Annotated in this window: 195 protein-coding genes, 3 tRNA genes, 3 pseudogenes and 1 riboswitch (2 of these 202 running past the window's edge); of the genes and pseudogenes, 125 read left to right on the plus strand and 76 right to left on the minus strand. The window is 61.4% G+C overall.

Annotation, left to right across the window (positions count from 1 at the left end; genetic code table 11):
• From FXN63_RS07725 to ftsB, 7 genes are all read left to right on the plus strand, one after another.
• Window positions 1-153, plus strand: partial view of a 3-oxoacid CoA-transferase subunit B gene (locus FXN63_RS07725; RefSeq protein WP_148819051.1) — the 3' end only. The gene continues 510 nt to the left of window position 1, outside the view; 153 of the gene's 663 nt are visible here — the last part of the coding sequence; its start codon lies beyond the left edge, outside the window; it ends in the stop codon at window positions 151-153.
• 25 nt (window positions 154-178) lie between these two features.
• On the plus strand, window positions 179-856 hold the full coding sequence (locus tag FXN63_RS07730) for a hypothetical protein (RefSeq protein WP_148814130.1): 678 nt from the start codon (window positions 179-181) through the stop codon (window positions 854-856).
• 66 nt (window positions 857-922) lie between these two features.
• Complete coding sequence (locus FXN63_RS07735; protein ID WP_148814131.1) at window positions 923-2,581, plus strand: CTP synthase; 1,659 nt, start codon at window positions 923-925, stop codon at window positions 2,579-2,581.
• On the plus strand, window positions 2,578-3,459 hold the full coding sequence (gene kdsA / locus FXN63_RS07740) for a 3-deoxy-8-phosphooctulonate synthase (RefSeq protein ID WP_148814132.1): 882 nt from the start codon (window positions 2,578-2,580) through the stop codon (window positions 3,457-3,459). Before FXN63_RS07735 ends, kdsA begins: the two co-directional genes overlap by 4 nt.
• Window positions 3,460-3,613: 154 nt before the next feature.
• On the plus strand, window positions 3,614-3,898 hold the full coding sequence (locus FXN63_RS07745; RefSeq protein WP_148814133.1) for a DUF1330 domain-containing protein: 285 nt from the start codon (window positions 3,614-3,616) through the stop codon (window positions 3,896-3,898).
• A gap of 57 nt (window positions 3,899-3,955) precedes the next feature.
• Entirely contained in the window at window positions 3,956-5,245 is a 1,290-nt protein-coding gene (gene eno / locus FXN63_RS07750; protein WP_148814134.1) for a phosphopyruvate hydratase, read from the plus strand.
• Window positions 5,246-5,290: 45 nt separating this feature from the next.
• Entirely contained in the window at window positions 5,291-5,650 is a 360-nt protein-coding gene (gene ftsB, locus FXN63_RS07755; protein WP_148814135.1) for a cell division protein FtsB, read from the plus strand.
• Window positions 5,651-5,681: 31 nt separating this feature from the next.
• Here the strand turns inward: ftsB and FXN63_RS07760 are convergent, their stop codons facing one another.
• Entirely contained in the window at window positions 5,682-6,587 is a 906-nt protein-coding gene (locus tag FXN63_RS07760; protein ID WP_187395146.1) for a TadE/TadG family type IV pilus assembly protein, read from the minus strand.
• 361 nt (window positions 6,588-6,948) lie between these two features.
• Here FXN63_RS07760 and baeS point away from each other — a divergent pair, with 361 nt between their 5' ends.
• The 3 genes from baeS (at window position 6,949) to FXN63_RS07775 (ending at window position 9,917) form a co-directional block, all read left to right on the plus strand.
• Window positions 6,949-8,460 (plus strand): sensor histidine kinase efflux regulator BaeS, encoded by a 1,512-nt coding sequence (baeS, locus tag FXN63_RS07765; protein WP_148814137.1) that lies wholly within the window; start codon window positions 6,949-6,951, stop codon window positions 8,458-8,460.
• A gap of 8 nt (window positions 8,461-8,468) precedes the next feature.
• Window positions 8,469-9,146 carry a response regulator gene (locus tag FXN63_RS07770; protein WP_148814138.1) on the plus strand — a complete coding sequence of 226 codons (678 nt, stop codon included), beginning with the start codon at window positions 8,469-8,471 and terminating at the stop codon, window positions 9,144-9,146.
• A gap of 147 nt (window positions 9,147-9,293) precedes the next feature.
• Window positions 9,294-9,917, plus strand: a complete 624-nt coding sequence (locus FXN63_RS07775) for a Spy/CpxP family protein refolding chaperone (protein ID WP_148814139.1) — start codon at window positions 9,294-9,296, stop codon at window positions 9,915-9,917.
• A 161-nt stretch (window positions 9,918-10,078) separates the two neighbouring features.
• Here FXN63_RS07775 and FXN63_RS07780 read toward each other — a convergent pair whose 3' ends face one another.
• On the minus strand, window positions 10,079-10,999 hold the full coding sequence (locus tag FXN63_RS07780) for an alpha/beta fold hydrolase (protein ID WP_148814140.1): 921 nt from the start codon (window positions 10,997-10,999) through the stop codon (window positions 10,079-10,081).
• A gap of 120 nt (window positions 11,000-11,119) precedes the next feature.
• Here FXN63_RS07780 and FXN63_RS07785 point away from each other — a divergent pair, with 120 nt between their 5' ends.
• The gene (locus FXN63_RS07785; protein WP_246165062.1) at window positions 11,120-12,019 is read left to right on the plus strand and encodes a LysR family transcriptional regulator; all 900 of its coding nucleotides are present in this window, start codon (window positions 11,120-11,122) and stop codon (window positions 12,017-12,019) included.
• Between the two features lie 154 nt (window positions 12,020-12,173).
• On the opposite strand, the gene hslO is transcribed toward FXN63_RS07785, so the two are convergent.
• Window positions 12,174-13,112, minus strand: coding sequence for an Hsp33 family molecular chaperone HslO (gene hslO, locus FXN63_RS07790; RefSeq protein ID WP_148814142.1), 939 nt, complete (start codon window positions 13,110-13,112; stop codon window positions 12,174-12,176).
• Between the two features lie 51 nt (window positions 13,113-13,163).
• A complete protein-coding gene (locus FXN63_RS07795) occupies window positions 13,164-13,688 on the minus strand; it encodes a gamma carbonic anhydrase family protein (RefSeq protein ID WP_148814143.1) in 525 nt (174 codons plus the stop codon).
• Window positions 13,689-13,749: 61 nt separating this feature from the next.
• On the opposite strand from FXN63_RS07795, the gene FXN63_RS07800 reads away from it, so the two are divergent.
• Window positions 13,750-14,613 (plus strand): ferritin-like domain-containing protein, encoded by an 864-nt coding sequence (locus FXN63_RS07800; protein WP_148814144.1) that lies wholly within the window; start codon window positions 13,750-13,752, stop codon window positions 14,611-14,613.
• Here the strand turns inward: FXN63_RS07800 and FXN63_RS07805 are convergent.
• Complete coding sequence (locus FXN63_RS07805) at window positions 14,507-16,195, minus strand: AMP-binding protein (RefSeq protein WP_148814145.1); 1,689 nt, start codon at window positions 16,193-16,195, stop codon at window positions 14,507-14,509. The two genes, FXN63_RS07800 and FXN63_RS07805, sit on opposite strands and share 107 nt — an antisense overlap.
• Before the next feature lie 100 nt (window positions 16,196-16,295).
• Between FXN63_RS07805 and FXN63_RS07810 the strand changes: the two genes are divergently transcribed.
• Genes FXN63_RS07810 through greB form a run of 3 tightly spaced genes read left to right on the plus strand, consistent with a single transcriptional unit; the run spans window position 16,296 to window position 18,628 of the window.
• Window positions 16,296-17,216, plus strand: a complete 921-nt coding sequence (locus tag FXN63_RS07810) for an alpha/beta fold hydrolase (RefSeq protein WP_148819053.1) — start codon at window positions 16,296-16,298, stop codon at window positions 17,214-17,216.
• A gap of 16 nt (window positions 17,217-17,232) precedes the next feature.
• A complete protein-coding gene (locus FXN63_RS07815; protein WP_148814146.1) occupies window positions 17,233-18,069 on the plus strand; it encodes a 3',5'-nucleoside bisphosphate phosphatase in 837 nt (278 codons plus the stop codon).
• 4 nt (window positions 18,070-18,073) lie between these two features.
• On the plus strand, window positions 18,074-18,628 hold the full coding sequence (gene greB, locus FXN63_RS07820; RefSeq protein WP_148814147.1) for a transcription elongation factor GreB: 555 nt from the start codon (window positions 18,074-18,076) through the stop codon (window positions 18,626-18,628).
• A gap of 166 nt (window positions 18,629-18,794) precedes the next feature.
• Here the strand turns inward: greB and FXN63_RS07825 are convergent, their stop codons facing one another.
• From FXN63_RS07825 to FXN63_RS07855, 7 genes are all read right to left on the minus strand, one after another.
• Entirely contained in the window at window positions 18,795-20,957 is a 2,163-nt protein-coding gene (locus tag FXN63_RS07825) for a RelA/SpoT family protein (RefSeq protein WP_246165163.1), read from the minus strand.
• A gap of 258 nt (window positions 20,958-21,215) precedes the next feature.
• Window positions 21,216-21,419 (minus strand): DNA-directed RNA polymerase subunit omega, encoded by a 204-nt coding sequence (gene rpoZ, locus FXN63_RS07830; protein WP_148814149.1) that lies wholly within the window; start codon window positions 21,417-21,419, stop codon window positions 21,216-21,218.
• Between the two features lie 15 nt (window positions 21,420-21,434).
• Window positions 21,435-22,073 (minus strand): guanylate kinase, encoded by a 639-nt coding sequence (gmk, locus tag FXN63_RS07835; RefSeq protein WP_148814150.1) that lies wholly within the window; start codon window positions 22,071-22,073, stop codon window positions 21,435-21,437.
• 134 nt (window positions 22,074-22,207) lie between these two features.
• A complete protein-coding gene (locus FXN63_RS07840) occupies window positions 22,208-23,719 on the minus strand; it encodes an AMP nucleosidase (protein ID WP_148814151.1) in 1,512 nt (503 codons plus the stop codon).
• Window positions 23,720-23,839: 120 nt separating this feature from the next.
• Window positions 23,840-25,594 carry a sensor domain-containing protein gene (locus FXN63_RS07845; protein WP_148814152.1) on the minus strand — a complete coding sequence of 585 codons (1,755 nt, stop codon included), beginning with the start codon at window positions 25,592-25,594 and terminating at the stop codon, window positions 23,840-23,842.
• 190 nt (window positions 25,595-25,784) lie between these two features.
• Window positions 25,785-26,993, minus strand: coding sequence for a multidrug effflux MFS transporter (locus tag FXN63_RS07850; protein WP_148814153.1), 1,209 nt, complete (start codon window positions 26,991-26,993; stop codon window positions 25,785-25,787).
• A gap of 99 nt (window positions 26,994-27,092) precedes the next feature.
• Complete coding sequence (locus FXN63_RS07855) at window positions 27,093-28,484, minus strand: bifunctional enoyl-CoA hydratase/phosphate acetyltransferase (protein ID WP_187395213.1); 1,392 nt, start codon at window positions 28,482-28,484, stop codon at window positions 27,093-27,095.
• Between the two features lie 121 nt (window positions 28,485-28,605).
• Here FXN63_RS07855 and FXN63_RS07860 point away from each other — a divergent pair, with 121 nt between their 5' ends.
• The 21 genes from FXN63_RS07860 to FXN63_RS07960 all read left to right on the plus strand — a co-directional run bounded on the left by FXN63_RS07860 (window position 28,606) and on the right by FXN63_RS07960 (window position 54,568).
• Window positions 28,606-29,925, plus strand: a complete 1,320-nt coding sequence (locus FXN63_RS07860) for an acetate/propionate family kinase (RefSeq protein WP_148814155.1) — start codon at window positions 28,606-28,608, stop codon at window positions 29,923-29,925.
• 436 nt (window positions 29,926-30,361) lie between these two features.
• Window positions 30,362-30,760: a hypothetical protein gene (locus tag FXN63_RS07865; protein ID WP_148814156.1), complete on the plus strand. Its 399-nt coding sequence runs from the start codon at window positions 30,362-30,364 to the stop codon at window positions 30,758-30,760.
• Window positions 30,761-31,027: 267 nt separating this feature from the next.
• Window positions 31,028-31,828 carry a gluconate 2-dehydrogenase subunit 3 family protein gene (locus FXN63_RS07870; protein ID WP_148814157.1) on the plus strand — a complete coding sequence of 267 codons (801 nt, stop codon included), beginning with the start codon at window positions 31,028-31,030 and terminating at the stop codon, window positions 31,826-31,828.
• On the plus strand, window positions 31,825-33,597 hold the full coding sequence (locus FXN63_RS07875; RefSeq protein ID WP_148814158.1) for a GMC family oxidoreductase: 1,773 nt from the start codon (window positions 31,825-31,827) through the stop codon (window positions 33,595-33,597). The genes FXN63_RS07870 and FXN63_RS07875 overlap by 4 nt, the downstream gene beginning before the upstream one ends.
• Entirely contained in the window at window positions 33,594-34,559 is a 966-nt protein-coding gene (locus FXN63_RS07880) for a c-type cytochrome (protein ID WP_148814159.1), read from the plus strand. Before FXN63_RS07875 ends, FXN63_RS07880 begins: the two co-directional genes overlap by 4 nt.
• 132 nt (window positions 34,560-34,691) lie before the next feature.
• The gene (locus tag FXN63_RS07885; protein WP_148814160.1) at window positions 34,692-36,302 is read left to right on the plus strand and encodes a gamma-glutamyltransferase family protein; all 1,611 of its coding nucleotides are present in this window, start codon (window positions 34,692-34,694) and stop codon (window positions 36,300-36,302) included.
• 1,390 nt (window positions 36,303-37,692) lie between these two features.
• A complete protein-coding gene (locus FXN63_RS07890; RefSeq protein WP_148814161.1) occupies window positions 37,693-38,871 on the plus strand; it encodes an ABC transporter substrate-binding protein in 1,179 nt (392 codons plus the stop codon).
• 3 nt (window positions 38,872-38,874) lie between these two features.
• The gene (locus FXN63_RS07895) at window positions 38,875-39,789 is read left to right on the plus strand and encodes a branched-chain amino acid ABC transporter permease (protein ID WP_148814162.1); all 915 of its coding nucleotides are present in this window, start codon (window positions 38,875-38,877) and stop codon (window positions 39,787-39,789) included.
• A gap of 88 nt (window positions 39,790-39,877) precedes the next feature.
• A complete protein-coding gene (locus FXN63_RS07900; protein ID WP_148819055.1) occupies window positions 39,878-40,837 on the plus strand; it encodes a branched-chain amino acid ABC transporter permease in 960 nt (319 codons plus the stop codon).
• Window positions 40,830-41,609, plus strand: coding sequence for an ABC transporter ATP-binding protein (locus FXN63_RS07905; RefSeq protein ID WP_246165064.1), 780 nt, complete (start codon window positions 40,830-40,832; stop codon window positions 41,607-41,609). Before FXN63_RS07900 ends, FXN63_RS07905 begins: the two co-directional genes overlap by 8 nt.
• Entirely contained in the window at window positions 41,603-42,304 is a 702-nt protein-coding gene (locus tag FXN63_RS07910; protein WP_148814163.1) for an ABC transporter ATP-binding protein, read from the plus strand. The genes FXN63_RS07905 and FXN63_RS07910 overlap by 7 nt, the downstream gene beginning before the upstream one ends.
• A 182-nt stretch (window positions 42,305-42,486) precedes the next feature.
• Window positions 42,487-43,326, plus strand: a complete 840-nt coding sequence (locus tag FXN63_RS07915; protein WP_187395147.1) for an alpha/beta hydrolase — start codon at window positions 42,487-42,489, stop codon at window positions 43,324-43,326.
• Between the two features lie 108 nt (window positions 43,327-43,434).
• Complete coding sequence (locus FXN63_RS07920; protein ID WP_148814165.1) at window positions 43,435-43,860, plus strand: acyl-CoA thioesterase; 426 nt, start codon at window positions 43,435-43,437, stop codon at window positions 43,858-43,860.
• Between the two features lie 8 nt (window positions 43,861-43,868).
• Entirely contained in the window at window positions 43,869-44,282 is a 414-nt protein-coding gene (locus FXN63_RS07925) for a RidA family protein (RefSeq protein WP_148814166.1), read from the plus strand.
• 122 nt (window positions 44,283-44,404) lie between these two features.
• Window positions 44,405-46,726, plus strand: coding sequence for a bifunctional salicylyl-CoA 5-hydroxylase/oxidoreductase (locus FXN63_RS07930; protein WP_148814167.1), 2,322 nt, complete (start codon window positions 44,405-44,407; stop codon window positions 46,724-46,726).
• A 128-nt stretch (window positions 46,727-46,854) separates the two neighbouring features.
• Window positions 46,855-48,522 carry an AMP-binding protein gene (locus tag FXN63_RS07935; protein ID WP_148814168.1) on the plus strand — a complete coding sequence of 556 codons (1,668 nt, stop codon included), beginning with the start codon at window positions 46,855-46,857 and terminating at the stop codon, window positions 48,520-48,522.
• Between the two features lie 67 nt (window positions 48,523-48,589).
• A complete protein-coding gene (locus tag FXN63_RS07940) occupies window positions 48,590-49,732 on the plus strand; it encodes a cupin domain-containing protein (RefSeq protein WP_148814169.1) in 1,143 nt (380 codons plus the stop codon).
• Window positions 49,733-49,877: 145 nt separating this feature from the next.
• The gene (locus FXN63_RS07945; protein WP_148814170.1) at window positions 49,878-50,789 is read left to right on the plus strand and encodes a fumarylacetoacetate hydrolase family protein; all 912 of its coding nucleotides are present in this window, start codon (window positions 49,878-49,880) and stop codon (window positions 50,787-50,789) included.
• 159 nt (window positions 50,790-50,948) lie between these two features.
• Complete coding sequence (locus FXN63_RS07950; RefSeq protein WP_148814171.1) at window positions 50,949-51,494, plus strand: MarR family winged helix-turn-helix transcriptional regulator; 546 nt, start codon at window positions 50,949-50,951, stop codon at window positions 51,492-51,494.
• 253 nt (window positions 51,495-51,747) lie between these two features.
• Window positions 51,748-54,111: a TonB-dependent receptor gene (locus FXN63_RS07955; protein WP_246165065.1), complete on the plus strand. Its 2,364-nt coding sequence runs from the start codon at window positions 51,748-51,750 to the stop codon at window positions 54,109-54,111.
• Window positions 54,112-54,340: 229 nt separating this feature from the next.
• Window positions 54,341-54,568, plus strand: a complete 228-nt coding sequence (locus FXN63_RS07960) for a hypothetical protein (protein ID WP_148814172.1) — start codon at window positions 54,341-54,343, stop codon at window positions 54,566-54,568.
• A 67-nt stretch (window positions 54,569-54,635) separates the two neighbouring features.
• On the opposite strand, the gene FXN63_RS07965 is transcribed toward FXN63_RS07960, so the two are convergent.
• The 4 genes from FXN63_RS07965 to FXN63_RS07980 form a co-directional block, all read right to left on the minus strand.
• On the minus strand, window positions 54,636-55,532 hold the full coding sequence (locus FXN63_RS07965; protein ID WP_148814173.1) for a hypothetical protein: 897 nt from the start codon (window positions 55,530-55,532) through the stop codon (window positions 54,636-54,638).
• Window positions 55,533-56,159, minus strand: coding sequence for a nucleotidyltransferase family protein (locus FXN63_RS07970; RefSeq protein ID WP_148814174.1), 627 nt, complete (start codon window positions 56,157-56,159; stop codon window positions 55,533-55,535).
• Between the two features lie 172 nt (window positions 56,160-56,331).
• Window positions 56,332-57,177, minus strand: a complete 846-nt coding sequence (gene dkgB, locus FXN63_RS07975) for a 2,5-didehydrogluconate reductase DkgB (protein WP_148814175.1) — start codon at window positions 57,175-57,177, stop codon at window positions 56,332-56,334.
• A gap of 49 nt (window positions 57,178-57,226) precedes the next feature.
• Complete coding sequence (locus FXN63_RS07980) at window positions 57,227-58,432, minus strand: MFS transporter (RefSeq protein WP_148814176.1); 1,206 nt, start codon at window positions 58,430-58,432, stop codon at window positions 57,227-57,229.
• A 103-nt stretch (window positions 58,433-58,535) separates the two neighbouring features.
• Here FXN63_RS07980 and FXN63_RS07985 point away from each other — a divergent pair, with 103 nt between their 5' ends.
• Window positions 58,536-59,450: a LysR family transcriptional regulator gene (locus tag FXN63_RS07985; RefSeq protein WP_148814177.1), complete on the plus strand. Its 915-nt coding sequence runs from the start codon at window positions 58,536-58,538 to the stop codon at window positions 59,448-59,450.
• A gap of 92 nt (window positions 59,451-59,542) precedes the next feature.
• Window positions 59,543-59,932: an OsmC family protein gene (locus FXN63_RS07990; RefSeq protein ID WP_148814178.1), complete on the plus strand. Its 390-nt coding sequence runs from the start codon at window positions 59,543-59,545 to the stop codon at window positions 59,930-59,932.
• Between the two features lie 60 nt (window positions 59,933-59,992).
• On the opposite strand, the gene FXN63_RS07995 is transcribed toward FXN63_RS07990, so the two are convergent.
• The gene (locus FXN63_RS07995; RefSeq protein ID WP_148814179.1) at window positions 59,993-60,874 is read right to left on the minus strand and encodes a MurR/RpiR family transcriptional regulator; all 882 of its coding nucleotides are present in this window, start codon (window positions 60,872-60,874) and stop codon (window positions 59,993-59,995) included.
• A gap of 424 nt (window positions 60,875-61,298) precedes the next feature.
• Between FXN63_RS07995 and FXN63_RS08000 the strand changes: the two genes are divergently transcribed.
• The 3 genes from FXN63_RS08000 to FXN63_RS08010 are packed head-to-tail and all read left to right on the plus strand — an operon-like array spanning window position 61,299 to window position 64,033.
• Entirely contained in the window at window positions 61,299-62,054 is a 756-nt protein-coding gene (locus FXN63_RS08000; protein ID WP_148814180.1) for an SDR family NAD(P)-dependent oxidoreductase, read from the plus strand.
• A gap of 60 nt (window positions 62,055-62,114) precedes the next feature.
• Window positions 62,115-63,284, plus strand: a complete 1,170-nt coding sequence (locus FXN63_RS08005; protein WP_148814181.1) for a M20 family metallopeptidase — start codon at window positions 62,115-62,117, stop codon at window positions 63,282-63,284.
• Entirely contained in the window at window positions 63,281-64,033 is a 753-nt protein-coding gene (locus tag FXN63_RS08010) for an SDR family NAD(P)-dependent oxidoreductase (protein WP_148814182.1), read from the plus strand. The genes FXN63_RS08005 and FXN63_RS08010 overlap by 4 nt, the downstream gene beginning before the upstream one ends.
• Before the next feature lie 1,045 nt (window positions 64,034-65,078).
• Here FXN63_RS08010 and FXN63_RS08015 read toward each other — a convergent pair.
• The 3 genes from FXN63_RS08015 to FXN63_RS08025 form a co-directional block, all read right to left on the minus strand.
• Entirely contained in the window at window positions 65,079-66,224 is a 1,146-nt protein-coding gene (locus FXN63_RS08015; protein WP_222864009.1) for a DSD1 family PLP-dependent enzyme, read from the minus strand.
• Between the two features lie 298 nt (window positions 66,225-66,522).
• Window positions 66,523-67,383, minus strand: coding sequence for a DUF817 domain-containing protein (locus tag FXN63_RS08020; RefSeq protein ID WP_148814183.1), 861 nt, complete (start codon window positions 67,381-67,383; stop codon window positions 66,523-66,525).
• A complete protein-coding gene (locus FXN63_RS08025) occupies window positions 67,380-67,877 on the minus strand; it encodes a hypothetical protein (protein ID WP_148814184.1) in 498 nt (165 codons plus the stop codon). The genes FXN63_RS08020 and FXN63_RS08025 overlap by 4 nt, the downstream gene beginning before the upstream one ends.
• A 205-nt stretch (window positions 67,878-68,082) precedes the next feature.
• Here FXN63_RS08025 and FXN63_RS08030 point away from each other — a divergent pair, with 205 nt between their 5' ends.
• Window positions 68,083-69,240 carry a hypothetical protein gene (locus FXN63_RS08030; RefSeq protein ID WP_148814185.1) on the plus strand — a complete coding sequence of 386 codons (1,158 nt, stop codon included), beginning with the start codon at window positions 68,083-68,085 and terminating at the stop codon, window positions 69,238-69,240.
• Between the two features lie 153 nt (window positions 69,241-69,393).
• Here FXN63_RS08030 and FXN63_RS08035 read toward each other — a convergent pair whose 3' ends face one another.
• The 12 genes from FXN63_RS08035 to FXN63_RS08090 form a co-directional block, all read right to left on the minus strand.
• Complete coding sequence (locus tag FXN63_RS08035) at window positions 69,394-71,133, minus strand: dipeptide ABC transporter ATP-binding protein (protein ID WP_148814186.1); 1,740 nt, start codon at window positions 71,131-71,133, stop codon at window positions 69,394-69,396.
• Between the two features lie 7 nt (window positions 71,134-71,140).
• The gene (locus FXN63_RS08040; RefSeq protein ID WP_148814187.1) at window positions 71,141-72,067 is read right to left on the minus strand and encodes an ABC transporter permease; all 927 of its coding nucleotides are present in this window, start codon (window positions 72,065-72,067) and stop codon (window positions 71,141-71,143) included.
• 6 nt (window positions 72,068-72,073) lie between these two features.
• Window positions 72,074-73,039, minus strand: coding sequence for an ABC transporter permease (locus tag FXN63_RS08045; RefSeq protein ID WP_148814188.1), 966 nt, complete (start codon window positions 73,037-73,039; stop codon window positions 72,074-72,076).
• A gap of 124 nt (window positions 73,040-73,163) precedes the next feature.
• Window positions 73,164-74,771 carry an ABC transporter substrate-binding protein gene (locus tag FXN63_RS08050; protein WP_148814189.1) on the minus strand — a complete coding sequence of 536 codons (1,608 nt, stop codon included), beginning with the start codon at window positions 74,769-74,771 and terminating at the stop codon, window positions 73,164-73,166.
• A 98-nt stretch (window positions 74,772-74,869) separates the two neighbouring features.
• Window positions 74,870-76,018: an acetylornithine deacetylase gene (argE, locus tag FXN63_RS08055; RefSeq protein ID WP_246165066.1), complete on the minus strand. Its 1,149-nt coding sequence runs from the start codon at window positions 76,016-76,018 to the stop codon at window positions 74,870-74,872.
• A gap of 273 nt (window positions 76,019-76,291) precedes the next feature.
• The gene (locus FXN63_RS08060; protein WP_148814190.1) at window positions 76,292-77,215 is read right to left on the minus strand and encodes an HNH endonuclease; all 924 of its coding nucleotides are present in this window, start codon (window positions 77,213-77,215) and stop codon (window positions 76,292-76,294) included.
• A gap of 31 nt (window positions 77,216-77,246) precedes the next feature.
• Window positions 77,247-79,115, minus strand: coding sequence for a chromosome segregation protein SMC (locus FXN63_RS08065; protein WP_148814191.1), 1,869 nt, complete (start codon window positions 79,113-79,115; stop codon window positions 77,247-77,249).
• Window positions 79,116-79,218: 103 nt separating this feature from the next.
• Window positions 79,219-81,114, minus strand: a complete 1,896-nt coding sequence (locus FXN63_RS08070; RefSeq protein WP_187395148.1) for a restriction endonuclease subunit S — start codon at window positions 81,112-81,114, stop codon at window positions 79,219-79,221.
• The gene (locus FXN63_RS08075) at window positions 81,107-82,159 is read right to left on the minus strand and encodes a PDDEXK nuclease domain-containing protein (protein ID WP_148814193.1); all 1,053 of its coding nucleotides are present in this window, start codon (window positions 82,157-82,159) and stop codon (window positions 81,107-81,109) included. Before FXN63_RS08075 ends, FXN63_RS08070 begins: the two co-directional genes overlap by 8 nt.
• Entirely contained in the window at window positions 82,156-83,769 is a 1,614-nt protein-coding gene (locus tag FXN63_RS08080; RefSeq protein WP_148814194.1) for a class I SAM-dependent DNA methyltransferase, read from the minus strand. Before FXN63_RS08080 ends, FXN63_RS08075 begins: the two co-directional genes overlap by 4 nt.
• 12 nt (window positions 83,770-83,781) lie before the next feature.
• Window positions 83,782-87,186 carry a type I restriction-modification system endonuclease gene (gene hsdR, locus FXN63_RS08085; RefSeq protein ID WP_148814195.1) on the minus strand — a complete coding sequence of 1,135 codons (3,405 nt, stop codon included), beginning with the start codon at window positions 87,184-87,186 and terminating at the stop codon, window positions 83,782-83,784.
• Between the two features lie 143 nt (window positions 87,187-87,329).
• Complete coding sequence (locus FXN63_RS08090) at window positions 87,330-88,235, minus strand: YicC/YloC family endoribonuclease (protein WP_148814196.1); 906 nt, start codon at window positions 88,233-88,235, stop codon at window positions 87,330-87,332.
• Between the two features lie 177 nt (window positions 88,236-88,412).
• Here FXN63_RS08090 and rph point away from each other — a divergent pair, with 177 nt between their 5' ends.
• From rph to FXN63_RS08130, 8 genes are all read left to right on the plus strand, one after another.
• Window positions 88,413-89,177 (plus strand): ribonuclease PH, encoded by a 765-nt coding sequence (gene rph, locus FXN63_RS08095; RefSeq protein ID WP_148814197.1) that lies wholly within the window; start codon window positions 88,413-88,415, stop codon window positions 89,175-89,177.
• Between the two features lie 65 nt (window positions 89,178-89,242).
• Window positions 89,243-89,836, plus strand: coding sequence for a non-canonical purine NTP pyrophosphatase (locus FXN63_RS08100; protein ID WP_148814198.1), 594 nt, complete (start codon window positions 89,243-89,245; stop codon window positions 89,834-89,836).
• Window positions 89,837-89,840: 4 nt separating this feature from the next.
• Entirely contained in the window at window positions 89,841-91,079 is a 1,239-nt protein-coding gene (gene hemW, locus FXN63_RS08105; protein WP_148814199.1) for a radical SAM family heme chaperone HemW, read from the plus strand.
• 320 nt (window positions 91,080-91,399) lie between these two features.
• Window positions 91,400-92,812 carry a type I glutamate--ammonia ligase gene (gene glnA / locus FXN63_RS08110; RefSeq protein ID WP_148814200.1) on the plus strand — a complete coding sequence of 471 codons (1,413 nt, stop codon included), beginning with the start codon at window positions 91,400-91,402 and terminating at the stop codon, window positions 92,810-92,812.
• Between the two features lie 126 nt (window positions 92,813-92,938).
• Entirely contained in the window at window positions 92,939-94,030 is a 1,092-nt protein-coding gene (gene glnL, locus FXN63_RS08115) for a nitrogen regulation protein NR(II) (RefSeq protein WP_148814201.1), read from the plus strand.
• 41 nt (window positions 94,031-94,071) lie between these two features.
• Window positions 94,072-95,592 (plus strand): nitrogen regulation protein NR(I), encoded by a 1,521-nt coding sequence (gene ntrC / locus FXN63_RS08120; RefSeq protein WP_148814202.1) that lies wholly within the window; start codon window positions 94,072-94,074, stop codon window positions 95,590-95,592.
• 654 nt (window positions 95,593-96,246) lie between these two features.
• The gene (locus tag FXN63_RS08125) at window positions 96,247-98,430 is read left to right on the plus strand and encodes a DUF4214 domain-containing protein (protein WP_148814203.1); all 2,184 of its coding nucleotides are present in this window, start codon (window positions 96,247-96,249) and stop codon (window positions 98,428-98,430) included.
• Window positions 98,431-98,634: 204 nt separating this feature from the next.
• Window positions 98,635-99,615, plus strand: coding sequence for an NADPH:quinone reductase (locus FXN63_RS08130; protein WP_148814204.1), 981 nt, complete (start codon window positions 98,635-98,637; stop codon window positions 99,613-99,615).
• A gap of 128 nt (window positions 99,616-99,743) precedes the next feature.
• On the opposite strand, the gene FXN63_RS08135 is transcribed toward FXN63_RS08130, so the two are convergent.
• The 3 genes from FXN63_RS08135 to xth all read right to left on the minus strand — a co-directional run bounded on the left by FXN63_RS08135 (window position 99,744) and on the right by xth (window position 101,837).
• Window positions 99,744-99,965, minus strand: coding sequence for a glycine zipper 2TM domain-containing protein (locus tag FXN63_RS08135; protein WP_148814205.1), 222 nt, complete (start codon window positions 99,963-99,965; stop codon window positions 99,744-99,746).
• 327 nt (window positions 99,966-100,292) lie between these two features.
• The gene (locus FXN63_RS08140) at window positions 100,293-100,829 is read right to left on the minus strand and encodes an NADPH-dependent FMN reductase family protein (protein ID WP_148814206.1); all 537 of its coding nucleotides are present in this window, start codon (window positions 100,827-100,829) and stop codon (window positions 100,293-100,295) included.
• A 228-nt stretch (window positions 100,830-101,057) separates the two neighbouring features.
• Complete coding sequence (gene xth, locus FXN63_RS08145; protein ID WP_148814207.1) at window positions 101,058-101,837, minus strand: exodeoxyribonuclease III; 780 nt, start codon at window positions 101,835-101,837, stop codon at window positions 101,058-101,060.
• Between the two features lie 341 nt (window positions 101,838-102,178).
• Here xth and FXN63_RS08150 point away from each other — a divergent pair, with 341 nt between their 5' ends.
• The gene (locus tag FXN63_RS08150; RefSeq protein WP_148814208.1) at window positions 102,179-102,388 is read left to right on the plus strand and encodes a hypothetical protein; all 210 of its coding nucleotides are present in this window, start codon (window positions 102,179-102,181) and stop codon (window positions 102,386-102,388) included.
• A 34-nt stretch (window positions 102,389-102,422) separates the two neighbouring features.
• Here the strand turns inward: FXN63_RS08150 and FXN63_RS08155 are convergent, their stop codons facing one another.
• Window positions 102,423-103,790, minus strand: a complete 1,368-nt coding sequence (locus FXN63_RS08155; RefSeq protein ID WP_148814209.1) for a heavy metal sensor histidine kinase — start codon at window positions 103,788-103,790, stop codon at window positions 102,423-102,425.
• Complete coding sequence (locus FXN63_RS08160) at window positions 103,768-104,448, minus strand: heavy metal response regulator transcription factor (RefSeq protein WP_148814210.1); 681 nt, start codon at window positions 104,446-104,448, stop codon at window positions 103,768-103,770. Before FXN63_RS08160 ends, FXN63_RS08155 begins: the two co-directional genes overlap by 23 nt.
• Before the next feature lie 180 nt (window positions 104,449-104,628).
• Here FXN63_RS08160 and FXN63_RS08165 point away from each other — a divergent pair, with 180 nt between their 5' ends.
• Complete coding sequence (locus FXN63_RS08165; protein ID WP_222864010.1) at window positions 104,629-105,765, plus strand: aldo/keto reductase; 1,137 nt, start codon at window positions 104,629-104,631, stop codon at window positions 105,763-105,765.
• A gap of 74 nt (window positions 105,766-105,839) precedes the next feature.
• A complete protein-coding gene (locus tag FXN63_RS08170; protein WP_148814211.1) occupies window positions 105,840-107,024 on the plus strand; it encodes an aldo/keto reductase in 1,185 nt (394 codons plus the stop codon).
• A gap of 43 nt (window positions 107,025-107,067) precedes the next feature.
• Here the strand turns inward: FXN63_RS08170 and kynA are convergent, their stop codons facing one another.
• From kynA to kynB, 3 genes are all read right to left on the minus strand, one after another.
• Window positions 107,068-107,907: a tryptophan 2,3-dioxygenase gene (kynA, locus tag FXN63_RS08175; RefSeq protein ID WP_148814212.1), complete on the minus strand. Its 840-nt coding sequence runs from the start codon at window positions 107,905-107,907 to the stop codon at window positions 107,068-107,070.
• A gap of 1 nt (window position 107,908) precedes the next feature.
• A complete protein-coding gene (kynU, locus tag FXN63_RS08180) occupies window positions 107,909-109,213 on the minus strand; it encodes a kynureninase (protein WP_148814213.1) in 1,305 nt (434 codons plus the stop codon).
• 121 nt (window positions 109,214-109,334) lie between these two features.
• Window positions 109,335-109,961, minus strand: a complete 627-nt coding sequence (kynB, locus tag FXN63_RS08185; RefSeq protein ID WP_148814214.1) for an arylformamidase — start codon at window positions 109,959-109,961, stop codon at window positions 109,335-109,337.
• A 193-nt stretch (window positions 109,962-110,154) separates the two neighbouring features.
• Window positions 110,155-110,246: riboswitch (TPP riboswitch) on the plus strand.
• 76 nt (window positions 110,247-110,322) lie between these two features.
• On the opposite strand from kynB, the gene FXN63_RS08190 reads away from it, so the two are divergent.
• From FXN63_RS08190 to FXN63_RS08215, 6 genes are read left to right on the plus strand one after another with little or no spacing between them, the layout of a single operon-like run.
• Window positions 110,323-111,405 (plus strand): LuxE/PaaK family acyltransferase, encoded by a 1,083-nt coding sequence (locus tag FXN63_RS08190; protein WP_148814215.1) that lies wholly within the window; start codon window positions 110,323-110,325, stop codon window positions 111,403-111,405.
• Entirely contained in the window at window positions 111,402-112,868 is a 1,467-nt protein-coding gene (locus tag FXN63_RS08195) for an acyl-CoA reductase (protein ID WP_148814216.1), read from the plus strand. Before FXN63_RS08190 ends, FXN63_RS08195 begins: the two co-directional genes overlap by 4 nt.
• A 30-nt stretch (window positions 112,869-112,898) precedes the next feature.
• Window positions 112,899-113,678, plus strand: coding sequence for an ABC transporter ATP-binding protein (locus FXN63_RS08200; protein ID WP_148814217.1), 780 nt, complete (start codon window positions 112,899-112,901; stop codon window positions 113,676-113,678).
• Window positions 113,675-114,442 carry an ABC transporter permease gene (locus FXN63_RS08205; protein ID WP_148814218.1) on the plus strand — a complete coding sequence of 256 codons (768 nt, stop codon included), beginning with the start codon at window positions 113,675-113,677 and terminating at the stop codon, window positions 114,440-114,442. Before FXN63_RS08200 ends, FXN63_RS08205 begins: the two co-directional genes overlap by 4 nt.
• Window position 114,443: 1 nt before the next feature.
• The gene (locus tag FXN63_RS08210; RefSeq protein WP_246165067.1) at window positions 114,444-115,475 is read left to right on the plus strand and encodes an ABC transporter substrate-binding protein; all 1,032 of its coding nucleotides are present in this window, start codon (window positions 114,444-114,446) and stop codon (window positions 115,473-115,475) included.
• 11 nt (window positions 115,476-115,486) lie between these two features.
• On the plus strand, window positions 115,487-116,254 hold the full coding sequence (locus tag FXN63_RS08215; RefSeq protein ID WP_148814219.1) for an SDR family oxidoreductase: 768 nt from the start codon (window positions 115,487-115,489) through the stop codon (window positions 116,252-116,254).
• A 39-nt stretch (window positions 116,255-116,293) separates the two neighbouring features.
• Here the strand turns inward: FXN63_RS08215 and FXN63_RS08220 are convergent, their stop codons facing one another.
• Complete coding sequence (locus FXN63_RS08220) at window positions 116,294-117,055, minus strand: LamB/YcsF family protein (protein ID WP_187395149.1); 762 nt, start codon at window positions 117,053-117,055, stop codon at window positions 116,294-116,296.
• Window positions 117,056-117,190: 135 nt separating this feature from the next.
• Here FXN63_RS08220 and FXN63_RS08225 point away from each other — a divergent pair, with 135 nt between their 5' ends.
• Window positions 117,191-118,708 (plus strand): sensor domain-containing diguanylate cyclase, encoded by a 1,518-nt coding sequence (locus FXN63_RS08225; RefSeq protein WP_246165068.1) that lies wholly within the window; start codon window positions 117,191-117,193, stop codon window positions 118,706-118,708.
• Window positions 118,709-118,783: 75 nt separating this feature from the next.
• Here FXN63_RS08225 and FXN63_RS08230 read toward each other — a convergent pair whose 3' ends face one another.
• Window positions 118,784-119,692 carry a LysR family transcriptional regulator gene (locus tag FXN63_RS08230; protein WP_148814221.1) on the minus strand — a complete coding sequence of 303 codons (909 nt, stop codon included), beginning with the start codon at window positions 119,690-119,692 and terminating at the stop codon, window positions 118,784-118,786.
• Window positions 119,693-119,830: 138 nt separating this feature from the next.
• Here FXN63_RS08230 and FXN63_RS08235 point away from each other — a divergent pair, with 138 nt between their 5' ends.
• Window positions 119,831-120,277 carry a DoxX family protein gene (locus FXN63_RS08235; protein WP_148814222.1) on the plus strand — a complete coding sequence of 149 codons (447 nt, stop codon included), beginning with the start codon at window positions 119,831-119,833 and terminating at the stop codon, window positions 120,275-120,277.
• Window positions 120,278-120,417: 140 nt separating this feature from the next.
• On the opposite strand, the gene FXN63_RS08240 is transcribed toward FXN63_RS08235, so the two are convergent.
• Window positions 120,418-120,726 carry a hypothetical protein gene (locus FXN63_RS08240; RefSeq protein ID WP_148814223.1) on the minus strand — a complete coding sequence of 103 codons (309 nt, stop codon included), beginning with the start codon at window positions 120,724-120,726 and terminating at the stop codon, window positions 120,418-120,420.
• Between the two features lie 305 nt (window positions 120,727-121,031).
• Here FXN63_RS08240 and FXN63_RS08245 point away from each other — a divergent pair, with 305 nt between their 5' ends.
• The 6 genes from FXN63_RS08245 to FXN63_RS08270 all read left to right on the plus strand — a co-directional run bounded on the left by FXN63_RS08245 (window position 121,032) and on the right by FXN63_RS08270 (window position 124,950).
• Window positions 121,032-121,304, plus strand: a complete 273-nt coding sequence (locus FXN63_RS08245) for a hypothetical protein (protein ID WP_148814224.1) — start codon at window positions 121,032-121,034, stop codon at window positions 121,302-121,304.
• A gap of 154 nt (window positions 121,305-121,458) precedes the next feature.
• Window positions 121,459-122,217, plus strand: a complete 759-nt coding sequence (gene cnbZ / locus FXN63_RS08250) for a 2-amino-5-chloromuconate deaminase CnbZ (protein WP_148814225.1) — start codon at window positions 121,459-121,461, stop codon at window positions 122,215-122,217.
• A 109-nt stretch (window positions 122,218-122,326) separates the two neighbouring features.
• Window positions 122,327-122,926, plus strand: coding sequence for a flavin reductase family protein (locus FXN63_RS08255; protein ID WP_148814226.1), 600 nt, complete (start codon window positions 122,327-122,329; stop codon window positions 122,924-122,926).
• Window positions 122,927-123,017: 91 nt separating this feature from the next.
• Window positions 123,018-123,395, plus strand: coding sequence for a COG4315 family predicted lipoprotein (locus tag FXN63_RS08260; protein WP_148814227.1), 378 nt, complete (start codon window positions 123,018-123,020; stop codon window positions 123,393-123,395).
• Between the two features lie 30 nt (window positions 123,396-123,425).
• A complete protein-coding gene (locus tag FXN63_RS08265; RefSeq protein ID WP_148814228.1) occupies window positions 123,426-124,082 on the plus strand; it encodes an RNA polymerase sigma factor in 657 nt (218 codons plus the stop codon).
• A 1-nt stretch (window position 124,083) separates the two neighbouring features.
• Window positions 124,084-124,950: an anti-sigma factor family protein gene (locus FXN63_RS08270; RefSeq protein ID WP_148814229.1), complete on the plus strand. Its 867-nt coding sequence runs from the start codon at window positions 124,084-124,086 to the stop codon at window positions 124,948-124,950.
• Between the two features lie 108 nt (window positions 124,951-125,058).
• Here the strand turns inward: FXN63_RS08270 and FXN63_RS08275 are convergent, their stop codons facing one another.
• The gene (locus FXN63_RS08275) at window positions 125,059-125,964 is read right to left on the minus strand and encodes a LysR substrate-binding domain-containing protein (RefSeq protein ID WP_148814230.1); all 906 of its coding nucleotides are present in this window, start codon (window positions 125,962-125,964) and stop codon (window positions 125,059-125,061) included.
• A gap of 104 nt (window positions 125,965-126,068) precedes the next feature.
• Here FXN63_RS08275 and ggt point away from each other — a divergent pair, with 104 nt between their 5' ends.
• The 7 genes from ggt (at window position 126,069) to FXN63_RS08310 (ending at window position 134,389) form a co-directional block, all read left to right on the plus strand.
• Window positions 126,069-127,694, plus strand: a complete 1,626-nt coding sequence (ggt, locus tag FXN63_RS08280) for a gamma-glutamyltransferase (RefSeq protein ID WP_148814231.1) — start codon at window positions 126,069-126,071, stop codon at window positions 127,692-127,694.
• Window positions 127,695-127,729: 35 nt separating this feature from the next.
• Window positions 127,730-129,238, plus strand: a complete 1,509-nt coding sequence (locus FXN63_RS08285) for an ABC transporter substrate-binding protein (protein WP_148814232.1) — start codon at window positions 127,730-127,732, stop codon at window positions 129,236-129,238.
• A 249-nt stretch (window positions 129,239-129,487) separates the two neighbouring features.
• Window positions 129,488-130,432 carry an ABC transporter permease gene (locus tag FXN63_RS08290; protein ID WP_148814233.1) on the plus strand — a complete coding sequence of 315 codons (945 nt, stop codon included), beginning with the start codon at window positions 129,488-129,490 and terminating at the stop codon, window positions 130,430-130,432.
• A gap of 28 nt (window positions 130,433-130,460) precedes the next feature.
• The gene (locus FXN63_RS08295; protein ID WP_148819070.1) at window positions 130,461-131,321 is read left to right on the plus strand and encodes an ABC transporter permease; all 861 of its coding nucleotides are present in this window, start codon (window positions 130,461-130,463) and stop codon (window positions 131,319-131,321) included.
• A 5-nt stretch (window positions 131,322-131,326) separates the two neighbouring features.
• Entirely contained in the window at window positions 131,327-133,291 is a 1,965-nt protein-coding gene (locus tag FXN63_RS08300) for a dipeptide ABC transporter ATP-binding protein (RefSeq protein WP_425468678.1), read from the plus strand.
• A 448-nt stretch (window positions 133,292-133,739) separates the two neighbouring features.
• Window positions 133,740-134,054, plus strand: a complete 315-nt coding sequence (locus FXN63_RS08305) for a hypothetical protein (protein ID WP_148814234.1) — start codon at window positions 133,740-133,742, stop codon at window positions 134,052-134,054.
• 98 nt (window positions 134,055-134,152) lie between these two features.
• Window positions 134,153-134,389 (plus strand): hypothetical protein, encoded by a 237-nt coding sequence (locus FXN63_RS08310; RefSeq protein ID WP_148814235.1) that lies wholly within the window; start codon window positions 134,153-134,155, stop codon window positions 134,387-134,389.
• A 55-nt stretch (window positions 134,390-134,444) separates the two neighbouring features.
• Here the strand turns inward: FXN63_RS08310 and FXN63_RS08315 are convergent, their stop codons facing one another.
• Window positions 134,445-135,923 (minus strand): aminotransferase-like domain-containing protein, encoded by a 1,479-nt coding sequence (locus FXN63_RS08315; RefSeq protein WP_148814236.1) that lies wholly within the window; start codon window positions 135,921-135,923, stop codon window positions 134,445-134,447.
• A gap of 176 nt (window positions 135,924-136,099) precedes the next feature.
• Between FXN63_RS08315 and FXN63_RS08320 the strand changes: the two genes are divergently transcribed.
• Window positions 136,100-136,486 carry a hypothetical protein gene (locus FXN63_RS08320; protein WP_148814237.1) on the plus strand — a complete coding sequence of 129 codons (387 nt, stop codon included), beginning with the start codon at window positions 136,100-136,102 and terminating at the stop codon, window positions 136,484-136,486.
• Here the strand turns inward: FXN63_RS08320 and FXN63_RS08325 are convergent.
• From FXN63_RS08325 to FXN63_RS08340, 4 genes are all read right to left on the minus strand, one after another.
• Window positions 136,429-138,546: a M3 family metallopeptidase gene (locus tag FXN63_RS08325; RefSeq protein ID WP_148814238.1), complete on the minus strand. Its 2,118-nt coding sequence runs from the start codon at window positions 138,544-138,546 to the stop codon at window positions 136,429-136,431. The two genes, FXN63_RS08320 and FXN63_RS08325, sit on opposite strands and share 58 nt — an antisense overlap.
• Window positions 138,547-138,639: 93 nt before the next feature.
• Complete coding sequence (gene folD / locus FXN63_RS08330) at window positions 138,640-139,500, minus strand: bifunctional methylenetetrahydrofolate dehydrogenase/methenyltetrahydrofolate cyclohydrolase FolD (RefSeq protein WP_148814239.1); 861 nt, start codon at window positions 139,498-139,500, stop codon at window positions 138,640-138,642.
• A gap of 180 nt (window positions 139,501-139,680) precedes the next feature.
• Complete coding sequence (locus tag FXN63_RS08335; RefSeq protein WP_148814240.1) at window positions 139,681-140,301, minus strand: response regulator transcription factor; 621 nt, start codon at window positions 140,299-140,301, stop codon at window positions 139,681-139,683.
• A complete protein-coding gene (locus FXN63_RS08340) occupies window positions 140,298-142,673 on the minus strand; it encodes a PAS domain S-box protein (protein ID WP_342791246.1) in 2,376 nt (791 codons plus the stop codon). The genes FXN63_RS08335 and FXN63_RS08340 overlap by 4 nt, the downstream gene beginning before the upstream one ends.
• A gap of 303 nt (window positions 142,674-142,976) precedes the next feature.
• Between FXN63_RS08340 and aceE the strand changes: the two genes are divergently transcribed.
• The 12 genes from aceE to FXN63_RS08400 all read left to right on the plus strand — a co-directional run bounded on the left by aceE (window position 142,977) and on the right by FXN63_RS08400 (window position 158,952).
• Window positions 142,977-145,688 carry a pyruvate dehydrogenase (acetyl-transferring), homodimeric type gene (gene aceE, locus FXN63_RS08345; protein ID WP_148814241.1) on the plus strand — a complete coding sequence of 904 codons (2,712 nt, stop codon included), beginning with the start codon at window positions 142,977-142,979 and terminating at the stop codon, window positions 145,686-145,688.
• A gap of 103 nt (window positions 145,689-145,791) precedes the next feature.
• Entirely contained in the window at window positions 145,792-147,480 is a 1,689-nt protein-coding gene (gene aceF, locus FXN63_RS08350) for a dihydrolipoyllysine-residue acetyltransferase (RefSeq protein WP_148814242.1), read from the plus strand.
• A gap of 16 nt (window positions 147,481-147,496) precedes the next feature.
• On the plus strand, window positions 147,497-149,287 hold the full coding sequence (gene lpdA, locus FXN63_RS08355; protein ID WP_148814243.1) for a dihydrolipoyl dehydrogenase: 1,791 nt from the start codon (window positions 147,497-147,499) through the stop codon (window positions 149,285-149,287).
• A 190-nt stretch (window positions 149,288-149,477) separates the two neighbouring features.
• The gene (gene folC, locus FXN63_RS08360; RefSeq protein WP_148814244.1) at window positions 149,478-150,818 is read left to right on the plus strand and encodes a bifunctional tetrahydrofolate synthase/dihydrofolate synthase; all 1,341 of its coding nucleotides are present in this window, start codon (window positions 149,478-149,480) and stop codon (window positions 150,816-150,818) included.
• A 166-nt stretch (window positions 150,819-150,984) separates the two neighbouring features.
• Complete coding sequence (locus tag FXN63_RS26690) at window positions 150,985-151,860, plus strand: SPOR domain-containing protein (protein WP_187395150.1); 876 nt, start codon at window positions 150,985-150,987, stop codon at window positions 151,858-151,860.
• The gene (locus FXN63_RS08370) at window positions 151,857-152,345 is read left to right on the plus strand and encodes a CvpA family protein (protein ID WP_148814245.1); all 489 of its coding nucleotides are present in this window, start codon (window positions 151,857-151,859) and stop codon (window positions 152,343-152,345) included. Before FXN63_RS26690 ends, FXN63_RS08370 begins: the two co-directional genes overlap by 4 nt.
• 109 nt (window positions 152,346-152,454) lie before the next feature.
• Window positions 152,455-153,972: an amidophosphoribosyltransferase gene (gene purF, locus FXN63_RS08375; RefSeq protein ID WP_148814246.1), complete on the plus strand. Its 1,518-nt coding sequence runs from the start codon at window positions 152,455-152,457 to the stop codon at window positions 153,970-153,972.
• 325 nt (window positions 153,973-154,297) lie between these two features.
• Window positions 154,298-156,022 (plus strand): nitrite/sulfite reductase, encoded by a 1,725-nt coding sequence (locus tag FXN63_RS08380; protein ID WP_148814247.1) that lies wholly within the window; start codon window positions 154,298-154,300, stop codon window positions 156,020-156,022.
• Window positions 156,015-156,575, plus strand: a complete 561-nt coding sequence (locus FXN63_RS08385) for a DUF934 domain-containing protein (protein ID WP_148814248.1) — start codon at window positions 156,015-156,017, stop codon at window positions 156,573-156,575. The genes FXN63_RS08380 and FXN63_RS08385 overlap by 8 nt, the downstream gene beginning before the upstream one ends.
• A 1-nt stretch (window position 156,576) precedes the next feature.
• Window positions 156,577-157,425, plus strand: a complete 849-nt coding sequence (gene cobA / locus FXN63_RS08390) for a uroporphyrinogen-III C-methyltransferase (protein WP_148814249.1) — start codon at window positions 156,577-156,579, stop codon at window positions 157,423-157,425.
• 314 nt (window positions 157,426-157,739) lie between these two features.
• The gene (locus FXN63_RS08395) at window positions 157,740-158,429 is read left to right on the plus strand and encodes a MarC family protein (protein WP_148814250.1); all 690 of its coding nucleotides are present in this window, start codon (window positions 157,740-157,742) and stop codon (window positions 158,427-158,429) included.
• Window positions 158,430-158,466: 37 nt separating this feature from the next.
• On the plus strand, window positions 158,467-158,952 hold the full coding sequence (locus FXN63_RS08400; protein WP_148814251.1) for a disulfide bond formation protein B: 486 nt from the start codon (window positions 158,467-158,469) through the stop codon (window positions 158,950-158,952).
• 62 nt (window positions 158,953-159,014) lie between these two features.
• On the opposite strand, the gene FXN63_RS08405 is transcribed toward FXN63_RS08400, so the two are convergent.
• The gene (locus FXN63_RS08405; RefSeq protein ID WP_148814252.1) at window positions 159,015-160,103 is read right to left on the minus strand and encodes a substrate-binding domain-containing protein; all 1,089 of its coding nucleotides are present in this window, start codon (window positions 160,101-160,103) and stop codon (window positions 159,015-159,017) included.
• A 122-nt stretch (window positions 160,104-160,225) separates the two neighbouring features.
• Between FXN63_RS08405 and FXN63_RS08410 the strand changes: the two are divergent.
• The 10 genes and pseudogenes from FXN63_RS08410 to mmsB form a co-directional block, all read left to right on the plus strand.
• Window positions 160,226-160,765, plus strand: a pseudogene (locus FXN63_RS08410) (formate dehydrogenase subunit gamma); the annotation flags it as partial.
• A gap of 143 nt (window positions 160,766-160,908) precedes the next feature.
• Complete coding sequence (locus tag FXN63_RS08415; RefSeq protein WP_148814253.1) at window positions 160,909-162,618, plus strand: formate dehydrogenase beta subunit; 1,710 nt, start codon at window positions 160,909-160,911, stop codon at window positions 162,616-162,618.
• A 126-nt stretch (window positions 162,619-162,744) separates the two neighbouring features.
• Window positions 162,745-165,618, plus strand: coding sequence for a formate dehydrogenase subunit alpha (gene fdhF, locus FXN63_RS08420; RefSeq protein WP_148814254.1), 2,874 nt, complete (start codon window positions 162,745-162,747; stop codon window positions 165,616-165,618).
• Between the two features lie 35 nt (window positions 165,619-165,653).
• Complete coding sequence (gene fdhD / locus FXN63_RS08425; RefSeq protein WP_148819077.1) at window positions 165,654-166,490, plus strand: formate dehydrogenase accessory sulfurtransferase FdhD; 837 nt, start codon at window positions 165,654-165,656, stop codon at window positions 166,488-166,490.
• Window positions 166,491-166,635: 145 nt separating this feature from the next.
• Window positions 166,636-166,881: a formate dehydrogenase subunit delta gene (locus FXN63_RS08430; RefSeq protein ID WP_148814255.1), complete on the plus strand. Its 246-nt coding sequence runs from the start codon at window positions 166,636-166,638 to the stop codon at window positions 166,879-166,881.
• Between the two features lie 144 nt (window positions 166,882-167,025).
• On the plus strand, window positions 167,026-168,684 hold the full coding sequence (locus tag FXN63_RS08435) for an OFA family MFS transporter (RefSeq protein ID WP_148814256.1): 1,659 nt from the start codon (window positions 167,026-167,028) through the stop codon (window positions 168,682-168,684).
• A 285-nt stretch (window positions 168,685-168,969) separates the two neighbouring features.
• Window positions 168,970-170,505 carry a CoA-acylating methylmalonate-semialdehyde dehydrogenase gene (locus tag FXN63_RS08440; RefSeq protein ID WP_148814257.1) on the plus strand — a complete coding sequence of 512 codons (1,536 nt, stop codon included), beginning with the start codon at window positions 168,970-168,972 and terminating at the stop codon, window positions 170,503-170,505.
• A 9-nt stretch (window positions 170,506-170,514) separates the two neighbouring features.
• Entirely contained in the window at window positions 170,515-171,669 is a 1,155-nt protein-coding gene (locus FXN63_RS08445) for an acyl-CoA dehydrogenase family protein (RefSeq protein WP_148814258.1), read from the plus strand.
• 84 nt (window positions 171,670-171,753) lie between these two features.
• Complete coding sequence (locus tag FXN63_RS08450; RefSeq protein ID WP_148814259.1) at window positions 171,754-172,899, plus strand: enoyl-CoA hydratase/isomerase family protein; 1,146 nt, start codon at window positions 171,754-171,756, stop codon at window positions 172,897-172,899.
• Window positions 172,900-173,080: 181 nt separating this feature from the next.
• A complete protein-coding gene (mmsB, locus tag FXN63_RS08455; RefSeq protein WP_148814260.1) occupies window positions 173,081-173,977 on the plus strand; it encodes a 3-hydroxyisobutyrate dehydrogenase in 897 nt (298 codons plus the stop codon).
• Here mmsB and FXN63_RS08460 read toward each other — a convergent pair whose 3' ends face one another.
• Window positions 173,978-174,178, minus strand: coding sequence for a hypothetical protein (locus FXN63_RS08460; protein ID WP_148814261.1), 201 nt, complete (start codon window positions 174,176-174,178; stop codon window positions 173,978-173,980). It abuts the gene before it with no gap.
• 506 nt (window positions 174,179-174,684) lie between these two features.
• Between FXN63_RS08460 and FXN63_RS08465 the strand changes: the two are divergent.
• Window positions 174,685-175,956, plus strand: a pseudogene (locus FXN63_RS08465) (IS256 family transposase).
• Between the two features lie 690 nt (window positions 175,957-176,646).
• On the opposite strand, the gene FXN63_RS08470 reads toward FXN63_RS08465, so the two are convergent.
• Window positions 176,647-178,686 (minus strand): BCCT family transporter, encoded by a 2,040-nt coding sequence (locus tag FXN63_RS08470; protein ID WP_148814262.1) that lies wholly within the window; start codon window positions 178,684-178,686, stop codon window positions 176,647-176,649.
• A gap of 292 nt (window positions 178,687-178,978) precedes the next feature.
• On the opposite strand from FXN63_RS08470, the gene sugE reads away from it, so the two are divergent.
• From sugE to FXN63_RS08490, 4 genes are all read left to right on the plus strand, one after another.
• Window positions 178,979-179,293 (plus strand): quaternary ammonium compound efflux SMR transporter SugE, encoded by a 315-nt coding sequence (gene sugE / locus FXN63_RS08475; RefSeq protein WP_148814263.1) that lies wholly within the window; start codon window positions 178,979-178,981, stop codon window positions 179,291-179,293.
• 147 nt (window positions 179,294-179,440) lie between these two features.
• Entirely contained in the window at window positions 179,441-181,255 is a 1,815-nt protein-coding gene (locus FXN63_RS08480) for an ABC transporter transmembrane domain-containing protein (protein WP_148814264.1), read from the plus strand.
• Between the two features lie 2 nt (window positions 181,256-181,257).
• The gene (arfB, locus tag FXN63_RS08485; RefSeq protein ID WP_148814265.1) at window positions 181,258-181,680 is read left to right on the plus strand and encodes an alternative ribosome rescue aminoacyl-tRNA hydrolase ArfB; all 423 of its coding nucleotides are present in this window, start codon (window positions 181,258-181,260) and stop codon (window positions 181,678-181,680) included.
• A 102-nt stretch (window positions 181,681-181,782) separates the two neighbouring features.
• A complete protein-coding gene (locus FXN63_RS08490; RefSeq protein ID WP_148819079.1) occupies window positions 181,783-182,748 on the plus strand; it encodes an aldo/keto reductase in 966 nt (321 codons plus the stop codon).
• Between the two features lie 137 nt (window positions 182,749-182,885).
• Here FXN63_RS08490 and FXN63_RS27375 read toward each other — a convergent pair.
• Window positions 182,886-183,190 (minus strand): annotated as a pseudogene (locus FXN63_RS27375) (Rrf2 family transcriptional regulator); the annotation flags it as partial.
• 20 nt (window positions 183,191-183,210) lie between these two features.
• On the opposite strand from FXN63_RS27375, the gene FXN63_RS27015 reads away from it, so the two are divergent.
• Genes FXN63_RS27015 through FXN63_RS08510 form a run of 4 tightly spaced genes read left to right on the plus strand, consistent with a single transcriptional unit; the run spans window position 183,211 to window position 184,440 of the window.
• A complete protein-coding gene (locus FXN63_RS27015) occupies window positions 183,211-183,579 on the plus strand; it encodes a hypothetical protein (RefSeq protein ID WP_246165071.1) in 369 nt (122 codons plus the stop codon).
• Entirely contained in the window at window positions 183,492-183,755 is a 264-nt protein-coding gene (locus FXN63_RS27020) for an RHS domain-containing protein (protein ID WP_246165167.1), read from the plus strand. Before FXN63_RS27015 ends, FXN63_RS27020 begins: the two co-directional genes overlap by 88 nt.
• On the plus strand, window positions 183,713-184,006 hold the full coding sequence (locus tag FXN63_RS27380) for a hypothetical protein (RefSeq protein WP_148819081.1): 294 nt from the start codon (window positions 183,713-183,715) through the stop codon (window positions 184,004-184,006). Before FXN63_RS27020 ends, FXN63_RS27380 begins: the two co-directional genes overlap by 43 nt.
• Window positions 184,003-184,440, plus strand: coding sequence for an SMI1/KNR4 family protein (locus tag FXN63_RS08510; protein ID WP_148814266.1), 438 nt, complete (start codon window positions 184,003-184,005; stop codon window positions 184,438-184,440). Before FXN63_RS27380 ends, FXN63_RS08510 begins: the two co-directional genes overlap by 4 nt.
• Window positions 184,441-184,643: 203 nt before the next feature.
• On the opposite strand, the gene pdxR is transcribed toward FXN63_RS08510, so the two are convergent.
• The gene (gene pdxR / locus FXN63_RS08515; RefSeq protein WP_148814267.1) at window positions 184,644-186,167 is read right to left on the minus strand and encodes a MocR-like pyridoxine biosynthesis transcription factor PdxR; all 1,524 of its coding nucleotides are present in this window, start codon (window positions 186,165-186,167) and stop codon (window positions 184,644-184,646) included.
• A 187-nt stretch (window positions 186,168-186,354) separates the two neighbouring features.
• On the opposite strand from pdxR, the gene FXN63_RS08520 reads away from it, so the two are divergent.
• Window positions 186,355-187,017 carry a GNAT family N-acetyltransferase gene (locus tag FXN63_RS08520; protein ID WP_148819083.1) on the plus strand — a complete coding sequence of 221 codons (663 nt, stop codon included), beginning with the start codon at window positions 186,355-186,357 and terminating at the stop codon, window positions 187,015-187,017.
• Between the two features lie 463 nt (window positions 187,018-187,480).
• Here the strand turns inward: FXN63_RS08520 and FXN63_RS08525 are convergent, their stop codons facing one another.
• From FXN63_RS08525 to FXN63_RS08535, 3 genes are read right to left on the minus strand one after another with little or no spacing between them, the layout of a single operon-like run.
• Complete coding sequence (locus FXN63_RS08525) at window positions 187,481-188,446, minus strand: Bug family tripartite tricarboxylate transporter substrate binding protein (RefSeq protein WP_148814268.1); 966 nt, start codon at window positions 188,444-188,446, stop codon at window positions 187,481-187,483.
• Between the two features lie 30 nt (window positions 188,447-188,476).
• Window positions 188,477-188,842, minus strand: a complete 366-nt coding sequence (locus FXN63_RS08530) for an AtuA-related protein (RefSeq protein ID WP_148814269.1) — start codon at window positions 188,840-188,842, stop codon at window positions 188,477-188,479.
• 1 nt (window position 188,843) lies between these two features.
• Window positions 188,844-190,196 (minus strand): acyclic terpene utilization AtuA family protein, encoded by a 1,353-nt coding sequence (locus tag FXN63_RS08535; protein ID WP_148814270.1) that lies wholly within the window; start codon window positions 190,194-190,196, stop codon window positions 188,844-188,846.
• Window positions 190,197-190,363: 167 nt separating this feature from the next.
• Between FXN63_RS08535 and FXN63_RS08540 the strand changes: the two genes are divergently transcribed.
• Window positions 190,364-191,272, plus strand: a complete 909-nt coding sequence (locus FXN63_RS08540) for a LysR family transcriptional regulator (RefSeq protein WP_148814271.1) — start codon at window positions 190,364-190,366, stop codon at window positions 191,270-191,272.
• A 164-nt stretch (window positions 191,273-191,436) separates the two neighbouring features.
• Here FXN63_RS08540 and FXN63_RS08545 read toward each other — a convergent pair whose 3' ends face one another.
• The 4 genes from FXN63_RS08545 to FXN63_RS08560 all read right to left on the minus strand — a co-directional run bounded on the left by FXN63_RS08545 (window position 191,437) and on the right by FXN63_RS08560 (window position 196,069).
• A complete protein-coding gene (locus FXN63_RS08545) occupies window positions 191,437-191,718 on the minus strand; it encodes an HU family DNA-binding protein (RefSeq protein ID WP_148814272.1) in 282 nt (93 codons plus the stop codon).
• 299 nt (window positions 191,719-192,017) lie between these two features.
• A complete protein-coding gene (locus FXN63_RS08550; protein ID WP_148819085.1) occupies window positions 192,018-193,223 on the minus strand; it encodes a pyridoxal-phosphate-dependent aminotransferase family protein in 1,206 nt (401 codons plus the stop codon).
• A 278-nt stretch (window positions 193,224-193,501) separates the two neighbouring features.
• The gene (gene hydA / locus FXN63_RS08555) at window positions 193,502-194,983 is read right to left on the minus strand and encodes a dihydropyrimidinase (protein WP_148814273.1); all 1,482 of its coding nucleotides are present in this window, start codon (window positions 194,981-194,983) and stop codon (window positions 193,502-193,504) included.
• Between the two features lie 144 nt (window positions 194,984-195,127).
• Window positions 195,128-196,069 (minus strand): LysR family transcriptional regulator, encoded by a 942-nt coding sequence (locus FXN63_RS08560; RefSeq protein ID WP_148814274.1) that lies wholly within the window; start codon window positions 196,067-196,069, stop codon window positions 195,128-195,130.
• Window positions 196,070-196,183: 114 nt separating this feature from the next.
• Between FXN63_RS08560 and FXN63_RS08565 the strand changes: the two genes are divergently transcribed.
• From FXN63_RS08565 to FXN63_RS08585, 5 genes are all read left to right on the plus strand, one after another.
• Window positions 196,184-196,852 carry an aspartate/glutamate racemase family protein gene (locus tag FXN63_RS08565; RefSeq protein ID WP_148814275.1) on the plus strand — a complete coding sequence of 223 codons (669 nt, stop codon included), beginning with the start codon at window positions 196,184-196,186 and terminating at the stop codon, window positions 196,850-196,852.
• 51 nt (window positions 196,853-196,903) lie between these two features.
• Window positions 196,904-197,911 carry an N-carbamoyl-D-amino-acid hydrolase gene (locus FXN63_RS08570; RefSeq protein WP_148814276.1) on the plus strand — a complete coding sequence of 336 codons (1,008 nt, stop codon included), beginning with the start codon at window positions 196,904-196,906 and terminating at the stop codon, window positions 197,909-197,911.
• Window positions 197,911-198,951 carry a threonine/serine dehydratase family protein gene (locus tag FXN63_RS08575; RefSeq protein WP_148814277.1) on the plus strand — a complete coding sequence of 347 codons (1,041 nt, stop codon included), beginning with the start codon at window positions 197,911-197,913 and terminating at the stop codon, window positions 198,949-198,951. The genes FXN63_RS08570 and FXN63_RS08575 overlap by 1 nt, the downstream gene beginning before the upstream one ends.
• 105 nt (window positions 198,952-199,056) lie before the next feature.
• Window positions 199,057-199,470: a VOC family protein gene (locus tag FXN63_RS08580; RefSeq protein ID WP_148819087.1), complete on the plus strand. Its 414-nt coding sequence runs from the start codon at window positions 199,057-199,059 to the stop codon at window positions 199,468-199,470.
• A gap of 81 nt (window positions 199,471-199,551) precedes the next feature.
• Window positions 199,552-201,042 carry an IS1182 family transposase gene (locus tag FXN63_RS08585; RefSeq protein WP_246165072.1) on the plus strand — a complete coding sequence of 497 codons (1,491 nt, stop codon included), beginning with the start codon at window positions 199,552-199,554 and terminating at the stop codon, window positions 201,040-201,042.
• 201 nt (window positions 201,043-201,243) lie between these two features.
• Here the strand turns inward: FXN63_RS08585 and FXN63_RS08590 are convergent, their stop codons facing one another.
• From FXN63_RS08590 to FXN63_RS08615, 6 genes are all read right to left on the minus strand, one after another.
• On the minus strand, window positions 201,244-202,176 hold the full coding sequence (locus tag FXN63_RS08590) for a 2-hydroxyacid dehydrogenase (RefSeq protein WP_148814278.1): 933 nt from the start codon (window positions 202,174-202,176) through the stop codon (window positions 201,244-201,246).
• Window positions 202,177-202,216: 40 nt separating this feature from the next.
• Entirely contained in the window at window positions 202,217-202,906 is a 690-nt protein-coding gene (locus FXN63_RS08595) for an amino acid ABC transporter permease (protein ID WP_148814279.1), read from the minus strand.
• A 15-nt stretch (window positions 202,907-202,921) separates the two neighbouring features.
• Window positions 202,922-203,605, minus strand: coding sequence for an amino acid ABC transporter permease (locus tag FXN63_RS08600; protein ID WP_246165073.1), 684 nt, complete (start codon window positions 203,603-203,605; stop codon window positions 202,922-202,924).
• Window positions 203,602-204,357 carry an amino acid ABC transporter ATP-binding protein gene (locus tag FXN63_RS08605; RefSeq protein ID WP_148814280.1) on the minus strand — a complete coding sequence of 252 codons (756 nt, stop codon included), beginning with the start codon at window positions 204,355-204,357 and terminating at the stop codon, window positions 203,602-203,604. Before FXN63_RS08605 ends, FXN63_RS08600 begins: the two co-directional genes overlap by 4 nt.
• A gap of 29 nt (window positions 204,358-204,386) precedes the next feature.
• Window positions 204,387-205,235, minus strand: coding sequence for a transporter substrate-binding domain-containing protein (locus FXN63_RS08610; RefSeq protein ID WP_148814281.1), 849 nt, complete (start codon window positions 205,233-205,235; stop codon window positions 204,387-204,389).
• 186 nt (window positions 205,236-205,421) lie between these two features.
• Complete coding sequence (locus FXN63_RS08615; protein WP_148814282.1) at window positions 205,422-205,772, minus strand: cupin domain-containing protein; 351 nt, start codon at window positions 205,770-205,772, stop codon at window positions 205,422-205,424.
• Window positions 205,773-206,104: 332 nt separating this feature from the next.
• Here FXN63_RS08615 and FXN63_RS08620 point away from each other — a divergent pair, with 332 nt between their 5' ends.
• On the plus strand, window positions 206,105-207,484 hold the full coding sequence (locus FXN63_RS08620; RefSeq protein WP_148814283.1) for an aspartate aminotransferase family protein: 1,380 nt from the start codon (window positions 206,105-206,107) through the stop codon (window positions 207,482-207,484).
• An 11-nt stretch (window positions 207,485-207,495) separates the two neighbouring features.
• On the opposite strand, the gene FXN63_RS08625 is transcribed toward FXN63_RS08620, so the two are convergent.
• From FXN63_RS08625 to FXN63_RS08650, 6 genes are all read right to left on the minus strand, one after another.
• On the minus strand, window positions 207,496-208,287 hold the full coding sequence (locus FXN63_RS08625; protein ID WP_148814284.1) for an ABC transporter ATP-binding protein: 792 nt from the start codon (window positions 208,285-208,287) through the stop codon (window positions 207,496-207,498).
• Window positions 208,263-209,120 (minus strand): ABC transporter permease, encoded by an 858-nt coding sequence (locus FXN63_RS08630; protein WP_148814285.1) that lies wholly within the window; start codon window positions 209,118-209,120, stop codon window positions 208,263-208,265. Before FXN63_RS08630 ends, FXN63_RS08625 begins: the two co-directional genes overlap by 25 nt.
• Window positions 209,117-210,160: an ABC transporter substrate-binding protein gene (locus tag FXN63_RS08635; protein WP_246165074.1), complete on the minus strand. Its 1,044-nt coding sequence runs from the start codon at window positions 210,158-210,160 to the stop codon at window positions 209,117-209,119. The genes FXN63_RS08630 and FXN63_RS08635 overlap by 4 nt, the downstream gene beginning before the upstream one ends.
• A 287-nt stretch (window positions 210,161-210,447) precedes the next feature.
• Window positions 210,448-210,735: a VOC family protein gene (locus FXN63_RS08640; RefSeq protein WP_148814286.1), complete on the minus strand. Its 288-nt coding sequence runs from the start codon at window positions 210,733-210,735 to the stop codon at window positions 210,448-210,450.
• A 1,382-nt stretch (window positions 210,736-212,117) separates the two neighbouring features.
• On the minus strand, window positions 212,118-212,822 hold the full coding sequence (locus tag FXN63_RS08645; protein WP_148814287.1) for a helix-turn-helix transcriptional regulator: 705 nt from the start codon (window positions 212,820-212,822) through the stop codon (window positions 212,118-212,120).
• Window positions 212,823-213,209: 387 nt separating this feature from the next.
• Window positions 213,210-213,285 (minus strand) — tRNA-Asn (locus tag FXN63_RS08650).
• 225 nt (window positions 213,286-213,510) lie between these two features.
• Here FXN63_RS08650 and FXN63_RS08655 point away from each other — a divergent pair.
• From FXN63_RS08655 to FXN63_RS08665, 3 genes are all read left to right on the plus strand, one after another.
• Window positions 213,511-214,344: an alpha/beta fold hydrolase gene (locus FXN63_RS08655; RefSeq protein WP_148814288.1), complete on the plus strand. Its 834-nt coding sequence runs from the start codon at window positions 213,511-213,513 to the stop codon at window positions 214,342-214,344.
• Window positions 214,334-218,332 (plus strand): response regulator, encoded by a 3,999-nt coding sequence (locus tag FXN63_RS08660; protein WP_148814289.1) that lies wholly within the window; start codon window positions 214,334-214,336, stop codon window positions 218,330-218,332. The genes FXN63_RS08655 and FXN63_RS08660 overlap by 11 nt, the downstream gene beginning before the upstream one ends.
• Before the next feature lie 359 nt (window positions 218,333-218,691).
• A complete protein-coding gene (locus FXN63_RS08665; protein WP_246165075.1) occupies window positions 218,692-220,173 on the plus strand; it encodes an argininosuccinate lyase in 1,482 nt (493 codons plus the stop codon).
• A 257-nt stretch (window positions 220,174-220,430) separates the two neighbouring features.
• On the opposite strand, the gene FXN63_RS08670 is transcribed toward FXN63_RS08665, so the two are convergent.
• From FXN63_RS08670 to FXN63_RS08680, 3 genes are all read right to left on the minus strand, one after another.
• Window positions 220,431-220,506, minus strand: a tRNA-Asn gene (locus FXN63_RS08670).
• A 232-nt stretch (window positions 220,507-220,738) separates the two neighbouring features.
• A tRNA-Asn gene (locus FXN63_RS08675) sits at window positions 220,739-220,814 on the minus strand.
• 93 nt (window positions 220,815-220,907) lie between these two features.
• Window positions 220,908-222,113, minus strand: coding sequence for an amino acid aminotransferase (locus FXN63_RS08680; RefSeq protein ID WP_148814291.1), 1,206 nt, complete (start codon window positions 222,111-222,113; stop codon window positions 220,908-220,910).
• Window positions 222,114-222,575: 462 nt separating this feature from the next.
• On the opposite strand from FXN63_RS08680, the gene uvrB reads away from it, so the two are divergent.
• From uvrB to hscA, 8 genes are all read left to right on the plus strand, one after another.
• Window positions 222,576-224,699, plus strand: coding sequence for an excinuclease ABC subunit UvrB (uvrB, locus tag FXN63_RS08685; protein WP_148814292.1), 2,124 nt, complete (start codon window positions 222,576-222,578; stop codon window positions 224,697-224,699).
• A 275-nt stretch (window positions 224,700-224,974) separates the two neighbouring features.
• Window positions 224,975-225,466: a low molecular weight protein-tyrosine-phosphatase gene (locus FXN63_RS08690; protein ID WP_148814293.1), complete on the plus strand. Its 492-nt coding sequence runs from the start codon at window positions 224,975-224,977 to the stop codon at window positions 225,464-225,466.
• 302 nt (window positions 225,467-225,768) lie between these two features.
• Complete coding sequence (locus FXN63_RS08695; protein WP_148814294.1) at window positions 225,769-226,272, plus strand: Rrf2 family transcriptional regulator; 504 nt, start codon at window positions 225,769-225,771, stop codon at window positions 226,270-226,272.
• 31 nt (window positions 226,273-226,303) lie between these two features.
• A complete protein-coding gene (locus tag FXN63_RS08700; RefSeq protein ID WP_148814295.1) occupies window positions 226,304-227,515 on the plus strand; it encodes an IscS subfamily cysteine desulfurase in 1,212 nt (403 codons plus the stop codon).
• A gap of 15 nt (window positions 227,516-227,530) precedes the next feature.
• The gene (iscU, locus tag FXN63_RS08705) at window positions 227,531-227,923 is read left to right on the plus strand and encodes a Fe-S cluster assembly scaffold IscU (RefSeq protein ID WP_148814296.1); all 393 of its coding nucleotides are present in this window, start codon (window positions 227,531-227,533) and stop codon (window positions 227,921-227,923) included.
• Between the two features lie 9 nt (window positions 227,924-227,932).
• Window positions 227,933-228,256 carry an iron-sulfur cluster assembly protein IscA gene (iscA, locus tag FXN63_RS08710; RefSeq protein ID WP_148814297.1) on the plus strand — a complete coding sequence of 108 codons (324 nt, stop codon included), beginning with the start codon at window positions 227,933-227,935 and terminating at the stop codon, window positions 228,254-228,256.
• Window positions 228,256-228,789 (plus strand): Fe-S protein assembly co-chaperone HscB, encoded by a 534-nt coding sequence (gene hscB, locus FXN63_RS08715; RefSeq protein ID WP_148814298.1) that lies wholly within the window; start codon window positions 228,256-228,258, stop codon window positions 228,787-228,789. Before iscA ends, hscB begins: the two co-directional genes overlap by 1 nt.
• 15 nt (window positions 228,790-228,804) lie before the next feature.
• Window positions 228,805-230,686, plus strand: the 5' portion of a protein-coding gene (hscA, locus tag FXN63_RS08720; protein WP_148814299.1) for a Fe-S protein assembly chaperone HscA. 14 nt of this gene lie beyond the right edge of the window; only the first 1,882 of its 1,896 coding nucleotides appear in the window; it begins with the start codon at window positions 228,805-228,807; its stop codon lies off the right edge, out of view.

A 230,686-nucleotide genomic window follows, 5' to 3' on the forward strand; every position in this document is an offset into this window, starting at 1 on the left:
GTGGTCGATCGCATCATCACCGACCTGGGCGTGATCGATGTGACGGAAACCGGCTTGAAGCTGATCGAAGTCGCACCGGGCGTCACGGTGGAAGAAGTCGTGGCACGCACGGGCGCAACGCTCGACGTGTCCGAGACCAAGCTCGCAGCATGACCAAGGTAGTGGCGCAGTGAAGGCAGTGGCAGCACAAAAAACGGTGGCGAGTTTCGCCGCCGTCAAAAAAGCGGTGGCGGTACTGGCGTTCGTGGCCGGTGGCGCTGCTTTCGCCGCGCCGGGTGAGCCGCCGATTCCGGCGCGCTTGCCCATTCCGTCTGTGGCGGCCAGCGCACAGGAATTTGTACCCGAAGGTTTCACGCTCAGCCGGGAAGTCACGGGTCCGCTGGCTGGTGCTGCACCGGGCATTGCGCAGATCTACGAAAACGCGGCGGGTCGTCGTGCCTTGCTGATCGGCTATCGCACGGCCCAAGGTTTCGAAGCCAGTGGGTGGGGCTTTGTGGTGGCTTGCCGTGACTGCGGTATCGATGTGCCAGGCGACCAGAACGTGGAACTGGCGATCGTCGATCGTGCCGTTCGTCTGATCGATCGCAGCTTGTCGAAGGTGGATGGCACCCGTACCGAGGCCGAATTGACGCTTCGATACGACGCCGGCGTACGCGCCTGGCGGCTGGCCTTGCTGGAACAGTTCACCATCTTTGAGCAGGAAGGGCGCGCAATGCGTTCCTCCATGGACTATCTGAGCGGCGATACACGCGATGCGGAAGGCCGTTACGACGGTCTGCAATTCAAGGCAGACAGCGAACAAACCGGGCATGTTGCGGTAGAGCCTCAAATTCTTGAAACGCTGGACCTTTATTGAGTTTGTGCGGGCGGGTATAATCGCAATTTCCCGCACGCGCTCGGTTCGCCCCGAGTGCTCAAGGCAATGACCAAGTACGTTTTTGTTACCGGTGGTGTGGTGTCTTCGCTTGGCAAAGGCATCGCCGCTGCGTCTCTCGCCGCCATTCTCGAATCGCGCGGCCTCAAAGTCACCATGCTCAAGCTGGATCCATATATCAATGTGGACCCTGGCACCATGAGCCCGTTCCAGCACGGGGAAGTGTTCGTCACCGAAGACGGTGCCGAGACTGACCTCGACCTGGGACATTACGAGCGCTTCATCTCGGCCAAGATGCGCAAGGTGAACAACTTCACCACAGGCCAGATCTACGAATCCGTGCTGCGCAAGGAACGTCGGGGTGACTACCTCGGCAAGACTGTGCAGGTGATTCCGCACATCACCAACGAAATCCAGGACTTCATCGCGCGCGGTGCCACCGCCGCGTGGGAAGGCCAGGCTGACGTGGCGATCGTGGAAATCGGCGGCACCGTGGGTGACATCGAATCGCTGCCCTTCCTGGAAGCCGCGCGTCAGATGAGCCTGCGCATGGGCCGCAACAGCGCTGCCTTCGTGCACCTTACCCTGGTGCCGTATCTGGAAGCCGCTGGCGAACTGAAAACCAAACCGACTCAACACTCGGTCAAGCAACTGCGCGAAATCGGTATCTATCCGAACGCCTTGCTGTGCCGTGCCGATCGCCCGATCCCGGACGACGAACGCGCCAAGATTTCGCTGTTCTCGAACGTGCCGCTCGATGGCGTGATCTCGGTCTGGGACGCTGATTCGATCTACAAGATCCCGGCCATGCTGCACAAGCAAGGTCTGGACGACATCATCTGCGAAACGCTGAAGATCGATGCTCCCCCGGCTGACCTGTCGGTCTGGGAAAACCTGATCGAAGCGCGTGAGAACCCCGAAGGCGAAGTGCACATCGGCATGGTCGGCAAGTACGTTGACCTGACCGAGTCGTACAAGTCGCTGATCGAAGCGCTGACTCACGCAGGGATTCATGCCCGCAAGAAGGTCGTGATCGACTACATCGATTCGGAACAGATCGAAGCCGGCGGCATCGACGCACTGAAGTCACTCGACGCCATTCTGGTGCCGGGCGGTTTCGGCAAGCGCGGTACCGAAGGCAAGATCAAAGCCATTCGTTATGCCCGCGAAAACAAGGTGCCGTACCTTGGCATCTGCCTGGGCATGCAACTGGCCGTGATCGAGTTCGCCCGCGACGTGGTGCACCTGCCGCAAGCCAGCAGCACCGAGTTCGATCCGAACACGCCGCACCCGGTCGTTGCCCTGATCACCGAATGGATGGATCGCGAAGGCAAGGTCGAAACCCGCGACACCAGCTCCAACCTGGGTGGCACCATGCGCAAGGGTTCGCAGCGCGTGCCGATCAAGCCGGGCACCCGTGCTGCTGAAATCTACGGTACCGAGGTCAACGAGCGCCATCGTCACCGCTACGAAGTGAACAACGTCTACGTGCCGCGTCTGGAAGAAGCCGGCATGGTGATCAGTGCGCGCACGCCCAGCGAGAACCTGCCGGAAATCATGGAATTGCCGGATCATCCGTGGTTCGTAGGTGTGCAGTTCCACCCGGAATTCACCTCGACGCCGCGTGCCGGGCACCCCTTGTTCAGCTCCTTCGTCAAGGCTGCGATTGCGCACAAGGCGCAGCGTGGTGACGAGGTGCAGGCATGAGCCTGACCGCCCCCGCGACGGCTACGCGCAAGCTGCTTGATTTCGAGATCGGGCTGAACAAGCCCTTTTTCCTGATCGCCGGCCCGTGCGTGATCGAGTCCAAGCAATTGGCCATCGATACCGCCGGCACCTTGAAGGAAATCACCGACGCGCTGGGCATCCCCTTCGTGTTCAAGAGCTCCTTCGACAAGGCCAACCGCAGCTCCAGCCAGTCCTACCGTGGTACTGGCATGGAAGAAGGCTTGAAGATTCTGGACGAAGTGCGTGCCCAGGTTGGCGTGAAAGTGCTGACCGACGTGCACGACATCGATCAGGTCAAGCCGGTGGCTGCTGTCGTCGACATGATCCAGACCCCGGCGTTCCTGTGCCGTCAGACGGATTTCATCCGTGCCTGCGCAGCCTCGCTGATTCCGGTGAACATCAAGAAGGGCCAGTTCCTGGCTCCGCACGACATGGTGCAAGTGGTGGCCAAGGCGCGTGAAGCCGCCATCGAAGCTGGCGGTGACGGCAGCAACATCCTGGTGTGTGAACGCGGCGCAAGCTTCGGCTACAACAACCTGGTGTCCGACATGCGTTCGCTCGCGATCATGCGCGAGACGGATTGCCCGGTGGTGTATGACGCCACTCACTCGGTGCAGTTGCCGGGCGGGCAGGGCACGACCTCTGGCGGCCAACGCGAATTCGTGCCGGTGCTGGCACGCGCTGCAGTCGCCGTGGGCATCTCGGGTCTGTTCATGGAAACCCACCCGGACCCGGCGAAAGCCTTGTCCGATGGTCCGAACGCCGTCCCGCTGCACCACATGAAAGCTCTGCTCACCTCGTTGGTCGCGCTGGATCGTGTGGTCAAGGGTGCGGCTTTCCTCGAGCACGAGTTCTGAGCCACGCTATCATGCGGGTCTGAAATTCGTGGTCCGCAGTTTTTGGTCTGAAGTTCGTGGTCTGACATTCCGGGCCTGAAATCCTTGACCTGAGTTGTGGTTCTCATCCGACCGGGCCATGCCCGGTCGGTGTCCGATGCCCCCAGGAGTTGCCGTGTCCGCCTATCTGATCGCCGATGTTCAGGTGACCGATCCCGTTCAATACGAGCACTACCGAAAGTTCTCCACCGAAGCCATTCGTGTCTATGGCGCAAAGATTCTGGTGCGCGGCGGTGAAGTCTTCCCGCTTGAAGGCCGTACGCCCGGCCGCACCGTAATGCTTGAATTCCCCGATGTCGCTGCCGCCCGCGCGTTTTACGATTCGCCCGAATATGGCCAGGCCCGCGCAGCGCGCGAAGGCGCATCCATCATGAATATGTTCATCGTGCAGGGCGTCTGACGCTCACCCGTCCGCCAGCACGGTCGCCAGAATTTTTCACCTTTCCGAGAAGCCATCATGAGTGCAATCGTAGACATCATCGGCCGCGAGATCATCGACTCGCGCGGCAATCCCACCGTGGAATGCGACGTCCTGCTGGAATCCGGCGTCATGGGCCGTGCGGCCGTGCCGTCGGGCGCGTCCACCGGTTCGCGTGAAGCCATCGAGCTGCGAGACGGCGACAAGTCGCGTTACCTGGGCAAGGGCGTGCTGAAGGCCGTCGAGCACCTGAACACCGAAATCGCTGAATCGCTGATGGGCCTGGATGCGCTGGAACAAGCCTTCCTGGACCACACGCTGATCGAACTCGACGGCACCGAGAACAAGGGCCGCCTGGGTGCCAACGCGATGCTGGCAGTCAGCATGGCCGTGGCCAAGGCCGCTGCAGAAGAGTCCAGCCTGCCGCTGTATCGCTACTTCGGTGGCAGCGGTCCGATGAGCATGCCCGTGCCGATGATGAACGTCATCAACGGTGGCGCGCACGCCAACAACAGCCTGGACCTGCAAGAATTCATGATTCTGCCGGTGGGCGCGTCGAGCTTCCGTGAATCGGTTCGCATGGGCGCTGAAGTCTTCCACTCGCTGAAGAAACTGATCGACAGCAAGGGTTTCTCGACTGCCGTGGGCGACGAGGGCGGCTTTGCCCCCAGCGTGGCCAACCACGAAGCAGCCATCCAGCTGATTCTGCAAGCTATCGAGAACGCAGGCTACGAGCCGGGTTCGCAGATCTCGCTGGGCCTGGATTGCGCAGCCTCCGAGTTCTACAAGGACGGCAAGTACCACCTGGCTGGTGAAAACGCCGTGCTCAGCTCGCAAGAGTTCACGCACTTGCTGGAAACCTGGGTCGACAAGTATCCGATCATCTCGATCGAAGACGGCCTGGCTGAAGGCGACTGGGACGGTTGGAAGTACATGACCGACGTGCTGGGCAAGAAAGTCCAGCTGGTGGGCGATGACCTGTTCGTCACCAACACCAAGATTTTGAAGGAAGGCATCGACCGCGGCATCGCCAACTCGATCCTGATCAAGATCAACCAGATCGGCACCCTGACCGAGACCTTCGCTGCTATCGAAATGGCCAAACGCGCCGGCTACACCGCCGTCGTGTCGCACCGTTCGGGCGAAACCGAAGACACCACCATCGCCGATATCTCGGTGGCTACCAACGCACTGCAGATCAAGACCGGCTCGATGTCGCGTTCGGACCGCACTGCCAAGTACAACCAGCTGCTGCGTATCGAAGAAGACCTGGGCGATGTGGCGCACTATCCTGGCCTGAGCGCTTTCTACAATCTCCGCCAGCGTTGATGCGGTCGCGCAGTTGACGTTTATTCCTGACCGTTCGGTACCTTCATGCGTTCGTTGACTTTAGTTCTGCTGTTGGTGCTGGCGGCCGTCCAATATCCGCTCTGGTTAGGCAAGGGCGGATGGATGCGTGTCTGGGAGATGGAGCGTCAACTCGCGGCGCAGCAAGAGCATCTAACCGACCTGCGCACGCGCAATAACGCCATCGATGCCGAAGTGCGCGATCTGAAAAGCGGCACTGACGCGATTGAAGAGCGCGCGCGCTTCGAGCTTGGCATGATCAAGCAGCAAGAGATGTTTGTGCAGTTGGTCGATGCGCCGCCGCCGGGTGCGCCCGGCGGACCGGCGGTACCGCCGCCTGCACCGCGTCCCACGCCCGGCACCCCCATCGTGCCACCGCGTCGCTGAACGGTATGCCGTTATTGTTTGCCCGGTTCTTCTATGCCGGGGCACAACACACACTGATACCGCAGGCCGGATCACCAGCTTGAACAACACCGGGTGATGTCGGCGGTGTCCAGGGTGTGCTTGTCGAAGGTATCGTCGGGCTGCTTCCTGGCAGGCAAGCGCCTGCGCCACATGCACCTGGCAATTCGCCAAGCGCGCCAACCACGGTGTTGGCGACGGGCGCATCGCCAATCTGTGCGGCCCCCCACGCCGCCCGATACGTCTCTACTTCCCATTCGACTGGATGCGATTGCATCATGGTGGTGAACTCCCGCGTCATCACCAGCATGCCCGCACGCGCGCGCGCCTGGGTTGCATAGGCATCGTCGGTCTTTGCTGTTTCATCGCTGGACAGGCTTTTCATCAGCGCTCGCAGGCCTGGCAGCATGGGTGCATGCAGATAGGTCAAGCGCAGCCGAAGCTGGTTGGCATCGAAACGATCCTGGCCTGAACTCGGGCCACGGCCTTCCGGCCATCCACGTTGAACATCGCGTGCGTGTGCTTCGGCCAGGTAGTCGTTGTTGATGGTGCGGCGACCAAACTGAGCATTCAGGGCGGGGTCGGCAAAATCTGCGAAGCTTGAGCGGCCCGGGCCCAGTACTTCCAGGCGCATGGCCGGCACGCCGGTTTCACTTTCGATGCGTGCCGATCGCGCCGCCATGCGCGCGGCTGCCTCCGATAAGGTTTCACTGCTGGTGCCGCCCCCGAACAGCGGCAGCAGGGCGGCATCGAAGCGCCTGCGCATCGCAACGGGGTCTCCATTGGTGACGGCACCCTCGCGGGCCGCTTCCATCATCGCGTGATCCACAGCTTGCCGGGTCAGCTGCCAATGGGCGAATTCGACGCTGCCCATGCCGATGCCCAGCAAGGGCAGGGCGACGATGAGGAATTCCATCATGGCTATACCGCCTTGCCGTCGGGTTCGCGGCGTGCCGGCACATGAATGCGTCATGCAAAATGCGGCAGAAAAGGCGGGGCGTAGTTGCGCAAGGCCGGCCGACAGAGACATGGGAACCACCAGAGAAATACCGGAAACAAAATGCCGGGTTGGGCAGTGTGCGCCGGGCGAGGCGCGGCGGCGATGCCGGGAACTGCGAATGGACCAATGCACGCGGGCCACTGGCGGTACCCATCGGTTTCAAGTATGAAATTATGTGAAGTCAGCCCCTGTAATACGCCGCTGCGCTTGCGCGACACGCGGCCAAGCCCAAGAATCGGGTCAATCTCTTTGGCGGGACCTATCGGTCCCTACTTACTGCATGCGTTTTGGCATCACCTTCAAGTTATTCGCGGTCATTCTTGCCACGTGTATCGTCGTCACGCTGGCAATGGGTGCCGCCGTGCGCTACAGCTTCGAAAGTGGCTTTCGTGACTACGTGCGCGAGCGCGAAACGCGCCGCGCCACCGAGCTGAGCAGCAGCCTTGCGCAGATGTATCGAGACCGTGGCAGTTGGGACGAACTGCGCGAAAACCCGTCGCTGTGGGGCCGTGCGTTACGGGCGGCTACCTCGCGCTATGCCGCCGAGCGCGAACGTGAACGTCAGGCCCGTGAGCTGGAACGCCAGGAAAGAGAAGCTGCTGAACGCGCGCGGGCCGAAGCGGCCAAAGGTGTGCCGCCTGGCACGACCGGGCCAGCCGCCCGCCGTGTGAATGAACTGCGTCGCGAACGGGAGGCTGCCCCGCCGCCTCCCCCTCCGCCCCCTTACAGCCTGATCGACAGCGAAGAAAAACTGGTGGCGGGTGCCCCCGTCGATGGGCGTGAAGGGGCTATTCGTCGTCCCGTGGAAGTCGACGGGCAGACGGTAGGCTGGCTGTTGCAGTTCCCGCCGGCACGTGGCCCGGATGACAACGACAACCGTTTCCAGGAACGGCAGGAAAACGCCACCTGGGTCATTGTGGGCCTGTCGGCGCTGCTGGCTGCATTGGTCAGCATTCTGCTGGCGCGAATCTTCCTGGCCCCGGTACGCCGGCTGGCAAGCGCCACGCAGCGGCTGGCAGCGGGCGACTATGAAACCCGTGTCCGCCCTGGCGCACAGGACGAGCTGGGACAGTTGGCGGAAGACTTCAACCGCCTGGCCAATACACTGGAAAAGAACGAGCAGCTGCGACGCAACCTGGTCGCCGACATTTCCCACGAACTGCGCACGCCGCTGGCGGTGCTGCGGGCAGAGATCGAGGCACTGGAAGACGGCATCCGGCCGCTGACCCCGGACACATTGGCTTCGTTGCAGTCGGAAGTGGCGATGCTGAACAAGTTGATCGACGATCTGCACGAGCTGTCGCTGGCCGATGAAGGTGCCTTGACCTACCGCATGACCGATGTCGATCTGGCCAGCTTGCTCGAAGTGGCCGCGCATGGCTTCCGTGAACGCTATCGCCAGAAGGGCTTGCAGCTCGACACCGAGGTCAGCCCGCGGCTGCCGCAACTACGTGGCGATCCGCAAAGGCTGCGGCAACTGCTGAACAATCTGCTGGAAAATTCGCTGCGATACACCGACGAAGGCGGTCGGGTGCAGGTGTTGCTGTCGGCGGATAATCAGGGCACTCGCCTGGATGTACGCGATTCCTCGCCCGGTGTGCCTGAAGAATTGCTGCCCCGGCTGTTCGAGCGCCTGTTCCGCGTGGATGGCTCGCGCAACCGTGAGGCGGGTGGCACGGGCCTGGGTCTGGCCATCTGCCAACGCATTGTCGAAGCCCACGGCGGCACCATTACGGCCCGTCCCTCACCGCTTGGCGGTGTGTGGATGGCCATCACATTCCCCAATTCCTGAGAGTCCCTATGCCGACCATTCTTATTGTCGAAGACGAACCCAAGCTTGCCGCCGTGCTGTCGGACTATCTGCGTGCCGCCAGCTACGAAACCGAGATTGTTGGGGACGGGTTGGCCGTGATGTCCACCGTGCAACGACTCAAACCCGACCTGATCTTGCTCGACCTGATGCTGCCCGGACGCGATGGCCTGGAAATCTGCCGTGAACTGCGTGTGACGTCTGACGTGCCAATCATTATGGTGACCGCACGCGTAGAGGAAATCGACCGCCTGCTGGGCCTGGAGATGGGGGCCGACGACTACCTGTGCAAACCCTTCAGCCCGCGTGAAGTGGTGGCGCGGGTGCGCGCGATCCTGCGTCGGGCACGCGGAACCGGCAACGGCACGGCGCAGGCCGAAGCCAATGGATTGGTGGTGGACGAAAGCCAGTACCAAGCGCGCTTGGACGGCCACACGCTGGATCTGACCCCGGTGGAATTCCGCCTGCTCTCGGCGCTGGCCTCGCCGGTTGGTCAGATTTTTTCGCGCGATCGCCTGCTTGACCACCTGTACGACGATCATCGCGTGGTGACCGACCGCACGGTGGACAGCCACGTGAAGAATCTGCGCCGCAAGCTTGAAGCCGTGCGGCCCGAACAGGATCTGATCCGCTCCATCTATGGCGTGGGATACCGGTTGGAGCTGTGATTCAGTAAGGGTGTGTTCATGATTTCTCCTAGCTTTCCCCCAATTTGCTTCCAGGTCGGTAGGTAATCTGCAGGTGTCGGTGGAGACGCGGTCTTGAAGAAAAACCGGTCGCCGAATCCTCTCAAAAGCATCAGGAGCACGCCAATCATGAATACTCGTCGAATCGGCCAGTTCGTTCTGGCAACCGTGATCGCAGCCTCGACCCCGCTGCTGGTTCATGCAGCCCCCAGCCCCGCAGACGCCGGCCCGGCCGCATCCGCCCATCGCGGCGCGCCTGGTCACCCGGGTGGCCCTGGCGGCCCGGGCTTCGAACATCGCCGTGGCGGTGGTGAATTCGGTCGTGGCCCGCACTTCCTGCACGGCATCAAGCTGACCGAAGCGCAGCAGGACAAGGTCTTCGAGATTCTGCACAACCGTGCCCCGGCACTGCGCGACGCAATGAAAGCCGCCGGCAAGTCGCGCAAGGAACTGAACGAGCTGGTGCGTTCGGGCAGCTTCAAGGAAAGCGAGGGCCGTGCACTGGCTGATCGGGGGGCCAAGGCCTTTGCCGAGGCTGAGTTCCTGAAGGCGCGCAGCGATGCTGAAATCATGGCCTTGCTGACGCCGGAACAACGTGCCGAAATCAAGACGCGTCAAGAGCGCCGTCAACTGGCCATGCGTGGCGAAGGGCGTGGCCAGTGGGGTGGTAACCGCAGCGATGCACCGCCGCCGGCTCCGGGTGTGGCACCCGCAACGCCTGCAACGCCCGCGCCGACTGGCACGACGCGCTAAGCAGCAGGAGTGTGACGCAGGGGGGATCACTCCAGGCGTCAGGGGGCAAGTTGGCACTGAATGCTGGCTTGCCTCCGAATAAAAACTGCGCCGCCTTCGGGCGGCGCAGTCACGTGCGTCATCAACTACGTCATCAAGACGCTATCTGTCTGGACGCAGACTTACCCCTGTGCGCAAAAACGCAGAATGGCTTCCGCCACCTGTTGCGGGGCTTCTCGCTGCGGGAAATGTCCCACGCCGTCCAAGATGTCGCGTTCGTAGCGGCCCTTGAAGAAGGCTTCCCGTCCTGACGAGGTGTCTGGGTGGTTGCAGGTGTCGGCACCTCCGTGAAGCACCAGGCTTGGCACCGCCAACACCGGTGCGGGCGACAACAGGGCTTCATCTGCAGCGTAGGCCGGGTCGCCTTTCGCAAACCCCCAACGATGACGATAGGAATGGACCACGATCTCGGCCCAGTCCTCGCCATCGAACGCCTTCGTGGCTTCCATAAAATCCGCGTCGGCATACCAACCGGCCGGTGCCCAGGTGTCCCACATCATTCGGGCAAAGGCTTGGCGGTCTTCGTGTACCGCACGTTCACCGCGCGGGGTGGCCATGTACCAGTGGTACCAGTAATTACGCGCCTGCGGCAACGCAATCGGCTGGTCTGGCGCGTTCGTGCCGTAACCGACTGACAGCATCACCAGATGCGAGGCAATCCCTTGCTGCAGACCGCAGGCATTGGCCGCTGCCCGCGCACCCCAATCGTGTCCGATCAGCGCAGGGCGGTCGATGCCGAGGGCAGCGATGAAATCCAGCAGATCCCGCCCCAACGCCGCCAGTTGTCCGCTGCGCGGCGTGTCGGCATCCCGAAAGCGGGTGGGTGCAAAGCCGCGCAATGCCGGGGCCAACACCCGGTAGCCGGCGCTTGCCAGCGCAGGTGCAACGGTATGCCAGCACGCCGGGCTGTCAGGCCAGCCGTGCAGCAGAATAGCCGTCTGGCTGCCGGTCGGGTTCCATTCCAGGTAGGCGATGTCCAGCTTGTTGGTGGCGACGTATTGGTAGTTTGGTGCGGGGTAGCTGTGTACAGGGTGGCTATGCATAGGCTTGGTTTTGCTTGGATGAAGAAAACCAAGCGTAGCGGGCAAAGAAAGCAAGATTCGCGAATAATCGTGCTTTATTGAATGCATTTCGTACTGAATAAACCGATGAGCACTATACCCATGCCCGCCCCAATTACTGAAAGCGCCCAGCTGGACATGGTGCAGCTACGCAGTTTTTTGGAAGTCGTGGATAGCGGTGGTTTTGCAAGTGCGGCAGATCGCCTCGCCCTGACACCTTCTGCCGTCAGCGGTCACATCCGTCGACTGGAGCAGACCGTCGGCACCCAGTTGCTTGCGCGCACCACCCGCCGCTTGGCACTGACCCCGGCCGGTGACACCTTGTACGCGTATGGCCGCAACATTCTGGATCTGGAACGCGAAGTCCGCGCCAGGCTGCGGGGCGGGCCGCTGCGCGGAAAACTGCGGATTGGTGCGTCGGAAGATTTTGCCGGCACCTGGCTGCCGCAGGTGCTTCAGCGTTTCCGACAATGGAACCCGGACGCAACCATAGAACTGAAGGTTGGCATCACGGCCGATCTACAGCGCCAACAGGAACGTGGGCAACTGGACCTGGTGTTCGGCAAGCGCTGCAGTCGCGTTGAAAGTGAAGGCACACTGCTGTGGGAAGAGCCGCTGATATGGGTCTTCGCAGAAGATCAGCCGCTGTCAGATACAGATGGGTTGCCACTGGCGGTGTTTCCAGAACCCTGCGTGTATCGAGAGGCTGCGGTCGCAGCCCTGGGCAAGACCGAGCGTGCTTGGCGAATCGTGTTCGAGAGCAGCAGCATGGCGGGCTGCATGGCGGCAGCCCGATCGGGTTTTGCGGTGACCGTGATTGCTGCCAGCCAGCGCAGCAAGGGGCTGCGTGTGCTGAGTGCCGACGATGGCTGGCCCGAGCTGCCGGCCGCACGCTTTTACGCGTTTGCCCAGCCGGACCATGCCATCTGCACGGCGTTGATCGACATCGCGCGGCAGGCAGGAAGCCGTACGCGCTTCGCACAACATCGGCTGGACGCCTGATCGGTCTGGAAACGCGTGGCCTTGATTGCCGTTCGGGCAGGGCGGTGTGGTCACCGCCCTTGGTTAGTGCCCTTTACTGCCCTTTATTGCCCTTGATCACCGCCCTTGATCCACAACGTCCGACCACGATCACCCAGCCGCGCGTTACCCCAGATCAGTGCTTCAGATCGCTGTGGTGACGCACCGACGGCGAATGATTGGCGAACAGCTCGGCGCAGTCCACGGCATCGAACTCAAAGGTTTTCACACAGTAGTCGCAGTTGACTGCTGCCTTGCCTTGTTCTTCCACGATGCTGTCGACCTCGGCCTGGCCCAGCATCAGCAACACCTGCGCAACCCGCTCGCGCGAGCAGTTGCAACGGTAGCTGACGGTCAGCGGGTCGAACGCTGTCATGGTCTCTTGCCAGTACAAGCGGTGGATCAGCTTTTCCGGCGGCAATTCGGTCAGTTCTTCCGGCTTCACGGTTGCGGCCAACTGCAGCGCCCGATTCCAGGTGTCGTCCGCGTCGTCTTCGTGCTGCGGCTCAACCTCGACCACGGTCTTGCCACCGTGACGCGGCAGCTGCTGCAGCAGCAGGCCCGCCGCGCATTCCTCGGTTGCCGACAGCCACAGACGGGTCTGCAACTGTTCCGAGGCTGCCATGTAGTGTTCAAGCACTTCGGCCACGGTGTCGCCTTCCAGCGCCACAATGCCCTGATAGGGCTGTTGGCCGGGGTGCTTGTCCTGCGGGTCCAGCACGACGATGAAACGTCCTTTGCCGTTCGGATTGAACAAGGCCTGGAAATCCGCGTCTTCCGGCACGGTTTCGCCCTCGCGCAGCTTGACCGTGGCGCGCAGGCCCAGGTCGGCATGGCATTCCACAACGGCCAACGACACGGGGCCGTCGCCTTGCAACTGCAAGGCCAGTACACCGTCAAACTTCAGATTGGCCGACAGCAAAGTGCTGGCCGCCACCAGTTCACCCAGCACGCGCTGGATGGCGGGCGGGTAGTCGTGGCGGGCAATGACCTGTTGCCAGGTGCTGCGCAGGCTGACTGCCTGGGCGCGGACAGTGGTGTCCGCGAACAAATATTTCCTGAGGTGATCTGTCACCGTTGTGCTCCTGGTGCCGACGCCACGGCGTCGGACGGCTCGCGCATCGCGTCAGTCGATGCGCTTGAGTTCTTGGCGGTACTGCGCGGCCCGCCGCATGTAGCTGGCCTGGGTGGCGCGCAGCCGCTCGATGTGTTCCGGGGTCAGCGTCCGGATGACTCTTCCGGGCGCGCCGACCACCAGCGAATTGTCGGGAATTTCCTTGCCTTCCGGTATCAGGGCACCTGCGCCGATCAGGCAATTGCGACCGATGCGCGCACCGTTGAGTACGATGGCCTGAATGCCGATCAGCGACCCTTCACCGATCGTGCAGCCGTGAAGCATGGCCTGATGGCCGATCGACACGTTTTCGCCGATGGTCAGCGGGAACCCGGGGTCGGTGTGCAACACGCAGGATTCCTGGACGTTGCTGCCTGCCCCCACAATGATCGGCTCGTTGTCGCCACGCAGTGCGGCAAACGCCCATATGCTGGCATTTGCGCCGATTTCAACCGCCCCGATGATCACCGCGCCGTCGAATACGTAGGCGCTGGGGTCGATTTTGGGCACGCGACTGCCAAGTTGGTAGATGGCCATGACACATTCCGAGGCGCTGAGAAGACCGGATTGTACCGGCCGGCCCTTCTACAATAGCGCCATGATGCTTCCCACCGAATTACGCCGTGCCGCGCTGCTCGCCCTGGCCGAGCCCGATCCCGTTGCCAAATGCGATGCCGTGCGCGGTCTGCGCGCCATTGCCGACAACATCGATACGACCGCTGCGCTGGTCGAGCCCGTCGGTATTCCTGGTCGCCCGGTGCGCCCCGAGCTGGTCGATCCGCACCAGTTGTCGACCCGTGGCGTGCATACGCCAGAACGCCGCGCAATTTTGTTGCATGCCTTGGCGCACATCGAATTCAACGCCATCAACCTGGCCCTGGACGCAATCTGGCGCTTTGCAGACATGCCCGAGGCCTATTACACCGACTGGTTGAAAGTGGCCGAGGAAGAAGTATTCCACTACGGCTTGCTGACCGCCTATCTGGCGGACATGGGGATCACCTACGGTGACTTCCCCGCGCACGATGGCCTGTGGCGGATGACGGCACGTACCTGCGGTGATGTGCTGGCACGCATGGCACTGGTCCCGCGCACCCTGGAAGCCCGCGGTCTGGACGCCAGCCCGCCCATCCGCGCCAAGCTGGCCCAGGCCGGGGACCATCGCGCCGCCGAAATTCTCGACGTGGTGCTGCGCGACGAGATCGGCCATGTGGCGATCGGCAATCGCTGGTATCGCCACCTGTGCGCCCAGCGTGGACTGGACCCGCTGGCCGAATACGAAATACTGGCCTTGCGTTTTGAGGCACCGATTCTGCGCGGGCCGTTCAACGTACCGGCGCGTCGCGCAGCCGGGTTTACGGAAGAAGAGCTGGCAGCGCTGGTGAAGCGGGCAGGGGTGGGGCCTTTGCCGCCTCGCGCGCCATCAGCGTTTGCCGCTGCACCTTCCCCGTCGGCCCCATAGGAATATCGTTCACGAAGGCGATCTGATCTGGCTGTTCATAGGGGGCCAGTCGAGCCTGGGCAAGCGATTTCAACTCGGCCACCAGCTCAGCGTCTTCGATAGGGGTGTCAACTGCCCGCACCACATAGGCTTTGATCAGCGCGCCCCGGTCGGCGTCGTGCGCCGACACCACGGCGGCCTGCGCCACCGCCGCATGCTGAACCAGACACTGCTCGATCTCTTCGGGGCTGATGCGATAGCCGGACGCATCAAACGAATCGTCGGTGCGACCGCTGTGCCACAGATACCCGTCTTCATCGACCTTGGCCAAGTCGCCCGTGCGACTCCAGTCACCCTGGAATCGGGCCTGGGTGGCTTCGTCGTCGCGCCAGTAGCCCAGGAACATGACCGGGTCGGGATGGCCGTGAATGTCATGCCGGTTGACGAAGATTTCCCCGACCTCCCCAGGCGCAACCGGGTGCCCGTCGTTGCCAAGCACGGCAACCTGGTGCCCGGGGTAGGGGCGGCCGATGCTACCCGGCCGGGCAGGCCACTTTTCGTGGCTGTTGCCGACCACATAGCAGGCTTCGGCATGACCGAATACCTCGTTGACGGTCACACCAAGTCTGCTCTGCGCCCAAGCCGCCGTCGCGTCATCCACGCTGCCGCCCGAGACGGCAACCGAGCGCAGGGCCAGTTGTTGATTGCCGGCAGGGGTTGGCTCTGCCTTCATCATGGATGTCAGCGCAGCACGTGGGAGATACAGGTTGGTGATCTGATAGCGTTCCAGTAGCTGGAAACTGCGTTCGACCGAGAAATGCCCCCGCGTACCAAGGATCGCGTGTCCGAAGTACAGCGTGGGCAACAAGGCGTCGAACAGACCACTGGCCCAGGACCATTCGGCGGGTGCCCACATCACATCGCCGGTCTGCGGGAACCAGTTGTGTGAGGCCACGAAGCCGGGCAGATGTCCGATCAGTGCACAGTGCGGCAGCAATGCGCCCTTGGCGCTGCCGGACGGACCGGGACCATAAGCAAGAATGGCGGGGTCGTGCGCAAGGGTGACGACCGGCTCGAAGCTGGATTCCTGGCGCGCAATCAACGTGCGCCAGGGCAGGCTGTCATCGTCTTCCGTGCCAATGCCGATGATCTGCCGCAGCATCGGGCAGCGGTCGAGCACGCTTTGCAGCTTGGCCACGCTGCTGTCATCCACCAGCGCAATCCGGGCTTCGCTATCGCGCAGGCGATATTCAAGCGCGTCCGCACCCAGCAAGGGGGACAGGGGCAACACGATCGCCCCCAGCTGGAACACCGCCAGATAGGCCACCAATGCCTCGGGCCGCTGGGGCAGCACGACAGCAATACGGTCGCCGCGTTGCACACCCATGCGCCGCAGTCCATTGGACAGGCGGTTCGCATATTCCTGCAGGCGCGCGAAGGTCCACACTTCGCGATTGCCCGTCTCGTCCTCGCTGTAAAGCGCGATCCGTCGGGCATCCACGCTGGTGGTCGTCCAACGATGGCAACATGCCTCAGCGATGTTGAAGCGCTGCGGAACCCACCACCGGAACGTGGTATAGAGTTCGTGATACTGGTCTTTCATAACTCTCCGGTGCGCCGTTGAGGGCAATGCCTGGCCTGTATCCGCCGCCCTCAATCATTACTGAGCTCTTCTGTCATCGCAATATCTTTTGCCGCTTTCTATGATGGGTGCCCCCAGTACTTCCTCGCAGTCAGAATTTGTATCCATCCGTGGGCTGCGTTATCACCTGCGTCACTGGGGTAAGTCCCAGGATGGCAGCCATCGCCCGCTGTTGGTGATGCTTCACGGGTGGATGGATGTCTCTGCGTCGTTTCAGTTCGTGGCCGATGCGTTGGCGGGCGACTGGCATATCGTGGCCCCGGATTGGCGCGGCTTCGGGCTGACGGCCCGGATTCCCGGCGATACCTACACCTTCTTCGACTACCTGGGCGATCTCGACGCCTTGCTCGATCACATCTCGCCGGGTCGTCCGGTGGCGGTGCTGGGTCACAGCATGGGCGGCAATGCTGTGATGCTGTATGCGGGCATTCGGCCCGGTCGAATCAGTCATGTGCTGAACCTGGAAGGCTTTGGCATGATGCACACGCCAGCCGACGAGGTGCCTGCACGTTATCGGCGTTGGTTGGAGGAAATCCGCGAACCCTTGGCTGCACCGCGCTACGACAGTCTGGACGGCGTAGTCGCCAGATTGAAGAAGACCAACCCGCGCCTGGCCGATGATCGGGCGCAGTTCCTGGCTCGGCATTGGGCGCAGGAAGGGCCGGACGGATGGCGATTGCTTGGCGATCCTCGTCACAAACATATCAATCCGGTTGCGTATCGACTGGATGAGGCAATGGCTTGCTGGGCCGCTATCGAGGCTCCGGTGCTGTGGGTAGAGGCGCTGGACAGCGATGTGCGGCGACGCATGGTGGCCGCACCCGACTATGCGGCCCGGCTTGCGGCAGTGAAACGCCTGCAGCGGTTGGAAGTCGCCGACGCGGGCCACATGGTGCATCACGATCAGCCCGAGCTTATTGCGGCCGCCATCCGGAAATTTCTGGGCGACGACTTGCCACACGGGGCTGCCGCTCACGCATAACCCTTACAATCCGACTATGTCCGCTGTCATCGATCTGCACTGCCATTCCACGTTCTCTGACGGCGTACTCACGCCGCAGGACTTGTTGGCGCGCGCCCATACCAATGGGGTGAACGTGCTGGCGTTGACCGATCATGACGGCATTGGCGGTTTGCCTGATGCCAGCGCAGCTGCCCGCGAATACGGCATCCGCCTGATCAACGGCGTCGAAATTTCCGTCACCTGGGCCGGCCACACGATTCACATCGTGGGTTTGAACGTCGATCCGGCATCCAAGGTGCTGCAAGATGGTCTGGCCGCCACCCGTGCCGGTCGTGACCGACGCGGCCAGGAAATTGCTGAACAACTGGCCAAGGTGGGCATTCCCGGTGCCTGGGAAGGGGCGCTGCGTTACGTCGGCAACCCTGACCTGATCAGCCGTTCGCACTTTGCGCGCTACCTGGTTGAAATCGGGGCGTGTCCCAGCGTGTCGAAGGTATTCGAGAACTATCTGACCGATGGCAAACCGGGCTATGTGCCAATGCGCTGGGCTTCACTTGACGATGCGATTGCCTGGATTCGGGCGGCGGGTGGCATGGCCGTGGTGGCACACCCCGGCCGATATGCACTGACCGACACCCAATTCTGGGCCTTCTTCACCCAGTTTCGCGACCAGGGTGGCGAGGGTGTCGAGGTGGTCACCGGCAGCCATACGCCCGATCAATACGCCGAATATGCCGACGTGGCGCGACGATTCGGTCTGCGCGCCTCGCGCGGTTCTGATTTCCACAGCCCGACCGAGAGCCACATGGATCTGGGCGGCGGTCCGCCGCTCCCCAGCAATCTGATCCCGGTCTGGCGCGACTGGTTTTAAGCCAATGAACAAAGCATTTGTGAAAGAGTCCGAATCGGACGACGACGAAGACCTGCCCGAACTGGCCCCGCTGCCGGCAGGCATCCGCAACTACATGACGCCGGAAGGCTACGCACGGCTTCGCGATGAGCTGACACAGCTGATGACGGTCGAGCGTCCTTCGGTCGTGCAGATCGTGTCCTGGGCGGCATCGAACGGCGACCGTTCGGAAAACGGCGACTACCTGTACGGCAAGAAGCGCCTGCGCGAAATCGATCGCCGCATGCGCTTTCTGACCAAGCGCCTGGAAGTGGCCGAAGTGGTTGATGCCAGCCGCCAGACCAGCCGCAACCAGGTGTTTTTTGGTGCCACCGTCGAATACATCGACGGCGAGGGCGAAACACACAAGGTCACCATCGTGGGGGTGGACGAAGCCGACCCGCTGCGTGGCTATATCAGCTGGATTTCCCCCGTAGCACGCACCATCACCAAAGCGCGCGAAGGTGACGTGATCACGCTGCGCACCCCCGCTGGTGTGGACGAGCTGGAAATCGTGGCGGTGAGCTACCCGGAGCCGTAAGCGGCCCGAAACGATTTTCTCTGCTGCAAAACAAACGGCCCGCTTGAACTTCATCAGTTCAATCGGGCCGTTTGTTTTGCAGCGAGCCTTGTCTGAAGGCAAGCAGCGCTGCTATCGCCAGAACCCTATGCTTTGAAAGCAAACGGCTCTAGCAACAATACATCGATCAGCTCTTCACCCGCACAATCCGCTGCACCTGCGGAATGTGCCGCAGATGACGAATTACCCGCGCCAAGTGCTGGCGATTTTCCACCTGGATGGTGAAATGCAGCGACACGGTGGCCGATGCTTCGTCCTGCATGGTGATGTGCGTGATGTTCGAATCAGCCGCCGAGATCTCCGCCGCCACTCGACCCAGCATGCCACGTTCGTTGCGCATGATGACGTCGATACGGATCGGGAACTGACGTGCCGTCTGTTCATCCCAGCTGACATCAATCCAGCGTTCCGGTTCGCGGGCGCGCTGGCGACGTGCGGTCGGGCAGTCTTCCGTGTGCACGATCAGGCCGTGACCAAGGCGAATGCTGGCCATGATCGCGTCGCCCGGAATAGGCGTACAGCATGGTGCCAACTGCACCGCCAGACCTTCGTTGCCCTGGATGCGAATCGACCCGCTGATGGCCGAAGCCTGCTCGTCCATTTCCGCTGCGCTGACCGAGATCGGATCGTCGCCCGGCGTGAAGCGCCGTGCCACCACCGCAGCCAGACGCTTGCCCAAGCCGATATCGGCCAGGATTTCATCGCGAGACTGCGCGCCACTGCCGCGTGCAAGCTTTTCCCAGACGGCGTCGTCGGCAGCCGGCATGATCAGATTGACCGACTTCAGTGCCTGCGCCAGCAGACGTTCGCCAAACGCCACCGATTCCTCGTACTTCACCGTGCGCAGGTAATGGCGAATTTCCGAGCGCGCCTTGCCGGTACGCACGAAATTGAGCCACTGTGCGCTGGGGCGCGAGGTAGGCGAAGTAACGATTTCCACCGCGTCGCCGCTCTTCAGCTCGGTACGCAGCGGTACGAACTCGCCATTGACCCGTGCCGCCACGGCCTTGTTGCCGACGTCGGTGTGAATCAGATAGGCAAAGTCGATTGGCGTCGCACCACGCGGCAGCGAAATGATCTTGCCGCGCGGCGTAAATACGTAGACTGCGTCAGGGAACAGGTCGACCTTGACGTGTTCCAGGAACTCGCCGCTGTCGCCGGTCTGACGTTGAATGTCGAGCAGCGACTGCAACCACTGGTGGGTGCGTTTCTGCAGGTCATTCAGGCCGGTTTCCGACGCCTTGTACAGCCAGTGCGCCGCCACGCCGCTTTCTGCAATCTGATGCATGTCGCGGGTGCGAATCTGGAATTCGGCCGGGGTGCCGTAGGGACCGATCAGCGTGGTGTGCAGGGACTGATAGCCATTGATCTTCGGAATGGCGATGTAGTCCTTGAACTTGCCGGGAACCGGACGGAACAGCTGGTGCAGCACGCCCAAGGCCAGGTAGCACTCGGGCTGCGAATTCACCACCACCCGGAAGCCGTAGATATCCAGCACTTCCGAGAACGACTTCTTCTGTTCCAGCATCTTGTGATAGATGCCGAAAATCGTCTTTTCACGGCCGTGTACGTCTGCCTCGATACCCGCAGCGGGCAGGGCGGAACGAACGGATTCGGTGACCTTGCCCACCAGTTCGCGTCGGTTGCCGCGTGCAGCCAGGACGGCGCGTTGCAGCACTTCGAAGCGATGGGGCGAAATCGCGCGGAAGCTCAGTTCCTGCAATTCGCGATAGATCGCGTTCAGGCCCAGGCGGTGCGCAATCGGCGAATAGATGTCCAGCGTTTCGCGGGCAATGCGGCGTCGCTTGACGGCCGGCATGGCACCCAGCGTGCGCATGTTGTGCAGCCGGTCTGCCAGCTTGATCAGGATGACGCGTACATCGCGCGCCATGGCGAGCAGCATCTTGCGGAAGCTTTCCGCCTGTTGTTCGGCCTTGCTGGCAAATTCCAGGCGATCGAGCTTGGACAGCCCATCAACCAGTTCAGCCACTTCCGCACCGAAACGCTCGATCAGTTCCTGCTTGGTGACACCCTGGTCTTCCATGGTGTCATGCAGCAAGGCTGCCATCAGAGCAGGGGCGTCGAGCTTCCAGCCGGCACAGATTTCAGTGACGGCAACGGGGTGCGAGATGTAGGCTTCGCCACTGGCGCGGAACTGGCCAAGGTGGGCGGCGTCAGAGAAGCGATAGGCTTCGCGAACGCGTTTGACGTCATCGGCGCTCAGGTAGAGGCCGATCATTTCCGTCAGCGGAGCGAGAGAGACGCCAGGTGCCGTGGCAGCCGAAGCCATCCGCGTCGTGCGTTTTTCCGCAAGATCGGAGGACGAGTCGCCGCCTGCCAGATCGGGACTGGCCGGGCCTTCGTCGAAGTGAGGATCGGGTGCGCCCATGGGTCTCCAGGTAAACGACAGGCCGAAGACCGGTGGGTGGGGCCGCCACATAGTGCGGCCCGTACGGCCCGAATGTGCCGCCGGTCTGGCCTAGCTTACGCGCGGATTGCCGCAGCGAGCGTCTCCGTCAAGGGACGCCGCTTGCCGCAGCCGTGAAGATCAGGTGGGGACTTTCTTCAACATTTCCAGCCCGGTATGGCCTTCTGCGATTTCACGCAGGGCGGCCACGGTGGGCTTGTCCTTGGACTCGATCTTCGGCGCGTGGCCTTGTGCCAACTGACGTGCGCGATAGGTGGCAGCAAGTGTCAGCTGAAAACGATTCGGAATTCGCTTCAAGCAATCTTCAACGGTAATGCGTGCCATGTCTGCCCTTGGTGATCAATTTGCTGCGCTGTGCGGGATGCCGAGTTGCGAAAACAGCTCGGCATGACGCGCAGCCTGAGAACGAAAACGCAGCCGAGCAGCCGCGACTATCGTCGTAAGGTCTGCCAGAGCTGCGCTAAATTCTTGATTAATAATAACATATTCGAACTCGGGCGAATGCGCGATCTCCCCGCCGGCGGCCAGCAGGCGACGAGCGATCACTGCATGGTCGTCCTGACCACGCTTGTGCAGCCTGGCTTCCAGCGTTTCGATCGAGGGCGGCAGGATGAAGATGCCGATGGCCTCGGGGAAGCTCTTGCGTACCTGGCGTGCGCCTTGCCAGTCGATTTCAAGCAATACGTCCTGGCCTGCAGCGGTTTGCTGCAGGATCCAGTCGGCGGGCGTACCGTAGTAGTTGCCGTGAACTTCGGCCCACTCAAGCAGGCCATTGGCGAGCTGTTTCGCCAGGAAGTCAGGCTCACTGACAAAGTGGTATTCGCGGCCGTCGACCTCACCTGGGCGCGGGGCACGGGTGGTGCACGAAACCGACAGATGGATCGAGGGGTCGGCGGTCAGCAGCGCATTGACCAGGCTGGATTTGCCCGCTCCGCTGGGTGCGACGACCATAAAAACGTTACCTGCGCGCAGCGGCATGAGGAAGTCCGGTTTGGTTCGAGTAATCCGTAAGGATACCAAGGCCGGCCACCTGTCGCCCGCTGCGCGCATGCCGCCCTGCAAGGGCTTGCAGGTCATCAGGCGGATGCCGTCGGGGCCGCCGCCCGTGTCGTTTATTGGAACGCAGTTTCCATGAAGCTGCGCAGCTTGCGGGAATGCAGGCGTTCCGGCGTCATTTCGCGCAGCCGCTCCAGCGCCCGGATGCCGACTTCCAGGTGCTGGTTCACCTGGCCGCGATAGAAGGCGCTTGCCATGCCCGGCAGCTTCAGTTCGCCGTGCAGCGGTTTGTCGGACACGCACAACAAAGTGCCGTAGGGCACCCGGAAGCGGAAGCCGTTGGCGGCAATGGTGGCCGATTCCATGTCCAGCGCAATGGCGCGCGACTGCGAGAAGCGCTCGATCAGTTCGTCGTTCTCGCGCAATTCCCAGTTGCGGTTGTCAATCGTGGCCACGGTGCCGGTGCGCATGATGCGTTTCAGGTCCCAGCCGCTCAGGCCGGTCACTTCCTCGACTGCCTGTTCAAGCGCTACCTGAACTTCGGCCAAAGGCGGAATCGGCACCCAGGTGGGCAGGTCGGCATCCAGCACATGGTCGTCACGCACATAACCATGCGCCAGCACGTAGTCACCCAGTCGCTGGGAATCGCGCAGCCCGGCGCAATGACCCAGCATGATCCACGCATGCGGACGCAGCACCGCCACATGGTCGGTGATCGTCTTGGCGTTGGACGGCCCGACGCCGATGTTGATCATGGTGATGCCGGCGTGACCCGCGCGTGTCAGGTGGTAGGCGGGCATCTGCGGCAAGCGGGCGGGGACGCTGCCGGATGACGAGGTCTTTTCACCATGTCGGGTCACCACGTTGCCGGGTTCGACGAAGGACACATAGTCGTCTGCGCCAGTCGCCATCAGATTGCGGGCGTAGGCGCAGAACTCGTCCACATAGAACTGATAGTTGGTGAACAGAATGAAGTTCTGGAAGTGGCTGGGTGCGGTGGCCGTGTAGTGCTGCAAGCGGTGCAGCGAGTAGTCGGCGCGCGGAGCGGTGAAGGGTGCCAGCGGGCTTGGCTGTCCATCACGCTTCTTCCAGGTGCCGTTGACGATGGCATCGTCAGTGACGGACAGATCCGGCACGTCGAAGATGTCGCGCAGCGGGCGCGGCGCGCTGTTGGCCACATCGCCCTCTACATAGGCACCGTCGGGAAAGGCAAAGTGCAGGGGGATCGGCGTGTCCGATTCGCCCACTTCAACCGGAATGCCGTGGTTGCGCAGCAGCAGCCCGATCTGTTCTTCCAGATACACGCGGAACAGATTCGGCTGGGTGATGGTGGTCTGGTATACGCCAGGTTCGGCCAAGTGCCCAAACGACAGTCGCGAGTCGATCGGGTCGTGCCGATTGGTTGCAATACGAATCGCCGGGTAACACGCGCGCACCCGCCCTGCAGGCGGCGAACCCGCCACCATCGCGGAAAAGGCGTCGCGCAGGAAGGCGGTATTGCGCGTGTACAGGTAGGCAAGCTGTTCGACCGCTGCGCGCGCATCGTCGTAATGCACGAAGGGCACAGGGTCGGGACGCACGATCGGCGTGGGCGTGGCGGGCTGGAGAAGACTGTGTGGCGTATTCATCTTGATCTGGGGTGACGGACTTGCATCCAGTGTGCGTCAGCCCGTATGACAGATCAATGAATGTTCATGGCGACTTGTCAGCGCTTCAACAAAGGGTTAGCCGCGCATTCAGAAAAGCGCTCAATGATTCGGCCCGTTGCTGTCCCACGGGGCAAGAATATGTTCGAAGGCCTGCGGCGTCAGCGGCCGGGAAAACCAGAAGCCCTGAATCTCATCGCAGCCCAGTTCTTTCAGGATATTGGCCTGTTCCTCGGTTTCCACACCTTCGGCAGTCACGTGTACGTCCAGGGCGTGAGCCAGCGCCAGAATGGCGGAAACAATCGCGGTGCCATGTGTGGACCCCATCATCGCCACCACCAGCGAACGGTCGATCTTGATCCGATCTACCTTGAAGCGCGTCAGGTACGACAGGCTGGAATAACCCGTGCCGAAGTCGTCGATGGCGATTTCCACGCCAATTTCGCGCAGGCCTTGCAGCGTGGCAATCGATTGCTCGGTGTCGTTCAGCAGCACGCCTTCAGTGATCTCGACTTCCAGGAAGCGCGGGTCTAGTCTGGCCGCTTCAAGTTCGCGTCTCACAATGCCCAGCACGTCCTGGCGTCGGAACTGCACTGGTGACACGTTCACGGCAATGCGTGGGCAGTCGCCGTATCGCGTCAGAATCCGCACCGCCTGGCGACATGCCTGACGAATCACCCATTCGCCGATCGGCAGAATCAGGCCGGTCGACTCTGCAATCGGAATGAAGTCGGCGGGGCTGATGTTGCCGCGATCCGGATGCTTCCAACGCAGCAAGGCTTCGGCCAGCAAAATGTTGCCGGTCTTCAGATTGATCTGGGGCTGGAAGTTCAGCGACAGCGCTTCTTCGTCAATGGCGCGGCGCAGCATCAATTCCAGCACATGCCGCTTGCTGGACGAGGTCTGCATATCGTGTTCAAAATGCCGTGCCACGCCGTTGCCGTCCTGCCGCGCGGCCGACAAGGCCAGACGAGCCCGGTGCAACAGTGTCGCGCCATCCTGGCCCGCCTCGGGGAAGGCTGCGATGCCGATACTGGCATTCGGGCGGATGGTGGTGGATGCAAACGCAATGGGCGCGCAGATCAGGGCCAGCAAGTCGGTGGCCGACTGTTCGTCCATGCGGGTTTCGCCAGCGGACACCAGTGCAAACTGTCCGGTTTCCACTGCCGCAAGGTGCTCGTCTTTCACCAGCCGGCCCCGCAGGCGCGCTGCCACGGTGCGTGCAGTGGCATCGGCGGCATCCTGGCCCAGCGAATCAAGCACCGTGCGCAGATTGTCGATTTCGATCACTGCCAGACGCACCGGTTCATTGCGCTGCCGACGGCGCTGCAAGGAAATTTCCAGGTGTTCCATCAGCAGCGCCTGGTTCGGCAGTTCAGTCAGCGCGTCGTGGTGCGAGCGATACCACAGCTGATTCTGCTGCCAGGCGCGCTGGCTGTTGTCGGCCATCCAGCCTGCGTAGGCACTGATGCCGCCGCTGGGGCTGGCAATCGGCGACATGCCCAGCAAGACCTCGATGCGGCTCTGGTCACGGCGCACGCAGGTCCATTCCATCTCGTCATCGCCAGCGGCTTGCCGGGTCAGGTTCACCAGTGGCACCGCGGAAACCATGCCGCGACCCAGCAGGCCGCCACCGCGAAGTGCATATTGCTTGGGGTCCAGAATCGAGGATAGCGTCATCGATTCGGTCAGTTCCAGCGATGCGTACCCCGTCAGTCGCTCGAACGCGGTATTGGCCGTCAGAAAGCGACCATCGACATCACACAGAAACAGGCCGCAGGGCACGGCGTCGAATGCAAGCTTGCGGGCATCGGACGTCGGCAGGGGCAGCCGGGGATAGAGATCATGCGGTCGCACGGCGCTTCTCCATGGACCGGTGTCATGTCATGTCGGAGGGGCACTGCAAACACCGGGCTGTCGGCATCTTCTCCGAAGGATGCCGTCGCATGAGCAATTCTGGCAGCCTGCAACCGGGCGAATCCGACGAATTCTGACGCGCCTGGTCGTACTGCGGGGTAACCCACAGAGATTGTTGCGGTCTGGCGACTCAGTGCTTTGCGCTGGCTGCCACGTGGCTGCTGCGTCCACGCAGGGTGCCAAACGCAATCACGGCCGCGATCAACGCACACAGCGCGATGCCACCCAGCATCGGAACCGCTGTGCCGTCAACAAAACGGCTGACGATGGCGATCATCACTGCGCCCGTGACCAGCTGCAAGGTTCCCATCAAGGCCGATGCCGTGCCTGCAATCCGGCCGTGCAGCTCCATGGCCAACACCGCAGTAGTAGGCACCACCAAGCCGAGAAACCCGAAGCCCACGAACAGCATGGCTGCCATCAGCAGCAGGCTGTCAACGCCGGCAAGCGAGATCAGGAACAGACTCGTCACCACGATCAAACAACCGGTAATGCCGATCCCGATCACACGCGACAGGCCCATGCGCCGACTCATGGCGCTGGTCAGTTGTGCTGCACCGATGAAGGCCAGTGCGTTGGCCGAGAAGGCCAGGCTGTACATGCGGGTCGACAGGCTGTAGTGCCCGATCAGCACGAACGATGAATTTGCCAGATAGATGAAAAAGCTCGACATGCCGAACGCGCCGATGAAGGTCACGCCCAGGAAATGCCTATCCCGCATCAACTGTGCGTAACCTGCCAGCGCGCCCCGTACATTGCTTTGCAAGCGCAGTGCCGGCGGCCGGGTTTCGGGCAGGGCGGTGGCGGTCAACGCCAGCCCGGCAGCGGCGGCAACGGTGACCGCCCAGAAGATGCCGCGCCAGTTGCTGAACTCGATCAGCAGGCTGCCCGCCAGCGGTGCCAGGATGGGCGACACACTGAATACCAGCATCAGTGTGGACATCAGCCGTGCGGCATCGGGGCCGGTGTGCAGATCGCGCACGATCGCTCTGGGGACGACCACACCGGCACCTGCGCCCAGTCCTTGCAGGAACCGGAAGGCAACCAGGGTTTCGATGTTGCTTGCCAATGCACAGCCAATACTGGCGATGGCAAACAGGCCGATCCCGGCGTAAAGCGGTGCCTTGCGACCATACATGTCGGCAGCTGGGCCATAGGCCAACTGGCTGATCGCCGTGGCAACAAAGAACGCCATCAGGCTGGTCTGAACCAGGCGAGTGTCCGCCTTCAAGTCCAGCGCAATCGCTGGCAGGGCGGGCAGATACATGTCGATGGCGAATGGGCCGATCGCCGACAGCAGCCCAAGGACCAGGGCGGTGCGGAAAAACGAGGATTTCATTGGGGAGCAGGGGTGCGCAGGGCACGCAGAAAAGGACGGCCAGCGCTGCCGCCAATCTGCAATTGTAGAGCGCGCTGCCGTACCCCGCTTGGGGCGTCCCTATTGGTCCAGGCGTGTTTGCACCGTCAGTCTGGCAAGCGCGACTGACGCCAGGCGGGCACGCAGCGAATCTGCACGGCTGGTCAGGATGATCGGCACGCGCGCGCCCAAGACCAGGCCAGCAGCGTCGGCACCGCTCAGGTGGATCAGTTGCTTGGCCAGAATGTTGCCGGCTTCCAGGTCTGGCACCAGCAGAATGTCGGCGATGCCTGCAACGGGCGAGACGATGGCCTTCGTTCGGGCGGCAGCCGGGCTGATGGCGTTGTCGAAGGCCAGCGGTCCATCCACCAATGCGCCGGTAAGTTGGCCGCGTTGCGCCATCATCGTCAGCGCAGCAGCGTCCAGGGTGGCCTGCATCGTGGTTTCCACCGTTTCGACCGCGGCCAGCACCGCCACGCGCGGTGTCGTGATGCCAAGCCTGTGCGCAAAGTCGATGGCGTTCTGGCAGATGTCGCGCTTGTGCGCCAAGGTCGGCGCGATGTTGATCGCACCGTCGGTCACCAGCAGCGGGCGAGGGTAGGTCGGCACATCAAGCAGGAACACATGACTGATGCGACGACCGGTGCGCAGGCCGGCGGCGGGGGCCACCACGGCCTCCAGCAATTCGTTGCTGTGCAGGCTGCCTTTCATCAATGCATCGACTTCTCCGCTGGCCGCCAGCGCGGCAGCGTGCAAGGCCGCAGCATGGCTGTGTTCGACATCGATGATGCGCAATCCGTCCAGGCTCACACCTGCTGTAGATGCCGCTTCTTCGATTTTCCTGCGTGGCCCCACCAGTACCGGCACCATCAAGCCGTCCTGCCAGGCATCGACGGTGGCGCTGATCGCCTCGGGACTGCACGGGTGTACCACGGCCGTCACCAAAGCTGGCAGCTTGCGTGCGGCCTGGATGTAATGCGCAAAACGGTCATGGCGATGCACGGTGACGTCTGGTGCGGCGGCGCGCGGCATCGAGATGCGTTCCGTGGGAGCCACCACAGTGGCGGTGCCGTTCAACACCTGGATTTGATGCTGGTTGGTGCAGACGGTGTCCAGCACCACGATGTGCTGGTCTGCATGCTTGGCGCTGACCGTGACTTTGGCGGTGATGGTGTCGCCGGGCGACACCGGGCAGCGAAATCGCAGGTCCTGGCCCAGGTAGATGGTGCCCGGCCCGGGCAACTGCGTGCCAAGCAGGCTGGAGATCAGCCCGCCGGTCCACATACCGTGGACCACCACATGCCCGAACATGTCGGTGGCGGCGTAGGCGGCATCGAGATGCGTCGGGTTCACATCGCCCGACATCGCCGCAAACAGCTGGATGTCATCGTCGGTGACCAGGCGCACCAGGGATGCAGTGTCACCGATGGCGAGTTCGTCGAAGGTTCGGTTGCGCAACAACGCGCCGGGCAGGATGTCATTCATGTGCCCAGCATAAGCAGCGCAGACTGGGCGGGCCTTGATGCGCATCAAAGAGACGCACGTCGCGCGCGCGGAAAATGCGGGCTTATCTTGATGGATGCCGGCTACCTCGATGTCACTCTCTTTGAAGCCATTCCCGCGTTCGACAGACAACCCCGACACACCGGGTGGCGATGTGGCCGTGCTCGCTTCATTGTCTGACGCTGGCGTGTCCGATGTTCTCCTTCCTGACCATGGCCCAGGCGACCTCATCCTGGTATTGAACTGCGGATCGTCCAGCATCAAGTTCGCCATGTTCGAGGCTGCGGGACACATCGCGCGCAAACCCCTCTGGCACGGCAAGATCGAGGGCATTTCGAGCAGCGCACCCCGTTTCGGGGAAAGCGGGTTTGGTACCGAACACGTCGACCTGGATGCTGCCGCGCCGTATCACGATGCACTGGCCTTGATCCGTGCACGCGTGCGCGCCAGATTGCGAGGGCGACGCATCTGCGCCGTGGCGCATCGCGTGGTGCACGGCGGCAGCAAGTATGTGGCACCTGTGCGCATCGACAGCGCAGTGCTGGCTGATCTGAAAACCTACATTCCGCTTGCGCCGCTGCACCAACCCTTTGCACTGGACGCCATCGAAACCCTGTTGATCGAACGTCCCGATCTGGTCCAGATTGCCTGCTTCGACACCGCGTTCCATCACACCTTGCCCGATGTCGAACGCATGCTGCCCCTGTCCTGGGATGCATGGCAGAACAACTTGCGGCGCTTCGGCTTTCATGGCCTGTCCTACGAATACATGTCGGTGGCGCTTGCCGAACGATACGGCGACCTGGCCTGCGGCCGAGTGATCGTGGCGCACCTGGGCAGCGGTGCCAGCCTATGCGCCATGCAGGGTCTGAAAAGTGTCGCCACCACCATGGGCTTTTCGGCCTTGGACGGCCTGATGATGGGTACGCGCTGCGGCGCGCTGGACCCAGGTGTGGTGCTGTATCTGTTGCAAAGTCTTGGCATGACTCCCGACGAACTGGGGCACAAGCTTTATCACGAGTCCGGCTTGCTGGGCGTGTCCGGCATGTCTGCCGATCCGCGCGTATTGCTCGATGCGGAATCACACAGCGAGCCAGCACGCGCTGCGCTGGCTTTGTATGTTCGTCGCATCGTGCGCGAGATCGGCGCACTGGTCGCCGTGCTGGGTGGCTTGGACATGCTGGTGTTCACCGCAGGCATTGGCGAACACAGCGATATCTTGCGTGCGCGTATCTGCAGGGCGCTGGGCTTTGTCGGCGTACAGCTGGACCCGGATGCCAACGCCACCCACGCCCCGCTGATCTCCGGCCCGCACAGCAGGGTGATGGTGGCGGTTGAGCCGACCAACGAGGAATGGATTGCAGCCTTGCGCACAGCGGCGTTGATTGCTGCGGGCGATGTTTTGCTGTAAGACGCACCGCCCATGCATGAGTCTTTATCCGAATGATTCGGCAAAAACAACTCTTCCTTAAACATGAGCGGACATCGGGGCAAGTTCATCCATTGAACGCCGGTGCGTTGCTGTTCTTTTTCGCAGAGCGCTTTTTTCGGTAGGCCAGATCCCGTCAAGCGCGGCTCAGTTCACTTAACGGCGTTCGTCAGTCGACCCGCCAGAACCGGCCGCTGCCCCGGAACCAGGCATACCGCTGGTGCCCGCGCCCCCACTGCTTGACCCACTACCGGCTGGTGCGCGCGAATTTGATGTGCCACCAGAACTTTGCGGCATCGCAGGATTGGCGCTGGAATTACCCGACGGATTCCCTGACGTGTTGCCCGGCGGAACACCCGGCGGCCCTGGGGGAGCATGAGGCGGCGCGCTGCCGCCTGCCCTGCGCATTGTCTCGCCGGTGCCCGATGCGCTGCTCGACGTCGTGCCAGTCCCCGCCCCTGTATTGCCACCGGTGTTCGTGCCGGCCTCCACGCCGGCGCTGCCCCCGGAACTCGTCACGCCGCTTGTACCCGTACGTGGGGTGGGTGTGTTGCTCGCATCACATGCGCTCAAGGACACGGTGACGATCATGGCCGCGCTTAGCGCGCACCATCTGTTCGAAGATCGTGTGTGGGTTTGCATGTGCACAGCGGTACGTTCGCCTTGGCTTGCCAACGCCAAGTCAGCCATTGAGACACGCGGCGATGAGCGTGCCGCGAATGTGTATTGCGGTGTTGAATCAGTCATGGGATCTCCAGGAAATATGGCCGGCCTCGTGGCGCTTGTGCACCGCAGGCGCGACGCGTTGCTTGCGTGATCACCTCTCGATTCATCGCAGGGACGACATCAACAACCGAAAGGCAATGCATACGGACGTTCGCGCAAGCGACGTTCCCATCGTCAACGGCTATCAAGAAAGAAAAAGAGATAAAAAAATCAAGCAGCAAGGATGGCTCACGCATCCAGGGCAAGGGGGACAACACGCTTGAGCAGGCAAGCGAATTGCTCGCGACTGCCGACGCCTGACCGCGATTGCCGGGGGAAGTCTCGGCGACGAGCCATCGTGTTGCTCTTGAGAGGTCCCATGGACGCCACCCCTCCTACCAGCCGCCGCGCCTTGCTCAAGGCGCTTGCGGTGGGCGTGCCCGCCGCACTTGGCGCTGCCGCCCGCGCCACCGCCCAACCTGCATCTGTTACCGCAGCAACGCCCTCACCAGGCACGACTCCTGCCATATCTGCAGGTGCCGCGCCTGCCACCACCAGCACTGTCGCGGCCCCACGAACACGCGTACTGGGATTTTTCAACACTGCAGAAGCCGTCTGCATGGATGCGATCGCGAGCCGCCTGATTCCAGACGACGAGTTGGGCCCGGGTGCCAAGGAAGCAGGCGTGACCTTCTTCCTTGATCAACAACTGTCGGGCGGCTGGGGCACGGGCGATCATTTCTATCGCCACGGACCTTTCGAGCCGGGCACGCTTGAGCAGGGCTATCAGTTGTCATTCACCCCAGCCCAGATGTTCCGCTTGGGCCTGGAAAAACTGAACGAGTCCAGCCATACCGCTAATGGCAAGAGCTTTGCCGAACTGCCATCCAGCGAACAGGACGTCATGCTGAAACGCATGCAGGCCGGAGAACTGGATTTCGGACCATTGCCGTCCGCGATTTTCTTTCAGGCGCTGCTGGACGGAACCATGGAAGGGTTTTTCTCCGATCCGATCTATGGCGGCAACAACGGCATGGCAGGGTGGACCTTGGTCGGGTTCCCCGGCGCATATGCCAGCTATGCCAACGATATCGATCGTCACGGTGTCGCATGGACGCGGCCGCCCGTCTCGATTGCCGATGCCCATGCACACGGCGCAGCCGGGGAGACACACCGATGAGCAAGACACTTCCTGCGGTCGATGTGGCCATCATCGGCGGTGGCTGGACAGGGTCGGTCATTGGCAAAGAACTGGCCGCGGCGAAACAGCGCGTGGTGGTGCTGGAGCGCGGCGAGCCACGCTGGCCCTCGCCAGACTTCCAGGCACCCACCGTGCACGACGAACTGAAGTACGTTCGACGCCATGCCTTGCATCAGAACACCGCGACAGAGACCTGCACCTTCCGCAACAACACGCAGCAAAAAGCCTTGCCCATGCGCCGCTGGCAATTTGCCTATCCGGCCACGCACCTGGGTGGAGCCGGCAGCCACTGGTCTGGCGCGTATTACCGCTTCGATCCGACCGACTTCAAGATGCGCAGCCATTACAGCGACCGGTACGGCGCAAAGATCTTCGATGAAGACTTGAGCACCCAGGACTGGCCACTGAGCTACGACGAACTGGAACCCTATTTCGATCGCTTCGACTATCTGATTGGCGCGTCCGGTTATGCGGGTAATCTGAAAGGAAAATTGCAGCCCGGCGGCAATCCCTTCGAGCCCTGGCGCTCACGCCCCTATCCGAATCCGCCGATGAAAGTGCCGTATGCACCGGCACTGTTCGGCGAAGCCGCCGCCAAACTGGGGTATCACCCCTACGTACAACCCTCGGCATTGGTCACCCGGCCGTATATCAATTCCGAGGGGCTGCCGATGAGTGCGTGTGTGTATTGCGGCTTCTGTTCGAACTTCGGCTGTGAACACTTTGCGAAAGCATCGCCGCAGGTGTGTGTGCTGCCCGTGGCCATGAAGCTGCCGGACTTTGAATTGCGCACCGGTACCCATGTGCTGCGCGTGGAGTTGACACCCGACGGCAAGCACGCCCGTGGCGTGACCTACGTGGACGCCGCCGGGGAAGAAGTCTTCCAACCCGCCGACATCGTGATCCTCAGCGCGTTCAGCATCAACAACGTGCGCTTGCTGCTGCTGTCGAAGATCGGCAAACCCTACGACCCTGACACCAGCACCGGTGTGGTCGGACGCAACTACACCCACCAGACCACGTCCGGGGTGAACCTGTTTTTCGAGGAATCCTTCAACATCAATCCTTTCATGGGAGCCGGTGCGGTAGCGGTCACCATGGACGATTTCAGCGCGGACAACTTTGACCACGGCCCGCATGGATTTGTCGGCGGTGGTTATCTGCAGATCCAGGTGGTCAGCGGTGCCCCGATCAGTTATCACCCCACGCCGCGCGGCACGCCAGGATGGGGCAGCGAATGGAAGCAGGCGGTGCGCCGCTATTACAACCATTCGGCATCGATCACCATCACCGGTTCGGCGATGCCGACCCGAGGCAGTTATCTGAGCCTGGACCCAACCTACAAAGATGCATGGGGCCAGCCGTTGCTGCGCATCACCTATGACTTGCCGGACAACGACATCCGCATGTCGGCATTCCTGACTGCGCGTGGTGACGAGATCGGCAAGGCCATGCGCGGTGTGACCTTGACCGAACCCGGCCCACGCAAGCGACCCTTCACCGCGACCTCGTATCAGTCCACCCACCTGACCGGCGGTGCCGCTATCGGTGCCGATCCGGCCACCAGCGTGGTCAACCGGGCCGGCCAGTGCTGGGATGTGCCCAACGTGTTCGTGACCGGTGCGTCGCTGTTCCCGCAGAACTCCGGCTATAACCCGACCGGCACGGTAGGTGCCACCGCATACTGGATCGCTGAACGCATCTTGAAGGACTACCTGGCCGCGCCAGGAAAGCTGGTGCAGACATGATGCTGCGACGAACCACGGAAAGCCCGGATATGCCCGAGCATCAGGCACCAGGGCAGGGCGGAAGAAACCTGACGCTGCTCCTGATCATTCTGTTTGTGCCGGCTGTGGTGGTGCTGGTGGCCGTCACTATGGTGATGGGGCGCGCCTGGATGGATGGCCTTGCCGTCCGCGCGGTGGCCGTGACGGCCCCGCAAATGGTGGATACCGGCCCGGCAGTGGGCGTTGGTCCGGCACCGCAAACCGGCCGGCAGGCAGACGCGCCGGGTAGCCAGCAAGCCGCTACGCCCACGTCACCGATCAACACCGTCACGTCACCGACCGCAGAAGTCATGCGCCTGGCCACCGACTTCTCGCCCGCCCGGCCGGCGTGGGAAGGGGCCTTGGCCGCAGGTACTGCAGACGAGGGGCAGCAGATTGTCGACGTGGGAGGTCCCGGATTGGTGGCGTGCAGTTCGTGTCATGGCAAGGCAGGCATCGCACCTGCCGGCAGCCCGTTCCCGGACCTGGCCGGCAAGCAGGCCGAATACATCGCCAAACAGCTGATGGATTTTCGCGCAGGCACGCGCAACCACGCGATCATGACGCCGATTGCACGCGCCATGAAAGACAGTGACGTAGGGGCTGTCGCCAAGTATTTCGGTGGATTGCCATTGCGTCCTGCCCCTGTCCGCGCAACGGGGCCTGCACGCGGCGAAGCGCTGGATCGGATTGGCGACATGGCACTGGGCTTGCCGGCCTGTGCGAACTGTCACGGCATGGGCGGGGCAGGCATCGGGCCTTTGCTGCCGTCGTTGGCGGGTGAGCCGGCGGAATACCTGATTGCGCAGCTGCACGCCTTCCGGGCGGGCAGTCGCAGCAATGACGATGGCGGGGTGATGCGGGGCTTTGCCAAGCGGCTGTCCGAAACGGATATCCGTGCGTTGGCCGAGTTTTATGCCGCGACGAAGTCGGGGCAGAGGTAAATGCAGCGGAATACTGGTGACCAAGGCTTCCCCTTCTCCTCACGTCAGGTTGCATCCCAGCTTTCGTCATCGTCCCAGGTCCACTAGGATGTCGGCTGCCCGTCCGACTTCCGGACCTCTTCCGATTCCGTCATGACACCTCTTGATGCGCTCCGTTATCCCTATGCCTCCCGTCGCAACGCCGTTTTTGCCAATCGCGGCATGGTGGCGACCTCGCAGCCACTCGCGGCGCAGGTCGGACTGAAAGTCCTGCAAGACGGCGGCAATGCGATCGATGCGGCAGTCGCCACGGCGGCGGCGCTGACGGTGGTCGAACCGACTGCCAACGGCATTGGTGGTGATGCGTTTGCGCTGGTGTGGACCGGTGGCAAGCTGCACGGCCTGAATGCCAGCGGCCCGGCCGGCAAGCTGGCCTCCGCCCAGGCCCTGCGCGATCGCGGTCTGACCGAGATGCCGACCTACGGCGGCGAAGCCGTTACCGTGCCGGGCACCCCAAGTGCCTGGGTGGCACTGGCCGAACGTTTCGGCAAGCTGCCCTTGTCGCAGTCGATGGCGGGTGCCATCGAGCTGGGCGAGCGCGGTTACCCGGTGTCGCCCACCGTAGCCTATGCCTGGGAAATCGCATTCAACAAATTCCGCTCCTTGCCGCAAACCGACAGCTTGCGCCACTGGTTCGACACCTTCGCCCCCAATGGCCGCGCACCGATCTCAGGCGAAGTGGTTCGCGCCGAGGGCCACGCACGCACGCTGGCCAGCATCGCATCAGACGGCGGCGAAAGCTTCTATCGCGGTGCGTTGGCCGAGCAGACCCTGGCCTTGCTAAATCAGGCAGGCGGCCTGCTGACGGCTGAAGACCTGGCCGGCTATCGCCCTGAATGGGTTGACCCGATCCGCACCGACTATCGCGGCTACGATGTCTGGGAAATCCCGCCGAACGGCCACGGCATTGTGTCCCTGATTGCGCTGAACCTGCTCAAGGGCTTCGAGTTTACCGAGCGCGATACGGTGCAGACATGGCATCGTCAGATCGAGGCCTTGAAACTCGCTTTCGCAGACGGCTTCGCGCACATCGCAGACCCGTCGCACATGCGGGTCAGCATCGAGGACCTGCTGTCCGATGCCTACGCCGACGAGCGCCGCAAGCTGATCGGCGACCGCGCCAGCCTGCCGCTGGCCGGATCGCCGTCGCGGGGCGGCACGGTGTACTTAAGCACGGCCGACTCGGAGGGCAACATGGTGTCCTTCATCCAGAGCAATTACATGGGCTTCGGATCGGGCCTGGTGGTGCCGGGCACAGGCATCGCGCTGCACAATCGCGGCAACAACTTCACGCTGGAAGCCGGGCACCCGAACGAGTTCGCACCGGGCAAGCGTCCTTACAACACGATCATCCCCGGCTTCATGTCGCGCGATGGCAAGCCGGTGGGGCCGTTCGGGGTGATGGGTGGTTTCATGCAACCGCAGGGCCATGTGCAGATGGTGATGAATACCATCGATTTCGGCTTGAATCCGCAAGCTTCGCTGGACGCGCCGCGTTGGGAGTGGACGCATGGCAAGACGATCGATATCGAGCATTCGACGCCAGAACATCTGTTCCGCGGTCTGGCTGCGCTGGGCCACGACGTAAGCTGGTCCCCCCGACCCCTGGCCTTCGGTCGCGGACAGATCATCTGGCGTGATGATCACGGTACTTTGTGTGGCGGTACAGAACCCCGCGCTGACGGGCAGGTCGCGGCTTGGTAATGGTGACTGCCTGGTTTTGTTGGGGCGGTGTTTTTGTTCTTTAGTCAGTCGCGGGTGGTGGGGCCGCGGCGTCTGCCCCGCTGGACGTTGGCGTCGGGACTTCCGCCCTCCACCTCGTCCAGAAGGGCCGCCACCACGGCCCCACCACCCACGCCTTCAGAACTGCTTTGGTTAACAGCAGATCCCGCCTGTGGACGTGCGGAATCTTTTGGCTGCCAAGTGCTGGAAACGGTTCTCGGCATCCGGCGGCCACCATTCTTGAACGCCACGCGGCTGGCCTTGGGGATTGGCCGCCCAGGTCGCCACGAAGCGACTCAGCGGCTCGCGCGTCTGGTCGTAAATCACTGGCCTTTTAGGGCAGCGCCACTCACCGAAGTCGCGCTCCTGCTTGATGGTGGGGTGACACCGAAGCGGGTGGCCGCCGCATCACGGCATGCGGAGAGCGACCGCGACGATTGTGGCGCTGGCGGCTGATTGGATATATGCACTCCACGCCGTGCGAGGGCTTTCGGAAACGCCTGGCAGCATCAGCGTTTACCGCCGTTCTTCACCATTTCTCACTGCTCCGAACGTTCTTCATCGCTCCGCACGTTCGATGCGCAGCCGTCAACGCGCTAACCTTCAACGCCCCGCTTTTTCGTCGCATTACCTGGTGTGCGGCCACCCGCTTCCGTGTCACCCCACCATCAAGCAGACGTGCAAATTCTCTTGCGTGGCGCTGCTCTTAAAGGCCTCTAAAGAACGGTCAGAACCGTGAGCCGCTGAGCCGCTTCGTGGCGACCTGGCCAGCCAGTCCCCTAAGCCAGTCGCGTGGCGATCAAGAAACGTGGCCCAAGAATGCCGAGAACCGATTCCAGCACCAAGCAGCCAGAAAATCAGAAGCCGCCCAAAGGCGGCATGCGCTTTTAACCAAACGTCTTTGAAGGCGTGGGTGGTGGGGCCGGATTGGCTGCCCTTCTGGACGACGTGGAGGGCGGGAGTCCCGACGCGAAAGTCCAGCGGGGCAGACGAGCCGGCCCCACCACCCACGACTGACTAAAGAACAACCACGCCATCACCAGAAACCCCCAAACATCCACACTTCAAACGTTTGTTGATCATCCCACCCCCGCATCCACCCGCGAAACAGATGAATTGCCCCTGAATTACTGTTAAATAGTACGCACCTCCCAGCCAAGACAAGCTGCCACCGCAGCCACCAGCTGGCAAGGAAAAAATACAGGGGGCAGACACAAAAAATAGACTACCCGACACCCTGGCTTTGCCCTAATATTGATTCATAACTAAAACATTTAGAACTTCACCTTTGACCGCTATCCCAAGGAGGCGGCAAGGACGGCAGTGCTGCTCAGGCAGTCATGTTCACACTGGACGGAGACAAGGTACTTTCATGATGGCAAAAAATTCTTTGTTCGCGGCGCTCGCGCTAAGTGTCCTCGCCACCGCACCGGCTGCCCACGCAGCCGACCCGGTCAAGATCGGATTCATCACCACCTTGTCCACGCCAGCCGGCTACCTGGGGGCCGACCAACGCGACGCCTTCCTGCTGGCAATGGGCGAAGAAGGCGGCAAACTGGGCGGCGTGCCCGTTGAACTGGTCGTCGAAGACGACGGCCTGAAGCCCGCCAGCGGCAAACAAGCCGCTGACCGCATGCTGCAATCCGGCATCAAACTGTTCTCCGGCATCACCTTCTCCAACGTGCTGGGCGCAGTCGCCCCCGGCGTGCTGGCAGCCGATGCCTTCTACGTCAGCACCAACGCCGGCCCGTCCACCTTCGCCGGCAAGGAATGCAACAAGAACTACTTCGTTGCCTCCTACCAGAACGATGCCTTCCACTCTGCCGGTGGTCAGGCCGCCAACGAGCTGGGCTACAAGAAAGTCGTGCTGCTGGCCCCCAACTACCAGGCTGGCCGCGACGCACTGGAAGGCTTCAAGCGCACCTTCAAGGGCACGGTCGAAGCCGAGATCTACACCAAGCTCGATCAGAACGACTTCTCGGTGGAAATGGCGCGCATCCGCTCGCTGGCTCCTGATGCGGTCTATCAGTTCCACCCGGGCGGTGCAGGCATTACTTTCGTCAAGCAGTACAACAACGCCGGCCTGTCCAAGACCGTGCCGCTGCTGATGCCGGGCTTCTCGCTCGACACCCGCATGATCGAAGCCACCGGCAATGCAGGCGATCGCGCCTACCTGACCGGCATCTGGTCGCCGGAAACCGATACGCCGGCTTCCAAGGCTTTTGTTGCCGCATTCCGCAAAGCCTACAACCGCACGCCGACCCTGTACGCGCAGCAAGCCTATGACGCTGCCAAGCTGATCGGCAGTGGCCTGAAGGCTGTCAACGGCGACCTGACCAAGGCCGACGCCTTCCGCGCTGCACTGAAGAAAGCCGACTTCAAGTCGATTCGTGGTGACTTCAAGTTCGGCAACAACAACCACCCGATCCAGAACTACTACCTGATGCAGCTACAACGCTCTGAAGGTGGTGCTGGCCCGCTGGTGCCGGTGGTCGTGCGTCAGGTCCTGAAAGACGACCAGGACGTCTACGCCAAGGCCTGCGCGCTGTAAGCCATGCTTCTGATCTTTGAACAGTTGCTCAATGGGTTGCAGTACGGGGCGATGCTGTTCATGCTCGCCGCCGGCCTGACGCTGATCTTCGGCATCATGGGGGTGATCAACCTCATGCACGGCTCCTTCTACATGGTGGGAGCCTACTGTGGGGCGTTTGCGATCATCCAGACCGGCTCATTCCTGGCAGGCGTGCTCTGCGCCTTGCTGGGGGCCGGTCTCTACGGCTTGCTGGTGGAAGTCACGATCATCCGGAAGCTGTACCAGCGCGATCACCTGTATCAGGTGCTCGCGACCTTCGGGATGATCCTCTTCACCAACCAGGCCATGACGCTGATCTTCGGGCGCACACCGCCGATGGTCGAAATTCCGGCCATCTTGTCGGGGTCGGTGCCACTCGGTGGCGGGTTGGAATACCCGATCATGCGCCTGGCCTTGATCGTCGTCGGCGCGGTGGTGGCAGTGGGGCTGTGGTACCTGGTCACCCGCACCCGGGTGGGCATGCTGGTGCGTGCCGGCGCGGACGACCGGGAAATGGTCGATGCGCTGGGCATCGACATCCGCAAGCTCTACACCGCGGTGTTCGGTTTCGGTGCCGTGCTGTGCGGGCTGGCCGGTGTGATGGCTGCACCCTTGCTGGCCGTTGAAATCGGCATGGGCGAACGCATCCTGATCACCACCTTCGTGGTCATCGTGATCGGCGGTGTCGGCTCGGTTCGTGGCGCCCTGGTGGGTGCCTTGCTGGTCGGCATGGTCGACAGCATGGGGCGGGCCTTCCTGCCGCAACTGCTGCAACTGGTGTTCACGCCCACTATTGCCGACGCCCTGGGTGCCGGCCTGGTTTCCGCCTCTATCTACGTACTGATGGCGATCGTGCTCATTGTCAGGCCCAAAGGCCTGCTTCCCGCCAGAGGCTAGGATGACTCTCCCTCCACGTTCGATATCCCCGCAGGTGCCGGTCGGTGCCTTCGGGCAGCCGGGTGGTGCCGGTGCGCCGGGTTTTTCCATGCGACAGCGCATTGCTTTCGGTGGCTTGTTCCTGCTGCTGGTGGCCGTGCCGATTGCGCAGTGGCTGAACTATCCCTTTGCCGTCAGTTTTCTGACCCGCTTTGCCATCTACGCGCTGGCTGCCGTCAGTCTTGATCTGGTGCTGGGCTACGGTGCACTGGTCAGTTTCGGCCACGCCATGTTCTTTGCGCTGGGGGGTTATGTGGTCGGCATCTCTGCCTTCCACGTGACAGACGCCGAACCCCTGTTCGGTTGGCTGGGCAGCAATTCGGCGCTGATCGTCTGGCCGATTGCAATGCTGGCCTGCGGGGTACTGGGCGCATTGGTGGGCATGCTGGCGCTGCGAACCAGCGGCGTGCAGTTCATCATGATCACGCTGGCCTTCGGGCAGATGGTGTACTTCCTGTTGGTGTCCTTGCAGGCCTACGGTGGCGACGACGGCTTGCTGATGAAGCGTCCCAACACCATTCCCGGGCTGAATCTGGCCAACCCGACGGTGATGTATTACGTCTGTGTCACGGCCCTGGTCGTCTGGACAGCGTTCTGCATGCGACTGGTCGATTCTCACTTCGGCATGGTGCTGCGCGCCTTGCGTCAAAGCGAACGCCGGGCAATCAACCTGGGTGTTGCGCCGCACAGCCATCGGCTGCTGGCCTTCATCATTTCGGCGATGGGCACGGGCCTGGCAGGTGTGTTGTGGGCCAACTATGCGCTGCTGGTGACACCTGACATGGCCTCCTGGGCCAAGTCCGGCGAGTTCATGGCCGTGGTCATTCTCGGTGGTGTGGGTACCTTGCTCGGCCCGATTGCTGGCGCGCTGGTGTTCACCGGTCTGGAAGGGGTGATGTCTGCCCTGACCGAGCACTGGATGCTGTTCGTCGGTCCCATTCTGGTGCTGGTTGCGGTGTACGGCCGCAGCGGTCTGCTGGGTGCCTTGCTGAAGGAACGCCATGTCTGATGTCATGACTGATCGTTCCGCAAGCAAGCCGGCACTGGTGGTGGATGATCTGCACAAGTCCTTCGGTGCGCTCAAAGCCAGCAACGGCATCACGCTGGATGTGCGTGCCGGTGAAATTCACGCTGTCATCGGCCCCAACGGTGCCGGAAAATCCACGCTGATCTCGCAGATCTGCGGCGAAATCCGGCCCGACAAGGGTAATGTGCTGATCGGTGGCGATTCCATGAATGCCGAACCCGCGCACCAGCGTGCGCGGCTTGGCCTGGGGCGTTCCTTCCAGATCACGCAGTTGTGCGGCGAATTCACGGCGCTGGAAAACGTGGTGCTGTCGTTGATGAGCCGCTCGGGCCGCTTGTTCGACCTGTGGCGCAATCCGCGCAAGAATCGCGAATACGTCGATGCCGCCATGGAATGGCTGGGGCGCGTTGGCCTGGAAGCGCAGCGCAACGCCCTGGCCTCGGAAATGGCGCACGGCGAGCGCCGGCAACTGGAAATGGCGGTGGCGCTGGCCCGCAATCCCAAGGTGCTGCTGCTCGATGAGCCCATGGCAGGCATGGGGCCGGAAGAGTCCGCCAAGATGACGGCCTTGCTCAATTCCCTGAAGGGACGCTACGCCGTGCTGCTGGTCGAGCACGACATGGAAGCGGTGTTTGCGCTTGCTGATCGCATCAGCGTGCTGGTCTACGGCAAGGTGGTGTTCACCGGGCCGGCCAGCCAGGCGCGTACCGACCCCACCGTGCGTGCCGCCTACCTGGGAGAAGAAGCATGCTGAAGCTTGAAGGCGTGGCGGCCGGCTACGGGACCAGCCAGGTGCTGTTCGGCATGGATTTCACGATCGGGCAGGGCGAGGTCATCTCCCTGATCGGTCGCAACGGCATGGGCAAGACCACCACCGTGCGTACGCTGATGGGCATGTTGCCGGCACGCAGCGGCAGCATCAGCCTGCTTGGCAAGCCGATCACCAACTTGCCGCCGTACCGGATTGCGCGGATGGGCGTAGGCCTGGTGCCGGAAGGTCGCCGGGCATTTGCGTCGCTAAACGTCGAAGAAAACCTGGTGGCCACGGCACGCCTGGCTGGTGCCAAGTCCAATCCGTGGACCGTGGATCGTGTCTACAGCTTGTTCCCCCGCCTGCAGGAACGACGCAAGCAGTCGGCGCGCACCTTGTCGGGTGGCGAGCAGCAAATGCTGGTGGTGGGGCGTGCCCTGTTGACCAACCCGCAACTGCTGGTGCTCGATGAAGCCACCGAAGGCTTGGCCCCGCTGATTCGCCAGGAAATCTGGCAATGTCTGCGTGTGCTGCGTGACAGCGGGCTCAGCATCTTGTTGATCGACAAGAATCTGGCTGAAATGACGACACTGGTGCAGCGCCACCATATCGTTGAGAAAGGCCGGGTCGTGTGGGTCGGATCGCCGGATGAACTCAATGGCGATCCCGCACTGCGTGACCGCTATCTCGGCATCTGAGCGCGCCGAACTACCTGCATCATTTTTCCCGACGGCCATGTGTAAACATGGCTGTACTTTCTTCTGCGGCTGCGTAGCAGGCGATTGCGGGTGAGTTGGCTGGTTTGCTTTGTGTCCCCGACCTGTATGCCCACCATGCTTGCCCAACGCATCTGCTTCCTTCTTTTCAGGACTTTCCCGCTGTGACAGCTTCCCAAACTTCCACCGACGCTTTCTACAACCGTGAATACGACACCCGTGCCGGTGTGGAAGGGCTGGATGCGCTGTTCGCTGACTGGGCGGTGCGTAATGAGGCCGCGCAATCCAGTCTGACGGGCCAGCGCGATCTGGCATATGGCACGGGTGACCGCGAGCGCCTGGATTTCTACCCGGGGCGACCGGGCGCACCTTTGCTGGTGTTCATCCACGGCGGTTTCTGGCACTCGCGCACCAAGGAAGATTTTCTGTTCGTGGCGCCGCCATTTGTGGAACGCGGCATCTCGGTGGCGATGATCGAATACGCGCTGGCACCCAATGTCAGCCTGACCACCATCACCGACCAGGTGCGTCGTGCGCTGGCGTTCCTGGGCCGCGAAGCAAACAACCTGGGCCTGCGCACCGATCGCATGCTGGTGTCGGGTCATTCTGCAGGTGGACACCTTGCCGCCTTCAGCGCATGTGACACCACCGATACCGGCTTGCCGCCGCATCCGGTGCTGGCCATCAGCGGCCTGTTCGACCTGGCTCCGATTGCTCTGGCCCCCAATGTGCAAGGCAAACTGCATCTGAGCCCGGATGAAATTGCCACCCTCAGCCCCATCCATCTGGCTCCGCGCGCGGGTACCCGGTTGATCACCACGGTAGGTGGGGCCGAGACCAACGAATTTCGTCGGCAGAACACGGAATTCGCGGCGGCGTGGGCGTCCGTGCACGTGGGGGATGTCGCGCAGCCGGGGGGCAATCACTTCACCGCGCTCGACACCTTGTCGCAGCCTGGCTCGGACGTGTTCGAAGCGGCCATGGACTTGCTCGAATTGCCGTAAAAATACAGCACCAATAAATAATTTAGTTGTGAACTAAGTGGGTCATTGCGGTATAGTTTTGTCAGGCTTGCGCAGCCGCTGCGGCATGCGCGAAACAAGGAATACTGCATGACTCACTCTCTGTTCCAGCGGACACGTCGTATCCGGTTTTCCGAGTGCGATCCCGCGGGAATCGTCTTCTACCCCCAGTACTTCGTCATGTTCAACGACCTGATGGAAGCCTGGGTAGACGAGCTCGTGGTCGATGGCTTTCGTGGCCTGATCATCGAACGCCGGGTGGGCATGCCCACGGTACGTCTCGAAGCCGATTTCCGCGCCATCAGTCGCATGGGTGACCTGGTCACGCTTGAGCTCGAAGTCGAGCGCGTCGGCACCAAATCGCTGAATCTCGCTTGGCGCTGCATGGGCGAAGACGGCGAGCTGCGCATGGGCGGCCAGCAGACCATCGTCTTCACCTCGCTGGACACGCACCGCGCGATTGCGGTGCCCGACGACTTCCGGCAGGCGCTGGTGCCGGCCGTCTCCACGCTGTAGGCCGCGTCATGCAAGTCCTGCTTCCCCCTTCCTGGCCCACCCCGCGCGGTTACGCAAACGGTGTGTCGGTGCGCGGACGGCAAGTGTTCGTTGCCGGCATGATCGGTTGCGATCCGCAGGGCGTGTTTCACAGCGACGATTTCGTTGAACAGGCTCGTCAGGCTTTGCTCAATGTGCTGGCGGTGTTGCGCGAAGGAAATGCCGGCCCGGAACACCTGGTCAGGCTTACCTGGTATGTCACCGACAAAGGCGAATATCTGGCCGCTGCCAAGCAGCTTGGACAGGTCTATCGTGAGCTGATCGGCGTCTACACCGTGGCCATGAGCGCAGTGGTGGTCGTGGCCTTGATCGAAGACCGCGCCAAGGTGGAAATCGAGGCAACCGCAGTGGTGCCCGATACCGCGATTGGTGCACAAGCGTAGTACCCGGGAATGCATGTGTTCCGGCTGATTTTCTTGCTTTTTGTTTAGTTGTGAATAGTAAATAGACAAAATACTTTGGGTCTTCCCGACCCGATGACCCGTTCACGGAGGCGCGGTCTGCTATGAACATCGTTTGCATTGGTGGCGGTCCAGCTGGCCTATATTTGGCCCTGTTGATGAAGCTCCAGGACCCGAGCAACGACATCGTTGTCATCGAGCGCAATCGTCCTTACGACACCTTCGGGTGGGGCGTCGTGTTCTCCGATGCAACCATGGACAATCTTCGCGAGGCCGATCCGGTCACCGCAGATTTGATCGGTAACGCATTCACGCGCTGGGACGACATCGAGATCCACTTCAAGGGACAAGTGAACCGAAGTGGAGGCCACGGCTTCATCGGCATTGGCCGCAAACGTCTGCTGAATATCCTGCAGGCGCGCTGCGAAGAAATTGGCGTGAAGCTGGTGTTCGAAACCTTCGTGGAAGACGACCAGGAGATAGCCCGTCGTTATAACGCCGACATCGTCATCGCCTCGGACGGCATCAACAGCCCCATCCGCACGCGTTATGCGACGACGTTCAAACCCGATATCGACCAGCGAAACTGCCGTTTTGTGTGGCTGGGCACGAAAAAGGTCTTCGATGCGTTCAACTTCATCTTCGTGCAGAACGAACATGGCTGGTTCCAGGCCCATGCGTATCGTTTCGAAGACGGTCTGTCGACCTTCATCGTGGAGACGCCTGAGGACACCTGGCAGGCAGCAGGGTTGGCCGACATGAGCCAGGAAGAGGGCATTGCCTACTGCGAAAAGATCTTCGCACCGTGGCTGGATGGTCAGCCCCTGGTCAGCAATGCCAAGCACCTGCGCGGCTCGGCGAACTGGATTCGTTTCCCGCGCGTGATCTGCGAGAAATGGGTGGAATGGACCAAGCCTGGCGCCGCCGACGGCTCGCACAAGAAAGTCCCGGTGGTGCTGATGGGCGACGCTGCGCACACCGCGCACTTTTCCATCGGTTCCGGTACCAAGCTGGCCCTGGAAGACGCCATCGAACTCACCAACTGCCTGGCCGCAAGCGGCGGCAATCTGGCCGAGGGTCTGGCGCAATACGAACAGCTGCGCAGCGTCGAAGTGCTGAAGATCCAGAATGCCGCACGCAATTCCACTGAATGGTTCGAGAACGTCGATCGTTATGCCGGTCTGGAACCCGAACAATTCGCGTATTCGCTGCTGACACGTTCGCAGCGCATCTCGCACGAGAACATGCGCCTGCGCGACCCCGCCTGGCTCGAAGGTTTCGAAGACTGGATTGCCCGACGTGCGGGCCTGACCAAGGTGCCAGGCGTATCGGTGCCACCGATGTTCACGCCTTATACCGTGCGTGGCGCGCGCCTGAAGAACCGCGTGGTGATGTCGCCCACGCTGCTGTATTCCTGCACCGACGGCGTGCCCGGCAACTTCCACATGGTGCACCTGGGTAGCCGCGCCATGGGTGGTGCTGCGCTGGTGTTGACTGAGATGACCTCGGTCTCGGAAAGTGGCCGCATCACCCCGGGATGCCCAGGCTTGTGGAACGATGCGCAGACTGCCGCTTTCGCAGGCATTGTGGATTTCGTGCATGACAACAGCACGGCGCTGATCGGTGTGCAACTGGGTCATGCAGGCGGTCGCGGTTCCACGCAGATCGGCTGGGAACGCCCCGACCATCCGCTGCCGCACGGCAATTGGAGCTTGATGGCGGCATCGGCCGTGCCGTATCTGCCGGGCGTGTCGCAGACACCGCGTGAAATGACCCGTGCCGACATGGATCAGGTGCGTGACGAGTTCGTTGCTGCAACCCGGCGTGCCGAAGCGGCCGGCTTTGACTGGCTGGAATTGCAGGCAGGCCACGGTTTCCTGCTGTCGAGTTTCATTTCGCCACTGACCAATCATCGTCAGGACGAATTCGGCGGCAGCCTGGATCATCGCCTGGCGTATCCGCTGGAAGTGTTCAACGCAATGCGCGCAGCCTGGCCCGAAGACCGGCCTATGTCGGTGCGCATCTCCGCCAATGACTGGGTGGAGGGCGGCATCACGCCGGACGACGCCGTGGAAATTGCCCGCCGCTTCAAGCAAGCCGGCGCAGACATCATCGACGTGTCGGCAGGCGAAGTGTCTGTCGAACAGAAGCCGGTTTATGGCCGCATGTACCAGACCCCGTTTGCCGACCGCGTGCGCAATGAAGCCGGGGTGGCCACGATGGCGGTTGGTGCGATCACCGAGGCCGATCACGTCAACAGCATCATCGCGTCTGGCCGTGCCGACCTGTGCGCCTTGGGTCGCCCGCAGCTGGCCGACGCATCGTGGTTGCTGCGCGAGGCTGCCCGTGTCGGATACCGCGAAGTTGAATGGCCCAAGCCATATCGCTGGGGCAAGGATCAGTTGGAGAAAACTTTCAAACGCTAGGGCGCTTGAATCGCGGATATTCGAGTCGAAGAACTTGAAACCCGGCCAAGGCGCACGACGCTTCTCACCCGTTACGGCAGTTCACAGATTCATGGCCGCGCCATAAGCGGACGGAATGGAGGATGACAATGGAACGCTCTGGCCATCAAGACTCGTTTGCACGAGACAATTTGCCGCCGGCCGAAGAATGGCCGGAATTTCTGCTCGATGAAGTCGGCAGCGATTACCCGGCACGCATGAATTGCGCGGTCGATCTGGTCGACGCGCAAGTCGCCCAAGGCAATGGCGAGCGCCCGGCGCTGCGCTGGTTACGCGGCGGGCAGCCGCAGGTAATGAGCTACGGCGAGTTGCAGGCCTTGGTCAATCGCATTGCCCATGTGTTGACCGAAGACCTGGGGCTGATTGCGGGCAATCGCCTGCTGCTGCGTGGGCCCAATTCGCCGATGCTGGCAGCCAGCTGGCTGGCGGCGGTAAAGGCTGGTCTGGTGACCGTACCGACCATGCCGCTGCTGCGCGCCAAGGAATTGAAGCAGATCATCGACAAGGCGCAGGTGCATGCCGTGCTGTGCGACAACGCCTTGCGCGCCGAAGCCGAGCGCTGCCTGGATACTGCCGACGAACATTTCTGCGCCGGGCTTGAAAGTGCCCTGTATTTCAACGACGCCGGTCCGGCCTCGCTCGACACCTTGGCTGCTGCCAAGCCCGATGCATTCGACGCCTGCGATACCGCGGCCGACGACGTCTGCCTGATCGCATTCACCAGCGGTACCACGGGCATTCCCAAGGGATGCATGCACTTCCATCGTGACGTGCTGCTGATGTGCGACATTTTCTCGAAGCAGGTCATCAAGCCCACGGCTGATGACATCTTCTGCGGCACGCCGCCGTTGGCGTTCACCTTCGGTCTGGGTGGCCTGCTGTGCTTCCCGTTGCGCGCGGGGGCAAGTGTCATTCTGGTGGAAAAACTGACGCCTGCACTGCTGTTGCAGACCGTGCAGGACTTCAAGGCCAGCATCGTTTTCACCGCACCGACGTTCTACCGTCAGATGGCAACCCTGGTCGGCAACTACGACATCTCGTCCTTGCGCAAGACCATCTCGGCTGGCGAAGCGCTGTCGGACGCAACCCGTTGCCTATGGCGTGCAGCCACCGGCATCGAGATGATCGACGGCATTGGCGGCACGGAAATGATCCACGTGTTCATCTCGTCCTGCGAAGAGGAAGTGCGTCGTGGTGCCATCGGGCGGGTGCTGCCCGGTTATCAGGCGCAGGTGGTGGACGATCGCATGCAACCGGTTCCGGTCGGCAAGCCAGGGCGTCTTGCGCTTCGGGGGCCGACGGGCTGCCGTTATCTGGCCGATGCGCGTCAGCGCGAATTCGTGCGCGACGGCTGGAATTTGCCTGGCGATACCTTTGTGATGGACGCCGACGGCTACTTCTTCTACCAGGCGCGCAACGATGACATGATCGTCTCGTCTGGCTACAACATCGCTGGCCCGGAAGTCGAAGATGCGTTGCTGCGTCACCCGGCTGTGGCCGAGTGCGGCGTGGTCGGTCAGGCCGACGAGGCGCGAGGGCAGGTGGTCAAGGCGTATGTGGTCTTGAACACCGGGCTGGAGCCAAGCGAACTGCTGATCAAGGAATTGCAGGAGTTCGTCAAGGCCTCGGTTGCGCCGTACAAGTACCCGCGCGTCATTGAATTTGTCGATGCCTTGCCGCGTACCGAGAACGGCAAGCTGCGGCGCAGCGTACTGCGTACCTGGGTGAATCCGCCGGTTGGCGCGACGCAGTCCTGAGTCGCTCAGTCAGCACAATCCGTTAGAACGAACACACGCACGCTCGAATTCCTGTTTCGGAGAGAAGATGTCCAAGGTTGAACATGCCAAGGGTCAACACGATCAGTACCGCGAAAGCGTTGCCGGTCGCGCCGATGTCGAAGATACGCCCGAACTGGTGTCGTACTACGAAGAGCTGGATCGGCTGAAGGCGGGCGCGCTGTGGACCGTCGCCAACAAGATCGAGCCCTGGCAGCCCAAGTCTGAATCCGAAGCCGTGTTGTGGCGCTATCGCGATCTGCGCGAACACGTGCTGCGCTCCATCGATCTGGTCACGCCCGAAAAGGCGGGCCGTCGTGTGATCTACCTGAACAACCCCGGCAGGCGCGATGTGGCTGCTGCCGTGGGCTGGCTGTATTCGGGCCTGCAGGTGATGCATCCGGGCGAAGCGGCGTCGGCCCATGCGCATTCTGCTTCCGCGTTGCGTTTCATCATGGAAGGGCAGGGGGCCTACACCATCGTCGACGGCCACAAGATGACGCTAGGTGCCAACGACTTCGTGTTGACGCCGAATGGCACCTGGCACGAGCACGGCGTAGGCGCTGAGGGCACGACCTGCATCTGGCAGGACGGCCTGGACATTCCCTTGGTCAACGCCATGGAAGCCGGCTTCTACGTGGTGCACCCAGACCTGCGGCAAGCCGTGACCCACCCGGTCAATGATTCCACCGCCAAGTGGGGCGGCGCGGCCCTGCGTCCGCAGATGGGCGACTGGAACAAAAACTATTCGCCGCTCTTCAAGTACGAATGGGCACCGACCTACGAAGCCCTGGTGAACTATGCGCGCGTCACCGACGGCAGCCCTTTCGATGGCGTGCTGATGCACTACACGAACCCGATCACCGGTGGCCATGTCATGCCAACCATCGGTGCCAGCATGCAGTTGCTGCGTCCGGGTGAACACACCAAGGCGCATCGCCACACCGGCAGCTTCATGTATCAGGTGTGCAAGGGCAGTGGGTATTCGGTGATCGGCGGCAAACGTTTCGATTGGACCGAGCGCGACATCTTCTGCGTGCCGTCCTGGGCGTTCCACGAACACGTGAACCTGTCGTCCAGCGAAGACGCTTGCCTGTTCTGCTTCAACGACCTGCCGGTCATGGAGTCGCTGGGCTTCTACCGCGAAGAAGCGCTGGCCGAGAACGGCGGGTATCAACCGGTTCTGGCTTGAAGTCTGGCTTGCAAGAAATCTGTCTTGCTGAAATTTCTTTGACGCTGACTCCACCAGCGATCGAATCCACTGATTTTCCGGCATCCTTCGGGTGCCGTTCCCCGTTTTCCGCCGTTCCTTCGAACGGCTTCATGGAGAGAGAAGAATGCGTCTTGTAACGTACCGGCGTCAGGTTGCCGATGCCGCCAGTCTGGGTGCCGTGGTCGATGGCCAGGTGATCGATCTGGCCAAGCTCGGTGACCTCGCTGGCGTGGACCTGCCGTCCAGCATGTTGGAATTCATCGACCTCGGCCCCGCCGCCGTGTCGGCCACCAGCGAATTGCTGGATTCCTACGACGGTGTCTGGCCGATCGGTGTATCCACGCCGCTGGAAAACGTGAAGCTGCTGGCGCCGATTCCGCGTCCGCGCAAGAACATCTTCGGCATCGGCCTGAACTATGTGGAACACGTGGCCGAATCCAGCCGCACGCTGGACACGTCCAAAGAGCTGCCCAAGCAACCGGTGATCTTCTCCAAGCCGCCGACCTCCGTCATCGGCCCCGGCGATGCCATCGAGCACAATGCCGCGATCACCCAGCAACTGGATTGGGAAGTCGAACTGGCTGTCATCATCGGCACCCGCGCCAAGCGTGTGTCGGAAGAGGTTGCACTGAACTACGTGTTCGGCTACAGCGTGATGATCGACATGAGCGCGCGTGACTGCCGCCGTGCCGGCCAGTGGATCTATTCCAAAGGCCAGGACACCTTCGCCCCCTTCGGCCCGGTGATCGTCACTGCCGACGAGATCCCCGATCCGCACACGCTTGATCTGCACCTGACGGTCAATGGCGTGGAAAAGCAGCGTTCGAACACCAAGCACATGCTGTTCAAGATCCCGACCCTGATCTCGGACATCAGCGCCGGCATCACACTGGAACCGGGCGACATCATCGCCACCGGCACCCCTGAAGGCGTTGGCGCAGGCCGCTCGCCGCAGGAATGGCTGTGGCCGGGCGACGTGGTGTACGCAGAGGTGGCCGGCATCGGCTCGCTGCGTCATCCGGTGGTCAAGGTGTAGGCGATTGAACACAGCAGGTCGTCGGGACCACGCAAATGCACCGATGACCTGCAGCAGTGTCGTGCGCTGCGGCTATAGTACAGACCGTCATTTATGTGTAACGGTTGGTCTGATGAATAGCTGTCGCGGCGTCCGCAACTCAGGCCGGAGGGTTCGGAAATGAAGTCTAGCGAGGCCTCACTAGAGCAGTTGCGCGATGCGCAGGAACTGGGTCACGAGACCCGCCTGGACGATCAGGATCACCTGGTCCTCAAACTCTGGTTGCGACTGCTGTCGTGCACCACCCAGATCGAAACCGAAATCCGCCGCCGTCTGCGCGTCGAATTCGGCATTTCGCTGGCCCGGTTCGACTACATGGCGCAGCTTTATCGTTATCACGATGGCTTGAAGATGCGGGACTTGTCTCGCTGCCTGATGGTGACGGGCGGCAATGTCACGGGCCTGACCGACGAATTGCAAGGCGAGGGCCTGGTGGTGCGTGAGCACAGCCCGGCCGACCGTCGTTCGTGGATCATCCGCCTGACCCCCAAGGGCCGGAAGGACTTCACGGTGATGGCCGAACGTCATGAAGCCTGGCTGCATGAAATGTTGGGCGAAATGAACGATAAGTCGGCGACGCGGCTATACGAACACCTTGGCCAATTGCGTGCGCACATTGCTGCAAGCGACAGCATCGTGTCCCGCATCGAAACCCCGCAAGGGTGAATCTGCCGGCCGGTGCATATCTGTTGCCCGGTATATGAGTCTGCTCAAAAAAACGTTACGGATGCTTACGGTTGCCCGGGCTTTTGCGTAAAATCGCGGCTCGGGTCAGCGATTTCTGCGCCCTTTTCAGCTTAATGAGCTTATAGCGGCATGCTTTGAACCAGCGTGTTGTCGACGAGGTGTCCACGCACGGGCTGCCGCGACACCACCCGGATCGTCCTGCGGCGAGGCTATTCACCGTAGGAACTACGACGTGCCGGCGTTTATCTCTTCTCCCTTTGCCTGGCATTGGCGCGCACTGCTTGCTGCCTTCCCAGTCATCGCCGCGGCGTCCTTGCCCATCAGCGGCCATGCGCAGGTTGTATCCAATCCGCCGGCTGCTCCGACCCAGACCGAAGACATTACCGCCCAATCGCTGGCCCCTGTCACCGTCACTTCACGTCGTCGCGAAGAAAACGACCAGGACGTGCCGATTCCCACGTCTGTACTCGAAGGCGACAACCTGGAGACGCAGCGCGTCTATCGTGTCGAAGACCTGCAACAGCTGTTGCCGTCCACCAGCGTGGCCTATATCAATGCGCGTCAAAGCAGCATTGCCGTGCGTGGCCTGGGTAACCATCCGGCCAACGACGGACTGGAAGGCAGCACTGGCGTGTATCTGGATAATGTCTACCTGGGCCGACCGGGCATGGCGGTGTTCGATCTGCTGGACATCGAACAGATCGAATTGTTGCGCGGTCCGCAAGGCACGCTGTTCGGCAAGAACACCACGGCCGGCCTGCTGAATATCCACACCCGCCTGCCGACCTTCACGCCGGAACGCAGCGTGCAGGTGTCGGTCGGCCAGCGTGGTCTGGTGCAGACCCAGGCGATCATGTCAGGCAAGGTCGCGGAAAACGTCGCGGGTCGCCTGCTGGTCTATGACGCCCACGACCAGGGTTCGGTCACCAATATTGCCAACGGCACGCGCATGAACGGCGGTACCCGCACGGGCTTGCGTGGTCAGTTGCTGGTTCAACCCGACGACAAATTCAGCCTGCGTCTGGTGGCTGACTACCATATCGAGCGTTCCAGCTACGGCACCCAGGTCTTGTACAACCTGGGCCCCGGTCTGGCGTTTCGTCGCGCGACGGCGGCCGGTGCCACCAATATTCCTACCGATCCGACCCGCTACGAGGTCAATCTGGATGGTCGTCAGCACGTCAGCGTGAATCAGGGCGGCCTGTCGGCCGAAGCCAACTGGCGTCTGCCGTCGGGATTCCGCTTCACCTCGATCACCGCCGGGCGCATGTGGGACTACACGCCCGCCAATGATGACAACATCAATATACCGGTCATTCGCAATAACGGGTTCGATGTTCAGCATCGCCAGTTCTCGCAGGAATTCCGGCTTAGCTCGCCGGCCGGGCGCGAGGTGGACTATGTGCTGGGTGCGTATTACTACCACCAGCGCATGCGCAACCAGCTGATCAACGATTTCGGCCCGGCTGCCGACGCAGCCCTGTCTGGTGTGCCCAGCGGTTTGCTTGCCAATGTCAGTTCGCGCAGCTTCGGCGCGCTCGATACCGACAGCTACGCATTGTTCTCGCAAGCCACCTGGCACGCGACGTCGCGACTGGATTTCAGCGCTGGTGCGCGCGCCACGTATGAAGACAAGCAGGCAAGCGTCTGGCGCGCAAGCCCGGTGGGCGGTGCGCCGCAATTGGCACCGGTTCGGAACAGCCCGGGCTTGCTGGGTGCCTACAACACAGGCCCGATCAGCCTGCATAGCTGGAGCCCGTCCGGTCTGCTGGGCACCAGCTATCGCTTCTCACCAGACTTTCTGGGCTACGCCAACCTGTCTCATGGTGAAAAGTCTGGTGGCGTGAATCTGGCCGGTCCGGGCAATGCGGCCACGCTGGGCCCGTCGTCGCTGAAGGTTGGCCAGGAACGTGTCAACAGTCTGGATCTTGGCTTCAAGAGCAGCTGGTGGGACCGCAAGCTGCAGTTCAACGCGAATCTGTTCTGGGCCGAGGTGAGTGGCTACCAGGCGACTTTGCTGGTGCCGCAGCCCGGTGTCGATGGCGCATTCGTGCAGACCTTGACCAACGCGGGCGATATCCGCAGCCGTGGTGCCGAGTTCGACCTGCGTGCCGCACCCGTGCGCGGCCTGACGCTGATGATGAACGGTTCGTTCAACGATGCCCGCTATCGCCGCTACGACAATGCACCTTGCCCGGCCGAAACCGCCATTCTGCGGCCCAACGCCACCTGCGATCTGGGCGGCCGTCAGGTTGCCGGTGCACCGCGCTGGATCTTCAACGTCGGTGCGGAATATCGCCAGCCGGTCGGCCACAACGCGCAGCACTACACCGCCGTCAGCTACGCCTGGCGTTCTGCGCAGGACGGTTCGCTGGACGCATCCGTGTATTCGCGCATTCCGTCCTACGGTGTGTTGAACGTGGCAACCGGCTGGGACATCACCCAGGGCGAGAACCTGTGGAGCGTGTCTTTGTGGGTGCGCAATGTCACCGACAAGCGCTACTTCCCGGCCGTGGTGGCCACGGCCAATGGTGCCTACACTGCATCGGTCGGCACGCCGCGCACCATTGGCGCGACGGTGCGTTACAGCTTCTAAGCAGCTTTCAAAGGGCTTTCAAGGGACTTGGAAGAAGCTTGGGAGTGGCTTGAAAACAGCTCCTTTGCGCTGTTCTTTCATCGTTTGAAGCTTCCGGCACCGCGTAGCGCGCAGCTATGGGTGCCGGGTCGGAAACTTTGCTTGCGCGTACCGATCGTCGGTATGTGGCGATTTCGTCTCAAGTTCCGAAATTTTCTCCCGATACATGGTTTATCAAGGGAGAACATTCATGAGCGGCATCAGAGTGCAGGACGGCATTGCGGCAGTGTTTCTGGTCACCGGGATCTGGCTGGCTGTATCTGCCGCTTTTGGTGGTGCCTGGATTACCTCGATGACCTGGTTCCTGAGTGGCTTGGCCATGACAAGCCTGTGGTTGTTTGCGTCCGACCTGTTCGAAATGCCGGTCGTGACACGACGCATGCGTGAACTGCGCGCCAAAGGCAAGCAGGTTCGCTGAACGTTTCCTGGCGGTATCGGGCAGCCAGACTCGCCACTGTCGGGTTGCAAAAGTCAGGCGGCAAAAGTCAGGCAGCAAAGAACGCCCGATTCAGCGCATCATTGATTTCGTCAGCGTCGCCACCTGTGTCTGCAAACGGGTCCCGTGCACGGTAGGCGTTGACGACGTAATGCTGAAGTGCCGGAAAGCCCACCTTCGGAAACTTGCATGGGTAGTGCGAGGCTTCCAGATACCGGATCGTGGCACTTGTCAGCGCTTCCCAGCCCACCAGCTTGTTCTTGCCTTCGATGCGCAAGGACTGCAGTTTTTCCAGTGTCGACAGCACGGATACGTCTCCGCCAATTCGGCACGAGATGATCTGAAGCGATTCCAGGTCTTGGAAACGCAGTATGTCTTCAATATTTTTGATCGTGGACGCGACCAGCATCAGTGTCTTGATCGGTCGACCATCGAACACGTCCAGTGAACCACTGAAACCTTGCAATGACAGCCTGGCCAGTTGCGGCCACGCGTCGTGCAGCGCTGTTGGCTGATTCGCTTTCCAGTCCATGCTTTGCCAAGCCTGAAGCTTCGGAAACAAGCTGGTCAGCGCAGGGCCGAATGGCACGTTCTGGGTAGTAAGCCGCGTGACCTGCTTGAACGCAGAGAAGGCGTGCATATCGAAATCCTGGGCGAATGCGCCGGACCCGACGATGCCGATATGGCTGATGGCGTCTTTCTTTTTGATGCGATCCAGGCACGGCGAAAATTCTGCCTGCAAGCGGTCTTCCGCGATGTCTTCAATGGCAATGCTGAAGCCCGTGCAGTCGTATTCATCGACCAGGTGCGCGTATTTCTCGAAGCCCGCTTTGTTGAACAAGGCGGTGATCTGAGCGGTTGATGGTTCCGCTTCGATGCTTACCCACGGCCCCTCCATCAGATTGTCCATGGTTCGTTCGTCGGCACTGAACAGAATCGTCGACATTCAAGGCACCTTATTGGTAGGGTTCAGGTCGGCAGGGGTGTCCACGTCGCGCAGCACACCCGGGTCATCGCACGCGAGCAGATGAACCGCATGATTAGCAAGCACCGTGCGCGCACCTGTGTCACCGTCCAGCGTAGCCAGTGCTGGCAACAAGGCGGCCGCAAATCCCACCGGGTGACCACGCTGCCCTTGATAAACCGGTGCCGTAACCGCGTGCCGGTGGGACAGGTCTGCCAACTGCGCCAAGGTGTCTGGCAACACCCACGGCATGTCTGCCAGTGCAATCAGATACGCGCCGGCTGCGTCGGGCATGTTGTCAGACACCAGCAGATGCTGCGCGGCCGCGGCAATGCTCGCACCCATGCCGCGCGCGCAGGCATTGCTGGCCAGCACCTTGCACCCGGCGTTGCGCAGCAAGTCTGCTACCGGATCCTGGTCGGACCTGACTACCGCCAAAACGTGGGTGGTCGCCTTCAACAGGTTTTGCGCCGATGCCAACGCAATCGGTCTGCCATCGGGCAAGCAGGCCTTAAGCTTGCTGCCCGCAGCCGGGTCCACCGCATTGAAGCGGCTGCCCAAACCGGCTGCCAGCAAAATGCCGATGGTCGTCACAGGCGCGTTCGACATCACGTAGGTACTCCTGAGCAATGCATAGGTGCCGAGGGTGGGGCGTATGGAACCTGGAGTATAGAAACTCTGACAAAAAAGCCGATGCACACGTTCATGCATCGGCGTCATTCCTAGCTAATACGCGGCTTGCCTGTCTGGCTCGACCCTTTAACCCTTGCCGACCAGGCGTTCAGTCCCACTTGGGGGCTAAGCGGTCGGGGCTGGTCAAACGATCACCTCGATCCAGGGCGGCGATCTGCGCCATGTCGGCATCGCTCAATACCAGTTGCTGAGCGCCCAGATTGCTTTGCAGGTTCTCGCGCTTGGTCGATGACGGAATCACCGCAAAGCCCAGCTGCATGGCCCACGCCAACGCCACTTGTGCAGTCGTGGCGTCATGGGCTTTGGCAATCGTCTCGATCACCTGGTCTTTCAGCACTTTGCCGTAGGCCAGCGTCATGTAGGACGTGATCTGAATGCCCTGGCTTTGTGCGAACTCAGCCACCTTGCGGTTCTGAAGATAGGGATGCAATTCGATCTGGTTGGTCGCAATCGCGTCTGCACCTACCGCATCGATGGCTTGTTTCATCAGGTCGATGGTGAAGTTCGATACGCCAACCTGTTTGGTCAAGCCTTGCGCCTTGGCTTTGGCCAGCTCACCCATGAACTCGGCCACAGGCACGGCATTTTCTGGCGAAGACCAGTGGATCAAGGTCAGGTCGACATGGTCGGTGCGCAGCTTGGCCAGGCTGTCTTTCAGGCTGGGGATCAGCTTGTCGGCGGCGAAGTTGTCTACCCAGATCTTGGTGGTGATGAACAACTCATCGCGGGCCACGCCGCTTTCCGCAATTGCCTGACCAACCTCGGCTTCGTTGCCGTAGATTTGCGCGGTATCGATCACGCGGTAGCCCAGGTCCAGCCCGTTCTTCACCGAATCGATGACTACCTGGTCTTTCAGGCGGAAAGTGCCCAGGCCGAACATGGGGACGGCGGTTGTCGAATTTGCATGCAGCGCGTCGGATTGCGGGGTGCCCATATAAGTGCTCCTGTCGAGATGGGAATACAAGAAATCGGTGTCGAGAAAATCAGTGCTGCGGAACCGCGTGGGTCAATTCGCTGCGGTCGGGGATGCCGGCACGGCGATCCAGTCGACCGCTCAAGGTGGTCAGTGCCAGGGCAACCAGCACCACCAGGGCACCGATCCAGCCGCTATGGATCAGCCCGATGTGCGTCACCACCAAACCACCAGCCCAGGCCGCAAACGCGATGCCGACATTGAAAGCTGCAATGTTCAGACTTGACGCCACATCAACGGCGTTCGGCGTAAAGCGCTCTGCCTGGCGCACCACATACACCTGCAGGCCGGGCACGTTGCCGAAGGCGACCGCACCCCAGGCCAGCACGGTGGCCAAGGCCAGCCATTTGTAGGGCGCGGCAAAGCTCAGGACAAACAACACGAGCGCGAGCAGGCTGAAGATGATCTTCAGTGCCGGAACCGGACCCAGACGGTCGGCCAGCCTGCCGCCCCAGATGTTGCCCGCCGCCACCGACACGCCGTACACCAGCATGACGCCGCCTACCGCCGTGGGGCTGAAGCCCGAGATGTCGGTCAGGATCGGGGCCAGGAAGGTGAAGGGAATGAACGTGCCGCCATAACCGATTGCAGTCTTGGCATACACCAGCAACAGACGCGGTTCGCCCAGCACCTTGACCTGTTGCAGCAGCGAGGCGGGCGGCGTGTGGCGAATATTGTTCGGGACAAAAATGGCACTGCCAACCAGGGCGATGACCCCCAGGCCAGACACGGCCAGGAAGGTTTCCCGCCAGCCAAAGTGCTGACCGATGAAGGTACCCAGCGGCACCCCGGTGACCAATGCAACGGTCAGCCCGGTGAACATGATGGCGATGGCACTGGCGGCTTTTTCTTTCGGTACCAGGCCGGTTGCAATGGTCGATCCGATCGAGAAGAACACGCCGTGCGCAAGCCCGGTCAAGATACGCGCCGCAATCAGCGAGTCGTATCCCGGCGCTTTCCAGGCCAACAGGTTGCCCAGCGTGAACAAGGCCATCAGGCCCAGCAGCAGGGCTTTGCGCGGCACCTTGCCGGTAAGCGCAGTCAGCACCGGTGCGCCAATGGCAACGCCAAGCGCATACAGGCTGATCAACAGACCAGCCGAGGGAAGGGTGATGTTGAGATCGGCGGCAACCGTGGGCAGCAAGCCGACGATGACGAATTCTGTGGTTCCGATGGCAAAGGCGCTTAAGGTGAGCGCCAGCAAGGCGATGGGCATGAGTAGCTCCTGAACGATGCACGCAGTTTCCGCTCGCTGGCCTTGCTGAAAAAGCCTGTTTTAAGCAGAATATTCTTGATCACAAGTCAATAATTGGCAGCGTATGAAAACCACCTTGGAAGAGTTGCTGGCCTTCAGAACCGTGGTCGATGCAGGGTCCATCACCGCCGCTTCCGAACAGCTGGGGCAAACCGTATCGGGCATCAGCCGTGCGCTGAAGCGTCTGGAAGACAAGCTGGATACCAGCCTGTTGTCACGCACCACGCGGCGTCTGTCACTCACCGACGAAGGCCAGGCGTTTCTGACGCATGCGCGTGCCATTCTGAGTGCGGTAGACGAGGCTGAAGAGCAGCTTGCTGCCCGACGCCGCCAACCCGCAGGCAGGCTGCGCATCAATGCTGCGTCCCCCTTCATGCTGCATGTGATCGCGCCGATGGCCGCCGACTTTCGGCTGCAATATCCCCAGATCGAACTGGAATTGAATACCAACGATCTGGTCATTGACCTGCTGGAAGAAGACACCGACGTGGCGATTCGCATCGGCACCCTGCGCGACTCGACCTTGCGTGCGCGTGTGCTGGGAGCAAGTCGCCTGCGGGTGCTGGCAAGCCCGGGCTACTTGAAAGCGCATGGGCGACCGCGCAATGTGGAACAGCTGGTCGGCAAGCATGCTCTGTTGGGATTTGCGCAACCCGAGTCGCTGAATCACTGGCCCCTGCGCGGCACGCATGGCGACCGCCTGCACATCGCGCCGGTGTTGCAAGCATCCAGCGGTGAGACGCTGCGCAGGCTGGCGCTGGAAGGGGTGGGCATTGTTTGCCTGGCCGACTTCTTGACGGAAGACGACCGCCGGCGGGGGGACTTGGTGCAAGTGCTGGTGCGCGATACGGTCGAGGTATTGCAGCCCATCCACGCGGTCTTTTATCGCAACACGCAACTGTCCTCGCGGATCAGTTGTTTTCTGGATTTCCTGGCGGCTCGGATGGCAACCTTGCCCTGGTCTGCAAGCCACCGCTGAGCGCCACGCACTGGTCGCCTAGAAAGCGTCACGTCTCTGCACGGTATGCTTGGCGTTTGCGGCACACGTGCCGTTTTCCACAAGGATTGGCCATGAAGATCAGCGGTTCCTGGCAAGCAAACACCGGCACGAGCGTCACCACTTTGTCGTCGGACCATGCGCAATGGCAGGCCGATGTCCCGGTAGCCCTGGGCGGCGCGGGTGACGGCCCGGACCCGCACGATTTGCTGGATTCCGCGCTGGTGGCCTGCACCATTCTTACCTTGCAGATCTACGCCAAGCGCAAGGCATATCCGCTTGCCGGCGTGCGGGTGGATGTTACGCACAAAGAGCAGCCCGGCCTGTATCAACTGCATCGCAACGTGTTCCTGGACGGTGAGTTGACCCAGGAAATGCGTGAAGACTTGATGCGGGTGGCGAACAAGTGCCCGATCCACAAGATTCTGAGCGGCAAGATCGAGATCGAGACCAGCGAGGGCTGATTCAAACAGCGCCCCGGCGCGGACATGAACGTTCCGCGCAGGGCACTGCTCAGGACCGCATCACGCCGCTGGCGCGTCCGGACCGTCGTGCTCGATGAAGGTCTGGAAACGCCGCCAGATATCGTCGCTGCGCTGAATGGTCGCATTGACCTCTTTCTTGCGCCGCATCGAGATCGCGGCAATCAAGGCGTTGCACAGACAATAAGCCGCGGTGTACGAATCGAATGGCGAGGCGCTAGCCGTTTTCACTACCGCACGGTGGTGAGACAAGCCTGCAATCGGTGCCAGGGGGCTATCGGTAATCGCCAGCACTGTGCCCCCGATCTGCCGCACGTACTGCACCGCCTGCAACACCTGCTTGGAATAGCGCCGGATCGAAATCGCCACCAGCACGTCTTTTTCATTCAGCCAGATCAGGTTGTCGGCGATCACCGATTGCCGGATGTCCAGCAGGTGCACGTTCGGCAGGCACAGGTTCAGGTGAATGTGCAGATAGTGCGCGATGGCGTGGCTGTTCTTTTCTCCCACCACAAACACACGCGCACCACTGCGGGCCAGCGTGCGCACCATTGCGTCGATCTCGGCCAGGTCCTGGCCTTCGCGCGTGGCGTCGATGTTGGTCTTGTCCATCAGAAAAGACTCATCCACCACCGACTGCAACGAGTTTTCCTGCCGCAGCGCAACGCTTGCCCGCTGCACGGGGGAATTCATCTTGGCCGTGACTTCGATGCGCGCCTCGCGCTGCGCGTCCGGGAACGATGGGTAATCAAGCTTCGAGAAAAACCGCACCACCGTTGATGCGCTGATGCCAATGTGTCTTGCAATGTCCGTTGCAGACTCAAGCAAACCTTGCGGATAGTTTGCGATCAGATAATCGGCCAGGATTTTTTCACGCTGGGTAAGCGCGCCCGACATCCTGGCGATCCGGTCCATGAACTTCATGTTGCCTGCCTCCCGGGGCGATGATTCGCAGTGAGTTGGCTACTGCCGTGCAAAGGCCAGAATGTCTGGATCTTACGCGATGCCCTCCATCTGCATGAGGTAATTCGCGGTATGCATGAGCGCTGGTCAGGTCGGAGGAGGGTAGATTGGTATTCCGTTCTGCATATTCAATAAAGCTTGAAGCCTTGCGTGGACCTCACAGGCGACACGCCTTAAACCAGCATCGATAAAAAATGAAAATCACAAAACTCAATTTTCTGATTTCATCATTGCAAGCTGATTGCCCCTGTGGTCTTATTTACGCCAGCCTTTTGCCTCGCACCAACACCCGACACGCTAAGGCTGCGTAACGCCAGACAGTGGCTATCCGTTGCCCCGGTGCCATCTGGTCATTCGCGTCCAAGCAGTACGACAGGAGATGGCGATGACAGCCAGCGAACAAAAAGTGGCGGTGGTGACTGGTGCGGCAAAGGGAATCGGCCTGGCATCTTGCGAGCGTCTGGCCGCAGCCGGGTTCGCCGTGGTCATGGTCGATCTCGATGCCGGGGAACTTCAGGAAGCGGCGGCTGCGCTCACGGTTGCGGGCCACACCGTCATGGTGTCGGCGGGCGACGTCAGCAGCTTTGCGGGCGTTCAAGCGCAGTGGGCCGAGATCCTGGCCCGGTTCGGACGGGTCGATGCATTGGTCAACAATGCCGGTATTGCCCAGCCAAAGGCCTTGCTTGAAATCACCGAAGAAGAGTTCGATCGGACCATTTCGATCAACCTGAAGGGTTACTTCAACTGGTGCAAGGCCGTTGCCCAGACCATGATCGACCAGCAGTACGGCCGCATCGTCAACATATCCTCGGTCAGCGCAAACACAGGCGCAGCGCCCTCGGCAGTCAGCAAATTTGCGTACTGCGCGGCCAAGGCCGGCGTGCTGGGCCTGACACGCGGTCTGGCCAAAGAGCTGGCCCCCCACGTCACCGTCAATGCGATCTGCCCAGGGTCGATCATGACCGCGCTGACCGAAAAACTGATCATGTCCAACCGCGCGATGATCGAAAGCAGCATCCCGATGGGGCGCATCGGCACACCGCTGGATGTGGCGGTCGTTGTTGAATTCCTGATCACAGTGGAACCCAGCTTCATCACCGGCGAGATCATCGACGTCGATGGCGGTCAGTGGGTGAATTAGGCCACGCGTTTTCTAGCCTCTTATTTCGTATCCGTGCACGTCCATCAAGAGGAATCCTGAATGAACGATATCGAAAGTGCCGTATGCGCCTGGCTCGATGCCAACGAAGCCGACATGCGGGCATTGCTGGAAGAAGTGGTGAACATCGACAGCGGCAGTGGCAACAAGGCTGGCGTCGATCGGGTAAGCGCCGTGTTGCGCGCAAAGCTTGAGCAAGCGGGCATTTCTGTGCAGATGCATGCGCTGACTGATCATGGCGACTGCCTGCAAGCGGACCTGCCAGGTACAGGCGGCGCAAGCGACGCTCCCGTGCTGCTGCTGGGCCACATGGACACGGTGTTCCCCGATGGCACCGCCGCCCAACGCCCATTCAAGATCGACGGCAACATGGCCTACGGCCCGGGCGTCGCGGACATGAAAGCCGGGCTGGTGATGAACCTGTTCGTGGTGTTGGCCTTCAAGGAAGTGGGCGGCAACACCTTGCCAGTCCGCCTGTTCTTCAGCGGCGACGAAGAGATCGCCTCACCATCGTCGCGCGGTTTGATCATGGAAGCCGCAAGGGGCGTGTCGGCGGTATTGAACGCCGAGCCAGGACGGCCCAGCGGCAACGTGGTGACCGGCCGCAAAGGCGCGTTCTTCATCGACTTCGAAGTCGACGGCGTGGCTGCGCATGCGGGCGTGAATCACGCGCAAGGAGCCAGCGCCATCGAGGCCATGGCGCGCAAGATAACGGCCTTGCACGCCTTGACGGACTACGACCAGGGCGTGACCGCCAACGTAGGCACTGTGCATGGCGGCGTCTCGGTCAATACCGTCGCGCCTTATGTGAAAGCACAGCTCGATGTGCGCTTCCCCAGCCAAGTAGACCATGACAGCCTGCACGAACAGATTCAGAAAATCATCGAAAGCGTCGAGCTTGCCTGCACCTGTGGGCGCATCAAACGCGAGGGCATTTTCCTGCCGCTGATCGAGAACGAGGCGGGTGCTGCACTGCTGGCGGTCTATCGTGGCCAGACCAGCAAACTGGACTTCGATGTTCAAGGTGAATTCACCGGCGGTTCTGCAGACAGCGGCTTGACCAGTGCCGTCGGCGCACCCACCTTGTGCGCCACCGGGCCTGTCGGCGGCAACGCCCATACCGAGCAGGAATACTGCCGCATCGACACGCTGGTACCACGTGCAAAAGCCGTGGCGCTGACCATTCTCGATCTTGCACGGAGCACGCTGTGAACATTCGATTCGACGGACAAGTCGTTGCCATCAGCGGCGCGGCGATTGGCTTTGGTCGTGAGATGGCGGTGCGTTTCCAGGCCCTGGGCGCAAAGGTCTACGGTTGCGATATCCAGGCCGATGCCTTGCAGGAACTGGCTGCGTTGGGCGTGAGCACGACGGTTGTTGATCTGACTGACCGCAGTGCGGCGTCTGCTTGGGTGCGGCATGTCGAGGCTGACTGTAGGGCGGCGATCGATGTGTTGGTGAACAACGCGGGCGGTGTGGCGGGCCAGGCGAACAAGCCGATCGAGGATGTGTCAGATTCGGACTGGGATCGCATTGTCGATATCAATCTGGGGGCGGCATTTGCGCTGTGTCGGGCGGCTGCGCCGAGGATGAAGGCGGCGGGGAAGGGGGCTATCGTGAACATTACGTCGGGCGCGGCGTTGCAGGCGTCGTTGACGGGTGTGCAGGCTTACTGTTCGGCTAAACATGCGGTGTTGGGTCTGACCCGGCAGTTGGCGCATGAGTTGGGGCCTTTTGGTATTCGCGTGAATTCGGTAGCACCGGGGTTTGTGCGCAGCAATGCGGCGACGGAGCGTCAGTGGGATGCGTATGGGCCGGAGAAGCAGCGGGCGCTGGTGGAGGGCATTGCGTTAAGGCGGTTGGGCAAGCCTGAAGATATCGCGAATGCGGTGATGTTTTTCGCGTCGGAGATGGCGGGGTTTGTGAATGGTCAGGTGCTGCAGGTGGACGGGGGGCGCTGATTTTTCCTGTCGGGTGTGACGGGTTTGGATTTCTTGAGCCAGTTGCGTTTTGCTCGTGACGGCTTATCGCTATTGAGCCAGTCGCGGGTGGCGGGGGCGCGTCGCCTGCCCCGCTGGACCTACGCGTCGGGGCTACCGCCCTCCACGTCGTCCAGAAGGGCATGCGCCACGCCCCCGCCACCCGCGCCTTCAGAACGGCTTGGTTAAACGCTGATCCCGCCTTTGGGCGTGTTCGATTTTCTGGCTGCTCGGTGCTGTACACCGCTCCCCCGTACTGGCGTTCGCAGTCCTTGATTGCAGCCCGGCTGGAGTCGGGGACTTGGCTGGCCAGGTCGCCACGAAGCGATTTCTCCGGCTTCCGGTTCGGTGGGTGCTTCAGCAGCCTTTTACGGCAGTTCCGCTCAAGGAAAACTGCGCTCCTGCTTGGTGGTGGGGTGACACCGAAGCGGGTGGCCGCACGGTCACTGCATGCATAGAATGCCAGCGGCAATTATTGCGTTAGCGGCTGAACGTGACGGTGTCGAACGTTTACTGCATACGCTAGACGACTGGCTGGCCGACGTCCCGCCTTTTCGTCGCATTACCTGGTGCGCGGCCACCCGCTTCCAAGTCACCCCACCATGAAGCAGAAGTGCAGTCTCGTTGAGTGGTGCTGCTGTGAAAGACCTCTGATATACGGCCAGACTCGCGAGCCGCTGACTCGCTTCGTGGCGACCTGGCCAGCCAAGTCCCCAACTCCAGCCGGGCTGCAATCAAGGACTGCGGACGCCAATAATGGGGAGCCGCATACAGCACCCGAGCAGTCAGAGATATCGAATCGCCCAAAGGCGGGATTGGTGTCTAACCAAACGACATTGAAGGCGCGGGTGCCGGGGGCGTGGCGCCTGCCCTTCTGGACGACGTGGAGGGCGGGAGCCCCGACGCGTAGGTCCAGCGGGGCAGGCGACGCGCCCCCGGTGCCCGCGACTGGCTCAATAGCGAGAGATCGTCGCAGCAAGAACGCCCCTGGCTTTCCAGCGAGAGACCGTCGCAGCAAGAGAACAGCTTAAAACAGCGCCCCCCGCGCCAACACCGGCCACAGTTCCTCAACCTGCTCCCCGCGAATCGCCACCAGCCAATCATGCAGATTCACCGTCGGATCGCAATGGCCAGGAATCAACCGCACCTTGTCGCCCACCTGCAGCGGTGCCGCGCCCGCGTCCGGCACAATCACGCAGTGCTCGTCAGACAAACCCTTCACCGTCCACCCAGGCACCATAATCACCGGCAAACCGTGGTCCGTCGCAAAGGTCTTCAACCCGCCATCCAGCACCGCATGCGTGGGACTCGCACTGATCACCGTGCACAGCCCGAACAACGCATGTTGCAGCGGCACTGCACCATCCGGCAGATGATTGGCCGCATAGTCCGCATCCATCAACACATACGAGCCAGGCTGCACCTCCGTATACAGCGACGAAGCCGCCTCCAGCATGTAGGTGCCCGTACCAGCCCCGGTAACCGTAGGGCACGGAAAGCCCGCGCTTTCCAAGGCCCACTTGATCGCCGTCACCCGCTCCACTGCAGCCGCCACGGCAGCTTCCCGCTCTGCCGGTTCACGCAGATGCTGCGCGCTGCCCGTATACGCGTGAATACCCCCCAGCGTCAGCGCCGGCGCGAAGGTGCCGATCTGCGCGGCCAGCATCAGCGCGGCTTCTGCACTCGACACGCCGCAGCGGCCCAGGCCGACATCGACCTCGATCATCACGCTGATCTTTGAACCATGTCGCGTCGCCGCGCTGCCCAGTTGGTCCACTTGCAGCGCATGGTCCACACACACGCCCAGCGTCACGCGATTGGCCAGTATGGCCACGCGTTCCACCTTGTTTATGCCGACCACCTGGTTGGTGATCAGGATGTCGGTGATGCCCGCATCGGCAAAGATTTCGGCCTCGCTGGCCTTCTGGCAACAGATGCCGATCGCACCGGCCGCCAATTGGCGATGCGCGATGGCGGGGCATTTATGTGCCTTGCCATGTGCGCGTACATGCAGGCCGGCTGCGATGACGTGTTGATGTACCTGCGCCATGTTGGCGTCGAGGGTATCCAGATCGATCAGCAAGGCGGGAGTGTCGACCTCGGCGACGGCGCTACCGCGTGCTGCTGGAGCGGGAATGCGGGAGCCGGACGGGGACATGGAGGAAAGGAACATGATGGTGCCCGGAAACGATGCTCGATAAGGGAGTTCCGGCCGGCATCGGGTGCAGCATTCGAGGCCGGCCAGCGTTCATGCTTTCTGATGCAATAAACCCATGCAGTGCTGACGGCCACCCTTGCGCCTGCAAGCACCCGCAAACCTGCGGGCAGCCTCAAACGCTTGCATATGTGGTGCGCGCAAGCACACCACAAAATACATCGCATCGACCATGATCGTCACCTGCTGAATGCAGTCACTCAGTGCAGTCCCCCAGTGCTGCCATTGCATTCGATCATGGCGTGCCCGCGCTCCGTCAATCCGGGATGTGGATGCGTGTCTTGATGTGCTTCAAGTGGGCAATGATGGTGAAGGTCATCATCACCAGCAGCGACCACGAACTCCATTTGCCGATGTGCACCGCCGACCATGCACCCAGCTGGTTCGGGTAATGCCAGATGCCGAAGAACGTGGAAATGTTCTCTGCCAGCCAGATGAAGAATCCGATCAGCACGAAGGCCAGCAGCAAAGGCATTTGCCGGTCACGGTCGTAGGGACGGAATACCACCGTGCTGCGGGCATACAGGCCAACCGCGCACGCCGCGATATACCAGCGATAGTCACCAATGAAGTGATGGCTGAAGAAGTTGATGTAGATGCCCAGCGCAATCAGCGTTGCCATCCAGTAGGGCGGATGGTGGCGAATCCGCAGGTCGAACAAGCGCCAGGCCTGGATGATGTAGCTGCCGACGGCCGCATACATGAAGCCCGAGAACAAGGGCACGCCCAGCACCTTGGTGTAGGCGAAGTCGTTATACGACCAGGACCGGATGGGACCGGATGTCTTGAACACTTCCAGCGCGAAACCGACGATGTGGAAAAGCAGAATGGCTTTCGCTTCGTCCCAGGTTTCGAGCTTGGTCCAGATCATCAGCGCCTGAATCGCCAGCGCAATGATCAGCAATACGTCATAGCGTGGCAGGCCGAACAGTCCGTCGCGCGGGACCAGGAAAATGGAGACGAAAAACAGGCCCGCGAACAGGCAGGCGCGTGCTTCTTTGACGCCGAAATACAGGAATTCGACAATGCCGCGTCGCAGACCCTTCAGGGGTCCCCAGGGCTGTACTTCACACAGATAGTGGTCCAGGCGCGATAGGTGGCTGATCACGGAATTCATGGCTTCTCGGTGAATGGAGTGGCGTATTCCACATAGACGAGCAAGGCGTTATCCACCGGGACCGCCAACGCACGCACGGATTTGTCCACGACCAGCTGCGTGGCGTCGTATACCCGGGTCGATCCGGCAGACACGGCTGAAAGGATGGCGCGCTCGCGTGCCGGAAGCCATGTCGGGTGTGTAACGGCTGTAGGAATCTTGCGGTCGCCTTCATAGACCAGCAGGCTTGCCAGCGTAGGCTGCAAGGCATCGGGTGCCAGCTGCACAGACGCTACCAAGGCCACATAGTCGGTCGGCCCAGGGGCAATGCCACCGGTTTTCGGCAAGGTCAGGATCTGCGCTGTCGCGTCCTGCACCCCGTTGTCGAGCTTCAGATATTTACGCACTGCTTCCGGCGACTTCATCACCGGATGGGTGTTGTCACTGCATGCCTGCATGCCCAGCAGCAGCGCGGTCACGCTCAGCATGCCGAGCAGTTTTCGAACGATCAACACGTGGATGTGATCCTTTGTGGGTAAGCCAATGCCCCTTGCGCCAGGAAGATCGGCGACCGGGCCATCAAAAAATGATGGACTATACCGGGACGAGGCGCTTCTGCCCGGCCATGTTTGCTTCGCGGAAACGTTCCGATACGTGCGCCGCCTGCGGGCCGGGCAGCCATGCTCATAAACTGCGTGCACCTATCCCCAAGGAGTGCATGTGACGTTCGCGCTGAGCAAACCTTTGTTGTGTCTGGCCCTTGTTTCTGCCTCGGCTATTGCCGCGCCGTTGGCAATGGCCGCAGATACCAATCCGGCTGCGGCACGGATGTACGTGCAGACGCTGGACATGCGCTCGCCACAGGCCACTGCCGACACCTTCCTGAAAGCGTTTGGCCGGTCGGATTATTTCGCGGTTCACAAGCTCTTGTCGCCAGATGCGCAGCGTGGGTTTGCCGAGGCCATTTTCACGTTTGATCCCCAGCAGCTGTTGCCGCGCATGGAGACCACCAGGCTGGCCGGATCGCTTTATTTCAGCAACAAGCGCGCGGAAGACGTGTTGGAGATCGGCACGGACCCAAGCTTGCTCTTCGATGACATTCTGTATGCCGCGCAGCGCACCTATATCCTGCCTTTCACCTTTGGTGCCAAGGCCAAGGTGGGCAAAGTCGATATACGTGGCAAGGCGGCGACCGTCGCTTTGACTACCGATGGTCAACCAGCCGAATTGACGCTGCAGATGCTGCAGCTTGCATCGGGTCGATGGAAGATTGATCGCATTGTCTGGCCTGGGGCGTCGACCGAGGCACAGCCGTGGGGTGCGCCCAAAGAGACGGTGACCGAGGCGCAGCCGTTGCGGCCCACGCCTGCTGATCCGCGCATCTACCCGGATACCTTGGACATGAAAACACCGGAAGCAAGCGCCAGCGGTTTCCTGAAAGCCTACGCACGGTCGGACTATTTTGCGGTTCAGCAGATGCTGACGCCCGATGCGCAGCACAGTGTCAGTGAAAACCTGTTCGGATATCGTCCTGAAAAACTGATCCCGAAGATGAAGGACAACGAACTGCCCGGCTCGGTGTTGTTCGACAAGTCGGCAGACACCACAGAGGTGATGAGTGACCCAGCATTGACCTTCGATGACGTGCTGTTCGCCGCACAGCGTGCCAATATCCTGCCGTTCACGATTGGCGCGGGTGCCCGCCTGGGCAAAGTGGACAAGCAGGATAAGCAAGCCACGATTGAGGTCGTGACCGATGGCAAGCCGGCTGCGTTGACCTTTCAGATGGCTTTGTTGCCCTCGGGGCGTTGGAAAGTGGATCAGGTGACGTGGGCGGGGTCGGCGACAGACATGCGTCCGTGGGGGGCGAAGGAGTAGGCTTTTTGCTGAATCTGGCAGGGCGCTGATGTCGACAATTCACTAATCATGTGACCATGAACAAAGGGGCCAACACAAAAGGGGCCAACGTTTGATGCGTTGGCCCCTTTGTTTTCTTACCGCAATGTCACTGCTTCACAGCAAGGTGCTGCATCACGCTTGCGCGTCAGCCGTAATCACGTCCAGCCCTGCGCGCGACATGCCGCCCAGTTGCGGCATCAGGCCCAGCAGGTGCTTGCTGTACTCATGCTGCGGGCTGGTGAACAGCGTTTCGGTATCGGCCACTTCCAGCAGCTCGCCATAACGCATCACGCCCACGCGATCACACATCTGGCGAATGACCGGCAGGTCATGGCTGATGAACAGCATCGTCAGGCCCAGCGTTTCCTGCAGATCTTTCAGCAGATTCAGAATCTGCGCCTGAATCGACACGTCCAGCGCCGAGGTCGGCTCATCGCAGATCAAAAAGCGCGGCCGCGTGGCCAGTGCACGTGCAATGCAGATGCGCTGGCGTTGCCCGCCAGAAAACTCGTGTGGGAACTTGCGGGCGGCGGCTGTCCCCAGACCCACCACGTCGAGCAGGTCGTGCACCACCGCGCGGGTTTGCGTTTCGCTGTCAGTCAGCTTGTGGAAGCGGATCGGCTCGGCAATGATGTCCAGCACCCGCATGCGCGGGTTCAAGGACGAGAACGGGTCCTGGAACACCATTTGAATCTGACGGCGGAAAGGATTCAATTCCTTTTCGCTGAGCTTGGTCAGATCCGTGCCGTTGAAGTGCACCGAGCCGCTGGTAGGCGTGTACAGGCCGGCAATCAGACGGGCAACCGTCGATTTGCCCGAACCCGATTCGCCCACCAGACCGAACACTTCACCTTCTGCAATCGACACGTTGAACTGCTTGACCGCGTCCAGCGTGCGGCGATTGCGTTTCAGCAGCGCGCTTTTCAGCGAGAACTGCATGCCCAGGCCACGCGTTTCCACCAGCGGCCCGGCTTGCCGGGTACCGAAATCGCGGCGCTCACCCAGCCAGTGCGTGGCGATGTCGATGGCTTTGGTCGGGGCCTTGGCAGCTTCGATGTAGTTGACCGTGGGGAAGCGGCGCAGCTTGACGTCCGGGCGCGGCACCGCGGAAATCAGGCTGCGGGTGTAGGCGTGATCCGGGTCGCCCAGAATCTTCTGCGTCGGACCTTCTTCCACCAGCTTGCCGCGATACAGCACCGCCACACGGTCGGTAATCTCGGCAATCACCCCCATGTCGTGGGTGATGATGATCATGCCCACATCCTTTTCCTTGCACAGCTTGCGCAGCAGGTCGAGGATCTGGGCCTGAATCGACACGTCGAGCGCGGTCGTCGGTTCGTCGGCAATGATGACTTCGGGTTCGCAGCACAGCGCCAGCGCAATCACCACGCGTTGCCGCATGCCGCCCGAAAACTGATGCGGGTAATGTTTGACCCGCAGCGCCGGGTCGGGGATGCCGACCTGTTCCAGCGCGGTGATCGCACGTTTGCACGCCTCGGCATGCGAGATACCAAGGTGTACCTGCATGGTCTCGGCCAGCTGGCTTTCCACGGTTTGCAGTGGGTCGAGCGAGGTCAACGGATCTTGAAAGATCATGCTGATGCGACGCCCGCGCAACTCGCGCATTTTGGCCGGGCCGTAGGCTTCAATGCGTTCGCCCGACAGCGAGATTTCGCCCCCGGTCAGCTTCCCAGGGCGTTCCAGCAGACCGATGATGGCGTTGCCAACGGTCGACTTGCCCGCGCCGGATTCCCCCACCACGCCCAGGATTTCGCCTTTTTCCAGCGTGAGTTTCAGGTCGTCGATGGCCACCAGCGTGCCACGTCGGCTGGCGAACTCGATGCGCATGTGTTCGACATTCAGTAATGACATGGTGTCCTCAGCGCAGTTTCGGGTTCAGGGCGTCACGCAGCCAATCGCCCAGCAGGTTGACCGCCAGCACCAAAGCCACCAGCGCAATACTCGGGAAGATCGAAATCCACCACATGCCGGAGAACAGATAACTGTTGCCGATGCGGATCAGCGTGCCCAGCGACGGCGACGTCGGCGGCAGGCCCACGCCCAGGAAAGACAGGGTGGCTTCGGTGATCACCGCAACAGCCAGGTGGATGGTGGCAATCACCATCACCGGACCCAGGATGTTCGGCAGGATGTGCCGGCGCAGGATGGTGAACGGCCCGATGCCGATCAGGCGTGCCGCCTGCACGTATTCCTTGTTGCGTTCGACCATGGTCGCACCGCGCACCGTGCGGGCATATTGCACCCAGCCGGAAATGCCGATGGCAAACACCAGCACGTACAGCGCCACCTTGTCGTGCATGTCACGCGGCAACATGCCGCGGGCCACACCGTCGATCAACAAGGCCACCAAAATGGCCGGGAAAGACAGTTGCACGTCTGCAATTCGCATGATGAAGCTGTCGACCCGACCCCCGGCATAACCGGAAATCAGGCCCAGCGACACCCCGAGAATCACTGAGAATGCCACCGAGGCGAGGCCTACGAACAGCGACACACGGGTGCCGTAGATCACGGCCGACAAGATGTCGCGGCCCTGGTCGTCGGTGCCCAGCAGGAAGCTGCTGTTGCCATCTGCCGACCAGGCCGGCGGGGTATTGGCGTCCATGATGCTCAAGGACGCCAGGTCGAACGGGTTGTGCGGAGAAATCAGCGGCGCAAAAAGCGCTGCCAGCACGATGATAAGAGTGACCACCGCGGCGATGACGGCACCGGGGGACTGTTTGAAGCTGTGCCACAGATCGCTGTCAGCGGTCCGGGCAAAGAAAGTGGCGACGCGATTCATCATGTGCCTTTAGCGTTGTACGCGCAGACGAGGGTCGACGGCGAAGTACAAGAGGTCGACGATCAGGTTGATGATCACGAATACCAGAGCGATCAAGAGCAGATAGGCGGCCATGACGGGAATGTCCACCACGGCAATCGACTGGATGAACAGCAGACCCATGCCGGGCCACTGGAACACGGTCTCGGTGATGATGGCGAACGCGATGATCGAGCCCAGTTGCAGCCCGGTGATCGTGATGACCGGCACCAGCGTGTTCTTCAGCGCATGACGGAAATTGATCAGGCGTTCCGGCAGGCCACGGGCGCGTGCGAACTTGATGAAGTCAGCGCGCAGCACTTCCAGCATTTCGGCGCGCACCAGTCGCATGATCAGCGTCATCTGGAACAGCGCCAGCGTGATGGCAGGCAGAATCAGTGCAGCCAAGCCTGACTTGGTCAGGAAGCCCGTACTCCATCCGCCCAGGTTGACCACCTCGCCCCGCCCGAAACTCGGCAGCCAGCGCAATTGCACGCTGAACACCAGAATCAGCAGAATGCCGATCAGGAAGGTCGGCAGCGAAATCCCGGCCAGCGACACCGCCATGAAACTCTTGGACAGGATGTTGCGCCGCAAGGCCGTGTAGATGCCCATCGGGATGCCCAGCACCAGGGCCATCACCGCCGAGACGAATGACAATTCAAGGGTTGCCGGCAGGCGCTCGGCCAGCAAGGCGCTGACCGGGCGACGATGGCGATAGGACATGCCGAAGTCGCCTTGCGCAGCCTGGGTGACGAAGCGTCCGTACTGCACGAATATCGAGTCGTTCAGACCGAGCTGTTCGCGCAGTTCAAGTCGTTGGGCTGTCGTGGTGTCCTGTCCGACCATGGCGGCGACTGGGTCGCCGACATAACGGAACATGGTGAACGCGATCAGCGCAACGGTGAGCATCACCAGTACGGACTGGAAGACGCGTTGTGCGATGAATGAAAACATCAATGCTGCCCGATCGCCCGAAGGCGGCAATACGGCCCGCCGGTGGGCTGGAAAAAGAAATGAACGAAGGGGCCGATGTGCCCCCACGCGGGGCAGTGGAAAACGTGCGCGTGGGGGCAGTTCTTTACGGCAGGACCACGTTGCGCAGGTCCATCACATCATCGGCGCGTTGAATCACCTTGATGTTGTCTTTCACGCCCCACGACATGGGTTGCTGATGCAGCGGCAGGTAGCCCCAGTCGGCACGCACGATCTCGAAGGCTTCCTTGATCATGGCGTTGCGCTTGACCTGATCCGTCTCGGTGCCCACCTTGGCGGTCAGCTCGTCAACCTTCGGATTGCAATAGCCGCCCAGGTTGAACTGGCCGGTCGAGGTCTTCGGGTCGCGGCACGATGCGAGGTTCAGCAAGGCGTTGTGCGCATCAATAGAACTCGGGGTCCAGCCCAGCAGATACATGCTGGTCTGGTTGCCAGCCTGCGGCAGCACCTTGCCGAAGTACTTGCCCTTGGTCTGTGCCAGCAGGTTGATCTTGATGCCGACGCGAGCCAGCATCGAGGCCACGGCCTGGCAGACCTTCTCGTCATTCACATAACGGTCGTTCGGGCAATCCAGCGTGACTTCGAAGCCATCCGGGTAACCGGCTTCTTTCAGCAGCGCCTTGGACTTGTTCACATCGGGGGCAATCGGCGCGCCGTAGGAATCGGCATAACCGTTGATGGCCGTGGCAACCAGCGAGCCCAGCGGCTTGGCCGCGCCGCGCATGATCTTTTCGTTGATGGCCTTGGTGTCGACGGCCAGCACCACGGCCTGGCGAACACGTACATCCTTGAACGGGTTCTTGCCCTTGATGTTCGAGAACAGCAGTTCGTCACGCGACTGGTCCATGCCGATGAAGATGGCGCGGGCTTCCGGTGCGGTCAGCGGCTTCACGCCCTTGGCGTCTTCCAGACGTTGCCAGTCTTGCACCGGCACCGGCATCACGACGTCCATTTCGCCCGAGATCAGCGCGGCGACACGGGTCGCTTCCTGCGTGATCGGCTGGAAGATCACGTCGTCGGCATTGCCCTTCATTTCTGCCTTGCCCCAGTACTTGTCGAACTTCTTCATGACGGTACGGATGTCGGGCTGGCGCTCGGTGACCATGTAGGGACCGGTGCCGTTGGCGTTCAAGTTGGCGTAGTTGACCTGACCGCCCTTGACGTTGGTCGCTTCGACCGCGTTGTTCTTTTCCGACCAGGCCTTGCTCATGATGAACAGGTAAACCCATTCGCGCGGCAGAATCGGGTTCGGCGTGGGGGTGGTGACTTCAATCGTGAAATCGTCCACCTTCTTGATGTCGGATGCCTTGGCACCGTAGGCCTTCATGTCCGAGCCGGGCGTCTGGCTGCGCTTCCACGAGAAGATCACGTCATCGGCGGTGAAGGGCGAGCCGTCATGGAAGGTCACACCCTTGCGCAGCTTGAAGACCCACTTGGTGGGCTCCGGGTTGCTCCACTCGGTAGCCAGCGCGGGTACCAGCTTCAAGTCACCGTCGTAGGACACCAGCGGTTCATAGATGTTGTTCTGGAAACCGAGCGTGAAGGTTTCGTTCAATGCCATCGGATCGAGCGAGGTCGCATCGCCTTGATAGGCGAAGCGGAAGGTCTTGGCCTGGGCCACCAGGGGGCTCACGCCTACGGCAACCAGCAGGGCCGCAGCCAATGCCGTCTTTTTCAAATTTGAAATTCGCATGTCTCGTGTCTCCATGGACGCCTTGGTGGCGTCGTCTGTGGCAATGATGTCCAGGTGCGGCAAAGCCTGGCCTGGTGTCGGGTGCTGCGGCTTGCGGTTCAGCTGGAAAGGTGGCCGATGAGTCGGCCAAGAAAAGCTTCGCAGGCCTCGACTTGCGAGACCTCGATGAATTCGTCGGGTTGGTGGGCCTGGTCGATGGAGCCCGGACCACACAGCACGCTGGGCAGGCCGCGCTCCTGGAACTGGCCCGCTTCCGAACCGTAAGCGACCACATGGCCCTTGTCCAGACCCGTCAGCGCGAAAACCAGTGTCTGGGCTGCGCCACCCAGATCGCTGAAATACGGCACATCGGCCAATTCCTCGGTCTCGATGCCGGTGGCCGGCGACACCGCATGCATGCCCGGTAGCAGTGTCTGCACATAGGCATTGAAGCGGGTCAGATACTGACGCCAATCGTCGCCCGGCAGGGCACGAATATCCCAGATGAAGGTGCACTCGCGCGAGATGATGTTCAGCGCCGTGCCGCCATGCACCGTGCCCACATGCAAGGTGGTGTAGGGCGGCTCGAAGGTGCTGGCAGGGTCAGCCTTGGCGCGGTTCTCAGCCATCATGTCATCGATGAAGCTGATCAGCTTGGCCGCGATCATCACGGCGCTTACACCCCGATGGACCTGACTTGAATGCGTCTCGAAACCCGTAACCCGCGTGCGCAAGGCCGCGACGCCCTTGTGCGCAACGATGGGAGCCATGTCGGTCGGTTCACCCACGATCACCGCCAGCGGCTTGGGAAGCTCGGCGATCATCTCGTCGATCATGAACGGCGCACCGATGCAGCCGACTTCCTCGTCATAGCTGAGCGCGAAGTGGATAGGGCGCTTTAGGCCTGCGGCCAGCATGTTCGGCACCATCGCCAGCGCAATGGCCGAAAACGCCTTCATGTCGCATGTGCCACGGCCATAAAGCTTGCCGTCTTTCTCGGTCAGCACGAAGGGATCGGTGGTCCACGCCTGGCCATCGACAGGCACGACATCCGTGTGGCCGGAGAGGATCACGCCGCCTTCGACGTTCGGGCCGACAGTGGCATACAGATTGGCCTTGGTGCCATCGGCGTTGGGAACCAAGTGACTGGCGATGCCCAGGTCGGCCAGGTAATCGCGTACATAGTGGATCAGGGCCAGATTGGAGTGGCGAGAAACGGTATCGAATCCGACCAGCTTGGCGATCATTTCACGCGACGTTAGATGCAAGACAAAACCTCGGAAAAGCGGTTGCTACGACCTGCGATGGTTCAGTTGTCTATCTTTTATAAAGCTAGACAATAACCATAAAGTTGACCTGGGTTAAGCCCTCTTTATTGGACGCGTCTACGTCCTCGCACGCCTTGCCAGGACAGTACGCCGTGGCACGCCGCCATGATGCAAGTCCTGTGCCATCTTTTCTACTGGGATTCGCCCCAGCGTGGTGCGTGGGCAGTGGTTATTTAGATCACGCCGCGTCTATTCATCCCGCCGTTCTGTTCTTCAACCCACAAATCGGTTCTCGTTATGCCAGCGCAGGTACGTCTCGCCAGGGCGGTGGTCCGGGCGGTCTGGCAATCGGGGGAGCAGCTTGCCGTGCAGACTGTAGTAAGCCTTGCCGTTAAACCACTCTTCTCTGATGCGGGGACTGATCTCAATGCGGTGATCCGGCGTGACAGTCACCAGACCAATATCGAAAAGCTTGTGAAAGTCTGACCGCAACAGCAGTCCGTTGGCAGGATCGTGCGGGCCGTTTTCCGCGTAAGGTTGGATGTGCGCGGCCTCCAGTACTGGCAACGTGGATTCACCCGTCAGCGCACAGCGGCGTTGGTAGGCATCGGTGACCAATACACGGAAAGCGCCTTGCCCGAGTCGGGGACGGACCGTTACTGGTGCGCCGTATCGCTCTGCCAATTCAGGCTCGCGGACAAACGGTGGTTCATTAAACGGTGCCGTCAGTCTCGACTGTACGTCAGCCCAAAGCTGCGCTCCTGAAGGTTCGGCAGTGTCGTAGTAGCGCCCGCGGACGATATTGGTGGCAAAGTCGATTGGATCGGGAATCCATGCTTCGCGTGGCCAGAAGAAGGGTTGTGCCAGCACGGTGCAGCCGATCTCAGGGTCTCTCACATTTGGATCGGAAAGCAGACCGCGGATCATCTTCTCGAAAACAGCACGCTGCGCTGCACCGTTTTTGGACCCAAAAGCTTCCCAGGCGATGGACAACGGTAGCGACGTTGATTTCACGAAATAGCCGCCACCCACAATGTGGTGATGAGGCCGCTTTAGCTTGAAGAGAAATAACGTACCCGGCTCTAGCGCTGCATACTTGGCGGCTCCCCGTGGCTGCCAAAAGTTGACCTCGTCTGGCGCTGACTGGCTCAGGAAGTTGAACCAAGCGTTGTCCGTTACACCAGCCCAGAACTTCATTTTGTACCCCTGTTGGCGATGTCTGACTTCATCACGGCAGGTCGCACCTCAGTAGACGCTCGGAGGCCGGAGCACCATGCAATTCCAATCTCAGCCAAGGTGCCTTCTGAAACACTGCTGGCGGTTGCGTCGTCGTGGTCACGATGTACTGGAAGGGTGAAGAATTTTGCCCCTCTAAAGTCGCCACCATCTTGAACAGTCGGTGATATACGCTCAGGCCCAGATCGGCCTCACGTGGGCTGTCGTGCAGCAGAAATGCGGGCAGTTGCGTTTTGCCGCCAATACTCATGCACATGACCGCCAGGTCGAAGGCAATGATCTTGAGAGATTCGATAGCGGGGCTGGAACGCTCGCCGCCGAATTGAACGCCGAGCTTCAACCCATTGCCATCCAAAGTGACGCGGCCAGATGCTGTCGGACCAACAGTCAGGCGAATGATGGCGTCGAAATACGTCGACAGATGGTTGAATACTGTAGCTTGCCGGTCGCGGAAGGCCGCCAGTTGCCCGCGGTCGCTGTCAATCTTTGCTGCCATCTCCGCGGTCTGCTTTTGGACTTGTTCCCATGTGTCCCAGTCAGCACCTAAGCGCTGGATGTCGTCCAACAAACGGCGCGCGTTGAACCAAGCTGACGAGCGTTGCGTGCTGAGCTTTTCGGCTCTGCTCAACTCCTGTCGCAGGGTGTTCATGGCGGTGCGCGCTGCGGGCAGTTGCTGGTTCAACGATGCGACAGCGGCTTTCTGATCGTTGATGAGGGTCTGCTGCTGACTGATCTTTTGGGTTACTGCCTCGTGTCTGCGCTTCAGCCCTCCTAGATCGGGCAGCTTGTGCGACAGCTTGCATCCTTCAGCTCTGATCCGATCGATAGGTACTTCGCAAATCTGGCATACCGGCACTTCGGCCTCGCGAAGCCTCACGGAAATCGACGGTAACTCGGCTCTGTACTGGCGCTGCAACTCTTCGTGGAGCGGCAACGTGCTTTGCAGTACGGCCAGCTTGCCGCTCAGTTCCGACACATGTTGTTGGGCTTCACGGCTGCGTTGCCGCAGGTCGTCCAGGTTGAACACATTCGCACCCGGGCTGACTTGGCTCACCTTGGCTAGATGACGATGCGCTGCCTGCCGCAGTGATTCGATGCCGAGCTTTCCTTCGGGTACCTCATCGGAAGCAAGGCCCAGCGCCTGGATGATATCGAGCCGATTTCTGCTACAAGCCCATTCCCTGCGCGCGCTTTGTTGCAGATGGGCTTTGTGGATCTCCGTGTTGGCTGACACAGAGTCCTGCAGTGCGATTTCGTCCGTGGCGATGGCACCGATCAGCACACGCATGGCGTCCAGTAGACGTCCTCTGGACATGTTCCGCACCGGGGATTCGGAATCCGACTCGGCCGCGCGCCAGTCCAGCACATGGTCGAATCGGCATTCCTGATCTCGAGTCAGCCAAGCCAATGCCACACGCCAAGCGTCGTGTGTGCGCAGTCCAGCTATGCGCTTGGCGACATCTGGGGTGAGTACCTGATTTTCGATGGCCTGGAGCAAGGGTGTCATGCCAGTCGGTTCGGCTAAGAGGTCGAAAAGCTCCTCGGGCAGCACACCTTCGACCGCAAAATGACCACGCCCCACCGACAGGGGTCGCAGCACCCCCCACAGTCTGCCGTGCAGCATCACCTCGGCCGACACCCAGCCCGTCAGGAATGTGCGGGCTATGCTCGGCCTTTGTGCCTCTGGGGCAAACCGGTCTTCGCCCAGGCAATAGCGCAGCAGGCGACAAAACAGGCTCTTGCCAGCACCGTGGCCCACATCGTCTTGCGCGGCGGGATTCGTTTCACCCTGGGTTTGCACATCAGCAGGGTCGGGCGACCAAACGAAGTTCAACCCTGGCCGCAGTTCGATGGTGCGCACGAGGTCTCCGGGCGCACGCCAGATGGTAAGTCGGCGCACCCACAGCGCAGGTTTGGTCACCCCATGCGGAGGGGTCACCGACAGTACGGAATGACCGAAGAGATCAGGCTGCTCTGACATTGACGAAGTCCAGCACCGCGGGCTCGAGAGATGGCAAGATCGACTCGACGCCATGGGCGCGTAGGTACGCCACAACAAAGCTGGCACGGCCGTCGGGCCAGCCCGCTGTGTCGATGCTGGCTGCACCTGGGCCTAGCGTCCACGTCACCTCGTCACTGGCACCCACCTCGATCAAATCGCCGCGCACCCGCATATCCTTGATGGCGCGGCCCCAACGGTTGTTGGTGGCGGGCTGAAAACGGGTCACGTTGCCAGGTAATGGCTTGGCCTCACCGCCGACCAGACGTGACCACAGTTTGGCTTGCTTTTCGGACAGCGCGATCGTGAAGAGATGTGGCTGCTGGCAAAGGAGTGTGGCCAAGCGGGCCGTTCGTTCAGGCATGGGTTCCCGCCCGGCGCGCAATACCGCTGTGAGCCACACCGCATCAGCTTGACCATCTCGGTCGACAGGAGCCGCCCATGCGTCGTTGGGCAGATTTACCCAATCGGCTGGCTGGACGTCGTGCGCTGATAGATGTGCCTCAGACTGAGAGCGAGGTCGCCCGCGTGAAACGCTTGCTTTGGCAGGCTTATTAACGGCCAATCGCTGCAGCAGGACGCTGGCAGGCTCGTCTTGTGGGTCTTGTTCCACCAATTCGCCGCGAAAGGCTTTGGCCAGGGTTTGAGAGGCAAGGCGCTTCGCGCGGGCGCACGCTTTCTTGTGGCTGGCTTCGATCCGATCCACCAGTGAAAAAAGTGCCTCTGCACGGCGAACAATTGCATCTTGCTCGGCCAGCGATGGCAGAGGTATCTCGAAATCCTTGATCTTCGTAAGATTCAAATTCGGTTGATTGCCGCCTTCAGCAAGCTGACGCATCGCGAGGTAGTTTGCGGTCAACGCGAGCTTAACGAACTTCTTGGATGCTTTGTCTTCATCTACCCAGATCGCTGCGCACGCTTGATTGATAGTTGCCTTAATCGCCAATTCTGAAACTTGGCCCCGCGTTTTTCCTTCACCATACATAGCGACCAACAAAGTTCCCTCGGGGTACGTCTTCAAACGGTGCGCTGCGATGGCCGCTTTTGTCACGAACTGCTCTGCTTCGGTGACTAGTGGTTTGCCAGTCGCTGCGCTGGTTACCCACGGTGTTCCTGAATTCGCGTAAAAGCTGTCGTTTGATCGGAGAGGTGTAGACCCAGTACCGACAACTGCGATCTCCGACAGCTTTGTCGTTCTCGGCTTGGTGTCAACGGCTTGATCTCCATCTGCATCCGGCAGGGCCCCCGCCAGTGCTGTCGCCAGCACTGCCTGCCGAAATCGCTTGAGGATGCCTGGGATGACATCAAGATGGTCATTGCAGGCGTTGACGCGGGCGAGCAGGGTGTCGAGTTGGTCGGCGATGCGGGTTTGCTCTGCCTCCGGTGCTAAGGGAATAATCAATGAACGCAATTTCTCCTGAGGGATGTTGCGCATCGACATTTGATTTCCGGTGGAAGCCGCCTGAATAGCCTGCCGCAATCGAGGCGTCTTCAACGCAAAGTTGATCCACCGCTTTGCTGGCTCATCGACTACCAGCCTCAATACCTTGTCGCTCAGGTACAGACGCTTCTTGATCGGTCCGACAATTACGCTGGCACCAACGAGTTCGATGGTGTTAGCACGCGAGATCAAGAGATCGCCAGAGCAGATCCGGTTTCGCTCGCTGACCGGCACGTTTTTGGGCAGCGTCTTGCTCGCTTCCTCGTTGAATCGGCCCCAAGTCACTGCGCTGATCTTGACGAGCCCGGCTTCATCTTCTATCGGCGGCCGCTCCTCGCATTTCACATTCTGCCCTGCTTCAATTGCACGCAGTAGCTTCCCAAGGGTGGTGAAGTCCCACCCAGTCGGCAGATCACTCATCTTTGCTCTTCTTTTCCAACAGCACACCACGCCGCGCCAGCCGCTCGTGCGCCTCCAGCAACGCCTGATGCAATTGCCGCTCCAGCTCATCCTTGGGCGGCAGCTCGGTCCAATACTCAGCCACCGTGATGCCGTCTTTGTGCATCTGCAGCAGCTCCACTTGCTCGCGGCTGGATTCCGCGCAAAGAATCAACCCGATGGGTGCTTCCTCACCGGGCTGGCGCTCATGCCTGTCCAGCCATTTCAGGTACAACTCCATCTGACCTTTGTGCGCAGCCTTGAAGCGGCCGAGCTTCAGCTCAATGGCGACCAATCGACGCAGGCGCCGATGGTAGAACAGCAAATCCAGGTAGAAGTCGTCGCCGTCGATGACCATGCGCTTCTGACGTTCAACGAAGGCAAAGCCTCGGCCAAGTTCCAGGATGAAGGCTTCGAGCTGGCGCAGGATGGCGGCTTCAAGGTCAGTCTCGTCATGCCCTTGGTGCAGACCCAGAAAGTCCAGGAAGTAGGGGTCTTTGAAGATCTGGTTTGGCGCTTGGCCTTCCGCAGACAAGGGCGCTGCAGGCACCTGTGCGCTTGCGATTTCGCTGCGCTCGAAGACTTTGCGTTCAATCTGCTTGGCCAGTTCGCGCACGCTCCAGCCATCCTGCGCCGCCCGCCAAGCGTAGAACTGGCGAGCTTGCGGGGGTTTGAGCGCAACGATGGCTACCAGATGACTCCAGCTCAATTTTGCCGACAGTGTCGTCACAATCTCGGCGTCCCGGAAAGCCTGTGCAAACTTCACCATGCGACGCAGGTTGCGGGCCTCGAAGCCGCGTCCAAACTCGTGGGATAACTGTTGCCCAAGTTGGTCAAGCAGGGCTGTGCCGTAGCTGGCACGTTCGCCGCCCAGCACTTCGACATCCAACCGCTGGCCGATGGTCCAGTACAGGCGCGTCAGCTCCGCATTCACGGCGCCAGCCAGTCGTTGGCGGCTGCTGGCGATGAGGGCCCGCAGTTCGGCGTGTAGGCTGTCCGCGCCCGTTGTGGCAGGCACTTGGCTCATGCCGATGTTCCCTGCACCGTGTTGTCGGCGTCCGGGCTTGTCATATCGTCGGGCAGCAATGCTTCCAGCTCGGCATCCGGGTCTTCGCCCAGCAATTCCACCAAGGCACGTAGTTCTGTCAGCGCGGCCTGCATCTCGCTCATGGCCAGGCGAGCCAGCATGGCGGGTTCTTCGCCTTGCTGCTGTGCGGTGTCGGCGCTGTCGTCCTTGAGCCAGGCCAGATCCAGGTTGTCGCCGCGCTCGGCGATTTGTTCTCGAGTAAATTTGCGCCAGCGGCCAGTGTCACCTGCGTCCACACGCTGAGCCAGCGCCTCCGGGCCACCCTTGGGGTCGGTGCCGAACACGTCTTCGAACTTGTCGCGGGACGCGCTGACCTCTGCATCGGCCAATGTGCGGAAGTAGTCGCGCGTGAAGGGGGTGCGCTTGCCGAATTGAGGCATATTGGCGCGCATGTCGTACACCCACACTTCTTTGGTATTGCCCTTGTCGGTCTTCTCGCCCTTGGTAAAGAAGAGCACGTTGGTCTTGACGCCCTGGGCGTAGAAGATGCCTGTAGGCAGGCGCAGGATGGTGTGCAGATTGCACTTGTCCATCAGGTCGCGGCGGATGCTGGTGCCGATGTTGCTCTCGAACAGCACGTTGTCGGGCAGCACGACGGCCGCACGGCCACCCAGTTTCAGGTTGCGATAGATGTGCTGCAGGAAGGCGAACTGCTTGTTGCTGGTCTCGAAGGTCAGGTCCTTGCGGGTGGGCAAACCACCGCCCTTCTTTGTGCCGAATGGAGGATTGGAGAGGATGAGCGTAGCGGACGGAAGTTGCGTTCCTTCATCGCCCAGCGTGTCGCCGTAGGCGACCCCGCCCTCAATGCCGTGCAACAGCATGTTCATCAGTGCCAGGCGGTGCGTGTCCTGCACCAGCTCCATGCCGTAAAAGGTGCTCTGGCGGTAGCGGCGCTGCGCGGACTCTTCCAGGCTGTCGAAGTCGTTGTTGGCGCGCAGGTAGTTGTTGGCTGCAATCAGGAAGCCGCACGTGCCCGCAGCCGGGTCCTGAATCACATCGCTCAACTGCGGCTTCATCACAGCCACAATGCTGTCGATCAGATGACGAGGCGTGAAGTACTGGCCGGCGCCGCTTTTCTTCTCGGTGGCGTTGCGTTCCAGCAAGTCTTCGTAGAGATCGCCCAGGTCGTCGCGCTGCACGCTGTACCAGTCGAGCGCGTCGATGTCGGTCACCAGCTTGCTGAGGGTGACTGGCTTAGTAATGAAGGTGTTGGCATTGGCGTAGATCTGCAGTACCGCGCCTTGACCATGCAAGCCGTAATCCAAAAGCATTTCTTTGTACGTATCGAGCCGCTCCGGCGCGGGCGCGTTCAGCAGATCGTCCCAAAGTATGCCGGCCTGTTCGACCTTGGGCGCACCTTTCTGGCGCTCAAGGGCCTTCCAAACCTTGAGCCGATCTTCCTGTCCCGTCTCTTTCATCATCTTCAGAAAGAGCAGGTAGGTCAGTTCGCTCAGGTATTGGTGGTAGGTGACGCCGTCGTCACGCAGCACATTGCACAGTGACCAAAGTTTGGCACCGATATCATGTGCGACTTGCGAGGTTTTAGACATGAAACTGCTACATCATGCACTTCGGGCCGGCTGCGCCCAAAGTGCGTCGTTGAAAGCGTCCAGCACCGGTTGGAGCTGGCCGTTGAAAAGTCTGTCGAGGCGGTTGAAGCCACCGCCTTCGCGCTTGAAAAGCAGGTCTGGGTCGTCGAGCGCCTCGCGATCCACCAGCAGATTGGTCTTGGTCTGCGCAGCAATCCGCTTGAGCCAACTACGCTGAGGGTCGGTCCAAGGCTTGCCCGCTGGCGAATTCGCCAGCAAGGTTTGCAGCGCACGGTCCACGCGCTCGCTGTAGGGCAGCAGGGCGTCGCCCAGTGCCGCCTGACGAATGTAGCCGACGATACGTGCTGCGATGTCCTGGTTGCTTGTCTCGCGCCATGCGGTGGCAAGCCGAGCTTCGCTGAACCCTGCCTGGTCCAATGCAAGCACCAATTCCTTGAGCTGCTTGCGTGTCAGGTCTCGGGGCTTGGTCAGGACCGCCATCAATGCCGGTAGCTCGTTGCTATTGCTGCTGATGAATTGCTTGAACTCGTCCAGATAGTCTTCCGGCTTGGTGGCTTTGCCGTAGCCTCGCTCGGCGCGCAGAAATTCGTCTGGGTGCTCTGATACGTAAATGGGCTGCCCACCGCCGTTTGCTTTGCGATCGAGGATTTCGCCCAGGTCGGGGTGCTGTGTGAACCACGTTGCAATCTCGCTCAGGCCAAGCGTCTTGAGCTTCTGGATGAACGTGTCCGGTGGCATGCCCGCTTTGGTCTCGAAGTCCTGGGCGTCATTGTCCGATAGATGGCGCTTCTTGACCTGAAGCTTGGCCACGAACTGCTCACGCAGTAATTCCAGTGCATCAGTGGATTGGACTTCGGTGAATTCACGTTCAAGTTGTTTGAACGTGATCTTCGGGTTCACCACGACAGGCTTCATCTCTGTCATGTCGCCGACGGCTTCGAAGAGGCGAACGGCGTCGAACACGCGGAACGCATCTTTGGCTTCGCCATCGAAATCGCACAAGCGGGTGGCGCGGCCCAGCATCTGGTCGAACAGGATGCGGCTATTGACCTGTCGCAGAAAGACCAAGTTGCATATCTCGGGCACATCGATACCCGTGGTAAGCAAATCGACGGTAACCGCTACGTTCGGCAAACGTTCGTTCTTGAATCGCCGGATGAGTTCCAGAGGCTTGTCGGCATTGCCTGTTATCTTGATGACTGCATCGTCTTCCACTGCGCCGTATTGTGTTTCCAGGGCTGCTTTCAACACATCGACCACCAAGTCGGCATGGTCGCTGCTCACGCAAAAGATCAAAGTTTTGCGTCGTCCGCTGGGATCGATCTCCTGAGCGAGATAGCTGCAAACGGCTTCGTTGAACGCCCGTGTGATGACTTTACGGTTGAAGTCGTCGACCTTCAGCTTGATTTCGTCCGGCGTCTTGAACAGGTCCAGCTTGTTATGTTGAGCGTTGTAGACCTGCACCTCTTCACCGATCTTCCAGGTCATGCCCTGGTCGGATAGCTGCGTGTGAATTTGAATGGGCGGTTCGTAATCAACGAGGAACCCGTCCACCACTGCTTCTCGATAGCTATAGCTGAAAATCGGCGCGCCGAAAATCTGGGTGGTATGCAGGGCGGGGGTGGCAGTCAGGCCGATCTTGACCGCATCGAAGTAGTCCAACACGCGCCGGTACTTGGATATGTAGTCGTCGAAACCGCGAAAGCTGAGTTCCGTGTCCGACATCTCCCGATCCAGGGTATAGCCGCGATGACATTCATCGATGATGACGCAGTCGTACTGATCGACCGTCGGCGGCACTACGTCTTCCGCTGGAAAGAGCACGCGGTGCATCATGCCTTGCACGGTGGCGATGTGGACTGCCGTGTCGGCATCGGGCGCTGGCGTACCCAACTCCTTGATGCCGAACGTATCAGCGAACGTCTGTAGCCGCTCCATCCGCGTGTCTTTGAACGAGTCTGCAGCTTGTTCACCCAGCGCTGAGCGATCCACCAGGAACAAGATACGGCGGAAGCGCTGTGCCTTCAGCAGGCGGTAAATCAGGGCGATGCAGGTCTTCGTCTTGCCCGTTCCGGTCGCCATTGCCAGCAGGATCTCACGCTGTCCTTGAGCAATACTGCTTTCAGTGGCGAGGATGGCTGCCTGCTGATAAGGGCGAAGCGAAATTCCATAATTGAACGGCGTATTCGCAAGCTCGGCATGGGCCTTTTCTTCATCTTGGCGAAGCAGGGCGTGCAGGACGTCTGGCGTATACCAGCCGTCCAGCGCTGTGCTGCGAATTTCGGGGTGGCGGAGGTCGCCAAACCAAATGCCACTCTTGGTGGCTAGCTGACGCAGGTAAGGGCGCCCATTCGTAGCAAAAACAAATGGGATACGGAACTCCGAATTGCTGCCCCAGTTTTGAGGATGCAACTGAGTCTCGGCACTGCCTGCGAAGGTTCTGCTGTACCGTTTGCTCTGCTGTAGGTTGGCAGATACATCCATGCTGCTTCGCTTGGCTTCGACCACCGCCATCGGCACCAATCCTCGGAACAACACATAGTCAGCGGAATATTTGGTGCATGGCCATTCGGCAATAGCAAGGTTGCGCCCTCTTTCTGGACGCGTACCTTTGCTGTACTTAAGGACCTCGCTGTCTGCCTCCCAGCCTGCTTGACGAAGTTGTGCGTCAATGAGGCGTCGGGTCTCTGACTCATCAAGGTCAACAAGTAGCGCAGCTTTGTTCGCCGAGGCCACCAGCTTGGCCAGGTTGTCAGAAGGTGCTGCCTGAGCCTGCGCTTGCAACTGCGCCAGCTGATTCGCAAGCCGTGCTTTGGCTTGGTCGGCCTCCGTGGCGATCTGCTCCCAAACCGCTTTCTCTTCGCTCAGCGCCGTCAACTGAGTCTGTGCCGCTTGCAAGGCCGACGCCGCGTTCTCATGCTTGGCTTGATAGTCAGCCACTGCTTGGCGGTATTCGGCCAGTTTTTGCTTTAATTCCTGTGACTCGTCAGCCGGCGGTGCTGGCGGCAGGAAAGGGCCGGAGCGGAAGTCAGGTTGTTTGAATGTCCGATGGAACCAGACACTCAATTGCCATGACAACTTTAGTGTTGACAGCGCGTTGGCATGGTCACCCGCCAAAGCATGGTTGGCAGCATTTCCTGTGACCCGAACTTGGTCAAATACTTGTTTGACCTCCCGCGGCAGCAGGTTTTCGTTCTGCAGTCGGCGGATCAGTTCATATTGACTTTCTTCCTGCGCGGTGTACAAGCCTCCGCGTGCCGCGAGCGACTGTGCCAGCAGCTCGGCGAACTGCCGGAGTTTGAGCAGGCAGGTGTTTGGATCTTCGGCGAAGTAGCGTTCAGCAAGTGCACCAAGGCGCCACAACTGAGGCTCGTAAGTCTGCAACATGTCGAAATTCGAGCGGATGTTCTGCTGCATGCTTCCCCCGTTTGCTAACCCGAGGGCAATCCGCCCCTCACCGAAATTAATCTAGATGTTACTAAAAAGTATCTAGAAAAGTGCTTTGTCCAGCCGTTTGAGGGCAAATGTGCAGCAGTCAGGGGGGATGACTTGCTGCGCCATCACTCGATATTCTGCGCCTGTTCCCGCATCTGCTCGATCAGCAGCTTCAGATCCATCGCCGCCCGCGTCACTTCCAACCCACCTGCCTTCGACCCCAGCGTATTGGCTTCACGATTCATTTCCTGGAAAAGGAAATCCAAGCGTTTCCCCGCGCCACGATCCGCGCCCTTTCCACCTAACAGCCGATCAAGCTCGGTCAGGTGCGAACGCAGGCGCGACAATTCTTCCGCCACGTCGATGCGCAGACCGAACAAGGTGGCTTCATGTGCCAGGCGTTCAGACAATTCAGAACCGGTGATCTGCTGGAATCCACCCGGAAACGCTGCATCCATGGTTTCGCGTAGTTTGCGCGCCAGGCGTTCGCGGTAATCGCTTACCAACTGGGGCAAGTGCTTTTCGACTTGCGTGACCACGCCCAGCACACCCGCCGCACGTTCCGCGATCATCACACCCAGGCGCTGGCCTTCGCGTTCGCGGGCGCGCTGCAATTGGCCCAGGGCTTCGGTGGCGGCGGTCAGGGCGGCTTCGGCCCAGATGGATTCGCCTTCGTCTTCAGACTGCACGCCAGGCCAGGCCAGCAGTTCGGACAGGCGCGGGGGCGGGGTGTCGGGCAGCACTGCGCGCACCTTGGCGTACAGGGCGGCCGCCTGTTCCAGCGCGCTTACGTTGATAGCGTCGGGGTCGCTGCGTTGGCGGCGGGTGATGCTGCCGCGGATTTCGACTTTGCCGCGGCCCAGATTGGCCGTCAGCAGTTCGCGCAGCGGCATTTCGCTTTGGCGAAGTTCGTCGGGAATGCGGAAGTGCAGATCAAGGAAACGGCTGTTGACGCTGCGCAGCTCGATCGACACGGATCCGTGGGGGGTGTCGGCGCGCGCTGCGCCGAAGGCGGTCATGCTTCGGATCATGGGGGCTTGCCTGCTCGTACAATGGAGATCGGCACAGCAGAACGGCGCGTGAAAAGCGGGCTGGCTGCTGTGGTGGTTCCGCATCATACGGCCCAGCTCGCGTCTCGGCCATTACGCGTATCGGTCATGGGCTTGTTGCCTTGTTTGCCGCATCACGCGCCCCAGGAGTTTTCTCGCATGTCATCCAATTCCGCCGCGCCCTGGAGCCGGCCTTCGGGCCGCGTTGCCTCCGCCCTCCGTTCGGTGTCTTTGCAGCGTGGTTTTACGCGTTATGCCGAGGGTTCGGTGCTGGTCACCTTTGGTCAGACCCAGGTCATCTGCACTGCCAGTGTCGAGGAAAAAGTCCCCGGTTTCATGAAGGGCAAGGGCCGTGGCTGGGTGACGGCCGAATACGGCATGCTGCCCCGCGCCACCCACACACGCGGTGACCGTGAAGCCGCACGCGGCAAGCAAAGCGGCCGTACCCAGGAAATCCAGCGTCTGATCGGCCGCAGCCTGCGCGCGGTGTTCGATCTTGAAAAGCTGGGCGAACGGTCGATTCACGTGGATTGCGACGTGATCCAGGCCGACGGTGGCACGCGTTGTGCCAGCATTACCGGGGCGTTTGTTGCCGTGCAAGATGCCGTCAACGGTCTGTTGGCACGTGGCTTGATCACCGAGTCGCCGATTCGTGATGCGGTGGCGGCCGTGTCGGTCGGCATGTACGAAGGCCAGCCTGTGCTGGACTTGGACTACCCGGAAGATTCCAGCTGCGATACCGACATGAACGTGGTGATGACCGGCGCGGGCAATTTTGTCGAAGTGCAGGGCACCGCAGAAGGCGTGCCGTTCTCGCGCGCCGACATGAATGAGTTGCTGGCGCTGGCAGAGCAGGGCATTGCCGAACTGGTGCGCTTGCAGCGCGAGGCGCTGGCCCAGCCTTTGCCCGAACAGACCGCCTGATGAATCAGGCAGCAGAACAAGATCAGGCAATAGAACAAAATCAAGCAGCAGAACAAGGCAGCACGATGAAAAAACTGGTCCTCGCCTCAAACAACGCCGGCAAGCTGAAAGAGTTCGCCGCCTTGTTGGCACCGCTGGGCATCGAGGTGGTCACCCAGGGCAGCCTGGGTGTGCCGGAATGCCCCGAACCGCACGTTACCTTCATTGAAAATGCGCTGGCCAAGGCACGCCATGCCAGTGCGATCACGGGCTTGCCGGCGCTGGCCGACGATTCCGGCATTTGTGCGCCGGCACTGGGCGGTGCGCCCGGTGTGTTGTCGGCTCGCTTTGCTGCCGTCGACGGGCAACCCCGTTCCGACGATGCCAACAACCGCCTGCTGGTCGAACGCCTGCGTGCCTTCGATGACAAGCGCGCCTGTTATTACGCCGCGCTGGTGTTGGTGCGCCACGCCGATGATCCCTTGCCGCTGATTGGCGAAGGAACCTGGTGGGGCGAGGTGATCGATACCCCGCGCGGTGAGGGCGGCTTCGGCTACGACCCGTATTTCCTGCTGCCGGCGCTGGGCAAGACCGCTGCCGAGCTTGGCGCAGAAAAGAACCGGATCAGCCATCGGGCGCTTGCGCTGGCCGCGTTGCTGCCCAAATTGTCAGGGCTGTAAGACGGTGGCTCGTACCATTCCCATTCAGCTGGCCGTGGGCGCTCACACGCCAAAGGGCCTGATCACGCCCTTTGCGCAGGCCGGCGAGTCGCAGCTGACCAGCTTGCCGCCTTTGTCGCTGTATGTGCATGTGCCGTGGTGTGTGCGCAAATGCCCGTACTGCGACTTCAATTCGCACGCGGCCCCCGGCGAGATTCCCGAGGAGCGTTATCTGGCGGCGCTGACTGCCGATCTGGACCAGGCTGTGCCGCTGGTCTGGGGGCGCACGGTCAATACGGTCTTCATCGGCGGCGGCACGCCCAGCCTGTTGTCGGCGGGAGCATTGGACCAACTGTTGGGCTTGCTGCGGTCGCGCCTGAACTTGTTGCCGGATGCGGAAATCACGCTCGAAGCCAACCCGGGCACCGTCGAAGCGGCACGGTTCAAGGAGTATGCGGCCAGCGGCGTCAACCGCATTTCACTTGGCATCCAGAGTTTCGACGACGCGAGTTTGAAAGCGCTGGGCCGGATCCACGATTCGCGTGAAGCACGCGACGCCATCGAGATCGCGCAGAAGTACGTCAGCCGCGTCAACCTGGACCTGATGTATGCCTTGCCCGGGCAGACGCTGGAAGGCTGTCTGCACGACATCGACAGTGCGCTGTCTTTTGGCACCGGGCACTTGTCGATGTATCACCTGACGCTTGAACCCAACACGGTGTTTGCACGATTTCCGCCGGCCTTGCCCGACGAAGACCTGGCCTATGACATGCAGGATGCCGTGGCCGAACGGCTGGGGGCCGCAGGCTTCGAGCAGTACGAGATTTCGGCTTACGCCCGGCCGGGTCAGCGCAGCAAGCACAACGTGAACTACTGGGAGTTCGGCGACTACCTGGGCATCGGCCCTGGTGCGCACGGAAAACTGTCGTTCCACGACCGTATCGTGCGCGAAGCCCGTCTGCGCAGTCCCGAGTCATGGATGAGCCAGGCCGATTCTGGCGCACACATCTCGGAATCGCGCCGGGTGACGGCGGCCGATCTGCCCTTCGAATTCATGCTGAATGCCTTGCGGCTGGTCGACGGCGTGGCCACCACCAGTTTCAGCGAACGTACCGGCCTGTCGCTGGCGGTAATCGCGCCGGAATTGCGAGCAGCGACTGAGCGTGGCTTGCTTGATCCGGACCCGACCCGGATTCGTGCAACGCCGCTTGGCCGGCGTTTCCTGAATGACCTGCAGGGCATGTTCTTGCGCGACGAATCGTAGCAATGCACTGTTAAGGTGCGTTTTCGGGTGTTTTTCCGAATGCATTATTTTGGTGCATCAAACCGGCTCGAAAATGCACTTTGTTGGGGCGTTAGGCGCAAGCGGCGCACCGCTGCTTGTGTCAAAATTCCCTCCGACATGGCATCTGACGGTGTCATGCATCATTGTGGCGTGGAGTTGGCACAGAACCTGCATTACACGCTGCATCAAGTCGTGGCGTCCTGGCTGTTGCCGGTGCGTAACGCGGCGCCCCACTTTTCGGCTTGAAGTCGGCTACCCATGCCGGCAACACCCTTTACAGCAAGATATCTGGAGCCCTCATGGCAACGCCCAAAGACGTTCTGAAACTGATTGCGGACAATGAAGTTCGCTTTGTCGATCTGCGCTTCACCGACACGAAGGGCAAGGAACAGCACGTGTCGCTGCCGTCGCATCAAGTCGACGAAGACAAGTTCGAATCGGGTCAGGCGTTCGACGGCTCTTCGATCGCCGGTTGGAAGGGCATCGAAGCCTCGGACATGCTGCTGATTCCCGATCCCGCGACCGCTCGCCTGGACCCGTTCCGCGAAGAGTCGACCCTGATCCTGACCTGCGATGTGGTCGAGCCGTCTGACGGCAAGGGTTACGACCGCGACCCGCGTTCGCTGGCCAAGCGCGCAGAAGCCTATCTGAAGTCCTCGGGCTTCGGCGACACCGCCTTCTTCGGCCCGGAACCCGAATTCTTCGTCTTCGACGGCATCACCTGGGGCGTCGACATGTCGGGCTGCTTCGTGAAGGTCAAGTCCGAAGAAGCACCGTGGTCCACCGGCATCGAATACGAAGGTGGCAACATGGGTCACCGTCCCGGCGTGAAGGGTGGTTACTTCCCCGTGCCGCCGGTCGACACCTTCCAAGACCTGCGTTCGGAAATGTGCCTGTTGCTGGAACAGCAAGGCGTGCCGGTCGAAGTGCACCACCACGAAGTGGCAGCACCGGGCCAGCTGGAAATCGGTACCAAGTTCTCGACGCTGGTTCAGCGCGCTGACTGGAACCAGATCATGAAGTACACGATCTGGAACGTCGCCGCCGCTTACGGCAAGACCGCTACCTTCATGCCCAAGCCCATCGTTGGCGACAACGGTTCCGGCATGCACGTTCACCAGTCGATCTGGAAAGACGGCCAAAACCTGTTCGCAGGCAACGGCTACGCTGGCCTGTCTGATTTCGCCCTGTACTACATCGGCGGCATCATCAAGCACGCACGTGCACTGAACGCCATCACCAACCCGGGCACCAACTCGTACAAGCGTCTGGTTCCGCACTACGAAGCACCGGTGAAGCTGGCTTACTCGGCACGCAACCGCTCGGCATCGATCCGTATTCCTTACGTCGGCAACCCGAAGGGCCGTCGTATCGAAACCCGCTTCCCGGATCCGCTGGCCAATCCGTACCTGGCATTCTCGGCCCTGATGATGGCCGGCCTGGACGGCGTTGCCAACAAGATCCACCCGGGCGATCCGGCCGACAAGAACCTGTACGACCTGCCGCCGGAAGAAGATGCAAAGATCCCGACCGTGTGCTCGTCGCTGGATCAAGCACTGGAAGCCCTGGACAAGGATCGCGAGTTCCTGACCCGTGGCGGCGTGTTCAGCAACGCCATGCTGGATGCCTACATCGCACTGAAGTCGGACGAAGTCGACCGTATGCGTGTCACCACGCACCCGGTTGAATTCGACATGTACTACTCGTCGTAATTCTCGCGAGTATTGCCGCGTCCTACGCAGGCAAGAACAACGGGGCGGAACATCGCCCCGTTTTTTTTCGCCAAACGTTTGTGATGCGGTGTCTTTTCCTGCGATGTTCTTCCTGGATTGCGCCCCATGAATGCTTTTATTTCACGTGCGCGCGAGACCCCGCCAGTGCCGGATCTGATGGCGCTGGAACTGCTGGCAAGCGCAGTGCTGGTTCTCGACGCGAAGGGGATCATCAGATTTGCCAACGCGGCTGCTGAAGATTTGTTCGAAATATCCGTGCGCCAGTTGGTTGGCGTGCATGCAAGTTCCTTGTTCGGCCACGGCGAAGAGTTGCAACGCTCGCTGGCCGAGGCGATGACCAATCAGTTCGCGGCCAAGCGCCAATTGATGGACATCGAGCGTGCCGGACGTGATCCGGTGCAAGTCAGCCTGACCGTGGTGGCGATTCACGGCCAGCCCTGGCCGGTGTTGCTTGAGCTGCGAGAGATCGAGCAGCAACTGAAAGTCGATCGCGAAGAACGCCTGCTGGATCAGGCGCAAGCCAATCGCGAACTGCTGCGCAATCTGGCGCACGAGATCAAGAATCCGCTGGGTGGCCTGCGTGGTGCCGCCCAGTTGCTGGAAGCCGAGCTGCCCGATCCTTCGCTGAAGGAATACACCCAAGTCATCATTCAGGAAGCAGATCGCCTGCAAACCCTGGTTGATCGTCTGCTGGCTCCGCACCGTGCGCCGCACATCGTTGGCGACGTGAACATTCATGAAGTCTGCGAGCGCGTGCGTTCCCTGGTGCTGGCCGAACACCCGCGTGGCCTGAAGATCATTCGGGACTACGACATTTCATTGCCCGAATTCCGCGGCGACAAAGTTCAGCTGATCCAAGCCATGCTGAACATCGTGCGCAATGCTGCCCAAGCCTTGAAACCGCAGATCAAGGAGGGCGATGCGCAGATCACCATCCAGACACGTGTCACCCGTCAAGTCACGCTGGCAAAGCGACGCTACAAGCTGGCACTGGAATTGCATGTGTCGGACAACGGACCCGGCGTTCCGCCGGAAATCCGTGACCGCATCTTCCATCCGCTGGTATCGGGACGGGAGGGGGGCAGCGGCCTGGGGCTGACACTGGCACAGACCTTTGTGCAGCAGCACGAAGGACTTATCGAGTGTGAGAGTCGCCCTGGGTGCACGGTCTTCCGCATCTTGCTGCCCCTGCTTTGAATCGGGCCTTCGGGCCTTAAAGAATCTGTTTGGGAAAACGTATGAAGCCGATCTGGATTGTGGACGATGACCGCTCGATTCGTTGGGTGCTGGAAAAGGCGCTGACGCGGGCCAACCTGCCGTGCCGCAGTTTCCCATCGGCCAGCGAGGCGCTGGCGGCGCTGGACAACGAGACGCCGCAGGCCTTGGTGTCCGACATTCGCATGCCGGGCGCAAGTGGCATCGAACTGTTGCAAGAGGTGAAGTCACGTCATCCCGCGCTGCCGGTGATCGTGATGACGGCGTATTCAGACCTGGAAAGTGCGGTGTCCGCCTTCCAGGGCGGCGCTTTCGAATACTTGCCCAAACCGTTCGATGTGGACGCTGCGGTGGCGCTGGTTCGTCGCGCCATCGAAGAAAGTCTGCGTGAAGACCAGGTTGATGAAAGCGTGCTTGGCTCGCCCGAAATTCTGGGCCAGGCGCCGGCAATGCAGGAAGTGTTCCGCGCCATCGGTCGCCTGTCGCAATCGCAGGTCACGGTGATGATCACGGGCGAGTCCGGTAGCGGCAAGGAACTGGTCGCACGCGCGCTGCACAAGCACAGCCCGCGTGCGCAGGGACCGTTCGTGGCGATCAACACCGCAGCGATTCCGCGCGATCTGCTGGAGTCGGAATTGTTCGGCCATGAGCGCGGTGCGTTCACCGGTGCGCAGAACATGCGTCGCGGTCGCTTCGAGCAAGCCGACGGCGGCACGCTGTTCCTGGATGAAATCGGCGACATGCCGTCCGAGCTGCAGACGCGATTGCTGCGTGTGCTATCAGATGGCACCTTTTATCGTGTCGGCGGCCACAGCGCGGTGCGTGCCAATGTGCGTGTGATCGCGGCCACGCACCAGCCGCTGGAAGAGCGTGTGAAGCAGGGTATGTTCCGCGAGGACTTGTTCCACCGCCTGAATGTGATCCGTCTGCGCCTGCCTGCGCTGCGCGAACGTTCCGAAGACATTCCGCTGTTGGCCAAGCACTTCCTGGCGCGTAGTGCGCGTGACCTGGGGGTTGAGCCTAAGCGCCTGACGCCGGCGTCCCTGGACGTCCTGTCGCGCTTCCGCTTCCCGGGCAATGTCCGGCAACTGGAAAACGTCTGCCACTGGCTGGCGGTGATGGCACCCACCCAGACCATCGACGTGCAGGACTTGCCGCCGGAGCTGCTGGATTCGCTGTCGCGCGATGCGCTGGCAAACGACGTGGTAGCGTCCGAGCCTGCGCTGTCGGGTGGTTTCGAGCGTGGCACGGGCGCGACTGACGCGCCTCGTGCATTCGGTGCTGCCGACCAAGCCGGCTTGCGCACCACCAGCGATGCGGGTGTGTGGCAAAACAGCCTGCAGACCGAAGTCGAACGTCAGCTTGCCCGTGGCGACGCCGATCTGATGCACAACCTGACGCAGCAGTTCGAAAGGGTTCTGATCGCCAGTGCCTTGCGTGCCACTCGTGGTCGTCGTATCGAGGCGGCCAGCCGCCTTGGGATCGGACGCAACACGATCACGCGCAAGATCCAGGAATTGGGCATGGAGGATGAAGCTGGCTGAGCGTAGCCAACTGAACGAAGCCCGTTCGTAAAACTGGCCGAACGAAGTCAATTCAGCGGGTTCGATCGGGGCTGGCATCGTGCCAGCCCCGACAGGCAGCGTCCTGCAATGGGACGCATGCAGCACAGCAGCGCTGCTTGCCAACGCATGCATGCATTCGGCATATGAGCCCTCAGCGGTTTCAGGCCCAGATCATCCACAACATGGCGTAATCGAAATTTCCAATATCGCGGTAGAGCACGGTTTTCAGGGGTTCTGACTTCTGCTGTTATTCCCATATGGAACAATAATCAGAAATATCTGCGCAGAAAAAGCAAATCGTCTGCAGTAGAAAACCGCGTTACTCAGGCCACTTAAGTCCGGGTTTTACCTTCCGCTGAACAGATTAGTCCCTCGTATATTTTCTATACGGAAGAAACCTCATGTGTCTGAAGCGCACTTGTCAGCAAGCTGAGACGTAGACTCGCCTCCTTGCCGATTTGTTCCGCACGGAATCAAACTGGCCATACAGGTAGCGTACAGGCCGGTGCAGAGACGGTCTGCCGTTACCGCGTATGCACTGTTTCGGATCGTGCCTTTGCACAGCATCCGCCCATCGGAGAGTTCGGGGCCTTCAGCTTGCGGCAGCCCCGGCCGCACGACTAGGACAAGATCATGTTTAACGTGGATACCGCTTCGCTCAAGAAGATCAATGGCGCACTGACCGCGGCAGATGGCGGTGCAGTTCAGATTACCGATGTCAGTGGCGATGGTCGCTACGTGCTGTACACCGGCGGTCTGGGCAGCAAGCAATTGTTCATGCGCGACACGCAGCTCGGTATCACGACACAACTGACGTCCGGCTCGGGTGCTACGTCACAAGGTCGTCTGTCGGGCGACGGCAAGACGGTTGTCTTCACCAGCGCAGCAGACAACCTGGTTGGCGGCGACACGGCAGGCAAAGACGATATCTTTGTGCTGAACCTGGAGACCAAGGCCGTTACGCGATTGATGGCGGCAAGCGGTGCCCAAGGCAACGGCGACGCAAGCTACCCGGTCATTACGCCCGACGGCAAATTCATTGCCTACGCCAGCGAGTCGACCAACATCGTCAATGGCGAAGGCGGCGTACTGCGCGACATTTTCCTGTTCAACACGCAGACTGGTGCCACCACCGCCGTCAGCGCCGGAATGCCGCAAAGCAGCTACAAGTACAACCCGATCATCTCCCCGGATGGCCGCTACGTGACCTACATCGGTCAAGTCGCCGGCAACGCCATGCCTGCGGTGATCGTTCGCTTTGACTCGGTGACTGGCACATCGACCGCGCTGGCCGTGCCGTCGAGCGGGCAGAACGATAACCTGCTGCTGGATGACGCTACCCCCGATGGCCGCTACGTGGTGTTCGAAAGCCGTCAGAACAATCTGGTGGCCAACGACAGCAACAGCAGCTCGGATGTGTTCCGCTATGACACGGTGACCGGTGAAACCGTCCGCGTATCGGTGTCGACCGGTGGGGTCGAAGGCAACGGCGATTCCAGCACTGCGTCGATCTCCAACAATGGCCGGTATGTTGCATTCGTCAGCGACGCAACCAACCTGGTGCCAGGCGATACCAATCGCGGCACGGGGGGAACGGGCCGCGATGTCTTCGTGCGCGACATGGAAACCGGTGTGACGATCCGTGCGTCGGTGCAGGCGTCGGGCCAGGAATTCAGCTATCCGATGTTCCGCTACGCGCAGATTTCGGACGACGGCACCTCGATTGCGTTCAGTGAAGTGGATGGCGTCTACAAGATTTCGCTGACTGGTATCAATGAGGTCGTGGGTCGCACGGTAGTGGGCGGCAGCGGCAACGACGTGCTGCAGGGCGGGGCAGGGGACGACATTCTGCAAGGCTTGGGTGGCAATGACGTGCTGATCGACAGCGCCGGCAACGACACCCTGGACGGTGGCGACGGCTTCGATATCGCCCAGTTCAGCACCGGCCTGCGTGGTGCCACCATCACCAATAGCGGCGGTAACCGTATCGTCACGCACAACAACCAGACCGACACGCTGATCTCGATCGAAGAAATTCACTTCGCCGACGGCCGTATGGTCTACAACCCGCAAGACGGCATTGCCCAGGTCGTGCGCCTGTTCAACGCCGCCTTGGGGCGTGAACCCGATCAAGCCGGCCTGAACTTCTGGGCCAGCGCGATCAAGAATGGCGTGTCGCTCACCACCTTGGCAGACGGCTTCCTGAGCAGCCCGGAATTCGCCCAGCGCTATGGCTCGAACCTGAGCAACGAAGCCTTCGTCACGGCCGTCTACAAGAACACCTTGGGGCGTGACCCGGATGCCGAGGGACTGGGCTTCTGGGTATCTGCACTGAATGCAGGCAGCAGCCGCGGCCAGGTATTGCGCGACTTCTCGGAAAGCAACGAGAACGTGCAGAAGACCTCTGGCCTCATTGCGGCAGGCATCTGGGATGTCGACGACCAGGCCGTGCAGGTTGCGCGCCTGTACGACACCGTATTCGCCCGCAAACCGGATCTGGAAGGCACCGTGTTCTGGAAGAACGCCATGCAAAACGGAGCGGCCAATCTGTTGAGCGTGGCCAACGCCTTCACGGGTTCGGTGGAATTCCAGCAGAAGTACGGCGCGCTGAGCAATCGCGATTTCGTGTCCGCCATGTACCAGAACGCCTTGCACCGCGCCCCGGATGCAGACGGGCTCAACTTCTGGACGGGTGCGCTGGATGGCGGCACCAGCCGTGCGCAGCTGGTGGTCGACTTGTCGGAAAGCAACGAACACGTGCAACTGACGCTGGCTGGCACCATGAGCGCCACCACGCCTGGTATTGCGTTCGCGTAAGCGTCTGCACAGGGCCAGGTACCACGCTTTAAGCAAGACCTTGAGCAACGCCTTTGGAGCAAGACCTGTGAAACTGCGGCGTCATCCCCCTGACGCCGCAGGGCCCTGGCTGCGTCAAGACATGGCCCGTGATCCACGCAAGCAGAACACGAGACCGGTCTGCTGTGCTTGAATAGGCGATTCGTTTTTTCGAGGATCCATTCCATGCGTGCAAGCTGGTACGAAAAGAACGGCGAGGCCCGTGACGTCATGCAGATCGGCGACTTGCCGACCCCTACCGCCGGTCCTGGCGAAGTTCGCGTGCGTCTGGCGGTCTCGGGCTTGAACCCTTCGGACGTCAAGTCACGACGCAGCCGCCCGCTGGCCGACGCGCTGTGCGTGCCGAACAGCGACGGCGCGGGTCGCATCGACCAGGTTGGTCCCGGTGTCGATGCCAGCCGTATTGGTGAGCGCGTGTGGGTTTGGAACGGTCAGTGGCAGCGTCCGCTGGGCACCACGGCCGAGTACATCGTGCTGCCGCAAGACCAGGCAGTGCTGCTGCCTGACACGACCGAATTCGCAGCGGGTGCCTGCCTGGGCATCCCTGCGCTGACCGCGTATCGCGCTGTGGAACTGCTGGGCGACATCGCGGGCAAGACGATCGTGGTGATCGGTGCTGGCTCGGCAGTGGCGCACTATGCCGCGCAGTTGGCCATCATCAAAGGTGCACGGGTAATCGGCACGGTTGGCAGTGTCGAGAAGGCACGTCATGCGGCCGCGGTTGGCGTTACGCAGACCATCAACTACAAGACCGAATCGGTGCTGGACCGGGTGCTGGAACTGACCGGTGGCAAGGGTGCAGACGGCCTGATCGACATGGACTTTTCCACCACCGCAGCCTTGCTTGGCAAGGGCCTGGTGGCGCGTCACGGCGTGGTGTCGTGCTATGGCTCGAACGTGATGGGGGAGACACCATTCCCGTTCCGCGACGTGATGTTCAGGTCAATCACACTGCACTTTGTGGTGGTGTACGACCTGCTGCCCGCCGACCGCAGCCGGGCCATTGAAACGCTGACGCACCTGCTGGCCGAGAACCGCCTGACGCATACGATTGGCGCACACTTTGCACTGGACGATATCGTCGCCGCGCATGAGGCGGTAGAGGGCGGGAAGGTGCTGGGTAATGTGGTGATCGATCTGCAGTAAGGCTGCTGGTTTGATCTGCGGTTTCTGCTCTGTGCCGCGATCGGCATAAAGCTGTAGCAGATAAAAAAATTCAGGCTGCGTTTTCGCAGCCTGAATTGTTTGATCGGTCTGGTTTTGATTTTCGAATATCAGCGCTTGCCGAGCTGATCGCCGATCACACCACCAATCGCGGCACCGCCCACTGTACCCAACACGCCACCGGTAACCACCGCGCCGGCCACGCCACCGATACCGGCACCCGTGACCATGCTCTTCGAGCGTGACGACATCTGATTCCAGCTGGCGCAGCCCGCCGAGGACAAGACAATCACAGCGGTGGCGGCCAGGGTGGCAATACGGGAATAGTTCATGGTCATGCTCCAAAACTCAGGTGTTGGCGGACCATCGAAAAGCTGACGGACGCGCGCTGAGCGAACGATCCCAGAACTGGTGAACGCTGTCTGTGACCGCCCAAGCCTGACTGCGTCAATGTGTAAACCCTACACAGTGAACAAGCTGGAGCACGTAAAACAGGGATACAAACTGGCGGATCAGGGGGCGTGTGTCTGCCAGCGATTTGCACGCACCACTGTGGCGCAAATCTGCCGGTTTAAGGCGGTTTTCAGGCCTGTTGCTGGCCTGATTCAAGGTTGAATCCGGGCTGATCAAAGGCCAGACAGGAATCGTGATGCGACGACTCAAGCTCGTGGAGCCAGCCACGCATGCGTATTCGCGTCTGACTGATTCGGCTCCCAATTGCCCAGCTTGGTGGCAAACGGAGTCAGCTTCCTGTCCACGCTTTCCTCATCAAGCTCGTGCTTTGCAATCGCCAGCTCGGCCACCGGCCGGCGATTCGTCAGGCGAGTGATTTCAGCCAAGGCATTGGGTGCACCGCGCTTGCCCATCACCGACACCACAGCAAGCTGACGCAACTGTACACGGTGCTCGGCCAGAAAGCTGCGCATCGGTCCGGCCAGGCGATACAACCAGATCGGTGACACCGTCACCACAATATCGAATTCAGCGGGGCGAGGGCCGTCATAACGAATGGGCGGTTCGCGTCGCCGCCAGGAATCAAGCAAGCATTGCCAGGTGCCCCGCTTGGATGCGCGCGACGGGGACGCGTCCGCATCACTGATCTCGCCCAACGGCCACCCTTGCTGTCGACTCAAGCGCGTAGCCAAACCACGGCAAGTGCCCGTGCGGGAATACATTACGATCAGAATCTTGCTCATGGCCACGCTCCCGAAACAGTGGGCCGCACCATGAAAAGAAAGCCGGGTTTACGTTTCGTCTAGCTTCCGGTCCAGCACCCGGCTGATCTTTCGCATGGCAGGCGGCCGGCAGCAATCTGCCGTCGCCTTGACCATACGCCCGCACATCGCCAGAAGACGGGCGCGCGCAGTGTCCTTCCGCTTATCGGTGCCCGCAAGCACATGTTCAACGCCGAACGGTCACAGCCCTCAAAGCGCCAGCGTGGCAACCACTGGAGCGTGGTCAGAGGGCTGCTCCAGCTTGCGGGGAGCCTTGTCGACGATAGACGCCGTGCAAGTGCTGGCCAGCGGCGCGGACAGCAGAATGTGGTCAATGCGCAGGCCTGCATTGCGCCGGAACGCAAACTGGCGGTAGTCCCACCAGCTGAAAATCTTCTCGGGCTGTTCGAACAGACGGAACGAATCCGACAAGCCCAAGTCCAGCAACGCTTGAAACGCCGCCCGCTCTGGCGGCGACACCAGAATGTCGCCCGCCCACTTGGCCGGATCGTGCACGTCGCGATCATCCGGCGCAATGTTGTAGTCACCCAGCACCGCCATGCGCGGCGAGGCGGCCAGCGTGTTCTTCAAATACTCGGTGAACGCCGCGTACCAGCCCAGCTTGTAGACATACTTGTCGCTGTCTACCGCCTGTCCATTCGGACAGTAGGCGTTCACCAACCGAACGTCGCCCTGCGGCGAGTCCAGGGTGACCGCAATCACACGCTTCTGCGGGTCTTCATAACCAGGAATGCCGCACACCACATCGCGCACCGGCAAACGCGACAGCACCGCCACGCCGTTGTAGGTCTTCTGACCCGAGAACACCGCGTGATAACCCGCCTCCTGGATCGCCGCCAAGGGGAAGACTTCGTCGGTCATCTTGAGCTCTTGCAGGCACAGGGCGTCGACGGGGTTGGCGGCCAGCCAGTCCAGCACTTGCGGCAGGCGGACTTTTAGGGAGTTGACGTTCCAGGCGGCAATTTGCATGGGGGTAATATTCCGACATTGATGAAAGCGACGCGTGATGGTGGATCAAGAACGCCCTGAGCATCCAACAATCGCGTATTCGACCGCGCATATTATCCGCGCGTCATCCCAGTCACCAAGATCGCCAGGTCTGATCGCTGATATGCCCAACCGGGCCGGCGTTTGCACACCCGAATTTGCTGGCGTAGCGTCCAATCCGGGCTTACATCAACCCCGCAATCCTCATGCATCCGATGTACGTGGTTACACGTATGGATCTCGTTACCGACCAGCAGCACTTGCCAACCCGGTTTTGTGTTCTCGTCCATTGAGCATCTCATGCATTTGAATGGTATTGCGACATGTCGATCTCTTACTCTGCTTGCCGTCCGGTGGACGGATGGACTTCCTACGATGTGCTGATTGCCCGCAACGGCAATGCGGAAAAGGTCGCGCACATTTGTTATGACAAATGGACGGCCAAGTGGGCGTTGTTGCACAACAGCGGATTGATCGAGAAATTCGATACGCTGCTTGGCGCGCGCGCTGGCGTAAGCACGTTTTACGGCTAGTGCCGGTCTGCACGAACGAGAAGGCTTAGCCCAGTCAGACCGGGGTCGCCGGCTGAGACTGCGGAAGTGCCAGACCAATGGCGGTGCCACGCACGTCAGACTGCGCCCAGGTTTTCCCCCCGTGCATACGCGCGATAGCCGCGACGATCGACAGGCCCAGACCGCAATGCATGCCCGCCTGGTAGGACCGTGATGCGTCCACTTGGTAAAGACGGTCGAACAGGCGCGGCAGATTTTCCGCTGTGATGACGGGGCCTTGATTGGATACCCCGACATAAGACACGCCGTGCCGGGTTTCCAGCGTGACGCTTATCGTGCTGCCGGTTGTGGCGTAGCGGGTGGCGTTGCTGATCAGGTTGGACAGCGCCCGCAGAAACAGCGGTTCGTCTACGGCGACCACCAGATCACCTTCTACGGCCAGCTTCAGGTTGCGTTCGCTGGCGGCCAGTTCGTGATATTCCAGCATGTCGAGGATGAGCGCGCGCAAACTCGTCGGTTCGCCCAGGCGGGCAGGTTCCCCGCCGTCGGCCCGCGCCAGAAAAAGCATGTCGTTGACAAGCGCACCCATGCGTCGCAAGGACGCCAGATTGGACACCAGGGTGTCTGTCAGGTCCTCGGTTGAACGCGGTCGCGACAGGGCCAGTTCGGTCTTGCCGATCAGTGAGGTCAATGGCGTGCGCAGCTCGTGTGCCACGTCGGCGTTGAATGCTTCCAGTCGGGCATGACTGGCGCTTACATGGTCCATCAGGTGGTTGAACTGGTCCACCAGGGGTGTCAGTTCCCGAATCTGCTGTGTCGGCACCAGATGCCGTGGGCTTGCCTCGCGGGCCATGTCTTCGGTCTGTGTGGCAAGCCGGTACAGGGGCCGCAGCCCGTGGCGCACGGCAAGCACTGCCAGACTGCCTGCAAGCACGGCACCGATCAGGGTGGCCAGCAGCAGTATGCGGCCCAGGGCGTCGAGCAGTTGTGTGTCCTGATCGATGTCGATGGTGAAGGTACCTTGCAGGGCAAGGGTGCCGTCTGTGCCACGCAGCACAAAACCACGGCTGCGCTGCTGGGCGGACAGGCGGTGTGCGTCGTCGTAGGGGTCTGCATAGAACGCAGTCCCGTCGTTGCGTGCGATCTCCAGTCGGGTGCCTGGGCGCTTGGCGGCATTGGCTTGCAGCAGCTGCAAAAATCGGTCGTCGCCGTCGCGCAGCAGCAGTTCGGATGTCTCTGTAAGTTTGTTGACCTTGAGCGTCAGCAGGCGCTCCTGCGCGCGAAGATGCAGCGATGCGGTGGCCAGGTAGACGCAGATCGACAAAACGCCCAGCAGCGCGGCCGCCAACAGCGCCAGCCGCACCGACAGGGTGGAAACAATCGAAGAAACCTTCTGGCTGTCAGCTGCGATCTTCAAGGACATAACCGACGCCGCGTATGGTGTGTAGAAGCTTCAGGCGGAATGCGTCGTCGATCTTGGCGCGCAGCCGTCGCACGGCCACTTCGACCATGTTCGACTCTGTGTCGAAATGGATATTCCACACCCGTTCGGCCAAGGTGGTGCGTGTGAGCACTTGCCCCTTGCGTCGAATCAACAGCGACAGCAACTGAAATTCCTTCAGGGTCAGGTCGATCCGTTTGCCGCCTCGGCGCACTTTGTGCGCGGGCAGGTCCACTTCCAGATCGGACAGCCGCAGCACAGTCTGTTCGGCAAGCAGGGAGTGTCCGCGCCGGATCAAGGCCGCAACGCGTGCCTGCAGTTCAGAAAACGCAAACGGCTTGACCAGATAATCGTCGGCACCGGCGCTCAGGCCTTTGACCCGATCGTCGATGCGGTCGCGGGCGGTGAGCATCAGCACCGCCGTGTTGTCATGTTCGCGAATGCGTCTGAGCACTTCAAAGCCATCCATGCCAGGCAGCATCACATCGAGCAGGATCACCTCGTACGCGCCCATCGCGGCCATGGCGTGACCATCCGGGCCGGTGCGCGCCACGTCGACGGCATAGCCGCTTTCCATCAGGCCCTGGCGCAGATAGTCGGCTACGCCTGCATCGTCTTCAATCACCAGCAACTTGTGCATCACCGCTCCACATTCCTGGTTCGTATTGTCCCGTGAGGCTGCGCATCTGAACATTACAAAACGGTAATCTGCGCGAGCGGGATTGGTTATCCCCGTCTGAAAAGATAGGTCACGTCGTGCGGAGATGCCTGGTTCGGGCACCGCACCCTATCTTTTCTCTGACCAGCCGGGAGCCTGCCCATGCCGCTTCAATCTTTGCCCGATGGTGATGATCGACCGCTTGATCGGTTGATTGCCTCACCGCTTGATCGCCGCCATTTTCTGCAGCGCAGCCTGGGTGCCGGCGCTGCCCTTGCTGCGTATCCCTGGACACTCGCGCACGGGCAGACGGCTGCAACGCCGGTTGCCGATCCGCGTTTTGCGGCGGCTGCGCCGGGGCTGATCACCAAGCGTGTCGAACGTACTGGGGACATATTGCCAGCGCTTGGCCTGGGCACCTTCCTGACCTTCGATCTTTTGCCCGGCGCACCGCGCACGCATCTGGCCGACGTTGCCCGGCGTTACTGGGAAGCTGGCGTAAGGGTGCTGGACACGTCTCCGCTGTATGGCAGCGCCGAAGTCACGGTTGGTGATCTGGCCAGCGCGTCGAACATGAACGAACAGTTGTTCATCGCCAACAAACTATGGGTGACGGGTGACTTCCTGGCGGACGACAGCCACGCCTTGCGCAGCCTGCAGGAATCGCAACTGCGCTTGTGGCGCAAGCGTTTTGACGTGATGCAGTGTCATAGCCTGGTCAATGTGGATGTGGCCGTGCCCCTGATGAACCTGTGGAAGAAGGAAGGGTTCACACGACTGGTGGGTGTGACGCACCACGAGAACGCCTATCACGAGGTGTTGGCCAAGTGGGTGCAGCAGGGGTCGGTCGACTTCGTGCACGTCAATTATTCGATCGCCAATCGACATGCCGAACAGACGGTGCTGGCGGCGGCGCAGCAACGGGGTGTGTCAGTGCTGGTCAATATGGCGATGGAGAAGGGCAGGCTGCACAAGGCGATCGGCAACCAGCCGCTACCGGACTTTGCGCGAGAACTCGGCATTGCGAACTGGGCGCAGTATTTCCTGAAGTTCGTCATGTCGCATCCTGCCGTCACTTGCTGCCTGAGTTCCACGGCCAACCCGGCCCATGCCGAAGAAAACCTGGGCGCGCTGCGCGGACCGCTTCCCGATGCCGACATGCGTGAACGCATGGCGCGCTATGTCCAGGGTCTGCCCGGTTTCAGCCAGGTGGCAACGCTGCCCTGGTATCCCGACAAACAGCAGCAGTACCAAGGCCTGATCCGTCGTGCGCAAGCCGCACAACGGGCGCGCACCTGATCGGTCGCACGCGGCGGGTGGACCAAGGTCCGACGCCGTCCTGTGCGCTCGGAATCTCAATCAAGGAAATGCATATGCAACGTAGAAATTTTCTGGCGGCTGCCAGCGCCGCAGTCGGCGCATTGGCAGTCAGTTCCAAGGCGCTTGCGCAGGCTGGAAGCAGCGGATCGACACTGCCACAGGGCTTGACGGCACGCGGCTCGGTCATGCCCACGCGTGGACGCATCGTGCGCGACAGCCTGCCGCGCAACGAACCACTGGCGGGCATGCGTTATCGCACGCCATTTCGTTTCGGCCTGGGTGGTACCCAGATCGGCAATATTTTCGAGCCCATCAGCGAGGCACAGGCTCAAAGTGTGCTGCAGGCTGCGTGGGATTCAGGGGTACGCTATTTCGATACGTCCCCGTTCTACGGGTATGGCTTGAGCGAGTACCGTTTAGGCCAGTTCCTGCGTACCCAGCGACCGGGCAGCTATGTCGTGTCCACCAAGGTGGGTCGGGTGCTCAGAGCATCCAAGGGCAGCTTGCCGAATGCGTCGCTCTGGCCATCTCCTGCACCGTTTTCCTATACCTATGACTTCAGCGCTGCCGGTACGCGGCGGTCGGTTGAAGACAGCCTTCAGCGCATGGGCATCCCGCAGATCGATATGGTCTTCATCCATGATCTTTCCCCGGACAACACCGAGCTGGACCGCCCCTGGCAGGAACATTTTGCGGTCGCCGCGCAAGGTGCAATGGTCGAACTGACGCGCATGCGTGAAGAAGGCCTGATCGGAGGCTGGGGCTTTGGCATCAACACACCCAATGCTGCCGTGCTGGCGGCGACATCGAACGTGCCGACGCCCGACATCGTGCTGCTGGCCTGCCAATACTCCTTGCTGGATCACGCCGACACCCTCGACAAGACCTTCCCCGCCTTGCAGAACAAGGGCATCTCCGTGGTGATTGGCACGCCGCTGAACGACGGTTTCCTGGGTGGCCGCAGCCGTTACCATTTCAGCGATCAGATTCCAGCCGGCGCGGTGGAAAAGCGCGCGCGCTTGATGGAAGTGGCAGACCGGTTCGGGATCGACATTCGCACTGCCGCGTTGCAGTTCGCAGCGGCACCGCCGATTGTGTCCGCAGTGATCCCGGGGGCGCGGGTAGCTGCCCAGGTGCGCGCGAATGTCGAATCGATGAAGGTCGAGATTCCAGCCGATTTCTGGGCCGAACTGCGCCGCCTGGGCTTGATCACCGCGCAGGCACCTGTCCCCGCCTGAGTCTTCACCTGACCTGGCTGCCTGACGTGGTGTGACCCCCTGTTCAAAGTTCGGTGCGCAGTCGCCAAATCTCGGGGAACAGCACTACGTCCAGCATCTTGCGCAGATAGCTCACGCCCCCGGTGCCACCAGTGCCGCGCTTGAAGCCGATCACGCGTTCCACGGTCGTCACGTGGCGAAAGCGCCAGAGCCGGAAAGCGTCTTCGATGTCAGTGAGCTTTTCGCCTAACTGGTACAGGTCCCAGTGTTGCTTCGGGTTGCGGTAGACGGCGAGCCAGGCTTGCTCCACCACGTCGCTCGCCACATAAGGCTGTGTCCAGTCGCGTTCTACGTATTCCGACGGTATGGCCAGGCCGCTGCGCGCCAGCAGGCGCAGCGCTTCATCGTAGAGCGATGGGGCACAGTAGGCCGCTTCTACCTGTGCGAGCAGATCGGCACGGTGCGCGTGGGGCTTGAGCATCGCCGCGTTCTTGTTGCCCAGCGAGAACTCGATGCAACGGTACTGCGCGCTCTGGAAGCCGCTCGAACTCGCGAGGTAAGGCCGCATTGCGCTGTACTCGGGCGGCGTCATGGTCGATAGCACCGTCCATGCGTTCACGAGCTGTTCCATGATGCGCGTTACGCGGGACAGCATCTTGAAGGCATCGGGCAACTGCTCGGTGGCGATGCAGTGCGTGGCTGCGGTCAGCTCGTGCAGCATGAGCTTCATCCACAGCTCGCTGGTTTGATGCTGCACGATGAAAAGCATCTCGTCGTGCGCCGGTGATAGCGGATGCTGCGCGTTCAGGATCTGGTCCAGGTGCAGGTAGTCGCCGTAGCTCATCGACTGGCTGAAGTCGAGTTGCGCCTTTTCGTCCTGAACAATTTTCTCGGTCTGATGCATCTCAGGTCACCGCGTTTTTCTGATTGAACTCGGGGCGCCGCCACTCTTCTTTTTCCAGCACTTGCACGAAGTGTTCGACCGAATGCCAGACGTCCTCGAAGCTCAGGTACAGCGGCGTGAAACCGAAGCGCAGGATATGCGGCGTCTGCGCGTCGCCAGCGCGGAAGTCACCAATTACCCCGCGGGCAATGAGCGCCTGCACGATGGCGTACGCCGCATTGCCCTGCGCTTCGGCGGCATCGGCCATCGCCAGGCACACCTGCGATCCGCGCTGGCCGTGTTCACGTGGCGTGACGAGCGTGAAGCGGCCAGGGCAGCGTGCCTCGATCAGGGCGATGAAGGCGTCGGTCAGCGCGAGCGACTTGATGCGCAGCGCTGACATCGGCTCGCCGTCGGCGTTGAAGGGCTCAGCGGCCAGCACGGTGTCGAGTCCGCATTCAAGCGCCGACAGGCTGATGATCGGTTGCGTGCCGCACAGGTAGCGCGCCGCGCCCGGTGCGGGCTGGTAATGCGGCGTGAACGCGAAAGGTGCGGCGTGGCCAAACCAGCCAGACAGCGGCTGCTCGAAGCGGCTCGCATGGCGCGCGTTCACCCACACGAAGGCAGGCGCGCCGGGGCCACCGTTCAAATACTTGTAGCCACAGCCGATCGCGAAGTCGGCATTGCATGCGTTGAGCTTGACCGGTACTGCGCCCGCGCTGTGCGCCAGGTCCCACACGGTGAGTGCACCGGCGGCGTGTGCCGCTTCTGTCAACGCGGCCATGTCGTGCATGACGCCGGTGCGGTAGTTGACGTGCGTAAGCATCAGCACCGCAACCTCAGGCGTGAGCGCGGCGGGAATATCCTCGACGCGTTCCACCAGCTTAAGCGTGAAGCCGCGTTCGCGACAGAGCGATTCGGCGATGTACAGGTCGGTCGGGAAGTTGCTGCGCTCGCTCACGACGGTGCGGCGTTGCGGCTCGCCGCTGTCGATCGCCTGGCTCATGGCGGCGAACAGCACTTTGTAGAGGTTGATCGAGGTGCTGTCGGTACACATCACTTCGTCCGGCGCGGCACCGATCAGCCGAGCCAACTTGTTGCCCAGGCGCTGCGGCATGTCGATCCAACTGGCGGTGTTCCAGGAGCGGATCAGGCCATTGCCCCATTCCTGCGCCACCACGTCGGCGACGCGCGCGGGGGTGGCGGTCGGCATCACGCCGAGCGAGTTGCCGTCGAGGTAGATCACGCCGTCGGGCAGGGTGAACAGGTCGCGCAGTTCGCGCAGCGGGTCGGCGTGATCGAGAGCGCGGCAATCGTCGAGGGTCATGTCACTGTCCATGAGTTTGATGCAGGTTGGCGGGGCACATCGTGGAACCGGCTTTGTCGGGCCATTGGTTATTCCCCCGAGAGGGGGCAGCGCAATACGAAGCGCTAGTACGGGGGAAAGTTCATAGACTGCGCAGCACTGCGCGAACGGGGGAAGCGTCGGCGCTCACCAGCTTCAGCGGCAGTGCGATGAGTTCGTAGTCGCCTTCGGGCACATCGTCGAGCACGAGGTTTTCGAGCACGCGCAGGTTCATGCGGCGGATGACCTGGTGGCTGTCGAGCGTCTTGCTGTCGGCTGGGTCGATGCTGGCGGTGTCGATGCCGATCAGCGTCACGCCGAGCGCGGCAAGGCGTTCGATAGTGGCCGGTGCGTAGGCGGCAAGGGCACCGTCCCATTCGACAGGTGCGCGCTGGTAGGTACGCACCAGCACGCGCGACGGGAGATCTTTGATGGCATGCGCGATGTGCGCCCACTCGATCAACGGCCCACACGCGATGGCGTGAATCACGCGGCAAGGGCCGAGGAAGGGCGTGAGGTCGATGTCGCCGATCGTGGTGCCGTCGGGGGCGTAGTGCAGGGGCGCATCGGCGTGCGCACCGACGTGCGGCGACAGCGTGATCTCGCTGACGTTCACGGGGCAACCCGGGCCTATGCTTGCGGCCCAGCGCTGCTGGTAGGGCGTGTCGCCGGGAAAGACCGGAGAGCCTTCGTGCACAGGTGGGGAGATATCCCAGATTCGTTTTGTCATGCTGCCAAATTAGCGTTGGGCGGTAGCGCGTGGTGTCGCTTATTTCCAACGGCCGCATGAAAAGCGTTCTGCAAGGCAGACCGTTGCGACAGCAGCAGGGCGCATGCCCTGCTTTGCTTGCGGCCTTGGGCGCGCGACCTGATGCGTCCAGGTAGTGCGACGGGCGCTTGCCCACTGCCCGCAGGTTAATATCGTGGTCGCTCCGGGGTGCACATCAGTGCTGAGATCCAGACCCGTGAACTTGAACCGGTTAATCCCGGCGGAAGAAGAGCATTCACCTTGATGTGACGGCACGCCCAAATAGGAGCGTGCCGCATGGGGAGCCTTCGGAGCATCGTTGCACAGCTCAGGAAGGACGTTCATGGATAAGCTCGCCCCGCTGGTCGCGGACATTCTCGACTTCATTGCGGCGGACGGCTGCTCGGACGATCAGTTCGATGCCCTCGCGCTTCGCCTGTTTGCCCATCAATTTGCCGCCAATGCGCCGTATCGCAGCTTCTGCCAGCAGCGTGGGGTGACCACGCGCAAGGTCAACACCTGGCGGGATATTCCGGCGGTGCCTATCGATGCGTTCAAGGCAACGGAATTGCGCTGTGCGCCGCCGTCTGAGCAGGAACGCGTTTTCATGACCAGCGGCACGACACGTGCCGATACGCGCGGACGTCACTTTCATCCGCTGCTGGATGTCTACGACCTTTCGATGATCCGCAATTTTGCGCAGCGCTTCATGCGTGGCGACGCGCGAATGCCCATGGGCGTGTTGTTCCCCGACGAAGTGGCCATGCCGAATTCATCGCTCGCGCATTATCTGGCGCTGGCGAAGTCGACATTCGGGTCGGACGACAGCCGCTATTTCATGACGCCGCAGGGCATTGACCTGCCCGCGCTGTGGCAGACCCTGGACGCTGCCGTTGCGCGCGGTGAGCCGTATGCGCTGCTGGGCGCGAGCTACAGCATTGTCCACGTGCTGGATGCCTTGCAGGCGCAGGGCAAGCGTTTCCAGCTGCCTGCGGGAAGCCGCATTCTGGACACCGGCGGCTACAAGGGGCAGTCACGCGAGTTGCCGCTTGAGACCTTCTATGCTTCGCTGTCGGACCTGCTGGGCGTGCCGCGTACGCACTGCATCAACATGTACGGTATGACTGAACTGAGCACGCAGTTCTATGACGACGGCAATGCCGAGGTGCCGTCGGTCAAGTCTGGGCCGCACTGGATTCGTTCGCGCCTGGTAGACCCGGTTTCCGGGCAGGACGTAGCCCCCGGCGAACGCGGCATTCTGGTGCATTGCGACCTGGCCAATTTCAATTCGGTCACGACCATCCTGACCGAAGATGTCGGTGTGGCGCGCGGGGCAGGGTTCCTGCTGCTGGGACGTGCCGAAGGCGTGGACGCCAAGGGATGTTCGCTGGCGGTGGAAGAGTTCCTGCGGGCAACTTCGGCATGACGACGCACACGGTCCAGGCCGGGTACCTGCCCGGACTGACGGCGGATGAAGTCGCATGGCAGCAGTTGAGCTTCTCGCAACATGGCACGCGCGTGGACGTGGCCGTGCCCATGCTGACCGCGTTGCAGATGAATGCGCTGGCCGAGCGCGTGCGCCGCGCCAGTGCCTTGCATCTGAAGACCATGAGCGTGTCGGACATCATTGGCGTGATCGACCGCGCAATGGCCCGTCTGCTGGATCGCGACGATCCGTTCCGGCAACAGGCAGACCAGTGGTTGCCGGTGGTCACGGGCTTCGACGCCGACATGGTGCGCCTGGGGCTGACAGCATTTTTCAAGACGTTCCGCGCACCCCAGTTGCACCGTTTCGTGGCCGAGGATTTTGCGAATCCCAAGGTGCTGGATGGTTTTCAGCCGACGCCCAAGGGCGGGGCGGTTCGTGCCTTCGGCCCGGACTTGCTGGTGCACAGCTGGGCCGGCAATGTCCCGGCGCTGGCCTTATGGAGCTTTGTCTGCGGCCTGTTGGTGAAGGCTGGCAATATCGGCAAATTGCCCAGCGCCGAGCCGCTTTTCGCCGGGTGGTTCGCGCGTTTGCTGGCCGAGGTGCATCCGCCTTGGGTGGAGTGCATGGCGGTGGTGTGGTGGCGCGGTGCGGGCGACGACGGCGCGGCCGAGTTGTATGCGCAGGCCGACACCGTGGTGGCCTATGGCGGCAATGATTCGCTGGACGCCATTCGCAAGCGCTTGCCGGTGACCACCCGCTTTTTGCCTCACGGCCACAAGCTAGGCGTCGGCCTGATTGGCGTGTCGGCGCTCGACACTTTGAAAGCACCGCCACTGGCGCGCCTGGCCGCCTGGGACGTGATGCGTTATGACCAGCAAGGGTGTTATTCGCCCCACGTCTTTTACGTGGAACGGGGCGGCGCGGTTACGCCACGTGCCTTTGCCGATTACCTGGCAGCGGAATTGGCCAACTTGCATCGGCGCTTCCCGCGTCGGGCACAGGGTCTTGATGATGCCGCTGCGGTGGCCAAGTGGCAGCAGGCATTCGAGTGGAAGTTGCTTGCCGCCGAGCACAGGCAGGACGCCTTGATCGGCGGGCCGACCACTGCCTGGCAAGTGGCATACCGCGACCAGCTTCAGCCGTTGGCACCCACGGCGCTTCAACGCAGCATTCAGGTGGTGGCGGTTGACGCGCTGGAATCGGTGATGCCCGTCATCGGCGCACAGCGCCGGTATCTTCAGACTGCCGGGGTCGCCGCGTCGCCAGAAGCGCTTTATCGCTTGGCCGATATGCTGGGCGCGGCCGGTGTGACGCGGATCAGTGCCATCGGCGCGATGAGTGCGCCGGAAGCAGGCTGGCACCACGATGGCCGCTTCAACCTGCTGGACCTGGTGCGCATGACCGAAATCGAGAACTCAGCCGAAATGGCTGCGCAGCCGCTGGCGCGATATGCAGATTGAATCTCACGCATCCCCGCAGGCGTTCTTGTCATGAGTTTCATGGACATCCAGAACGTGGTGTTCACCTACCCGGGCAGACCGCCCGTGGTGGACGGCATCGACTGGCAGATCGAGGCGGGTGAGATCCACTGCCTGGTGGGACGCAGCGGCTGTGGCAAGACCACGCTGCTGAAGTTGGCGGCAGGGTTGCTGCGTCCGCAATCGGGCCGGATTCTGCTGCGTGACGGCGAGCTGGTGTCGCCCGGGCCACAGATCGGGTTCATGTTCCAGGCCCCCGTGCTGCTGGAGTGGCATCGGGTCATCGACAACGTGTTGCTGCCGGTGTCCTTGCAGCGTCGGCCAGATGCCAGGGACCGAGCGCGCGCGCTTGCGCTGCTGGACACGCTGGGCTTGGCTGCTCATGCTCAGCATCATCCTCGTGCCTTGTCCGGCGGTCAGCAAAGCCGGGTGGCACTGGCGCGCGCGCTCATTCTCGACCCCGCCTTGCTGCTGTTGGACGAACCGTTCGCCGCCCTTGACGCCATTACCCGCTCAGACCTGCAAGACGATTTGCTGGCTATGTGCCGACAGCGTGGCACCACAGTACTGTTCGTGACGCACGACATTGCGGAGGCCGTTTACTTGGGCGATCGGATTGCCGTGATGCATGGCGGGCGCATCGTCGATGCCTTGCAAGTAGGCCTACCCACGCCCCGAACCCAGACGCTGCGCCACGGCGTGCCCTTCAATCAATATTGCGCGCGTGTACACGCTGCGATGGATCAGGCTCGTCATGCGGGCGCGCAGACTACGACGGTGGGGGCAGCATGACGGCGAGTTCGCGTCAGGCCCGCGTGCTGGCCTGTGTCGTGTTCCTGGTGCTGGTCTGCGCCTGGGAACTGGTCGCGCGCCGATCGGGATTGTCTGCGCTGGTGTTGCCCGCGCCTTCAGCCATTGCCGCGAGCTTGTGGACGCAATTGAGCAACGGCTATTTCTGGCCACATCTGCGCGCCACCTTGTTCACCTTGGTGTCTGGCCTGGCGCTTGGCAGTGTCGTCGGGTTGTTGATGGGCATTGCCCTGGCGGAATCCTCCTTGCTGGAACGGGTGTTCAGGCCCTATGTGATCGTCAGCCAGGTGGTGCCCAAGCTGGCGCTGGCACCGCTGTTCGTGTTGTGGTTCGGCTTCGGGGCCACATCTGTGGTGCTGATCACTGCGCTGATCTGTTTTTTCCCCTTGATGGAAAACACGCTGACGGCCTTGAAGCAGGTGGATGCACAGCGTTTGCAGCTGTTCCAGATGCTGGGCGCTACCCGCATGCAGACCCTGCTGCGCCTGAAACTTCCCACCGGCATGCCGGGCATTCTGGCGGGGCTGCGCGTGGCCGTGGTGCTGGCTTTGGTGGGTGCCGTGGTGGGCGAATTCATTGGTGCCAGCCAAGGCCTGGGTGCCGTCATCATTGCGTCGCAGGGCATGATGGACACCTCGCTGATGTTCGCCGCGCTGATCCTCATCGCCGTGATTGGTCTACTTTTCTATCAAGCCACGCTGTTGCTTGAGCGCGTGCTGTTGCGTTCCTATACCGACCGTCCCTGACATGACCTCAGATACCTTGCACCGTCTGCTTTCCCGCCGCCGCTTCCTTGCCACGACCGCCGCCATGGCGGCCCTTGCGGCACCGCCGTTCGCCGCCTTCGGGCAGAACCCGCCGACCGCTCCGACGCTCGGCAAGGTCACCGTGGCGGGCTGGAGCAAGCCCATCAGCGAGATCACCAATCTGCTGGTCGAGCCGGAAAAAGGGTTCTTCAAGGCGCAGGGGGTGGAACTGGCTTACCTGCCGGGCGCGGGCGGTGGCGATGCCATTCGCAATCTGCTGAGCGGTCAGGCCGACGTGGCGTTCACCGATCCGGGGTCGTTCTTCATGGCGCTGGACAAGGGTGAAAAGCTCGTCGCCATCTACGACATCTACCCGCGCAATGTCTTCAACGTGGTGTCGCTGAAGTCGGCCAACATCACACGGCCGGCGGATCTCAAGGGTAAGAAGATCGGCGTCTACAGCCTGTCCAGCGGCACGCGGCAGAACCTGTTGGTGATGTTGCACCAGGCCGGTCTGAAAGAGTCTGATGTCAGCATCGTGGTGACTGGCTTGCTCAACTTCGCACCGCTGTTGCAAGGCCAGGTCGATGCCACGGCGGCAACCGATACCGGGCTGGTGGTTGGCCAACGAAAGGGCATTGGCGAAGTCAACGTGATGCCGGTCAGCGACTATCTGAACGTGTCCAGCGACTTGTTCGTGGTGCGCGAATCGGTCTATCGGGAAAAGAAGGAATTGCTGAAGGCGTTCCTCAAAGGCTATCGCGACAGCGCGGCCTGGATGATCGCCCAGCCAGATGAAGCCGCAACCCTGGCAGGCAAGTACGCCATCGACGGCACCAACCGCGACATCAATCTTGAGGTCATCCGCTTGCGCAACGCATCGTCATTGTCGGCTGGCGGGGTGGGCAGCCTGGGTGCCTTCGATCTGGATGCCTTGCAGAAGGGCGCTGACGCGTTCCGCGCCTTGGGCCTGATCACGCGTCAGATCAAGGTGTCTGACGTGGTGGACACCAGCTTGTTGCCAGCCCGATAAAAGGCCGCCACATGAAATTCCAGGACAAGGTAGTGCTGGTGACTGGCGCAAGCCGTGGCATCGGGGCGGCAATCGCGCTTGCGTTCGCGCGCGAGGGGGCCTCGGTGGTGGTCAACTACCTGTCGAACGACACTGCGGCTGCCGAGGTGGTTGCCGCATGTCAGGCAGCAGGCGGTGACGCCTGGGCGGTCAAGGCCGATGTCGGGTCGGACGATGCGGTGCGCACCATGATCGATGGCATCGTGAGTGAGTTCGGGCACATCGACATCGTGGTGAACAACGCCTTCAGTCCGTACTTGTTTGACCCAAAGAACAGAACCCGCTTCGACGACTTGAACTGGCACGACTACCAGTCGCAGTTCGACGGCACTGTGGGCGCGACTTTCCGGGTGTGCCAGGCCGTGCTGCCGATTTTCCGCAAACGGGCACAAGGCAGCATCGTCAATATCGTCAGCAACCTGGTTGAACACCCGGTGGTGGCGTATCACGACTACACGACTGCCAAGGCCGGGCTGGTGGCCTTCAGCCGCAATCTGGCAAGCGAGCTTGGCCCGCTTGGCATCCGCGTCAACTGCGTGGCACCGGGCCTGGTGTATCCCACCCAGGCCAGTCAGGCCACCCAGGAATCGTTCCGTGAATCGCTGATGGCGGCCACGCCCTTGCGGCGCATTGCGCGGCCGGAAGACGTGGCGGGGCCGGTGCTGTTCCTGGCGTCGGACTGGGCCGGTTTCATGACCGGGCAGGTCTTGTTCGTGGACGGCGGACTGGTGATGAAATAAGGCCGGCGCAAAGGCCGGGTATCCGGTCCGCCAGTCTGATTACTTTACCGGCGCGCGCAACATGATGCCCGCATTTTCCAAAGCACTACGCAGGCCCTGAGCAAAGGCCAGTGCACCCGGCTGGTCGCCATGCACACACAAAGTATCGGCTTGCAGCGGCACTTCCTTGCCCGACACGGCACGCACATAACCGTGTTGCACCATCGCCAGCACCTGGTCGATGGACTGCTGCAGGTCGGTAATCATGGCCCCCGGCTGGCGGCGCGAGGTCAGCGAACCATCGTCCTGGTAGCTGCGGTCGGCGAACACTTCGCTGGCCACGCGCAGGCCCATGTCGCGGGCCACATCCACCGTCACGCTGCCCGCCAGCGCAAACACCACCAAGGACGCATCCACATCGTGCACGGCGCGGCAGATGGCTTTCGACAGGCCTGCATCGCGTGCGGCCATGTTGTAGAGCGCACCGTGCGCTTTCACATGGCGCAGCGGCACACCGGCGGCATCCGTGAAGCCCTTCAGCGCGCCGATCTGATACACCACCATTTCGTAGGCCTCGTCGGCTGAAACGGCCATTTCACGGCGTCCGAAGCCTTGCAGGTCGGGCAGACTGGGGTGCGCGCCAATCGACACGTCGCGGGCAATGGCAGCTTTCACGGTTGCCGCCATCGAGCGCGGATCGCCTGCGTGGAAACCGCAGGCGATGTTAGCCGAGGTGACCGAGCCCAGCAGCCCCAGATCGTCGCCGGCCTGGTAGATGCTGAAGCCTTCGCCCATGTCACAGTTGAGATCGAGTTCGCGCATGTTCATGTCCATAATTGGTGGGAGAGGGGCGCGGCGTGATGACCAGGCCAGCGCGCAGGGTGACAGGATATCGCCCTCGCAGGCTTGCGTCAGTACGCAAGTTCGTGTCTTCATTCAGGATTGGTATAGTCGGGCTTGAACCAGCCGTCGCCGACGGTTGCGCTTTATGTCGGGGTCATTATTTTCTCCACGCCAGGTGGTTTGCTGCGAGCACTCAATGTCCTGACACTCCTGATCACGATGGGGCTGTTGGCCATCGCCTTCGCCGCGCTGTGGATCGATCGGGAAAAGACCTGGGAGGGCGCGGCAAACAGTGCACGCAACGTGCTTGCCTTGCTGGAAGGCGATATCTCTCGCACGATTCGCGGCTATGACCTGTCGCTCAGTGGCGTGATCGACGGCATGAGCGCGCCGGGCATCGACACCTTGTCGCCCGACATGCGCCAGCGTGTGCTCTTCGATGGGGCCGCTGCAGCCGAGCACCTGGGTTCCTTGCTGGTGATCGATGCACTGGGCAACGTGGTGCACGATTCCGCATCGACGCGCCCGCGTCAGGGAAATTTTGCCGATCGCGATTACTTCAGGGCACATCGTGACCGGGCCGATGTGGGCTTGTTCATCAGCGCCCCGTTTCGCAGCCGCCTGCGCGGCGGTGACCCCAGCATTGCCCTCAGCCGCCGCCTGTCTGCACCGGACGGCAGTTTCGCGGGCGTGGTCAGCGGCACCTTGCGGCTGAGTTATTTTCGCGACCTGTTCCAGCGCCTGAAACTGGGCACCGATGACTCCATCACCTTGTTGCGTGACGATGGCATCGTGTTGATGCGCGACCCCTACGCCGAAGGCATTCCGGGCACCAACCTGCGCGCCAGCCCGGTCATCAGCCGTTTTCTCGATCGTGGTGAATCCGGGTTTGTGGGTAAGGCTACGCTTGATGGCGTCAGCCGTTACTACAACTTCGCGCGCCTGCAGGGGCTGCCGCTGTTCATGAACGTCAACATCTCGCCAGACGGTTTCCTGAAACCTTGGCGACAGCGCTCGTGGGTCATCAGCATCACCACCTTGCTGTTGTGCGCGGCGGTGATGACACTGACACTGCTGTTTCAGCGCGAACTGCGCAGACGTCAGCAGGTAGAGCGGAAACTGGAATTGCTGGCGCAGACCGACGGCTTGACGGGGCTGGTCAACCGCCGTGCATTCGATCTGGCCTTGCAGACCGAGTTTGACGACGCCCGCCGCACGGGCGCACTGATGTCCTTGCTGTTTGTCGACGCCGATCGCTTCAAATACTTCAATGATCGATACGGGCACCAGGCCGGTGACGAGGTGCTGCGGCGTATTGGTGATGTGCTGCGTGAGCATGCGCGACGGCCTCGCGATGTGGCGGCGCGTTATGGCGGGGAAGAGTTCGTGTTGCTGTTGCCCGCAACCGGGGCTGCCCAGGCGGTCGAGATCGCAGAGCGCCTCCGCACCGCCGTCATGGCTTTGAGCTTGCCCCACGATGGCTTGCCGGGCGGTGTTTGTACGGTGAGTGTCGGTGTTGCAAGTGGTGTATCGGCAGGGTCAGAAGATCGTGCCGCCATGCTGATGCGCGCCGACGCAGCGCTTTACCGTGCCAAGCAGGCGGGTAGAAACCGGACGGAATTGGCAGCTTGATCGCGGCGTGGCGATGCTGGTTTTCGCTGGTGTCAGTGAATGATTCAGTTATCGATCTTGCTCATCAACGCTCAATCAGCTGGCGTTTTTCAGCCGATCATTTTTCAACCGTTCGATGAACCAGCGCCCGGCCGGTCCGGGCAGCGCATCTTTGCGATGTACTGCAGACATCGCAATTGCCAATGGGTGCTGCCGGTAGGCTTCCAGCTCGATGCGTACCAGCAGGCCGCTATCCACATCGGCCTGCACCATGGCTTGTGGCATGTGGCCCCAGCCAAAGCCGGCGCGCAGAAATGCATGTTTTGCACCCAGGTCTGCCAGCCGCCAGGTCAGCGGTGAAAACACGGCAAAAGTGCTGCCGCTGGTCAGGTTTGTGCGATCGGTGAGTACGAGTTGAACGTGGCGTTCCAGGTCGCGGTCACGCACTGCCCCGGTGTGTTCCGTCAACGGGTGGCCGGGTGCCACCACGGTGATCATCGGTACATCAAGCAGTCGTTCGGTGTCGATGCTGTCAGGCACCACCGGCATGGAACCGATCACCCCGATACGACATACGCCGTCCAGCACCGGCTGTACGACGGCTCCGAGCGCTTCGACATAAAGCCGCAGGGGCGTATTGGGAAATGCACCGCGAAAGGCACCCACCGCTTCGGTCAGTGAGGCCATCGGGTACATCACGTCCACCACCACCGACAGCTCGGGTTCCAGCCCTTCAGACAGCGTTCGTGCGCGGGCCTTGAAGGTATCCATGCCGTTGACCACCGTGCGCGCCTCGCTCAGCAATGCCTGGCCTTGTTCCGTCAGACGGGGGTAGCGCGCGCTGCGGTCGAACAGCTGCGTGTTGATCTGGCCTTCCAAGTTGGCCAGCGTCTGGCTGATGACGGACTGCGCCCGGTTCAGCTTGCGGCCTGCCGCCGAAAAACTACCTTCATCTGCCGCCGCAATGAAGGTGCGCAACTGGTCCATGGAAACGCCGTCAAGCATGTGTCGGTCCAGGCATATATCGGTCCTGTAGATGGATTCCATCGAAAAATATAGGCTTCCAGCATGGATGTCCAGTGCCTAAGATTCGTTCCATCAACTCGATTCAGCGATCCAAGCGATCCAACCAAGGCAGACATCATGAGCACCACCATCACCGCTTCGCGTATTTCCTCCACCTCGGCCACCTCGACCAACGGCGCGTTGTCGGCAACGATTCCGCTGATTGCCCGCCTGATGCTGGCGGCGATTTTCATCGTCAGCGGTGCGGGCAAGATCGCTGAACCCGCCGGCACGCTGGGTTACATCACGTCGGTCGGTCTGCCGGTCCCCATGCTGGCTTACATTGCCGCGTTGGCGGTTGAAATCGTGGGTGGCTTGCTGCTGGTCGTGGGCTACCGCACCCGCGTCGTTGCTGCCGTATTGGCCGTGTTCTCGGTGATCTCGGCACTGGCCTTCCACCACGCCCTGGGCGACCAGAACCAGCTCTTCCACTTCTTGAAGAACATTGCGTTGGCCGGTGGTCTGCTGCAAGTCGTGGCCTTCGGTGCCGGTACCCTGAGCCTTGACGCCCGTCGCGGTGAATGATCGATCGGGGTCACGACACCGAACTGATCTGATGTGGCAAGCAGGTCGCAACACCGTGACCTGCCACCATGAAAAACACCCCAGGCATCGGATAAGCATCCGTTACCTGGGGTAATTTTCCGTGCCTGCTGCGGTCTGGCTCAGTCCTGGGGCGCAGCCATCGACAGACGCCATGCGGCGGCCTGTAGCTGTGCGGCGCTGAAAATCGGTGCGAAGTCAGGTTGCAGCATGACTGCTTCCAGGGTCAGTTCCCGGTGGCCGGCTCTGACCAGGTCTTTCATGCTGCTGTGGATGTCACCGGACAGCATCAGTTTCTTTGCAAGCGTCGCGGCGTGTTGAGCGCGCAGCATCTGTTCCAACCGGACGGGTGCGAGGCCCAATTCCCGCGCCTGGTCGCAGGCTTGCTGGACACGGTCGGCGAATTCGGCTTCAAGCTGTTTGAGATCCATGGGTTCTACGAAGGCTCGTAAATCTGAAAAGAGCGGCAGTTTAAGCCCGCGCCGCCTGCTCTGTGACGCCCTGAGCGCTGCCAGGCGCGACTTGTTGTGCGGACGGCACGGCAGAATCTGGCTGTACGCACTTACCGCATGTCACAACACCCGAGCTATAGTCCCCGTTGACCTGATCTACGGCGAATCAATTGTTCAAATTTTCATGTGCGGCGCTGATGGCGCTTTTGCTGCTGACTGGGTGCGGGCCCAGTGAGGCGGAACTTGCTGCCCAAGCCAAAGCGTATGCCGACGCAGAGCGTGCCATGCACAAACAGAAGCTGCGCTCGGTGATCGAACGCACCTTGCTCGATCCCTATACGGTGCAATATCGCAATGACTGGGTGACGACGGCAGGCGCGCTGTGCGGCGAAGTCAATGGCAAGAACAGTTTTGGTGAATATGTGGGCTTCACCCGTTTTGTCGTGAATCCGCAAGGCAGGGGCTATATGGCCAGCGATCCGGCGTCAGCCGAGTACAAGGTGTTCGAGCTTGACTGGCTCGCCTACTGCCTGACCCCGCGACCAGCTGTGCCCTGAATTCGTAGACAGGTAAACCATTCCCATCGGTAGATATAAGGCCGTCACATGTAGTTACTCGTGGCTTTGGCCTGAGTATCGGCTGTTAGCCTAGCTGGATAGTCGGGTACTGCAGTCTTCGTTGCGGCCCGAGCCGATCTCTACCGAGGAATTCATGAGCAAGTCACTGATGTCGTTCACCCCCGGCGGATACGCCTATGCGCCCGGAGGCTTTGCGTATTCGCAAGGCGTCGTGGCCTTGCCGGGGTTTTCGATGTTGCATTGCCGGTTCGCAGCACCCGTACCCTTCGCCAAAGCACTGGCAAGAATTTCTCGTCTGCTGACCGACAGCGGTCGCCCGATGGCGGCGCTCTGCTCACTGGAACTGCGCTTGCCGCGTCCCCTGGGCTTCGATGAGTTCGGTGCCATCAACCTGGACTACGTCGATGCGCTGGTGGCCGCCGGTGTGCCGATCGTAGGTGCCAGCCCGATTGCGCGCTCCAACGTGGCGCCGCTGGTCAATGCGCCGTCAGAGCTGAGCGTGCACGGCTTCACCTTCACCGTGCCCAGCGTCGACGAGCAGCCTTGCTTTGTGGTGTCGGGCAGCTCTGAATGGCCGCAGGACGGCCGTTTCCCCGAAGACATCCACCGCTACGGCGAGACGTCCGACGCCGCATTGCACGACAAGGCGATGTGGACCATTGCCGCTGTCGAAGTGCGCATGGCCATGCTGGGCGTCGACTGGTCGCATGCGACCATGACGCAATCGTATTCCGCACACAATGTGTTCCCCGCCATGGCAGCGCTGATCGAGCGCCAGCAGACGGGCGCGCAAGGCGTTGTCTGGCACCTGAGCCGCCCGCCGGTGCAGGGCTGGGAATACGAGATGGACGTGAAGGGTGTGGCTGGCGTGCGCTTCTTGTCAGCGTCCTGATACAGCCGCCCGCAGTACCTGAAAGATCGATGCGGGCATGCAGGCCCGGCTTATCCGTGAGATAAGCTGGCCTGCATGCCCGCATTTTTGCTTTCAGGAAACGTTCACGATGGAAGTCGACTTCGACCTGCTTACGCCGTACCAGCGCTACAAACTGATGACCGGCCTGATCGTGCCACGTCCGATTGCACTGGTCACCACCATCAACGCGCAAGGCGTGGTCAACGCCGCCCCGTTCAGCCTGTTCAACATGATCGGCGAAGAACCACCGCTGGTGCTGATCAGCCTGAACCGCTCGGCTGCCGGGTCCTTGAAAGACACGGCGGTGAACATCCTTGCCAACGAACAGTTTGTGGTCCACATTGCCGACGAGGCAATGGCGCAGGCCATGCACGATTGCGGCACGGCCTTGCCGCCGGATCAGAGCGAGATCGATCTGGTGGGCCTGAGCACCACACCATCAAGTGCCGTGGCTCCGCCGCGCATTGTCGAAGCCCCGGTGGCGTTCGAATGCCAGCTGTCCGAGAAGATGGAAACAGAAAGCCGTCATATCTTTATTGGTCGGGTATTGCGCCTGCATGCACGAGACGGGCTGCTGGATATGGACAAGCACCACGTTCGCCTGGATGACTATCTTCCGGTCGCGCGTTTTGGGTCGGACTTGTATGTGCGGACCCGGGATCGGTTCAAGATGGAAGGCAAAAAATAATATTTCGCAGGTCATGGAATAAAGCGGTGGGGGGATACGTCTATCCCTGTGTAGCCCCCTCATCAGCCCCTTTATTCTTCAAGGAACGTCCATGACCACTCGATTGCTTGCCACGCTGATTTTCTCCCTGGGCGCAACGCTGGCCGGTACCGCCCACGCTGCGGCTCCCGTCAGCACCGCCAACGGCATGCTTGTCGATGCCAAAGGCATGACGCTCTACACCTTCGACAAAGACGAGGCCGGCAGCGGCAAAAGCACCTGCAACGATCCCTGCGCCACCTTGTGGCCGCCCGTCATGGCGGCAGCGGACGCCAAGCCGGAAGGCAACATGACGATCATCACGCGTGATGACGGCAGCAAGCAGTGGGCGTACAAAGGTAAACCGGTCTACCTGTACAAGTCGGACATGAAGGCTGGCGACAAGACCGGCGACAACTTCAAGGACGTCTGGCACGTCATCAAGCCCTGACCTGGAACCGCCCCGCTGAAGCATCTCTTCGTGCGTGCCCGCTACGAGGCACTGATTGTGGCCTGCATTCCCAGCTTGCGTCGCTATGCGCGCGGGCTGGTGTCCGACCCTGCGCGGGCGGATGACCTGGTGCAGGACACGCTGGAGCGCGCCTGGAGCCGCTTTTCTCTGTGGCAACGGCGGGGCGATATGCGTGCGTGGATGTTCGGCATCATGCACAACCATTTTGTCGATGGGGTGCGGGCTGGCCGCAGTCGGCCCGAGGACAGTGTGGGCGACGACTTGCCGGAAGTCAGCCAGCGAGGTACCCAGTCTGACCTCATCGAGGTCAGCGATCTGGATCGGGCCTTGCAACGTTTGCCTGCCCAGCAGCGTGAAGTGCTGCTGCTCGTCACGGTCGAGGAATTCAGCTACACCGAGGCCGCAACGGTGTTGGGCGTTCCGCTTGGCACCGTCATGTCGCGCCTGGCGCGTGCGCGCGAGCGCTTGCGGGTGGAACTGCAAGGCGCAGCACCCTTGGTGGCGGCTGTCTCCCAGGTGGCTCCTTTAGAGGTTTCTTCTGCGGCGGCGACCACGTCAGACGCTAACCCGTCAGCGTTACCTCCTGCGGTTCCTGCTGCGTCTGTGGTTGCCCCATCCGTGGCTGCTCCTGCGGCGGCTGTACCCCCGCTAAGTCGGATCAAATAGCATGGCTCCCTCTCACCTGAAACCTGTTGCCAACGACGGCGAACGCGCCGTCACCGAGGCCGAGCTGCATGCGTTTGTCGATGGACAGCTGCCGCCCGAGCAGCGCGACGCGATCGAGGATTTCCTGGCGACTCATCCCGCTGTGCGGAAGCAAGTCGAGGATTGGCGTGCGCAGAATCGGGCGATGAAACGCCTGCTTGATCCGGTGATGGATGAGCCAGTGCCACCGCGTCTTGCTCAGGCTGCAGTGGCCCCGTCCTGGCCCTGGCGCGGCATTGCTGCGGGATTCGCACTGGTGCTGGTCAGTGCCGGATCAGCCTGGTGGGCGAGGGGTGTCGTAGATGGCGATGCCGTGCGTCTGGCCACCGCGCGGGCAACTGTGATCGCGAGTGCCAGTCCATCGCCGGTGCGTACCAGCCAAGCTGAAAGCTTGCCCGGATTTGCGCAGCGGGCGGCGGTGGCGCATGCGGTCTACAGCTCGGAAGTTCGCCGGCCGGTCGAGGTCGGTGCCGACCAAGAGCAGGCGCTGGTCACCTGGCTGACCCGCCGCATGGACGCCACGGTGCCGGTGCGTCCGCCTGACCTGCGTGGACTGGGTTACAGCCTGATCGGCGGGCGTCTGCTGCCGGGTGAGAAAAAGCCGGTCGCGCAGTTCATGTTCGGCGCAGAGGGCGGGCAGCGGCTGACCTTGTATGTGAGCCGCGAGGATGCAGGCAGCGAGACATCGTTTCGCTTCGGCCAGGACGGTGCCGTCAACGTGTTCTATTGGGTGGACAAGGACTTCGGCTACGCGATTTCGGCAGGGGCCGATCGCGAGGAATTGTTGCGGGTATCGCAAGCGGTCTACGACCAGTTGTCGCCACGCTGAGCCTGCGTGTACTGAGCTGCTCAATAAGCCGCTCAGCAAACCATCCGGCAGCAAGCAGGCAAGCGCCGGGGCAAACCACCCATCAAACAATCTGAAAACCGCGCACCATCACCCCGCCGCTGTCGACCCTTCCTGGCAGCTCCACATCCGCGCACACTGTTCCCGAATATAGGTCGTCACATCTTGCCGTGCATGATCGCTGCGCTCGATCATGCCAATGCTTCGATGCGGCGTGCGCACGTGTTCCGGCAGCGCGATCACACGCAGCTTCGGGTTGTCCGCCCACAGCGCATCGCGCAGACGCGGCACCACGGTCACGCCAAAGCCCTGTTCCACGAGCGCCGCCAGTTCGGTGATCGAGTTCAATTCCATGAAGGCTTCGATCGACACGCCCATCTCGCGCAAGGTGCGTTCGGCCAGCGCCCCGGTTCGCTGAGACGCGTCGAAACGCAGATAGGGATTGCCGGTCAAGACCGACACGGCATCGTCACCGTGCGCATCGGCATGGGCCAGGATCACCAGCGGTTCACGGTACATGGGCAGCCAGCTGAGCGCTGGTGACAGGTGACTGCACTCCACCACGAACGCCGCATCAAGTTCACCGGCCAACACCCGTGCAGCCAAGCCATTGGTCTGCCCATGCAGCACCCGCACGTCCAGCCCCGGGTGATCCATTTTCAACCGCGACACCACGTGCAGCAGGGTGGACATGCAAGACACCAAGGCCCCCACGGTAACGGACCCGACCAGCTCGCCCGTCTTGCCACGCGGCTTGCGAATGCGTTCCCAGGCGTTCAACAGGCTTTCGACTTCCGGCACCAGTTCACGCGCTTCGGCATTCAGGATGGCCAGCCGTCCGCTGCGGTCGAACAGCTTGCGGCCCAGCTCGGTTTCCAGCGAACGCATCTGGAAGCTCACGGCGGCCTGGGTGACGCCAACCTGCTCGGCAGCTTCCGAGAAAGAACCGTGCCGGGCCACTGCGACGAAGGTGCGCAGGAAGTGCAAGCCATTCATAAAAAACCTTTGCCCAAAAAACAAATGGATCAAATTGATTTGGCCAGTCTGGGTCCGTAAATTGGCCTGAATCTTGCTTAATCATTTAATCAAATCTGGGTGTCATGAAACCGTTCAACTGGCGCAATCCGTACCCGTCCACTCGCATTCCCGTCTTCGCACGCAATGTCGTGTCGACCTCGCATCCCCTGGCCGCGCAAGCGGGCCTGCGCATCATGCAGCAGGGCGGCAATGCGGTTGACGCTGCCATTGCCACAGCAGCCTGCATGGTGTTGGTCGAACCCGTGTCCAACGGACTGGGCAGCGACTGCTTTGCCATCGTATGGGATGGCAAGGAACTGCATGGCCTGAACGCCTCGGGCGTGGCCCCGGCTGCGTGGAGCCGAGCTTACTTCGAAACCCGATATGGCATTGGTGGCGACGGGTTTGCCAAGCAGCCCAAGCGTGGCTGGGATAGCGTGACCGTACCCGGTGCGGTGGCCGGCTGGGCCGCCTTGCACGGCAAGCTCGGACGCCTGCCGTTTGCCCAGTTGTTCGAACCCGCGATTGAAATCGCTGAACGTGGCTACGTGGTGCCGCCCGTCGTGGCCCACAAGTGGTCGGCTGCGGCCGACGAGCTGCGCAGCCAGCCTGGCTTTGCCGACACCTTCCTGCCCCACGGTCGTGCACCGGAAGTGGGCGAGTTGTTCCGTTTGCGTGCGGCGGCGGACACGTTCCGGCGCATCGGGGCCAGCGGCGGCCGCGACTTCTACGAAGGCGAACTCGCTGCGAAGATCGTGGCCTTCAGCCAAGCCTGCGGCGGCTCGATGACGGCCGAGGACTTGCGCGCGTATCAGCCCGAGTGGATCAAGCCGATCTCGAAGAAATACCGGGGTTATGAACTGCATGAAATTCCGCCGAACGGGCAGGGCATTGCCGCGCTGATCGCGCTTGGCCTGCTGGACCGTTTCGACGTGGCCGGTTTGCCGGTGGATTCCGTGCGCTCGCAGCATCTGCAGATCGAAGCCATGAAGCTGGCATTCGCTGACGTCTATCAATACGTGGCCGACCCGTCGAGCATGGAAGTCACGCCCGAACAGATGCTGGACGACGCGTATCTGGACCAGCGCGCCCGTTTGATCGACCCAGATCGTGCCACCCATTTCGCGGCTGGCCGACCGGCTGCTGGCGGCACCATTTACCTGACCGCCGCCGACGAACAAGGGATGATGATCTCCTTCATCCAGTCCAATTACATGGGCTTTGGATCGGGTGTGGTCGTGCCGGGCACCGGCATCAGCTTGCAGAACCGGGGCGTCGGGTTCTCGATGGACCCGAAATCGGCCAACGTGGTCGAAGGCGGCAAGCGACCGTTCCACACCATCATCCCCGGCTTCCTGACACGCGATGGCGCTCCGGTAATGAGCTTTGGTGTGATGGGCGGCGACATGCAGCCGCAAGGACACTTGCAGACCGTGGTGCGAATGGTCGACTATGACCAGCAGCCGCAGGCGGCATGTGACGCACCGCGCTGGAAGGTCAATCGAGATTTCTCGCTCGACGTGGAATCGACGATGGACCCGGCAGCCGTGGCTGGGTTGCAAGACTTGGGTCACACGCTGAAGTCGGTCGACGATCCGTACATGGACTTCGGCGCAGGCCAGTTCATCTGGCGTCTGTCGGACGATAAGGAACATGGATATGCGGCGGCCAGCGACAGCCGCCGCGATGGCCAGGCAGTGGGTTTCTGATTCCAAAACATCTGAAAAAGAGTGGGGAGACATCGATGAAAAACATGAAGCGCAATATGCTGGCGGCGTCGCTGGCCTTGATGGCGGGCAGCGTCATGGCACAGGATTTCCGTATTGGTCTGCAAGAAGATCCGGACATGCTGGACCCGCACCGTGCACGCACTTACGTGGGCCGCATTGTGTTCACGTCGCTGTGCGACAAGCTGGTCGACATCGATCAGAAGCTGCAGATCACGCCGCAGTTGGCAACGTCATGGGCCTGGAGCGCGGACAACAAGGTACTGACCTTCAAGCTGCGTGAAGGCGTGACCTTCCACGACGGAAAGCCCTTCGATGCTGCTGCCGCCAAGGCCAACATCGAACGCGCGCTGACCTTGAAGGACAGCATGCGTCGCAGCGAAATGTCGTCCATTGAAAGCGCCGAGGCTCCCGATGCGCAAACGCTGGTGCTCAAGCTCAAGCAGCCCGACGCCACCTTGCTGGCTGCGCTGACCGACCGCGCCGGCATGATGCTGTCGCCGGCAACTTTCACTGACGACACGGCTGCGGTGGCGCGCAGCCCGGTGTGCTCGGGCCCGTACAAGTTCGTGTCGCGGGTGCAGAACGACCGCATCGTGCTGGAAAAGTATGACCAGTATTACGACGCGAAAAACTACGCGTTCAAGCGCATCATCTTCCGCCCGATTCCCGACACCACCGTGCGCCTGTCCAACCTGCGTGCGGGCGATCTGGACATTCTCGAACGTTTGAATCCGTCTGACGTCACGCAGGTCAAGGGTGACAAGAGCGTGCAGTTCATGCCGGTGTCGGGTCTGGGTTACGTGCGCTTCATGTTCAATATCGGCAACAGCGAGCGCGCCAAGGCCAATCCGTTCAATGACAAGCTGGTGCGCCAGGCCTTTGCATTGGCGGTTGATCGCAACGTGATCAACCAGGTGGTTGGCGAGAACACCTTCGTGCCTGCACAGACCGCGTACCCGGCCGCCAGCCCCTTCCATGACGAGAAGAAATTCCCGGTCACGGGCCGTGACGTGGCCAAGGCCAAAGCGCTGCTGAAGCAGGCCGGCAAGCCGACGGTCAAGGCTGAACTGGTCTACGGCAACAACACGACGACCTCGGCGATTGCCGAAATGGTGCAGGCCATGGCGGCCGAAGCAGGCTTCCAACTGAGCCTGCGTCCGACCGAATACGCGGCCATGCTGAAGGAGTCCACCTCGGGCAACTTCGATGTGCAGCTGCAGGGCTGGTCGGGTCGCCCCGACCCGGACGGCAACGTGCACACCTTCCTGACCTGCAAGGGTGCGCAGAACGACGGCCGTTACTGCAATCCGGAAGTCGACAAGCTGCTTGACCAAGCCCGTGTCGTGACCGATCTGGCTGCGCGCAAGGATCTTTACGACCGTGCCGAAACCATCATGCAAGACGAGATGCCCGGTTCGTACATCTACTACCAACCGTGGCTGTTCGTGGCCAGCACCAAGGTGCAGGGCTTCACGCCTTCGCCGGACGGCATGATCCGCTTGAAGGGCGTCAGCCTGAAGTAATACTGGCTTGAAGTAATGCCGGCTTGCACGAGGGGTTGCGCAAGTCTGGGCAACTCCATACGTCTGCCTGAATCCAGGCAGACCGTTGGCGCGCACGCTGATATGCCCGGCCGCAGTTGGGCCGGGCGACTGCTGTCTGTATTCAGTCTGGAATGTCGTGCTCCACGTCATTCATCACCTTGTTCTTCACGTCGATCGCACCGCTGTTCTCGTCGCTGTTCTCGTTCTACCTACGCAGGAATTCCGACCATGCTGGCACTGTTGCTACGTCGCATCCTGGTGGCGATCCCGACCCTGATTCTGGTGTCGATGATCGTCTTCATGCTGCAAAAAATCATGCCGGGTGATCCGGTGCTGGCGCTGGCTGGCGAAGAGCGCGACCCGGTTGTGCTTGCTGCGCTGCGCGAAACCTATCGCCTGGATGATCCCTTGCCCATGCAATACGCCGCCTGGTTGGGGCAGGTGCTGCAAGGCGATCTGGGCAAGTCTCTGCGTACCGATGTGCCGGTGCTGGAACTGGTTGCGCAGAAGCTGCCCGTGACCCTGCAACTGGCCGTGATGTCGATCCTGTTTGCCGTGATGATCGGCATACCGGCCGGCATTCTGGCGGCGGTGCGCAAGGGCACTGCGGTGGAATGGGGGGCGAACATCGCTGCCTTGTCGGGCATGTCGATTCCGAATTTCTGGCTTGGCATCGTGATGATCATGCTGGTGTCGGTGCAGTGGAAGTTGCTGCCGGCATCGGGCTACGTGCCGCCTACGGAAGACTTCTGGCTGTCCATGAAAACCATGGTGATGCCAGCTTTTGTGTTGTCCACAGGCATTGCTGCGTACTTGATGCGGCACACACGTTCAGCCGTGCTGGAAGCGCTGAATGCGGACTATGTGCGCACGGCGCGCGCCAAGGGTGTGCCGGGGCGTCGGGTGGTCTTGCATCACGCGCTGCGCAATGCGCTGATGCCCATCATCACGCTGGTCACGCTGTTGTTCGGCGAGTTGCTTGCCGGTGCCGTGCTGACCGAACAGATTTTCACCTTGCCAGGTTTTGGCAAGCTCATTGTCGATGCGGTGTTCAACCGCGATTACGCGGTGGTGCAGGGCGTGGTGCTGTGTGTGGCAGTCGGGTTCATTTTGATGAACGTGCTGGCCGACATTCTGTACATCGTCGTCAACCCGCGTCTGCGTCATCCCTGAGGTCATCGTGAGCGCAAATACTGTGTCGATGGCCACCACGCCCACGCCGCCCGCGTCGGGCAGCCGGGCCTGGAAGAAATTCAAACGCAACCGCATGGCTTTGCTGGGCGGCGGCATCGTGCTGTTCTTTGTGATCGCGGCCTTGCTTGCCCCGTGGCTGGCCACACACGATCCGCTGAAGACCAGCTTCATGGCCATCCGCAAAGTGCCGTCTGCGGCCTACTGGCTGGGCAGCGACGAGCTGGGGCGCGATATCTTCAGCCGCCTGCTGTATGGCGCGCGTGCCTCGCTGATGGCGGGGCTGGTGTCGGTACTGATCGCCATGGTGGTGGGGGTGCCGTTTGGTCTGTTGGCGGGATATTTCGGCGGCTGGGTCGACAGCGTCATCTCCCGCTTCACGGAAGCTTTGCTGGCAATCCCGTTCCTGATTCTGGCGATTGCGCTTGCCGCGTTCCTGGGCCCGAGCCTGACCAATGCCATGCTGGCCATCGGGATTTCTGCCGCGCCCTTGTTCATTCGCCTGGCGCGTGGGCAGGTGCTGGGTATCCGCAAGGAAGACTTCGTGACCAGCGCCAAGGCGCTCGGGGCGTCGCACACCCGCATCATTTTGAGCCACATCGTGCCCAACGTGATTCCGCCGCTGATCGTGCAAGCCACCATCACCATCGCCACGGCCATCATCGCCGAAGCCAGCCTGTCGTTCCTGGGCCTGGGCCTGCAACCGCCGAATCCGTCCTGGGGGTCGATGCTCAGCACGGCCAAGAATTTCATGGTGCAGGCACCGTGGATGTCGCTGTTCCCGGGGATCGCGATCTTCCTGGCGGTGTTCGGTTTCAACCTGCTGGGTGACGGTCTGCGTGACGCACTCGATCCGCGTCAGGAGCGATAAGCAAGATGGATATCAAGCATATGGATGCCAAGCAGGCAGGCAACAGGCTCGCAGGCAACACGTTCGCAGGCAATACGCAGACCGGCATCGACCTGTCCCACCCCGTACTTCAGGTGCGTGACCTGTCCGTCAGCTTCAAGACCCCGGAACGCACGGTGGACGCGGTGCGCAACCTGTCTTTCGACGTGCAGCGCGGCCAGACCTTGGCGATCGTGGGCGAGTCGGGTTCCGGCAAATCGGTGACCTCACTGGCGCTGATGCGTCTGGTCGAATATGGCGGTGGCACTATCGTGGGCGGCAGCCTGCAGCTTCGCCGCAGTTCAGGCGAGCTGCTGGACTTGCGCGCCGCCGACGAGCAGACGCTGATGCACGTGCGTGGCTCGGACATGGCCATGATCTTCCAGGAGCCGATGACCTCGCTGAACCCCAGCTTCACTGCAGGGTCACAGATTGCCGAGGCCTTGCAACTGCATCAGGGCATGGATGCCGCTGCGGCACGCGCAGAGGCCAAACGCATGCTGGAACGCGTGCGCATTCCCGAGGCGCAGGCCATTCTGGATCGGTATCCGCACCAGTTGTCGGGCGGCATGCGCCAGCGCGTGATGATCGCGATGGCGCTGTCCTGCAAACCGCAGCTGTTGATCGCCGACGAGCCCACCACTGCATTGGACGTGACCATTCAGGCGCAGATCCTGCAATTGATCCGCGAGTTGCAGGCCGAGATGAACATGGGGGTGATCTTCATCACCCACGACATGGGCGTGGTCGCAGAGGTCGCCGACCGGGTGCTGGTCATGTATCGCGGCGACAAGGTCGAAGAAGACACGGTAGGCAAGGTGTTTGCCAACCCGCAGCACGCCTACACACGTGCCTTGTTGTCTGCCGTGCCGCAATTGGGTTCGATGCGCGGCACCGACCAGCCCGCACCATTCACGCTGCTGTCTGTGAAAGACGCCGACGCAGGCACTGTTCCCGAGCCTGTGGTGGCAGCCGAAGCCACCACCACGGTGCGCCATGCCGAAGGGCCGGTGCTGCGTGTGATGGACATGGTGACCCGCTTCGATGTACGCACCGGCATCTTCGGCCGGGTGAGCAAGCGTGTGCACGCGGTTGAACACATCAGCTTCGATTTCTATCCGGGCGAAACCTTGTCACTGGTGGGTGAGTCCGGCTGCGGCAAGACCACCACGGGTCGTTCGCTGTTGCAGCTGGCACCGATGCAGGGCGGTCGCATCGAGTTCGACAAGCGCGATATTGGCGCGCTGCACGGCGCACAGATGCAGGCGCAGCGTCGCAACATTCAGTTCATTTTCCAGGACCCGTTTGCGTCCTTGAACCCACGCAAGCCGGTGGGTTATTCCATCATGGAGCCGCTGCTGATTCACAACGTGGCGCGCGGTGCCGAGGCGCAGGCGCGGGTGAAATGGCTGATGGACCGCTGCGGCCTGCTGCCAGAGATGGCGGGGCGCTATCCCCACGAGTTTTCGGGTGGGCAGCGTCAGCGTATCTGCATTGCCCGCGCCTTGGCCTTGAATCCCAAGGTGCTGATCGCCGATGAATCGGTATCGGCGCTCGATGTGTCGATCCAGGCGCAGATCGTCAATCTGTTGCTCGAATTGCAGCGCGAATTGGGCGTGGCCATGTTGTTCATTTCGCACGACATGGCGGTGGTGGAACGCATCAGCCACCGGGTGGCGGTGATGTACCTGGGGCAGATCGTCGAGATCGGCCCGCGACGGGCGATCTTCGAGAACCCGCAGCACCCCTACACCCGCAAACTGATGGATGCGGTGCCGGTGCCCGACCCCACGCGCCGTGATCGGCCCCGCACTTTGCTGACCGGCGACATCCCCAGTCCCGTGCGCAAGGTGGGTGACGATCCGGTGGTTCGTCCGCTGGTTCCGCTTGGTGGTGGCCACTTTGTGGCACGCCATCCGATCGGGGTTTACACCGGCAATGAGGTGGCCTGATCCGTTCCAAGACGGTCTGAATCCAGCAATCTGAACCTACGCTGGCCATCCAGCAGCTACACGATGTCACGGCGGTGCATGCAACGGTGCACCCGCCGCGCACCCGTCAGACACCCGCCATGGATTCGGCAATGACTGCGCAACGCATCTTGCCGTGCATCCAGACGACGCCAGGCATCGTAAGACTCCCCAACGAGCACCTTTGTGTTTTTCTTACGATGTCAGGGACGAATACCGTTTCGTAACGTGCGTGATGGATCTATTCTTCAAGTTCAGTAAACGCGCTTCGTGTTGTTGCCTGGGGGCGCAGGGCGGTATGACAGAGGACGCCTGTATGCGTTAATAGCGGTGACGAAGTTCAGGGTTATCACTATGCTGAGATTGTGGTCACCTTCGCTTTTCGCAGTCAGCAGGTCAGTTTGCAGACCTGAACGCCGCTGGGTTTGTCATGATTGATTGCGACGACACTAATGTTCGGAAGACCGATGCATGTGACGCAAAGCCTGTTTCTCCATCCACCGAAAGTGTGTATTTCAAACCACCTCTGAACGATGCAACGCTGGATGCGCTGCATAAGCTCGTGGAGCGTGGAGGGGTGGCAGGCCAGGCGGCACAGGAAATGCTGGACGCCGAATTGCTGGGTGCTGATGCCCAGTACGCGGCCCGGCTTCGAGGCAAGCCCGACCCAGAACCAGAGGCGGAAACTGTGTCTTGGTGGTTCCGATGTCGGGAACAAGCATCCAGCTGGTTCAAGAAAAAATGAAACGACCGCGTTTTCTTTCGAGAAGGTGTTGAGTTAGCGTACGCTAATCTTAATATTCCATTAATACTCTTGAATCGTCGTTCACGACAGGCACCGTCATGTTGTTATGTGAATCGTCTATTGCCGCGCTTTACACGGATTTCAAACAGGGCGGTGATAAGCACTTGCAGGTCCGCAATGCCTTGGAACAAGAGCGTCTTGCCGTTCCACCAGAGTCTGAATACGCCCGTGAAATCGACTATGCGCTGAAAAGCCTGGCCGAGGCGTTTTCGCAGGAAGTTGTTTTCGATCAGGTCTTGAATCGAATGATCCGCTCGCGTAGTTCAAACGGATGATTATGTGGATGCATTGCTTATTCGCATTGCATCGCATCGATATTATGACTGCCGGCTATGGATTTCTTGGCGATGGTTTTTTTGGCGATGACGTGCCCGCCGCCTGATCGGCCACGATATCGCCCAAACGACGGATTGCCCGTTCCACAGTAGGCGTTACCGCTTGCCCGGCGCTGATACGAAGAAAGTTCGAAAATCTTCCTGAGTTCGAGAACAGCGTTCCTGGCGCGACGCGTATCCCTTCCTGCAAGGCAAGTTCAAACACGCGGTCCGACGAGGTGCCAGGGGGCAGTTCTACCCATAGCACCAAGCCCCCGCGCGGCGGACTCAGTCGGGTGCCGGTCGGAAAACACTCGGCAATCGTATCGATCACCTGATTGCGCCATTGCAGCAGGCTGGCACGTAGCTTTTGCAAATGTCGGTCATAAAGTCGCGAGCCCATGACTTCGGCGGCCGCAATTTGCACCACGCTGTCGTTTGGACGGGTGTTGGCATATTTGAGCATCTCCACACGGGCCCGCCAGCGGCCCGGCATCAGCCAGCCCAGACGCATGCCGGGCGCAAAAGTCTTGTGGGCCGATCCGCAATAAATCACATTGCCCGTCTGATCCCACGATTTCAGCGCGCGCGGCAGGTTTGGCTCGTCATGAAGACGGCCGTAGCTGTCGTCTTCGATCACGGGCACGGCATGTCGCGCACAAAGCGCGGCAATACGCGCCTTGTCTTCGTCGGGCATGACACTGCCCAAGGGGTTGTGATAATTGGGCACCAGCACCACCGCCTTGATGTCAGTGTGCGTATGCAAGGCAAGGCTGAGGGCCTCGACCGACATGCCGTGCTGCGGGCTGGCCGGAATTTCCAGTGCGCGCATCCCCAGGCTTTCAATAGCCTGCAAAATGCCGAAGTAGGTGGGGGATTCCACTGCAATGGTGTCGCCCGGTTGTGCCACGGCACGCAGCGCCAGATTCAGGGCTTCGGTGCAGCCGTAGGTCACGACAATTTCTTCTGGCGAGACTTGCAGTCCGACTTCAAGCGCGCGCTGCGCCAGCACTTGCCGAAAGCCCGGATCACCGTGAATGGGTACGGCGCGAACCAGCAGGCCGGGTTGGTGTTTCAGCACCCTGGCCATGGCGCGTTGCAGGGCTTCCATCGGATAGGCATCGGGCGTGGCAACGGCTCCGCCCAGGTTGATCGACACCGGGTGGGCCGCGCACTTGGCGACGTAGCTGGATATGCGATGGTGCATGCCCACGAAGTCGTCGGGATTGATCGCCACCAGTGATTCGGGTTCGGGCACCGGAGCAATCGTGCTGCGCGCGGGGCGTCTGACGAAATAACCAGAGCGCGGACGAGCCTCGACCCAACCCTGCTCTTCAAGCACCCGGCAGGCTTGCAAGGCGGTCGACAGACTGACGTCGTGGGTGCGCATCAGGTTGCGCACGGAAGGCAGCCGTTGGCTGGGCAGCAAGGTGCCGGATTCGATTGCCTGGCGATAGCGCCCGGCCAACTGGAGATAAAGCCGTGGTGTGTCCATGCGTGCATCATCCCCGGTACCGCGTGTGCGCGGCAGACACAGATAGTCGATTTCTGGACCATAACAGATGTTGTCTATGGGATCTGTTGCGATACAGATAGGCGTGGTCTGTGTCTGTTCTGGTCGTCGGCCAATCCGTAATCTGGCTACTCCATTTCTGTGTGCTGGAGCCAGCCGTGACCTATCCAACCGTCACTTACCCGATTACCGATGAAGATACCCACAGCAGCCTGCTCGATATCGAGCGCCATCATGCTGATCGGCGCTGGTTGCGCGCGGGCACCACGATCGTGGCCCACGAAGGCATTTTTCATCTTGCCGAATCTGCGGTGCACTTGAACGGAGTGTCGATCCGCACGCAGAAGCTACTGCGTGAAGGGGATACGCATCAGGTCATGCAGACAGGATGGGTCGAATTTGCGAGCAATCGAGGCGGGCGCGCGCTGTGCGTCGCGCGCCCGTCGGCATGGCACCGCGTGGTGCATGCCGTGCCGAACTTCCTGCGTCAGTGGCTGGAAGGCCCGGTCACCGTCGTGGCCAAGGGCTCGGACAAGCCGCTGTGACGCAGCAGTGCATCGATCTTGGGTTCGCGGCCGCGGAACGCCAGGAACGAATCGATGGCGGGCCGGCTGCCGCCCACGGCCAGGATTTCGCGCAGGAAGCGCTGGCCCACTTCCGGCAGCAAGGTGTCGCCGTCTTGCGCCACTTCTTCGAAGGCCGCGTAGGCATCCGCTGACAAGACCTCGGCCCACTTGTAGCTGTAATAGCCTGCGCCGTAGCCACCCGCAAAAATGTGCGAGAAGGTATGCGGCAGGCGATGCCAGGCAGGCGGATGCAGAACGGCGATTTCCTGACGCACCTCTTGCAGCAGGGCCAGCACTTGCGCCGTGTCGCCCGGGGTCGATTGCTGATGCAACAGCATGTCGAAGAGCGAAAACTCGATCTGACGAATCGTCTGCAGACCGCTCTGGAAGTTGCGGGCAGCCAGCATGCGCTCGTACAAGGCGCGGGGCAGGGCCTCGCCGGTATCGACGTGTGCCGTCATGGCCGACAACACATTCCATTCCCAGCAGAAGTTCTCCATGAACTGCGAGGGCAGTTCAACGGCATCCCATTCCACGCTGGCGAACGGCGATGCACCCAGTTCGTCGACTTCGGACAGCACCAGGTGCAGCGCATGGCCCATTTCGTGGAACAGCGTGATCACGTCGTCGTGCGTCAGCAGCGACGGCTTGTCGCCGTTTGGCGGAGCGAAGTTGCAGGTCAGGAAGCCGACCGGGCTTTGCACTTTGCCGTGGCGCAGGCGACGTGCGCGATCGGAATCGACCCAGGCTCCGCTTTGTTTGCCGGCGCGCGCATACAGGTCGAAGTACAGGTGGCCGATGGTGTCGCCCGTCTTGCCGGCATCGCTATCCGTTGCGCGTGCAATGCGCACCACGCGAACCGATTCGTGCCAGGTGGGGGCATCGACTGTTTCCAGGCGCACACCGAACAGACGTTCGACCACTTCGAACAAGCCTGCGATCACGCGAGGCTCGGTGAAGTACTGCTTCACTTCCTGGGCGGAGTATTCATAGCGCTGGGTGCGCAGGCGTTCCGATACAAACGCCAGGTCCCAGGGCTGCAGGTCGTGCAGATCGAAGTCCGATGCACCAATGGCACGCAGTTCTGCCACATCACGTTCAGCATGACCACGGGTACGCTGGGCCAGGTCGCGCAGGAAGGTCAGCACCTTTTCGGGCTCGCGCGCCATGCGTTCCTGCAGCTGCTTGTGCGCAAAGCTGGCAAAGCCAAGCAGGCCGGATTCTTCGGCGCGCAGGGCAAGCAGTTCGGTAATCAGCGGCGAGTTGTCGAATTTCGCATCACCCAGCTCTGAGGACCGCGTGCCGTAGGCGCGGTACAGCTTTGCACGCAGTTCACGGTTTTCGCAGTATTCCATCACCGGGATGTAGCTGGGCGCTTTCAGCGTGACCTTCCAGCCGGTCTTGCCATCGGCCTTGGCCGCATTGGCGAAGGCTTGCATCACGTCTTCAGGCACGCCTTTCAGTTCAGCTTCGTCTTCGATGTACAGCGCGAAGGCGTCGGTGGCGTCCAGCACGTTTTCAGAGAATTTTTGCGTGACTTCGGCTTCGCGTGCCGAGATGTCGGCAAAGCGTTCACGCTGGGCAGGCGGCAGTTCCACGCCGCTCAGACGGAAGCCGCGCAGGGCCAGGTCGACAATGCGCTTGCGGGTCGGCGACATGGCGGCGTATTCCGCCGATTCAGCCAGACGCTTGTATTGCAGATACAGGCCTTCATGCAGGCCAACCCAGGTCCAGAACTCGGACACGGCGGGCAGGCTTTCGTTGTAGGCCTCGCGCAGTTCGGGGGTATTGACGACGGAATTCAGGTGGCCAGCGGCAGACCAGGCGCGCGACAGGCGCTCGCTGACGTCGTCGAGCGCATCGACGATGTTGTCCCAGGTCGGGGGCAGGGCCGGGTCTGCGGCGCGTTCGACCGCTGCACGGGTGCGCGCGATCAGTTCATTGATCGCCGGGGCGATGTGTTCGGGGCGGATTGCGTCGAAGGCCTGCAGGTCACGTTCAGCAAACAGGGGATTGTCGGCAAGGCTTGCGTCGGTCATCGTCTCATCCACAAAAAGTTCAGGTCGGGCGGGCGGCGTCCGGCTGGCGATCGATGGTTGCTGCGCGTGTGCACAGCCCCCATCGATGCAGAATCAGGCCGCAGCGTCAGCGGCGCGTTCAGCCGCCTCGACGGTATTGACCAGCAACATGGCGATGGTCATGGGGCCGACGCCGCCAGGAACCGGGCTGATCCAGCCTGCGGTTTCCGATACACCAGCGAAGTCCACGTCACCAGCCAGCTTGCCGGCCTCGTCGCGGTTGATACCCACGTCGATCACCAGCGCGCCCGGCTTGACCATGTCGGCGGTCAGCGTGTTGCGACGTCCGACGGCAGCGACCACCACGTCGGCCTGACGCGTGTGATACGCCAGATCCGGCGTCGCACTATGGCAGATGGTGACGGTGGCATTGGCTTGCAAGAGCAGCAGGGCCATCGGCTTGCCGACAGTGTTGCTGCGGCCGATCACGACCGCGTGCTTGCCACGCAGGTCCATGCCGGTGCTTTCGATCAGCTTCATGCAGCCATAGGGCGTGCAAGGACGGAAGCCCGGCAGGTTGGCAACCAGTTCGCCTGCGCTCAGGGTGGAATAGCCATCGACGTCTTTCTTGGTCGAGATCGCCTCGATCACCTTGCTGGGATCGATGTGACGGGGCAGGGGCATCTGCACCAGAATGCCGTGAATTTCAGGTGCGTTGTTCAGGTCGTCGATGCGGGCCAGCAGCTCGGCTTCCGTCATCGTGGCCGGGTAGGTTTCCATCACGGAATACAGACCGGCGTCGGCGCAGGCCTTGACCTTGTTGCGCACGTAGACCTGGGATGCCGGATCTTCACCCACCAGCACCACCCCCAGGCCGGGCCGATGGCCACGTGCGGTAAGCGCAGCGGTGCGTTCGGCAACCTCGGCACGAATGGTTCGGGACAATTGGGTTCCGTCGATGATGCGGGCAGTCATGGCAGTCAAGCTCTACGTTGGTCGTGCGTGGGGTCTGAAGGGATAGAACGAATTCGGGGACGTGCAAGGGGGCAATGAGAGCGGTGCTGTCAAATGCCAGGGCAGCCAGGTGCCGGCAGTCGCCAGGATGCGCGGTTCGGATCGGCCGTCTGCGTGACGACAGATCCGAACCGCGCCATCTCAGGCGGCGGGCTTGTGCAGCGCAACCTTCATCAGGTCGGCCACGGTGGTGACTTGCAGCTTTTCCATGATGTTGGCGCGATGCGCTTCCACCGTCTTGATGCTGATGCCCAGGTCATCGGCGATCTGCTTGTTCAGGCGACCGGCAACGATGCGTTCCAGCACTTGCTGTTCACGCACCGTCAGGCGTGCCAGCAGGGCTTCGTGACCACGGCGGGTGGCGTCTTCCGCAGCGCGGCTGACGGCTTGTTCCAGCATGTTGGCGATGATCTGGCGCAGATCGGCTTCGTTGAAGGGTTTCTCCAGGAAGTCGACTGCACCTTTCTTCATCGTCGACACCGCCATCGGCACGTCGCCGTGGCCGGTGATGAACACGATCGGCAGCGACGAACGACGGGCGATCAGGTGTTCCTGCAACTCAAGCCCGCTCATACCGGGCATACGCACGTCGACGATCAGCACGCCGACCAGGTTCGGGTCGTAGTCGGACAGGAACCGCTCCGCACTTTCGTAGCTGCGAACGCGATAACCGTTGGCTTCGAGCAGCCAACGCAGCGAATCGCGTACGGCCTCGTCGTCGTCGACAATGAAAACCGTGCTGTTCTGCGGGGGGACACTCATACCGTTTGCTCCTGGGTGGGCGGGGTCGATGCCGGGGGATGTACCGGTGCGATCCAAGGAAGGGTGAAGCGGAAGATCGTTCCGCCGGTCGGATTGGCTTCGGCCCAAAGCCGGCCGTGATGGAATTCGATGATGGTGCGACAGATATTCAGCCCCATGCCCATGCCTTCGGGTTTGGTGCTGAAGAACGGTTCGAACAGTCTCGATGGGTCGATATCACCCAGTCCATGGCCCGCGTCGATCACGGCAACTTCCACGTGATCCTGACGCAGGCTGGCCATCACGGTCAGCTCGCGTTTGGCCGAATCCTGCATGGCTTCAAGGCCATTTTTTAGCAGGTTGAGCAGGACTTGCTCGATAAGAATCGGGTCGGCCTGTACATCGGGCAGCCATTCGGGAATGCGTTTGATGATGCCGATGCTGCGTTTTCGTGCATCGATTTCGGCAAAGCCTACCGCGTTGTCGACAATCGCGGGGATCGTCACCCGCTGGCGCTTGGGCTCGCTGCGTTTCACGAATTCACGAATGCGACGAATGATCATGCCGGCACGTTCGGCCTGCGCGGTGGTCTTTTCCAGCGCGGGCAGCAACTGCGCCGGGTCGGTCATGCCTGCCCGCACGCGGGCAACCACCCCCATGCTGTAGTTGGCGATCGCCGTCAGCGGCTGATTCAGCTCGTGCGCCAAGGACGAGGCCATTTCACCCATGGTGATCAGGCGGCTGGTCAGTTGAATCTTTTCCTGCTGCGCAATCGATGCTTCCTCCGACGCGCGACGCTCGGTGATGTCACGCGCCACCTGCATGCGCACGCGACGGCTGTCCACCCATTGCAAGGTGCGGTGGCGAACTTCGAACCAGCGCTGTACCGAAGCCGAGTACACCTCCACGGCTTCATCGGTGAAACGACCGCGACGACCCGCCGACAATTCATCGTGGCCGGTGGCCTGTGAACTGAACACACGCCGATAGGTGCGGTTCGCAAACAGCAGTTCCGAGCCTTGCGGAGTGTCTGCCGTTACCGAGATGGCATCGTCCAGGCCTTCCAACACTGTCATGAAACGCTCGTGGGCGGCAGCCAGCGCTTCACGGACCCGCTTGGGTTCCGTGATGTCGGTCATCGACGTCATCCAGCCGGTCTGCACACCACGCTGATCCAGCAGGGGCGATACATACAGGCGTGCGGTGAAGCGCGATCCATCGCGGCGTTGCGCGTCCATTTCCAGACCGCTGGTAGGCGTGCTGCCAGACAGCAGAATGTCCATCAGGCGTTTCTGGATGTCGTGCTGGTCGGGCGGCCAGTAGGGATACGGCGGGCTGCGGCCCAGCAGGTCGGACTCATCCCAGCCGATCATGCGACAGAAGGCCGGGTTCACATAGGTGATCTTGCCTTCCATGTCGATCACACGCATGCCGGTCAGCATGGAGTTTTCCATCGCGCGACGGAACGATGTCTCGGCGATCAGGGCTTCTTCGGCCTGCGAACGGAAGCGCGTGTGACGCCATAGCGCCAGCAGGCTCCACAGAATCACTGCCGACAGCGACACCACCACCCAGACCAGCATGGTCTGCGAGGTTTCCGTCTGCGTGCGGTACGCGTAAGCACGCACGATCATGCCATTGCCTGGCGGATCGATCGGCAGTTCGTAGACGTGGCGCGCATCGCCCGCCGTGCGCGGCGAGGGCGTGGAGAGCTGACGGCCAGCGTCATCGAACAAGGACACGCGGTAGCGTCGCGCGGTTTCCTGCGGCACCAGTTGCTGCAGGATTTCATCCACGGAATACACCGCTGCAACCGTGCCCAGGAAACGATTGTTCTGGGTCACGGGGATGTGCAGATCGAAATACATGTCGCCGTCGAGCCCGCGGTAGGGCACCGAATACGCGCCCCGACGACTGTCGCGGGCGGTATCGAAGGCCTTGGCCGCGTCGTCTTCGCGCTGGCCGGGAGCTTCGAAATGCGATGACCTGACGCCACGACGCGTGGACGTTTCCGACCAGCGCGTCAGCTGGTTTTCATCCAGCCAGGCCAGCTGGACGATTTCCGGGTGTTCACCCAGCAGCGCACGGGCTTCATCGACAAACCGGTTTTCGGTCATGGTGGCGCGCGTGCCTTCGCGGGCCAGGCCACCCAGGCGATCGCGTGCTGCCAGCATGCGCAGCCGGACCGACTGCTGCGCCCAGTCCACATCGCGGACCAGGGTGCCGTAGCGTTGGGCGTCATCGCGGGCGTCGAGCCACCACAGGATGGAACCCATGACACAGACGAACAAGCCAAGCGCGATGGCTGGCGTCAGCCAGTACCAGTTGCGGCGGCGAAGGTTTACTTGTTCGCGGAAGGGGGCCGGAATATTCGGCGGGCTGACGTGAGACATGGGCGCTAAGTTTACGCACAATCACCCGGCCGACAGGGGGCTGGCAGGGCATGGATTAACGCGGATCATGCCATGATCTGCAATATTTCACATTACGAAAAAACGTATCGCAACGCGAAATTTATATTGCGGCTGCCTTTCGACGCTTTTAGAATCCGAGCCGGGATCGTCCGGGCAGCTTTATGCGCCCGGCAATGATACAAAGAGGGCCCCGCAAGGGTCCCTTGCGTCGCACGACGACGCACCGAGATTCGCACCGTGCATCTGGCGGACGAAAAAGATTCAGAGCCACAGGAGACATTAATGTCTGCTCTTCCTCACCCCGGTGCCGACGCTTCGTCGGCGGCTAACGACGACGACACTCTAGAGACGCAAGAGTGGCTTGATGCCTTGGAGGCCGTGCTCGACCGCGAAGGTCCCGAGCGCGCGCACTACCTGCTTGAACGCTTGATCGACCAGGCTCGTCGCTCCGGCGCACATATTCCGTATTCCCCCAATACCGCCTACGTCAACACGATCCCGCCGCATCTCGAGACCCCGCATCCGGGCAACCTCGAAATCGAAGAGCGCATCCGTTCGTACGTTCGCTGGAACGCCATGGCCATGGTGGTCAAGGCCAACAAGCTCAACCCGCCCGATGGCGGCGATCTGGGCGGCCACATTGCCTCGTTCGCGTCGCTCGCGAACATGATCGGCATTGGTCAGAACCACTTCTGGCACGCTGACCGCGAAGGCCGTGGCGGTGACCTGGTGTACTTCCAAGGTCACTCGTCGCCCGGCATCTACGGTCGCGCCTACCTGGAAGGCCGTCTGTCGGAAGACCAGTTGCTGAACTTCCGTCAGGAAGTCGATGGCAAGGGCCTGTCGTCCTACCCGCATCCGAAGCTGATGCCCGAGTTCTGGCAGTTCCCGACCGTCTCGATGGGCCTGGGCCCGCTGATGGCGATCTATCAGGCGCGTTTCCTGAAGTACCTGCACGCCCGCGGCATTGCCGACACCAGCAACCGCAAGGTCTGGGTCTTCTGCGGCGACGGCGAAATGGACGAGCCGGAATCGCTGGGCGCAATCAGCCTGGCCTCGCGCGAGAAGCTCGACAACCTGGTGTTCGTGATCAACTGCAACCTGCAGCGTCTGGACGGCCCGGTGCGCGGCAACGGCAAGATCATCCAGGAACTGGAAGGCGAGTTCCGCGGTAGCGGCTGGAACGTCATCAAGCTGATCTGGGGTGGTTACTGGGACCCGCTGCTTGCCAAGGACAAGGAAGGCATTCTTCGCAAGATCATGGAAGACACCGTCGACGGCGAGTACCAGACGTACAAGGCCAATGACGGCAAGTTCGTGCGCGAGAACTTCTTCGGCAAGCACCCGAAGCTGCTGGAAATGGTCAGCCGCATGAGCGACGAAGACGTCTGGCGTCTGAACCGTGGCGGCCACGATCCGCACAAGGTGTACGCCGCCTTCGCCGCTGCCGACAAGACCGTTGGCCGTCCGACCGTGATTCTGGTCAAGACCGTCAAGGGCTACGGCATGGGCCGCGCCGGTGAGTCGCTGAACCCGACCCACCAGCAGAAGAAGCTGGACATCGACACGATCCGCGAATTCCGCAACCGCTTCAACATCCCGGTGCCGGACGATCAGCTCGAAGCGCTGCCGTTCTTCAAGCCGGCCGACGACACGCCGGAAATGCAGTACCTGCACGAGCGTCGCAAGGCGCTGGGTGGGTTCCTGCCGTCGCGCCGCACGGTTGCCGAAGAGAAGCTGACTGCCCCCGCGCTGGACACCTTCAAGGCCGTGCTGGAGCCGACGACCGAAGGCCGCGAAATCTCGACCACGCAAGCCTTCGTGCGCATTCTCACGCAGCTGCTGCGTGACAAGACGCTGGGCCCGCGTGTCGTGCCGATCGTACCCGACGAGTCGCGCACCTTCGGTATGGAAGGCATGTTCCGCCAGATCGGTATCTATGCACCGGAAGGCCAGAAGTACGTGCCGGTCGACAAGGCCCAGGTGATGTACTACCGCGAGGCCAAGGACGGTCAGATTCTGGAAGAGGGCATCAACGAAGCGGGCGCATTCAGCTCGTGGATTGCTGCGGCGACGTCGTACTCGTCGAACAACCGCATCATGATCCCGTTCTACATCTACTACTCGATGTTCGGGTTCCAGCGCGTGGGCGACCTGGCCTGGGCAGCGGGCGACATGCAGGCACGCGGCTTCCTGCTGGGCGGCACCGCTGGCCGGACCACGCTGAACGGCGAAGGTCTGCAGCACGAAGACGGCCACAGCCATGTGTTCTCGTCGACAATCCCGAACTGCGTGTCTTACGACCCGACGTTCGCGCATGAACTCGCCGTGATCATCCAGCGCGGCATGAAGCGCATGGTGGAAGACCAGGAAAACGTCTTCTACTACATCACCGTGATGAACGAGAACTACGCGCATCCGGGTCTGCGCGAAGCCGACATCGAAGGCATCAACCGCGGCATGTACATGCTGAAGGAAGCTGCTGGCGGCAAGCATCGCGTTCAGTTGCTGGGTTCGGGCACCATCCTGCGTGAAGTGATGGCTGCTCAGGACATGCTGCAAGAAGACTGGGACATCGCTGCCGACGTCTGGAGCGTGACCAGTTTCACCGAGTTGCGCCGTGATGGTCTGGACGCTGACCGCTTCAACCTGCTGAACCCCACCGACACGGCCAAGGTGCCGTTCGTGACGGAACAACTGGCCAAGCACGAAGGTCCGGTGATTGCGTCGACCGACTACATGAAGTTGTTCGCCGACCAGATCCGTCCGTTCATGCCGCGCAATCGCGGTTATCGCGTGCTGGGCACCGACGGCTACGGTCGTTCGGACTTCCGCGCGAAGCTGCGTGAGCACTTCGAAGTGGATCGTCGTTTCGTCGTGGTTGCTGCCCTGAAGTCGCTGGCCGACGAAGGCACGATCCCGATGAAGACGGTTGCCGAGGCGATCAAGAAATACGGCATCGACGCTGACAAAGCCAACCCGCATTACGCGTAATGCATCGATGAAATGACCCGGACACCCGCCGTGGGCCTGATGGCCTCGGCGGGTGTGTGTTCGAGCTGGCGCAGAAAGCGCTGGCATCGCTGGAGACACAAGAATGAGCAACGTGATCGAATTGAAGGTGCCGGACATCGGCGACTTCAGCGAAGTGGAAGTGATCGAAGTGCTGGTCAAGGTTGGCGACACCGTGGCGGCTGAGCAAAGCCTGGTGACGGTCGAATCGGACAAGTCCTCAATGGAAATTCCGGCATCCGAAGCGGGTGTCGTGACGGCTATCGCTGTCAAGCTGGGCGACAAGGTCAAGCAAGGCACCGTGCTGGTGTCGATCGAGCCGGGTGCTGCAGCTGCTGCCGCACCGGCAGCCGCGCCTGCACCGGCAGCGGCTCCTGCGCAGGCTGCTGCTGCGCCGGCACCTGCACCCGCACCTGCTGCGGCCGCTCCGGTTGCCGCACCCGCGCCTGCCGCTGCCCCCAGTGGCCCTGTGACCATCAGCGTGCCGGACATCGGCGACTTCGCCGAAGTCGAAGTGATCGAGCTGCTGGTCAACGTTGGCGACGAAGTGAAGGCTGAGCAAAGCCTGGTGACCGTCGAGTCCGACAAGTCGTCGATGGAAATCCCGTCGTCGCAAGCTGGCAAGGTCACCAAGCTGCTGGTGAAAGTTGGCGACAAGGTCAAGCAGGGTTCGCAACTGGTTGAGCTGGAAGCCAGCGCTGGCGCTGCTGCTGCCGCTGCGCCTGCCCCCGCTGCTGCGGCCCCGGCACCTGCCGCCGCTGCTGCTGCACCGGCACCTGCACCGGCCGCCCCCAGCACGCCTGCGGTCGTCCGCACGCCGCCGGTGCAAGCCGTGGAAGACCCGTCGGCACCGAAGCCGCATGCATCGCCTTCCGTGCGCAAGTTCGCACGTGAACTGGGCGTTGATCTGCGTCGTGTGACCGGTACCGGTGACAAGGGCCGCATCACACCGGACGACGTCCGTGCATTCGTGAAGCAAGCGGTAGCAACCGCTGCCCAACCGGCTGCTGCTGCGGCCGCGTCGGGTGACGGTGGTGCCGCGCTGGGTCTGTTGCCCTGGCCGAAGGTTGATTTCACCAAGTTCGGTGAAATCGAAGCCAAGCCGCTGTCGCGCATCAAGAAGATTTCCGGTGCCAACCTGCACCGCAACTGGGTGATGATCCCCCACGTCACGAACAATGACGAAGCCGACATCACCGAGCTGGAAGCCCTGCGCGTCGCGCTGAACAAGGAAAACGAGAAGGCTGGCGTCAAAGTCACGATGCTCGCCTTCGTCATCAAGGCCGTGGTTGCTGCCTTGAAGAAGTTCCCCGAGTTCAACGCTTCGCTGGACGGCGACAACCTGGTCTACAAGAAGTACTTCCACATCGGCTTTGCGGCCGATACGCCCAACGGGCTGGTTGTGCCGGTGATCCGCGACGCCGACAAGAAGGGCGTGTTCGAACTCGCCAAGGAATCCAGCGAACTGGCCAAGAAGGCCCGTGACGGCAAACTGTCGCCGGCCGAAATGCAGGGCGGATGCTTCTCGATCTCGTCGCTGGGTGGCATTGGTGGCACGAACTTCACCCCCATCGTGAATGCGCCGGAAGTCGCGATCCTCGGCCTGAGCCGTTCGGCGATGCAGCCGGTGTGGGATGGCAAGGCCTTCCAGCCGCGCCTGATGCTGCCGATGTCGCTGTCCTACGACCACCGCGTGATCGACGGCGCATCGGCCGCACGCTTCAACGCCTACCTGGGCGCCGTGCTGGCGGACTTCCGCCGCGTGCTGCTGTAAGCGCCAAGGAGCTGCGATGAGCAACGTTATCGAAATCAAAGTACCGGACATCGGTGACTCCCAGGACGTGGAAGTCATCGAGATACTGGTCGCGGTCGGCGACACCATCAAGGCCGAACAAAGCCTGGTGACCGTCGAGTCCGACAAGTCCTCGATGGAAATCCCGGCAACGCAAGGCGGCGTGGTCAAGGCGCTGCGCGTGAAGCTGGGCGACAAGGTCAGCGAAGGCTCGGTCCTGCTGGAAATCGAAGCGGGTGAAGCGGCAGCCGCTGCGCCTGCACCGGCTGCTGCCAAGGCCGAAGCGCCTGCGGCTGCTCCCGCTGCTGCGCCTGCCAAGGCTGCGGCACCGGCACCGGCCGCCGCACCTGCGCCCGCAGGCAGCTACAGCGGCAAGGTCGATGTTGAAGTCGACTTGGTCGTGCTGGGCTCCGGCCCTGGCGGTTACGCCGCTGCCTTCCGCGCGGCCGACCTCGGTCTGTCCGTTGCCTTGGTGGAACGTTATCCGGCGCTGGGCGGTGTCTGCCTGAACGTCGGTTGCATCCCGTCCAAGGCCTTGCTGCACACCGCTGCCATCATCGATGAAGCACGTGCACAAGCTGCGCACGGCGTGAGCTTCGGTGAGCCCACCATCGACCTGGACAAGCTGCGCTCGTTCAAGGACGGCGTGGTGGCCAAGCTGTCCGGCGGCATCGCCGGCATGGCCAAGTCGCGCAAGGTGAAAGTGGTGCAAGGCACCGGTGCTTTCGTTGATCCGTATCACATGGAAGTGGACGGCGAAGCTGGCAAGCAAGTGGTGAAGTTCAAGCAGGCGATCATCGCTGCTGGCAGCCAGCCCGTCAGCCTGCCATTCGCGCCGAAAGACCCGCGCATCGTCGATTCCACCGGCGCGCTGGAATTGCGTCAGCAGCCGGGCAAGATGCTGATCATCGGCGGCGGCATCATCGGCCTGGAAATGGGCACGGTGTATTCCGCGCTGGGCGCACGCCTGGACGTGGTCGAAATGCTCGACGGCCTGATGCAAGGCGCTGACCGTGACCTGGTCAAGGTGTGGCAGAAGTTGAACGCACCGCGCTTCGACAACATCATGGTCAAGACCAAGACCACGGCGATCGAAGCCCGCGAAGACGGCATTTACGTCACCTTCGAAGGCGAAGGCGCACCGAAAGAACCGCAGCGCTACGACCTGGTGCTGCAAGCCGTGGGCCGCACGCCCAACGGTAAGAAGATCGGTGCCGAGAAAGCCGGTGTTGCAGTCACCGACCGTGGTTTCATCGACGTCGACAAGCAGATGCGTACCAACGTGCCGCACATCTTCGCGATTGGTGACGTGGTTGGCCAACCGATGCTGGCCCACAAGGCCACGCACGAAGGCCACGTTGCCGCCGAAGCCGCAGCAGGCCACAAGGCCTACTTCGACGCCCGTGTGATTCCGTCGGTGGCCTACACCGATCCGGAAGTGGCATGGGTCGGCGTGACCGAAGACGAAGCCAAGAAGCAAGGCCTGAAGGTCACCAAGTCGGTGTTCCCGTGGGCAGCTTCCGGCCGCGCGATCGCCAACGGCCGCGACGAAGGTTTCACCAAGCTGCTGTTTGACGAGACCACCCACCGCATCGTCGGTGGCGGTATTGTCGGCACGCATGCTGGCGACCTGCTGAGCGAAATCGTGCTGGCCATCGAGATGGGTTCGGACGCGGTAGACATCGCCAAGACCATCCACCCGCACCCGACCCTGGGTGAATCGGTGGGCCTGTCGGCTGAAGTCGCCGAAGGCAGCTGCACGGACTTGCCGCCGGCTCGGAAGAAGTAATTCTTCTGCGGTTTGGCAGTAAGTGAAACGCCTGGCTCATGCCAGGCGTTTCTGTTTCTGGGTTTGGTGCGCGATTGTCCATCCCTTGCCCGCACCCCGGCCGTCGCAAATCCCCACAGCACATCGGGGAATGCCCCGTGCTCCCCATGCGATACTTCGCCCCTGCTCATTCCCCGGTCGATCACGTTTCATGACCTCGCTGACCCCCGCCGTGCCTGCCCCCGATTCCCGCCCGACCGCTACCAGCCCGCTGGCCACCTGGCTTGCCTACCTGGAGTCGATTCACGCCCGTCCCATCGACATGGGCCTGGACCGTGTGCGCGAGGTGGCTGCGCGGATGGAATTGAACATCGAGGCCGTGAAGATCGTGGTCGGCGGCACGAACGGGAAGGGCTCGACCTGTTCCATGCTTGAGGCCATTTTGCTGGCGTCTGGCTACAAGGTCGGCCTGTACACCTCGCCGCACCTGGTGGATTTCAACGAGCGCGCCCGCATCAACGGCGAACTCGCTACTGACGCAGAACTGACCGAACAGTTTGCGGCTGTCGACGCCGCACGCGGCGAAGTGTCGCTGACCTACTTCGAACTGACCACGCTTGCCATTCTGCGTCTGTTTGCCACCCGCAAGCTGGATGTGGTGGTACTGGAAATCGGCCTGGGTGGTCGGCTGGATGCGGTCAACATCATCGATGCCGACTGTTCCATCGTCACCAGCGTGGATATCGACCATACCGAATTCCTGGGCGACACCCGCGAACTCATCGGCATGGAAAAAGCGCACATCTACCGCAGCGGCCGTCCGGCAATCTGCGCCGACCCGATGCCGCCGGCGTCGCTGGTGGCGCATGCCGAAGCCATTGGCGCTGACCTGTGGTTGTTCGGCCGCGATTTCAACTATGGCGGCGACAAGCAGCAGTGGAGCTACGGCGGGCGCAATCAGCGACGCAATTCGCTGGGATATCCGTCGCTGCGCGGTGCCAATCAGTTGCTGAACGCCTCTGCCGCCATGGCTGCATTGGAAGCGCTGCGCGATCAGCTGGTCGTTCCACAGCAGGCGGTTCGCCTGGGCTTGCTGCAAGTTCAACTGCCCGCACGCTTCCAGATTTTGCCCGGACAGCCCACGGTGATCCTGGATGTTGCCCACAACCCACACGCGGCAGCCGTGCTGGCCGACAACCTGGGCAACATGGGCTTCTATCCGTATACCCATGTGGTGTTGGGCATGTTGTCGGATAAAGACATTTCGGGCGTGATTGCCAAGGTGCTGAAGCACGCCGACCACTGGTATTGCGCCAGCCTGGAAGGCCCGCGCGGCCTGGATGGCGAGGCATTGGCCGGGCAACTGAGGGCGGCTGGCGTTTCCGAGAGTGCCGACAGTTCGATCACGACCTGGGCTTCCCCAGCAGAGGCCTATGCTGCCGCCCGCGCTCGGGCAGGCGACGGTGATAGAATTGTGGTCTTCGGGTCTTTCCTGACCGTGGCTGGTGTAGTGTCGTATCTGCGCAGCGCTGCGACGACGCGAAACGGTTGATACGCGGGTGATTGAACGCAGGTGATCCGCAGGGCGGATTTTCCGGGTAAGTTCACACGCGAACAGACGTCATCACGCGAACGGCTTTGTTGGTACGGCGTACAAGTTCAGCTTTCCACGCACGGCAGGTTCCCGCTCAGGCATTTGCCTATTTGCCGGATTTCTCATGGGTTTGCTCTCAAGCAATAAACCGGCTGCTCCTGAACGCCGCAGCCGCCGCACTACCAGCGAAGATCGGCTCGATCCCGCTCAGGAACTCCGTCGCCGCGCGCGCCGTCGTCTGGTCGGCGCGATCGCGCTGGTGCTGGCCGCCGTCATCGTGCTGCCGATGCTGCTCGATACCAAGCGCGCGCCGCTGCCCAACGACATCCCGATCAGCATTCCGGGCAAGACGCCGCCGCCGGCCCAGGTCGCCGTGGTGCCGCCCGAAACTACTCAGCCTGCCGTGCCGCCTCAGCCGCAATCGCAGCCGAGCACGGCCGTGCCGACGGTGAACGCGCCGTCGGTTACGCCAGCGCCTGCGCATACTCCCACCCCGACGCCTACGCCCACGCCGGCTCCGCAGCAGCATCAGACGCCGGCTCCGGTGCGTACGCCCGAGCCCCGTCCGGAACCTGTGCGCCCCGAACCCGTGCGTCCGGAACCGGCTCGCCCGGAACCAGCGCCGGTTCCGCAGCCGCCGCGCGTGGAAACCCCCGCGCCTGCACCAACCCGTCCGGCGACCGAAGCGGCTGACGCTGCGCGTGCGCGTGCCTTGCTGGAAGGCCGTCCGGCCGTGGTTGCCTCGGCATCGCGTCAAGAGCCTGCCAAAGGTGCTTTTGTGATTCAAGTCGGCGCGTATTCCACCGAAGCGCGTGCGCAGGAAGTCCGCGATCGCTTGTCGGGTGCCGGCATGAAGGCATTTACCGAACGCGTGCGTTCTGGCCAGGGCGACGTCTACAGGGTGCGAGTCGGTCCTTACTCGACGCGTGAAGCTGCCGACAGCGCCCGCGACCGGATCAAGTCGGCGGCCGGACTCGATAGTTCCATCGTGTCCCTGTGACAGCCTTCGATTTCGGCGTCCTCGGTATTCTGGGCGCGTCGGTCGTAGTGGGTTTGTTGCGCGGCTTGATCAAGGAAGTGCTGTCATTGATCGCCTATGTCGCCGCGTTTCTCGCGGCGGCGTGGTACGGCCCGACGGTGTATGGCGGCTTGACCACCTACATCGAGAATTCGGGCCTCCGTCTGATCGTTGCTTACGTCGGGGTGTTTGTCGGCGTACTGCTGGGGGTCGGCATGGTCAACATGGCCTTGTCCGCCCTGATCCGCGCCACGGGTCTGACGCCTGCCGATCGTGGGCTGGGTGGCCTGTTCGGCGTGGCGCGCGGTGCGTTGCTCATCTTGGCTATCGTGACGGCGGCCTCATATACCCCCTTGCCGCAGGAACCGTGGTGGCGCGATGCATTGCTTGCGCCCGCGGTGGAAGCAGGCATCCAGCAATTGAAGCCCTGGTTGCCTGCTCCGGTAGGGGATTGGATCAAGGTCTGACCTGTCGGTCAGGCTGGTTTGACCGATCGTGATCGCAACCGCAATCGCGATCGGGCATGCGGCGTATCTGCCTTGGGTACGCGGCTAACTTGTATGTAAAGAGGTTCACATGTGCGGAATCGTCGGTGTCGTGTCCCATGCACCGGTCAACCAGTTGCTCTATGACAGCCTGCTGCTCTTGCAGCACCGCGGACAGGATGCGGCTGGCATTGCAACGGCGAACGGCAACAATTTCAACATGTACAAGGCCGGTGGCCTGGTACGCGACGTCTTCCGGACGCGCAACATGCGCTCGTTGCCCGGCAATGCCGGCATCGGCCACGTGCGTTATCCGACGGCGGGTTCCAGCGCCAGTCTGGAAGAGGCTCAGCCCTTCTATGTCAACGCCCCGTTCGGCCTGACCCTGGCCCACAACGGCAACCTGACCAACTCGGAATCGCTGCGCGACGAACTGTTCCGCATCGATCGCCGCCACATCAACACCAGTTCCGATTCGGAAGTGCTGTTGAACGTGCTGGCGCACGAGCTGCAACTGGCATCTAACGGTGGTTCGCTGGACGAAGCGGCAATCTTCCGTGCCGTGTCGGCGCTGCATCGCCGCGTGAAGGGCGGTTACGCTGTGGTTGCCCAGATCGCCGGTTACGGCATTCTGGCCTTCCGTGATCCGTTCGGTATTCGTCCCCTCTGTCTGGGCAGTGCCGAGACCGAGTCCGGCACGGAATGGATGGTCACCTCGGAATCCGTGGCGCTGGAAGGCCTGGGCTTCAAGCTGTCGCGCGATGTGCTGCCGGGTGAAGCAGTCTTCATCTCGCTCGACGGTGATCTGGCCGCTGCACAGTGCGCCGACAACCCGATCCTGTCGCCGTGCATTTTCGAATACGTCTACATGGCACGTCCGGACTCGCTGATGGATGGCGTGTCGGTCTACGATGCCCGTCTGCGTATGGGTGAATACCTGGCCGCCAAGGTGGCAGAGCGTTTCGCCCCCGGCGACATCGACGTGGTCATGCCGATTCCCGATTCTTCGCGTCCGGCCGCCATGCAGCTGGCCTCGCGTCTGAACATCGATTATCGCGAAGGCTTCATCAAGAACCGTTACGTCGGTCGTACCTTCATCATGCCCGGCCAGGCCGTGCGCAAGAAGTCGGTTCGCCAGAAGCTGAACGCCATGGGCGTCGAATTCAAGGGCAAGAACGTGCTGATTGTGGACGATTCCATCGTCCGTGGCACCACCAGCCGTGAAATCGTCGACATGGCGCGCGAAGCCGGAGCCAACAAGGTGTACTTCGCCTCGGCCGCGCCTCCGGTGCGTTTCCCGAACGTCTACGGCATCGACATGCCGACCCGCAGCGAGCTGATCGCCTACGGTCGCAGCGATGAAGAAATCGCTCGCCAGATCGGTGCCGATGCCCTGGTGTACCAGGACATCGAAGCCATGAAGCAGGCGGTGCGTGACGTGAACCCGGCAATCACCCAGTTCGACGCTTCTTGCTTCGACGGTCACTACATCACCGGCGACATCACGCCGGAATATCTGGACCGTACTGAGCGCCGTCGCGGCGAAGAAGGTACCGAGCGTCAGGGCGGCCTTCAGGTCAACCTGGGCTACGCTGCCAACGACGTCTGACCCAGCAATGGCAGGGGTCTGCCTGGCAGGCCCGCTGCAGACCAAGGTCCGAGATGCATGAATATTCGTCATCCCGACCGACGGTCTGACCGGCCAATCTGGCCGGGTTGCCAGCAATACGGCGCGCATCTTGCGCGCCGTATGTACGTATAGACAAGGCATATTCAGGCGCGTGTTTTCAAGAACCGCGTTTGCTTATGCCATTCGCGCATATAACCAAATGCCAAATCGGTCGTTCCGACGCCCGGGGTAAATTTGTATGCTGGTTGGTTAAAGCTTGGCGCGCAGCCCCCCACGCGCGCTGGTTCTTGCACGAGGCTCATTCATGTACCGGTATGACCCCATCGACCAGCAGTTGGTCGAACAACGTGTCGCGCAGTTTTCCGACCAAACGCGCCGTTTCCTGGTCGGTCAACTGACCGAAGACGAATTCCGCGTTCTGCGTCTGCAGAACGGTCTCTACATCCAGCGTCACGCCCCGATGCTGCGGGTGGCGATTCCCTATGGCCTGCTGGCCTCGCGTCAGCTGCGTACCCTGGCGCACATCGCGCGCAAGTGGGATCGCGGCTATGGTCACTTCAGCACCCGCCAGAACATCCAGTTCAACTGGCCGCTGCTTGAAGATGTGCCGGCCATTCTGGCCGAGCTGGCCACGGTCCAGATGCACGCCATTCAGACCAGCGGCAACTGTATCCGCAACACCACCACCGATCACTTTGCCGGCATCGCTCCCGATGAGCTGGTCGATCCGCTGGTCTGGTGTGAGCTGATCCGCCAGTGGTCCACCCTGCACCCGGAATTCGCCTTCCTGCCGCGCAAGTTCAAGATCGCGGTCAGCGGTGCCATCAGCGATCGCGCAGCGGTCGGTGTGCACGACGTGGGTCTGCAGGCAGTCGAGCGCGATGGTGAACTGGGCTTCCGCGTCTGGGTAGGCGGCGGCATGGGCCGTACGCCCATCGTCGGCCAACTGATTGGCGACTTCGTACCCTGGCAGCATCTGCTGACCTATCTGCAAGCCGTGTTGCGGGTCTATAACCTGCACGGCCGCCGCGACAACAAGTACAAGGCGCGTATCAAGATCCTGGTGAAGGAACTGACGCCCGACGTGTTCCGCGACCAGGTGGAAGCCGAATGGGCCTTGATCAAGGGCGGTCTGGACACCATCACGCCGGAACAGGTTGCCGAAATCGGCAAGCGCTTCACGACAACCGAATACGCTGCCGACCCCGGCCGCGATGACTCGGCTGAACATGCTGCCAACGACAAGGCCTTTGCCTACTGGTTGCGTACCAACCGCCATGCGCACAAGGTGCCGGGCTACGCCGCGATCACCATTTCGCTGAAGGCCACTGGTGTGCCCCCGGGCGACATCACCGCCGACCAGATGGACGCCGTGGCTGACCTGGCTGACGAATACAGCTTTGGTGAGTTGCGCGTGTCGCACGAACAGAACCTGATCTTCTCGGACGTGCCTGCCAGCAAGCTGTATCCGCTGTGGCAAGCGCTGCGCGGCCTGGGCCTGGCAACCGCCAATGCTGGTTTGCTGACGAACATCATCGCCTGTCCCGGCGGCGATTTCTGCGCACTCGCCAACGCCGTGTCGATCCCCGTCGCGGAAGCCATCCAGGCGCGTTTCGACGACCTGGACTATCTGCACGAAATCGGCGAACTGGACCTGAACATCTCGGGTTGCATCAACTCCTGCGGTCACCACCACGTGGGTCACATCGGCATCCTGGGTGTCGATAAGGCTGGCGAAGAGTGGTATCAAGTGACCATTGGTGGCCGTCAGAGCGGCGCTGCCAAGCCCTTGCCGGACATCGAATCCACCAAGGGCGGCGGTGCCGCAGTTGGCCGTGTGATCGGCCCGTCGTTCTCGCGTGCACAAGTGCCTGACGTCGTCGAAAAACTGATCGGTACCTACCTCGCACGTCGCGACAGCGACGCCGAGCGCTTCATCGACGTAGTCGAGCGCCTGGGTCTCGAACCCTTCAAGCTCGACGTCTATGGCGATCGCGATCAAGCCCGCAAGGAGGCCGCTCATGTCTGATCTCACGCCCGGTACCACTGGCAATACTGGCGAACATGCCCCCGTTCAAGAACCCCGTGCCCTGATCCGTCAAGGCCAGCTTGAGACCGACATCTGGCGTCGCTGCGTGTCCAACGAGTCCACCTCCTTGCCGCCTGATGACGGCCATTGGCTGGTGCCGCTGGACTTGTGGCTGGGCTCGGCCAAGGAATTGCGCGCACGGGTGCACCCGGTTGGCGTGCTGCTGGCCCCCGATGATGATCCGGCCGAATTGCTGGAAGGCGAAGCGAAGATCGATCCGAAGGGCCTTGCGCTGATCGCCATCGACTTCCCGCTGTACACCGATGGCCGAGGCTTTTCCATTGCCCAATTGCTGCGCACGCGTCTGGGTTGGGAAGGCGAATTGCGTGCGGTGGGTGATGTGATCGTCGACGTGATCCATTACCTGGCGCGCTGCGGCTTCGACAGCTTCTCGATCAAGCCCGGTCACGATCCGCAGTTGGCGTTGGCGGCCTTCCAGGCCTTCAGCGTGCACTACCAGCGGACCTATCCGAAGCCGGCTGCGGTGGCCTGAGATGGCAGCGCCATCAGAGGCTCGCCTGACACGGAAAGTCGGCTCTCGGCTGCTTTCGGCAACCTCATCGACCAAGACAGCCGGCAGCCCCGGCACGGTCTATCTGGTCGGTGCGGGGCCGGGCGCGGCTGACCTGCTGACCGTGCGCGCTGCACGGCTGCTGGAGCGTGCCGACATCGTGCTGCACGACGCACTGGTCCAGCCCGAGGTCTTGGCGCTGGCACCGCAGGCACGTCTGGTGCCGGTGGGCAAGCGCTGTGGGCGGCTGTCCACAGCGCAGCACTTCATCAATAAACAATTGGTGGACGCTGCGCAGCACCATTCCTGTGTAGTGCGTCTGAAGGGCGGCGATCCCATGCTGTTCGGGCGCGCCCAGGAAGAGATCAGCGCGCTGATGGCCGCCGGCGTGCCGGTTGAAATCGTCCCCGGTGTCAGTGCGGCCTTTGCTGCCAGTGCTGCCATCGGTCAGTCTCTGAGCTTGCGTGGTGTGAGTCGCAGCGTGGCGTTCCTGACGCCAGCGGTGGGGCAGGGTGAAACGCCACACAGCTGGGCCGGTGCAGCGGTTGCTGCCGACACGGCGGTGCTATACATGGCGGGCAGGCAAGCCAAGGATATTTCCGACGGCTTGATGGCAGCAGGCGTGCCGGCCAGCCGGCCGGTGGTGCTGGTCGAAAGCGCCAGCCTGCCGGGTCAGCGCATGGTGCCGACCTCCGTAGGTGCGCTGCCGCAAGCAGCTGCAGCGCTGGGGGATGGTCCCTGTCTGATCCTGGTGGGTGAGGTCTATGCCGGCTTGGTGGACCTGGCCATCGATGCGGATGAGGCAACGGTAGCCAGGATGGCGGTGGGCTGATTGGTATTGGTAGCGGCCTTGATATGTGCATTGGCAGCGCAGCGCAAGGCAGGGCGGGAATCCTAGATTCCGCCTGCCGGCCCGCGATGCACAGATACCGGCAAGGATCTACGTACTGCTCATCGCGCTGATCCCATCATTGCTTGCCCCTGGTGACATGCCGTTGCAACACCCCTGAAGCCGCATTCCCAGGCGGCGATCTCGTGCCTGACTGTCCGCATCCTGCATCAATGTCCGGTATGCGCAAGGCATTCCACACGCAGGTCTAGTAAGCTCCAGTCTTTCCGATTTGTCCCCCTGCGCCCGTCGCCCACATGGCTTTCGACGTCTACCTGCTGGCCTTCGCCAAGAGCCTGCTGTTCTCGCTTGCGACGATCCTGCCGATTCTGAATCCGCCGGGTACCTCGCCGATGTTCCTGTCGATGACGGAAGGGGCGACCGACGCCATGCGTGCAACGCTGGCGGCGCGCGTGGCGCGCAATATCTTCATCATGCTGATGGCGGCCATGTTGGTCGGCTCGCTGGTGCTGGACTTCTTTGGCATTTCGCTGCCCATTGTGCGTGTCGGGGGCGGGCTGCTGGTGGTCAGCGCGGCCTGGCGTCTGTTGACGACCGACGACAGCAGCAACACCACCTCGGTCAAACTGGTCGAGGCGTTCACCCCCGAGGTCGGGCGACGCAAAGCGTTTTATCCGCTTACCTTCCCCATCAGTTGTGGTCCCGGTTCGATTGCAGCCGCGATCACGGTGGGCGTCAGTCTGCATGACACGTCCATGGCGTTGTCGGCCTCTCGCCTGATCGGCGCGATGTTCGGTGTTGCCTTCTTGTCGCTGATCGCGTTTCTGTGTTTTCGTTTTGCGGTGCAGGTCTTGCGTCCGCTGGGCGAAACGGGAACCATCGTGATGCTGCGCATGTCTGCATTTATCTTGTTGTGCCTGGGCGTGCAGATCGTGTGGGATGGCGCCAGCGAACTGATTTTGAGTATTCTCCAACGCGCTGCGTAAGGCAGCGCGTTTTTTCATCCCTCCATCGGAGCGCTTTATGTCGTTTACCCGGGCAGATCGCCTGCATGTCTACATTGCTGTCCTGAGTCTGGCGGCCGTGGGCATTGCATTGATCTCGCAACATGTCTTCGAAATGCAACCCTGCGCCTGGTGCGTGCTGCAGCGCATGGCCTTCGTTGCACTGGCCGTGGTCTGTCTGCTGGGCGTCTTGCTGCGCCGTGTGCCGGTGCTGACACGTGTGATCAGCTTCATCGCGTTGCTGCTGGCAGGTAGCGGCGTGGTGGCGGCGTTCTACCAGCACAATGTCGCCTCCAAGATGCTGACCTGCGCACAAACCTTCGCCGACCGTTTTGTCAGCGCTTCCAAGCTCGACGGCATCTTGCCTGACGTGTTTGCAATCCAGGCAACCTGCGCCGATTCGGCCGTCGATCTGCTGGGCTATCGCTACGAGCTGTGGAGCCTGGCGCTGTTCTCGCTGCTGAGCCTGTTCGCATTGGTGGCACTGCTGTCGCGCAACGATTGAACGGCAGAAAGTCTGAACGACAAGCATCAATGACCGGTGATCGAACACGCATCGCCGGTCATTCATGCAGACGGGAAGAACGCCTCATCCACCGTCTGTATCGTGCCGGTGTCGGTAGCGTCGTAGCCTGCCAGCCCCTGCACAAAATCACGATAGACGTCTGAGCGCAGCGTGGCGATGAAGGACTGCATCGCCGGCGTACCAATGGCGCTGCGCTCGGCGGCAAAGAAGTAGCGTTCTCGCACCTGGGGAATGAAATCCAGGCCAAAACGCCTGCCTGCGGTTTCCACCCCCATCCCCACATCCGCCATGTCGCTTGCAATATGCGCTGCTACCGCCGCATGCGTGAACTCGGCAGTGGTATCGAAGCCCGGAATGTTGGACAAGGCAATGCCGGTGCGCTTCAACATCAATTCCAGCAGCATTCGTGTGCCGGAACCGGCTTGCCGGTTCACAAAGCGCAGGTCGGGTCGCGCCAGGTCGGCCAGCCCTTGAATGCCCTTGGGGTTTCCGTTGGCGATGAACAAGCCCGAATTCCGATAAGCCAGGTGGATCAGCACATGGTGTTGCGGGTCCAGCCAGCGTGCGTAGGCCTTGAGCATCGGCGTTTCGAACTCGCCCTGCGGGACATGAAACCCCGCCAGTTCACACTCGTGGCCGGCCAGGGCCGCCATGGCTTCCGTGCTGCTGCGATACCTCAGTTCTACCGCCAGCGAGCGCGCTTCCAGTTGCTGCATCAGCGCAGCCACCGCAAAACCGTGGCTGGCATGCAGGCGCAAGTGCTGCGTGCTGCCGGGCAGCAACTTCTGCAGTTCTTCCTGAAGTTCCGAGGCCAGGCTTTCCAGCGTCGGTGACAGCCTTGCTTGTATGCGCCGGTTGGCCCACAAGAGCTTTTGCGCAAAAGGTGTCAGCGTGGTGCCCAGGCGGCGTCGGGTCTGCAACAGCTCAACGTCGAAAGCGGATTCGAAACGGCGCAGCAATCCCCAGGCATGCCGGTACGACACGCCGACCTCGCGACAGGCCCCTGCAATGTGGCCGGTGGACTCGATGGCGGCCAGCACATCCAGCACCTCCTGCAACGGAATTTCGCCCTCGACCGGATGGCGCAGATGCCAGGCCGGGCGGATATCCAGCGCAAATTTATATGTCATTTATTGCCTATTGAAGCGAATAAATTCAGGTGCTACGGTGTGTTCAGTGGCGATGTGGACCAAGGCCAATATAGGCAAGGATCTGCATAAATAAAATAGATACAGCCCCCAGGAGACATGCCATGCGCAGTGATGCCATGCCTGAACCCGTGCCCGCGTTCACCCGCGCGGCCACGCTTGCCATCAAGCCGGCCGACAAGCTCGCGGCAGCGCTGCCAGGCAGCGCCGACTCCTGTACGACCGCGGCATTGATCGCCGCGCATGCAGGCCAAGCCGGTGCCTTGCTTCCCTTGTTGCACGCCATTCAGGACAAGCTCGGCTTCATTGCGCCTGGCAGTGTTGGTGACATCGCGCAGGCACTGAACCTGTCGCGTGCGGAAGTCCACGGAGTCATCACCTACTACCCCCATTTCCGCACCGTTGCCCCTGCTCGCCACACCCTTGAAGTCTGCCGGGCCGAGTCCTGTCAGGCCCTGGGCGGCGATGCGCTGGCCGCCCATGTTCAACAGCGGCTGGGATGCGATTTCCACGGTGCAGATGCAAGCGGGGCAGTGGGGTTGGAGGCCGTGTATTGCCTGGGCCTGTGTGCACAATCGCCTGCGGTTGCCATCGATGGCGTTGCCCATGCGCGCATGACGCCGGCGCGGATGGACCGCTTGCTCGATCCCTTGCTGGCCGAAGCTGCCAAGGTAGATGCAAACGCAGCCGTAGCCCAAGCCCAAGCCAGTAGTGCCGCTGCACCGCGCAATGTGTCAGTCGATGGACGCCATCTTCTGCAAGCGCCCCATCGTGGCCAGGAGGCGGTATGACGACTTCCCAGGTACTTCCGACGCCCGATGGCACCGACAAGACGTCAGCCGAGCTGAGTGCAGCGACATCGTCTGTGGCTTCGACCGCCGTTTCGGCTTCCGCGTCGGTTAGCGTTGCGCCCAACCCAACGGCAAACGCCTCAGCCACAACACCCGCCATCCGCATCTTCGTCCCGCGCGACACCGCTGCGCTCGCCGTCGGCGCAGATGCCGTCGCTCAAGCGATCCGTGATGAAGCTGCCGCCCGAGGTCTGTCGATCGACCTGATCCGTAACGGTTCGCGTGGCTTGCTGTGGCTGGAAACGCTGGTGGAAGTGGACTGTGGTGGGGTGCGCCACGCCTACGGCCCGGTGTACGCGGAAGACGTGGCCAGCCTGTTCGACGCAGGGTTCCTGCAAGGGGCTACGCACGCCCTGGCACACGGGCCGACGGAAGCGATCCCTTATCTGGCTCGCCAGCAACGCTTCACCTTTGCGCGTGTCGGCATCACCGATCCGCTGTCACTCGACGACTACACATCTCTGGATGGCTTTCGTGGCCTGCGCAATGCGCTGGCGCTGTCCGGTGACGCAATTGTCGCGGCGGTGACGGAATCCGGCCTGCGTGGTCGCGGCGGTGCGGCATTCCCCACCGGCATCAAATGGAAGACCGTGCTGCAAGCGGTGTCCGACACGAAATACATTGTTTGCAATGCCGACGAGGGTGACTCAGGCACCTTTGCCGACCGGATGTTGATGGAAGGCGATCCCTACGTATTGATCGAAGGCATGACCATCGCCGGTCTGGCCGTGGGTGCAGACTACGGCTACCTGTATGTGCGTTCGGAATACCCCGAGGCCATCGCCACGTTGGAAGCCGCAATCGTGCTGGCACGCAAGGCGGGGTATCTGGGCACCGACATCCTGGGCAGCGGCCGCAGTTTCGACCTTGAAGTGCGCAAGGGGGCAGGGTCGTACATCTGTGGGGAAGAAACCGCGCTGTTGGAAAGCATCGAAGGCAAGCGTGGGGTGGTGCGCGCCAAACCGCCGCTGCCTGCGATCACCGGGCTGTTCGGCCATCCGACTGTCATCAACAACGTCATCACCTTTGCCAGTGTGCCCATCGTGCTGGACCGGGGCGCGGCGTTTTACCGCGATGCCGGCATGGGCCGGTCACGCGGCACTTTGCCCTTCCAGCTGGCCGGCAACCTGAAGCAGGGCGGGCTGGTGGAATGCGCATTCGGCGTCACGCTGCACGATCTGCTGTACGAATTCGGCGGGGGCAGTGCTTCTGGCCGGCCCTTGCGCGCCGTGCAGGTTGGCGGCCCCTTGGGGGCTTATCTGCCAGAGGCCCAGTGGCAGGTGCCCATGGACTACGAAGCGATGGCTGCCCTGGGTGGTGTGCTTGGTCACGGCGGTTTGGTGGCCTTTGACGACAGTGTCGACATGGCCAAGATGGCGCGTTACGCCATGGCGTTCTGCGCGGTGGAGTCCTGTGGCAAATGCACGCCGTGCCGCATCGGTTCCACACGAGGGGTCGAAGTGGTCGACAAGATCGTGGCGGGGCAGCAAAGGCCGCAGCAGATCCAGTTGCTGCGCAGCCTCTGCGACACCATGGTCAATGGGTCCTTGTGCGCAATGGGGTCGATGACGCCATATCCCGTGCTGTCTGCGCTCAATCACTTCCCCGAAGACTTTGGTGACGTGCAGCAAGCCCAGGCTGCCTGAATCTTTTGTTCGAACATTGCTGCGTGACCGGATTGCAAGCATAGCCCCAAGCCCGGTTCTAAGCCGCACTGCACTTCACCGCACGCACCCCGTATTTCATCCGCCTGACCCTTGTCGGAGCAGACCATGATTTCGCATCACACCTTCTCGGAAAAAGACTTCGGTACCCCGGCGCGCACGACCGCAACCGAGGTGACGCTGACCATCGACGGCCAGGAATTGCGTGTGCCGGCCGGCACCTCGATCATGCGGGCTGCCTCGGAAGCCGACCTGAACATTCCCAAGCTGTGTGCCACCGACAGCCTGGAGCCCTTCGGTTCCTGTCGTCTGTGTCTGGTCGAGATCGATGGCCGGCGCGGTTACCCGGCCTCATGCACCACGCCGGCGGAAAATGGCATGGTGGTGCGCACACAAAGCCCCAAGCTGCAGGAACTGCGCAAGGGCGTGATGGAGCTGTACATCTCCGACCATCCACTCGACTGCCTGACCTGCGGAGCCAATGGCGACTGCGAACTGCAAGACATGGCTGGCGTCGTGGGCCTGCGTGAAGTGCGCTACGGCTACGACGGCGACAACCACCTGAACGCGGTCAAGGATGAATCCAACCCGTACTTCAGCTACGACCCGTCGAAGTGCATCGTCTGCAACCGCTGCGTGCGCGCCTGTGAGGAAACGCAGGGCACCTTTGCACTGACGATCTCTGGCCGTGGTTTCGAGGCGCGTGTGTCGCCAGGCCAGGATCAATCTTTCATGGACAGCGAATGCGTGTCCTGTGGTGCCTGTGTGCAGGCCTGCCCGACCGCCACCTTGCAGGAAAAAAGCGTCATTCACCTGGGTCAGCCGGAACACAGCGTGGTCACCACCTGTGCGTATTGCGGCGTGGGCTGCGCGTTCAAGGCCGAGATGAAAGGCAGCGAAGTCGTGCGCATGGTGCCTTACAAAGACGGCCAGGCCAATCGCGGGCATTCCTGTGTGAAGGGGCGCTTTGCCTGGGGGTACGCCACCCACGCAGACCGCATCATGAAGCCGATGATCCGCAGCAAAATCACCGACCCCTGGCAGGAAGTCACCTGGGACGAAGCGATCAACCATGCGGCATCCGAATTCCGACGCCTGCAAGGGCAGTACGGTCGCGATTCCATCGGTGGCATCACTTCTTCACGCTGCACCAACGAAGAAACCTACCTGGTGCAGAAGCTGATTCGCGCTGCCTTTGGTACCAACAACGTCGATACCTGTGCACGGGTCTGCCATTCGCCGACCGGCTATGGCCTGAAGCAGACGCTGGGTGAATCGGCCGGCACGCAGACCTTCGATTCTGTCATGCAGGCAGACGTGGTGGTGGTGATGGGGGCCAACCCCAGCGCCGGTCACCCGGTGTTCGCATCGCGTCTGAAGCGCCGGCTGCGGCAGGGTGCCAAGCTGATCGTGATCGATCCGCGCCAGATCGAACTGGTCAGCAGCCCGCATGTGAAAGCCTCGTACCACCTGCAAGTGCGGCCCGGCACCAATGCTGCAATCCTGACCTCGCTTGCGCATGTGATCGTGACCGAAGGACTGGTCGACGAGGCCTATGTAGCCGAGCGTTGCGACACCAAGTCCTTCAATGAATGGCGGGCGTTTGTGTCGCGGGAAGAAAATTCGCCCGAAGCCATGGCAGACGTCACGGGTGTGGCGGCCGACCTGGTGCGCGGTGCGGCGCGCCTGTATGCCACGGGTGGCAATGCGGCCATTTATTACGGCTTGGGCGTGACCGAGCACAGCCAGGGATCGACCTCGGTGATGGGCATTGCCAATCTGGCGATGGCCACCGGCAATGTCGGCCGCGAGGGCGTGGGCGTGAACCCGCTGCGCGGCCAGAACAATGTGCAGGGCTCTTGCGACATGGGTTCGTTCCCGCACGAGTTGCCCGGCTATCGCCACGTGTCCGACGCCACGGTACGCGCGCAGTTCGAGGCCGCCTGGGGTGTCACCATTCAACCCGAACCCGGTCTGCGCATTCCCAATATGTTCGAAGCCGCGCTGGGCGGCAGCTTCAAGGGCTTGTACTGCCAGGGCGAAGACATTGTGCAGTCCGACCCCAACACCCAGCACGTGGCCGCCGCCTTGTCGGCAATGGAGTGCATCGTCGTGCAGGACCTGTTCCTGAACGAGACCGCCAAGTACGCTCACGTGTTCCTGCCGGGTTCATCGTTCCTGGAAAAAGACGGCACCTTCACCAATGCCGAACGCCGCATCTCGCCCGTGCGCAAGGTGATGGCACCGCGCACCGGCAAGGCCGACTGGGAAGTCACAGTGGCGCTGTCCAATGCGCTGGGTTACCCGATGAACTACACCCACCCGCGCGAGATCATGGCCGAGATCGCAGCGCTCACGCCAACCTTCTCGGGGGTCAGCTACGAAAAGCTCGACGCACTGGGCAGCATTCAGTGGCCGTGCAACGAGGCTGCGCCGTCGGGCACGCCGATCATGCACATCGACCGGTTCGTGCGTGGCAAGGGCAAGTTCATGCCGACGCAGTACATTGCTACCGATGAGAAAGTCACCCGCAAATTCCCGCTGCTGCTTACCACCGGCCGCATCCTGTCGCAGTACAACGTGGGTGCGCAGACCCGGCGCACGCCCAATGTCATGTGGCATGACGAAGACGTGCTGGAAATCCATCCGCACGACGCCGAAGAGCGTGGGGTGCGCGAGGGCGACTGGGTGGGCATTGCCAGCCGGGCCGGGGAAACGGTATTGCGCGCCACCGTTACCGAACGGGTGCAGCCGGGCGTGGTGTACACCACCTTCCACTTCCCCGAGTCGGGGGCCAACGTGATCACCACCGACAATTCCGACTGGGCCACCAACTGCCCTGAATACAAGGTGACGGCGGTGCAGGTCACGCCGGTTGCGCAGCCGTCTGCCTGGCAGCGCAAGTGGACACGTTTCAACGAAGTCCAGGAACGTTTGCTGCGTGAGCGGGAATCCGCGGTGATGGGTGTGGGGGGTAAATGAAGGTAGATGTGGCGCAAGCTCAGGGCATGGTCGGCATGGATGCGACCGATACGATTGATACGACCGATACCGCGACACCGCCCGTGTCGCGGCAGGTCGATATCGTGCGTATCAGCCACGGCCAGCGATCGGTACAGACCGACGCCCTGGCAGAAGAAATTGCCATTGCGCTGGAGTTCAACGGCATCAGCTACGCCACCATGCTGGCCACGCCTGCCGATCTGGAAGACTTCGCCATCGGCTTCAGCCTGAGCGAAGGAGTGGTCGCACACCCGCGCGAGATTCGGGGCGTGGATATCTTGCCGGGCTGCGACGGCATCGTGGTGCAGGTGGAAATTGCCACCGAGCGCGAAGTTGCCATGAAAGCGCGACGCCGCGCCATGGCTGGGCGCACGGGTTGTGGTCTGTGTGGGGTGGAAAGCCTCGATAAGGTAATTCGCCCGGTTGGCCGGGTGCCATCGGGCGGGGACGTGTCGCTGGCGCAGCTGTCGCACGCGCTGACGGTCATGCGTGGCCGCCAGTCCTTGCATGACACCACCGGCGCGACGCACGCGGCGGGCTTCATGGCGGCCAGTGGCGACGTAAGCCTGGTGCGTGAAGATGTCGGTCGCCATAACGCGCTGGACAAACTGATCGGTGCACTGGCGCGCGCACGGATCGATACCGAAGGCGGTGCCGCCATCGTGTCCAGCCGTGCCAGCTACGAGATGGTGCAGAAAACCGCATCGGCTGGAATTGGCGTGCTGGTGGCGGTGTCTGCCCCGACGGCCTTGGCGGTGCGGCTGGCACAGGATGCTGGCCTGGTGTTGATTGGTTTCATGCGTGGTGAGCAATGCGTGGTCTACAGCCATACCGATCGTCTGAAACCTTGACGTGGTGTGTGTTTGCACGCTTGGGCTTCGGGCAATAACCGATAGGCAAGGGCTTGCGGAAAGACTGGAATGAGCACACCTGCTCAAGCAGGTGGCCAAGAAAAAATAGCCTCCATCCGCGCGGACGGGGCAAGGAGACCACGCCATGGACCACAGCAATCTGATCCGCATGGCCAATCGCATCGGTGATTTTTTTGATGTAATGCCGGACCGCGAAGAAGCCCTCGAAGGTGTCGCCAATCACATCCATAAATTCTGGGAGCCACGCATGCGCAATGCGTTGCTGGAATGGATAGATGCGCACCCTGCCGGGTACGACGGTGACATCGAGCTCAAACCCATCGTGTTGCATGCCATCGCGGCTTATCGCGAGCGTCTGACACCCGCCTGAGCGCTTCTCGCTGGTATTGATCTTTTGTCGGGATGATCTATCGCGCCATGACGGGCGAGGGTGCCCTGTTTGCTTTTTTTGTGTCCTGCGTCTGCCTATGTCTGCTTGCTTTACCCCCTTCCTCGCTCGTTCCCCGGAGTTCTCATGAGCGCACTTGCCACTGGCCAAGGTTTTCTAGATAAGGAACGGACGATTGCCGGTCCGGGTTTCAACCGATGGTTGGTGCCGCCCGCTGCACTCGCCATTCATCTGTGCATCGGCATGGCCTATGGCTTCTCGGTGTTCTGGCTGCCGCTGTCCAAGGCTGTCGGCATCAACAAGGCGCTTGCTTGTCCGGCTGACACCAGCATCTTTGCCGAGCTGTTCATCACCAGTTGCGACTGGCGCATTTCCACCATGGGGTGGATGTACACGCTGTTCTTTGTGTTGCTGGGATCGTCGGCCGCCTTGTGGGGCGGCTGGCTGGAACGCGCCGGCCCACGCAAGGCAGGGGTGGTATCGGCCGTCTGCTGGTGTGGTGGCCTGGTGATCTCATCGCTTGGGGTCTATCTGCATCAGCTATGGATGCTGTGGCTGGGCTCGGGGGTGATCGGCGGCATTGGTCTTGGCCTGGGCTATATCTCGCCAGTCAGCACCTTGATCAAGTGGTTCCCGGATCGTCGCGGCATGGCAACCGGCATGGCCATCATGGGCTTCGGTGGCGGCGCGATGATCGGTGCGCCGCTGGCTGACATGCTGATGCGCTATTTCGCCACGCCCACGTCGGTCGGCGTCTGGCAGACCTTCCTGGCCATGGCGGTCATCTACTTCGTGTTCATGATGGCCGGTGCGCTGGGTTATCGCGTGCCGCCCACCGGCTGGAAGCCCGCAGGCTGGACGCCGCCTGCATCCAGCACCGCCAACACCATGATCACCAAAGGCCATGTGCATGTCAGCAAGGTCTGGGGCATTCCGCAGTTCTGGCTGGTGTGGTGGGTACTGTGCCTGAACGTGTCGGCCGGCATCGGCATTCTGGGCATGGCGTCTCCGCTGTTGCAGGAAGTGTTCGGCGGTCGCCTGATCGGCCAACCCGGCGTTGGCTTCACGGAACTCAGCAGCGCGCAACTGGTGCAGGTGGGGGCGATTGCGGCGGGCTTCACGGGCCTGCTCAGTCTGTTCAACATTGGCGGGCGATTCTTCTGGGCCAGCCTGTCCGACAAGCTGGGTCGCAAGATGACCTACTTCGTGTTCTTTGTGCTGGGCTTCGTGCTGTATGCCTCGATCCCCTGGAGCTCGAACACGGGCGCACTGGCGCTGTTCGTCGGTGCCTTCTGCATCATCCTGTCGATGTACGGCGGTGGTTTTGCGACGGTGCCGGCCTATCTGGCTGACCTGTTCGGCACCCAGATGGTCGGGGCCATTCATGGCCGCCTGCTGACCGCGTGGGCAACTGCCGGCATTCTGGGGCCGGTGGTGGTGAACTACATCCGCGAATACCAGCTGTCGATGGGCGTGCCACGTGCCCAGGTCTATGACATCACCATGTACATCCTGGCCGGCATGCTGGTGCTGGGCTTCCTGTGCAATATGGCAGTGCGGCCTTTGGCCCCCAAATGGTTCATGACCGACGAAGAGCTGGCACGTGAAAAGGCGCTGGCGCATGAACGCAGCAGCGCGCTGGAAGTGCGCAATGCAGCCGGTGGCATCGTTGCCAGCGGGACGACCAGTCCTGCACTGGTTGGCTTTGCATGGGCGGCGGCGGGCATTCCGCTGGTGATTGGCGTGCTGATCACCTTGCAGAAGGCGGCGGTGCTGTTCCGCTGACAGTGGGGAAGTCAGGCCGGGGAAGCTCGGCCTGACCAAATTTTTGACCAGGTCTTTTTTGGACAAGTAAGCGGTCAGTCACGATTGCCGGGTAATTTTGCTGCGTCTGGCGCGGCAAGATGCCTGGCAATTTGCATTGACCCTAGGGCTTGCCCTTGGAGACAGGTGTCACCCCTTGGTGTGCCGTTTACGTAAACGTCAGTGCCATGCTAGATTGGCCGAATAACGAGTGGCGGATGGTTGTCGACCAATCTCCGCATCCAAGAACACCAATCGGAGATACGCATGACCAACCTCACGCAAGGCCAGGCAGCAATTCGCGCTGCCGCTCCTACCGTCAAGCTGCTGATCGGCGGCAAGTTCGTCGAATCCACCACCACGGAATGGCGCGAGGTCATCAATCCTGCCACGCAGGAAGTCCTGGCCCGCGTACCGTTCGCAACCGTTGCCGAAGTCGACGCAGCCGTTGCCGCCGGCAAGGAAGCCTTCAAGACCTGGCGCAAGACCGCCATCGGCACGCGCGCCCGCATTTTCCTGAAGTACCAGCAGTTGATCCGCGAGAACATGAAAGAACTCGCTGCGATCCTGACGGCCGAACAGGGCAAAACCCTGGCCGACGCGGAAGGCGACATCTTCCGTGGCCTGGAAGTGGTGGAACACGCAGCCGGCATCGGCAACCTGCAACTGGGCGAGCTGGCCAACAACGTGGCCGGCGGTGTCGACACCTACACCGTGCTGCAGCCGCTGGGCGTGTGCGCCGGCATCACCCCGTTCAACTTCCCGGCCATGATTCCGCTGTGGATGTTCCCGATGGCAATCGCCACCGGCAACACCTTCCTGCTCAAGCCGTCGGAACAAGATCCGATGGTCACCATGCGCCTGGTTGAACTGGCGCTGGAAGCCGGCATTCCGCCGGGTGTGCTGAACGTGGTGCACGGTGGCGAAACCGTGGTGAACGCCATCTGCGATCACCCCGACATCAAGGCCGTGTCCTTCGTCGGTTCCACCCGCGTTGGCACGCACGTCTACAACCGTGCCACCCTGGCAGGCAAGCGCGCACAGTGCATGATGGGCGCGAAGAACCACGCCATCGTGCTGCCCGACGCCAACAAGGAACAGACGCTGAACAATCTGGCGGGTGCTGCATTCGGCGCGGCCGGCCAGCGTTGCATGGCCTTGTCGGTGGTCATCATGGTGGGCGAGGCGCAGAACTGGATTCCCGAGCTGGTCGCCAAGGCCAAAACGCTGAAAATCAGCGCAGGCGTGGAAGCCGGTACCGATGTCGGTCCGCTGATTTCCTGCGCAGCGCGTGAGCGTGTCGACAGCCTGATCGCCCAGGGCGCAAGCGACGGTGCCAAGCTGGAACTCGACGGCCGCAACCCGGCTGTCGCGGGTTACGAGAAAGGCAACTTCGTGGGCCCCACCGTGTTCTCGGGCGTGAAGCCGGGCATGGCGGTCTACGACCACGAGGTCTTCGGCCCGGTCTTGGCGCTGATGTCGGCAGCCACGCTCGATGAAGCCATCGAGATGATCAACGCCAATCCCAATGGCAATGGCACAGCGCTGTTCACGCAATCGGGTGCGGCCGCACGTCGCTTCCAGGAAGACATCGACGTGGGCCAGGTCGGCATCAACGTGCCAATCCCGGTGCCGGTGCCCATGTTCTCGTTCACCGGCTCGCGTGCGTCGAAGCTGGGTGACCTGGGCCCCTACGGCAAGCAAGTGGTGATGTTCTACACGCAGACCAAGACGATCACCGAGCGCTGGTTCGACGACAGCACCGTCAGCACCGGCGTCAACACCACGATTACGCTCAAGTAAGAGGACCGCATGGACTTCGACCTCAACGAGGAACAGCAGGCCTTCCGCGACACCGCACGTGAATTTGCAGCGGGTGAACTCGCGCCGCATGCGGCCGAGTGGGACGCCGAATGCATCTTCCCGAAGGAAGCCATTGCCAAGGCGGGCGAGCTTGGTTTCTGCGGCCTCTATGCACCGGAGTCCATCGGTGGCCTGGGCTTGTCCCGGCTGGACGCCACCGTAGTGTTTGAAGAGCTGGCGGCGGTCGATCCGTCTACCACCGCCTTCATCACCATCCACAACATGGCCACGTGGATGATCGGCACCTGGGGTACCGAGCCGGTCAAGGCACGCTGGGGCGAAGTCTTGTCCAGCGGCCAGAAACTGGCCTCGTACTGCCTGACCGAACCGGGTTCCGGGTCGGATGCCGCATCGCTGAAAACCAGCGCCACGCGCGAAGGTGACAGCTATGTGCTTACCGGCTCGAAGATGTTCATCTCGGGCGGCGGCGACACCGACATTCTGGTGGTGATGGCACGTACCGGTGGCCCAGGCGCGGGCGGCGTGTCTGCGTTTGCCGTGCCTGCCGATACCCCTGGCATCACCTACGGCCGCAAGGAAGACAAGATGGGCTGGAACAGCCAGCCCACACGTGCCATCAGTTTCGATCGGGCCACCATTCCGGCCGATCATCTGCTGGGCGCGGAAGGTGAGGGCTTCAAGATCGCCATGCGCGGTCTGGATGGCGGGCGCATCAACATCGCCACCTGCTCGGTCGGTGCAGCGCAAGGCGCGCTGGACGCCGCGCAGCGCTACATGGGCGAGCGCAAGCAGTTCAACAAACCGCTGTCGGAATTCCAGGCGCTGCAATTCAAGCTGGCCGACATGGCGACTGAACTGGTTGCCGCGCGCCAGATGGTGCGACTGGCTGCGGTGAAGCTGGACGCCAAGTCCCCCGACGCCACTACCTACTGCGCGATGGCCAAACGCTTTGCCACCGATGTGGGCTTCAAGGTCTGCAACGAAGCGCTGCAAATCCACGGTGGCTACGGCTACATCCGCGAGTATCCGCTTGAGCGCCTGGTGCGCGATACCCGGGTGCACCAGATTCTGGAAGGCACCAACGAAATCATGCGCGTGATCATTGCGCGCCAGTTGCTGTCGGGTAAGTCGGATATTCGTTGAATAGTCAGGTAGGACCGCCGGATAAAACCGGCACTGCTGAACATCTTTTTCTGAACGTTTTCTGTTTGTTTTACGGAACCACACATGAGTCAGGTCGTCCTTTTCGAAGAACTCGCCACCAGGCACGGCAAGCGCATCGGCGTCGCTACGCTGAATGCCGAGAAGACCCTCAATTCGCTTAGCCTGGACATGGCCAAGCTGCTGGATGAGCGCCTTGGTGCTTGGGCCAAAGATCCCGAGATTGCACTGGTGGTCTTGCAAGGTGCCGGTGAAAAAGCCTTCTGCGCAGGCGGCGATCTGCAACTGCTGTATCGCGCCATTTTGGAACAACGCGCCAAGGGCGGCGAGGCAGCACGTGAACCGCGCGGCAACGCCTTTGCCGAAGAATTCTTCGAACTCGAATACCGTCTGGACTACGAGCTTCACACCTATCCGAAGCCCTATCTGTGCTGGGGCCACGGCATTGTGATGGGCGGCGGCATGGGCCTGATGGCCGGTGCCAGCCACCGCGTGGTGACCGAGGTATCGCGTCTGGCCATGCCCGAAGTCACCATCGGCCTGTTCCCCGATGTGGGCGCAAGCTGGTTGCTGAACCGCACGCCGGGCAAGAGCGGTCTTTTCCTGGGCCTGACCGGCGCACAACTGAAAGCGGCCGACGCCGTGTTCGTAGGCTTTGCCGACCACGTGGTGGCGCAGGCCGACAAGCAGAAGGTGTATGCCGCGCTGCAAGACCTGGACTGGACAGGCGAGCGCGAACACGACGACAAACTGTTGACCGACGTGCTGCGCGCCAACGCCCACGAGCCGCTCCCTGCTGGCCCGCTGCGCGAAAACTTCGACCTGATCAACGACCTGTGCGGTCGTGGCAGCCTGCCCGAGATCGTTGACGCGATTCTTGGCCTGCAAACCGAAGACCCGTGGCTGCAACGCGCTCAGCAGACGCTGGCTGCCGGTGCGCCGGGGTCGGCACGCATTGCCTACGACCTGCTGCGCCGTGCGCGTCTGCTGTCGCTGGCCGATGTCTTCCGCCTGGAACACGGTGTGGCCCTGCAATGCGCGGCACGCGGCGATTTCGGCGAAGGCATTCGTGCATTGATCGTCGACAAGGACCGTCAGCCCAAGTGGACACACGCAAGCGTTCATGAGGCCACGCGCGCCTGGGCCGATGAGGTCATTTTCGAGTCCCCCTGGACAGCGGACACCCATCCGCTGGCAGCGCTGGGTCGCTGAAGCAAAAAGGCTGGTGTGCTGCACGCGCTGCTGAAGCCGTGCGCACACAAGCGCAGAACTGAACCGGCATGTTTTGGCATGTCGGCTGTCGTGGGGACATCCGCTGTTCGTAGATCGATGACGTAACGGTGGTTGAACCCGCCGACCTCATACCAATAAAAATATTCCTGGAGAACCTGACATGAGCCGTATCGCTTTCATCGGACTGGGCAACATGGGCGCGCCGATGGCGCAGAACCTGATCAAGGCCGGCCACACGCTGACCGTCTTCGACCTGTCGGCCGCGGCGCTGGCCAAGCTGGCAGAATCCGGTGCCACGGTGGCAAGCAGCGCCAATGCATCGGTAAAAGACGCCGAGATCGTGATCACCATGCTGCCCGCCAGCAAACACGTTGAGTCGCTGTACCTGGGCGACGACGGCCTGTTGGCCCACATTCCCGCCAGTGCGCTGGTGATCGATTCCAGCACCATCGCTGCGCAGTCGGCCATCAAGGTGGCGCAGGCAGCGCAGGCCAAGGGTCTGTCGATGATCGATGCGCCGGTGTCAGGTGGCACGGGTGGCGCAATTGCGGGCACGCTGACTTTCATCGTGGGCGGCCCGAAGGCTGACTTCGATCGTGCGCAGCCAGTGCTGGCGGCGATGGGAAAGAATATTTTCCACGCGGGCGATGCGGGCGCGGGGCAGACTGCCAAAATCTGCAACAACATGCTGTTGGGCATTTTGATGGCGGGCACGGCAGAGGCGATTGCCATGGGCGTGAAGAGCGGGCTGGATCCGGCGGTGTTGTCGGACATCATCAGCAAGAGCTCGGGGCGAAACTGGGCAACGGAGTTGTACAACCCGTATCCCGGTGTGATGCCGAATGCGCCGGCGTCGAAGGATTATGCGGGTGGGTTTGGGACGGATCTGATGCTGAAGGATCTGGGCTTGGCGGCGGAAGCTGCGCTGCATACCCGGTCGGCGATTCCGCTGGGTGAGCTGGCTCGCAATCTGTATGCGATGCACAGCGCAGCAGGCTCGGGGCCGCTGGATTTCTCCAGCATCATTCAGCCGCTGTTGAAGAAATCCGGTAGCTGATTAAAAAATCTCTGCTGGGTTGAACTGCACCCCAAAGGTCGGACATTTTTTCTGACGTTTGGGGTGTTTTTTATTGAGTCGGTTGTTGGTGTTCTTGAGTTGGTTCTTCTGCCAGTCGCGGGTGGTGGGGCCGGCTCGTCTGCCCCGCTGGACGTTGGCGTCGGGTCTCCCGCCCTCCACCTTGTCCAGAAGGGCAGCCAATCCGGCCCCACCACCCACGCCTTCAAGGTCGTTTGGTTAAAAGCTGATCCCGCCTGTGGACGGCTCAGTCTTTCTGGCTGCTTGGTGCTGGACTTGGCTCTCGGCGTTAGTTGGCCACGATTCTTTAACCACCACACGGCAGGCCTTGGGGACTGGCTGGCCAGGTCGCCACGAAGCGGTTTCTCCGGCTCACGATTCGGTGGGTGCTTCAGTGGCCTTTTACCGCAGCGCCACGCAAGAAAATTTGCGCATCTGCTTGGTGGTGGGGTGACACCGAAGCGGGTGGCCGCACGTAAACGGCTTGCGGGAGAAGGGTTGAAGGGCCGGCGGCTTCAAGTCGATGTTCAGCTCGCGGTATGTTTGTGTCTGAACGCATCCGCATCTGCTTTGCAGGCTGGCTGGAATACGACCATACAACATTGAATTGGTCGTTTCGTAATCACCAAATCGGGACCTATCCGTAATTTCGTGGGCGAGGCATACTCCTAGGATCGATGATCATGGATATGTCGATGAAAAAGAGACTCACCGCTAAAGCTCAGGCAGCGGCCCGCGGGCCGCTGCCTGAGCTGCCTGAAGGGCTGCTCGATGAATTGGTCAAAGGACCGATGTCACCCGACGCGGTTCAGGACCTGATGCTTGCCTTCAACAAGGCCATCATCGAGCGAGCGGTGAAGGCCGAGATGAACCTGCATCTGGGTTATAGGCCGGGCGAACCCAGGCCGCCAGATCAGGATAACGAGCGAAACGGCGGCAGTGACAAGACCTTGCTGACCGAGCGCGGGCCGGTCAAGGTGACGCTGCCACGCGACCGTGACGGCAGCTTCGAACCGATCTTGATACCGAAGCACGAGCGCCGGTTCCGAGGCTTCGACGAACGGATTATCGCGATGTACGGCCGAGGCATGAGCGTGCGCGAAATCTAAGCGTTTCTGGCCGAGCAATATGGCACGTCGGTGTCCCCGGACTTCATCAGCTCGGTGACCGACGAGGTCATGGCCGAGGCCGTGGCTTGGCAAAACCGGCCCCTTGAGACGATGTACCCAGTCGTCTTCTTTGATGCCCTGAGGGTAAAAATCCGCAGCGACGGCTTGGTCAGCAACAAGGCGGTATACCTGGCGCTGGGCGTCCAGGCAGACGGGCAGCGCGATGTGCTGGGCCTGTGGATCGAGCAAACCGAAGGCGCGAAATTCTGGCTCAAAGTCTTCAACGATCTCAAGACCCGCGGCTGCCGTGACATCCTGATCGCCATCGTCGATGGCTTGAAAGGACTGACCGAAGCAATAGCGGTGGTCTATCCGGAGACGGTGGTGCAAACCTGCATCGTGCATCTGATCCGCAATAGCCTGAACTACGCTAACTGGAAGGACCGCAAGGTCATCGCCACCGCATTACGGCCAATTTACGGTGCCGCGAGCGAGGTTCAGGCCCGCCAGGCCTTGGACGACTTCGCCGATGGGCCTTGGGGTACGAGGTACCCCACCATCGCCCCGACGTGGCTCAAGGCTTGGGACAACGTCATCCCGTTCTTCGTGTTCCCGCCCGAAATTCGACGCGTGATCTACACGACCAACGCCATCGAGAGCCTGAACATGAAGCTGCGCAAAATCATCAAAACGCGAGGCCACTTCCCGTCGGATGAGGCGGCGACCAAGCTGCTGTGGCTCGCGCTACGAAACGTGCTGGCCAAAGAAATACGCGCCGCCTACGACTGGAAACCGGCCATGGGCCAGTTCGCCATCGTCTTCGGCAAGCGCTTCACTGGCAAGGACGAGTGAACAACTCACTTCCAACACGCCCTGCCCACAAAAAATCGGACACGTCCCCAAATCGGCGAAGCAGAGCAAGTTGGCTACGCTTGGGAAGCTGTTTAACCAAACTCAATCTTGCAGCGACCATCGGTGCAAAGCCCATTCTCCGCATGCAATTGTCATGCGCTCACCGCGTCGGTGTCATCGCACCCCTGAAAGGCCGTTAGATCAAACCTGATCCAGCCAGCGGCCGTCGGCGCACCGCCCATTCTCCCGCATGCTGATGCCGTGCGGCCACCCGCTTCGGTGTCACCCCACCATCAAGCAGGCGCGCAATTTTCTTGAGTGGCGCTGCCCTGAAAGGCCTCTAAAGAACGGCCCGATACGTGAGCCGCTGACTTGCTTCGTGGCGACCTGACCAGCCAATTCCCCGACTCCAGCCGGGCGACAGTCAAAGACTACGAACGCCAATAAGGGGGGAGACGTGACCAGCACCCGAGCAGCCAGAAAAATCGCAGTCGTCCACAAGCGGGATCAGCTTCTAATCAAGCCGTTTTGAAGGCGTGGGTGGCGGGGGCGTGGCGAATGCCCTTCTGGACGACGTGGAGGGCGGGAGCCCCGACGCGTAAGTCCAGCGGGGCAGGCGACGCGCCCCCGCCACCCGCGACTGGCAAAAGAACACACACACACAAACACGCACAGAACCAAAAAAACCAATCAAGTATGCCCAGGAGCAGCACTAAGCAACTGCGTCCGAGGATCATTCATCAACGCCAAATACCGCTCATACTGCTTGAGCACATCATTGATAACCTCTTGATGATTCAGATACTGAACATCGTATCCAAGCCGCCCATCCTCGAAAAACGTCATCGGCACATAATCGTAAGGAGCCGACTGCTCATTCGTATCCGTGTCCCGCAACACATACGCCGGCACCCGAGTTTGCACACTCTTCACGCCATACACAAAGTCCCGCAAACCCTCACGCGGCACCTTCAACGACACATTGCCATCCTCACCAAGGTCGACATGAACCTCGACCTCGCGCGCTCGCAATGCTGCCGCCACCTCATCCAAGGCCGGACGCACATGCTCCGCAATGAAACGCTTCACCTGCGCCTCCGACGGACGATGCAGAATCAACTCCAGACGACGCTTCCAGTGTTGCCCCGTCCAGAACGTCGTCGCCGGTGCCAGCGTGCGCGAATAATGCGTGCGGTCGGCCACCAGCCCGCGCCATAGTCCGGCGCACAAGGCCAACATCACAATCGCAAAGGGCAGGGCGCTGATGATGGTCATTGCACGCAAGGCATCCAGACCACCCGTCAGCAACAGCAACGACGTCGTCAACGCCACCAGCACCGCCCAGAACAGACGCTGCCAGATGGGCGAATCATTGCGACCCCCCGAGGCAATCGCATCCATCACAAAGGTGCCCGAATCCGCCGACGTGACAAAGAACACGCCCACCAGCAGCAGCGCCAGACCAGTCGTCCAGGTTGCCAGCGGCATGTAGTTCAGGAACACGAACAGCAGCGAATCCACATTGCCGGCGGCTGCGCTCAACGCCCCGGCAGCGGCGTTGGTGTCAAACCAGATTGCCGCGTTGCCGAACACCGTCATCCACACGAAGTTGAACAGGCTAGGCACCAGCAACACGCCGACGATGAACTCGCGGATGGTACGGCCGCGCGAGATGCGTGCGATGAACATGCCCACGAACGGCGACCAGGAAATCCACCATGCCCAGTAGAGCAGCGTCCAGTCCTCGAACCACTTGGGGTCGTTGGTGGGTTCGTAGGTGTGAGTCAGGAAGGTCAGGCGCACCAGCTGCGACAGGTAATTGCCCAGGTTGTCGCCGAAGCTTTGCAGCAGAACCAGGGTGGGGCCGACAGACGCAACGAACAGCATCAGCAAGATGGCAAGCGCCAGGTTCAGCTCGCTCAAGCGGCGCAGACCCTTGCCCAGGCCAGAGGCCGCCGAGGCACCGGCAATGGCAGTGACAACAACGATCAGGCCAATGCGGAAACTGGATGTGGTGGTGTCCCAACCGAAGATGTCATGCAGACCGGCGCTGATCTGCAATACGCCGTAGCCCAGCGTGGTGGTCAGGCCGAACAGCGTGCCGCACAGCGCAAAAGTATCTACGGTGTGGCCGATGGGACCATCGATACGTTCACGCAGCAGGGGGTACAGGCCGGAACGGATTGTCAGCGGCAGGTTGTAGCGAAAGCCGAAATAGGCCAATACCAAGCCGACCAGCGCGTAAATCGCCCAGGCGTGAATGCCCCAGTGGAAGAAGGTGTAGGTCAGCGAGGTTTGGGCAGCTTCGCGTGTGACACCCAGGCCAACAGGTGGGGAAATGAAGTGCTGCATCGGCTCGCCAACGCCGAAGTACATCAGGCCGATGCCCATGCCGGCTGCAAACAGCATCGACAGCCAGGTGGCAAAGCCGAACTCGGGCCGGGCATCGTCGGGGCCAAGGCGAATGTTGCCGTAGCCGCTGCAGGCAATGCCGATCAGCACCAGCACGAATATCCCGACTGACAATGTATAGAACCAGCCGAAATGGACGCCGACCCAGGTCTGGGCAAGGCTGAAGGCCCGCGACGTGGCTTCCGGCATCATGGTGCAGACGGCCAGCAGCAGCACGACTACCGTGAGGCTGGGAATGAATACGGGCATGCGCAGTGTGCTGCGTGCAGCACGGGGCGGCACATCCGGGCTTGCGGTTGTGGAATCTTCAGTAGTCATTCGTATTGGGGCGGGTGGAATCAGGCCCGCCCAGCAGCAATTTTTGTGCCTGACGTGACCGGGCAGTAGCTTTTTTGTCGATCGCGCTTTTTTCTCCTGGGTATCACGGCGAGCAGTCGTCGCCGGGCAGCCACGCAGCCCGATCCAGCGCCAGATGTTTAATGCCCGTTTATTGGCATTGGCAGCGGCCTTGTGAAAAAATAGGGGTCGTCCGGCGGCTCTGCCGGGCCCGCGACGGGACGACCCGCCGTGCGATCACTTGTTCGGGGACGACCCCATTCTGGAGGGTCGTATGGCCTGGATTGTTCTGTTGTTCGCTGGTCTGGCCGAAGTGGTCTGGGCCGTCAGTCTCAAGCACACCGATGGGTTCACCCGTTTCTGGCCATCCGCGATCACCGTGGTGTTCATGGTCATCAGCGTGGTGCTGCTTGCCTATGCCATGAAGTCCTTGCCGCTGGGTACTGCCTATGCCATCTGGACCGGCATCGGTGCGGTGGGTGCGTTTGTGGTTGGCATCGTCATGCTGGGCGAGGTCGCCAGCGTGGCGCGGATTGCCAGTGTGGCGCTGATCGTGGCGGGGCTGATCGGGTTGAAGTTGTCCACCTGAGCCAGTTGAAAGCGGGCCAGCTGGTCTGAACTGGCTGGTCTGAGCTGCCTGATCCCGGCCAGACCTGGAGCAAACACCCCGCACAACACGCTCTTGCGCACGGGCGTCCGTGGCACCATCTAGGTCCTTTATCGACACGGAGTTGTCATGGCAGATGCTGGTCCCCGTGCGCCCACGGTGTCGCTGTTCGCGTTGGTGCCGTTCCTGCGCCCCTATCGCAAACGCGGCATGCTGGCTTTTCTGGCGCTGGTGGTAGCTGCCGTCTCGACACTGTTGTTGCCGGTTGCCTTCGGTCGCTTGATCGATCACGGTTTTGCAGCCGGCAATCGCGATCACATCGACACATACTTCCTGGCCTTGTTCGTGGTGTCGGTGGTACTGGCCGCAGCTACCGCCGGGCGCTTCTACCTGGTGTCGTGGCTGGGTGAGCGCGTCACGGCCGATCTGCGGCAGGCGGTCTACGAACACACCGTGCGCATGAGCCCGGCTTTCTTCGAGACGACCCGTACTGGCGAGGTGCTGTCGCGTCTGACTACCGATACCACATTGATCCAGACGGTGGTGGGTACCAGCTTGTCGCTGGGTCTTCGCAACCTGTTGCTGCTGGTGGGTGGTCTGGTCATGCTGACCATTACCAGCCCGACCCTGACTGCCTACATTCTTGGCACCCTGGTAGTGGTGATCGCACCGATCATCTTCTTCGGCCGCAAGGTGCGTGCGTTGTCGGTTGCCAGCCAGGGCAGGGTGGCTGATGCCAGCGCACTGGCCGGCGAGGTGCTCAATGCCACGCCAACGGTGCAGTCGTATGTGCAGGAAACCTACGAGACCAAGCGTTTCGGTGCGGCGGTTGAGGCTGCGTTTTCTACCGCACTGGCCCGGATTCGCGCGCGTTCTGCGCTGACCGCCGTGGTCATCGTGCTTGTCTTCGCTGCCATCGTCTTTGTGCTGTGGCTGGGTGCCAAGGCGGTATTGGCAGGTTCCATGACACCAGGCGAGCTGTCGCAGTTCATCTTGTACGCGGTGGTCACGGCGGGTGCCGTGGGGGCCGTGTCGGAAGTGTGGGGCGATCTGCAACGTGCGGCGGGTGCGACCGAGCGTCTGTTGCAGTTGCTGGCGTCCACATCGCCCGTGGTCGATACCACGCAGCCGGTGCCGATGGGTACGGCGGGTGACGGGATTCATTTTGAGAACCTCGACTTCAATTACCCTTCGCGCCCGGATCATCCGACCTTGCGTGGCTTGTCTCTGCACATCGCACCGGGCGAACATGTGGCGCTGGTCGGCCCCTCGGGTGCCGGCAAGACCACCTTGTTCCAGCTGCTGCTGCGTTTCTACGATCCGCAGCAGGGTCACATCACGCTCAATGGCGTGAAAATTTCCGCACTCAGCCTGGCCGATCTGCGCAGCCACATCGGCGTGGTGTTGCAGGAAACCGTGATCTTTTCGGGCAGCGTAGCCGACAACATCCGTTATGGTCGCCCGGACGCAACTGACGCAGAAGTGCGCCGCGCTTCCGAGATGGCTGCTGCCGTCGAGTTCATCGATGCCTTGCCCGAGGGTTTCAATACCTATCTGGGTGAGCGTGGCGTGCGCTTGTCTGGCGGCCAGCGCCAACGTATTGCCATCGCCCGGGCGATCTTGAAGAACCCGCCCGTGCTGTTGCTGGACGAGGCCACCAGCGCACTGGACGCGGCCAGTGAACGGCTGGTGCAGCAGGCCTTGGACAACGCTTCCCAAGACCGCACGACGCTGGTGATTGCGCATCGCCTGGCCACTGTGCAGCAGGCAGATCGTATTGTCGTGGTGGACCAAGGGCGCATCGTGGCGCAGGGGCGGCACGAGGAATTGTTGATCAGCTCGCCACTGTATGCGCGTCTGGCGCGGCTGCAATTTGCAGATCGCGCGCCGGGCGCAGATGAAGATGTGGTGGACGCCTCTGTGTTCGCCACCCCGGAGAATTGAACATGGCGCAACTATTGTTATTGCGCGGTGGGATTTTGATCGACGACAGCGAGGTCGACGTGTCGGCTGTACGCGCGCAAGGTGCGGGCGGGCAGAACGTCAACAAGGTCTCGTCGGCCGTGCATCTGCGCTTCGACGTGGCCAAATCGTCCTTGCCGGAAATGTGGAAGCGCGCACTGCTGGCTACGCCCGACCATCGCATCACCAAGGACGGTGTGGTGGTCATCAAGGCGCAAGTGCATCGCAGCCAGGAGCTGAACCGGGCTGACGCCGTGGCCCGGCTGGGCGCGTTCATCGAGCAACGCACCACACCGCAACGCCGTCGCATTGCCACGCGGCCTACGCTTGGGTCCAAAAAACGTCGGCTGGAAGGCAAGGTGCAGCGTGGCGAGGTGAAGAAGCTGCGCGGCAAGGTCGAGGAGTAAGGCTGGGCTCGTCTAGGCGGTTCTGGTACTTGTTCTACATTGGCAGTTCTGCATGCCTGTTCTGGCATCTTCTCAGGAGATCCGATGTCCTCTGCAAAGTCCATGAGCCGTGCTGACTTCCTGCGACTTTCGCTGGGTGGTGCAATGACGCTGGCGGCAGCCCCCTTCGCACCGCTTGCGATGGCCACGCCACCAACGTCGACCACCGCTGCTGGCGCAAGCCCCGCAGCCAACCTGACAAAGATCGCCACGCGCCGTATTCCTGTCTCTGGCGCATCGTTGCCTGTCATCGGCTGCGGCACTTATGTAGGCTTCGATGAGGTTCCAGGCTCGGTGGAATATGCGCGCCTGCCGGGTGTGCTGAACACCTTGTTCGCGCACGGCGGTTCGGTCATTGACAGTTCACCGATGTATGGTCGCGCCGAACAGACCACCGGTGAATTGCTGAAGCAGTCAAACAGCCGTGGGAATGCATTTGTCGCCACCAAGGTGTGGACGAGTGGGCGCGAGGCGGGTATTCGGCAGATGGAGGAATCATTCCGTCTGCTTGGCGTTGATCGTGTGGACTTGATGCAGGTGCATAACCTGGTCGATTGGCGCACTCACTTGGCTACGTTGCGTGATTGGAAGGCGGCCGGGCGGATTGGCTATATCGGGGTGACGCATTACACCGCCAGCGCGTATGTGCAGTTGGAATCGGTGCTGAAGGCCGAGAAGCCTGATTTTGTGCAGTTGAATTATGCGATTGACGATCGCGAAGCTGCGCAGCGTTTGTTGCCGTTGGCTGCTGACCTGGGGATTGCCGTGCTGGTGAATCGTCCCTTCGGTGGGGGTGGGCTGTTGCGTCGTGTGCGAGACAGGCCGTTGCCGGGCTGGGCTGCGGAGGTGGGGGCGACGTCTTGGGCGCAGTTGCTGTTGAAGTTTGTGTTGGCCAATCCGGCGGTGACGTGCGCCATTCCGGGTACGAGTCGACCTGAGCATATGGCTGATAACTTGGCGGCGGGTCGTGCGCCGCTGCCTGATGCGGGGTTCTGGACGGCTGCGCGTATTGCTGCGGTGACCGGGTAAGGATTAGGCGTTCGTCACTCTGGCCAGCCATCGCTAGTCGCGAGCATGAGCCGCAAGGGCAATTGCTGGGTCATGCCGTGATGGAAGCTTCTTCCTGAACCTGAACATGGACCATGTCGCGCTTGCGCGTTGGCGGGCTATTTCGCTGGCAAGTTAGCAGCGAGGTCTGCAACCGTGACCGTCCTGAGGGAGTGCTCGAATTGAAGTCGGGCAGACTCCATGGCCGTCACCATTGCATCATTTGCAGCGCGCGCCAGAAGACATGACCCATGCTCTTTGTCGTTGCCAATCGCAAACAGCGGAGGTGATCCAAGGGCCACATAAATGTCCATCAAAGAGATTCTTCGAGCCGCTTTGCAAGCGACCAGCCGCCCTTGTGTCCTTTCAGGGAGGTAACCATGCCTGCTTCGCGCAAACCGGCCATGGTTCTCCGGACAACGGCCGAGTCCGTCTGGGCTAGGCGTGGAAACCTTCGCCTTCGACGCGGCGAGCAACCTGCTGGACGACAACGTCAACGAAATCCGCTGCCCGCAGGACCAGAACCCCAAGCGCAGCCAGTTGCTGGATAACCTGCTGCGCGAATATGCCGGGACTCATTACGAATACGACGAGTGCGGCAATCAGGTACTGCGCTGGCACGACGGTGCCTACAGCCGCCTGACCTGGGACCTGTTCGACCGCTGTGGCACCACACCGCGAAAGCCCAACTCTTCGACGCCTTGGCCTAGTACCAGTGCGACCATCTGGGCTCGCCACAGGAACTCACTGACCAGGACGGCAATATCGCCTGGAGCGCGCAGTACAAGGCATGGGGTGAAAAATTGGGTATGAAGGAGGGATCAACCTTTATGTGTATGCGCCGAACCCTACAGGTTGGGTGCATACGCTGGGGTTGGCAAAGTGTGATTGCGACCCTTGCGGAATTGCTGCCCACTCTGAGCAACCCTATCCACGCCCCTCAAAAATGCAGTCTCATCACACAATTCAAGATGCATGGGCTAAGGTAAATGTTTCAGGCTACTCACGAGGAAGTGCTCCTGCCATTTTACTACCGGTATCTTCACAGCATTCGACTGTCACAGCATTACGGAATGCTCGAAGGGATGAGCGACTTGCTAATGGGCAACCCAAATGGGGGACCTCAATGGAGGACGAGTTTAGAAACTCCTACAGAGATCTTGGAGCTGCTGGGGTAAGTGAAAAATGTAAGCGCAAGGCCATCAAACAGGCTTGCAAAAATTTTGTGGAGAATAAATGAATATCGCGCAGTGTATTTCTTATATTGGTCCTTTTTGGCATGCCCGCATGGGGGCTAATGAATCCGCTTTGCGTGATATGGAAACCTATTCGGGCCTGAGCTTGCCTGCAGATTACAAGGAGTTTATGAAGTGGTCTGATGGAGGAGCGGGGAGCATTAAAAACATTTATCTGTCGATGTGGTCATTGTCACAGCTCATAGAGCTTAATGAAAATTATAAAATTAATGGTTATTTAGGTGAGCGAGTTATTGCTATTGGTTCTGATGGGGGACCGATTTGCTTTTTACTTGATTATCGCCTTTCAAAAGAACCGAAATTTTCCAGCGTGAATTTTGGTGATCTTGATCCACAAGAGATTAAAGAGCTTGCACCTTCGTTCGAAGCGGCGATCACGTTGGCGATTTCGGGGAAAATAGTAGGTGACAACCTTTAGCTAGTGCCGCCTGTTACACGTAGAAAAAATGGAGCGTAAAATGAATGGCTTAGAAAAACTTTTTCCCCATTCTGTTGAAAATATTGATCAGTGGGAAAGAGTATTAAAATTTCGATGAGCTTTTGCTGGGGAGCCGTATACAGCACCCGCGACTGGCAAAAAAACACAGCTTGAGAACAGCACACCCTGCGTCAAAAAAACGATCACGCCACACTTTCCGCATCAATGCGCAAAGCACTGTCCGACTTGCATATGCGATCCATTTTCACCGGCACAGCAACCACCTCCGCCAGCGTCTGCACCGCCTCACGGATGGCATCCTCATCCACGCCCGCAAATCCCAACACCACGCCACCATGACTCGGTGCCTTCGACGCCGGCAACCAGAAACGCTCAAGCGGCTCCAGTTCGATATCCGCCGCGCGGGCCGCACGCACCCATCGACGCTCCTCCGCAAGTGACGGCAGCCACAACATGGCGTGCAAACCCGCATCGATAACAGGCGTCGCCACACCCCCCGGTCGATAAAGCTCCCATGCAGCCAGCAACGCATCCCGCCGCGACTTCGCCGCCCGACGCATGCGCCGCACATGACGCTGAAAATGACCTTGCGCGAAAAATTCTGCCAGCACCACCTGCTCCGACGTAGAACAGTGTCGATCCAGATGATTGCGCAGCGCAGCCAGCGAACCCGCCAACTCAGGCGGTACTACCATATACCCAAGCCGCAAGCCGGGAAACAGCATCTTCGACAGCGTGCCCACGTAGATCGTGCGCCCACGCTCGTCCAGCGAAGCCAGCGGCGGCAAGGGCACACCGCGATATCGATATTCGCCGTCGTAATCGTCCTCGATGATCCAGCGACGCCCACGGCGTGCCCAGTCAAGCAGCGCCAGCCGCCGTGGCAAGGACAATGTCACCCCGGTCGGATAGTGGTTCGACGGCGTGACATAGGCCAGCCGGTGACGACGGCCCGTGGGCAACGCATCGGTCTGCATGCCCTGGGCATCGACATCGACCCCGTGCAGACGCGCACCCGTCAACGCGATGGCCGCTGCCGCACGCGGGTAGCCGGGGTTCTCCACCACCGCCACGTCACCAGGATTGAGCAGCATCTGCGCACACAAAGCGATGGCTTGTTGCGCACCCGAAGTCACCAGCACCTGTTCGGGACGGCAATACAGACCACGCGCACCGGATAGGTATTCGGCAATCCGGGCACGCAAGGCCGGGTCGCCGGCGGCGTCGGCATAACCCAGCTGCTCAGACGACGTATGACGCCAATAGCGCGCATGCAAGCGTGCCCAGGTGTCGAAGGGAAAACCGTCCATTGCCGGGATACCCGCCCGGAACGCACGCGGCGGCCCGGGGCGCGCGATGCCATCGCCCAGTGCCCGCAATCTGGCTGCCGTCTGGGAGTGGAACGCGTTGTCTGCGGTGTCGGGCGTTGCGATGGCCGGTGCCGCTGGAGGCGGTGTCTGCGCGGCAACATAGGTGCCGTCGCCAACCGTGGCCGTCAGATGCCCCTCGCTGTAAAGCTGCTCGTAGGCGCTCAGCACTGTGCTGCGTGACACGCCCAATAGCTGGGCGAGTTCACGGCTGGCGGGCAGGCGGCTGGCCGCTGGCAGCTTGCCTGCGCGGATACGGGTGCGCAGGCCGTCCACGATCTGCAGACCAATCGGGCGTGTGCGATCGATTACTAATCCGGTCGGGTCGAAAATTGGCATGCCCAAAATTCCCAGAATTGGACCTTTCATCGTACCAATTGCCAGCGCTAGGATGAAGTCCTGCTGAGTAGTTTTGTCCGTTCTTCAACCTGGAGCCCACGTGTCTCAAGCCGCCCCCATTCAAGATCCGAACCCGTACTTCGACTCATCGCGGCGCAACAGCTTCGACCAGCCCATCGGCACCGACATGGCTGGCTGGACGCCGCGCGCCGTGCCGCCCTCGACTGCGATGCAAGGGCAGTACTGCCGCGTCGAACCCGTGGACATTGCGCGTCATGGCGTGGAACTGTTCGAAGCCAACCTGGACGATGCAGAAGGCAAGAACTGGACTTACCTGTTCAACGACTTCCCGAACACGCAAGCCGCCTACCTGGAATGGCTGACCGCCCACGCGGCCAAACCAGACCCGATGCCGCACGCCATCATCGACCTGTCCACCGGCAAGGCGGTTGGCTTGGCGAGCTTCATGCGCATCGATACGGGCAATGGGGTGGTCGAGGTGGGGCACATCAATTATTCGCCGCGCCTGCAACGCCAGCGCGCTGCCACCGAAGCCATGTATCTGATGATGCGCCGCGTCTTCGATGAGCTTGGCTATCGCCGCTATGAATGGAAATGCGACGCGCTGAATGCGCCGTCACGCGGTGCGGCACGGCGTTATGGGTTCCGCTTTGAGGGCGTGTTCCGCAAGGCAGTGATGTACAAGGGCCGCACCCGCGACACCGCTTGGTTCGCCATCACCGACACGGAATGGCCGGCTGTGCGTGATGCCTTCGAGCGCTGGTTGGCTGCCGATAACTTCGATGCCGCAGGGCAGCAACGCAGTTCGTTGGCAGCTGCGCAGGAATGATCTGCCGCGCGCGGTTGCTGCGGTTGCAGTGACCGTGCGGGGTGGCAACCAACATTGCAAGAAGGGATGTCTGCTGTCAGGTTGTTTCTGCGATGCAGAAGCATCTGAAACTGAGGCAGTGCACGAGTTCTAGCTGTATTCTGACATCCAAGCATGTTCGGACACAGTCCAGCGAAATGCGGCACTGGCGTCATCGTGGAAAGAAAAATGGCTCGGCATGAATAGCCGAGCCATTAGACATCCAAGTACGCACTAGATACTTGTCAGGGACCAATCGCTACACGCGGAGTCCTACGCTGCTTGCATCGAGCGTACGTCGTCGACGGCATCGACGAAACACTTGTCCAGTACCTCGACCGAGATTGCCGGGCGATAGCGTGAGGGCCCCCGTCCAAGCATGCCGAGCAAGCGCAGCAAACCAGTCATCCTGGCTATGCCACGCCGCGCAGCAAGCCCCACCGCATCATTCCTTCTCAATCCCCGCCTTGCGCACGATCTCTTCCCACTTCTTCGACTCTGCTGCCTGGAAACTGGCCAGCTCAGCAGGCGTGGTGGTGAACGGGGCGACGCCGCCATTGGTGAAGAAAGTCGTGGCCGACGGTGACTTCGCAGCCGACGCAAACCACGCGTTCAGCTTATCGATGATCGGCTTGGGCGTGTTGGCCGGGGCGTAGGCCGCGAACCAGTAGCCCATGTCGTAGCCCGGCACGCCTGCTTCGGCAATCGTCGGCACATCCGGTGCCATCGCAATGCGGGTGGCGGTGGATGCGCCCAGCGCACGCAATGCGCCGCTCTTGATATGCGGCATGCCGGTGGCGGTGTCGGTGATCATCATGTCGATCTGGCCGCCCAGCAGGTCGGTCACGGCAAACGTATTGCTCTTGTAGGGCACGTGCAGAATCTGAATGCCCGCCAGCTGTTGCAGCAGTTCACCTGCGATCCGGCTGGACGAGCTGCCGCTGCCAAACGTCAGTTTGCCCGGTGCCTTTTTCGCTTCGTCCACGAACTGCTTCACGTTCGTGATCGGCGACTTGCTGTTCACCACCATGATCTGCCCACCCTTGCCCAGCCCGGTGATGGGCGCAAAGTCCTTTACGGGGTCGTAGGGCAGTTTCTTGTACAGGTGTTCCGCTGCCGCATGGGTGGTGTTGGTGGTGATGAAAACGGTGTAGCCATCGGGTGCCGCGCGTGCGGCCTCGCTGGCACCGATGAAGCCGTTGGCGCCGGGCTTGTTGTCGATGATGACTTGCTGGCCGGCTTCGGCCGTGATGGCCTGACCGAAGGAGCGAGCGATCTGGTCGGTGGCGGTGCCGGATGCAAAGGGCACGACAAAACGGATCGGCTTTTCTGGATATTGCGCAGCAGCGGAACCAGCGGCCGCAAAGGCCAGGACGCCAATCAGCAGGGCGGGGGCGAACGTGGGTGTCATGGGGCGATCTCCTGGGGAAATTCTTGTGGACTACGTTTTTTGATGGACAAGCAGAGATTGCAGTGCAGGCGGTACGTCGATCGATGCTTGCAGCAGCAGGAACACCAGCGACTTGCCGTGTGCGTCGAGATTCAGGGCATCGTTGACTCCGCCATCGAGTACGCCGTCGAGCACGAGATTCATTGCACCCATCCGGGGCAACAGATAACGCGTGACCGTCTGTGGATGGCGTCCGGCAAAAATCTGCTGCACGAACGCCTCGGTTACCTGCGCTTCCAGCACCGGATAAAGCTCGGGGTGAAACGCAATCAGGCTGATGTTGGATCGGTTGCCTTTGTCACCGGTACGGCCGTGGGCCAGGGCGCGCAGGGGAAAGGAGTTGGGCGACGGGTTCATGTCACGCATCCACAAAAGCGAATTGTTCGGACACCGCGTCGCGCGGCAGCAGGCAAGACGTGGCGTTCAAGCGCGTGCGCATGCTGGTGCGCACACCACCACCGCCAGCCGGCCCGCAGGTGTACAGCGCGTTCAGCTCGCGTGGCAGCAGGGCGGCCGTGGCACGGTCTTCGTGGGCGCAGGCGGCCCGCAGACGCACGTCGGTGGCTGCTTGCACGCGTGATGCAGGCAACTGGGCCAGCCCACCGCCATCGTCGTTGTCGAACACGCTTGATACTCCGATCAGGTCGAAGCGAATGCGCAGCTGTGGCAGGCGTGCACGCAGAATGTCCATCGCCAGCTTGGCGCGTGCACCCGCACCCGGGCCTGCGTAGGAAATCTCTGCCTCGGCAAACCAGCCGCCTTCGGAAAAGATGTTGGCTTTCAGATGCGAGGGGCGGGGATGGCCCTTGATGCCGGTTACCGACACGCGATTCGGGCCAAGCTGCGTTACTTCAGCCTGCGAAATGTCTGCGATCACGTCTGGCGTCAGGTAGGCAGCCGGGTCGTGCAGTTCGTACAGCAATTGTTCTTTCACCGTGCGGGTATCGACCACACCCCCGGTGGGTTCGGATTTGCCGATCACGAAATCGCCGCTTTCATCCATTTCGATGATGGGGTAACCCACATGGGCCAAGTCGGGCACATCTTTGTAGCCAGGGTCGGCAAAGTAGCCGCCCGTGACCTGCGCGCCGCATTCCAGCAGGTGGCCTGCCATGGTGGCGCGTGCCAGGCGGTCCCAATCGTCCATGGCCCAGCCGAAATGCGCCAGGGCAGGGCCAAGGGTCAACGAGGGATCGGCAACCCGACCGCAGACCACGATGTCGGCACCGGCGCGCAGTGCATCGGCGATTGCCTGCGCACCGATGTAAACGTTGGCGCACACAAACCGGTCTGCCTCGAAACGCTCGCCCAGTTCTGCCTGCAACAACGCTTGTCCGGCTGCGTCGGCAATGTCGTCACCCGAGACCACGGCAATGCGGGGAACGCGCAGCCCTTGTTCAGCCGCAATGCGGTGAATGCGCCGCGCGGCACCGGCCGGGTTGGCTGCGCCGAAGTTGCTGACGATGGGAATGCGGTGTTCCAGGCAGGTGCCCAGAATCGGCGACACCATGTCGACCAGCAGGGGCTCGTAGCCCGCATCGGGATCTGCCTGCTTGGCCAACTGGGCAAGCGCCAGCGTGCGTTCGGCCAGGGTCTCGAAAATCAGGGCGGCAGGGCCACCCAGGCGAATCATCGTATCGACGACCGGCCGGGCGGCATCGGTGCGATCACCCGAGAAGCCTGCGGCAGAGCCGATCAATAACTTGGTCATGGGAATATCCGGGCGGAAAGGTCCGCAGAAAAAGCGCAATTGCCTGCGGCGATTGTAGGAATCCCGTTGAACGGATTCATGGGTAGTTGCGATCTATTGACCTGAAAGGCAGGTCAATGGCGCAATAGCGTCATGGCCTCCGTTTAACTCCCTAAGGGCAAGTACCCATGAACGTGTCGGTACGTGATCTGCGCGCCTTCATTGCGTTGGTAGAACGCCGGAATTTCACGCGCGCTGCTGAAGACTGCTACCTGTCGCAGTCGGCATTCAGCGCGCTGATCCAGAACCTGGAAACCTCGCTGGGCACACGCTTGTTCACCCGCAGCACGCGTCGCGTGGAACTCACGGCAGCAGGGCAGGTATTCAACGATTCGGCCAAGCGTCTGCTGACCGAGTTCGTGCAGCTCGATGCCGACATGAAAGACCATGTGCAAAAGCGCAAGGGCAGGGCGGCGGTGGCTGCCTTGCCCTCGCTGATGGCGGGTTGGCTGCCGGTGGTGCTGAAGGAATTTCGGGATGCCTATCCGGGCATCACCACGGAAATCTGGGACACCTTGTCCGACGAATGCCTGGCCTTGGTGCGCAGTGGCAGGGCTGACTTTGCCTTGTGTGCAGCCGGGGCCGAGATGGCGGGCCTGAGTGCCGAGCCCTTGTGTACCGACGCGTTTTTTGTGGTGATGCACAAGGATCACCCCTTGGCACGCAAGAAGTCGATTGTGGCGGGCGACCTCGCCAACCAGCCGTTCATCCATTTGGCGCACACCACCAGCGTGCGTCAGTTGCTGGATGCGGCCATACGCCCCATGAGCATCAATGGGGTGGTGGAAGTGGCCCACCTGGCCTCTGTGGCGTCTTTGGTTGCCAATCAGGTGGGGATCAGCGTGATTCCGTTTCTGGCGCTGTTCCAGTTCGGGTCACCCGACATCGTGGTGCGCCCACTGCGCGAACCGAAAATCACCCGAACCATCTATGTTGTGATGCAGCGCGACAAACCCTTGTCGATTGCAGCCGATAGCCTGCTGACGTTGCTGAAGAAGCGGCGCTCGCGCATCCGGTCCGAGCTGGGGATGGACTGAACCTGATAACGCTGAACGATAGTGCAGCGCAGAAATACAAAAGGCCCGGCAAGCCGGGCCTATCGATTTGCGATGCCGACCTGCGTGCCCAAGGCCAGCGCAAGGTCTGCGTATCGCACGTCCGCGGAAATCAACACCGCGCAACGTTGTCTTGCCGTGTCGACTTACTTAACGTCGACAGCGTCCTTCAGAACCTTGGCTGCTGCGAAGGCCGGTGCCTTGCGAGCGGCGATCTGAATGGCTTCGCCGGTGCGGGGGTTACGGCCAGTCTTGGCAGCCTTTTCCTTCACCGAGAACTTGCCGACACCCGGCAGCACGACTTCTTCGCCGCTTGCCAGGGTTTCGCGCAGCGCTTCGCCCAGCGCGTCCACGAATGCTTCGGAAACATTCTTGGGCTGTTGGGTACGTTCAGCGAGAGCGTCGATCAGTTCTTTCTTGGTGCGCATGAAAACTCCTTGGACATAGGCCCGGCTGGGGTGCCGGGAAAACACATGGGTGGGCATTCAAACAATGTTGAGCCACAAAAGCAAGTCGCATTGTAGTTTAGACACCCAATGCCTGCGCCAGTAAACGGCCGAAATGGTCTGGAGAGGGCCGTATTTACTCACTGCGACAACTACGCAACGCAATGTTTCCAAGGCGCACCAAGTTATTTCGATTGGTGACCCCTGTTTCCTTGTGGCTGCGAAAACAGTAGGCGCAGGCGTCGATGCAGGTCCGCCGAGGCGGGCCTGCATCAATTGGTTCAGGCAGCGCGCTGACGTTGCAGCGACTCTTCCAGCGTTGCCATGCCGCGCGGCAGGTCAACCTTCACGCCCAGGTCGCGCATGGCGGAACCCAAAGCATGTACCGTGCGGAAAAGGTTGTGCGCGCGGCATTGTTCGCCCATCTGGCCGATACGGACCATCGGCAAGCCGAAGGAACCCGAGATTTCGACGTGATAGCGCTCTGAAATCTGCGCGCACACCTTGGCGTTGTCGAGTTCTGCCGGCACCACGATGCCGACCACTGAATTCAGGCGCGATGCGGGCTCGGCAAACAGCGTCAGGCCTGACGCTTCGATGCTTTCCTGCAGCGCGCGCGAGCAGCGTGCATGACGCTCGAAACGCACCGGCAGGGTCTCGGCGCAGACGAGGCGCAGGGCTTCGTGCAAGGCCAGTACGCCCGACACCGGGGCGGTGTAGTGATACGAGCCCTTGTGCCAGAAATTCTCGGCCAGCTTCGCGTCCAGGCACCAGTGAGTATTGCGATCGGTGCGCTGACCGATACGCGCCCAGGCCTGGTCCGAGAAGGCGATCAGTGACACGCCGGGGATTGACGACAGACCCTTCTGACCACCGGTGATGACCGCGTCGATTTCCCACGCGTCCATTTGCAGCGGCATGGTGCTGAGCGTGCAGACGGCGTCCACGATCACCAGACAGCCGTATCGCTTGGCAGCCTTGGCAATGGCAGGCAATTCGCGGTTGAACACGGTGTTCGAGGTTTCCCCCTGCACGATGGTCAGGCACTGCGGACGATGCAGCGCAAGCGCGGCTTCAACCGCTTCCAGGGTGGCGGCCTGGTGGTTGGTGACATCGAGTCGGACCACGTCGGCACCCAGGCGGGTGCTCATTTCAGCCATGCGCGCGCTGAAGAAACCGTTCACCACGCACAGCACTTTGCTGTTGGGCCACACCAGGTTGGACAGTGCCATTTCCATGGCCGCCGAACCCGGGCCGGCCACGCCGAGCACCCAGTTGGAGCGCGTCTGGAACACATAGCGCGCCATCGCCTTCACTTGCGTGATGATGGTCGACATGGTCGCGCCCAGGTGGTTGATGACCACTGAGTTGGCGTGCGCCACCGCAGGCGGGATCGGTACAGGGCCGGCACCCATCATCAGCAGCGGCTCGTCCGGCAAAATGTCCTTCAGCGCCAGCACGGTGGGCGGAAGATAGTCGGCCGACACAGTGTCGACAACGGCGGGAATAGGGGGGGTACTGCGGGTTAGATCGCCTGCGGCACGATCAGCGGAGACTTCTAGCATGGCCAGCCATCGAAAGTGGGCCGATGCCAACGCGCAGGATGCAGCGCGGCAAACGGGCGTAGATTATAGAACCGATGGACGAGCGGGTGCCGGCGCACCCAATATGGGCGCGCCGGAAGGTGAAACTGTTTTCCTCAGCATCTGGTTTGTCGGCCGCAATACAGGCAGATGTAAGGTGTACGGTCTGTCATGCAACGATGCTATGCGGAGTCGTTCTTCCAGGCTTTGCCGCGCAGGCCCAGCCAGGGGGATACGTGCGAGGGGTTCGGTCGCATGGCTCCTTCCAGAATGGGGCGCGGGCAGCGGCGGGCGACATATTGCCCCTGGCCGCGTTCGGCCAGCAGGCGGCCTGCGTCGACAACAACGCGGCCCCGGCTCAGGACCGTTTCCGGCCAGCCTTGGATGACGCGCCCTTCGTAAGGCGTGTAGCCGACCTGGTCGTGCAGGTCCGCCCAGGTGACGGTGCGCGACACGTCGGGGTCCCACAACACGATGTCGGCATCCAGTCCCACCGCGATGTCGCCTTTCTGATGCTCCAGCCCGTACATGCGCGCATGGTTGGTGGCAGTCAGCTGTACGAATTGCTCGGGCGTGATGCGACCCTTGAGCACACCTTCGGAAAAGAGCAGGGGCAGGCGCAGCTCGATGCCCGGCACGCCGTTGGCCATTTCCTTGAAAGTCGTTGCATCACCCTTGGGCAGCTTGCCACCGGTGTCGAAACGGAACGGTGCGTGGTCCGAACTGTAGACCTGCAAGGTGCCGTCGAGGAAGCCTTCCCAGACAGCTTCCTGGGCAGCGGCGTCGCGCGCGGGCGGGCTGCAGCAGAACTTGGCACCTTCCAAACCTTCGCGGTCCATGTCCTCGGCAGTCAGGAAAAGGTATTGGGGGCAGCTTTCCGCATGGACCTTGCTGCCCAGGCGTTGGGCACCGCGGATCAGGCCGATGGCCTCCGGGCCGGAGATGTGCACCAGCAGCACCGGCACGTCCAGCAGGCGCGACAGCGAAATCGCACGCGCGCTGGCCTCGGATTCGGCAAGCGGGTCGTGGGCAACGCCGTGGAACTTCGGCGCTTTCAAACCCTTTTCCAGCAGACGTTGCGCCACCCAGCGGATCACGTCGTGATTTTCTGCGTGGATCATCAGCATCGCGCCTTCACGGCCGGCTGCTTCCATGACTTCCAGCAGGTGGTAGTCATCGATCTTCAGCGCGTCGTAGGTCATGTAGACCTTGAAGGACGTAATGCCGTCGGCAATCGCGCGCGGCAAATCTTCTTTCAGCATTTCCGGCGTGGCTTCCGACAGAATCAGATGAAAGCCGTAGTCGATCACTGCCTTCTCGCGCGCACGCTGGTGGTAGTCGGCAATGACCGCTGGCACCTTGTTGCCGCGATGCTGGGCCGCAAACGGAATGATGGTGGTGGTGCCGCCGAAGGCAGCCGACACGCTGCCGCTGTAGAAGTCGTCTGCGCACATCACGCCGGTGCTCGACGCCTGCTCGATGTGCACGTGGCTGTCGATGCCGCCCGGCATCACCCATTTGCCCGTGGCGTCGATGTCCTGCCGGCCGGGTTCAAGCCCAGGGCCGATGGCGGCGATGCGGCCATCCACGATGCCGATGTCGGCCTCGAACGTGGAAGTAGAGGTGGTGATCCGTCCGTTGCGGATCGTCAGGTCGAAGCTCATGCCCATTCCTTGTGAAGCGGTTTGCCGGCTGCCGGATTGTTTGACGTGCACCGGCCGGTGTCGCTGTCTGTTTCGTGGGGCAGGCTTAACAATGGGTTATGCGAGGCGGTGTGCGAGTGGGCGTGCGAGGTCTTGCGAAAAAGCTCATGCAATGGCATCGATGGCCTGGTCCTCAGTCAAGGTCTCAAATCCGTGATCGACCACCAGTTCGCGCAGCACCTGAATGAAGCTTCGCGTGAGCTGCGCGGGCGGCTCGTAGCGCAGGTGCACCAAGTTGGCTTGCAGGATTGGTGCGTGCTCGATTGGGCGCACCTGAATGGGGCGCGTGCGTGACCAGCTGCGCACCGAAAACTCGTCCACCAAGGCGATGCCGATGCCGGTTTCCACCATGCTGCCCGCGTTCTGCGGCGAACCCACTTCGACGGCAGTCGTCATCTGGCGGTCGTGTTTCTCGAAGTACTGGCTGATGAGCTTGCCCATGGGCGAGTCTTCGCCGTAGCCCACCATGGGCCAGGCGCACAGGTCATCCAGGGTGAGCGTTTCCTTGGCACTGAGCGGATGGCTTTCATGCATGACGCACACCAGGCGGTTCATGCAGAGCGGCGTGATCTCCAGGTTGGGATGCGTCATTGGCAGGCTGATGATGCCCAGGTCGGCCTGGTGGCTGAGCAGCAGCGCCTGGATGTGCTCGTAGCTGTGGCAGGCGAAAGTGACTTTGCAGTCGGGGTGCACTTCGCGGAAATTGGCCACCGCTTGTGGAATCAGGCTTTGCCCCACGCTGGGGCTGGACACCAGATTCAAAATGCCCGTGCGATTGAGCGCCAGGTCTTTCGACAGGTGATTGACGCGCTGCACGGCCTCGTAGACCTGTTCAACGGCATGGAACAGCTTTTTGGCCTCGGGTGTAGCGAACAAGCGACCCTTGATGCGCTCGAACAGCGGATAGCCGATACGCTGCTCGGTATGCGCAAGCAGGCGGCTGACGGCGGGTTGGGAAACGAATAACAGCTGGGAAGCGCCAGCAATGGTGCCGGTGGTCATCACGGCACGAAAGACTTCAATTTGGCGCAGATTCAGGGCGGCCATGGCACATCACACCTGGGTTAACAAAAGGTTAATTCACACAGACGTTTGTGCAATTTCTGTGCCATTTGCTTTGCCGTACAGTTTTCGGGTCAAGACCTCTCGGACGGACCCGCCATGCCGCGCACGATCTATGTCATCAACCCCAACCGCAGTGAAATCGTCACGCAGGGGATCGATGCGGCACTCGCGCCGCTTCGGCTGGCGGACGGCCCGCGCATCGTCTGCCTCACGCGCGAGGATGGCCCCAGCGGCGTCCAGACGCAGTGCGACGTCGATGGTGCCGCCATGCCGCTGGTTCAGCGTGCGCTGACATTGCCCGACGATTGCGCAGCGGTGGTGATTGCCTGCTTCAGCGACCCCGGCCTGCATGCCGTGCGCGAAGCCATGGCACCGCGCCGCGTGCCGGTCTTCGGCATCAGCGAAAGCGGCATGCTCACCGCGTTGAGCCTGGGGCAGCGCGTGGGCGTCATCGCCATTCTTGATACCTCTATCCCTCGTCACATGCGCACCTACGGGGCCATGGGCATCCTCGACCGCGTGGCGGGCGAGAAGGCAATCGGCTTGCAGGTCAGCGAATTGTCTGACCGCGCGCTGACCTTCGAGCGCATGGTGGCCGCCGGTCGTCACCTGGTGACCGAGCGTGGGGCTGACGTGCTCGTCATGGGGTGCGCAGGCATGGCGAGCTTCCGCGACGACCTGCAGACATCTCTTGGTGTGCCGGTGGTTGAACCCACACAGGCCGCCGCATCCATGGCCCTTGGCCGCGTGCTCCTGGGTTGGTAAGCGCATTGCGCTGACCCGCCGAGTGATTTTCCTTTCTTCATCTGGCTTGCTATGACACGCATCATCACCGTTGCCGCCGCCCAACTGGGTCCTATTCAACGAAACGAGGGGCGCGACGTTGTTGTTGCGCGCATGGTCCGACTGGTGGAAAAGGCGCACCGTCATGGCGCCAATGTCGTTGTGTTCCCGGAGCTTGCGCTGACCACGTTCTTCCCGCGCTGGTACGTCGAGAACCTGGACGACGCCGACGACTGGTACGAAGAAGCACTGCCGTCGCCGGCTACGCAGCCGCTGTTCGACGCCATCCGCCGCTACGGCATGACCTGCTATCTGGGATACGCCGAACTGGCCTATGAGCCGGACGAAACCGGCATCATGCGCAAGCGCCGCTTCAACACCTCGGTGATCATTGCGCCGTCTGGCGAGATCGTCCTGAAGTATCGCAAGGTGCACCTGCCGGGCGACAAGGAATTCTCGAAGATCCGCAACGTGCAGCACCTTGAGAAGCGCTACTTCGAAGTCGGCAACCTGGGCTTCCCGGTGGTGGCTGCACCGGTGGGCGAGGTCGAGCGCGTGAACATGGGCATGCTTATCTGCAACGACCGCCGCTGGCCGGAAGCCTGGCGCGAGCTGGGCATGCAGCAGGTGGAACTGGTCATGCTGGGCTACAACACCCCGGCGGTGAACCAGGAAAACCGTGGCTTCGAGGCGCATCACCTGCGCAACTTCCACTCGCAACTGTCGATTCAGGCCGGTTGCTACCAGAACGCCACCTTTGGCGTGGGCGTGGCCAAGGCCGGTACGGAAGACGGCTTTACGCTGATGGGTCATTCGGTCATCGTGAACCCGCAGGGCGAAGTCATGGCCATGGCAACCAGCTGGGATGACGAAGTGATCGTGGCTGACTGCAATTTGGCCATGTGCGAACTGGGTCGCACCACCATCTTCAACTTCGCCAAGCATCGCCGCCTGGAAGCGTATACGCGCATCACCAGCCAGACGGGCAGCTCGGCACCGGAACTGTGGCAGCCCAACCAAGCCGTGACGGGAGCCATCTGATGACTGCGACCGCCTTGCGCGCGGCAGACCTGCCGGACACCATTGCGCACGAGCTGCTGGGCAGCTTGCGCGTGCCGCGCTTTGCCGATGTGCAGGCGGCTGCGCAGGCCATCGCCCCCTACGTGCGCCGCACGCCCTTGATCCATTCGGCCAGCCTGAGCGAGCGCGCGGGCGGCAATGTGTGGCTGAAGCTGGAATGCCAGCAGCTCACTGGCTCGTTCAAGCTGCGTGGCGCGTTCAACGCCATTCTGGCCCTGAACGAGGAAGAACGCGCCCGTGGTGTGGTGGCGTATTCCACCGGCAATCACGGTCAGGCGATTGCCTGGGCGGCAAGCAAACTGGGCGTGCCCGCGACCATCGTCATGCCGGTCGATGCGCCGCGCAACAAAGTGGAAAAGGCGCTGGCCAAGGGCGCGCAGGTGGTGCACTACGACCGCCGCATCGAAAGCCGCGAAGAGATCGGCATGCGTCTGATGTCGCAAAGCGGCGCAAGCCTGGTGCCGCCCGGTGACCATCCGCTGGTGCTGGCTGCGCAGGGGACGGTGGCGCTGGAGTCGGTGCAGGACTTGCCGGCTGACGAACAGGCGCGTCTGGGTCTGTTCGCCGCGCCTTGCGGTGGCGGTGGCATGATGGCGGGTTGCTGCCTGGCGCTGGATGCGCTGGTGCCGACGGCGCGCCGCATTGCGGTGGAGCCTGAAGCCGTGAACGACACCGTGCGTTCGCTCGCCAGCGGTCAACGTGAAACCAATCCGTCTACGGCCAGCAGCATCTGCGACGCGTTGATGGCCGTTACGCCGGCCGAACTGCCGTGGGCCATCAATGGCGCGCTGCTGTCGGGTGCGGTGTCGGTGACTGACGACGAAGTGCTGGCTGCCATGCGTTTCGGCATGGAAGACCTGCGCCTGGTGCTGGAGCCGGGCGGCGCGGTGGCATTGGCCGCGCTGCTGGCGGGCAAGCTAAGCTTGCAAGGTCAAAGCGCAGTGATCGTGCTGTCCGGTGCCAACGTCGATCTGCCCTTGCTGCGCACTGCACTGAGTTGAACTGACCTGAATCGAACTGACACGCTCGACTATCCCTGGGCGGCGACCGGCCACGGTTGCCGCCTTTTTGCCATTCACATGTCTGCACAGGAATTGCCCATGCAACTGCCCTCAGCCTTCCACTTTGCGTTCAACGTGACCGACCTCGATCAGGCGCGCGACTTCTACGGCCGTGCGCTTGGCTGCAAAGAAGGCCGCAGCACCGAGACCTGGGTGGACTACGACTTCTTCGGCCACCAGATTTCCATGCACCTGGGCACGCCGTTCACCACGGCCAACACCGGCAAGGTCGGCAACCACATGGTGCCGATGCCGCACTTCGGCATCATCTTGCTGCTGCCGGAATGGAAAGCGCTGGCCCAGCGTCTGCAAGATGCGGGTATCGATTTTGTGCTGCCCCCGCAGGTCCGCTTCGAAGGCGAGCCGGGCGAGCAGTGGACGATGTTCTTCCGCGATCCCTTCGGTAACCCGATCGAAGTGAAAGGCTTCCGGACTGAGGAAGCGGTTTACGCGGCTTGATAAGCAAACTGCCCCGGAAGGGGCAGTTCAGACTGCTGACAAAGCCTCCCGTAAAACGGAGGCTTTGTTCATAATTGGGTGATGTTAAGAGCACCGATCCCCCACCAGCACGAGCTGGAGATGGTGACGCTGGAGTCGTTGGTTCCGGCCGATCACCTGTTGCGCAAGATCGCGGCAGCGGTCGATTTTGAGTTCATCCGAGAGAAGGTTGCGCACCTGTACAGCATGAACAACGGCCGTCCGGCGCTGGATCCGGTGGTGATGTTCAAGCTGCTGTTCATTGGCTACCTGTTTGGGGTGCGCAGTGAACGGCAGTTGATGCGCGAGGTGCAGGTGAACGTGGCGTATCGGTGGTTCATCGGTTTCCGGCTGACCGACAAGGTGCCCGATGCATCGACGTTCTCGCAGAACCGCAGGCGACGCTATACGGACACCTCGGTGTACCAGGAGATTTTTGACGAGATCGTGCGTCAGGCGATCGGGCGGGGGATGGTGGATGGCCGGGTGCTGTACACGGACAGCACTCACTTGAAGGCCAACGCCAGCAAGAAGAAATTCGACGTGGTGACGGTCGCACAAACACCCTCGGCATACTTGGCTGAGCTGGATGCGGCGGTCGATGCGGATCGGGCGCTACATGGCAAGCGGCCGCTCAAGCGTGACAGCGGCGACGATGATGCGGGCGGCAGCGCTGCCCAGACCAAGGACGTCAAGATCAGTCGTACAGATCCGGACAGCGGGTTCATGGTGCGTGACGACAAGCCGGTGGGGTTCTTCTACCTGGACCATCGCACGGTCGATGCGAAGTTCGCGATCATCACCGACACACACGTGACGTCAGGCTCGGTGCACGACAGCCAACCTTACTTGGCGAGGCTGGATCGGCAGCGCGAGCGCTTCGGCTTCGGTGTGCGCAAGGTAGGCCTGGACGCGGGGTACTACACGCCGATGATCTGCCACGGGCTGCATGCGCGCGATATCCAAGGAGTAATGGGCTACCGCACGCCGAACCACAAGCCTGGGCTGTTCTACAAACGACAGTACACGTTCAACCGCTACCGCAACGAATATGTCTGCCCGGCTGGGCAGCGGCTGCCGTACAGCACCACCAATCGGGCGGGCTACCGCGAATACAAGTCAGACCCGACGCAATGCCAGCAGTGCGAGGTACGCAGCCATTGCACCAACAGCCAGAGCGCGATCAAGGTGGTCGTGCGCCACGTGTGGGAACGCGACAAGGAACTGGTTGACGCACGCCGCCACACGGACTGGGGTAAGAAGATATACGCCCGTCGCAAGGAAACTGTGGAGCGCAGCTTCGCCGATGCCAAGCAACTGCATGGGCACCGCTACGCGCGCATGCGCGGGCTGCGCAAGGTCGCCGAGCAATGCTTGCTGGCGGCGGCGGCGCAGAACATCAAGAAGATCGCCCTGGTGCTTGCGCGCCTTTTATTGCGCCTGCAGTGGTCGATATCGGCCCCTGTTGCGCCCTGGTGGCGCGCCCTGACCGCCCGTGCCGACGGATGGCTCGATAGCTGGCTGTCTGCACAACCCGCCGCGCTCGCTGCTTGATCCCCAAAAAACAAAACCCCACGTCCGAAAACGGGGGGGTGGTCAGCAGTCTGAAACTGCCCCGGAAGGGGCAGTTTTGCGTTTGGGCTGGTTGTTCGGCTGCTGGTTTGAGCGGCTTGTTTGGACGACTTGTTTGGATGACTTGTTTGGATGACTTGTTCGGGCGGTTCGATTGTCGCCCGTATCCATCTTGAACCAGCCTTAGAGCTTCCCAAAAAAGCGCGTATTCAAGCGCTCCAGGGTCAGCGATAACACGGCTTCGTGTGCCTCGGCAGTGAAGCCCCCGCGATGCGGCATCAGCACCGTGCGGTCGCTGTCGATCAAGCCCTGGCTTACCTTCGGTTCATGCTCAAAAACGTCCATGCCTGCCCCGGCAATCGCGCCGGCTTGCAGGGCTTGCACCAGGGCTTCTTCGTCCACCGCGGTGCCGCGTCCGACGCTGATCAAGCTGCCTGACGGTCCCAATGCCTTGAGCACCTCGGCGTTCACCAGGTGATAGGTTGCGTCTCCGCCCGGCAAGGCAACGAACAGAAAATCAACATCTGCCGCCAACGCGACCAGGTCGGGCACGTGCTGCCACGGCAAGTCTGCCACCGGATTGCGTGAGAAGTACGAGACCGTCACGTCGAAGGCATCAAGTCGGCGTGCAAGCGCCTGGCCGATGGCTCCCATGCCGGCAATGCCAGCGCGACGGCCAGCAATGCGACGCACCGGCGTGTTGTCTGCCGTCCAGCGCCCGGCCCGCACATCGCGGTCACCGACCACCATGCGGCGGTTCAAGGCCAGCATCAGGCCCATGGCCAGTTCAGCCACGTCCAACGCGTTCAGCCCGGCACCGGTCAGCACTTGAACGCCGCGCGCCCGCGCCGCATCCAGATCCACCGTTTCCGTGCCCGCACCCAGATTCAGGATCAGTTCAACGGCCGGCAGGCGTGCCAGCAGGGCGGCCGTGACCGGCACGCCGCCGCTTGTGCAGATCAGCGCGCGTGCTTGTGCGCCGTGCGCCTGCAAGAGTGGTTCAGGGTCTTTTTCCGCATAGACAGGCACCACCACATAGGGGGCGGGGATGCGCGCCTGAATGTCGGCGGCGAGCCAGCCGCCCAGTTGAAGAATGGTGATGGAAGTGTCGGTCATCGATGTTCTGTTCAGTATGTGCTGGGGGCTTGGTATGTGGTCAATGCACAGGGGAAGGCGCGCTGCCAGACTTGCGACGTTCCAGCACAGCCAGCAGGCGGGTCAGCGGCCACAGCAACGCCAGGTAGAACAGCGCAGCCAGCACGATGGGCGAGGGGTTGTAGACCAGCGACTGTACGTCACGGGCAGCGCGCAGCAGTTCCGGCATGCCGATCACGCTGGCAATGGCGGTGAGCTTGATGATCTCGATGCAGTTGCCCAGCAGGTCAGGCAGCACGTTGCGAATTGCCTGCGGCAAAATCACGTCGCGCAGCGCCTGGAACTGGGTCAGGCCGGTCGAGCGCGCCGCTTCCATCTGGCCGACCGGAATCGTTTTGATGCCTGCTCGGAACACCTCGGCAAAGTAGCTGGCGTTGTTCAGCACAAAGGCAATCGCCACGGCAATCAGCTTGGGCACGTCACCGATCACGAAGGGCAGGCCGAAGTACAGGAAAATCAGCAGCACCAGCGGTGGGAATGCCCGGAACAGGTCGATGTAGACAACGATAGCGGCGCGCAGGCCACGGCGCGATGATTGCGTCTGGCCCAGCGCAAGCAACAAGCCTGCTGCCGCACCCAGCGGAATAACCAGCGCCGACAACCACAGCGTGGTCCAGAAGCCGTTAAGAAGATGCGGAAACGCCTCGCGGAAAACGGCGATGTTGAAGAAGTTGTGCAGGAAGAGTTCCATGGCGTGTGTCCCTGTCTAGCGGCGATCGGCCCGGCGTTCCAGCCAGCGCGAAAACACGACGATGGGCAGGAAGACCAGCAGGTACAGGAAAGCGCCCACGGTCAGCGGCGTGGGGTTGCCCGAATTTGAGGCGGCCGTCTGCGACACGCTCAGGATTTCACTCAGCGCCACCACAGACGCCAGGGCGGTGTTCTTGGTGGTCGAAATCACGCGATTGGTCAGCGGCGGCACGGCCTGGCGCAGCGCCTGCGGCAAAATCACCCAGCGCATGGCCGACCACCAGCCCAGCCCGGTGGACCGTGCTGCTTCCATCTGGCCGCGCGGCAGCGCCACGATGCCAGCAAAGATGCTCTCGTGCGCATACGCCGCCAGCACGATGGACAAGGACAGCCAGGCAGCCGCAAACGACGACAACTGCAGCCCCAGGGGCGGCAGCCCGAAGTACAGCAGGAAAATGATCACCAGCGGCGGCAGCGACCGAACGATGTCCGAGAACGCGATGATCAGGCGTCGAATAAGGACTTGATCGGTAGCGCGCAGCAGCGCTAGTACCAGGCCCCACACAAGGCCCGTGATCACCACGGCGATACCGACGCCGATGGTGACCAGCATGCCTTGCAGAATTGCCGGCGTGTACTGCGCGGCAATGTCGGCGTTGAAGAAGGTGAAGAAAAAGCCCGAGCCCGGTGTGCTCATCATGCCTCCCGGTCGCGGCCGCTCATGTAGCGGCCCACGAAGCTGCGCGTGCGCTCGCCCTGGGGCCGCTCGAAGATGTCAGCGGGCGTGCCGGACTCGGCCACGACCCCACCATCCATGAAGATGACGCGATCGGCAACCGCATGGGCAAACGCCATTTCGTGCGTTACGACCAGCATGGTCATGCCGGTTTCGCGCAAAGCGCGCATCACGTTCAGCACTTCGTCCACCAGCTCCGGGTCAAGCGCGCTGGTGGGTTCATCGAACAGCATCACGCGGGGCTTGAGCGCAATCGCGCGGGCAATGCCCACGCGCTGCTGCTGGCCGCCGGACAACTGGTTCGGGTAGTTCGCGGCCTTGTGGGCAAGGCCCACTTTGGTCAAGGCCTCCCGACCCACTTCCTCGGCCTCGGCCCGGCGCATCTTCTGCACACGGCGCAAGGCCAAGGTGACATTGCCCAGCACGTCCAGATGCGGATACAGGTTGAAGTGCTGGAACACCATGCCCACGCCCTGGCGCAGCAGGTTGATGTCCAGATCGGCGCGCATGATGTCCTGCCCGTCGATCACGATCTGACCGCCGGTAGGCGTCTCCAGACGATTGCAACAGCGCAGCATCGTGCTCTTGCCCGAGCCGGATGGGCCAATCACGCACACCAGCTCCCCGGTTCGTACGCGCAGGTCCACGCCGCGCAGGACTTCCTGCTCGCCATAAGACTTGCGCAGGCCGATCAGTTCGAGGATGGGAGCATTCATGGTGGGGCGGGGGGCGGGCTGACGAGGAATCACGAGCACTGCGGGGTTGCGGGCGTGGCGTCGTAGTTCTCGGTGCCGGGCACGCCGTGGCCGGGGGCGGGCACGCGCTCGATGCTGTTGGCGTCAGGCTCGGTGCCGTACCACTTGTTGGCCAGCTTGGCGAGCGTGCCATCGAGCTTCAGGCACTTCAGCGCGTTGGATACCGCATCGCGTCCGGCTTTGTCGTTCAGGCGGAAAGGAATGGCCCAGACCAGACCGGTCTTGATGGTGTGGCCGGTTTGTAGTGCGGGGTTCTGCTTGACTGCCCAGCCTGCCACCGTGTTGCCGGTCAGGTTGTAGTCGGCGCGGCCGGACAGCACGGCCTGGATGGCGTCGGCATTGGTGCCGTACACGTCGTACTTGAAGCCGTACTTCTCGGCGTTGTCACGTGCCCAGGTGTCGTAATTCGAGCCCTTGTTCACCGTGATCATCTTGCCCTTGAGCGACTCCAGCGTATCCAGCGGCTGGCCCTTGCGGCTCAGGAAGGTGTAGTTGGTCTCGGTGTAGCCCTCGGTGAAGAGCATGGTGCGCGCGCGTTCCGGCGTCACCGTCACGGGGGCCAGCAGGAAGTCGTACTTGCCGCTGTTCAAACCGGGGATCAGGCCAGAGAATTCGGTGGCTTCAATCTCGATCTTGCGATTGAGTCGCTTGGCAAGGGCTTCGCCCAGGTCGGCATTGAAGCCCTGGACACCACCGCCCAGCTTGACCATGCCCTGCGGCGCGAAAGACGGATCGAGTGCGCTCTTGAGCGGGGCCGTCGACTGCGCCGTCGCAGCGTGGGCGCCCAGGCAGAGCAGGGTCAGGGCGGCGAGGCGGGAAAGGCGGAAGAAAGACGTCATGGTTCGGCTCCGGACAGGGGCGGCGAAGGAAAAAAGGGCGTGACAAACGAAAAACAGACGAAAAAATTATGGTTTTCTCGACCTGCCGGTGTCGCGTGCCTTTTTATGGCCTTGCCTTAACAATCCGTTAAGCGCATGCGTCTTTCGCGTGACGAACAGGTGTTCGCCACGCAGCGGGAAGCTTGGTTACCCGAAGATCACGTAGACCTTGCGCAGGGTTTCCTTCACGTCCCACACACCGAAGGTGTTCTGGGGGAAGAACACGGTGTCACCGGCACCGAAGCTGATCGCTTCGCCGTCGGTCGGTGTGAAGGTGCAGGAGCCGGTCAGAATGTGCATCAGTTCTGCCTTGGCGATCTGGCGTTCGAAACGGCCGGGGGTGCATTCCCACACGCCAGTGTCGCTGCCGCCAGCGCCTTCGAGCAGAACTTCCAGGTCGCTGGTGGTGGGCGAGGTGCCCGACAGCACGCGCAGGGGCGGCGGGGAGGGCTGCAGCGTGGTGATGCTGGCGGTCTGTTTGAGCAGAGTAATGGGCATGATCGAGTCTTCAGGTGGCAGGCAGAAAACAGCTCGGTTGCGTACGCGTGACAGGCTGCCTGGCCCGATCCACCCGAGAAAAACCGGACTCTATCATCTTCGATTCGTCGGGCGCGAGCGCTAATTCGAGGGCATGGTGCTGTGCGCAAGCGCGCATTTCCTCGGTGCGCGAGGCACGCTTTTGCGCCGTGCTGCACAGGCTGGAGGAAGCTGCCGACCCGATGCCGAAAATCGGTTGAATCTGTGTTTTTGGCGCGGGACTTCGGGGCAAACGCCTGAGGCTGCGGTGCTGTAATGACAAGCAGACTCCTTAAGCAAGGCACCGGCTCATCATGCAGAATTCATCGCTTCTCGAACTCGACCGCAAGCACCTCATCCACCCCGTGGCCAACTATCGCGATCACGAGAAAAAGGGCGTAACCCTGCTGGCAAGCGGCAAGGGTGCTTACCTGACCGACTCGAACGGGCATGAATTGCTCGACGCTTTTTCGGGCCTGTGGTGTGTGAACGTGGGCTACGGCCAGCAAAGCGTGGTCGATGCGGCCACCGCGCAGATGAATCGTCTGCCCTACGCAACGGGTTACTTCGGTTTTGGCTCCGAGCCCGCCGTGGAACTGGCTGCCAAGCTGGTTGAATACGCACCGGCCTCGCTGCAACATGTGTACTTCACGCTGGGCGGCTCAGACGCCGTCGACTCCGCGATCCGCTTCATCACCTACTACTACAACGCCATCGGCCAGCCTGATCGCAAGCAGTTCATTGCGTTGTCACGCGGTTATCACGGTTCATCGACCATCGGTTCCGGCCTGACGGCCTTGCCGGTGTTCCACAAGAATTTCAACATGCCGGGTGCGTACCAGCACCACATCCCGTCGCCTTACGCCTACCGCAGCGATGTCGGTCACGACCCCGCCGCACTGATCCAGCGCAGCGTGCAGTCGCTCAAGGACAAGGTTGCGGAACTGGGTGCCGACAAGGTGGCCGCCTTCTTCTGCGAACCGATTCAGGGTTCGGGCGGTGTGATCGTGCCGCCGGTCGGCTGGCTCAAAGCCATGCAACTGGCCTGCCGCGAGCTGGGCATTCTGTTCGTGGTGGACGAGGTCATTACCGGCTTCGGCCGCACGGGCCCCTTGTTCGCTTGCGAAGCCGAAGATGTGCAGCCCGACCTGATGACCGTCGCCAAGGGCCTGACGGCAGGTTACGCGCCGATGGGTGCGGTGCTGATGTCCGACGCGGTGTACACCGCGATTGCCGATGGCGCTGCCAGCGGTACGCCGGTTGGCCACGGCCACACGTATTCCGCACACCCGGTCAGCGCAGCCGTTGGCCTGGAAGTGCTGCGTCTGTATCACGAGGGTGGTTTGCTGGCCAATGGCGTCGCGCTGGAACCGGTGTTTTCTGGTGGTCTGAAAGACCTGTTGGCACACCCGCTGGTGGGCGACGCACGCAGCCGTGGTCTGCTGGGTGCGCTGGAATTGGTGGCTGACAAATCCAGCAAGCGCCAATTCGATCCGTCGCTGAAGCTGCACGAACGTATCTCGACGGCAGCCTATGCCGAAGGCCTGGTGTTCCGTGCTTTCGGCGACAACATCCTGGGCTTTGCGCCCGCGCTTTGCTACACCGCCGACGACTTCGCCTTGCTCTTCACCCGCTTGCGCAAGGTGCTGGACACGGTCCTGGCCCAGCCCGAAGTGCGTCAGTCGGTCGCCTGATTCGCTAGCAATCAGGCGGCAAAACGGAAGGGGATGGGGGCTGGTTCCGCTGCTTGCAGCGGGGCATGGCGATCATCCGCTTCCACCCCCAGACTGCCCAGCAGGAATTCGCGTATCTCCACGATGCGCGATTCCCGCGCCGGATGACGCTCCGGCAGATTAACGGGAATATCCACAATCAGCTTGCCTTGATCCAGCACCAGAATGCGCTGGGCAAGCGTGATTGCTTCGTCCACATCGTGTGTCACCAGCAGCACCGCAGGCTGATGGTGCTCACACAGCGTGCGCAGCAGCGCATGCATCTTGATGCGCGTCAGTGCATCCAGTGCCCCGAAAGGTTCATCTGCCAGCAGCAGTTCTGGTTCGCGCACCAGCGCACGTGCCAGCGCCACGCGTTGTTGCTCGCCGCCCGACAGCTCGTTCGGCCACGATTTCTCGCGTCCGACCAGGCCTACTTCGGCCAGTGCGTCCAGCGCACGTCTTGTCGGTTGTTCACCGCGCAGCCCGAAGGTGATGTTGTCCAGCAAGGATTTCCACGGCAGCAGCCGCGCATCCTGAAAGACCACAGACAGCTTGTCGGGGACCTGCAACTGGCCTTGGCCGCTGACTTCATGATCCAGCCCGGCCAGCGCGCGCAGGAAGGTGCTTTTGCCCGACCCGCTGCGGCCCAGCAAGGCCACAAATTCCCCTTTGCGGATATCCAGGTCGATGTGATCAAGCACGGTACGGTCGCCGAAGCGGCGTTCCAGCTGCCGCACCCGTACCACCGGTTGATTCGTCAGTCCGCGAGCGTTCGTCGCCATCTCAATACCCTTTTCTGTAGCAGACGGACCAGTCCGTCGGAAGACAAACCCAGGATCGCGTACAGCGCCAGGCCGACCACGATGATTTCGGTCTGCCCGTAGCTGCGTGCCAGTTCGATCATGTAGCCGATGCCGCTGGTGGAATTCACCTGTTCCACGACCACCAAGGCCAGCCAGGACGAGGTCACGGCATAGCGCAGACCCAGCAGGAAGCCGGGCAGGGCACCGGGTAGTACGACATGCCGAATGAACTCGGTTCGGCTTACGCCCAGGGTTTCGGCAAGTTCGAGATACCGGCTGTCGATGCTGCGCAGGCAGTCGTGGGTCTGGATATAGATCGGCACGAACACGATCAGCGCGATGGTGCTGACCTTCATGCCTTCGCCGATGCCCAGCCACAGCATCAGCAGCGGAATCAGCGCAAGGGTAGGGATGGCACGCTTGATCTGCACCGGGCCATCGACCACGTATTCGCCGATGCGGCTCAAGCCCGCCACCACGCCCAGCACACCACCAACCAACACGCCCCAGAACAGGCCTTGCACGGCCCGCCACAACGAGGTCTCGAAGTTCTCCCACAGGCGGCCCGATGCCGCGAGTTCACCGGCCGTCTGCACTACCACCCAGGGTGGAGACAGCGTGCGGGCATCGATGAACCCGGTCAGTGAACCGACCGTCCAGAACGCCAGCAACAACAGCGGGCCGATGATTGCGCCAAAGCGCAGCGGACGTCCGGGACCCAGTCGCGAATGCCGTCTGGCCGTGTCTTGAACGGTAGTGGTGCTTTCGCCTATTGTTCGATCCGCGATAGACGCGACAGGAAGGCTGCTCATTTGCGCGCCACGTTGCTGACCGCCTGGGCGGCGAAGGTTTCATAACGGCGGTCGAACAAGTCTTCTGCCTTGAATGCAGGCTTGCCGGTTTCCTTGGCCAGCAGATCAATCGTCTGCTGCTGGCGGGCAATTGCGTCGGTCCAGTTGGGCGGCAGGTCGGGCTCACCAGCGGACTTGATCAGGAACTGGCTGTCGGCAGGGCTCAAGCCTTGTTGCTGCACGTAGTAGCCCTTGGCCCATTCTTCTGGGTGCTCGTAGATCCAGCGGCTGGCACGGCCCCAGGCCTTGACGTATTCCCGCACGGCGGCAGCTTTTGCCGGGTCGTCGAGCACGGCCTGACGCGCGTAGATGTACCAGGGGTCATCACGCAATTCATGCGAGATCAGCTTGCCCCCATCCGGTCCGTAGTTGGCCAGATAGCGCGGCTGGATGGCTTCGGCAATCGGTGCCGCATCGACCAGTTTGCTGGCAAGCGCATTGGCGTAGACGTCGCCGGTGCTGGGCATCTCGACCAGCTTCACGTCCTTTTGCGTCAGCCCCGCCTTTTGCAGTACACGGAGGATCAACGCACCTTGCGCCTGACCCGGGCTGTAGGCGATCTTCTTGCCACGCAGATCGGCCAGGGTGTCGATCTTCGCACCGGGTGCGATGCCCAGCTTGTAGATCGGATGATTGACCGCGTCCTTGCGGAAACTGGCGGCCACGATCTGCACCGGCAGGCCGGTCCACACGGCGTGGATGGGCGGAATGTCTGCGACTGAACCCAGGTCGAGCGCGTTGGCGCGGAAGGCTTCGATGGTGCGCGGGCCACCGCTGATGTTGGCCCATTTCACCTTGAAGGGAAGCTTGTCGATCTCGCCCGACAGTTCAAGCGCACGCTGGGTTTTGGGGTCACCGATTGCCAGTGTGGTGCCCGGGGGGATGTCGTTCGGAATGGCGGCGGTGTTGCCTGCGTGCGCGGTGGTGGAAAGCATCACGGCAGTGGCCAGCACAGTGCGGACAGCGAGCCCGGCCAGGCGGCGAGAAGACGATTTCAACAAGTCGATGCTCCAAGGAGGCGGCCGCGTGGTGCGGCGTCGCGGGCGAGGCCTGATTGCGCCGCGAATGCCATCTGGGCATTGCGCGGCACATCAGGATCAATCCTTGGATTCTGGTTGAAAGTGTGTCGCGCACTAAGGCATCAATCTTCATATGAATATGGCTGTGCGCGGACGCGTGCGAGCAATATCCATATGGTTGACGGCCGTGCGCAAGTCGGTCATCGGCGCGCGCGAGATCGGCGGTTGGCGCGCTGGTTGTCGGTTTGCAGGTGCGTTGCTGGCGGCGCTTATTTTGCTGGGGCGAACACGCGCAGTCGGTGGCCGTCTGGGTCTGTGGCGAGAACGGCTTCGTTGTTTTCGACGGCAAACGCCAGTTCATTTCCGCCTGCGGGGGCCGAGGCGGCGGGTTCGACACCGTCACGTTGCCACAGGCCGAGCATCAGGCCGGGTTGGAGGGCGAACAGGGCGAACGTGGGGGACGATTCGATGGCCGGAGTGCCTAGCAGCTTGGTGTAGAACTTTTCGCTGCGGGCGGGGCTGTCGACGTAGAGCAGTACGAAGGTGGGGTGGGACATGGTGGGCTCCTGGTGTGAATGCTGAGGCTCGGTGCGCGGTTTTCATGCGTGCCGTGCGGTGGGGTCAGGCATTCATACTGAGGGCTGATGCTGACAGTTTTTGTCAGCAGTGTTTTTGGTGTTGTAGAGGTGCTGGGACTATGACGTTTTGCTGATGAGGTCACGTCTGGGACTGTCTAGCTTTCTGTCTGCCAGGTGCTTGGCTGTTTGCTCAGTTATTGCGTTCTTTTGCCAGTCGCGGGTGGCGGGGGCGTGTCGCCTGCCCCGCTGGACTTACGCGTCGGGACTCCCGCCCTCCACGTCGTCCAGAAGGGCATTCGCCACGCCCCCGCCACCCGCGCCTTCAGAACGGCTTGGTTAAAAGCGAATCCCGCCTTTGGACGATTCGATGTTTCTGGCTGCTCGGGTGCTGTATGCGGCTCCCCCGCAATGGCGTCCGCAGTCCTTGACTACTTACAGGCCGGAGTCGGGGACTTGGCTGGCCAGGTCGCCACGAAGTGACTCAACGGCTCACGGGCCTGGCCGTATATCAGCGGCCTTTTACGGCAGTGCCACTCAAGAAAATTTGCGCGCCTGCTTGGTGGTGGGGTGACACCGAAGCGGGTGGCCGCAGCGTCATGGCATGCGGAGAGCGGCAGCGACAATTGTGGTGCTGGCGGCTGATTTGCATAAAACGTTTGTGCTGCGTGTTGGTCGCGGCTCTTGGCGTGCGGCAGTGCCAGCGCGACCAGGGTGTTGGCGGCTGTTTGATACAGGTGCTCAACGGACGTGTCAGGGCTTCTTGGAAACGCCTGGCAGCGTCAGCATTTACCATCGCTCATCACTGATCTTCATCGCCTCGAACGTTGATCATCGCTCCGAACGTTCAGTACGCAGCCTTCAATACGCCAACTGTCAACGCCCCGCCTTTTCGTCGCATTACCTGGTGCGCGGCCACCCGCTTCCAAGTCACCCCACCACCAAGCAGGCGCACAAATATTCTTGAGTGGCACCGCCCTGAAAGGCCTCTAAAGAACGGCCCGAGACGTGAGCCGCTGACTTGCTTCGTGGCGACCTGATCAGCCAATTCCCCGACTCCAGCCGGGCGACAGTCAAAGACTGCGAACGCCAATACGGGGGAGACGTGACCAGCACCCGAGCAGCCAGAAAATCGCAGTCGTCCACAGGCGGGATCAGCTTCTAATCAAGCCGTTTTGAAGGCGCGGGTGTCGGGGGCGCGTCGCCTGCCCTTCTGGACGACGTGGAGGGCGGGAGCCCCGACGCGTAAGTCCAGCGGGGCAGGCGACGCGCCCCCGACACCCGCGACTGGCTCAGCATCGCTATATGGCAGCATCATGCAACCAACTGACGGAAGAACGCCCACACAGATCAACACGTCTTGCTCACTGCGGCCGTGCAATACCTTCCCGTTCACGCCACAGCTTCAGCAACACCTGACGTCGCTGCGGATAACGCTCGTCAAGTTCATGGACTGACAACAATCGGTCCACCCGGAAATGCCGCAAAGATTGACGCGTTTCACACCACGCGATCAACACACGAACACGATCAAAAAAGCCTAGCGCCACTGGCCAGACGCGACGTTCGGTCTGCTCACCCGATAGCGCGTGATAAACGATGTCCAGCTTGTGCTCCGACCGCACCGCACGCCGCAACACAGGCAGATAGCCATGCGCATTGGCTGGCAAATCGGCTGGCGAATCAGTGGGACCAACCAGAAGCGGCGTCGCCGCGATCGCTTCCCGCAAATCCGCCGGCAACACCGCGCCAATCTTCGCCAACGCATTATTGGCAGCCTGCGCCAGCTCGGGATCGGTATGCCTCGACACCCAGCGGATGCCCAGCGTCAACGCATCGAGTTCAGCCGGTGAAAACATCAACGGTGGCAACAGAAAACCCGGCCGCAGCACATAACCCACACCCGCCTCACCCTCGATCTCCGCACCTTGCGCCTGCAAACTGGCAATGTCCCGATACAGCGTGCGAAGACTGACGCCCAAGGTCTGCGCCAACACTGCACCACTTATCGGATGCCGATGACGGCGCAGGCACTGCATCAATTCGAGCAATCGTTCAGCGCGGGACATGATGATGGCAATACTTGGATAGGAGGAGAAGCAGTAGTCGCAGAACGGCGACGCCATCACCTGGATAGTGAAGTTGCCCAGCGCTTGTGATCAGCACTGAACATGCGGCGACACTGAAGAGCTGGTGTCTGGCCGACTATGATCATAAGCAGATATTGTTCGGCAGCCTGCATGCAGGTGCCCGCTGCTGGTTCAAGCAAAGCCGAGCCTTTCCCGCAAATCCGATGTCGATGGATAGCAAATCAAACCCACCGCGGACGCGAGCAAAGCAAGCGTCTCCCCAGCGAAGACAGTGTCGAAGGGCGGTCTTAAGCCCAAATTTTAAGCCGAACCCCTAATGCAAAAAGCCCGGTTCGCATTTGCGAGCCGGGCTTCTCTAAATTCTTTTGGCTCCCCGAACTGGACTCGAACCAGTGACCTGCGGATTAACAGTCCGTCGCTCTACCAACTGAGCTATCAGGGATCAACCAAGAAAAAGATCATAGCAGAGTTTTTCCGGCTTTGTCAAAGCGGGTGCTTTTTAATGCAAAGACGCGACAACCCGGCCGGTCATACATCTAATGCGTATGAGGGACTCCCGAGGATGAGTAACTTTGCTAAATTCGAAGCCTTACTTTCGCTTCGTCGATGCGGGCATAGGGGTCTCGCGTTGCAGTGACGGAAGCGCTTCGGACAGCAACAGGCCGCCATGATCGCGTTATCGACTCCCATTGCCCGTAAGCTCGGTGCCAACATCTATGGCGACAGCCCGGAAACCTTGCTGTTCCTGAACGGTTTCGGCACCGAACAACAGGTGTGGCAGCACCAGGTCGAGCGTTTCGCTGACGCTTTCAGTGTCATCACCTTCGATCACGTGGGCTCGGGGCATTCCGATGTCGATGCCTACTCGCCCGCCCGGTATATGTCGCTGTACGACTACGCCGACGACGTATTGGCGCTGATCGATGAACTGGGGCTGGAAGACGTGTCCCTGGTCGGTCATTCTGCCGGTGCCATGGTGGCAGCAGTGGTGGCCGTCGCAGCCCCCATGCAGGTGCGCCGCCTGGTCATGATCGGTGCGTCGCCGCGTTACCTGAACGATGGCGCTTACGTGGGTGGCTTCGATGCCAACGCGATCCAGGGCATGCTCGCGGCCATGCAGTCCGACTACCACGCCTGGGCGACCGGCTTCTCGAAACTGGTGGCGGCCAACCCAGATCAGCCGCAGCTTGCCGACACCTACAGCGACTACCTGCGGTCCATGCGGCCTGACATTGCCCATGCCACGCTGAAGACCATCTTCAATTCCGACATGCGCGGCATTCTGGCGCAGATTCTGCCGCCGACACTGGTGGTCCAGGCCGACGAAGATATCGCCGTGCCGCGTGAGGTTGGCGAATATCTGGCCAGCCATATTCCGCGCGCTGAGCTGTGCGAGATCGGCTTCACCGGTCATCTGCCGCACATGCTCGATCCGGAAGCCATCGGCAACCTGATCGAAGACTTTTTGATCCGCGAAGACACCAGGCCCGATGCCGTTTGAGTCTCAGCGCGCGCGGGTTGACGCGCTGCGTGTACTCACTGGTGCCGACCTAGTGCTGGCGCTGGAATGGCCCGAACCCGGCCAGGCGCGGGTGACGATGTCGGCCCCCATGTTGGCCGACTTGCGCCAGATCCGGTTGGCCCAACCAGGTGATGACACCGGTGGTCTTGTCATGGGCGGTGGCGGCCAAGGCGCGCGCCTGCCGTCCGCGCTGATGGTGCATCTGTCCGGTGGCGTGCAGCGCTGGTTGGTATTGCGAATCGGCCCCGACATGGGTGTGCTGATGGCCTGGGGGCCGGGCAGTGTGTTGCCGCGCTGGATCGATCTGCCTGCGGCAACCGTATCCACGGCCATGCGCGACGTGCTCGCGCAATCGTCCGCGCTGCTTGACGACGGCCCGCTGGTTCGCCTGTCGGCCATCATGGCCACTTTGCCGCAAGCCATTGTGCTGGTCGATGACGATGGCGGCCATGCGCTGGCGAACGAGCCCGCATCCGTCTTGCTGGGCGTGCCTGCCGGTGATGTGCCGGGTGCGGTATTGCGAGAAGGCTTTCAACGCCTGCTGGCGCAGGTCGACCCTAGCTTGGGCATTCCCGCTGCCGCCGAACGCATCATCCAATCGCGGCGCGATCTGGGCGACTGGTTGTGGGAACTCAGTGGCGTGCCAGCGCGCAGTTTCCGGGTCACCACCGTGGCCTTGTCCGGTGAACGGGTCAACGGGCGCTTGTGGGTGTTCGATGACATCACAGCGCTGCGCGAGGCCGAGCGTGCGCTGACGCTGCGCAATGGCGAACTTGCGGCGCTGAACACCGAACTTGAGCAAGCCCGGATGGTGGCCGACGCGGCCAACGCGTCGAAGTCTTCCTTCCTGGCGAACATGAGCCACGAGATCCGCACGCCGATGAATGCGGTGATCGGGCTAAGCCACTTGGCGCTCAAGACCGAACTCGACGCCCGGCAGCGCGACTACCTGAACAAGATCAAGTCATCGGGCACAGCCTTGTTGGGCGTGCTCAACGACATTCTTGATATCTCGAAGATCGAGGCTGGCAAGCTGTCGCTTGAATGCATCGATTTTGATCTGCATGCTGTACTGGAAAATCTGTCGGGCGTGATGGCGTATCGCGCGATGGAAAAGAACCTTGAGCTGGTCTTTGCGCTGGCACCGCAGGCCCCGGTTGCGCTGGTTGGCGATCCGCTGCGATTGGGTCAGATACTGCTGAATCTGGCTACCAACGCAATCAAGTTCACCGGGCAAGGCGAAATTCTGGTGGCGATCGATGTGCTGGATGTCAGCGATCGCACGGCCACGCTTCGCTTTGCGGTGCGCGATACAGGCATCGGCATGACACCTGAGCAGCAGGCGGCGCTGTTCCGGCCTTTCAGTCAGGCAGACAGTTCAACCACGCGCCGTTTTGGCGGCACGGGTCTGGGGCTGGCCATCAGCCAGCAACTGGCAACCATGATGGGAAGCCGCATTGCGGTGGACAGCGCGCCAGGGCAGGGCAGCACCTTCTACTTCGATATCTGCTTCGAGCGTCAACAGCACGAAGGCGGTGCGTCGCCGCGCCGACACGCCAATCTGGCGGGCCGTCGTGTGCTGGTGGTCGATGACAGCCGCAGCGCGCGTGACATGCTGGTGGCCACCTTGTCTGCGTGGTCGGCGCAGGCGAGTCAGGCTGCGTCCGGCCAGGCGGCGCTTGCCAGCATGGAGGCAGCGGCCGCACAAGGTCAGCCCTTTGAGCTGGTACTGGTGGATTGGCGCATGCCCGACATGGACGGCATCGAGTTGATCCGCGCGATTCGTCAAGATGCGCGACTTGGCACGCCTCGTGTGTTCCTGTTGTCCAGCTACGGTCGTGAAGACATTGTCAGCGCCGCCGATGCCTTGGCGGTGGATGCCTTGTTGATCAAGCCGATTGACGCATCGGTGTTGTTCAACGCGGTGCAGGCGGTGGCCTTGGGCGAGCCGGGCGAGGTGCATGATGCGGTGTTGTCGCAGGTGGCATCGTTGCCAACATCGACCCCAGCCAGCACCACCGAGTGTGCATCGCTGGCTGGTGCGCGCGTGTTGCTGGCTGAAGATAACGACATCAATCAGCAGATCGCAGTGGCCTTGCTGGCAGAGCTTGGCATCGAAACCGATGTGGCCGAAACCGGTCGGGTGGCGGTGGACAAGGCGCTTGCTGCGGGGGCACGTTACGACGCGGTGCTGATGGATTTGCAGATGCCGGACATGGACGGCCTGGAGGCCACGCGCCAGATCCGTCGACAACTGCCGGCCACTGCCTTGCCCATCATCGCGATGACGGCCCACGCGATGGAGAGCGAGCGCCAGCGCTGCCTGGACGCCGGCATGAATGACCATGTGTCGAAACCGGTGGACCCGGACATGCTGGCGCGGACCCTGCGGCGCTGGATTGCTGCGCGGTCCTCAGAAGACCGGAGCTCTGAGCGGATGGCTGATCGCATGACGGAGCGGACAGCAAGCTCGGTTCAGGCATCCACTGGTGAAGTAACCGAATCAATCGCAGCACCGACACTTGGTGGCCATGCATCGACGTTTGCTGTGGACACGATGCAGGCACGCGCAAGTGTATTGGCTCGCATCGGTGGCGACGTGGCCTTGCTGGATCGTCTGCTGACGCGGTTCATGCAGCAGTACGCCACCTTGCCGGCAGATTTTCAGGCCTTGCTGGCGGACGGACGCAGCACCGAGGCTGCACAACTTGCGCACGGTGTGCGCGGCGTGGCTGCGAACCTGGGCTTGGACGCATTGGCGGCGGCAGCCGCACAGGCCGAACAGCAGTTCGCCACGCCTGCGCGCGCCGGCGATGCCATCTGCATGCAGGCCCTGGCAGACGCCTTGGCCGATGCGTTGGTGACGGCAGCATCGTGGCAAGGGGCGACTGCGTTGAATCAGTCCGCCACGCCCGGATCGCCCCTCACGCCTGTCTTGATGACACCGGTAGCAGGCAAGCCTGCAGCAACACCAGCGGCGGCGATCACGGCAGCAACCCCGCCTGCAGGCGCGCCCCGCATTCTGGTGGTCGATGACGAGTCCATCAACATCGCCATCCTGGTAAGTGCGCTGGGCAGCACTTACACCATCATTCCCGCGCGCAGCGGAACCAAGGCACTGGCCCTGGCGGTGGATCAGCGGCCCGAGCTGATTCTGCTCGACGTGATGATGCCGGACATGGATGGCTACGAGGTCTGCCGTCAGCTCAAAGCCAGCGTCGATACCCGTGACATTCCGGTGATCTTTGTCACCGCGCTGACCGATGGGCAGGCCGAGGCATTCGGCCTGGAACTGGGCGCGGTTGATTACCTGACCAAGCCTGTGCAGCCGGCGATCGTGCGTGCGCGGGTACGCAATCACCTGGAGCTGAAACACGCACGCGACAGCTTGTCGCGGCAGGTCATGGTGGATGGGCTGACCGGCATTGCCAATCGTCGCCGCTTCGATGAAGTGCTGGCTGCCGAAGCGCGCCGCATGCGCCGCAGCGGTCGGCCGCTGTCGGTGATCATGATCGATGTGGATCACTTCAAACGCTACAACGATCGCTATGGTCATGTTGCCGGTGATGTCTGCCTGCAGACCGTCGCGCGTGCGATTGCCGATGCCTTGCATTATCCGACCGACTGCGCGGCGCGTTATGGCGGCGAGGAGTTTGCGTGCATCTTGCCCGATACCTCGGCAGTCGATGCACAGCCGATTGCTGAGCGCATTCGTGCAGCCGTCCAAGCGCTGGATCTCGCGCACGAAGATTCGCCCACCAGCAGCCGCGTGACCATCAGCCTGGGCGTGGCAAGCCTGGCGCAGTTGGGTCCGATTGCATCGGTGCAGGAGCCGAGTGCTGCACGTCAGGCAGACGCAGCCGTCGGTGCCAAGTTGGTTGCCTTGGCCGACGAGCAGTTGTACGAGGCAAAGCGCAGCGGACGCAATCGTGCGGTTGCGGCGAGTTTGATGTCGGCGATTGGGTGAAGGCAGGTGGGCATAGGTAGTGAGCGGGCTCGGGCTCGCGCTGCGTGCTGATGCGTTGGGCAAGTGGCTTCAGCCAGCGAACCTCAAACGGTTTCAGGCTGCAGTAAGCCTGGGCGGAAAAGCACGTGCTAAACCTTGGCGCACCGCGATTTCCCATCGCGATCCGCCAGGTTTTCTGTAATGCTGCGCATGCACAAAGATGCAGAGGTTCATACTTTACGTCCCATGCGCATCGCCACTCATCGTGGTCCACATGCGCGTCTAGTGGTGCCGCTTCCCGGTGCCGTACCAGACCCAGGACACCTGTCATGACACGAGCCGTCTTTCCCTCCCTTCTTCCTTTGGCGTTGGTTATTTCCATGTATTCAAGTCAAGGTTTCGCGCAGCAATCCGCTGTGCGTGACGAGTTCTTCTGGTTGGGCGAAATAAACAAGGCCACCGCCGTGATCAACACGGAAGAGGGCTTGCTGGACAAAGCGATTGCGCCGCGTCTGGCGGCCGGCGTGGCCAAGGTGATCAACGACGGCAACCAGCCGGGCGGCAAGCGTCCTACCATCGTGATCAACTTCGAACCGCTGCTGATTGCCGCCGCTGGTCCTGAGGTCACCTTGCTGCACGCCGGTCGTTCCAGCCAAGACATGCACGCCACCTACCGCGCCGCCATCTTGCGCGACGACATGCTGAACCTGGCCGATCAGTTGAACAAAACCGCCGGTTCTTTGGTGACGCTTGCTGCCAAGCACAGCGAAACCGCCGTGCCCAACTACACCAATGGCGTGGCTGCACAGCCAAACAGCTACGGCCATTACCTGCTTGGTCATGCCGCAGGGCTTGATCGCGATGCACAGCGCATCCGCGAAGCGTATGCCCGTGTCGATCGTTCCGCCATGGGCACCACGGTATTGAACGGCACCAGCTGGCCGCTGAACCGCCCCCGCATGGCCAATTACCTTGGCTTCGCGGCTACCGTCGACAACGCCTATGATGCAGCGCAGATTTCGCCGGTGGACGAGCCGGTGGAAGTGAGTGCGATCGTGACCAGCATCGCCTTGCATACGGGTCACTTCATCCAGGACGTGATGACCCAATACGCGCAGCCCCGGCCCTGGATTCTCCTGCAAGAAGGTGGTGCCAACACCTATGTGTCCAGCGCCATGCCGCAAAAGCGCAATCCCGGTCTGCTGATCGCCACGCGCGGAGACGCGTCCACGGCTGTGTCGCTTGCACAGGGTGTGGTCATCATGGCCCATAACATCACTCCGGGCATGGAAGATCCCAAGAAGACCAAGGCCAACAGCGCTATGGTCAACAGTGCAATTACCGCCTTGAAGGGGTGGGACCAGATTCTGCACGCCATGGTGATCAACCCGGAGCGTGCGCTGGAAGAACTCAACAACGATTGGACCGCCTCGCAGGAACTGGCCGACGTGTTGATGCGCAAGTACAAGCTGCCGTTCCGCGTGGGTCACCACTTCGCATCGGAAGTGGTGGGCTTTGCGAAGAAGCAGGACATCAAGCCGCTTGATTTCCCGTATGCCGAGGCCAAGCGCATTTACGCTGAAACCATCAAGCACGACACCTCGGGCGGCAACTATGCAGCCGAGCTGCCGATGGACGAAGCCGAGTTCCGCGCCACGCTGGACCCAATCGCCATCATCAAGAACCGCGCATCGGCCGGTGGCCCGCAACCTGCGGAAATGGCACGCATGTTGAAGGTGTCGAATCAGAAGCTTGCCGATCAGGCTGCCTGGATCACCGAGAAGCGCGGTCATATCGCGTCATCTTTGGCCAAGCTGGATAACGACTTCAATAAACTGTTGGCGGAAAACCAGGGTAAGTAACCAAGGCAAGTCACTAACGCAAGTTGCGCCGTCAACGCAGCGCCATGATGGCAGCCGGGCAGTGTCTGTGACCAGGCGCTGCCCGGCTTTGAGTTTTGGGAAGGGGGCTTGGCACGCATTCACAGCGACCAGCTGATTCGTGCAGCTGGATCGCAGATGAGAAAGCTGCTGACAAGAAGCCAGGAAGAAAGACCAAACCCGAAAGCCAGACGAAAAAAAGCCCAGGTCAGTGATGACCTGGGCTTTTTTTAGAATTTTGGCTCCCCGAACTGGACTCGAACCAGTGACCTGCGGATTAACAGTCCGTCGCTCTACCAACTGAGCTATCAGGGAATTGTCTTAATCGTCTAACGCACTTCGATCTTGCGACTGCTTGGTCTTATAGCTTGGTTTGCACCTTAGCTATCGATTACCAAAACAGCCCTAAAACTGGTTCGGCATTATAACCATTTAAAAAGCCCAGGCTGATTTAAGCACTGGGCTTTTATTAAAGTGCACACGGTTTTCTATGTGCACTTTTTCTATCCACTTTTCGGCGCTACGCATTATAGCGACCGAGTATTCTTGGCTCCCCGAACTGGACTCGAACCAGTGACCTGCGGATTAACAGTCCGTCGCTCTACCAACTGAGCTATCAGGGAATTGAGACAAACATTATAGCTACTCTATCAATCGTGTGCAAATCGAAGCGGGCTGTTTTTGCTTGATTCGCACACGATTTCTACAAAACTGCGTCAGTCCTTCAGCACATCGGCAATGGCGTCGACCACGGCATCGATATTCTGATTGTTCAGCGCGGCAACGCAGATGCGGCCGGTGCCGATTGCGTACACGCCGTGCTTTTCACGCAGCGCATCGACTTGAGCCGAGGTCAGGCCCGAGTACGAGAACATGCCGCGCTGTGCCAGCACGAAGCTGAAGTCGCGTTGCACGCCACGGGCCTTCAGCTTTTCGACCAAAGCGGTGCGCATGGCGCGAATGCGGTCACGCATCTCGGCCAGTTCGTCTTCCCACTCCAGGCGCAAGGTCGGGGTGTTCAGAATGGTGGCCACGACCGTGCCGCCGTGCGTCGGCGGGTTCGAATAGTTGGTGCGGATCACGCGCTTCAGCTGGCTCAGTACCTTGCCGGTTTCATCGCTGTTGGCCGTGACGATCGTCAGTGCGCCGACGCGCTCGCCGTACAGCGAGAACGACTTCGAGAACGACGAGCTGACCAGGAAGGACAGACCCGATGCGGCGAACTGGCGGACCGCAAACGCGTCTGCGTCGATGCCGTCACCGAAGCCTTGGTAGGCGATGTCGAGGAAGGGCACCAGACCACGCGCCTTGATCACATCAACGACCTTCGCCCACTGTTCGGCCGACAGGTCCACGCCCGTCGGGTTGTGGCAGCAAGCGTGCAGCACGACAATGGTGCCGGCGGGGTAGCTGTTCAGGCTGGCCAGCATGCCTTCGGGATCGATGCCGTGGGTGGCTGCGTTGTAGTAGCTGTAGTTGACGACTTCAAAGCCGGCGTTTTCGAACAGCGCGCGGTGGTTTTCCCAGCTCGGGTCGCTGATGGCAACCTTGGCGTTCGGCAGCAGGCGCTTCAGATAGTCGGCACCGATCTTCAGGGCACCGGTACCGCCCAGTGCCTGGGCAGTGACCAGGCGCTTTTCAGCGATCAGCGGCGACGATTCCGTGAACAACAGCTTCTGCACGGCCTGGTTGTAGCCGGTGATGCCATCGATCGGCAGGTAACCACGGGCGCTGGCAGCTTCCAGGCGAGCGACTTCTGCGTTGCGCACGGCTTTCAGCAGCGGAATTCGGCCTTCGTCATTGAAGTACACGCCGACACCAAGGTTGACCTTGGTGGTGCGGGCATCCGCGTTGAATTGTTCATTCAGACCCAGAATCGGGTCACGAGGAGCCTGTTCCACATTGGCGAAGAGCGAAGTCATGAGCGTGCGTCCCTTGGGGTTTCGCGAGAGTTGAGTCAAGGCCTCGGCGAGGCCATCACGTACGAAATCAGTGCTGTCGAACTGCGGCGACAACGTTGCGGTTGCCACGTTACGGTTACAACGTGCAGGGGCAGGGTGCATGGCGCTGCTCGCTTCCATGTCATCCTGCTGGCCGTCCCATCTTTCCCGAACGCTATATAGATAGCGGCTCAAAGGAAAGCCGAAGACGGCGTCGGCGACCGGTATCACCGTCACCCGGCGTACCCCCACCAGTGTTACCACCCTGTGCCTGCATGCCTGGCCAAAATCCAATGCGGCGCAGAACTTGCAGAAGCAGCTTGCAAAACCAGCTTGCAAAACCGACAAGTGCCCTACATCTGGGTTGCTGGCTAAGACTGCTGGCATCTGGCTCCCGTTTCCGGGCGCGCTTGACGTCAGCCGTTGGCAACTCTTGAGTCTACCATGCAGACAGCCCCCTCCGATCTCGACACCGCCACCCAAGCTTCCGTGGATGCGCCGCCGCATTCGGTCAACGGCGGCGCGGCTGCACCTGGCTTCCTCAAATACGAAAACAGTCCCTTCGAGCTGTATCAGCCCTATCCGCCGGCTGGGGATCAGCCCACTGCCATTGAAGGCTTGGTGGAAGGCGTGCGCGACGGCCTGATGTACCAGACGCTGCTTGGCGTGACCGGCTCGGGCAAGACCTTCACCATGGCCAACGTGATTGCCCAGTTGGGTCGTCCTGCGCTGGTGCTGGCACCGAACAAGACGCTGGCTGCACAGTTGTACGCCGAAATGCGCGAGTTCTTCCCCCGCAATGCGGTTGAATACTTCGTGTCGTACTACGACTACTACCAGCCCGAAGCCTACGTGCCGACGCGCGACCTGTTCATCGAAAAGGACTCGTCGATCAACGAGCACATCGAGCAGATGCGCCTGTCAGCCACCAAGAGCCTGCTGGAGCGCCGCGACACCATCATCGTCGGCAGCGTGTCCTGCATCTACGGTATCGGCAATCCCAGCGACTACCACGCGATGGTGCTGGTGCTGCGCAGTGGCGACCGCATTGGTCAACGTGACCTGATCGCGCGTCTGGTCGCCATGCAGTACACCCGCAACGATGCCGACTTCACTCGTGGTGTATTCCGGGTGCGTGGCGAGACCATCGACATTTTCCCCGCCGAGCACGCGGAACTTGCACTGCGCGTGACCTTGTTCGATGACGAACTGGAAACCCTGGAGCTGTTCGACCCGCTGACCGGCAAGGTACGGCAGAAGATCCCGCGTTTCACGGTTTATCCCAAGTCCCACTATGTGACCCCGCGCGATACCGTGGTGCGTGCCATTGACAACATCAAGGCGGAACTGCGCGATCGCGTGAAGGTGTTTGTGGATGACGGCAAGCTGGTCGAGGCACAACGGCTGGAACAGCGCACGCGCTTCGATCTGGAAATGCTGCAGGAACTGGGTTTCTGCAAAGGCATCGAGAACTATTCGCGTCATCTGTCGGGCGCGCAGCCGGGTGAGCCGCCGCCGACCCTGATCGACTATCTGCCGCAAGATGCGCTGATTTTCGTCGATGAAAGCCACGTCACCATGGGGCAGATCGGTGGCATGTATCGCGGCGACCGGTCGCGCAAGGAAACGCTGGTCACCTACGGCTTCCGTTTGCCGTCGGCGATGGACAATCGTCCGCTGAAATTCGAAGAATACGAAGGCAAGGCGCGTCAGTCGGTGTTCGTATCAGCCACGCCTGCTGCCTACGAGCAGACTCATTCGGACAATGTGGTCGAACAAGTGGTCCGTCCGACCGGGCTGGTTGATCCGGTGGTTGAGGTGCGGCCTGCCGGCTTCCAGGTGGACGATGTGCTGGGCGAGATTCACCAGCGCGTGGCGGTCGGCGAGCGGGTGCTGGTCACGACCCTGACCAAGCGCATGGCGGAAGACCTGACCGACTTCCTGGCGGATCACGGTGTGAAGGTGCGCTATCTGCACTCGGACATCGACACGGTTGAGCGCGTGGAAATCATCCGCGATCTGCGCCTGGGCACCTTCGATGTGCTGGTGGGCATCAACTTGTTGCGCGAGGGCCTGGATATTCCTGAGGTCTCGCTGGTTGCCATTCTGGATGCGGACAAGGAAGGTTTCCTGCGATCCGAGCGAAGCCTGATCCAGACCATCGGTCGGGCAGCACGGAACATCAATGGCAGGGCGATTCTGTACGCTGACCGTGTGACGGCATCAATGCGCCTGGCTATCGATGAAACCGCACGCCGGCGCGACAAGCAGACGCAGTTCAATCTTGAAAACGGCATCACCCCGCGTGGGGTGAACAAGCAGGTGCGCGATCTAATCGACGGCGTGTACGCCCCGTCAGGCGATCAAGAGGCCAACAAGGCTTCGGAAGACGCGCTGCGTGTCGAGGCGATGGGCGAGAAGCAATTGGCCAAGGAGATCAAGCGGCTTGAGAAAGCCATGCTGGATCACGCGAAGAACCTGGAGTTCGAGCAGGCTGCCAAGGCGCGTGATCAGCTGGCCAAGCTCAAGGAACATGTGTTCGGCGCGTCGGGTTCGACCGGAGCTTGATAGGCGCTTCCGGTCAGGGGTTGTCTCGCAGTTTTGGAACCGCAGGCGTAGCTGTATGGTCCATTGTGCAGTGCCCCTGAAAACGCGCACTAATTTGGTGCTTTATGCTCGATCGTCGGGATTAGCACAACTTGAGAAATCATGCTTATTTGTGTAAATCTGCATGGTATTGGCTTGCAAGTATTTGATTTGATTCGAGAATTTTTGGCATATCGAAATTCTGCGAACGCAAAAAATGCTTGATCTGAGCGGGGTTTTCCCGCACACTTCTGGACATGATGACCAAGGTTCTTTTCGTGTGCATGGGCAATATCTGCCGCTCCCCGAGCGCAGAGGGCGTGTTTCGTCGTCTCGTCAAAGACGGCGGGCTGTCTGACGTAGTCACTATGGACTCCGCGGGCACGCACGCTTTTCACATTGGTGAATTGCCGGACGCGCGGGCGCAAGCTGCTGCTCGCAAACGTGGCTATGATATCTCAACGCTGGAAGCGAGGCAGATCCGTGCCGACGACTTCCGCGAGTTCGATATCATTTTGGCGATGGACTGGGACAATCTGTCGCTGATGCAGCAGCAGTGCCCCAAGCAATATCAGCACAAGCTCATGCTGCTGATGCGCTTCGCCAATGAGTACGAAGAGGCCACCGTGCCTGAACCGTACTACGGCGGGCCTGAGGGCTTCTCCAAAGCGCTCGATTACATCGAGGACGCCTGTCAGGGTCTGCTCGAGGTAGTGCGCAAGCGCGCCACCCAGTACCAGGCAGCCTGACGCCGTTGCCAAGGTTCCGAGGGATCGGAGCCTGGCCGTGTCAGAAGAAAAACACCGTGCAGCATGCGCGGTGTTTTTGTTTGTGCTGCCGTTTTCCCCAATTGTTGTTTTACCAGGGTAGTGCGGGCGTTGCCGTGCACATCTATTGGTCTATACCCTAGTAAAAAGTTCGGGAATTAGCTATACTTGACGAAATTAGTAAGGAATCGCCGTTACACGCAGCGCGCCGCGAGTATACCGCTAGACGTATACCCCAGACGCCAGTCCCACAGCGACGACTCCGCACCGTCAGGGAGTCCTGAATGCGACTGACTACCAAAGGTCGGTTTGCCGTAACTGCGATGATCGATCTGGCCCTCCGTCAACACGGCGGCCCGGTGACATTGTCGGCCATCAGCCAGCGGCAAAACATCTCGCTGTCCTATCTCGAGCAACTGTTCGGCAAGCTGCGCCGGCACGAACTCGTGGACAGCATGCGCGGTCCGGGTGGCGGTTATTCGCTGGCCAAGCTGGCGCGTAACGTAACTGTCGCCGACATCATCTATGCCGTCGATGAACCGCTGGACGCCACCGATTGCGCGGGCAAGCAAGACTGTAATCGTGGCAACGATGGCAAGGCCGGCAAGTGCATGACACACGAACTCTGGTCCACGCTCAACCGGAAGATGGTCGAGTATCTGGACTCCGTTTCCTTGCAAGACCTGGTCGACCAGCAGCGCATGCGTGAACTGCATGAATCGACCAAGTCTGTGCTGGTCGATCGCCGCTGCGGCACGCAGCCCGCCGAGACTACTGCTGCGCTGTAACGCGCGCGGTCACTTTTTCGCAGGACAAGACATGAGCAAGAAGCCCGTTTATCTCGATTACTCCGCGACCACGCCGGTAGACCCGCGCGTCGTCGACAAGATGGTGCCCTGGTTGTACGAAAACTATGGCAATCCTGCATCGCGCAGCCACTCCATTGGTTGGGATGCGGAAGCTGCCGTCGAGAACGCGCGTCAGCAAGTGGCCAGCCTGGTCAATGCCGACCCGCGCGAAATCGTGTGGACCTCGGGCGCGACGGAGTCGAACAACCTGGCTATCAAGGGTGCGGCCAACTTCTACATCGAGCGTGGCAAGCACATCATCACGGTCAAGACCGAGCACAAGGCGGTGCTGGACACCTGTCGCGAACTCGAACGCCAAGGTTTCGAAGTCACCTACCTCGACGTGCTGGAAAACGGCTTGCTCGATCTAGACGTGCTGCGCGCAGCCATCCGCCCGGACACGGTGCTGGTGTCGGTCATGTTCGTGAACAACGAAATCGGTGTCGTGCAAGACATCGCCCAAATCGGTGAAATCTGCCGCGAGAAGCGTGTGGTCTTCCACGTCGATGCCGCACAAGCCACCGGTAAGGTTCTGATCGACTTGCAAACGCTGAAAGTGGACCTGATGTCCTTCAGCGCGCACAAGACTTACGGCCCGAAGGGCATCGGTGCGCTGTACGTGCGTCGCAAGCCGCGTATCCGTATCGAAGCGCAAATGCACGGCGGCGGCCACGAGCGTGGTTTCCGTTCGGGCACGCTGGCTACCCACCAGATCGTGGGCATGGGCGAAGCCTTCGAGCTGGCACAAAAGGAAATGGCAACCGAGAACGAGCGTATCCGCATGCTGCGCGATCGCCTGTTGGCTGGCTTGTCCGACATCGCCGAGATCTACGTGAACGGTGACATGGAACAACGTGTCCCGCACAACCTGAACGTAAGCTTCAACTACGTTGAAGGCGAGTCGCTGATCATGGCGGTGAAAGACCTGGCGGTGTCCAGCGGCTCGGCCTGCACCTCGGCCAGCCTGGAACCGTCCTATGTGTTGCGCGCCCTGGGTCGCAGCGACGAACTGGCACACAGCTCGATCCGCTTCACCATCGGCCGCTTCACGACTGAAGCCGAAATCGATTTCACGACCTCGCTCATGAAGGGCAAGGTTGAAAAGCTGCGCGATATGTCGCCCCTGTGGGAAATGGTCCAGGAAGGCATCGACATCAATACCGTGCAGTGGGCTGCACACTGATATTGGAGAGTTGACATGGCATACAGCGAAAAAGTCGTCGACCACTACGAAAATCCCCGCAACGTCGGCGGGTTCGACAAAAACGACACCTCTGTTGGTACCGGCATGGTCGGTGCACCGGCTTGCGGCGACGTGATGAAGTTGCAGATCAAGGTCAACGAATCGGGCATCATCGAAGATGCCAAGTTCAAGACCTATGGCTGTGGCTCGGCAATTGCTTCCAGCTCGCTGGTGACCGAATGGGTCAAGGGCAAAACGCTGGATCAGGCGCTGGACATCCGCAACACGCAGATCGCCGCCGAATTGGCTTTGCCGCCGGTCAAGATCCACTGTTCCATCCTCGCCGAAGACGCCATCAAGGCAGCCGTCGAGGACTACCGCGTCAAGCATCAGGCACAGGCGCACTAAAGGACCGATATGTCCATCTCGCTGACCGCAAATGCGGCACGTCACGTCAACCGTTATCTGGAACGCCGCGGCAAGGGCCTGGGCCTGCGTCTTGGCGTGCGTACCACCGGATGCTCGGGCTTGGCGTACAAGCTTGAATATGTCGACGAACTTGCTCCTGAAGATCAGGTCTTCGAGAGCAATGGCGTGCGGGTCATCATCGACCCGAAAAGCCTGGCCTATCTTGACGGCACGGAACTCGACTACACGCGTGAAGGCCTGAACGAAGGCTTCCGGTTCAACAACCCGAATGAGAAGGCGCAGTGCGGCTGCGGTGAGTCGTTCACTGTCTGATGCGCGAAGACCCCGATCATTTCACGCTCTTAGGCCTGCCCGCGAAGTTCGCGCTCGACCGCACCCGTCTGGATGCGGCGTGGCGCGAAGCGCAGGCGCAAGTCCATCCCGACCGCTTTGCCGTTGGATCGCCCGCTGAGCGGCGCGTGGCCATGCAGTGGGCATCTCGTGTGAACGAGGCCTATCGCGTGCTGCGTTCCCCGCTGGAGCGGGCGCGTTATTTGTGCGAACGCGCTGGGCAGGACTTGCAGGTCGAGACCAACACCGCGATGGCCCCCGGCTTCCTGATGCAACAGATGGAATGGCGGGAAGCTCTGGACGACGCGCGCGCCAGCCGCGAGATGGCACCGCTTGATGCGTTGGCCGACGACTTGAGCGCCACCCGCAAACAACTCAGCGAAGACATCGTCACCTTGCTGGACGAGGCGGGCGATCACGCCGCCGCCAGCGCGCGCGTGCGCGAGTGGATGTTCATCGAAAAATTCTCCGACGAGATCGACACGGCGCGTGATCGCCTGGCCGACTCGCACTGATCAGAAAAGAATCGCATGGCGCTTTTGCAGATTGCCGAACCCGGCATGTCAGAAGCCCCCCACCAGCGCAGGCTGGCGGTGGGTATCGACCTCGGGACCACCAACTCGCTTGCCGCTTCTGTGCGTCATGGCGCGGCCGAAGTGCTGCGTGACGAAGACGGTTTTGCGCTGATGCCATCGGTTGTGCGCTACCTGCCGGGCGGTGCGGTGAAGATCGGCCGCGAGGCTGCCGCTGCCCAGTCCGACGACCCGCAGAACACCATTGTGTCGGTGAAGCGCTTCATGGGCCGCAGCCTGGCCGATGTCGAGGCAGCAGACGCGCCTTATCACTTCGTCGATGCGCCTGGCATGCTGCGTTTGAGCACACGGCATGGTGAAGTCAGCCCCGTGGAAGTCTCGGCGCAAATTCTTGCCAAGCTGCGCCAGTTGTCGGAAGACGTATTGGCCGATGATATTGTCGGTGCCGTCATCACCGTGCCGGCGTACTTTGACGACGCACAGCGCCAGGCAACCAAAGACGCCGCCAAGCTTGCCGGCCTGAACGTGCTGCGCCTGCTGAACGAACCGACCGCTGCGGCAATCGCTTACGGCCTGGATAACTCGGCTGAAGGCGTATACGCCATCTACGATCTGGGTGGTGGCACCTTTGACATCTCGATCCTGCGCCTGGCGCGTGGGGTCTTCGAAGTCATCGCCACGGGCGGCGACACCTCGCTTGGCGGGGATGACTTCGATTCAGCCATTGTGTCTGCCTGGGTGGCCGACCAGGCCATCGACATCACCGGCCTGGAAGATCGTCGCGCCTTGCTGGTTGCCGCGCGTGCCATGCGCGAAGCGCTGACTGACGCTCCGTCGGCCGCGCGCAAACTCGTGCTGGTCGATGGCCGCGAACTGTCGCTGTCGTTGACCCGCGATGCGTTTGAAGCCTTGGTGGCACCGCTGGTTCAACGCACGCTGGCAAGCGTGCGCCGCGCATTGCGCGATGCCAAGCTCAAGCCGGAAGAGGTCGATGGCGTGGTCATGGTGGGCGGTTCCACCCGCATGCCGGTGGTGCGCGATGCCGTGGCGGCCGTATTCGGCAAGCCTGCGCTGACTGATCTGAACCCTGACGAAGTGGTGGCGCTGGGCGCGGCCATGCAGGCCAATCTGCTGGCCGGCAACCGTGCGCCCGGCGAAGACTGGTTGCTGCTGGATGTGCTGCCGCTGTCGCTGGGCCTGGAAACCATGGGTGGGCTGGTGGAGCGCGTGATTCCGCGCAACAGCACCATTCCCGTGGCGCGCGCCCAGGAATTCACCACCTTCAAGGACGGCCAGACCGCCATGGCCATTCACGTGCTGCAAGGCGAACGTGAACTGGTCACGGACTGTCGATCCCTGGGGCGTTTCGAGTTGCACGGCATTCCGCCCATGGTGGCTGGTGCCGCCCGCATTCGTGTCACGTTCCAGGTAGATGCTGATGGTTTGTTGAGCGTGACGGCGCGTGAGCAAAGCTCGGGCGTTGAATCGTCGATCACCGTGAAGCCGTCCTACGGCTTGTCGGACGATGAAGTGGCAAAGATGCTGTCCGATGGCATGGGTCACGCCGACGACGACATGCACGCACGCAGCTTGCGCGAACAGCAGGTAGATGCTCGCCGTCTGGTGGAAGCCGTACAGGCTGCGCTGGCCGTCGATGCCGACTTGCTGGATGCCAATGAACTGGCTGCCGTGCAGGCACAGTTGGTGGCTACCGAACACGTCATTGCACAGACCGAATCGACCTTCGCGACGCAGGCAGCAACGAAAGACAGTGGCGACCCGATCAAGGCCGCCGTCGATGCCTTGTCGCAGCTTACCGAAGACTTTGCGGCCCGCCGCATGAATCGCAGCATTCGCACGGCCTTGGCCGGTCGCAAGC

Origin of the sequence: Pigmentiphaga aceris (assembly GCF_008119665.1) — a bacterium.
GTDB lineage: Bacteria > Pseudomonadota > Gammaproteobacteria > Burkholderiales > Burkholderiaceae_B > Pigmentiphaga > Pigmentiphaga aceris.

Bases quoted from the DNA above. Each gene is read 5' to 3' on its own strand.
- FXN63_RS07950 (WP_148814171.1), top strand. From the start codon at position 50,949: ATGAAGTCTAGCGAGGCCTCACTAGAGCAGTTGCGCGATGCGCAGGAA.
- FXN63_RS08700 (WP_148814295.1), top strand. From the start codon at position 226,304: ATGAGCAAGAAGCCCGTTTATCTCGATTACTCCGCGACCACGCCGGTA.
- FXN63_RS07905 (WP_246165064.1), top strand. From the start codon at position 40,830: ATGTCTGATGTCATGACTGATCGTTCCGCAAGCAAGCCGGCACTGGTG.
- FXN63_RS08665 (WP_246165075.1), top strand. From the start codon at position 218,692: ATGTATTCAAGTCAAGGTTTCGCGCAGCAATCCGCTGTGCGTGACGAG.
- FXN63_RS08210 (WP_246165067.1), top strand. From the start codon at position 114,444: ATGACCTCAGATACCTTGCACCGTCTGCTTTCCCGCCGCCGCTTCCTT.
- FXN63_RS08380 (WP_148814247.1), top strand. From the start codon at position 154,298: ATGTACCGGTATGACCCCATCGACCAGCAGTTGGTCGAACAACGTGTC.
- ggt (WP_148814231.1), top strand. From the start codon at position 126,069: ATGAAACCGTTCAACTGGCGCAATCCGTACCCGTCCACTCGCATTCCC.
- FXN63_RS07965 (WP_148814173.1), bottom strand. From the start codon at position 55,532: ATGTCGACGATTCTGTTCAGTGCCGACGAACGAACCATGGACAATCTG.
- FXN63_RS08290 (WP_148814233.1), top strand. From the start codon at position 129,488: ATGCTGGCACTGTTGCTACGTCGCATCCTGGTGGCGATCCCGACCCTG.
- FXN63_RS08260 (WP_148814227.1), top strand. From the start codon at position 123,018: ATGACCACTCGATTGCTTGCCACGCTGATTTTCTCCCTGGGCGCAACG.
- FXN63_RS08600 (WP_246165073.1), bottom strand. From the start codon at position 203,605: ATGATGAGCACACCGGGCTCGGGCTTTTTCTTCACCTTCTTCAACGCC.
- FXN63_RS08060 (WP_148814190.1), bottom strand. From the start codon at position 77,215: ATGAAGTTCTGGGCTGGTGTAACGGACAACGCTTGGTTCAACTTCCTG.
- FXN63_RS08545 (WP_148814272.1), bottom strand. From the start codon at position 191,718: ATGCGCACCAAGAAAGAACTGATCGACGCTCTCGCTGAACGTACCCAA.
- FXN63_RS07910 (WP_148814163.1), top strand. From the start codon at position 41,603: ATGCTGAAGCTTGAAGGCGTGGCGGCCGGCTACGGGACCAGCCAGGTG.
- rph (WP_148814197.1), top strand. From the start codon at position 88,413: ATGTCATCCAATTCCGCCGCGCCCTGGAGCCGGCCTTCGGGCCGCGTT.
- kynU (WP_148814213.1), bottom strand. From the start codon at position 109,213: ATGACCCTCGACGATTGCCGCGCTCTCGATCACGCCGACCCGCTGCGC.
- FXN63_RS07970 (WP_148814174.1), bottom strand. From the start codon at position 56,159: ATGTCGAACGCGCCTGTGACGACCATCGGCATTTTGCTGGCAGCCGGT.
- FXN63_RS08590 (WP_148814278.1), bottom strand. From the start codon at position 202,176: ATGACCGACACTTCCATCACCATTCTTCAACTGGGCGGCTGGCTCGCC.
- dkgB (WP_148814175.1), bottom strand. From the start codon at position 57,177: ATGGGCACCCCGCAATCCGACGCGCTGCATGCAAATTCGACAACCGCC.
- FXN63_RS08090 (WP_148814196.1), bottom strand. From the start codon at position 88,235: ATGATCCGAAGCATGACCGCCTTCGGCGCAGCGCGCGCCGACACCCCC.
- FXN63_RS08655 (WP_148814288.1), top strand. From the start codon at position 213,511: ATGATCGCGTTATCGACTCCCATTGCCCGTAAGCTCGGTGCCAACATC.
- FXN63_RS08005 (WP_148814181.1), top strand. From the start codon at position 62,115: ATGAACGATATCGAAAGTGCCGTATGCGCCTGGCTCGATGCCAACGAA.
- FXN63_RS07870 (WP_148814157.1), top strand. From the start codon at position 31,028: ATGGACGCCACCCCTCCTACCAGCCGCCGCGCCTTGCTCAAGGCGCTT.
- FXN63_RS08165 (WP_222864010.1), top strand. From the start codon at position 104,629: ATGCCGCTTCAATCTTTGCCCGATGGTGATGATCGACCGCTTGATCGG.
- FXN63_RS07885 (WP_148814160.1), top strand. From the start codon at position 34,692: ATGACACCTCTTGATGCGCTCCGTTATCCCTATGCCTCCCGTCGCAAC.
- FXN63_RS08075 (WP_148814193.1), bottom strand. From the start codon at position 82,159: ATGAGCCAAGTGCCTGCCACAACGGGCGCGGACAGCCTACACGCCGAA.
- pdxR (WP_148814267.1), bottom strand. From the start codon at position 186,167: ATGCCAATTTTCGACCCGACCGGATTAGTAATCGATCGCACACGCCCG.
- FXN63_RS07815 (WP_148814146.1), top strand. From the start codon at position 17,233: ATGTCCGCTGTCATCGATCTGCACTGCCATTCCACGTTCTCTGACGGC.
- ntrC (WP_148814202.1), top strand. From the start codon at position 94,072: ATGAAGCCGATCTGGATTGTGGACGATGACCGCTCGATTCGTTGGGTG.
- FXN63_RS08405 (WP_148814252.1), bottom strand. From the start codon at position 160,103: ATGACATATAAATTTGCGCTGGATATCCGCCCGGCCTGGCATCTGCGC.
- iscU (WP_148814296.1), top strand. From the start codon at position 227,531: ATGGCATACAGCGAAAAAGTCGTCGACCACTACGAAAATCCCCGCAAC.
- iscA (WP_148814297.1), top strand. From the start codon at position 227,933: ATGTCCATCTCGCTGACCGCAAATGCGGCACGTCACGTCAACCGTTAT.
- FXN63_RS08440 (WP_148814257.1), top strand. From the start codon at position 168,970: ATGACCAACCTCACGCAAGGCCAGGCAGCAATTCGCGCTGCCGCTCCT.
- FXN63_RS07990 (WP_148814178.1), top strand. From the start codon at position 59,543: ATGAAGATCAGCGGTTCCTGGCAAGCAAACACCGGCACGAGCGTCACC.
- FXN63_RS08530 (WP_148814269.1), bottom strand. From the start codon at position 188,842: ATGAACCCGTCGCCCAACTCCTTTCCCCTGCGCGCCCTGGCCCACGGC.
- FXN63_RS07825 (WP_246165163.1), bottom strand. From the start codon at position 20,957: ATGGCTTCGGCTGCCACGGCACCTGGCGTCTCTCTCGCTCCGCTGACG.
- FXN63_RS08575 (WP_148814277.1), top strand. From the start codon at position 197,911: ATGACTGCGACCGCCTTGCGCGCGGCAGACCTGCCGGACACCATTGCG.
- FXN63_RS08595 (WP_148814279.1), bottom strand. From the start codon at position 202,906: ATGGAACTCTTCCTGCACAACTTCTTCAACATCGCCGTTTTCCGCGAG.
- FXN63_RS08480 (WP_148814264.1), top strand. From the start codon at position 179,441: ATGGCAGATGCTGGTCCCCGTGCGCCCACGGTGTCGCTGTTCGCGTTG.
- FXN63_RS08610 (WP_148814281.1), bottom strand. From the start codon at position 205,235: ATGACGTCTTTCTTCCGCCTTTCCCGCCTCGCCGCCCTGACCCTGCTC.
- FXN63_RS08135 (WP_148814205.1), bottom strand. From the start codon at position 99,965: ATGAACTATTCCCGTATTGCCACCCTGGCCGCCACCGCTGTGATTGTC.
- FXN63_RS08565 (WP_148814275.1), top strand. From the start codon at position 196,184: ATGCCGCGCACGATCTATGTCATCAACCCCAACCGCAGTGAAATCGTC.
- FXN63_RS07805 (WP_148814145.1), bottom strand. From the start codon at position 16,195: ATGAAAGACCAGTATCACGAACTCTATACCACGTTCCGGTGGTGGGTT.
- FXN63_RS08690 (WP_148814293.1), top strand. From the start codon at position 224,975: ATGATGACCAAGGTTCTTTTCGTGTGCATGGGCAATATCTGCCGCTCC.
- FXN63_RS08335 (WP_148814240.1), bottom strand. From the start codon at position 140,301: ATGAGTGTCCCCCCGCAGAACAGCACGGTTTTCATTGTCGACGACGAC.
- FXN63_RS08235 (WP_148814222.1), top strand. From the start codon at position 119,831: ATGAGCACCACCATCACCGCTTCGCGTATTTCCTCCACCTCGGCCACC.
- FXN63_RS08340 (WP_342791246.1), bottom strand. From the start codon at position 142,673: ATGTCTCACGTCAGCCCGCCGAATATTCCGGCCCCCTTCCGCGAACAA.
- FXN63_RS08295 (WP_148819070.1), top strand. From the start codon at position 130,461: ATGGCCACCACGCCCACGCCGCCCGCGTCGGGCAGCCGGGCCTGGAAG.
- FXN63_RS08215 (WP_148814219.1), top strand. From the start codon at position 115,487: ATGAAATTCCAGGACAAGGTAGTGCTGGTGACTGGCGCAAGCCGTGGC.
- FXN63_RS08020 (WP_148814183.1), bottom strand. From the start codon at position 67,383: ATGAATTCCGTGATCAGCCACCTATCGCGCCTGGACCACTATCTGTGT.
- FXN63_RS08275 (WP_148814230.1), bottom strand. From the start codon at position 125,964: ATGAATGGCTTGCACTTCCTGCGCACCTTCGTCGCAGTGGCCCGGCAC.
- FXN63_RS08240 (WP_148814223.1), bottom strand. From the start codon at position 120,726: ATGGATCTCAAACAGCTTGAAGCCGAATTCGCCGACCGTGTCCAGCAA.
- FXN63_RS08150 (WP_148814208.1), top strand. From the start codon at position 102,179: ATGTCGATCTCTTACTCTGCTTGCCGTCCGGTGGACGGATGGACTTCC.
- FXN63_RS07785 (WP_246165062.1), top strand. From the start codon at position 11,120: ATGCCCGCCCCAATTACTGAAAGCGCCCAGCTGGACATGGTGCAGCTA.
- FXN63_RS08325 (WP_148814238.1), bottom strand. From the start codon at position 138,546: ATGACCGACGCAAGCCTTGCCGACAATCCCCTGTTTGCTGAACGTGAC.
- FXN63_RS08220 (WP_187395149.1), bottom strand. From the start codon at position 117,055: ATGCGCGAACTCGATCTCAACTGTGACATGGGCGAAGGCTTCAGCATC.
- FXN63_RS07980 (WP_148814176.1), bottom strand. From the start codon at position 58,432: ATGCCCATCGCCTTGCTGGCGCTCACCTTAAGCGCCTTTGCCATCGGA.
- sugE (WP_148814263.1), top strand. From the start codon at position 178,979: ATGGCCTGGATTGTTCTGTTGTTCGCTGGTCTGGCCGAAGTGGTCTGG.
- FXN63_RS08520 (WP_148819083.1), top strand. From the start codon at position 186,355: ATGGCTGGCTGGACGCCGCGCGCCGTGCCGCCCTCGACTGCGATGCAA.
- FXN63_RS07900 (WP_148819055.1), top strand. From the start codon at position 39,878: ATGCGACAGCGCATTGCTTTCGGTGGCTTGTTCCTGCTGCTGGTGGCC.
- rpoZ (WP_148814149.1), bottom strand. From the start codon at position 21,419: ATGGCACGCATTACCGTTGAAGATTGCTTGAAGCGAATTCCGAATCGT.
- FXN63_RS08045 (WP_148814188.1), bottom strand. From the start codon at position 73,039: ATGTTTTCATTCATCGCACAACGCGTCTTCCAGTCCGTACTGGTGATG.
- FXN63_RS08200 (WP_148814217.1), top strand. From the start codon at position 112,899: ATGAGTTTCATGGACATCCAGAACGTGGTGTTCACCTACCCGGGCAGA.
- FXN63_RS07995 (WP_148814179.1), bottom strand. From the start codon at position 60,874: ATGAAGTTCATGGACCGGATCGCCAGGATGTCGGGCGCGCTTACCCAG.
- FXN63_RS08170 (WP_148814211.1), top strand. From the start codon at position 105,840: ATGCAACGTAGAAATTTTCTGGCGGCTGCCAGCGCCGCAGTCGGCGCA.
- FXN63_RS08445 (WP_148814258.1), top strand. From the start codon at position 170,515: ATGGACTTCGACCTCAACGAGGAACAGCAGGCCTTCCGCGACACCGCA.
- mmsB (WP_148814260.1), top strand. From the start codon at position 173,081: ATGAGCCGTATCGCTTTCATCGGACTGGGCAACATGGGCGCGCCGATG.
- FXN63_RS26690 (WP_187395150.1), top strand. From the start codon at position 150,985: ATGGGTTTGCTCTCAAGCAATAAACCGGCTGCTCCTGAACGCCGCAGC.
- FXN63_RS08270 (WP_148814229.1), top strand. From the start codon at position 124,084: ATGGCTCCCTCTCACCTGAAACCTGTTGCCAACGACGGCGAACGCGCC.
- FXN63_RS07770 (WP_148814138.1), top strand. From the start codon at position 8,469: ATGCCGACCATTCTTATTGTCGAAGACGAACCCAAGCTTGCCGCCGTG.
- FXN63_RS08435 (WP_148814256.1), top strand. From the start codon at position 167,026: ATGAGCGCACTTGCCACTGGCCAAGGTTTTCTAGATAAGGAACGGACG.
- FXN63_RS08255 (WP_148814226.1), top strand. From the start codon at position 122,327: ATGGAAGTCGACTTCGACCTGCTTACGCCGTACCAGCGCTACAAACTG.
- FXN63_RS07920 (WP_148814165.1), top strand. From the start codon at position 43,435: ATGACTCACTCTCTGTTCCAGCGGACACGTCGTATCCGGTTTTCCGAG.
- FXN63_RS08100 (WP_148814198.1), top strand. From the start codon at position 89,243: ATGAAAAAACTGGTCCTCGCCTCAAACAACGCCGGCAAGCTGAAAGAG.
- FXN63_RS08540 (WP_148814271.1), top strand. From the start codon at position 190,364: ATGAACGTGTCGGTACGTGATCTGCGCGCCTTCATTGCGTTGGTAGAA.
- FXN63_RS08035 (WP_148814186.1), bottom strand. From the start codon at position 71,133: ATGTCATTACTGAATGTCGAACACATGCGCATCGAGTTCGCCAGCCGA.
- FXN63_RS07775 (WP_148814139.1), top strand. From the start codon at position 9,294: ATGAATACTCGTCGAATCGGCCAGTTCGTTCTGGCAACCGTGATCGCA.
- FXN63_RS08680 (WP_148814291.1), bottom strand. From the start codon at position 222,113: ATGACTTCGCTCTTCGCCAATGTGGAACAGGCTCCTCGTGACCCGATT.
- folC (WP_148814244.1), top strand. From the start codon at position 149,478: ATGACCTCGCTGACCCCCGCCGTGCCTGCCCCCGATTCCCGCCCGACC.
- FXN63_RS08415 (WP_148814253.1), top strand. From the start codon at position 160,909: ATGACGACTTCCCAGGTACTTCCGACGCCCGATGGCACCGACAAGACG.
- FXN63_RS08625 (WP_148814284.1), bottom strand. From the start codon at position 208,287: ATGGCGACGAACGCTCGCGGACTGACGAATCAACCGGTGGTACGGGTG.
- FXN63_RS08230 (WP_148814221.1), bottom strand. From the start codon at position 119,692: ATGCTTGACGGCGTTTCCATGGACCAGTTGCGCACCTTCATTGCGGCG.
- cobA (WP_148814249.1), top strand. From the start codon at position 156,577: ATGGCAGCGCCATCAGAGGCTCGCCTGACACGGAAAGTCGGCTCTCGG.
- FXN63_RS07880 (WP_148814159.1), top strand. From the start codon at position 33,594: ATGATGCTGCGACGAACCACGGAAAGCCCGGATATGCCCGAGCATCAG.
- FXN63_RS08470 (WP_148814262.1), bottom strand. From the start codon at position 178,686: ATGACTACTGAAGATTCCACAACCGCAAGCCCGGATGTGCCGCCCCGT.
- FXN63_RS08385 (WP_148814248.1), top strand. From the start codon at position 156,015: ATGTCTGATCTCACGCCCGGTACCACTGGCAATACTGGCGAACATGCC.
- FXN63_RS08695 (WP_148814294.1), top strand. From the start codon at position 225,769: ATGCGACTGACTACCAAAGGTCGGTTTGCCGTAACTGCGATGATCGAT.
- FXN63_RS08400 (WP_148814251.1), top strand. From the start codon at position 158,467: ATGTCGTTTACCCGGGCAGATCGCCTGCATGTCTACATTGCTGTCCTG.
- FXN63_RS08620 (WP_148814283.1), top strand. From the start codon at position 206,105: ATGCAGAATTCATCGCTTCTCGAACTCGACCGCAAGCACCTCATCCAC.
- FXN63_RS08285 (WP_148814232.1), top strand. From the start codon at position 127,730: ATGAAAAACATGAAGCGCAATATGCTGGCGGCGTCGCTGGCCTTGATG.
- FXN63_RS08080 (WP_148814194.1), bottom strand. From the start codon at position 83,769: ATGTCTAAAACCTCGCAAGTCGCACATGATATCGGTGCCAAACTTTGG.
- FXN63_RS08205 (WP_148814218.1), top strand. From the start codon at position 113,675: ATGACGGCGAGTTCGCGTCAGGCCCGCGTGCTGGCCTGTGTCGTGTTC.
- FXN63_RS08315 (WP_148814236.1), bottom strand. From the start codon at position 135,923: ATGGACACACCACGGCTTTATCTCCAGTTGGCCGGGCGCTATCGCCAG.
- greB (WP_148814147.1), top strand. From the start codon at position 18,074: ATGAACAAAGCATTTGTGAAAGAGTCCGAATCGGACGACGACGAAGAC.
- FXN63_RS27380 (WP_148819081.1), top strand. From the start codon at position 183,713: ATGCAGTCTCATCACACAATTCAAGATGCATGGGCTAAGGTAAATGTT.
- FXN63_RS07850 (WP_148814153.1), bottom strand. From the start codon at position 26,993: ATGAAATCCTCGTTTTTCCGCACCGCCCTGGTCCTTGGGCTGCTGTCG.
- FXN63_RS08190 (WP_148814215.1), top strand. From the start codon at position 110,323: ATGGATAAGCTCGCCCCGCTGGTCGCGGACATTCTCGACTTCATTGCG.
- cnbZ (WP_148814225.1), top strand. From the start codon at position 121,459: ATGAGCAAGTCACTGATGTCGTTCACCCCCGGCGGATACGCCTATGCG.
- FXN63_RS08660 (WP_148814289.1), top strand. From the start codon at position 214,334: ATGCCGTTTGAGTCTCAGCGCGCGCGGGTTGACGCGCTGCGTGTACTC.
- FXN63_RS07985 (WP_148814177.1), top strand. From the start codon at position 58,536: ATGAAAACCACCTTGGAAGAGTTGCTGGCCTTCAGAACCGTGGTCGAT.
- FXN63_RS08050 (WP_148814189.1), bottom strand. From the start codon at position 74,771: ATGCGAATTTCAAATTTGAAAAAGACGGCATTGGCTGCGGCCCTGCTG.
- kynA (WP_148814212.1), bottom strand. From the start codon at position 107,907: ATGCATCAGACCGAGAAAATTGTTCAGGACGAAAAGGCGCAACTCGAC.
- ftsB (WP_148814135.1), top strand. From the start codon at position 5,291: ATGCGTTCGTTGACTTTAGTTCTGCTGTTGGTGCTGGCGGCCGTCCAA.
- FXN63_RS08140 (WP_148814206.1), bottom strand. From the start codon at position 100,829: ATGAGCAAGATTCTGATCGTAATGTATTCCCGCACGGGCACTTGCCGT.
- FXN63_RS08450 (WP_148814259.1), top strand. From the start codon at position 171,754: ATGAGTCAGGTCGTCCTTTTCGAAGAACTCGCCACCAGGCACGGCAAG.
- FXN63_RS07940 (WP_148814169.1), top strand. From the start codon at position 48,590: ATGTCCAAGGTTGAACATGCCAAGGGTCAACACGATCAGTACCGCGAA.
- glnL (WP_148814201.1), top strand. From the start codon at position 92,939: ATGAATGCTTTTATTTCACGTGCGCGCGAGACCCCGCCAGTGCCGGAT.
- FXN63_RS08430 (WP_148814255.1), top strand. From the start codon at position 166,636: ATGGACCACAGCAATCTGATCCGCATGGCCAATCGCATCGGTGATTTT.
- uvrB (WP_148814292.1), top strand. From the start codon at position 222,576: ATGCAGACAGCCCCCTCCGATCTCGACACCGCCACCCAAGCTTCCGTG.
- FXN63_RS08160 (WP_148814210.1), bottom strand. From the start codon at position 104,448: ATGCACAAGTTGCTGGTGATTGAAGACGATGCAGGCGTAGCCGACTAT.
- FXN63_RS07925 (WP_148814166.1), top strand. From the start codon at position 43,869: ATGCAAGTCCTGCTTCCCCCTTCCTGGCCCACCCCGCGCGGTTACGCA.
- aceF (WP_148814242.1), top strand. From the start codon at position 145,792: ATGAGCAACGTGATCGAATTGAAGGTGCCGGACATCGGCGACTTCAGC.
- FXN63_RS07840 (WP_148814151.1), bottom strand. From the start codon at position 23,719: ATGAATACGCCACACAGTCTTCTCCAGCCCGCCACGCCCACGCCGATC.
- FXN63_RS07760 (WP_187395146.1), bottom strand. From the start codon at position 6,587: ATGATGGAATTCCTCATCGTCGCCCTGCCCTTGCTGGGCATCGGCATG.
- FXN63_RS08155 (WP_148814209.1), bottom strand. From the start codon at position 103,790: ATGTCCTTGAAGATCGCAGCTGACAGCCAGAAGGTTTCTTCGATTGTT.
- FXN63_RS07875 (WP_148814158.1), top strand. From the start codon at position 31,825: ATGAGCAAGACACTTCCTGCGGTCGATGTGGCCATCATCGGCGGTGGC.
- kdsA (WP_148814132.1), top strand. From the start codon at position 2,578: ATGAGCCTGACCGCCCCCGCGACGGCTACGCGCAAGCTGCTTGATTTC.
- arfB (WP_148814265.1), top strand. From the start codon at position 181,258: ATGGCGCAACTATTGTTATTGCGCGGTGGGATTTTGATCGACGACAGC.
- FXN63_RS08245 (WP_148814224.1), top strand. From the start codon at position 121,032: ATGCACAAACAGAAGCTGCGCTCGGTGATCGAACGCACCTTGCTCGAT.
- FXN63_RS07800 (WP_148814144.1), top strand. From the start codon at position 13,750: ATGATGCTTCCCACCGAATTACGCCGTGCCGCGCTGCTCGCCCTGGCC.
- FXN63_RS08605 (WP_148814280.1), bottom strand. From the start codon at position 204,357: ATGAATGCTCCCATCCTCGAACTGATCGGCCTGCGCAAGTCTTATGGC.
- FXN63_RS08490 (WP_148819079.1), top strand. From the start codon at position 181,783: ATGAGCCGTGCTGACTTCCTGCGACTTTCGCTGGGTGGTGCAATGACG.
- hydA (WP_148814273.1), bottom strand. From the start codon at position 194,983: ATGAGCTTCGACCTGACGATCCGCAACGGACGGATCACCACCTCTACT.
- aceE (WP_148814241.1), top strand. From the start codon at position 142,977: ATGTCTGCTCTTCCTCACCCCGGTGCCGACGCTTCGTCGGCGGCTAAC.
- FXN63_RS08585 (WP_246165072.1), top strand. From the start codon at position 199,552: ATGTTAAGAGCACCGATCCCCCACCAGCACGAGCTGGAGATGGTGACG.
- FXN63_RS07810 (WP_148819053.1), top strand. From the start codon at position 16,296: ATGATGGGTGCCCCCAGTACTTCCTCGCAGTCAGAATTTGTATCCATC.
- FXN63_RS08640 (WP_148814286.1), bottom strand. From the start codon at position 210,735: ATGTCCCACCCCACCTTCGTACTGCTCTACGTCGACAGCCCCGCCCGC.
- hsdR (WP_148814195.1), bottom strand. From the start codon at position 87,186: ATGCAGCAGAACATCCGCTCGAATTTCGACATGTTGCAGACTTACGAG.
- FXN63_RS07780 (WP_148814140.1), bottom strand. From the start codon at position 10,999: ATGCATAGCCACCCTGTACACAGCTACCCCGCACCAAACTACCAATAC.
- FXN63_RS07890 (WP_148814161.1), top strand. From the start codon at position 37,693: ATGATGGCAAAAAATTCTTTGTTCGCGGCGCTCGCGCTAAGTGTCCTC.
- FXN63_RS08510 (WP_148814266.1), top strand. From the start codon at position 184,003: ATGAATATCGCGCAGTGTATTTCTTATATTGGTCCTTTTTGGCATGCC.
- FXN63_RS08570 (WP_148814276.1), top strand. From the start codon at position 196,904: ATGACACGCATCATCACCGTTGCCGCCGCCCAACTGGGTCCTATTCAA.
- FXN63_RS08560 (WP_148814274.1), bottom strand. From the start codon at position 196,069: ATGGCCGCCCTGAATCTGCGCCAAATTGAAGTCTTTCGTGCCGTGATG.
- FXN63_RS07935 (WP_148814168.1), top strand. From the start codon at position 46,855: ATGGAACGCTCTGGCCATCAAGACTCGTTTGCACGAGACAATTTGCCG.
- glnA (WP_148814200.1), top strand. From the start codon at position 91,400: ATGGCAACGCCCAAAGACGTTCTGAAACTGATTGCGGACAATGAAGTT.
- FXN63_RS08130 (WP_148814204.1), top strand. From the start codon at position 98,635: ATGCGTGCAAGCTGGTACGAAAAGAACGGCGAGGCCCGTGACGTCATG.
- FXN63_RS08125 (WP_148814203.1), top strand. From the start codon at position 96,247: ATGTTTAACGTGGATACCGCTTCGCTCAAGAAGATCAATGGCGCACTG.
- FXN63_RS07895 (WP_148814162.1), top strand. From the start codon at position 38,875: ATGCTTCTGATCTTTGAACAGTTGCTCAATGGGTTGCAGTACGGGGCG.
- FXN63_RS08395 (WP_148814250.1), top strand. From the start codon at position 157,740: ATGGCTTTCGACGTCTACCTGCTGGCCTTCGCCAAGAGCCTGCTGTTC.
- FXN63_RS08300 (WP_425468678.1), top strand. From the start codon at position 131,327: ATGGATATCAAGCATATGGATGCCAAGCAGGCAGGCAACAGGCTCGCA.
- fdhF (WP_148814254.1), top strand. From the start codon at position 162,745: ATGATTTCGCATCACACCTTCTCGGAAAAAGACTTCGGTACCCCGGCG.
- FXN63_RS08615 (WP_148814282.1), bottom strand. From the start codon at position 205,772: ATGCCCATTACTCTGCTCAAACAGACCGCCAGCATCACCACGCTGCAG.
- FXN63_RS08000 (WP_148814180.1), top strand. From the start codon at position 61,299: ATGACAGCCAGCGAACAAAAAGTGGCGGTGGTGACTGGTGCGGCAAAG.
- fdhD (WP_148819077.1), top strand. From the start codon at position 165,654: ATGGATGCGACCGATACGATTGATACGACCGATACCGCGACACCGCCC.
- FXN63_RS07795 (WP_148814143.1), bottom strand. From the start codon at position 13,688: ATGGCCATCTACCAACTTGGCAGTCGCGTGCCCAAAATCGACCCCAGC.
- FXN63_RS08535 (WP_148814270.1), bottom strand. From the start codon at position 190,196: ATGACCAAGTTATTGATCGGCTCTGCCGCAGGCTTCTCGGGTGATCGC.
- FXN63_RS07735 (WP_148814131.1), top strand. From the start codon at position 923: ATGACCAAGTACGTTTTTGTTACCGGTGGTGTGGTGTCTTCGCTTGGC.
- kynB (WP_148814214.1), bottom strand. From the start codon at position 109,961: ATGACAAAACGAATCTGGGATATCTCCCCACCTGTGCACGAAGGCTCT.
- FXN63_RS08305 (WP_148814234.1), top strand. From the start codon at position 133,740: ATGATTGATTGCGACGACACTAATGTTCGGAAGACCGATGCATGTGAC.
- FXN63_RS07860 (WP_148814155.1), top strand. From the start codon at position 28,606: ATGTCACTCTCTTTGAAGCCATTCCCGCGTTCGACAGACAACCCCGAC.
- FXN63_RS08525 (WP_148814268.1), bottom strand. From the start codon at position 188,446: ATGACACCCACGTTCGCCCCCGCCCTGCTGATTGGCGTCCTGGCCTTT.
- gmk (WP_148814150.1), bottom strand. From the start codon at position 22,073: ATGCCGCTGCGCGCAGGTAACGTTTTTATGGTCGTCGCACCCAGCGGA.
- purF (WP_148814246.1), top strand. From the start codon at position 152,455: ATGTGCGGAATCGTCGGTGTCGTGTCCCATGCACCGGTCAACCAGTTG.
- folD (WP_148814239.1), bottom strand. From the start codon at position 139,500: ATGACTGCCCGCATCATCGACGGAACCCAATTGTCCCGAACCATTCGT.
- xth (WP_148814207.1), bottom strand. From the start codon at position 101,837: ATGCAAATTGCCGCCTGGAACGTCAACTCCCTAAAAGTCCGCCTGCCG.
- FXN63_RS08195 (WP_148814216.1), top strand. From the start codon at position 111,402: ATGACGACGCACACGGTCCAGGCCGGGTACCTGCCCGGACTGACGGCG.
- lpdA (WP_148814243.1), top strand. From the start codon at position 147,497: ATGAGCAACGTTATCGAAATCAAAGTACCGGACATCGGTGACTCCCAG.
- hscB (WP_148814298.1), top strand. From the start codon at position 228,256: ATGCGCGAAGACCCCGATCATTTCACGCTCTTAGGCCTGCCCGCGAAG.
- FXN63_RS08015 (WP_222864009.1), bottom strand. From the start codon at position 66,224: ATGTTCCTTTCCTCCATGTCCCCGTCCGGCTCCCGCATTCCCGCTCCA.
- FXN63_RS08310 (WP_148814235.1), top strand. From the start codon at position 134,153: ATGTTGTTATGTGAATCGTCTATTGCCGCGCTTTACACGGATTTCAAA.
- eno (WP_148814134.1), top strand. From the start codon at position 3,956: ATGAGTGCAATCGTAGACATCATCGGCCGCGAGATCATCGACTCGCGC.
- FXN63_RS07960 (WP_148814172.1), top strand. From the start codon at position 54,341: ATGAGCGGCATCAGAGTGCAGGACGGCATTGCGGCAGTGTTTCTGGTC.
- FXN63_RS07945 (WP_148814170.1), top strand. From the start codon at position 49,878: ATGCGTCTTGTAACGTACCGGCGTCAGGTTGCCGATGCCGCCAGTCTG.
- FXN63_RS08070 (WP_187395148.1), bottom strand. From the start codon at position 81,114: ATGAGTGATCTGCCGACTGGGTGGGACTTCACCACCCTTGGGAAGCTA.
- FXN63_RS07930 (WP_148814167.1), top strand. From the start codon at position 44,405: ATGAACATCGTTTGCATTGGTGGCGGTCCAGCTGGCCTATATTTGGCC.
- baeS (WP_148814137.1), top strand. From the start codon at position 6,949: ATGCGTTTTGGCATCACCTTCAAGTTATTCGCGGTCATTCTTGCCACG.
- FXN63_RS08645 (WP_148814287.1), bottom strand. From the start codon at position 212,822: ATGTCCCGCGCTGAACGATTGCTCGAATTGATGCAGTGCCTGCGCCGT.
- FXN63_RS08630 (WP_148814285.1), bottom strand. From the start codon at position 209,120: ATGAGCAGCCTTCCTGTCGCGTCTATCGCGGATCGAACAATAGGCGAA.
- FXN63_RS08040 (WP_148814187.1), bottom strand. From the start codon at position 72,067: ATGATGAATCGCGTCGCCACTTTCTTTGCCCGGACCGCTGACAGCGAT.